This window comes from Mycobacterium persicum (assembly GCF_002086915.1).
Classification (GTDB): Bacteria; Actinomycetota; Actinomycetes; order Mycobacteriales; family Mycobacteriaceae; genus Mycobacterium; species Mycobacterium persicum.
Genome location: NZ_MWQA01000001.1, coordinates 1,309,649 through 1,512,233, shown reverse-complemented (window position 1 = coordinate 1,512,233; position 202,585 = coordinate 1,309,649). Strand labels below are relative to the sequence as shown.

The following is a 202,585-nucleotide window of genomic DNA, read 5'->3' as shown; positions in this document are numbered from 1 at the left end:
CCCAGGAATCCGAGGATGAGTCCTTGGATGGTGGTGAGTGCGGTCAGGACGACGAGTTTGGAGGCTAGGTAGGCGCTGGTGGATAGGCCGATGCCGTGTTCGCGGCGGTAGATGGCTTGTTCTTTGACGATTTCGCGGATGGAGGCTGCGCAGCCCATCAGGGCGCCGCCGATGATCAGCAGTACCAGCAGTTGGGAGGGTTGGGTGGAGCGTTCTTCGATGGCTTTGGCCAGGGAGAGTCCGGCGTTGCCGGGCACGGCGTGGGCGAACAGGCTCAGCAGCAGCGGCAGGGCCAGCAGGAACACCGAGTATTGGCGGTCGGCGGCGATGACGGCCAGGTAGCGTCGGCACAAGATGGCGAATTGGGCCAGGGCGCTTTGTTGGGCCAGGGCTTTGGTGGTGGGCGCTGGTGGGGGTGGGCCGGGTGTGGGGGCCGGGTGGGCGGTGACGGCGGCGTGTAGCGGTGAGGCGTAGAAGCGGGCGGTCCAGTCGGTGGTGGTGTCGCGTTCGAGCAGGGTGAACAGGTCGGCGAAGTCGGTGCAGTGGAAGTAGCTCAGGGCTTGTTGGGGTGGGCCGAAGTAGGCCAGCCGGCCCCCGGGGGCCAAGATCAGTAGCCGGTCGCACATGTTGAGGTGGGCGATGTTGTGGGTGACCACCACCACCGAGCGGCCGTCGTCGGCCAGCGAGCGCAGGGTCTGCATGACCGATTTCTCGTAGCCGGGGTCGAGCCCGGAGGTGGGTTCGTCTAAAAACAGCAGCGAGGGTTTGGTCAGCAGTTCCAGTGCGACGCTGGTGCGTTTGCGTTGCCCGCCCGACAGACTGTCGATGCGCTGATCGGCCTGGGTGGACAGGCCCAGTTCGGTCAGCACTTCCTGGATGCGTTGGTTGCGTTCGGCGGCCGACACGTCGTGGGGAAACCGCAGCCGCGCAGCGTAATTGAGCGCGCGGCGGACCGTCAGCGGGGTGTGCAGGATGTCGTCTTGGGGCACGAACCCGATCCGGTGGCGCAGTTCGGCGTAGTTGTCGTAGAGGTCGCGGTCGTCGTAGCGCACGCTGCCGCTGGTGGCCGGGCGGAACCCGGTCAGCGCGCCCAGCAGCGTGGATTTCCCGGCCCCGCTGGGCCCCACCACCGCCAACAGGCTGCGCTGGGGCAGGGCGAAGCTGACATCGGCCAACAACACCTTGGACTTCTTGGAGCCCTTGTTGGTGACCACCCGCAGGTTGGCCGCCTCATAGGAAATGTCGCCGGTGTCAACGTATTCCACCAGCCGATCCCCGGACAGCTGCAACAGCTGATGACCGATGCCGACGATGTCGCTGGGCCCCAGCAGCGTCCGGTTGATCCGGGTGCCGTTGACGTAGGTGCCGTTGGCGCTGTTGTTATCGACCAGCTCCCACTGACCGCCCGAACGGCGCAGCATCGCATGACGGCGCGAGACCAGCAGATCATTGAGCACCACATCGTTGTCGGGGCCACGCCCGATCGTCACCACCAACTGATCAATGGCATGCACCGCCGTCGGCGCCCGGGCCACCGTCGTCTGGCCCACCACCGCCGCCGGCTGCGCCGCCGCGGCGGGCTGCCCGCCCGGCGCCAACTGCACCAACTCACCCGAGGACGCCGACCCCAACATCACCGACACCGGCCCCGCGATCGCCACCCGCTCGACCCGCGCACCCTCGACAAACATCCCATTGCTGCTGTGGTTGACCAAAACCCAGCCCCCCGGGCCCGGCTGCAACACCGCATGATCTCGCGACACCCGCGGATTATCCAACCGCACATCAGCCTCAGCCGACCGACCAATCGTCCACACCCGATTCGGCGTGGCATGCCAGACCCGCCCACCAGCACGCAACTCCAACCGGGGCACCTCCATCACAACCGCCTCGGCCCTACCCTCCATACCAAGCCTCCGACACCTCCGGTCGCACGGTTTCGCCTATCCCGCGCATCGTGCTCATCGCCGCCCTGCGTGCCAATCTTGTTGTGCTGCTTGAGCTTCAGCGGCTGCGGACGGTCCGGATCAGCCGTACTTCGCCCACCACGTGTGCAGTTCGTCGATGGTGGCCGGATCGCCGAAGACGTCGCTGAGCATCAGCTTTTCCTCGTTGGTCCAGATCACGTTCGGGTGGTTCTTGTAGGTGCCACATGCGATCATGCCGGCGGTCACGTTCGGCGTCCGGTCGTAATGCCAGCCGTCGGGCGACGGTCCTTCCCCGGGGCAGTTCATCAGATCCACCGCGGCGATGTCGTCGTCGAAGGCCTTCTTGAGCGCGTCAAGAGTCGGGAACAGTCCGTAGATGGCGCGGCTGGGGCCGCCCTGGTTGGTGTTCTGCCCGCAGTTGTACATGGCAGTCGCTCCGGTCCAAACGCTGTCCGGCTTGGGACTGGTCGGTGTGCAGGTGCCGCTGGCGTAACCGGACGGCAGATAACTCATCAGCCTGCTTTGTGGGTCTCCGGCCGGGGTGGTTGTCGTTGGGGAACTCGGGGTCGTCGGCTTGGTGGTGGGGACGGAGGTCGTGGTGTCCGCCTTCGGGGTGGAGTCCGGTCGGGTCGCCAACCAGATCCCGACGGCGGCGACGACGAGAACGACCACCAGTGCGGCGGCACCGCCGGCCACGATCGGCCACGGGTTGCGCTTGCGCGGTGCGGGCTGATTCCAGGGTGCCGGGCCGCCGGGCTGTTGTGGTGGCGTGCCTGGTGGCGTGCCTCCCCAGCCGCCGCCTTGGTAGTACTGCGGGACCGGCGCGGACTGGCCGGCGGCCGGAATGGGACCGCTCGCCGGTGCCCACGCGGGCTGCCCGGTCGGGCTCGGCTGTGGCAACGGCCCCGAACCGGCCGGTTCCGGGTACTGCGGCGCCGGTGGCGGGGTAGCAGCAGCCATCGTCGGCGGCTGGGGCGCAAAAGGCGCAAAAGCGGTGCCCGGCAAGGTCGCTTCCTGGCTGCGGCGCACGATGTCGGCCGCGTGGTCTTGATCGGGGTCGCTGAGGGCATCGTGGGCGGCCCGGGCGAAATCGCCGGCGCTGGCGTAGCGGTCCTCGGGCCTTTTGGCCATGCCACGCGCGATCACCGCATCCAAACCCTTGGGTATCCCCGAGCGCGCGGCGCTGGCCTGCGGCACCGGATCCATCAGGTGCGCGGTGACCAACGTGGACGCGCTGTCGGCGCGATAGGGCGGGGAGCCGGTCAAACATTCGTACAGCACGCACGCCAACGCGTAGATGTCGGCGCGGTAGGTGACTTCGTCGTTGGAAAACCGTTCGGGCGCCATGTATTTCCAGGTGCCCACCGCGGTGCCCAATTGGGTGAGCTTTTCGTCGGTGGTGGCGCTGGCGATGCCGAAGTCGACCAGGTAGGCGAAGTCGTCGCGGGTCACTAGCACGTTGGGAGGTTTGACGTCGCGGTGCATTACCCCGGCGGCGTGGGCGGCGTCGAGAGCGGAGGCGACCTGGCTGATGATGGCCACCGCCCGCGGCGGGGTCAGCGGACCGAAACGTTTGAGCAAGGTGTCCAGGTCGGTGCCCTCGATCAGGCGCATCTCCAGGTACATCTGACCGTCGATCTCGCCGTAGTCGTGGATGGGCACCACATGGGGTTCCTGCAACCGACCGGCGGTGCGGGCTTCGCGCTTCATCCGCTCGCGAAACACCGGGTCCTTACTGAACTCCGCGGTCATCAGCTTGACCGCGCACGGCCACTCCTTGACGGTGTTCTCGGCTTCGTAGACCTCGCCCATACCGCCGCGGCCCAGCAGCCGCTTGAGGTGGTAAGGGCCGAACATCGACCCCACACGCGAGTCTGGCGCCTCGCCCATCGCTGATCCTCCCTCGACCCAACCCGAATTCCGCCGACCCTATCAAGTGGGCACAGTTATCGCAGCGAGTGCGACCCGTCGGCCCAGCAACCCGTGACGGTAACCATGACGGTAAGCCCTCGCCAACCCGACCGCATGAAAACGGGGCTTATCCGTCCGCGGGCGACCGGGCCACGGGTGCCCCGTCGATGTTCGGATGAACGCGGTCAGCCACGACGGTCGTCCGGCTATGGCCGCGCGCTAGCCGAGCCCCCAGCCGTGCGGTCACCGCGCGCCGAAAACCCCTGGCGCAGTAAGACACTGAGCCGGGACCCGCCCTGTCCGGCCGGCTCTTTACGGTCAAAGCGGTTGCGGCGCAACCGTGCTGGCGCCATGCTAGCGGTCACGCCGGGCAGCGATTTGAAAGGTGAATTCGTGGTCGCAGATGCGGATGTGATCGCCGTCGTTGAGCGTGGCGGCGCCGCGGATCCGCTGGTGCCCTACGTGCACACCGTTGGACGACCGGAGATCGTTGATGATGTAGTTGGTCCCGGTGTCGATGATGACCGCGTGATGGCGGCTGACCTTCGCGCTGTCGAGCACGATGTCGTTGTCACTGAGACGGCCGATACGGGTCGCCGCGGTGCGAAGCGGGTGGTCGTGCCCGGTGGCGATGTCGTGCAGGCAGGCCACGGCTTGTTGTCCGGTCACCATGGTCCGCTGGTCGAGCAGGGTGACGGTGCCGACGGCGGTGGACTTCGCGTTCATCTTGGCGTCCAACGGTTCCTGGCGCAGGATGCGTTCGTTGAGACCGCGCAGAGTCGGGCCGGGGTCGATGCCGAGATCCTCGGCCAGGGTTGTCTTTACCCGTCGATACGCGCCCAACGCGTCGGATTGCCGATCGGTGAGGTAATAGGCGGTGATCAGCTGGGCCCACAGTGGTTCCCGATACGGGTGTTCGACGGTGAGGGCCTCTAGTTCGGTGATCACCTCAGCGGCGCGGCCACAAGCGATCTCGGCTTCCGCCTTGGCGGTGTGGGCGAGAATCTTGTCCTCCACGAGCGCGGTGGCAAACGCGTCGACGAACTGAAAGTCACGCAGGTCGTCGAGCACGGGCCCACGCCATTCCCGCAGTGCCGCAGCCAAATGCCGGCTGGCTTGGTCGAATTTGCCGGCGGCGGCCGCGTGTACCCCGGCAGCTTTCTCCGCTATGAACCGCCCGAGATCGCAGCTGTTCTCCGGAATGCTGAGCCGGTAGCCCGGGGGTGCCGCGGCCAAAATCGCTCGGGGGTCGACACCGGCGCCGCTGAGCAGCTTGCGCAGGTTGGACACGTAGGAATGAATGCTGGCCCGGGCTCCGGAGGGAGGCCACTCCTCCCAGAGAGCGGTGATCAGCGCGTCGACGCCGACCGGCCGGTTGCGGTTGATCACCAGCATGGCCAGCACCGCCCGCTGCTTAGGGGTGCCGGTCGGTACCAGGTCGCCGTTTATGCTCATCTCCAGCGGTCCCAGCAGACCGAATTCGAGACGTTTGCCCGTCATCGCGTTACCAGCCATCCCGGGTCCTCCGCGGCTTCATCTGCGCCTCATCTGCCTAGTGTCGAGCAACGGTCATCAACGGTCATTCTGGTACGAAGTTCGCCGATCCGGTACGAATCAACGGGCCGGGCAGGTCGATCCCGTCGCGCCGCCGGACCGCAAACGCCCGGCCATTGGTGTCGTCTTAGCGAATCACCTTGTCGCCCTGCGGGACACGCGATCGGCGGCCAGCTCAGCGGACGCGTTGCCCGCGTTGTCTGCCCGCCGTCGCTGTCCCGGTGGTCAGGTGCCGGTGGTGACGACCAGGAAGTCGTGGCTGGTGGCCCATGCCTTGACGAAGGTCTCGATGGGGATCTGTTCGTCGCGGCCTTGCTTGGTGCCGCTGTCGTTGAGGTGCACGATGCCGTTGGCGGTGTCGACTCCGGTGACCACCACCGCGTGGTCGGAGCGCGGGTTGCCGTCACTGTCTTTGCTTTCGATCGGCTGGCCCCAAATCATTTCGGCGTTGAGGCTGACGATGACCTTGTGGCCGCCCCCCAGGTACTGCTCGAGCGCCTCCATGCCCGTGGGGATTCCGGTTTGCGGGGCGTCGTCGGTGTCGGTGACCTTGGCGTCGACGCCGTAGTGCGCCAGCAGGGCCGGCACGTCCCACATGCTGGTGCCCATGCCGGAATTCGGGTTCGACGGGTCAGCGGGCTTGATGTAGATCGAGCCGGGGTGGACGGTGCTGGGTGTCGACTGGGCCACCTTGACGATCGCCTTCTCCGACGGTTCCTTGCCGGTGATCTGACCGATCACGTCGGCGCTCGACATGATGACGTAGTCGTCGTATTTCTGGTAGCGCCACCACTTGGCGGCCGCTACGGGGTCGCCGTACATCGTGCCCGTCGCCGCATCGGCCGGGAGGGCCAGTCCCAGTGCCAGCGCGCCCGCGAAGGTGGCGGCGACGGCGGTCTTGGCGATGGTGGAGATCTTCATCGGTGTTTCCCTTTTCTCGTTCTCTCGTTCCGCGCCCGTCGGATGGCTGCGGAATGGGCGTTGAGAAAAGGTTCCGATGACGGCCTTTTCGCTATCTCTATGAATCCTTGAAGTGATCTACGGGCTATAAAGAGCCGCGAAACACGAGTGGCGGGCAGCCGACCCGACGCTTGGGTGGCTGCCCGCCGGGTGTCGGACCAACGGCTACTTGTGTGTTTCCTGGGTGACGGTCATGAAGTAGTGGCTGGTGGCCCAGGCCTTGACAAAGGTCTCCAGGGGGATCTGCTCGTCGCGACCGTCCGGATTGCCGCTGTCGTTGAGGTGCACGACGCCGTTGGCGGTGTCGACGCCGGTCACCACCACTGCGTGGTCGGCCCGCGGCTGGCCGTCGCTGCCCTTGTTCTCGATCGGCTCGTTCCAGATCATTTCGGCGTTGACGCCGACGATCACCGCGTGGCCGCTGCCCAGGTACTGCTCGAGCGCGTCCATGCCGGTGGCGACGCCGGTCTGGGCGGCGCTGTCCGAGTCGGTGTTGACGCCGTGGACTCCGTAGTGTGCCAGCAGTGTCGGCAGGTCCTCCGGGTTGGTGCCCATGCCCGAGTTCGGGTCGTTCTTGTCGGTCGGCTTGATGTAGATCGAGCCGGGGTGGCTGGTGCTGGGCGTCGACTGGGCCACTTTGATGATGGCCCGCTCCGAGGGCAGCTTGCCTGTGATCTGGCCGATGACGTCGGCGCTGGACATGATGGCGCAGTCGTCGTAGTTCTGGTGGCGCCAGTACTTGGCGGCCGCGGCCGGGTCGCCGAACATGGTGCCGCCGACGGATGCGTCGGCCTGGCTGGCCAAGCCCAGCGACAGGCCGGCCGCGAGCGCGGTGGCGACGGCTGCCTTGGCGACGATGGAGATGTTGACGGTCTTCATGGCCGGGTCCTTTCTCAATTCCGCTCCGGTGGAGGGGCTGTTGAGAAAAGGCTCTGATGGTGGCCTATTCGTTATCTCGTCGAATTCTTGGAGTGACCTGCCGTGGCCGGGGTGTGACCATGCGGTGGCGCGTCAGTTGCAGGCCCACGTGTCGATGTAGCCGCCGTCGAGTTTGCTCAGCGCGTCTTTCATGGCGGCACTGAGGTTGGGGCCCGTGCCGCCCTTGTAGTCGCGGTCTTTCGCGGCGACGGCACCGCAGGCGGTGAACGAGGTGAGCACCTTGCAATCGGAGTAGCCACACGATTTGACCGCGGTGGCTTCGGCGGCCGCCTTGGTGGGGTAGGCCCACGACCGGCCCCACGACCCGTTGCTGGAATAGGCGATAGCCCCGTAGGAATCGGTGGCGCGTGCCACGGTCGCCGCAGTTGCCGACGTTGTTGCGAGGGCCGCGATGGTTGCGATGACAACCGCCAGCCGGGCGACCGTCACGGCGAACCGGCGCCGATGGGGAACCATCATCGTCATTGGTGAATCCTTTCCGAGCGTCGGCGGTCCGGCCGGATCGACATTGCCGTGACGCCATCCGCCAATGGCTAGACCGGTTTGGTAGCGGTGACCTGTTTGCCCCAGTCGGACATTGTCAGCGTCACCGAAGTGTTGGGGGCCGGGACGATCTGGATTTGCACGAGATGTGAGGACCCGTCCGAAGCGGTCCACACGGTGGTGGGCACCGTGGCAACGTCCTCGGTGGTCAACCGTGAGCCGGCCAGCGTCGCGATGTCGTCGGCGCTTGATTTCCCGGTGATCTTGGTGGTGGCGACCCCGTTCACCTGCTGGGAGCCGGCCACCGACGCGTCCTTGAGGTTGGCCAGTACGTTGGCCAAGCCCTTGTCGGGGTCCAGCAGCACCGACACGTTGTAGATCGAGGCGCCGTTGCCGAAGTCGGTGTACGTGCCGGGTTGGCCGAGGTCGGAATAGAGGTGACCGTCGACATAGACGAATTTGACGTCCTGGGTGTCCTTGCCGACGAGCATCGTCGCGCTGCCGGTGGCGACGGTCTGCGGTGTGTTGGATACATCGCCGTCGAGCCTTGTCACCCGCAGATTCGGCACGTCGCCCTGCACGGCGAGGCTGAGGTGCATGCCGGTGACCTTGCGCATCACGTCGGTGGCTTGCTTGAGTAACCTCGCCGCCTCCCCGCTGGTGGCGGTGGCGGTGGCGCTCGACGATTTGGCGCCGGTATCCGAATGTCCGCAGCCGCTGATCGTCAGGGCGACAGCGAGTCCGGTGGCCGCGGCGGCGACAACGCTTCGACGCGCAAGCTTCATCGACATCTCCTTCGTCAGCCCGCAGTTGCTCAAGCCGAACTCCGAGCTTAGTGAGCCCTGGGTTACGGCCGGCCGGTCCGGGTCCACCTATCTCGCCGCGGCTGACTGTCACAGAATGCGCGATGCGGGGATCCCGGTTCTCGGGATCCCCGCATGCTGTGTGGGGGTCGATCAGGTGAGCTGGCTAGCGTACTGCGGGCAGTAGTCCTTGGTTGCGTAGACGACGAAGTAGGCGGCTTGCTTGGAGGTCAGGTTGGTCTGGCTGAGGATTTCACTGGCGATTTGGGATCCGGTTGCTCCGGCCGCCAATTCGGTGCAGACCTGGTGGCCCTCTTGGACCGCCGCCTGCGGTGAGGAGAAGGTAACGCCAACCGACTCCATCTGCGAGATGAATGCCGCGTCAGCTGCGGTGGTGGCCGAGGCGAGGCCGGCGGTGGCGACGGCAAGCCCGACGCCGGCGGCGCCGACGGCGGTGGCCAGGACTGCGGTGAGGCGTGCTGAGAACATTGCTGAGGTCCTTTGCTGAGTGCTGTGGGTTTCCTGCTTGGTGACCTCAGCTTCGGACCGACCTCTTGGCGAATTCTCAATAACTTCTTGATAACTTCCCGGCGCCGATTCGCCCGGGCACCGGCGAGGTTAGGCCTGAGTCATCGCGTAGTAGGCGCCGCGCCGGGCCAGTAGTTCGGCGCGGTTGCCTTGTTCGACGATTTGTCCGTCCTGTACGACCATGATGCGGTCGGCATCGCGAATCGTCGAAAGCCGATGGGCGATAATGAAACTCGTTCTGTCTCGGCGAAGTTCGCACATCGCTTGGGCGATGAGCAGCTCGGTGCGGGTATCGACCGAGCTGGTGGCCTCGTCCAGGATCAGCAGTTGGGGGCGCGCAAGGAACGCACGCGCGATGGTGATCAGCTGCTTCTCGCCGGCGCTGATGTTGCTTCCGTCGCCGCTGATCCGGGTCTGATAGCCGTCCGGAAGGCTACGCACGAAACGGTCGACATGTGCTGCTCTGGCGGCTTCGGTTATCTCGTGGGGGGCGGCGTCCGGCCGGCCGTAGGCGATGTTTTCGGCAATCGTCCCGTCGAACAGCCAGGTGTCTTGCAGCACCATGCCGATCCGTGACCGCAATGCATGCCGGCTCATCGAGGCGATGTCCACGCCGTCGATCAGGATCCGGCCGGAATCGACCTCGTAGAACCGCATCAGCAGGTTCACCAGCGTGGTCTTGCCCGCGCCGGTCGGTCCGACGATCGCCACCGTGCTACCCGGCTCGGCCACCAGCGACACGTCCCGGATCACCGGGTGACCGGGGTGGTAGGCGAAGCTCACGTGTTCGAACTCGACGCGACCGGGCCGGCTCGGAGCAGGAATCGGCGCCCGGACGGCCGACGCCGGCGCCGGCTCCGGCTCCGGCTCCGGCTCCGGCGATTCTTCGGCCTCGTCGAGCAGCTCGAATACCCGCTCGGCGCTGGCCACCCCCGATTGCAGGGTGTTGTACATCCCGGCCACTTGGCTCAGCGGCGTGTTGAACTGGCGGACATATTGAATGAAGGCCTGGACACTGCCCAGCGTGATGCGACCGGTGGCCACCTGCAGGCCACCCGCCACGGCGACGGCGACGTAACCGAGGTTGCCGATGAACGTCGTCGCCGGTCCGACCAGACCGGACAGGAACTGCGCGCCGAAGCTGGCCTGGTAGACGTCGTCGTTGAGCTTGCGGAATTCTTCTCGCGCGGCGGCCTGGTGACCGAAGGTCTTGACCACCGTGAAGCCGCTGTATGTCTCTTCGATGTGGGCGTTGAGGCGCCCGGTGCTGGTCCAATGCGCAACGAACAGTCCTTGCGAACGTCGCGTGATCGCCCGCGTCACCAGCAGCGACAGCGGCACCGTCAGCACCGTGATCAGCGCCAGCAGCGGCGAGATCCACACCATCATGAAGAGCACGCCCAGCACCGTCAGAATGGACGTCACCAGCTGGCTGATCGTCATCGACAGCGACGACTGGACGTTGTCGATGTCGTTGGTGACCCGGCTCAACAGCTCGCCGCGCTGACGTCCGTCGAAGTAGGACAACGGCAGCCGGTGCACCTTGTTCTCGACATCGGACCGCAACGTCGTTATGGTCCGCTGCACCGTCACGTTGAGCAGCCGGGTCTGAGCCCAAATCAAAAGCGAAGCAACCAAATACAGTGCTAGCGCCAGCGCCAGCGTACGTCCCACCGCGCCGAGGTCCACCCCCTGGCCCGGCACCACATTCATCCCCGACAGCAGGTCGGCGAACGCGTTGTCACCGCGGGCCCGGGCCGCCGCGACGGCCTGCGCCTTGGTGATGCCGGCCGGCAGCCGTCGCCCGATCACGCCGTTGAACAACAGGTCGGTGGCGTGGCCCAGGATGCGCGGGACGACCACGCTGATCGCCGTGCCGGTGATACCCAGCGTGATCACCGCAAGGCTGAGCCGGCGTTGCGGCGCGAGCCGTTTCACCAGGCGCGCCGCCGAACCCCAGAAGTCCTGCGACCGCATGGTGGGGGCCGGCGCCGCGCCGCGCGGCCGCTGGTTCATTGTCATGGTCACGGGACCCCCCCGGCGCCGACGGTCACCGACTGCGAGATGGCGAATTCGGCATAGGCGGGGCAGTCGGCCAGCAGGGCTTCGTGGCTGCCCGCGCCGACGATCCTGCCGTCGTCGACGACGAGCACCTGATCGGCCTGGCATGCAGTCGAAACACGTTGGGTGACAATGATAATGGTTGACGTTGCGGCCACCTCGCGCAGCTGCGAGCGAACGCGGGCCTCGGTGTGCACGTCCAGAGCCGAGAACGCGTCGTCGAAGAGGTAGATGGCGGGGCGGCGGATGACGGCCCGCGCGATCGCCAGCCGTTGGCGCTGCCCACCGGAGAAGTTGATCCCCCCCTGGCCGACGCGCATGTGCAGCCCGTGCGCCCCCACGAAATCGTCTGCTGCGGCGACGCGCAGTGCCTCCCACATGTCCGCCTCGGTGACCGACTGGTTCGGGGCCGCGCCGTACCGCAGGTTGTCGGCGACGGTCCCGGAAAAGAGGTAGCCGCGCTGCGGCACCAGGCCGATTGCGGTCCACAGTCTTTCGGTGTGGTAGTCGCGGACGTCGATGCCGTCGATCAGGACGGCGCCGCCGGTGACGTCGCGGAGCCGGCAGATCAGCGAGACCAGGGTCGACTTGCCCGAGCCGGTGCTCCCGACGATCGCGGTGGTGGCACCCGGGCGGGCGGTCAGCGAGATACCTTGCAGCACCGGACAATCAGCGCCCGGATAGGTGAACGTCACACCGTCGAGGTGGACCACGCCGGTGATCCCGTCGGGCGGGAACGTGGGATTTGCCGGGTTGCCGATAGCGGCGCGGGTGGACAACACCTCGGTGATGCGTTCGGCGCACACGGATGCTCGCGGCAGCACGACCAGCGTCATCGTCGCCATCAACACCGCCATCAGAATCTGGGCGAAATACGACAGGAAGGCGCTCAGCGAGCCCACCTGCATCTGGCCGTTGTCGATGCGCAGGCCGCCGAACCAGATCACCGCGACGCTGGACGCATTGATGGTCAGGGTGGTCACCGGCAGCATCAGCGCCTGCCAGTTACCCGCTGCCAGTGCGGTCTTGGACAGCGCGGTGTTCGCCCGGGCGAACCTGTCCCGCTCGAAGCCTTCCCGGGTGAACGCGCGGACCACCCGCACTCCGGACAGTTGGTCTCGCAGCACTCGGTTGATGCCGTCGATCAGGCTCTGCATGCTGCGAAACAACGGCAGCAGGTGCGTCACGATCCAGTAGTTCGCTACCGCCAGCACCGGGACGCTGACCAGTAGCAGCCAGGTCAGTGCGGCCTCCTGGTGAATTGCCATGAGAATGCCGCCGACGCTCATGATCGGCGCGGCGACCAGCACGGTGGCCGTCGTCTGCACCAGAAACACGATCTGGCGCACGTCGTTGGTGCTTCGGGTCAGCAACGTCGAGGCGCCGAACCGGGCAGTCTCGCGTTCGGAGAAGGTGACGACGTGTTCGAACATGGCTGAACGCAGGTCGCGGCCGAAGCCGGTCCCGGTCCGTGAGCCGACGTAGAGCGCACCGACCGCGCACAGCGCCTGTAATCCGGTGACGCCGAGCATCACCACGCCCAGCCGGACGATGATGGTGGTGTTGCCCTTGGCGACTCCATCGTCGATGATCGCGGCGTTGACGGTGGGAAGGTACAGCGAAGCCAGGGTGCTGATCAGCTGCAACACCATCAGTACCGCTATCAGCCGACGGTAGGGCCGCAGGTACTGGCGCAGCAGTGCCAGGAGCATGGGGTAACTGTCGCACACCGCGACTGCTAGGCACCGGCTCCAGGTTCGCTCCTGAGACAGAAATGCCTGATCAGCGAGCGTGTCGGTGGTTGACCTCTGGGGCTGCGGCTACAGTGCATGCTGTGACCGGCAGGAGAAGAGGTACGCGGTGCGGCGCAATGTGACGACGCTGGTGTTGGCGGCGTCGGCCCTGGTGGCTTTGACACCCGCGATCGCGGGGTGTTCCAATTCCGGCGCCAACCAGCCGGGTGCGACGATTTCGTCGACGCCCGGCAACGCCGAGGGCAAGCACGGGCCGTTTTTCCCGCAGTGCGGTGGTGTCAGCGATCAGACGGTGACCGAGCTGACCAGGGTCGGCGGGCTGATCAACACGGCCAAGAACTCGGTGGGCTGCCAATGGCTGGCGGGCGGCGGCATCATGGGACCGCACTTCTCCTTCTCCTGGTACCGCGGTAGCCCGATCGGGCGGGAGCGCAAGACCGAGGAACTGTCGCGAGCAAGTGTCGAGGACATCAACATCAACGGTCACAGCGGCTTCATCGCAATCGGCAACGAGCCCAGCCTGGGCGATTCGTTGTGTGAAGTGGGGATCCAGTTCCAGGACGATTTCATTGAGTGGTCGGTGAGCTTTAACCAGAAGCCATTTCCCCCGCCGTGTGACGTCGCCAAGGAATTGACCCGCCAATCGATTGCGAACGCGAAATGAGACGTGCCCTGGTCGGTGCCGCCGCATTGATCACCGCGCTGATTTTCCTGGTGGGTTGCACGAGATCGGTTTCCGGCACCGCCGTGAAGGCGGGCGCGGGCGGAGTGCCGCGCAACGACAACTCCGAAAGGCAATATCCGAACCTGCTCAAGGAATGTGAGGTCCTGACCACCGACATCCTGGCCAAGACCGTCGGTGCAGATCCGCTCGACATCCAAAGCACATTCGTGGGCGCGATATGCCGGTGGCAGGCGGCCAACCCGGCCGGTTTGATCGACATCACCCGGTTCTGGTTCGAGCAGGGCAGCCTGAGCAACGAGCGCAAGGTCGCCGAGGGTCTGAAATACCAGGTCGAAAATCGCACGATCCAGGGCATCGACTCGATTGTGATGCGGACCGGCGATCCCAACGGCGCGTGCGGTGTGGCCAGCGATGCGGCGGGAGTGGTCGGGTGGTGGGTCAACCCGCCGGCGCCCGGTATCGACGCCTGTGGGCAGGCCATCAAGCTGATGGAGCTGACGCTGGCCACCAACGCCTGAGCCGGAGGGGCGGCGGGACAGCTCGGTGGTCAGGCCTCCCGCGGCACATGGAAGGCGACGAGCGAGGCGTCGCCGGGTCGCAGATCCTCCCAACGTCCTTCGATCCGTAGCACGGCGATCGCCGACGTCGGGAACTTTTCCGAAATACGTTGTGCAACTGTAGATTTGGTGCTGTCGGCGGTGGCCAGAATGAGGGCCAGCGCCGACGTGGTCGGTTCGTGACCGATGACGAGCAGGGTGGTGATCTCATCGGCCACCCGGTTGATCTCCTCGATCACGGCGCCGGGAGTGGCGCCGTAGAGGCGCTGCGCGTAGCGCACCGGCGCATCGATGCCGGTGCGTACCAACGTCTCTCGGGTGCGAGTGGCCGTCGAGCACAGCACGCTGTCGACCGTCGGCACGTTAGCCCGCAACCACTCACCGGCCAGCCGGGCCTCGCGGATACCCCGTGGCGCCAACGGCCGGTCGTAGTCGGCGACGCCGTCCGGGTAGGCCGACTTCGCGTGTCGCATCAGCACGAGGTTGCGGTGCTGCTCATTCATTGGGCTCACGCTAGTGAATCCGAAAACCAGGTCGCTACGCCGCATCCTCTTCGTCGTCGTCTCCGTCGCGGAGCAGTTTTTCGGGGTGATGCATGGTGTTGGTGCGGGGTTGGCCGCGATCCAGGTGGGCCGGTGGGATCCATTCGGTGTCGCCGTGGGCGTTTTTGCGGGTGGTCCAGCCGTTGTCGAGGAGTTTGTGGTGGGGTCCGCAGGCCAGGGTGAGTTGGTCGATGTCGCTGCGATGGGTGCTGGCCCAGTCCCGCACATGGTGGACCTGGCAGCGATATCCCGGCACGTCGCATCCGGGTGCGGTGCAGCCACGATCGCTGGCGTATAAGACAATTCGTTGCCCCGGTGAGGCCAGGCGTTTGCTGTGATACAGCGCCAGGGGTTTGGCCTGGTCGAAAATGGTGAGGTAATGGTGGGCGTGGCGGGCCAGAGCGATGACGTCGGACATGGGTAGCAGGGTGCCGCCGGCGGTGAGTGCGGTGCCGGCGGCGGCTTCGAGGTCTTTGAGGGTGGTGGTCACGATGATGGCGGCCGGTAGGCCGTGGTGCTGGCCGAGTTTTCCGCTGGCCAGTAGCGCGCGCAGGCCGGCCAGTAGCCCGTCGTGGTTTCGTTGGCCTTCCGAGCGGGTGTCGCGCTGGGCGGCATCGTCGGGTGCCGGGCCGTCAATCACCGGGCTTTCGTCGGCCGGGTTGCAGATGCCCGGGGCGGCCAGCTTGGCTAAGACGGCATCGAGCGTGGCGCGGGCTTGCGGGGTCAGGTAGCCGCTGATACGCGACATCCCATCCGACCCCTGCCTTCCCAAGGTCAGACCGCGTCGCCGTGCCCTGTCCTCATCGGTGAAGGTGCCATCGGGATTGAGGCAGTCCATCAGCCGCTGCGCCAGCTTCCCCAACTGGTCAGGGCGAAACCGGGTGGCCAGCCCGGCCAGATGGGCCTCGGCTTTCTCGCGAGTCTCGATGTCCACCTCTACCGGCAGGTGACGAACGAAGTCGCGGATCACCCGCACATGCGCCTCGCCGATATGGCCGTCGCGCTGGGCGGCAGCGGTGGCGCTGAGCTGCGGTGCCAACAGTTCACCGGTCAACGCGCGGCGCCCACCGAGCTCGGCAGCCTCCGCCACCCGCCGGCTGGCCTCCGCCCGCGTGATCCGCAACCGGTTGGCCAGCGCCGCGGGCAGCTTCCCGCCCAGCTCCTCTTCGCTGGACTGCTCGCCGATCTGGTTGATCAACGCGTGCTGGGCGACTGGTAACTGGCGCGCCACCCGCTCCAGGCGCTCCAGCACCCGCAACCGTTCGGGGGTGGTGAGCGCCTCGAAAGACATCTCGATCAGCTCGTCGACGTCGGCATCGAGACGGTCCAGCACCGCCACCACCGACTCCCGATTCGAACACATGTGCTAATACTATCGCGGCGGACTGACAGATTCGTCGGCGAGCGCAAGCTCCTCAAACCATGCATCGCGGGCCCGGATATCCCGGTGATCGGCTTCCAGGCCGGCCAACGGCCATCGGCCGCACTACCTAAATCCGCAACTCGTAGAGACGCGTATGTAGACGCCCCCGCAACTCCCACGATTAGCCATTCCGCCGATGTTTTGCGATCGGCGTCTCCCCATGCTGGCTAACATGAGCGAAATCGACTGGAGCGACGTGGGCATGAGCGAGCTACCAACCGGAACGGTGACGTTGCTGCTGGCTGACGTTGAGGGCTCGACACGGCTGTGGGAAACGCAACCCGACGGGATGGCGGCCGCTATCACCCGCCTGGATCAGACGGTATCCGAGGCGATCGCCGCCCACGACGGTGTCCGGCCGATCGAGCAGGGCGAGGGTGACAGCTTCGTGATCGCCTTTGCACGTGCCTCCGACGCGGTGGCCTGTGCGGTGCAGCTGCAGCGCGCGCCGCTGGCGCCGATCAGGCTGCGTATCGGGGTGCACACCGGTGAGGTGCGGCTACGCAGCCAGACCAGCGGCGACGGCAATTACGTGGGGCCGGAGATCAATCGCACCGCACGGCTGCGCGACCTGGCCCACGGCGGCCAGACGGTGCTGTCGGGGATCACCAGCGATCTGGTCATCGATCAGCTCCCGGCCGACGCGTGGTTGAGCGATCTCGGCAGTCACCCGTTGCGCGATCTGCCCCGGCCCGAGCGAGTTGTCCAGCTGTGTCATCCCGACCTGTGCAACAACTTCCCGCCGCTGCGCACACCCGTCACCATTGCGACCCGCAATCTTCCGGTGAACCTGACGAATTTCGTTGGCCGCCAAGCTGAAATGACGAGCCTGCAGGACACGCTCGCAGATAGTCGGCTGGTTACCCTGACCGGAGCGGGCGGGGTAGGTAAGACACGGCTGGCGGTGCATGTCGCCGCCCTGATCGCCGACAAGTTCCGCGACGGCGTGTGCTACGTCGATTTGGCGCCGATCAGCCACCCCGACGTTGTGCCGGTCACGGCTGCCCGTGCACTCGGTCTACCGGACCTGCCGGGGCGATCGACGATGGACACGCTGCTGCGGTTCCTCCGCGGCCGGCAGGTATTGATCGTGCTGGACAACTGCGAGCACCTGCTCGACGCGAGCTCCAAGCTGGTCACTGGATTGCTCACTGCCGCAACGGGACTGACGGTGCTCGCCACCAGCCGTGAGCCGCTCGGGGTGGCGGGCGAAGCGGCGTGGCAGCTGCCCTCACTGTCGCTGGCGGACGACGCCGTCGAGTTGTTCGCCGACCGCGCCCGCCTGGCCCAGGCCGGCTTCACCGTGAACGACGACAACGCCGGCGCGGTGGCGCAGATCTGCACCCGACTTGATGGCATGCCGCTGGCGATCGAACTGGCGGCCGCGCGGGTCCGGACGATGTCGCTGACGGAGATCGTCGATGGGCTGCATGACCGATTCCGGTTGCTGACCGGTGGTTCGCGCACCGCGGTGCGCCGCCAGCAGACGTTGCGGGCCTCGGTCGATTGGTCCCACGCGCTGCTCACCCAAACCGAACGCAGCCTGTTTCGCCGGCTCGCGGTATTCCTCGGTGGCTTCGACCTGACCGCCGCGCAAACGGTCGCCGGGGGCGACGACATCGAACCGTACCAAGTGCTCGATCAGCTCACCCTGCTGGTGGACAAATCGCTGGTGCTCGCCGAAAACTCAAGCGGCCGAACTCGATACCGGCTGCTGGAGACGGTTCGCCAGTACGCGCTGGAGAAGCTGAGTGAATCCGAAGAGGCCGATGCCATCCGGGCGCGACACCGCGACTACTACGCATCGATTGCTGCGTTGCTGGACACGCCGGGACGCACCGACTACGAGCAGCTGATCCAACAGGCCGAAACCAATATGGACAATCTCCGAAGCGCTTTCACCTGGAGCCTGGAAAACTCCGACCTCGAACAGGCGCTCGGACTTGCGTCCTCACTGCAGCCGCTGTGGCACACCCGGGGCCGCATCCTGGAAGGCTGTGCGTGGTTCGACGCGATACCCATCGACCAAGCGAGCAAACAGCAAGTCACACCCGCCACGCGGGCTCGGGCGCTGGCGGACATGGCTGTTGTCACTCTATTTCGCGGCGACGGCATGGCTCGGGCACAGCACGCCCTGATCCTCGCTCGTGAACTCGCCGATCCGGCTCTGCTGGCGCGGGTCTTGACGGCGTGCGGCATCGTCGCGGGCTACCTCTACGACGCCGACGCGGCCGCAGCGTACTACGCCGAGGCGGCTGACCTGGCCCGCGCAATCGGCGACCGGTGGAGGCTGAGCCAGATCCTTGCCCAGCAGTCGAATACGGCTGTCATGCAGGGTGACCCGGTGGCAGCCCGCGCGACCGCCGAAGAGGGACGTGATGTCGCCGACGCCGTCGGCGACAGGTTCGGCGCGCGTCAATGTGGCCTCAGTCTCGGATGGGCACTGCTGATGCGGGGGGACCTGGTTGACGCCGTAGCACAATTCAGCGCGGTGGTGGCCGATTGCCAACCGGCGCATGATGAGTTTCTCGCGGCGTCAGGCCTCATGGGCTTGGGCGTTGCGCAGGCGCAGCGGGGCGACGTGAGCGCGGCAAGCGCAGCAGCGGAAGTGGCGCTGGAGGCCGTGGCGGACCTCGGCGAGTACTTCCTGGGACTGGGGTACGTGGCGTCGGCGCAAGCGGCGCTGGCCGGCGGCGAGGTCGCGGCGGCGGACGGCGCAAGCGAGGCCGCCTGGCGCTGCCTGAGTGTGGCTCAGCCAAAGTTGGCGGTGGCGCAACGGGCCTTCAACGCGGTCGAGGTGGCGCTGGCCCAAGGTGATCTCAGCGCAGCCCGGTCGTGGACCGACGACGCCGTCGCTGTGGCGACCGGCTGGCACCGGGTGGTGGCACATCTGGTTCACGCTCGGGTGGCGACGGCTCAGGGCCTGCCGGACCAGGCCGAACGCCACGTCCGCGACGCTCTCGCCTGCACCGTGAAAAGCGGTGTGTACCTGCATCTTCCAGAACCTCGACGTGTTGGCCGATCTGAGCAGGCGCAACGACAGCCAGCGAGCAGCACGACTTTTCGGTGCGGCCGATGCCTGCCGCCAGCGTATGGGCCAGGTGCGGTTCCGGGTCCACCAGTCCGGCTACGAGGCGTCGGTTACCGCATTGCAAGATACAATGGGCCAGAACAACTTCGATGCCGCCTGGGCAGAAGGTGCGCTGCTGGGAACCGACGAAGCAATCAGCTACGCGCAGCGCGGCCGCGGCGAACGCAAACGCGCGTCCAGCGGCTGGGAGTCTTTGACCCCGGCCGAACTCGACGTCGTCGGATTGGTCACCAAAGGTCTGGGTAACAAAGACATCGCCGCCCGGCTCTTTCTGTCACCGCGCACGGTGCAAGCCCACCTCACCCACGTCTACACGAAGCTCGGGATCACCTCCCGGTTCCAACTCATCCAAGAAGCGGCACGGCATTCCGGGTGACGGTTGACGCATCGCGGCGATGCCAGGTCGCGATACTCGTCCATTGGGCTGTCAAGCCGAGGTCATGGAAGCGCATCCGCGAAAAGTGAATCGCCAGCCAACCGATTTTGCGGCATCATGCTAGTGCCCACCGGCAAGCCCCGGTGCGGACGCCCGATTGGGGTTGACGATGACGAGGAGGCGAAATTATGAAGCTGGCGGAGGCGTTATCGCTGCGCGCGGATGCGGCGCGCCGCTTCGAGCAGCTGCGCTCCCGCGTCGTGAACAACGCCCGCTATCAGGAAGGCGAAGACCCTGCCGAGGATGCTGCGGCTCTGCTCGTCGAAGCGGGCGAGGTGTTAGGCGAATATGAAATGCTCATCCGGTGTATCAATCGCACCAATGCTGCCACGGTGATTGGTGCAGACGGCACGCTGACGGACGCGCTAGCCTGCCGAGACGCGCTACGCCTGCGTCACCACATCGTGACCGCGGCAGCAGATGCGGCCGCCGGCAGTGGCCACCCCGGCTATTCGCGGCAACTGCGGTCCGAGCTGAAAATGTTGTCCGCCTTGCCGGTTGCCGAGCTACGCACCCAGGCCGATGATCTGGCGCGCCAGATTCGTGAGCTTGATATTCAGATACAACGCGTCAACTGGGAGGTAGAGCTGCTGGACTGACCAGCCGAGGTGACGCAGGTAGTTGTCGCGGAGGCGTGCACAAGCCCCCGACCGGCGGGCAAAGCCCGGTCTCTCCTGGTGCACGGAGGGCAGTGCTAAGGGTTCGACTCCCTCATCACATCGCAGCCCAGCATTGCGCACAGGTGAAAGGGCACAGCACACAGCACACCACCACGTGCAGATCCGTGACGATGAGGGTGGGCACGGGGCAGCTATCCTCGGGCAAAACAGCCGCACGCGCAACGTCGTCGCCGGCGATGTAGACCACCGGCGCGCGGGCAGGTGCATGGCTTCTCTGGTTGTGCCGCCGACAGACCCCGGCCAAGCCCACCTACCAAACCGACTGGCGTGCACTTGGGCTCCGGGGTGAGATGTTTCGTCAATCCGGGTGGTGGCGCGAACGCCGCAGACAGGAGGATGGGATGGCGTTGAGCGGGTGGTTCGCGCCGCGCGTTCGGCGATCACGGACGGGCGCGCGGCGCCGATCTTGGCCGTACCTGGTGGCCGGTGCGGCACTAGCCGTGCTCGGCGTGTGTGGGGTGACGGTGCTTGTGATCGGGCCTCGCGCAAACCCTTTGACGAGCCTGGCATCGCGACCGGATTGGGTCTTGGCCGGCGCGCTTCCGTCGAGCGGCGACTTTCCGACGGACTGGGGGTACGGCTTGTCGGGGTCGTTGCGCCGCCGCGCGTTCTCGGAGACTACTGCCTCGAGTACCGCGCCCCAGCTTGGCCCGCGGGCCGGGTATGGACCGGCCCAGTGCACACAGATCCCGCAACTGCTGACCCATTCCGGGGCGGCACTGGCCGCGGAACTGGACGTCGACCGCTACACCCAGCTGATTGCCCGCGACGCTCGAGTCTGGGATTGGCCGGCGACCGGAGAAAGCGACGAGCACGGCCCCAATGCGCATTTCGAAATCTCGGTGGTTCCCGACGGCCCGGACCGCATCGCCAATTACCTGGACTGGCTGGGCCGATGCGGGTCCTACCAGGTGGCCAACTACGACTTCAACGGACGGCTCAAAGATCAGCGCTCGGCCACCACGGTGCTCCACGACCATTGGACTGACAACGTCGTTGTCGCCGTCGTGGTCACCAGAACATTTGTCACTGCTGGCAGTGACGAACCACCGGCGACCTACCGCGCCAGCTACTACGCGTTGCGTGGCGTCATCCTGGAATGCTCCGTCTACATGGAAAACGCCGGCGATCGTGAACTGGTGCAGCGCCGCGCCTCCCAAACGCTGCAAAGGCTGCGCGCCCTGTGAGCTGGCCTACGCGCAGCCAACACGATTCGCGAGCAACGCTTTCCGTTGCCGCCCTGTTGTGTTCGGTTGCCATCGTTGCCGTCCTGATCACTGCGCCCGTCGCGCTGCGACATTGGCGAGAAACCACCCCGTCGTTGGCACCTGGACTGGCGGCGCTGTCTGACCAACAACTGGCCGACCTGCTTCCCAAGCCCGCCGATTTCCCCACAACGTGGACCGTCAACGCCACTACCGAGGGCGCCGACAGGTTCGGATACTTCAGGATGCAACCGTTCCACGACGGCGCCCTGGACTACGATCCGGCCGAATGCGCCAACGTCAACGACTTAGCGCCCGGCATTGCCGGGGGTGCCGAAATCGCGGGGCGTGATCCCGCCGATCGGCCCGAGAGTTCCGGCCAGCATCCCGACGTTCGCCTGCGAATCGGCCGTGAGTTCAACCAAAGCGGCTTTGACAAGATGACCGCCCTGATGTCCAGGTGCTCACGATTCACCTTCGCGGACACCATAAATTACACGGTGCGCATGATCGAAGACTCCCGCTCGGTGAACGGACCGCACCTCTTCCGGATCTCTGTCACCACAATCATCGGAAGCTCCACCGACGCAGCGCGGACGCAATACTTCTCCTTCGCACAGCTGTCGAACCTCGTGCTCATCGGTGACGCCACCACAAGCAATCAACATGTCCTCGACGTGCTTTTTGAAAACACCCTGCACCGCATCAGTGCCGGCTAGATGTGGCCCGTGGGTGCGTCGCGGAAGGCCCCGATAACCAACGCTGATCGACACACCGAAACCGGGTCTTGGACGGCGCGCCGCCGGCAGCGGGATCGTAGGGGGTAGCAATCCACCGCGATCTTCGATCCAGGAATTGACGCGAATGAAATGCTCACGCAGACAAGCACACACGTCGCATCACTGATTGACGGTGAAATCGTCGAAGAGTCCGACCTCGGTTCCATCCAGCGGCTGACGGCCGACACCTTCCCCATCCTGAAGGGCCTGTCAATCAAACGGCTGCTGATCAACCCGGGCGCGATGCGCACACCATGCGCACACCGCACTGACACGCCAATGCCAACGAACTGACCTACTGTGTTTCGGGCACCGCTCTGGTCTCGGTGCTCGACATTGGTAGCCAGTGCGCCTCGTTCGTGGTGCACGCGGGCGACATGTTCCACATCGACTCCGGTTCCCTGCACCACATCGAAAACATCGGCACCGACGTGTGCGAATTCGTCATCGCGTTCCGCAACGAACGGCCCGAGGACTTCGGGCTAAAGACTTATCGCGATGTACTCCTTACGAATCCGCGAGGACGGGATGCGTGAGCCGCACTGGCACCCGATCACCGCCGAGATGGGCTACGTCAACCGGGGCTCGGCGCGCATGACCGTGATGAGTCCCGGCGGCAAGCTGGACACCTGGTACCTGCGGCGGGGCGACGTCTACTTCATTCCCCGCGCCTACCCGCACCACATCGAGGTTGTTGATGCCCCGGAAATGCACTTCTGCATCTTCTTCGACCAGCCGACCCCCGGCGACATCGGCTATCGGGCGTCGGTGAGCGCTCACTGGCGCGAAGCGCTCGCGGCGACATTCAAAACCCACCTCGAGGACCTCCCGGACTTCCCGTTCACCAGCGCCGATCCGCTGATCGTCAACCGGTTCAACCCACTTGACGCCCACGCTCTCGGAGAGCGCTGAGATCAAGTTCGCCGCTACCCAATTCGGCGCTCTGGTGGCCTATGCGAAGCGACGCACGACGAGCTTCCCAGGGTCATCCGGGGCCCATCGGCCTGGGCGTCGCGCCGCGCGTCTCTCGGTGTCACCTCGGGCCGTGGCAGCCGACCCCACGTCCGGGGGCCGCCGCACCTGCTGGGGCACTCCGCCGAGAAACTCGAAGACGTCGCCGCGAAACCAGAGTGACGCGAGTGACTGTCCGGGTCAACGACTCGGTGGCCCCCGGGGGAACCTGCCGAGCGAGGTCCCGCTACTTGTCGGCACCGAGTCCTACACTCGCGGTGCCGAAGACGAGTAGCCCAGAAGGGAGGGTGCCAGGATGCGATTCCTGCACACCGCTGACTGGCAATTGGGCATGACCCGGCACTTCCTTGCCGGCGACGCCCAGCCACGCTATTCGGCTGCCCGCCGCGACGCAGTCGCCGGACTCAACGCGCTGGCCGCCGAGGTCGGCGCCGAATTCGTGGTGGTGGCCGGCGACGTCTTCGAACACAACCAGCTCGCTCCGCAGGTGATCGGCCAATCGCTGGAAGCCATGCGCGCCATCGGAATTCCCGTCTATCTGTTGCCTGGCAACCATGACCCGTTGGACGCATCGTCGGTGTACACCAGCGTGCTGTTCCGGGCCGAATGTCCAGACAATGTGGTGGTGCTCGACCGGCCCGGCGTCCATGAGGTCCGGCCGGGCCTGCAGATTGTCGCCGCACCGTGGCGGTCGAAAGCGCCCACCACCGACCTGGTCGCCGAGGTGCTGGAGGGCTTGACCCCGCTTTCCGCTGCCGATGTCACCAGGGTGCTCGTCGCCCACGGCGGCGTCGACGTCTTGGATCCCGACCGGGACAAGCCATCCCTGATCCACCTCGGCGCACTCGACCGGGCATTGGTTGCCGGCCTGATTCACTATGTGGCCCTTGGCGATAAGCATTCGCGCACCCAGGTCGGCGGCAGCGGCCGAGTGTGGTATTCCGGTTCGCCCGAAGTCACCAATTTCGACGATGTCGAAGCGGATCCGGGTTACGTCTTGGTAGTCGACATCGATGAAACCGATGCACGACGTCCGGTAGCGGTCGACGCCAGGTATGTCGGGCGTTGGCGTTTCGTTACGTTGCACAACCAGGTGGACACCAGCCGCGACATCGCCGACCTGGACATGAACCTGGATCTGATGACCGACAAGGAACGCACCGCGGTGCGGCTGGCACTGACCGGCTCACTAACGGTCACCGACCGCGCCGCGTTGGACGTCTGCTTGGACAGGTACGCGCGGTTGTTCGCATGGCTGGGCTTATGGGAGCGGCACACCGATCTGGCGGTGGTACCGGCCGACGGCGAATTCTGCGACCTCGGCATCGGGGGGTTCGCCGCCGCCGCGGTCGAGGAGTTGGTCGCAACGGCACGCGCGGGCGAGGGCGATGAGGCCGTGGATGCCCAGGCAGCCTTGGCGCTGCTGCTGCGGCTGACCGACCGGGGCGTCGCATGAGACTGCACCGGCTCGTCCTGTCGAACTATCGCGGTATCTCCCATCGGGAGATCGAGTTTCCCGATCACGGCGTGGTGGTGGTGTGCGGCGCCAACGAGAGCGGCAAGTCGTCGATGATCGAGGCGCTGGACCTGTTGCTGGAATCCAAGGATCGATCGACGAAGAAGGACGTCAAGCAGGTCAAGCCGACCCATGCGGACGTCGGCTCCGAAGTCACCGCCGAAATCAGCAGTGGTCCTTATCGTTTCGTCTACCGTAAGCGCTTCCACAAGCGGCCCGAGACCGAGCTGACCATGGTGGCGCCGCGCCGCGAGCAATTGACCGGCGACGAGGCACACGATCGGGTGCGGGCAATGCTGGCCGAGACCGTCGATACCGAACTTTGGCATGCGCAGCGAGTGCTGCAGGCGGCGTCGACGGTCGCGGTGGATCTGTCGGGCTGCGATGCGTTGTCGCGCGCGCTCGATGTGGCGGCCGGGGATGACGCGGCGCTATCCGGCGCCGAGCCCTTGTTGATCGAGCGGATCGACGCCGAATACGCGCGCTACTTCACCGCGACGGGACGGCCCACCGGGGAATGGGCCGCCGCCATCACCGCGCTCGCCGACGCCGAGGCCGCGGTGGCGGAGTGTGCGGCCGCCGTGGCCGAGGTCGACGAGCGGGTCCGTCGCCATGCTGAGCTGACCCGACGGGTGGCCGAGTTGTCGCAGCAACACCGCAACGCCGGTCCTCGGCTCGCCGCGGCGCAGGCTGCGGCCGACAAGATTGCCGCGCTCACCACCGAAGAGCGGGAAGCCAAACTCGTCGCCGCCGCAGCGGCCGCAGCCGGTGCCGCATCAACCGCAGCGCATGCCGAGCGGCGGGCTCTAGTCGCCGACGTCGACGCTCGCACCACTACCGTCGCGGCCTTGCGGGTCGAAGCTCAACAAGCCGCCGATGAACAGAAGGCGGCGGCGCAGGCGGCTGCGGTGGGTGACGCCGCGGTGGTGGAAGCCATCCAGGTGCTAACGGCTGCCCAAGCCCGCGCCGAGTCTGCCCGGCGGTCGCTCGATCTGATCGTTGGCCGCGAGGAGGCTGACCGGTTGAGTGACCGGCTGGCCAGGATCGACGCCATCCACCGCGAATGTGACCGGGTCTGCACAGCGCTGTCCGACGTGACGGTGACCGAACAGGTGATGCGTCGAATCGATGAGGCCGCCGCGGCGGTCGATCGATCAGACGGGCAGCTGGCGGCACTCTGCGCCGCGGTGGAATTCAGCGCCGCACGCGACATCGAGCTCGTCGTCGGTGAGCAGCGGGTGTCGCTGGCGGCGGGCGAACGCTGGTCGATCACGGCCGCCGGGCCCGCCGAGGTGACGGTGCCGGGCGTCCTCACCGCGCGAATCAGCCACGGGCCGGCCGCGCGGGAGGTACAGGCCAAACATGTTGCGGCACAACAAGAGCTGGCTGATGCCCTGACGGCCGGCGGGATCGCCAGCGTGGCGGATGCCCGAGCTGCCGACCAGCGGCGCCGGGAACTGCACAGCAAGCGCGATCAGCTGATCGCCACCCTGGCCGGCCTGTGCGGCGACGAACAGGTGGATCAACTCCGCGCTCGGGTGGCTCAGTTGCATGCCAGTCAACCGGCCGAGCCGGATCTGTTCGCGACGGACGCCGCGACCGCCCGCGTCGAGCTGCACGCGGCCGAGGCCGCCCGCACGGTCGCGGAGACCGAATGTGAGACCCGGCGCCGGGCTGCCGCAACCGCTGGTCGTCAGCTGGCCGAGACGTCCACGCAGGCAACGGTGCTACGGCATAAGGTGGAAACTCAACTCGCCGAACTCGACTCGGTCCGAGTCCGGTTGGCGCAGGCGCGAGCCTCGGTCAGCGATGCACAGCTGGCGGTCAAAGCCGACGCGGATCTGCGCTCGCGAGAAACCGCCGAGCGGCGGGTGGCCGAACTCGCCGAAGCCCTCGCGGCCATGGCGCCCGAGGCGGTGGCCGCCGAGCTGAAGGAAGCCACCGACATGGCAGCGTCGCTACGCGAGCGTCACGATGATGCCGTAAATGCGTTGCGAGAGATCAGCATTGAACTCTCGGTGTTCGGCAGTGAGGGCCGCAAAGGCAAGCTCGACGCCGCCGAGACCGAACGTGAACACGCCGCAAGCCGGCACGCCCGCGTCGGCCGCCGGGCCCGGGCCGCGCAGCTGCTGCGGTCGGTGATGGCACGCCACCGCGACAGCACCCGGTTGCGCTACGTCCAGCCGTACCGCGCGGAGCTGCACCGGCTCGGTCGTCCGGTGTTCGGGCCCGCCTTCGAGGTCGATGTCGACAGTGACTTGAAGATCCGCAGCCGCACCCTGAACGGCATCACGGTGCCCTACGAGTCGTTGTCCGGAGGCGCCAAAGAGCAGCTCGGCATCCTGGCCCGGTTCGCCGGGGCGGCCCTGGTCGCCAAGGAGGATACCGTGCCGGTGGTGGTCGACGACGCGCTAGGGTTCACCGATCCGGAACGATTGGCCAAGATGGGGGAGGTATTCGACACTGTGGGCACTCACGGGCAGGTGATCGTGCTGACGTGCAGTCCCGAGCGCTATGACGGTGTCGCCAACGCGCACCGCATCGATCTCCATGCCTAGCAATCGGCGGCTGTCCCGCCAGTCACCGGCGACGGAGATTCACTGCGACTACGTGGTGGTGGGCACCGGATCGGCCGGGGCGGTCGTGGCCAATCGGCTCAGTGCCGATCCGGCCACCTCGGTAGTAGCGCTGGAAGCCGGTCCCCGGGACAAGAACCGCTTCATCGGTATTCCGGCGGCATTTTCCAAGCTGTTTCGCAGCGAGATCGACTGGGACTACCTGACCGAACCGCAGCCGGAGCTCGCCGGGCGTGAAATCTATTGGCCCCGAGGCAAAGTACTCGGCGGCTCATCGTCGATGAACGCGATGATGTGGGTGCGCGGGTTCAAAGCGGACTACGAAGAGTGGGCGCGGCGTGCCGGCCCGCAGTGGTCGTACACCGAGGTGCTCGGGTATTTCCGTCGGATCGAAAATGTCACCGCCGCCTGGCACTTCGTCAGCGGAGACGACAGCGGGGTGACCGGTCCACTGCACATCTCCCGTCAGCGCAGCCCCCGGCCGTCGACCGCGGCCTTCCTGGCCGCGACACGTGAGTGCGGTTTTGCCGGTGCGCAGCCCAATTCCCCTGACCCGGAAGGGTTTTGCGAGACCATTGTCACCCAGCGTCGAGGCGCGCGATACAGCACCGCCGACGCCTACCTCAAGCCCGCGCTGCGCCGTAAGAACCTGCGGGTGCTCACCGAGGCCACCGCTACCCGAATCGTGATCGACGGAAACCGGGCGGTCGGCGTGGAATACCAGCGTGGCGGTCAAGCCTGCGTGGTCCACGCCCGCCGTGAGGTCGTGCTGTGCGGCGGCGCCGTCAACAGCCCGCAACTGCTGATGCTCTCTGGCATCGGCGCCCGCGATCACCTCGCCGAGCACGGCATCCACACCGTCTACCACGCGCCGGAGGTAGGGCAGAACCTGCTGGATCACCTGGTCACACCGATGGGTTTCGACGTCGCCGGCGACAGCCTGGCCGCGGCCGAGAAGCCACGACAGGTACTCGACTATCTGCTGCGGCGCCGCGGCATGCTCACGTCCAACGTCGGCGAGGCATACGGCTTCATCCGCAGCCGACCAGATCTCGAACTGCCCGATCTGGAGCTGATCTTTGCCCCGGCGCCCTTTTACGACGAGGGTCTGCTCGTCCGGCCGCCCGGTCATGGAGTGGTGCTCGGGCCGATCCTGGTCGCCCCGGAAAGCCGCGGCCAGGTGACGCTGCGCTCGGCCGACCCGCATGCCAAACCGGTCATCGACCCGCGCTACCTCTCGGATCGCCAAGGAATCGACCGGGCCGCGATGATGGCCGGCCTGCGGTTGTGTGCCCGGATCGCCGACGCGCCGTCGCTCAAAGGACTGCTGGGTCCGATCGCCCGGCCACGCAATTGCGCCGAGCTGAACGAGGCAACACTCGAGGCGGCCCTGGAAACGTGCTCGCACACCCTTTACCATCCGTTGGGCACGTGCCGGATGGGCACCGACGACAACAGCGTGGTCGATCCGCAGCTGCGGGTCCGCGGAGTCGACCGGCTCCGGGTCGCCGACGCATCGGTGATGCCGAGCACCGTCAGGGGACACACCCACGCGCCATCAGTGCTGATCGGCGAGAAGGCCGCCGACCTGCTGCTCAGCTGAGGCCACACCGCCGAACTGCCGAGCGCAGCGGTTGTCGGCAGAATGGTACGCATGGCGGGGCAACACCTATGACGATGAATGCCAAAAGACGCCGGGTACACGAGAAATTGGCGAGACTGCCGGGGGTGCGGCCGGTGCGCCGGCCGGTGTCACCCGGAAGCGACGATGAGTTCGACCTGTATTACGTGCGCACCGGTCGCAAATCCGCGCACCCGCTGGTCATCATCCCGGGCGGACCGGGAGTGGCGTCGATGCGGTTGTACCAGGGGCTGCGCCGGCGTGCCGCCTCGGCCGGTCTGGACGTGATCATGATCGAGCACCGTGGCGTCGGCATGTCGCGCCACGACGACTCGGGCGCCGATCTGCCGCCCGAGGCGCTGACCATAGACCAGGTCGTCGACGACGTGGCCGCGGTGCTCGACGACGCGCACGTCGACTCGGCCGTCGTTTACGGCACGTCGTACGGCACCTATATTGCGGCCGGCTTGGGGGTGCGTCATCCCTGCCGGGTGAAGGCGATGATCCTCGACTCCCCGGTGTTGTCGCGCCACGACATAGCGCTGGCCCGCGACGCTATCCGCAGGCTGCTGCTCAAGGGTGACAGTCCGGAGACGGCCGCGCTGGCGCCCAAGGTTCGCCGGTTGGTCGACTCCGGCGTGATGACCGCCTCGGCGGCACAGGTTGCGGCGGCAATTTACGGCTACGGCGGCGCCAAGCTCCTCGGCCGGCAACTGGACCTGTTGCTCGACGGCCGTACGATGCTGTGGCGCGGGCTCTGCCGGGTCACCACCGCGGTCAATCGGAAGGTGCCCTACCGCTACGAGAACGATCTGGTCAGCCGCATCGCATTCCGCGAACTCGACTACGCCGCCGAGCCCGACGGCCTGCCCCTCGACCCCGCCGTGGCGATGCGGGAAACCCTGAAAGCAACCTCTGCCTTCGAGTCCGAGCCGTATGACTTGGTGGCCGAGATGCCGAAATTCGGCTGGCCGACGGTGGTGGTTTCCGGTGGCCGCGACCTCATCACGCCGCCGGCGGTAGCCGAACGGGTGGCGTCGCTGGTGCCCGACGCGGTGCTCGTGGAGTTACCGACGATGGCGCACAGTGCCCTGGATTTTCGGGAGCCTGCCGCCCTGGCTATCGCGGCAGCGGTATGCCGCGGCGAACACCACGGGCTCATCGGCCAGGCGCCGGTGCTCGACGCCATGCCGGCACGGGCGCCGGTACGGCTGCTGTGGAAGGCCATCGACCTGGCCGCCGCCGCGGAAGCGGCCGTCCTGCCGGTGCGGTGCCAGGTCAGTCCCGCATGAATCCGATTGCGGTGTAACCGAGGTCGGCCAGGCCGGTGGCACCGAAATTGGCCAGTGTGCTGCGCACCGCTACGGTTCCGGGCGACTGTGTCAGCGGCAGGCTGAATCCTTCCGCCCACACCATTTTGTCGACCTCGTTGGCCAGCGCGCGGGCCTTGGCGGGGTCCAGTTCCTGCAGCGTCCGCTCGATGGCGGCGTCGATCTCGGGGCTGCCGATCTTGCCGAAGTTGCTTTCCCCGTCCGAGGTGTAGATCTGGGTGAGCGACGACAGCGGAAACGCGTCGCCGACCCACCCGAACAACGCGATATCGAAGGCTCCCACGTTGACGTAGTTGCTGAAAAAGCCGCTGCCGGAACGAGACTGCAGCTCGAGTTTCACCCCGATCTGAGCCAGGCTGTGCTGAGCGACCTGCGCGAACTGCCGGGTGCTCTGCGCATCGTAGAACAGCAGCCGCACCACCAGCTGGTGACCGTTCTTCTCCCGGAACTTGCCGTTGAGTTTCCAGCCCAGCGCGTCGAGGTCCCGCTTGGCCTGCTCCGGGTCGTAGGGAGTGCTGTTGTCTTGATAGCCCTCCTGCCCGGCGACAAAGATGTGGTTGTTCAGTGGGGTCGGATCACTGGTGAGTCCATAAAGGGCCACTTTGGCGATGGTCCGACGGTCGACTCCCTTGCAGACCGCCAGCCGCAGCGCCGGGTCGGACAGGATCGCTCCGGGCGCGCCGTTGAGGGTGAAGTGGCTCCAGCTCGGCGCCGGCGCGCGGCGGATCGAGATGCCCTTGGTGCGCTCGGCGATGGTGAGCTGATCGAGCGAGCCGATTCCGGTCGCGTCGATAGTGGCGTTCTGCAGCGCCGGCAACCGAGCGGCGTCGTCGAGAACAAGGTAGGTGATGCTGTCCAGCTTCGGCCGCTCGCCCCACCATTTAGGGTTGCGGGACAAGACGATTCGTTGCGTGCTCCGATCCAGCGAGGTCACGATGAACGGGCCGGCGGACGGACCTGGCGCCTCCAGTTGGCCCTTGTTGAATGCCTCGGGGGTGGCGGTCATACTGCTGGGCAGCAGCATCCCGTTGCCGGCGAACATTCCGCGCCACTCCGCGTAATGCTTGGCGAAGGTCACAACGGCCTGGCGGTCGTCGACGCCGCGGGTCACCGAAGCGACGCGGTCGGCGCCGCCCAGTGACGCGATCGCAAAGTCCTTGTCGGCGCCGCTGGTCGCGTGGATCTGGCTGGCGATGTCGCGCCAGGTGATCGGCGTGCCGTCGGACCAGAATGCCTTGGGATTGATGGTGTAGGTGATCACCTGCGGGTCGGCTTGGGTGAGTTCGACGCTGGTGAAGTAGTCGGTGTCGACCGTGGTCGAGCCGTCGGGCCCGATGACGAACGCGCGCGGCAAGGTGGCCTTCAGCATCGCCGCGACCTCCGCCGAATTGCCGTCGATGTGCAAGGTGTTGAAGTTGGGCGGGAAGTCGCTGAGCGCCAGCCGCAGGTTGCCGCCGTCGCGCAGCGTGGCCGGATCCTGCGGGTTGATGTCGCTGGTCGTGCCGACGGCGCCGTTCGGCGCGGCTGACGGCGTCACGGGGGCGGCCGAGCAGCCGGCGACCATCAGGGCGGCGATCAGCAGCGCAAGGATGAGGCGGGTCCGGTTGGTCATGATTGCCTGGGGTTCGGTTGCGGCACCGCGCCAAGCAGCCGCCGCGTGTATTCGTGTTGCGGATTGCTGAAAACCTCCCGGCTGTCGCCCTGCTCGACGATGGCGCCGGCATACATCACGACCACATCGTGGGCGAGGTGTTTGACCACCGAAAGATCATGGGAAACAAACAGATAAGAGAGCTGGAATTGCTCTTGCAAGTCCAGGAGCAAGTTGATGATTCCGGCCTGGATCGACACGTCAAGGGCGGATACCGGTTCGTCGAGCGCCAGAATTTTGGGCTGTAACGCCAGCGCCCTGGCGATACCGATGCGCTGCTTCTGCCCGCCGGAGAACTCCGCGGGGTAGCGACTGGCATCAGAGCGGCGCAGCCCGACGATGTCGAGCAGCTCGGCTACCCGGGCGTGCGTGTCGGTCTTGCTGAAGCCGTTGGCCTGCAACGGTTCTGCCAGCAGATCGGAGACGGGAAGCCGCGGATCCAGCGAGGCCACCGGGTCCTGGAAGACGACCTGGATGTCGCGGCGCAGCGAGCGTCGGCTCGCCGGGGTCAGGGTGGCGACATCGGTGCCCAGCACTTCGATCGATCCCGATTGCGGCACAACCAATTCCAGTATCTGATGCACGGTGGTCGACTTGCCCGAGCCTGATTCGCCGACGATGCCCAGCGTGCGGCCCCGCTGCAGTTCGAAACTGACGCCGTCCACGGCGCGAACCTCACCGATCGACCGGCGCAACAGCAGGCCCTTGGTCAGCCGGTAGGTCTTGACCAGGCGGCTCACCCGCACGACGACCGGCGTGTCGCGAGGTTCCGGCGCGATGCGCTCGGTTTTGACGCCGTAGATGTCGGCGGCACTGCGGCCGTTGACCTGGTCGGTGCGGATGCAGGCTGCCCGGTGATCCGCGCCGACCTCGATCAATTCCGGCTCGGCGCTGCGGCATTCGTCGATCACCAGTGGGCAGCGGGGCGCGAATGGGCAACCCGGATCCATACCGGCCAGCGACGGAGGGGCGCCGGGAATCGGCACCAGCCGGGTGCCCTGCGCGGCGTCCAGGCGGGGGACCGATCCCAACAGTCCGACGGTGTAAGGCATCTGGCGATCGCGGTAGAGATCGCTGACTCCGGCGGACTCGACGACCCGGCCGGCGTACATGACCAGCGCCCGGTCGGCGAACTCGGCGACTACCCCGAGGTCGTGGGTGATGATCAATACCCCGGCGCCGGTGACGTCGCGGGCCGTCCTGAGCACGTCGAGGATCTGCGCCTGCACGGTGACGTCGAGTGCGGTGGTGGGCTCGTCGCAGATCAACAGATCCGGATCGTTGGCGATCGCGATCGCGATCACCACACGCTGCCGCTCGCCGCCGGAAAGTTCGTGCGGGAACGCGCGGGCTCGCCGCTCGGATTGCGAGATACCCACCAGCTCAAGGAGTTCCACGGCGCGTCGGCGGGCCTCCTGCTTACCGACGCGGGGCTGATGGACCCGGATCGCTTCGGCGATCTGGTCGCCGACGGTGTAGACCGGGGTCAGGGCGGACATTGGATCCTGGAACACCGTGCCGATCACCTTGCCGCGGACGCGTGACATCCCGTCGTCGCCAAGATCGAGCAGTTCGGTTCCCTGCAGCCGCACCGAGCCGCCTACCTCGGCGTACTCGGGCAGCAGACCCACCACGGCCATTGCCGCCGCGGACTTACCCGACCCCGATTCGCCGACCATCGCCACCACTTCGCCCGGGTCGACGCGGTAGCTGATGCCGCGCACCGCGGTCACCGCATCGCCGTCGGTGGGGAAAGTGACGGCCAGGTCGGTCACCTCGAGCAGCGGGGTCATCGCTCACCACGGCGCAATGTTCTGCTGCCGGGATCCAGGGCATCGCGCAGGCCATCACCGGTCAGGTTGGCGCACACCAGAATCAGCACCAGTACCCCGGCCGGAAACAGGAAGACCCAGGGGTACGTCGTCGCGGACTGGGTGCCGTCGGCAATCAGCGTGCCCAGCGACACATCCGGTGGCTGGATGCCGAAACCGAGGAAGCTCAAACCGGTTTCGGCCAAGATGGCGGATGCGACATTGAGGGCCGCGTCGATGATCAGGATCGACGCCACGTTCGGGATCACGTGGCCGGTGATGATCCTGCGGCTGGAAACCCCCATAAACCGTGCCGCACGGATGAATTCGCGCTCCCGCAAGCTCATCGTCATGCCGCGCACCATACGGGAGCTGACCATCCACCCGAAGCCGGCCAACAGCAGTACCAGGAACATGATGTTGGCCGAATTCTTGGTTCGCGGAGTGACGATGGCGATCAGGATGAAGCTGGGCACCACCAGCAGCAGGTCAACCACCCACATGAGTGCCCGGTCCCGCCAGCCGCCGAAATACCCCGCGATCGCCCCCACGGTGGCGGCGATGCCGGTGGAGATCACCGCGACACACACACCGATCAGCATCGACTTCTGCATGCCCCGCAATATCTGCGCCAGCAGGTCCTGGCCCAGCGCATTGGTGCCCAGCCAGTGACGGGCATCGGGCGGTTGCAGCAGGGCATCGAAATCAAGGTCCTCATAGGAATAGGGCAGCAGCGCGGGCAGCGTGTAGCAGCCGACGAACAGCAGCACCAGCACCACGAGGGAGACCACCGCGGACCGGTTGCGCAGGAACCGGCGCAGCACCAGGGTGCGCCGCGACGTGAAATCCGCGACCTCTCGCTGGGCCACGGCGGTCATGCCACTCGCACTCTCGGGTCCAAAGCCGCGTAGATGACATCGGAGAGCAGACCGGCCAGCAAGACCACCGCCCCGGAGAACACCGTGATCGCCGCGACGATATTGGTGTCCTGGGTGGAAATACCCCGGACCATCCATTCACCCATGCCGTGCCAGCCGAAGATCTTCTCGACGAAAACCGCCCCGGTGACCAGTCCGGCCACCCCGTAGGCGAACAGCGTGGCCATCGGTATCAGCGCGGTCCGCAGCCCGTGTTTGATCAGCGCTCGGCGCCGGGTCAGCCCCTTGGCGCGGGCGGTGCGGATGAAATCCTGCCCCAGGACGTCGAGCATCGCGTTGCGCTGATAGCGGCTGTAACCGGCGGCAGCTCCCAGCGCCAGAGTGAGCGACGGCAACACCAGGTGCTTCAACCGGTCACCGAAGGCTTCCCAGGTCCCGGCGGCCACACCCGGTGCGGTCTCGCCGGTGTAGTCGAACAGTTGCAGGCCCAGCCCCCAGTTGACCCGTAGGGCGCCCAGGATCAGCAGGTTGGCCACGACGAACGTCGGGGTGCTCAGCACCAGCAACGCCAGCATGGTGATGATGCGGTCACTGAGCCGGTATTGGCGGATGGCGCCCCACGCCCCGATCGCCACCCCCAGAATCGTGCCGACCACCGATCCGATGATCAGCAGCCGCAGGCTGGTTCCGATGCGCCGTCCCAGCTCGGTGCCGACGGGCTGGCCGGTGATGGTGACCCCGAAGTCCCCGCGAACGGCGTGGGAAACCCAGTGGGCGTAGCGGATCGGGATGGGCCGGTTCAACCCCAGTTGAGCGGCCTTGGCGTCGATCACCGCTTGCGGCGGCCGCGGACTGCGCTGCATCAGATTTTCCAGCGGCGAGAACGCAAGAGAAGTCAAGCAGTAGGTCAGAAACGAGGCCAACACCAAGAGCACGAGGTAGTTGAGCAACCGGCGCGCCAGAAAGCGGGTCATGCCCGACCACCATGCCGCATTGGGACAGAGTAGCGAGCCTTTTCTGGCGGTTCCCGCATCACGCGTCTGACCGGCGCATTTCACGACTTCTGAAGGTTCGTCGAAGTGCCGGCCCACAGACTTTGTGCTGATTCGGGCCGGGTTGGGCACGTGCGAGGACGTAGTGGAGGCGCAAATGTCGTTCGTATTCGCGGTACCTGAGTTAGTCGACGCCGCGGCGACGGAGCTGGCGGGGATCGGCTCGGCGATCAGCAATGCCAACGCGGCCGCCGCTTTCCCGACGACGGCGATAGCTGCGGCGGGCGCCGATGAGGTGTCGGCGGCCATCGCGGCGTTGTTCGGCGCGCACGCGCAGGCATATCAGGCGGTCAGTGCACAGCTGGCGACGTTTCATGAGCAGTTCGTGCGCACCCTGCAGGTCAGTGTGGGCGCCTATGCGAGCACCGATGCGGCCGCTGCGGTGGCCGCGGCAGAGCAACAGCTGCTCGAGGTGGTCAACGGTCCCTCCAGGCTGTTGACCGGCCGTCCGCTGATCGGCGACGGCGCCGACGGCATAGCCCCGGGACAGGACGGTGGCGACGGCGGGTGGCTCATCGGGAACGGCGGCGACGGCGCCGACGGCACGGCGCCCGGTCAGGCCGGTGGGGAAGGCGGCGACGCCGGGTTTATCGGCAGCGGCGGAAAGGGCGGCAGGGGCGCCGATTTCCGGGCGATTGACGGATTGCAGGGCGGCTTCGGTGGCCGCGGAGGTGACGCTTGGGGCTTCGGCAATGGCGGGGCCGGCGGCGCGGGCGGAACGCTGGCAAGCGGGGGTCGCGGTGGGGACGCAGGTTGGTTTGCCGGCAACGGCGGGCCGGGTGGGCCCGGGGGCAACGCGCCGCTGCCGGAGGACCTGGGGGTAGGTTTCGGGATGCCTGGCGGCCGCGGCGGCAATGGCGGCGATGCCTATCTGTATGGATTCGGCGGCGCCGGGGGACCCGGCGGCGCGGGTAGCCAGGGCATCGCCGATTTCAACGGCACCGACGTATTTGCCGGTGGTCCCGGCGGGTCCGGCGGTAACGGCGGCATGGGCGGGTGGATCGGCGGTGGCGGTCCCGGTGGTGCCGGCGGAGCCGGCGGTATGGGTTCCACCAGCCAGGGTGGCGGCGGTCATGGTGGTGAGGGTGGCCCCGGCGGGCACGGCGGTTCCACTCGGTTCATCGGGTCCGGCGGTCCTGGTGGCGAAGGTGGCCCGGGCGGGCGCGGTGGCAGTTCGCTGACCCTGGGTGTGGCCGACGGCAACGGGGGTAACGGAGGTGGCGGCGGAGGTGGCGGCACCGGTGGGATCTTCCTGGGTCCCGGTCCTCACAACGATGTGCTGCAACAGCTGCTGCAGCACCGCGGCGGCCACGGCGGCTCCGGTGGTCCCGGTGGCAATGCCGGCTTCGACAGGGGTGTCGGCGCGATCGGGGGTATCGGCGGTGTCGGGGGCCCCGGCGGGGCGGGCGGGGACCTCAACGGCTTGCCCGGTCTGCCAGGTCCCGATGCGCTGAACCAGGCTCTGTTCGCGTTGAGTTCCGGGCAGCCGGCGCAGGCATTGAATTCGCTGATGCCCCAGGCGTCGACGCTGGAAGGCCAGTCGGGTGAGGCCGGTGTTGATCCCGGTCGAGGGCTGGTCGGCAACGGCGGCGGCGGCGGGGTGTACGCGACCGGCGGCGGCGGCGGCGGGGCCGGCGGCTCCGGCGCCTCGACCTAAAGCGGGTCACCAGCCCCGGCTAAACATGGGCAACATCAAGCCGAAGATCCGTCACCGGCGTCACGGCGTGTGACCAGTTTTTCATCGCGGCGCAGCTAGGCGCGACGGACCCGGGATCGACCTGGTCGGTGGGTTACCAGGCGGGGCCGGCGGTTCGGCAGCGGCGGTGGCGGCTCCTTGAGTTAGCCCGATCTCCTTGCTGCCGACGTTACGGCCAAGGCTCTTGCCGCCTGAGTCTCAGGCTCTCCACGATGGTTCGCTCCGCGAACCGCTGCTCCGCACGCTGCCCGAGAACACCCCGATCAGGCGTGACCAGCGGATTTCATGAGTTCCAAACGTTCGTCTCAGGGCGCCTCGACACACTTTGCGGAGATTGCTTACGAGGGCGCTTGGAGGACGCAGATGTCATTCGTGATTGCGGTACCTGAGGTTGTCGACGCCGCGGCAACGGAGTTGGCGCGCATTGGCTCGACGATCAGCCAGGCCAACGTGTTCGCTGCGTTCCCGACTACGACCATCGCGGCTGCGGGCACCGATGAGGTGTCTACGGCCCTTGCCGCACTGTTCGGGTCGCTCGGCCAGGAATATCAGGCGATCAGCAACCAGATGGCGGCCTTCCATGACCAGTTCGTGCGCAACCTGCAGGCCAGCGTGAACGCTTACGCGAGCACGGACGCGGCCAGTGCGATGGCCGCGGCCGAGCAACAGCTTTTGGATGCGGTGAACGCGCCGACGAAGGCACTGACCGGTCGCCCGTTGATCGGCGACGGCGCCGACGGGATCGCACCCGGCCAGAATGGTGGCCACGGCGGCTGGTTGCTCGGCAACGGAGGCGACGGCGCATCGGGCGCTCCCGGCCAGGCCGGCGGTCGCGGTGGTGACGCCGGGCTCATCGGCGGCGGCGGACGTGGCGGGGCCGGCGGCGCGTCCATTCGTACTCCGACGTCGCCCACGGTCTTGCCTGGGGGGGCCGGCGGTGACGGGGGTAGGGCCTGGGGGTTCGGTGACGGCGGCGCCGGCGGGTCGGGCGGACCCGGCCAGGCCGGCGGCCGTGGTGGCGACGCCGGGTTCATCGGCAGCGGTGGCCGCGGTGGAGATGGCGGCGGGTCCGTCGGCGGGCAGTTCCCATTAGTGCCCACGCGGGGCGGGGCCGGCGGCGACGGAGGTCATGCCTGGGGGTTCGGTAACGGTGGCGCGGGCGGGTCGGGCGGCATGCTCGCCGATGGCGGTCGCGGTGGTAACGCCGGGTTCGTTATGGGCAACGGTGGCGACGGAGGGTCGGGAGGAATCACCGCGTTCGGAGCCGCCCACAACGATCCGGGGCTCAGCGGCGGGCGCGGCGGGGACGGTGGCCCTGCCTTCCTCTTCGGCAACGGCGGCGACGGTGGAGGAGGCGGCGACGGAGCCCCCGGAGGCCGCGGCGCACTTTTTCAGACGGCAGTGAACCCCGGCGGCCGTGGCGGTGATGGCGGCCACGGCGGCTCCGGCGGGCTGGTCGGTGGCGGTGGGGCCGGTGGCAACGGTGGCGCCGGCGGTCGGGGTAGCGAAGACCTTATCTTTGGCGCTATCGACGGCGGTAATGGCGGTGCGGGTGGAAACGGCGGTGCCGGCGGTAGCACCCGGCTTATCGGCCCCGGTGGTTTCGGCGGCGACGGTGGTCCCGGCGGTCGCGGCGGAAGTGGCCGCGTTGGGGTCGATTTCTTTGGCCAACCCTTCATCGGGCGCAATGGTGACGGTGGCGCCGGCGGCAGCGGCGGCAACGCAGGATCCGGCGGGATTCCCTACGGCTTCGGCGGAAACCCCACCTTCCTTCAGTACGGCGGCGGTGACGGCGGTGACGGCGGTGACGGCGGCGACGCCGGCAGTACGCCCGGAGCGAAGCCCGGCGTCGGCGGTGTCGCCGGTAGCGCGGGTGTCGGCGGCTCACTCTTCGGCCGCGACGGTACGGACGGCTCGCCCGGCGCATCAAGCTAACGCGCTGGGTCCTGCCCGGGGTCGCACGTGGCGATCAGGACGCCGACCCGATTCGGTTCATCCGGAAGCATTCCGCTACGACTGATTTTCACTGGTGAAACTCCAGCCGCCCATTGTTAAACTCCTCCGCGGCATCGAGTCTGTCCAGCAACTCCGTGTGTTTCGATTCTTAAGGAGACGGCGTGACCGTTACCGACGAATATTTGGCGCACAACGCCCAGTACGCGAGCACTTTCAAGGGTCCGCTACCGCTGCCACCCAGCAAACACATTGCGATCGTTGCCTGCATGGATGCCCGGCTCGACGTCTACCGGGTGCTCGGCATCAACGAGGGGGACGCCCACGTCATCCGCAACGCCGGCGGCGTCGTCACCGACGACGTCATCCGCTCGCTGGCCATCAGCCAGCGGCTGCTCGGGACCCAGGAGATCCTCCTGATTCACCACACCGATTGCGGGATGCTCACTTTCGCTGATGACGATTTCAAGCGCGCCATTCAGGATGAGATCGGCGTCAAACCGCCGTGGGCGCCCGAGGCCTTCCCGGATGTGGCAGAAGACGTCCGGCAGTCGCTGCGCCGTATCGAAAACAGCCCGTTCGTCACCAAGCATGTCTCGCTGCGCGGCTTCGTCTTCGACGTCGCCACCGGCAAGCTCGCCGAGGTCATGCTGTAACACCCCGGTTCACCGGCCTCGGCGGCTGCCGTGGGATGGTCGCCGTCTGGGGGCGTTTCCTCGACACTCGGCGAGGCCCCGATACCTCGCTGATTGCCCAGGTGGCAGCCCGCGCACCAAGAGTTCCGTTGACAGCGCCAGGGAAGACTGGTTCCATAGGTGGCAATGACCGTAAACCTGGTCAATCCAACCAACTTTATCAGGTATGAGGCGCGACTAATGACAGGCAAGCCATGACCAGCGGCGTGAAGGCCGGCCCCGCGGCGGGGCAGTACGAGTTGAGCCATCTGCGCTTACTCGAAGCCGAGGCGATCCACATCATTCGCGAAGTGGCCGCTGAGTTCGAACGGCCGGTGCTGCTGTTCTCGGGCGGTAAGGACTCCATCGTCATGCTGCACCTGGCGCTCAAGGCGTTTCGGCCGGGACGGCCGCCGTTCCCGGTGATGCACGTCGACACCGGCCACAACTTCGACGAGGTGATCGCAACCCGCGACGAGCTGGTCGGCGAGTCCGGCGTGCGATTGGTGGTGGCGTCGGTGCAGGACGACATCGACGCCGGGCGGGTGGTCGAAACCCCGCCTTCGCGTAATCCGCTACAGACCGTGACGCTGCTGCGTGCCATCCGGGAGAACAAGTTCGACGCCGCGTTCGGGGGAGCCCGGCGCGACGAGGAGAAGGCGCGTGCCAAGGAGCGGGTGTTCAGTTTCCGCGACGAATTCGGCCAGTGGGACCCCAAAGCCCAGCGCCCCGAGTTGTGGAACCTCTACAACGGACGGCATCACAAGGGTGAGCACATCCGGGTCTTCCCGTTGTCGAACTGGACCGAATTCGACATCTGGTCCTACATCGGCGAGGAGAACATCACCTTGCCGTCGATCTACTTTGCCCACCGGCGCAAGGTATTTGAGCGCGACGGAATGCTGCTGGCAGCGCATCGCTACTTGCAGCCGCGTGCGGACGAGCCGGTATTCGAGGCCACGGTGCGGTTCCGCACCGTCGGTGACGTCACTTGCACCGGGTGTGTGGAGTCAGATGCCGCAACGGTTGCCGAAGTCATCGCCGAGACTGCGGTGTCCCGGCTGACCGAACGCGGGGCGACCAGGGCTGACGACCGGATCTCGGAGGCTGGGATGGAAGACCGCAAACGGCAGGGGTACTTCTGATGACTACATCCACCACGCTGTTGCGCATCGCGACCGCCGGATCCGTCGACGACGGCAAGTCGACGTTGATCGGGCGGCTGCTCTACGACTCCAAGGCGGTCATGGAAGACCAGTGGGCGTCAGTGGAACAGACGTCGCGGGAACGCGGCCACGACTACACCGACCTGGCTCTGGTCACCGACGGTCTGAGGGCAGAGCGTGAGCAGGGCATCACCATCGATGTCGCCTACCGCTACTTCGCCACGCCGAAGCGAAAATTCATCATTGCCGACACTCCCGGCCACATCCAGTACACGCGCAACATGGTGACCGGCGCGTCGACCGCCCAACTGGTGATCGTGCTGGTCGATGCGCGTCACGGCCTGCTGGAGCAGTCCCGCCGGCACGCCTTCCTAGCCTCGCTGCTGGGCATTCAGCACATTGTGCTCGCGGTCAACAAGATGGACCTGATCGGTTGGGACAAAGACAAATTCGAGGCGATTCGGGACGAGTTCCACGCCTTCGCCGCCCGCCTGGATGTGCAAGACGTGGCCACGATCCCCATCTCCGCGCTGAACGGCGACAATGTGGTGACCAAGTCCGACCAGACACCGTGGTACGAGGGACCGGCGCTGCTGACCCATCTCGAAGAGGTCTACATCGCCGGTGACCGAAATCTAGTCGACGTGCGATTCCCGGTTCAGTACGTCATCCGGCCGCATACGCTTCGGCATCAAGACCACCGCAGCTATGCCGGCACCGTGGCCAGTGGGGTAATGCGTCCCGGTGACGAGGTGGTCGTGTTGCCGATCGGTAAGACAACCCGGATCACCGCCATCGAAGGCCCCAACGGTCCAGTGCCGGAAGCGTTTCCGCCGATGGCGGTTTCGGTGAGCATTGCCGACGACATCGACATCTCCCGCGGCGACATGATCGCTCGCACCCATAACCAGCCCAGGATCGCCCAGAGTTTCGATGCGACGGTGTGCTGGATGGCGGATGCGGCGGTGCTGGAGCCGGGCCGGGAGTACATCATCAAGCACACCACCCGAACCACTCGTGCCCGCGTAACCGGGCTCGACTACCGGCTCGACGTCAACACCCTGCACCGCGACAAGACGGCAACCGCCTTGAAGCTCAACGAGCTTGGCCGGATCTCGCTGCGCACCCAGATGCCGCTACTGCTCGACGAATACACCCGCAACGCCGCCACCGGATCGTTCATCCTCATCGATGCAGACACCAACGGAACCGTCGCGGCGGGCATGGTACTGCGCGAGGTCGCGGCCCACACGCCCAGCCCCAACACCGTGCGGCACAAGTCGCTGGTGACAGTCGACGACCGGCCGCGGGGACGCACCGTCTGGTTCACCGGGTTGTCCGGCGCGGGCAAGTCGTCGGTGGCCACCAGGGCGGAGCAGAAGCTGCTCGAAAACGGTGTTCCCACTTACGTTCTCGACGGCGACAACCTGCGGCACGGGTTGAACTCGGACCTGGGATTCAGTATGGCCGATCGCGCCGAAAACCTGCGGCGGCTGGCGCATGTGGCCCTATTGCTCGCCGACTGCGGCCACGTCGTACTGGTTCCGGCGATCAGCCCATTGGCTGAGCACCGCGCGTTGGCCCGGAAAGTGCACGACGACGCCGGGTTTGACTTTGTCGAGGTGTTCTGCGACACGCCGCTCGAAGACTGTGAGCGGCGCGATCCCAAGGGCCTCTACGCCAAAGCGCGCGCGGGGGAGATCACGCACTTCACCGGGATCGACAGTCCGTATCAGCGGCCGAAGAACCCCGACCTGCGGCTCACCCCGGACGTCAGCGTTGACGAGCAGGCGCAGATGCTTATCGACCTGCTGGAGTCCCGCGGCTGAGCGCTGCTCCCACACCGCAACGCATCGCGTTGCGCATCGTCGCTTAGGCGGTGCTGGATTGCCACGCTCCTCCTCGCAACGCTTCGCGTTGCGCATCGTCGCTTAGGCGGTGCTGGATTGCCACGCTCCTCCTCGCAACGCTTCGCGTTGCGCATCGTCGCTTAGGCGGTGCTGGATTGCCACGCTCCTCCTCGCAACGCTTCGCGTTGCGCATCGTCGCTTAGGCGGTGCTGGATTGCCACGCTCCTCCTCGCAACGCTTCGCGTTGCGCATCGTCGCTTAGGCGGGTGGCACAATCCTGAAGCATGCGGATGTCGGCCAAGGCTGAGTACGCGGTGCGGGCGATGGTCCAACTCGCCACGGCTCCCACCGGCATCCTGGTCAAGACCGACGACTTGGCCCAGGCTCAGGGCATACCCCCGCAATTTCTCGTCGACATCCTGACCAACCTGCGAACCGACCGACTGGTGCGCAGCCACCGTGGTCGCGAGGGCGGTTATGAGTTGGCGCGTCCGGGCACCGAGATCAGCATTGCCGACGTGCTGCGGTGCATCGACGGACCGCTGGCGAGCGTGCGTGACATCGGGCTCGGCGACCTGCCCTACTCGGGACCGACCGCGGCGCTGACCGATGTGTGGCGGGCGCTGCGGGCCAGTATGCGGTCGGTGCTGGAAGAAACCACCCTGGCCGACGTCGCCGCCGGCACGCTACCCAAGCATGTCGCACAACTTGCCGACGACTACCGCGAGCAGGAGAGCAAACGGCACGGGTCTATCCACAGCGGCGACTAGCGGCTAGCCGCCCGAACCGTACGGCCGGGTGAGGATCTCCAGAAAGTGTCCGGCAGGGTCGCGGAAATACACCCCACGCCCACCGTCGCGGTGATTGACCTCGCCGGGCCTGGTGGCCCCGGGGTCGGCCCAGTGCGCCAATCCGCGGGATCGGATCCTGCCGTAGATGGCGTCGAATTCCTGCTCGGAGACCAGGAAGGCGTAGTGCTGACGACGGATTTCCTCGTCTGCCGGGACGTCGGCGTAATCGAGGGAGGCGCCGTGTTCGAGTGCGACAACCATGAAGTGACCGAACGCAACCGGCTTGGGCAATCCGAACAGGTCGGTGAGGAACTCCGCGGACTCGCGCTTGTCGTGCGACGCGACAATCGTGTGGTTGAAGCTGATGCCCATGTGCCGGCCTCCCTACTTTGCGGCGCCGCGTCGCGCCGCTACTTGGGCGCGGTGAGTTCCAATGCAATGTTGTCGGGGTCGCGGAACTCGAGAATGTATAGCGGCCCGATGTCTTTGATCGGCTCGTGCCGGATACCGAGATCGTCGAGATGTGTAGCAGCAACGTCTAATTCGGCTCTGCTGGCGACTCGGAACGCGATGTGGTCCAGGCCGGTGCGATCCTCGTCGAAGCGGTCGTCGGCTACCGGTCGCAGTCCTAACAGCGCGCCGCCGAGGTCGTAGATGACCCCGCCGAACAGAAAGCCCAACTGCCGGCGCGTTGCATCGTCGGCATTGTCGGGAACTTCGATCAGCACCGGCCAGCCGAACACGCTCTCGTAGAACCGTCGCGATCGCTCGATATCGGTGACCGTGAGCCTGACATGCGCAATCGACGTGCTGGCGAATCCCATCTAGCTCATGGTGCCAGAATCGCGTTCGTGCAGATAGCCATGACAATGCCCGTGATGGAGCCCGACCTCGACGCAGCAGTGCTCAAGAAGTGGGCGCGCGCAATAGACGACGGACCGTTCTCGTCGCTGTGCTGGGGCGAGCGGATCGCGTTCGACAACCCCGACAGCCTGACGCTGCTGGGTGCGCTGGCCGCCTGGACCGAGCGGGTCCGGTTGGTGACGACAGTGATCGTGCCCCAATTGCACCACCCGGTGATGCTGGCGAAAGGCCTGGCTACCGGCGACGTGCTGAGCGGTGGGCGGTTGACGGTGGGAATCGGGATAGGCGGCCGGGAGGAGGACTACCACGCCGTCGGCGCCGACTCCTCGACGCAGACGATGCGCGGTATGGCCGAACGCGTGGCCGTCATGCAGCGGGTCTGGGCCGGGGAGAAGATCACCGAGTCGCAGCGGCCGATCGGCCCTACGCCGGTGCAGGCCGGCGGTCCGCCGCTGCTTGTGGGGACGATTGGGCCAAAGACCCTCCGCAGCGCCGCCGCGTGGGCCAACGGGCTCGCGGGAACAACCCTCGACCTCGATATCGGCAGGCAGAACCAGCTCTACGACGTTGCTCGCACCGCCTGGGCCGAACTAGGCAAGCCCACACCACACCTGGGGACGTCATTCTGGTTCGCCTTCGGATCGCCGGATCAAGCACGCGCGCAGGTGCATCGTCACCTGCGGCGCTACATGAACTGGATCCCGGCCGAATACGTCGATGCCATGGCGCCGATGACCGGCTGGGCCGGTAGCGAAGAACAACTGCTGGCGGTGCTGCGAAAGTTCGGCGAGATCGGCACCGACGAAGTTCAGCTGATCCCGACCAGTGCCGACCTGGAACAGCTTCGTCGCGCGGCCGACGTGGTCGCCGCGCTGTAGATCAGCCGGTCGCCGCTTCGGGCAGGCCGCCGACCGCCCGTTGCTGGACCGGTTGGCCTTTACGCAGCGTCGCCAGCAGCTCGCGGTAGGGGCCGACGAGGTAGACGGTGTCGCCGGCCCGCAGCCGCGCTTCGCGGCGGGGATGCAGCGTGACCGGCTCGTCGGCCCGGGTAATCGCGATGACCCGGGTATCGGTCGACAACTCGTACATCGGCAGCCCGTCGAGTTCGCTGCCGGCGCCCACCTGCATTCCGCCCACCATGAAGGAGCTTTGGCCCACCGAAAAGGTGCCCAGCACCTGCAGGCCCATCGCGGCGCCGATGAACCACGGCGCCGCCAATTCCACGGTCGAGCGCACACTTTCGAAGCCGAACCGCTGGGCCACCGCGCTGCCCAGCGTGCGGTCGTATACCCGCAGCACCAGCGGAACGTCGCGTCCCTTGGCCTTGAGGCCGCCCAGCATTTCCCGCAGCACGATCCCGGCTTCGACGTTGACCATGTCGTCCTGGGTGAGCACCGCAACCGCGCGGGCGTGGGCGACACAGGCCGATTCCAGTGTCTGCGGCAACGTCGCGTCACCGAAGATGACCGGCACGTCCAGCTCGGCCGCTGATGGCAAATATCGGCTGTTCTCGTCGAGCTCGATGACCGCGACGTCGTAGCCGGCGGCGGTCAAGTCCCTGACCACCCGGATGCCGAACGAGCCGAGCCCGACGACGATCATGTGGTTACGCAGGTGGCGTACCCGCATCCGCCCGGCCGAACGTGTGAAGCGGCGCGACAACAGCAGGTCGGCAAGGAAAGCGACCAGAATCGCGGTAAGGGTCACGCCGGCGAACATCAGCGAGATGCTGAACACCCGCAGCCAGGTCGGCTGGTGGGCGAAGCTGAAGTCGCCGTAGCCCACGGTCGCGATCGTCTCGGTGCTGAAGTACAGCGCATCCAGCCACGTCATCCCCGGTGGGCGCAGGTAGGCAAAGCGCAACAAAATCGTCGATCCGACGAGCAGGACCGCCATCGCGGCTAAAGCCCGATAGAACATCGGGTTCACGTCGTTTCGAAACGCGCGCACCGCGTCAGACAGCTGGCGCAGCCACAGCAGGCGGAAACCCGTCGCTGTGGGGCGGGGGACCTTGATGCCGCGGACGGCCAACTCGTCCGCGGTGCCGATCATCGCGGTCTGGTCGCCGGCTTGGACGCGCAGATCGCGGCCCGGACAGGCCACCAGCTCGCCGGGGCTGGATGAGTTCTTGCCGCGCACCACGGCCACCGGCGCAAGGTCGCCGTAGATTTCCCGTAGCGTCGCCTCCCGCGGTGCCTCGGCGCGCCAGACGACGAACTTCATGCCGGCCACCTCGAACGGGTGAGCGGTGCGCGCCAGACAGGCCTCGACGACCGAAGGCGCCGCCAGGTCAGCGACGTCGAGGATCGCGCCGGGCTCGTTGGCGGCAGTCATCGCTTCGCGCAGGACGTCGTTGGCCAGCCTCGCGACCACCCGCACGTGCGGGTCGGCTTTCCTTGCCAGCAGCGCGATTTCGAGATTTCGCGCGTCGTCGTCGCCGGCGCAGATGACGGCGATCGCCTGCGAAAGCTCGGCATCTTTGAGCTCGTCGGCGGCAAGCTTGACAATGTGGACGCCGGCGCTGTTCAGCTCCTCGACAATCGTGTTCGCCAGCGCGTCGTCACCGCTGACGATGATGTGCCGGCGCGTTCTCACCGATACCGCCGTGGCGCCGGGTCGTCTGCCATTTCAACCCCTCCGCTGGCTGCTGTCGCTGTCTACGGCTATCTGGCACCGTAACGGTTTGCCGGCCGAACATGTGTCGTAACTCGGCGCGCAGTCGGGTGGGATACTCGGGGCCATGCCCACAGCCCGGCGCGGTCAGCAAAGTATCGACATTTCCGCACCTCCCGATCTGGTGTACGACCTCATTGCCGACGTCACCCGGATGGGGGACTGGAGCCCGGAGTGCTATCGGTGCGAGTGGCTCGACGGGGTTTCCACCGCGGCCCCGGGTGCGCGGTTCCGCGGGTACAACCGAATGGGTCTGATGCGCTGGGAACGGACCGCGGTGGTGGGCACGGCCGAGCGGGGCCGCGAATTCAGCTTCACCACCGTCAACGATGCTGCCGGCCGTGAAGAAACCCGCTGGCGCTACATCATCGAGCCGACACCGTCGGGAACACTGCTCACCGAATCTTTCGAGTTTCTCTGGTGTTCGGTCGTCAACAGGTTGGCCGAAGCCGCTATTCCGCGGGGTCGGCAAATGGACCGCGGCATTCAGGAAACACTGCGGCGCATCAAGAAAGCCGCCGAAACCGCAGCCTGACGGCGGCTTTTCAGATGTCGCGATACCGCACGCTGGACCGGACGACGTCGGCGTTGGGGTACCTACGCCGCAGGTAACGATACAGCGACAGCGTTTTGGCGTCGCAGTGTTCGCTGGGGCCCACCAGCACTCCGGTGACTGCGCTTCGGTCGAATTCGAACCTGACCCGCGGTATCAGCCCGATTCAGGACGTGGAATAGAACGTTTCGGACGTGTGGGATATCAGCCGTTGTTCTGCTTCGCCGAGGAACTTCTTGTGTTTCATCGACGCTGCCAACGGAATTATCCGCCGGACCAGGCGCTGCTGCGCCGGATGAATGCCGGACACCGTATCGTCGCCCACGGCGTGGACCAGCTCGTCGATATGGTCGTCGATCAGCCGGGCCACTCGCGCGGACTGTCGCTCGGGCAGATATTCCACCGGGTGCAACTCGGGAACCGGTGCGGATTCTGCGATCGGTAATTGGGTGGGAAGCGTCGTTTGCTTGACGCTTTCCTTCAGTATCTGACTGTCGAATTGAATCGCGAAGCCGCCGTTAGCGTAACCGCGCCACTGGGACAGGTCGTCTCCGGACATGGAAAAGCAGGCGACAAACGGCCCGAAATCGTCTTCGATGAGCTCTTGGGCGCGCAGCACATTGTTGCAGACGCTCAGAATCGCGGACGATCGCAATTCCGCTTGTCCGGAGGCTTTAACGTGCTCCCCGTACCGCGCAATCATCGCGCAGATGGCTTCCACGCCGTAGGAGAACTCCTGGGAGTCGTTCAGGTACGCGACATGAGTGCCCCAGATGTGTCCCGAGTCGAGAATTCCCTTGAGGTCCTTGATGTCTGTGTAGTGGTAGACGCTGCCGTCGCTCTCATGCACGGGCCAGTCGGCTGCGTGTTCTGCTGAGTGGCCCGCAGCGGCGTCATCGGACACGTCGCCTAAGAGTTGACCGTAATGGGTCATGCAGCGCCAATCAGCTTGGGTGCTGGTTGTTTTCGGCTGTTCCCGCGACGTCCAGGCGTGCCTGGTCTGTTCGGGGGTGTGCCGGGTGCTGCTTGTTCAGCAGAGACCACCGGGTGGTGGCTGCCGGTTCTGGCCAGTCCTTCATCGGGTGATGGTGGTGGCTGGTGCCGGTTGACTGAACCCTCCCACTCTGGCTGGGAGGCCAGCCCATCGCGCAGGGCGTGGGCAAGTCGGTAATCGACGCGCGCGGTGCGTGGATCGTCGGGATTGGTCAATTCGACGCAGGCGGCCAAGGCGGCCGAGACGATGTCGCGGTCACCACGCAGTCCGCACTGCCCGCAATGGTGGGTGCGTTGGTCGAGGGTCTTGGGGACCCGCGTTCCGCATAGGCAATGCTGGCTCATCGCGGTGGGCCGCGTGCCGGCCCGGTACAACCGGCCGCCGCTGGCTGCGCATTCAGCGGACAGGGCGGTGACAAGCATGCCGGGGCTGAACAAGCCGATCCGCTTGCCCCACAACCGCGCCCAGGTGCATATGCGGCAGTCTTCAACGGTGATGGTGTTGCCGTGGGCGGCGACGATTCTGGCGGCGATCTGGGCGGCGCGACCCTGCTTGGCTTGACTGGCCGAGCGCGTGTCGGCGGCGTGATCACACCGGGTGCGGTGATAGCGCTGTGAGAGTTTGTCGTGGCGGTAGGCGCGTAGCGGCACCCCGTCGGCGCGAGCGTGGCGCGGACCGCCCGGATTGCTGACCTGCCGGGTGGGCAGCCCAGCCTCGGCGCGGCGATCCGCCCGCTTCTGCTGCCGCGCTGAGGGACTGTACTGGTCGGCATTGGTGTTGCGCCGCGACCGGTCCAGGGCTCGCTGACGTGCCCGCGCCCGTTTGGCCGCGCGGGCGGCGGTTTCCTGTTGTTGTGCGGTGCAGCCGATCTGGTCGGTAGCCAGCCGCTCGGGATGCCCGTCGGGGAACGAGGCCAGCGCCAGGTTCGACACGTTCGCATCCACCCCGGCGCGACGATTCATCGGGATCTCGGCACGTCGCACCCGAGTCGCATCGGATTCGTATCCGCCCTGGTGAACCAGTAGGTGCGCGTAGTAGCGCCACCCGCCGGGGGCTTTACGGTCACCCACCCGCACCAGGTCGATCTTGTGCCACATTGGCGGGTCAGCCAGGAAATGGGTCAGGTGCGCCCACTGGCCCGCGCCTTGGGGGAGCCGCACCGGCAGCACCATGTCTTCGCCGGGCAGGCCGGTGAACACCACCGCCAGCGCCCCGTTGTGATCGGCCCACGAGCGGCTGGCAGGCCGCACCGGAGCCGGCATCCGGGCCGGCTGGGTCAGTATGGAGGTACCGGCCGGTTGGCCGGCCGCCTCCAGCACGTGGATCGACTCCGGCAGCTGCGGGTGCCGATAGGCCCTCAGGTGCCCGTCCAGCGTGCCGGCCAGCCGGTAGGTTTCCCATGTGGGTGTGGCCTTGGTATGTGAGCGCGCCCGGCCGGGAATGCGGGTGAAATCCCACCACGAACCGACCCGCGGCGGCCCGCGCCGGCGCCCCGAGGAATCTGCGAACAGATGCCGGTCGATCGTCTCCCACACCTCGCCGGCCACATGCAAACCAACCGCTTTGGTGAGGTGATCGCGCAACCACCCGCTGGCCTCAATATGGGCTTTCGCCGCGGCCTCGATGCCTTTGCGTGTCAACCCCAGCCGCTCACGCAGCGCCTTTGGATCAGCCGCGCGCTCACGATGAGCGGCCCAATACGCCCGGCACGCTCACACAGATCACCCGACAGATCCCCCCGGCTCCTGGCCGCCCCTGGCGGCTCCCACTGCCCGTCCGGCTGCTGCCGGTATTCATCCATTTGCGCACCAACCTGACCACCCGTGCGCTGGCCGCGCTGTTCGCCACCAGCCAATCCTCGGTGGACCGGATCATCCATCATCTGGTGCCGGTACTGGCCAGCACACTGCGGCCCGCACCCGACAACAACAACCACCCGTGGATCATCGACAGCACCCTGATCCCGGTGCGCGATCAGTCGATCACCGCCGTCAGCAAGAACTACCGCCGAAGCATCAACACCCAGATCATCATCTGCGCGCACCGGCGCCGCGTGCTCGGCGCCGGCCGATGCTGGCCCGATAACCGCAACGACGTCATCGTGGCTCGCCACACCGTGCCGGACTGCTCGACGGCCGGGTCGTCCTCGGTGACGGCGGATACCGTGGCATCACCACCATCACCGGTCCGCGCCGCGGACCCCACGGCCGCATCGTCCACGACGACCACTACCGAGCCCACCGGCGAATCCCCGCCCGCGTCGAGCACGTCATCGCCAGAATCAAAGATTGGCAAATCCTTCGGCAATGCCGCCGCCGCGACGCCATCAACACAGCCTCCAAATCATCACCGGACTCCGGAACCTCAAAACCCACAGACAATTACGGGTCACCTCTTAGGGAAGCATGTCGGCCCGAGGAGCGCTCACCGCGGCTGCGGCAATACTGGCCGGGTGCCCTACATCGAACCCGTAGCGTCCCGCGAGATCTATCGCAATCGCTGGATGGTGCTCCGCGAAGACGACATCCGTCGCCCCGATGGCAGCCCCGGGATATACGGCGTGGTCGACAAGCCGACCTACGCGCTCGTGATGCCGTATGACGGGCGACGATTCCGGTTGGTCGAGCAATTCCGGTATCCCGTCGGCGCCCGACGCTGGGAGTTCCCGCAGGGCACCGCGCCCGATTTGGCCGATCTGGAGCCCGCCGAGCTGGCCGCGCGTGAGCTGCGCGAGGAGACCGGATTGTGCGCGGCGTCGCTCGAGTTGCTCGGCCGGCTCGACACCGCTCCGGGAATGACGAGCCAACGTGGGTGGGTGTATCTGGCCACCGACATCACCGAGGGCGAATCCGATCCTGAGCACGAGGAGCAGGACATGTGCAGCGCCTGGTTTCCGCGTGGCGATGTCGAGGAGATGATCCGCTCGGGAGTGATCGTCGACTCGCAGTCGATCGCCGCCTACGGGCTGTTCCTCGTGCTCGGCCGATGACACGGATTGTCCTGTATTGCTCACAGTTTCGTTGCTTCTGCCGCCGAGCCCGATCGTGTCCGCGCTGAGATCTGATTGCGTCGTCGAACCCGCACGATCTACCAATGCTTCCGATTTCCAGGCGGGAAGCCCGTGTCGCTGGGATGCTCGCTGCCGCCGTGATCGCGGTGGTCGGCAACCCCGCGGTTGTGGTGCACGCGGCGACGCCATCGTGGAACGGGAAATACTCGCTGGTGCGTTACGCCGCCGACAAGTCCGGCACCAGCATGGCTGCCGGCCAGGCCGAACCCACCTTCAGCGCGGACTACGTCATCACGACGACGTGTTCGGCTGCCCAATGCGTTGCCACTGCCAGCAACGGACCCACGCCGAAGAACCCGACGTTGCCCCAGCCTTCTCATTACGCCTGGGATGGAACCAGGTGGGTGGAGCACTTCGACTTTCAATGGGACTGCTACCTGGGAGAGGGGGTCGCCAAAGTGTGGGCACCCGCGCGATCGTGGGCTTTCTACGCACCTCAGGAAGACGGGTCGCTGCGCGGTAGCTGGCATACCGACATTGCCAGCGGCCCGTGCCGTGGCAGTGTCGAAATGCCGGTGGCGGCGTTTCCTGCTCGGCCTCAGTAGAACGGGGCGGTTGCGCCACGACAGGGGTACTGGCCGATAGCCTGATCGACATGACCGTGGGCGAGTCCGTTGCGCAGTCGCTGCAACAGTGGGACCGAAAACTGTGGGATGTGGCCATGCTGCATGCATGCAACGCCGTCGACGGCACCGCCCGAAAACGCTATCCGGGGTTGGGAGTCGGCACGCGTTTCCGCAGAGTCATCCGGGATTCGGTGGATATCTTCGGTGTGATGGCGACCCCGGGTGTCAACCTGGAGGAAACACGCTTTCCGGTGGCGGTGCGATCCGATCTGCCGGACAAGCGCCCCGACATTGCCGACGTTCTGTTCGGGATTCACCGGTGGTTGCACGGTCACATCGACGAAGGCCCGGTTGGCTTCGAAGTAACCCCGTACGTCAACGCCGGTGCGGTACTGCGTACTGCCAATGACGGCAAAATCCAGCTGACCAAGTTCGCGATCCTGGGAATGCTGGCCGTGGCGGTGTTTTCGCCGGAGAACAAGGGCGAGTCCATCCCATCCGATTACCAGCTGAGCTGGTTTGACCATGTCTTCTACATCAGTGTCTGGTGGGGTTGGCAAGACCACTTCCGCGAAATCGTCAACGTCAATCCGGCGTCACTGGTCACCCTCAACTTCGGCGATTCATGGGATCGGTGGACACCGGTATCGGCCAGCCCGGCGTAATCGAGGGTCTGTTAAACCACTGTTAAACCGACCCACCTTTGTCGGCGGCCCTGATTGTCGATGCCGCCGCCTGTGCCGCAGCTACCTGGCCGAACACCGATGACGGCGGCGCCAAGGTCCCGGGTTTCTCGGCAACCTCGCTCGCCCGTGCGGCGGCACTGACAACCATGGCCTGGTCCGATTCCTCCGCGAGGTCGCGACGGGCGGCACGGACCACCAGGGCGATCTGGGTCTGCACCGCCGCGCGCCGCGACGGGTCGACACAGTTTTGGGCGACGGCACTCAGCAACTGCAGCAGCGCAGCCAACACCAGCGGTTCCCGTGAACCGTAGCGGCGTATTTGTGCACATCCGACGTGCAGGTAGGCGGCAAAGCCGGGGTACGGCAGCCAGACAAGGAGCTCCCCGCTGCCGTCGCGGCGTACGTCATGGGGAAGCGCGCGTGATGCCAGTACCGATTCGACGGCCGAAAGATGGTGCACGACTTGTATTGCCGTATAGGGGTCGTTGACCGCGGGCGATAGCGCCCGCAGCGCGATATCGACCAGCTGCCGCAGCCCGAACCGGACGTCCTGCTGCAGCGTGCGCTCGAACCCGATGTGCACAAAACGCAAACAGTGTTGCGTGAAGTCCGATGCCGGTGGACCCGGCTTGGCGCTCCGGCGCCAGCACCAGCCGAGCAAGCCCCCGGCGGTGACGTAATCGCCCACAAAGGCAACCAGTTCCACGGTGTGCCCGCTGGCTGCCGCTGATTCGGCGATCTCGTCGATGTCGACGGTTTGTAGGTAGCCCGACTGCGGGGCTAACAGCGGCACCGCCCCGGCCGGCGGCTTGGGTGGCGTTTCCGGTTGCCGATCCGGCGTATCCGGATCCGGATACATCTCGTCGATCAGCCCGAGGGTGCGCAGCCGCACCTTCTCCATGATCGTGTCGATCTGGATCGAGTGCATGAGGTGGTGCAGGAAATAGATCAGTGCGGCGAAGCTGACGAATGCCAGCGCGAGGGAACCGGTGACCGCAACCTTTGGGACAAACGCGCCCCCGCTGGCATGCTCTCCGACGGTGTGCAGCCCGCCGGTGCTGTAGGCGAAGGTGCACGCGAAGATCGCCAGCACCACCTGGTTGGACACATCGCGCAGGAAGGTCCGCAGTAACCGGACCGAGAATTGGCTGGAGGCGATCTGCAGGGACAGGACCGTCAGCGAGAAGACGATGCCGATGGTGGTGATCATCGTGGCCGACACCACGATCAGCACCCCGCGAGCGTCGCCGGCGGTGCCCTGAAACATCAGCTTGTCGATCAGCGAGCCGGATTTCACCGGTATCAGCGACAAAGTAGCTCCAGCCGCGAGGCCGAACACAATGCCGAGGGTCGGGAGCACCCAGACCGCGCCCTGCAGGTAATCCCGGATGACGCTGCGTCGGCTGAGCAGGCTCGTTGCGGTCACCGATTAAGCATGCACCGCCTACCGGCGGTGGAACGAGAGTTTGTCTACCGCTGTGCCGGATCCGGGTCGGCAGTTGCCGCCGCAATCGCTCGGTGTGTCGGTGATTCGATTCCAGACGACCATAGGGTGTTTGGGATCGCCCGTTTTCGGCGCGCACGCTGCGGTCGGCGAGTGCGGACCTGACTCGAATATGTTGGCCCGCAACATTGTCGGGTGCCATGACCGCGGGCGAGCAATGATCAGAACCTGTGGATGAGCCTCGGCGAGGCGGCGAGATTGGGCGCACCTTCCCGAGGATGATCTGAAGTCCAGTTGTCTGATCAAGGACCGGCGTTGGCGCGCTGGTTCGGGAAGGTACGACCCATGCTCAATGTAGTCCCTGAGGCCGGCAATCGTGATGGTTCGGCTGCGCCGGTCGTGTTGGCGGGCCCGGTTTCGTCGGTGATCGATGAGATCGTGCGCGAGGGTGCCCAGCAGATGCTGGCCGCGGCGTTGCGGGCGGAGGTGGCCGCCTATTGCGCCCAGTTCGCTGATGAGTGCGACGAGAACGGACATCGGCTGGTGGTGCGCAATGGCTATCACGAGCCGCGTGAGGTGACCACGGCCGCGGGCGCGATCGAGGTGCACGCCCCGCGGGTCAACGACAAGCGGGTTGACCCCCGAAACCGGTGAGCGGGTGCGGTTTTCCTCGGCGATCTTGCCGCCGTGGGTGCGCAAGACCCCGCAGGTAGAGCAGGTGCTGCCACTGCTGTACCTGCACGGTCTGTCGTCGCAGGATTTCGGGCCGGCGCTGAGGCAGTTCCTCGGCTCGGCCAAGGGCCTGTCGGCGGCGACGATCACCAAGCTGACCGAGACCTGGCAAGCCGAGCAGAAGGCGTTCTCGGCACGGGACCTCTCGGGTGTGGATTATGTGTACGTCTGGGCTGATGGCATCCACGTCAATGTGCGCCTGGAGGAGACCAAGCTGTGCCTGCTGGTGCTGATGGGGGTGCGCGCCGACGGGCGCAAGGAACTGATCGCCCTTGATGACGGCTACCGCGAGGCCAGTGAGTCGTGGGCCGATCTGCTGCGCGATGCCAAGCGGCGCGGCATGCGCGCGCCGGTACTGGCAATCGGGGACGGCGCACTGGGGTTCTGGGGCGCGCTGCGCGAGGTGTTCCCGGAGACCAAAGAACAGCGATGCTGGTTTCACAAGATCGCGAATGTTCTTGCCGCACTTCCGAAATCAGCGCACCCCGGCGCGAAGAAAGCCCTCGCCGAGATCTGGAACGCCGAGGACAAACGCCACGCGCTGGACGCGGTCAAGGCATTCGAGGCGGCCTACGGCGCGAAGTACGCCAAGGCGGTCGCCAAGATCACCAACGACCTTGACCAACTGCTGGCCTTCTATGACTTCCCGGCCGAGCATTGGGTGCATTTGCGCACTACGAACCCGATCGAATCTACTTTCTCGACCGTGCGCAATCGGAGCAAGATCACCAAAGGGCCAGGTTCGCGGGCGGCGGGAATTGCCATGGCCTACAAGCTGATCGAGGCCGCCCAATCACGCTGGCGCGCGGTGAACGCCCCACACCTGGTCGCCCTCGTCCGCGCCGGCGCCAAGTTCGAGAACGGCAAACTCGTCGAGCGCCCCGACGAGCAGACCGTCGACGGGACCGAGAAGGAGGCTGCCTGAAAATTCGATCCACAGGTATTGACTATTGCTCACGAGACCGCCGTCCATCTCCTGGCCCTGCAGCGGTTGGACACCGAAGTCATGGAAGCGCACAACCGCTGGCTTGAAAGGGTCAAAGCGAAGGTTGAACGGTCGGGCCGCGAGTGGAATCGCGAAAATTTCCTGCGGTACGTCCGCCTGCGGGAGCACGAGTGAATCCCGTGGCCGGCGACCGGCGCGGCCCGGTAGTGGTCGGTGGCGTCGTCGTGCTACACGGCGATGACATCCGGCACATGCTGTTGGCGGTTCGGCACATCATCGGCCGGCGCCGCCGCGAGCACCTGCCCGTGCCCCCGGAGTGGTCGGCGCTGGAAGTCGCTCTGGCTCAGGCCATGTCCGCGGGTCCGCAGTCGGACGCCGCTGCGCAGTCTGTCAATGAGACTTGGCTTAGCACACGAGAAGTCGCAGATCGAACGGGATGGACCGAGAGATACGCCCGACGTCGGGCAAGCCAGCTCGACGGCAGGCGCGAAGGTGGCCGGTGGCTCATCCCAGAGAGCGCCGTCACGGAACACTTGGAAGGGCAACGCGAATGAGCAAAATCCCCGGCTGGATCGGGCACCACGACTTGGAGGGCCGACTCCGCGATCCGCTGCCCGCCCACCTGGCCGACGCCGCGGCCGTGGAGGCGGTATTCACCCCGCCCGCGCAATGGCTAGCTGTCCGCCAGCGCTGGGCCGCCTTCATCGACACGAGCACGCCACATGTCGATCAGCTGCTGCAGCACATCACATCCGGGGCCGGAGACCTGCCTGGTCTGCGGGCCGCGGCGCTGGCCGAGCTGGCCGCTACCGGGGCCGCCGACGCCGAGTTACGGCAGCAGTTGGCCGTCCGGGTGTGCCACGAGCTGACCCGCTTGTGGCCGGCGGAAAAGGCATACACGGCCGCGGCCAAGGCGTTCGACGCCGCGGTGAGGGCGTTCAGCGGCAGCGACGAAACCGAGCTGGACCACGCGGCTATCGCCCTTGTTGCCGCTGCCCGGTTGTGTGGGGCTGAACGGAACGCGGCCAAGTGGGCTACCGACCGTCTGCAGTTCACCTTGTGCGTCGATCCGCGCCGGGCGCACCTGCGCAAGTTGGTCACCGCGTTCGTCGTGCCCGGCGAGGCTCAACGCGAATACGGCACCGGCAGATGGAACGCGCTACTCAAGCTCGGCGCCGGGCTGCGTGCCGCCACCGACCCGCTGCGCGCTGCGCCCGAGCTGCCAGCCCACGTGACGTGCGTCGATGAGCACCGCGTCATCCAACGCTGGGACCCCCTCGACGGTGAACCGCCGACAGGGTGGCGCCAGGTTCCAGACGGCTGGATCGGGGGATGAGCCGCCGGTCGCGTGGGGCAACTCTGACACGGCGGACCCACGCGACCGGCCCCCAACGGGCTGGTGGTGTCCGGGCGTCAAACTCACCGCGACCATGCGGACTGCAAGGGAGATCGTCACATCGCTGCAACCCCTTCCCCGGCGGCCTGGCACACTTGGACCCAAGGCGGTCGGGCAGCGGACGGCCCTGCGCCCGGCACCACCCCGAAATGATGAGCTCTACGGTTATGGGTTTTTGAGCAAACGGCCAAGGGGAGACGCGCAATCGCCGGGTCGCGGCGTGTACGGGTCTGGCGTCTGGAACACTTCGGCGGCGTTTGCCCCCCAGGGCTCCGGCGCTGGGCTTCTTCACGTAATTAAAGAATGGCGAATTGCATTAATCGCGCGAATTGCTTGGCATAAATTTGGCGAAAGAATGGCGTCACTGAGGGCGGAGAATGGTCGCATGGATGGGTACCCCCCTACCCTATGCGCGCCGGTGACCCACCCCCTCAGGGTACCCCCCACCCTTATCGTGACCTGCGCAAATGTGGCTAACAGCGAAAACGCTCTGAACTGCGGTTATGATTTTTTGAGCAAAGGGGCAACGGGAGACGAGCGCTCGCCCCCGATCTATCTACCTGCGGAAATAAAAAAACGAGGCCCGGCGGGGGGCTGTATACCCCCCCTCTAGCTGGGCTTAAGTTCACGAAAACCGTTGGGAGACAACGGAAATGGTGGGGGTATGCGCGAATTACGTTGTGTTGCACATAAATTCGAGCCATTGTTGTCTCTGCTTTTCGGCCGGGCCGGGCCTCCAAAAATGCCAGACCCGTACACGCAGCTTGACCGTCTCCACCTGGGCCGCTGGCCAAAAAGTGAAGAGTCTCGTTTCGGGGTTGGGTTGCTTGCCGGCCGCAATGGGCTAAGCGGACTGCCCCTCGGCCAGCTTGTGGATGGCCCACTGGTTGAGGGAGAGGTTGCGTTCAGCAGCCTCAATGGTGAGGCGCTTGTGCAGCTCGGGTGAAGTGCGCACCATGACCTTGCCGCTGTAATGGCGGTCGGACAGTGGTTGAGGAGGCCGCTCACCTTCGGTGTACATGTCCTTCACGACGTCGGCGACGAGGTGGGCGATACCACTGATGGCTCCCACTGGGTTTTGGTCGAGCCATGACAGCGATGGGAACTCCGCGCAAAGGCCGACCCACTCCCCATCTTCGGGGGACCACTCGACTCGGTAGGTGTAGTGGTACTCGTTCACCGGCCCTCTCCTTCCTCTATGGCGTTCAGCTTGTCGATAGCGGCCAAGACCTGCTTGACCTGGTAGGCCTTCGCCTTCCCTCCCTTGTCCTGAATGTTGACGCGCGGATCCCCGGCCCACGGCATCTTGAGGACGATGTGACTTCCCCCTGTTTGCCGGGGAATTCCGAAGTGATGACGACAGACCATCTCAACGTCTGCGAAGTCGACGTTCGATGGGTTTTCCCGCATCTGAGCCTCGGCTTTGGCGACTCGATCCGTCACCGCTTAATGCTAGCGCATGTGCTAGCACTTTGCACGGAAGAGAGTCCCGTCTAGACATCACGCAGTCATGGACGTGTGACGCGCTGATTGTGATGGGGGCCCCGTCCACCCTGGGCGTTCGCGGCCGTCCTGACCGAGCGTCGTACGGGGGGTGTTGTCAACTGCGTAATTTTGCGCAGTTGCGGCGTGATCGTTCCGCACCGTGCCCTCGGCTACCCCCGATGGTGTCTGCTATCGCCCGGTTTGACATGCCCCGCCCCGGCCAGCTCGGAGACGACCTCGCGGCGCTGCGACTGTTTTTACTGCCGTCAGTGAAAAGGCGGCTAGTTTTCCGGGGCACGCCGAAAAACTTCCCGGCTCCGGGGAAAACTCCCCATCGCCTTCTCGCGGGCCGCGGGGGGAAGCGCGGAAGTTGTCGTTAATCCCGGTTTCGGGATTACCGACGGCAAGACTTGCTCACGGCCGGCGGAGCCGCGCGTAACCATCAGGGTTACACCCTGATTGGCTCGCCACGATGCAGCTTGGAGTTCTACAGAACCTCAAGCTTGTGACCTGGCCGCCGACGTCGTCTCGGCGACCCTTTTTACGGGGGTTGACCCGCAAAAGGCCTGTCACTTGACCCGGTAGGGCCGGAAACCCGGCGGCCGGGGCGGTGGTGGGGGTGACCCCGCGTACAGGTCGAACACGGCGATCAAGGCCCGCAGCAGCTCCGGGGAGCAGGCGTAGAAAGGCTGGCGGTCCAGCCGGGTCACCAACTCGTCCCGGAGCTGTTGAACCTCACTCTGAGGCGTGGTCACCGGACGACCCCTGCCGGGTTGCTGCGTCGATCACTTCAGCGATGGCTGGATACGCAGCCTTGAATTCCTTGAACTGGGTGCGCAGTTCATCGAATTCACGCTTCCACTGCCGCCGAAGTTTGATGTCGGCCAGCATCGCGGCTCTACAGGCCGGGCAGTTGTCACCCAGGAGGTGTCGGTTGTCTGTGGTCATTTCGTCCACCCGTCCAGCTCGTCAGCAGCGGCAACCAGCTCGGCGGCCAAAGCACGCGCCTGCCCACTACTCAACGCCTCCTCGCAGGCATAAATCCACACCGACGGCCGGTTAAGCGCGTCCTGCGCGAGCGTCCCGTCCGCGTACTGGACAGCGGCGTTGTAGACCTGAATGTCGGAGTTGCCTTCAACGCCTCGCGTAATCCCGTTGATGAGACGCTGTTGACGGCCGCCGTCCCCCTGACCCCAGAGGTCGGCGTACTCAACGCCGGGGGGTAGCGGGATGTGGGGGAACGGGTTGGTGGTGGTGGTCATGGAGGGCTCCCAATCGGTTTGGAGCCACGCCGTAACCCTTGTTGCGCGAATCTTGTGCGGGATTGCATATCTGCTGTTCAGATGGTGCCCCCGGCAGGATTCGAACCTGCGGCCTTCTGCTCCGGAGGCAGACGCTCTATCCCCTGAGCTACGGGGGCGCACCAACACCATATTGCGCCATGGGGCATGAACAAGCTCCGCCAGATTAGCGCATTGCGCCGACTGCGCCGCCACCGCTATGGGTTCGAGCCCCGAGCGGCCCAGACCATAGGATGGACGTTCGTGACCCCCGCCCACCTGGCTGAGCTGCTCAAAGCCACCGCTGCCGCGGTGTTGGCCGAGCATGGCCTCGACACGTCTGCCTTGCCCCAGACGGTCCTGGTGGAGCGGCCACGCAATCCCGAACACGGCGACTACGCCAGTAACCTGGCGTTACAGCTGGCCAAGAAGGTTGGTGCCAACCCGCGCGAACTGGCCGGATGGCTCGCCGCGGCGCTGACAACAGCTGACGGCATTGCCTCGGCGGAAGTCGCAGGACCGGGATTCATCAACATGCGTCTCGAGACCTCGGCGCAGGCCCGGATCGTCACCAGCGTCATCGACGCGGGCGACCATTTCGGGCACTCCGACCTATTGGCCGGGCAGAAAATCAACCTGGAATTCGTCTCGGCCAACCCGACCGGGCCAATCCACATCGGCGGCACCCGCTGGGCCGCCGTCGGCGACGCGCTGGGCCGCTTACTCACCACCCAGGGTGCCGACGTGGTCCGCGAATACTACTTCAACGACCACGGCGCGCAAATCGACCGATTCGCCAGCTCCTTGATCGCCGCCGCCAAGGGTGAGCCCACCCCGGCCGACGGCTACGCGGGCAGCTACATCACCGACATCGCCGCGCAGGTCATGCAGAAGGCGCCCGACGCGCTGAGCCTGCCCGAACCCGAGATGCGGGAAACCTTCCGCGAGATCGGCGTCGACTTGATGTTCGCCCATATCAAAGAGTCGTTGCACGAGTTCGGCACCGACTTCGACGTCTACACCCACGAAGACTCGATGCACACCAGCGGCCGAGTCGACCAGGCCATTACCAGGCTTCGCGACAGCGGCAACGTCTACCAGAAGGACGGCGCAACCTGGTTGCGCACCAGCGCTTTTGGTGACGACAAGGACCGGGTGGTGATCAAGAGCGACGGCAAGCCGGCCTATATCGCCGGTGACCTCGCCTACTACCTGGACAAGCGGCAACGCGGTTTCGATTTGTGCATCTACATGCTCGGCGCCGACCATCACGGTTACATCGCCCGGCTCAAGGCGGCAGCGGCCGCATTCGGTGAGGATCCGGCGACCGTCGAGGTACTCATCGGCCAACTGGTCAACCTGGTGCGCGACGGCCAGCCGGTCCGGATGAGCAAGCGGGCGGGCACCGTCATCACTCTCGACGACCTGGTCGACGCCCTCGGCGTGGATGCCGCGCGCTACAGCCTGATCCGCTCGTCGGTGGACACCGCCATCGATATCGACCTGGCGCTGTGGTCCTCGGCGTCGAATGAAAACCCGGTCTACTACGTCCAATACGCGCATGCCCGGCTATCAGCCCTGGCGCGCAACGCCGCTGAGCTGGGATTGATTCCCGACACCGCGCACCTGGAGCTGCTGGGCCACGACAAAGAGGGCAAGCTGCTGAGGACCATCGGCGAGTTCCCGCGGGTGCTCGAAACCGCGGCGACGCTGCGTGAACCCCATCGAGTGTGCCGCTACCTGGAGGACCTGGCCGGTGACTATCACCGCTTCTACGACTCCTGCCGGGTGTTGCCCCAAGGCGACGAGCAGCCCACCGACCTGCACACCGCACGCCTGGCGCTGTGCCAGGCCACTCGCCAGGTCATTGCCAACGGGCTGGCAATACTCGGAGTCGGCGCACCGGAGCGAATGTGACCGCCCATTCCGCCGGCGCCCGCCACGCCGAAGGCAACCGGCCGGCGCGCCCGCAGTCGGCACAGGAGCTGCTGTGGTTGGCACCGAATGTCTGGCCGCGCAGTACGGTTCGTGACCAATCGGGCGTAGCCTGCATTGCCGGGGTCCCGCTGACCGAGCTGGCTCAGGAGTACGGAACTCCGCTGTTCGTCATCGACGAGGACGACTTCCGCTCCCGCTGCCAAGAGATTGCCGCGGCATTCGGCGGCGGGCACAACGTGAACTACGCCGCGAAGGCATTCCTGTGCAGTGAGATCGCGCGCTGGGTTGACGAGGAAGGACTCTCGCTCGATGTGGCCACCGGCGGGGAGTTGGCCGTCGCACTGCATGCCGATTTTCCGCCGGAACGAATCACCCTGCACGGCAATAACAAGTCTGTCGCGGAGTTGACCGCTGCGGTCAAAGCCGGTGTGGGCCATATCGTTTTGGATTCGATGATTGAAATCGAGCGACTTGACGCCATCGCGGCGCAGGCGGGCATCATTCAGGATGTCCTGGTGCGGGTCACCGTCGGCGTCGAGGCGCACACCCACGAATTCATCTCCACCGCACACGAAGACCAGAAGTTCGGCCTGTCGGTGGCCAGCGGAGCCGCGATGGCAGCGGTGCGACGGGTTTTCGCCGCCGACCACCTGCGACTTGTCGGTCTGCACAGCCACATCGGTTCGCAGATCTTCGACGTCGCCGGTTTCGAAATAGCCGCGCACCGCGTCATCGGCCTGCTGCGCGAGGTGGTCGGCGAATTCGGGGCCGAGAAGACGGCGCAGCTGTCGACCGTCGACCTCGGCGGTGGTTTGGGCATCTCCTATCTGCCCTCTGACGATCCGCCGCCGATCAGTGATCTGGCGGCCAAGCTGAGCGCCATCCTGAGCAACGAATCCGCGGCGGTGGGCCTGCCCGTACCGAGGCTTGTGGTCGAGCCCGGACGTGCCATCGCCGGACCGGGCACCATCACGCTGTACGAGGTCGGCACCGTCAAGGATGTAGACGTGAGCGCCACGGCCAACCGGCGCTACATCAGTGTCGACGGCGGCATGAGCGACAATATCCGCCCGGCGCTCTACGACGCGGAGTACGACGTCCGGCTGGTGTCGAGAACCAGCGACGCGCCGGCCGTGCCCGCTCGCCTCGTCGGAAAGCATTGTGAGAGCGGCGACATCATCGTCCGCGACACCTGGATGCCCGACGATGTAGGTCCCGGCGACCTGGTCGCGGTCGCCGCGACCGGCGCTTACTGCTATTCGTTGTCGAGCCGCTACAACCTGATCGGCCGTCCCGCCGTGGTAGCCGTACGACAGGGCAAGGCCCGCCTGGTCCTGCGCCGGGAGACGGTCGACGATTTGCTGAGTCTGGAGGTGAGGTGACCTGTGCCGGGTGACGAAAAGCCGGTCGGCGTAGCAGTTCTCGGACTGGGCAATGTCGGCAGCGAAGTGGTCCGCATCATTGAGGAGAGCGCTGACGATCTCGCTGCCCGAGTGGGGGCCCCTCTGGTATTGCGCGGTGTCGGTGTCCGCCGGGTGGCGCCCGACCGTGGGGTACCGGTCGAATTGCTGACCGACAACATCGAAGAACTCGTCTCGCGCGAGGACGTCGACATCGTCGTCGAAGTGATGGGTCCGGTGGAACCGTCTCGCAAGGCGATCCTGACCGCGCTCGAGCACGGAAAATCCATCGTCACCGCGAACAAGGCCCTGTTATCCACGTCCACTGGTGAACTGGCCCAAGCCGCCGAAAGCGCGCATGTCGACCTCTATTTCGAGGCGGCCGTCGCCGGAGCCATCCCGGTGATTCGGCCGCTGACGCAGTCACTGGCCGGTGACACGGTGCTGCGGGTGGCCGGCATCGTCAACGGCACCACCAACTACATCCTCTCGGCAATGGACAGCACCGGCGCCGACTACGAGAGCGCCCTGGCCGACGCGAGCGCGCTGGGCTACGCTGAAGCCGACCCCACCGCCGACGTCGAAGGCTACGACGCCGCGGCCAAAGCCGCGATCCTGGCATCCATCGCGTTCCACACCCGGGTGCACGCCGACGACGTCTATCGCGAGGGCATCACCAGGGTCACCCCGGCCGACTTCGAGACCGCCCACGCCCTCGGCTGCACCATCAAGCTGCTGTCCATCTGCGAGCGGATCACCGATGGTGATGGGCAACAACGAGTTTCGGCTCGCGTTTATCCGGCGCTGGTACCGCTGACGCATCCGCTCGCCACCGTCAACGGCGCATTCAATGCCGTCGTGGTCGAAGCCGAGGCCGCGGGCCGGTTGATGTTCTACGGTCAGGGCGCCGGCGGTGCGCCCACCGCGTCGGCGGTGACCGGCGACCTGGTGATGGCGGCGCGCAACCGGGTGCTCGGCAGCCGTGGGCCGCGCGAATCCAAGTATGCCCAACTACCCATCGCACCAATGGGTTTGATCTCAACCAGGTATTACGTCAGCATGAACGTCGCCGATAAGCCAGGTGTATTGTCCTCGGTGGCAGCGGAATTCGCCAAACACGATGTGAGCATCGCAGAAGTTCGCCAGGAAGGCGTAGCGGATGAAGGCGGCAAGCGGGTAGGTGCCCGAATCGTGGTCGTAACCCACCTGGCTACCGATGCCGCGCTGTCGGAAACCGTTGCAGCACTGGCTGATTTGGATGTCGTACAGGATGTGACGAGCGTGCTGCGACTGGAAGGAACCGGCCTGTGACCGCCCCGCGAACTGCCACCCACCAGCCCTGGCCGGGCGTGATCGCGGCCTATCGCGACCGGTTGCCGGTGGGCGACGACTGGACCCCGGTCACCCTTCTCGAGGGCGGTACCCCGCTGATCGCGGCGACCAGGCTCTCCGAACAGACCGGTTGCACAATTCATCTCAAGGTCGAGGGACTCAACCCCACCGGCTCCTTCAAGGACCGGGGCATGACGATGGCGGTCACCGATGCGCTGGCCCGCGGACAGCAGGCCGTGTTGTGCGCGTCGACCGGAAATACCTCGGCGTCGGCGGCGGCCTACGCTGCCCGCGCCGGCATCACCTGCGCGGTGCTGATACCGCAGGGCAAGATCGCGATGGGCAAGCTAGCCCAGGCGGTTATGCACGGCGCCAAGATCATTCAGATCGACGGTAACTTTGACGACTGCCTGGAGCTGGCCCGAAAGATGGCCGCCGATTTCCCGACGATCTCGTTGGTCAACTCGGTCAATCCCGTCCGTATCGAGGGCCAGAAGACGGCGGCTTTCGAGGTCGTCGACGCGCTGGGCGCCCCGCCAGACGTGCACGCGCTTCCGGTCGGCAATGCCGGCAACATCACCGCGTACTGGAAGGGCTACACCGAGTACCACCGCGGGGGAGTGATCGACAAGCTGCCCCGCATGCTCGGCACTCAGGCGGCCGGCGCAGCGCCCCTGGTGCTCGGCAAGCCGGTGAGCCACCCGGAGACCATCGCCACCGCGATCCGCATCGGTGCTCCGGCCTCGTGGACGCAAGCCGTCGAGGCGCAGCAGCAATCGAACGGGCGCTTCCTGGCCGCTACCGACGAGGAGATCTTGGCCGCATATCACCTGGTCGCTCGCGCCGAAGGCGTCTTCGTCGAGCCCGCATCCGCGGCCAGCGTCGCGGGCTTGCTCAAAGCCATTGACGACGGTTGGGTGGCCCGCGGCTCGACGGTGGTGTGCACGGTGACCGGCAATGGCTTGAAGGACCCCGACACGGCGCTCAAGGACATGCCGGTGGTGTCTCCGCTGCCGGTTGACCCGGTCGCCGTGGTCGAGCAGCTGGGCCTGGCCTAATGGCGATCGCAAGCGCGGCGCAGCCGGGCGCGGCGGGTCGCCGTCGATTCGGCACCGTGGCGATCGCAAGCGCGGCGCAGCCGGGCGCGGCGGGCCCGGCGGAGGCCTGTTGGTGACCCAGTCACTGCCTGCCGGGCTGGCGGCGAGTGCCGTGGTAGCGGCATCCAGCGCCAACCTCGGCCCGGGATTCGACAGTATCGGTCTGGCATTGAGCCTCTATGACGAGATCGAGGTCGAAACAACGGATTCCGGCTTGGCGGTGATGGTCGAGGGGGAAGGTGCCGATCAGGTACCACTTGGTCCCGAGCACCTGGTGGTGCGCGCTATCCGGCACGGGTTGCGGGCCGCGGGCGCCCAAGCCGGGGGCCTGGTGGTTCGCTGTCGCAACGCCATCCCGCACTCCCGCGGTCTGGGCTCTTCCGCAGCCGCTGTCGTCGGCGGCCTCGCAATTGTCAATGGCCTTGTGGCGCAGGTTGATTCGACGCCTTTAAGCGAGGCGCAACTGATTCAGCTTTCCTCGGAGTTCGAGGGTCATCCCGACAACGCTGCGGCCGCGGTGCTCGGGGGTGCGGTGGTCTCCTGGATCGACCGCACGGGTGATTGCCCCAACTACTTGGCCGTGCCGCTGCGCCTTCATCCCGATATCCATCTCTTCTCGGCGATTCCCGAGGAGCGGTCGTCGACCGCGGAGACTCGAGTGCTGCTTCCGGCTCAGGTCAGCCACGACGAGGCGCGTTTCAATATCAGCCGCGTCGCGTTGCTGGTGGTCGCGCTGACCCAACGGCCCGATCTACTGATGCCGGCCACGGAAGATGTGCTCCACCAACCCCAACGTGCGCCGGCGATGCCGGCATCGGCGGAATATTTGCGGCTGCTGCGGCGTCATAATGTCGCAGCGACGATTTCTGGGGCTGGTCCAGCACTCATCACCATGACGACGGAGCCGGAACTGCCCTCAGAAGCGGTAGAGTACGGCGCCGCACATGGATTCACCGTCACTGCGATGACTGCCGGCGACAGAGTTCGCTGGAGTCCGGGAGTCGCCACCATTGATTGATCCATAGCGCCACGGGAGCGTTTGCTTGCTTCCGGCCAGGAAGCGGGCTATCCTCGGAGCCGTCCAGCAATCGCAGCATCTGCATCTGCACACATACTGCCTTGCCGCTAGGACAACCACCAATTCTTCTCGTGGACGAGGTTCGCCTTATTCCCGCCGATCCTGGCGATCACCGTTTCAGAGTCGATGATTGGGCGCACTCGGCGATTTGGCTGAATGCAACGAACCCCCCGTATGACGTGATCAGCGGGGGAAGAAAGGAAATCCGTGACTGATACGGACCTCATCACGGCTAGCGAAAGCACCGGCGCCGAAAAGCAGCCGGAATCCGTGACCAAAGACACTTCGGGCGTCAATACCGTGGCGCCGGGCGGTTCATTGTCCACCATGGTGTTGCCCGAGCTGCGTGCCCTGGCTAACCGAGCCGGCGTCAAGGGGACGTCGGGTATGCGTAAGAACGAACTGATCGCCGCAATTCAGGAGATCACCGGGCAGGCCAACGGCGCTTCGGCCGGCTCGACTTCATCCCAGGACTCCGACCGATCGGAGCCGACCATGACGGCGAAGGCAGCCGCTGGTGAAGAGGCCCCCGCAGAGGGCCGGAGCAACTCGGGTGAGACCCAGCGGCGGGAACGGCGCAAGTCCTCGCGTGAGGCCGACACATCCGCCACTGAATCGGGTGACCAAGCCGCTGCCGGGGAGGATGCGGCAACCACTGACGAGGACGCCAAGGGCCGGCCTGGGCAAGGAGGCGCCAGGACCGACGAACGAGGCGCCAGGACCGACGAACGAGGCGCCAGGACCGACGAACGAGGCGCCAGGACCGACGAACGAGGCGCCAAGACCGACGAACGGGAAGAGTCGGGCGGCGAGCAGCAAGGCTCAGGTGGCCAGGCCCGCGGCGACGAGGACGGCGAAGGTCGGCAGGGCCGCCGGGGCCGCCGGTTCCGCGACCGCAGGCGTCGTGGTGAACGGTCGGGCGAAGGCGCTGAAGCCGAGGTCCGTGAGGACGACGTCCTCCAGCCGGTAGCCGGCATCCTCGACGTGCTCGACAATTACGCATTCGTGCGCACGTCCGGCTACCTGGCCGGCCCGCATGACGTCTACGTATCGATGAACATGGTGCGCAAGAACGGGTTACGCCGTGGTGACGCGGTGACCGGTGCCGTCCGGGTGCCCCGAGAAGGAGAAGCGGGCGACAAGAATCCGCGGCAGAAGTTCAACCCGCTGGTGCGCCTGGACAGCGTCAACGGCGGATCGGTGGAAGACGCCAAGAAGCGTCCCGATTTCTCCAAACTGACGCCGCTGTATCCCAACCAGCGGCTGCGCCTGGAAACAACGCCCGACCGGCTGACCACCCGGGTGATCGATCTGATCATGCCGATCGGCAAGGGTCAGCGCGCGTTGATCGTGTCGCCGCCCAAAGCCGGTAAGACGACCATCCTGCAGGACATCGCCAACGCCATCACCAGGAACAACCCGGAATGCCACCTCATGGTCGTGCTCGTCGACGAGCGGCCCGAGGAGGTCACCGATATGCAGCGATCGGTCAAGGGCGAAGTCATCGCCTCGACGTTCGACCGGCCGCCGTCGGATCACACCTCGGTCGCCGAACTCGCGATCGAGCGCGCCAAGCGCCTCGTCGAGCAGGGTAAGGACGTCGTGGTGTTGCTCGACTCGATCACCCGGCTGGGCCGTGCCTACAACAACGCGTCGCCCGCGTCGGGCCGAATCCTGTCCGGTGGTGTCGACTCCACCGCGCTGTACCCACCCAAGCGGTTCCTGGGCGCGGCCCGCAACATCGAGGAAGGCGGCTCACTCACCATCATCGCCACCGCGATGGTCGAGACCGGGTCCACTGGTGACACCGTCATCTTCGAGGAGTTCAAGGGCACCGGCAACGCCGAGCTCAAGCTGGACCGCAAGATCTCGGAGCGCCGAGTTTTCCCGGCCGTCGATGTGAACCCCTCGGGCACTCGCAAGGACGAGCTCTTGCTCTCGCCAGATGAGTTCGCCATCGTGCACAAGCTGCGCCGCGTGCTGTCGGGCCTGGACGCTCACCAAGCCATCGACCTGTTGATGTCGCAGCTGCGCAAGACGAAGAACAATTACGAATTCCTCGTCCAGGTGTCGAAGACCACACCGGGCAACATGGACAACGACTAGCCGGCTGATTTCGGCGCCCGTCGCGGGGAATGTTCGGGCGCATCCCGGTGTTGGGCTGATGATGATTGAGCTGGCATAATCGTCGCTTGACCACCAGAACCACTTCAGGTTCTCGAGTTCGGCCTAACCAGCCACAACCGAACGCCGGGGGCACGAGCGGCAACGATCGAAGAGGACAGCATGAAATCTGACATTCATCCCGCCTACGAGGAGACCACCGTGGTGTGTGGATGCGGGAACACGTTTCAGACTCGCAGCACCAAGTTGGGCGGCCGCATCGTGGTCGAGGTCTGCTCGCAGTGCCACCCGTTCTACACCGGCAAGCAGAAGATCCTCGACAGCGGCGGCCGGGTTGCCCGCTTCGAAAGGCGTTATGGCAAGCGCAAGGTCGGGGCTGACAAGGACGAAGCCGCAGCCAAGAAGTAGCCGGATTACCGACGCCCGAACTGTGCAAGCCGGTGCACAGGCCGGGCGTCGGTTCGCGTATGTGACTGCCCGGTTCTTTCCCGCTGCCGGCTTGGGATGCTGCCCCGAGAGGCAGCTGCCCCGGCCCTCACCGGGGCATCGCCGAGGTCGCGCGAAGCGGGGAGATTCCCCGCGGAGTACCGGGCCCGCAATCGTCGAGGGGTGCGCGGTGCAGAGCTGGGAGGTGTGACATGACGCAACCGGTGCACACGATCGACGTCCTGCTGGCCGAGCACGCCGATCTCGAGCGTGCGCTGTCCGATCCGGAATTGCACAGCAACCCCGGTGCGGCGCGCAAGGCCGGACGCCGATTTGCGTTGCTTGCGCCGATCGTCGCCACTCACCGCAAACTGATAGCCGCCCGCGAAGACCTGGAAACCGCGCGCGAGTTGGCCGCCTCCGACGACTCGTTCGTAGCAGAGGCCGCCGAATTGGAGGCTCGGGTCGCCGAACTGGATGCCCAACTCACTGACATGCTGGCGCCGCGTGACCCGCACGATTCCGACGACATCGTGCTCGAAGTCAAATCCGGTGAGGGAGGCGAGGAGTCGGCGCTGTTCGCGGCCGACCTGGCCAGGATGTACATCCGCTACGCCGAGCGGCACGGCTGGACCGTGACCGTACTGGATGAGACCACCTCGGATCTGGGCGGTTACAAGGACGCCACGCTGGCGATCGCGAGCAAGGGTGATTCAGTCGACGGCGTGTGGTCGAGAATGAAGTTCGAGGGTGGAGTCCACCGGGTACAACGGGTCCCGGTGACCGAATCCCAAGGGCGCGTACACACTTCGGCGGCCGGAGTGCTGGTCTACCCGGAACCCGAAGAAGTGGGCGAGGTCCAGATCGACGAGTCGGATTTGCGCATCGACGTCTACCGCTCCTCGGGCAAGGGCGGCCAAGGGGTCAACACCACCGACTCCGCGGTGCGGATCACCCATCTACCCACCGGAATCGTCGTCACCTGCCAGAACGAACGATCTCAGCTGCAGAACAAGACTCGTGCGTTGCAGGTGCTGGCCGCCCGGTTGCAGGCGATGGCCGAGGAGCAAGCGCTGGCCGACGCGTCTGCGGATCGGGCCAGCCAGATCCGCACGGTGGACCGCAGCGAACGCATCCGCACCTACAACTTCCCGGAGAACCGGATCACCGATCACCGAATCGGTTACAAGGCATACAATCTCGATCAGGTTCTGGACGGCGATCTGGATGCGCTGTTCGACGCGCTCGCTGCCGCGGACAAGCAGGCCCGGTTACAGCAGTCATGACCTCGCTGCGCCACGCGATCGACTCGGCTGCGGCCCTGCTGACCGAAGCCGGGATCGACTCCGCGCGTTGGGATGCCGAGCAGTTGGCCGCTCATCTGACGGGTACCGAGCGCGGCATGCTGGCCCTGCTTGACCATGCCCCGGGTGCTGAGTTCCTCGCGCAATACCACGACATCGTCACCGCGCGGTCGCAGCGGGTGCCGCTGCAGTATCTCCTCGGGACGGTCTCGTTCGGCCCGGTGGAACTGCATGTCGGCCCGGGTGTGTTCATACCGCGTCCCGAGACCGAGGCAATATTGGAGTGGGCCACCGCGCAACCGCTTCCGCAGCGAGCGGTCATCGTAGACCTGTGCACCGGTTGCGGCGCACTGGCTGTCGCACTGGCCGCGCACCGGCCGGCAGCGCGAATCATCGGTGTTGACGACTCCGAGGCGGCCTTGGAATACGCCCGGCGTAACACCGAGGGCAGCAACGTCGAATTGATCCGAGCCGACGTCACCACACCCGGTTTGCGGCCCGACCTCGACCGAAGGGTCGACCTGGTCATCGCTAACCCGCCCTATGTTCCGGACAATGCCACTGTGGAACCCGAAGTAGCCCAGCATGATCCGCAGCACGCCGTGTTCGGCGGCCCGGACGGGATGGCAGTGATTGCCCACATCGTAGGGCTGGCCGGACGCTGGCTGCGTCCCGGCGGCCTGCTGGCTGTCGAGCATGACGACACCACTTCCGGACTTACTGTCGAATTACTCAGCAACACAGGCCTTTTCGAGAACATCGTGGCACGCAAAGATCTAGCCGGACGGCCCCGGTTCGTGACGGCCGGCAGGCGGGAAACATCATGACGCCCGCCGAGCCGTTCAACTGTGCCGACCCCGTGCAGCGCTCCAGCGGAATCAGCGCTGCGGTCGCGGCGCTCAAGGCGGGTCGGCTGGTTGTCATGCCGACGGACACGGTCTACGGAGTCGCCGCCGACGCCTTCGACCGCACCGCAGTCGACGCGCTGCTCGCGGCGAAAGGGCGTGGGCGCGATATGCCGGTGGGGGTACTGGTCGGCTCCTGGCACACGATCGAGGGACTGGTCTATTCGGTGCCGCCCGGGGCGCGCGAGCTGATTCGCGCATTCTGGCCCGGAGCGCTGAGCCTGGTCGTGGTGCAAGCACCATCGCTGCAGTGGGATCTCGGCGATGCGCGCGGCACCGTGATGCTGCGGATGCCGTTGCATCCGGTGGCCATCGAATTGTTGCGTGAGGCAGGGCCGCTGGCGGTGTCCAGCGCCAACGTCTCGGGCCAACCGGCGGCGGTGGACGCCGACGACGCGCGCCGCCAGCTCGGCGACCGGGTCGACGTCTATCTCGACGCGGGGCCGTCCGCACAGCAGGCCGCCTCGACGATCGTCGACCTCACCGGAGCCTCCCCGCGCATTCTGCGGCCGGGCCCGGTGACCGCGGAACGGATCGCCGACGTCCTCGGGGTGGACGTGGCGACGTTGACCGCCTAGGACCGCCTGGGCCCGCTGGTTGTTCAGGTCTCAGGTCAAGTACGGTCTCGATGGTGTCCAGCCTTGCCGGTGGTTTGCTCGCACTTTCTGTTCGCAGCGCCGGTGTCCCGCTGCGTGAGCTCGCCCTGGTGGGACTGACCGCAGCGATCGTCACCTATTTCGCGACGGGGCCGGTTCGAGTGCTGGCGACGCGGCTGGGCGCCGTGGCCTATCCGCGCGAAAGAGACGTACACGTGACGCCGACCCCCAGGATGGGGGGACTGGCGATGTTCCTCGGCGTCGTCGCCGCCGTTTTCCTCGCTTCCCAGCTGCCGGCCCTAACCCGCGGATTCGTCTATTCCACCGGCATGCCCGCAGTGCTCGTCGCAGGTGCCGTCATCATGGGGATCGGCCTGATCGACGACCGCTGGGGACTTGATGCGTTGACCAAGTTCGCCGGCCAGATCACCGCCGCCAGTGTGCTGGTCACCATGGGAGTGGCATGGAGTGTCCTCTACATCCCGCTGGGTGGCGTCGGAACCATCGTGTTGGACCAAGCGTCCTCGATCCTGCTCACCCTGGCGTTGACCGTGTCGATCGTCAACGCGATGAACTTCGTCGACGGCCTCGACGGGCTGGCCGCCGGACTCGGCCTCATCACGGCGCTGGCGATCTGCATGTTCTCGGTGGGCCTGCTCCGCGACCACGGCGGTGACGTGCTGTTCTATCCGCCTGCCGTGATCTCGGTGGTGCTCGCCGGGGCATGTCTCGGCTTTCTGCCGCACAACTTTCACCGGGCCAAGATCTTCATGGGTGATTCCGGTTCCATGCTGATCGGACTGATGTTGGCCGCCGCCTCCACGACCGCAGCCGGCCCGATCTCGCAGAACGCCTACGGCGCTCGCGACGTGTTTGCTCTGCTGTCACCGTTTCTGCTCGTGGTGGCCGTGATGTTCGTGCCGATGCTGGACCTGCTGCTGGCGATCGTTCGGCGTACCCGTGCGGGCCGCAGCGCGTTCAGTCCGGACAAGATGCACCTGCACCACCGCCTGCTGCAGATCGGTCATTCTCATCGCCGAGTGGTGCTGCTGATCTACCTATGGGTGGGCATCGTTGCATTCGGCGCGGCGAGCACGATCTTCTTCGACCCACGCCACACCGCGGCGGTGATGCTGGGTGCGATCGTCATCGCCGGCATCGCGACTGCGATCCCACTGCTGCGCCGCCGCGACGACTACTACGACGACGAGTAGTAGTGGCGTTGACCTTGTGGTACGGTGCTGCTAGAACCCCGCAAAGAATCTCGCGGGCTGCCGGCCACCCGGCCTGTCGGATGGGTATCCGACCATGCCGATCTACGACCGACACAGGGAGCTACCCCTTGGGTGATTCCACCGCAACCCTTGCGATACGCTCGGCGGGCCACCGCTCAGTCGATCGGCCGTTTTCCGCTCCTTCTACCCGGGATTGAGGTGCTGCAGTGACGACACCAGCGCAGGACGCGCCGTTGGTGTTTCCCTCTGTTGCTTTCCGCCCGGTTCGCTTGTTGGTCATCAGCGTTGTACTGACCGCGGCGGCGATGCTCTTCGCCGGCCTGGCCGGGCACCTGATGGTCGGGGTGTTCTTGGGCGTCGGCCTGCTGCTGGGTTTGCTCAACGCCCTCTTGGTCCGGCGCTCGGTCGAGTCGATCACGGCGAAAGAGCATCCGCTAAAGAGCTCGATGGCCCTTAACTCCGCGTCGAGGCTGGCGATCATCACCGTTCTCGGGCTGATCGTGGCCTACATTTTCCGGCCCGCTGGGTTGGGGGTGGTGTTCGGACTCGCGCTCTTCCAGGTGCTGCTGGTGACAGCGACTGCGCTGCCGGTCTGGAAGAAGCTCCGCACCGGCGCGGGCTCAGACGGCGGTGTATTGACGGCATCTGAAGGGACGGAAGTGAGGAGCCCCAGCGATGACTGAGTCGATCCTGGCCGCTCAGATCGAGGTCGGCGAGCACCACACCGCCACCTGGCTCGGTATGACAGTGAACACTGACACCATTCTTTCGACGGCCATCGCCGCGGTGATCGTCATCGCGCTGGCGTTCTACCTGCGCTCGAAAGTCACGTCGACGGATGTGCCGGGCGGTGTGCAATTGTTCTTCGAGGCCATCACCATCCAGATGCGCAATCAGGTCGAAGGCGCCATCGGTATGCGGATCGCACCATTCGTGTTGCCGCTGGCTGTGACCATCTTCGTGTTCATCCTGATCTCCAACTGGCTCTCGGTCCTCCCGGTGCAATACACCGACAAGGACGGGCAGACCACCGAGTTGCTCAAACCGGCTGCTGCCGACATCAACTACGTGCTGGCGCTGGCCCTGTTCGTGTTCTTCTGCTACCACGCGGCCGGCATCTGGCGCCGGGGCATCGTCGGTCACCCGATCAAACTGCTCAAGGGGCATGTGGCGATCCTCGCGCCGATCAACGTCGTCGAAGAGCTCGCCAAGCCGATCTCGTTGTCACTCCGTCTTTTCGGCAACATCTTCGCCGGCGGCATCCTGGTCGCGCTGATCGCACTCTTTCCGCCGTATGTCATGTGGTTGCCTAATGCGATCTGGAAATCGTTCGACTTGTTCGTCGGCGCCATTCAGGCGTTCATTTTCGCCCTGCTGACGATCCTGTACTTCAGCCAAGCAATGGAGCTTGAGGAACACCACTAAGACGTACCGCTACCGAAACCTGGTCAACCGCAACCAGAGTCACCAAGGAGGATAAAGGAATGGACCCCACTATCGCTGCCGGCGCCCTCATCGGCGGTGGACTGATCATGGCCGGTGGCGCGATCGGCGCCGGTATCGGTGACGGCGTCGCCGGTAACGCGCTGATCTCCGGTGTTGCTCGTCAGCCCGAGGCGCAAGGACGGCTGTTCACCCCGTTCTTCATCACCGTCGGTCTGGTCGAGGCCGCTTACTTCATCAATCTGGCGTTCATGGCATTGTTCGTCTTCGCCACGCCTGTCAAGTAATTCGGCTGTGATGGGTGACCTGAACTCGATTGTTCTGGCCGCTGGCCAGGCAGCGTCGGGGGCGGAAGAAGGCGGCAAGAACCAAAACTTCCTCGTTCCCAACGGCACCTTTTTCTTCGTGCTGGCCATCTTCCTGGTGGTGCTCGGTGTCATCGGCACTTTCGTCGTGCCGCCGATCCTCAAGGTATTGCGGGAACGTGACGCCATGGTGGCCAAGACATTGGCCGACAGCAAGAAGGCGGCCGAGCAGTTTGCCGCCGCCCAGGCCGATTACGAAGAGGCCATGAGGAAAGCCCGAGTCCAGGCGTCGTCCTACCGCGACAATGCGCGGGCCGAGGGTCGTAAGGCCGTCGAAGACGCGCGCGCCCGCGCCGAACAAGAAGTGGCATCGACGTTGCAAACGGCCAACGAGCAACTCAAGCGCGAGAGGGACGCCGTGGAACTGGATCTACGCGCCAATGTGGGAACGATGTCGGCGACGCTGGCCAGTCGGATCCTGGGCGTCGACGTCACCACCTCGGCCGCGACGAGGTAGTCGATAATGTCGACATTCATCGGACAGCTGGTCGGGTTCGCGGCCATCGTGTTTCTGGTGTGGCGTTATGTTGTGCCGCCCGTGCGGCGCCTGATGACTGCCCGGCAGCAGACCGTGCGCCAGCAGTTGGCTGATTCGGCCGCCGCGGCTGACCGGCTGACCGAGTCGACGACGGCGCACAGCAAAGCAGTGGAAGCCGCCACCGCGGAGGCCGAACGGGTGGTCGAAGAGGCCAAGACGGACGCCACGCGGATCACCGAGCAAATGCGGGCCCAGGCCGAGGTCGAGGCCGAACGGATCAAGGTCCAGGGCGCTCGTCAGGTCGAGTTGCTCCGCACCCAGCTGACCCGTCAACTGCGCCTGGAGCTCGGCCACGAATCCGTGCGCCAAGCAAGGGAGCTGGTTCGCAGCTACGTTGCCGAGCCGGCCCAGCGGTCGGCTACGGTCGACCGCTTCCTGGACGAGCTCGACGCTATGGCGCCGGCGGCGGCCGAAGTCGAATACCCGGTCGCGGCAAAGATGCGATCGGCCAGCCGACGGGCGCTGCAAAGCCTGGTCGACAAATTCGGCACGCTCGCCAAGGGGCTCGACAACGATGGGTTGTCAACCCTCGCCGACGAGCTGGTGTCGGTTGCCATGTTGCTGGATCGGGAAATCGTCGTCCTTCGCTACCTCACCGTGCCGGCCGAAGACGCGACACCCAGGGTCCGGCTGCTGGAGCGGCTGGTCTCCGGCAAGGTCGGCAATGCCGCACTCGAGGTGTTGCGGGCAGCTGTTTCGGAGCGGTGGTCGGCGAACTCCGATTTGATCGACGCCATCGAGCACGTGTCGCGGCAAGCCCTGTTGGAAATCGCCGAACGCGAGGGTCAGGTCGACGAAGTCGAAGACCAATTGTTCCGGTTCTCGCGCATCCTCGACGCCCAGCCCCGACTATCCATCTTGCTCGGCGATTACTCCGCTGCTCCCGAAGGCCGTATCCGGTTGTTGCACAACGTACTCGACCGCGCGGGCAGCAGTGTGAATCCGATCGCGCTCTCGTTGCTGTCCCAGACGGTTGAACTCTTGAGGGGTCAGCCGGCCGAAGACGCGGTACTGCTGCTCGCCGAAGTTGCGGTGGCTCGGCGCGGTGAAGTCGTCGCGCAAGTCAGTGCGGCGGCCGCCCTCACCGACCCGCAGCGCAACCGGGTCACCGACGTGCTGAGCCGCATCTACGGCCACCCGGTCACCGTGCAGCTGCAAATCGACCCGGAACTGCTCGGCGGCCTGTCCATTGCGGTCGGTGATGAGGTGATTGACGGTACGCTCTCGTCTCGTTTGGCCGCAGCCGAGGCTCAGCTACCCGACTAAAGACGAAGCCCGACCGAAACCCGAACTAGTCAGCACAATCCGAAGTAGGAAGACGAAAAGCCATGGCCGAGTTGACAATCTCCGCTGATGACATTCAGAGCGCGATCGAAGAGTACGTGGGCTCCTTCACCTCGGACACCGCCCGCGAGGAGGTCGGCACCGTGGTGGATGCCGGCGACGGTATCGCACACGTCGAAGGTTTGCCCTCGGTGATGACGCAAGAGCTGCTCGAGTTCCCGGGCGGCGTCCTCGGCGTGGCCCTCAACCTCGACGAACACAGCGTCGGCGCGGTGATCCTCGGTGACTTCGAAAACATCGAGGAAGGCCAACAGGTCAAGCGCACCGGCGAAGTTCTCTCGGTCCCGGTTGGCGACGCGTTTCTCGGTCGCGTGGTCAATCCCCTTGGTCAGCCGATCGACGGGCGCGGCGACATCGACGCCGAGACGCGGCGGGCGCTGGAGCTTCAGGCCCCGTCTGTGGTGCAGCGGCAAAGTGTCAAGGAGCCGCTGCAGACCGGTATCAAGGCCATCGACGCGATGACCCCGATCGGCCGGGGCCAACGGCAGCTGATCATCGGCGACCGCAAGACCGGCAAGACCGCGGTGTGCGTCGACACCATCCTCAACCAGCGGGAGAACTGGGAGAGCGGTGACGAGAAGAAGCAGGTGCGCTGCGTCTATGTGGCCATCGGGCAGAAGGGCACCACCATCGCCTCTGTCCGGCGCGCGCTGGAAGAGGGTGGGGCCATGGATTACACCACCATCGTCGCAGCACCGGCGTCGGATTCGGCCGGCTTCAAATGGCTTGCGCCCTATACGGGTTCGGCCATCGCGCAGCACTGGATGTACGACGGCAAGCACGTGCTGATCGTCTTCGACGACCTGACCAAGCAGGCCGAGGCGTACCGGGCGATCTCGTTGCTGCTGCGGCGCCCGCCCGGCCGCGAGGCCTATCCGGGTGACGTGTTCTACCTGCATTCGCGGCTGCTGGAGCGCTGCGCGAAACTGTCCGACGACCTCGGCGGCGGCTCGCTGACCGGTCTGCCGATCATCGAGACCAAGGCCAACGACATTTCGGCCTACATCCCGACGAACGTCATCTCGATCACCGACGGGCAGTGCTTCCTGGAGACCGACCTGTTCAACCAGGGTGTCCGGCCGGCCATCAACGTCGGTGTGTCGGTGTCGCGCGTCGGCGGCGCCGCCCAGATTAAGGCGATGAAAGAAGTGGCCGGTTCGTTGCGGCTGGACCTTTCGCAGTACCGCGAGTTGGAAGCGTTTGCTGCTTTTGCCTCGGACCTGGACGCCACCTCGAAGGCGCAGCTGGACCGTGGCGCCCGCCTGGTCGAGCTGCTCAAGCAGCCGCAGTACCAGCCGATGCCGGTGGAGGAGCAGGTCGTCTCGATCTTCCTGGGCACGGGAGGTCACCTGGACTCGGTTCCGGTCGAAGACGTTCGCCGCTTCGAAACCGAACTGCTCGACCACATTCGGGCCTCCGAAGAGAAGCTGTTGAGCACTATCCGCGACACCCAGAAGCTGACCGAGGAGACCGAGAAGGCGCTGACCGACGTCATCAACCACTTCAAGAAGGGTTTCGCGCCCTCAGGTGGCGGATCGGTGGTGCCCGACGAGCATGTCGAGGCTCTCGATGAGGAAAAGCTCGGCAAGGAAGCGGTGGAAGTCCACAAACCGGCGCCAAAGAAAGAAAAGAAAGAGAAGAAGTAGCAACCAATGGCTGCCACACTTCGTGAACTTCGGGGGCGGATCCGCTCGGCCGGCTCGATCAAGAAGATCACCAAGGCCCAGGAGCTGATCGCAACGTCGCGGATTGCCAGGGCACAGGCCCGGCTCGGGTCCGCCCGGCCCTACGCCGAGCAGATCACGCAGATGCTCACCACCTTGGCCGCGGACGCCGCGCTCGACCATCCGCTACTCGTCGAGCGCCCCGAGCCGAAGCGAGCCGGCGTGTTGGTGGTGTCCTCCGACCGAGGTCTGTGTGGCGCGTACAACGCCAACGTCTTCCGTCGTTCCGAGGAGCTGTTCTCCCTGCTGAGGGAGGAAGGCAAGCAGCCGGTTCTCTACGTCGTCGGCCGTAAAGCGTTGGCCTACTACACGTTTCGGCACTGGGATATCACCGAGTCGTGGACGGGATTCTCCGAGCAACCCAAGTACGAAAATGCCGCGGAGATCGCGTCGACCTTGGTCGAGGCGTTCATGATGGGCACTGGCAATGGCGAAGACCAGCAGACCGACAACGATCAAGGCGTCGATGAACTGCATATCGTCTTCACCGAGTTCAAGTCGATGTTGTCGCAGTCGACCGAGGCCCGCCGGATGGCCCCGATGGTGGTCGAATACGTCGAGGAAGAGCCCACCCCGCGCACCCTTTACTCGTTCGAACCGGACGCGACGACACTGTTCGAGTCGCTGCTGCCGCGATACCTCACCACTCGGGTGTATGCCGCGCTGTTGGAATCCGCGGCATCGGAGTTGGCATCGCGGCAACGAGCGATGAAGTCGGCCACCGACAACGCCGATGACCTGATCAAGGCCCTGACGCTGATGGCGAACCGCGAGCGGCAGGCCCAAATCACCCAGGAGATCAGCGAAATCGTCGGTGGCGCAAACGCGCTCGCTGACGCCCGCTAGGTAGCCCCCACGAGGAAGCGAAGAAAGAAATGACTGCAACAGCCGAAAAGACTGACAAGCCGGAGCGTTCAGAGACCAGCGGCCGCGTGGTGCGGGTCACCGGCCCCGTCGTCGACGTCGAGTTTCCGCGCGGCTCGATCCCGGAGCTGTTCAACGCTCTCCATGCCGAGATCGACTTCGAGTCACTCGCCAAGACGCTGACGTTGGAGGTGGCCCAGCACCTCGGCGACAATTTGGTGCGTACCATCTCGCTGCAGCCCACCGACGGGCTGGTCCGCGGCGTCGAGGTGACCGATACCGGCAAGCCGATCTCGGTGCCGGTTGGTGAGGCGGTAAAGGGCCACGTCTTCAACGCGCTGGGAAACTGTCTGGACGAGCCCGGCTACGGAGAAGACTTCGAGCACTGGTCAATTCACCGCAAGCCGCCGGCATTTGAGGACCTCGAGCCCCGGACCGAAATGCTCGAGACCGGTCTGAAGGTTGTCGACCTGCTGACCCCGTACGTGCGTGGTGGCAAGATCGCCCTGTTCGGCGGCGCCGGTGTCGGCAAGACGGTGCTGATTCAGGAGATGATCAACCGCATCGCCCGCAACTTCGGTGGTACGTCGGTCTTCGCCGGTGTCGGGGAGCGTACCCGCGAGGGCAACGACCTGTGGGTCGAGCTTCAGGAAGCCAACGTGCTGAAGGACACCGCTCTGGTTTTCGGCCAGATGGATGAGCCGCCCGGCACCCGTATGCGGGTCGCGCTGTCCGCGTTGACCATGGCGGAGTGGTTCCGCGACGAGGCCGGCCAGGACGTGCTGTTGTTCATCGACAACATCTTCCGGTTCACCCAGGCCGGTTCGGAGGTCTCCACGCTGCTGGGCCGGATGCCGTCAGCGGTGGGATACCAACCGACGCTGGCCGACGAGATGGGTGAACTGCAGGAGCGCATCACGTCCACGCGGGGGCGTTCCATTACGTCGATGCAGGCTGTCTACGTGCCGGCCGACGACTACACCGACCCGGCGCCGGCGACGACGTTCGCCCACCTGGACGCCACCACCGAGCTGTCGCGTGCGGTGTTCTCCAAAGGCATCTTCCCGGCGGTCGACCCGCTGGCGTCGAGCTCCACCATCCTGGACCCCGGCGTCGTCGGTGACGAGCACTACCGGGTTGCTCAGGAGGTCATTCGAATCCTGCAGCGCTACAAGGACCTTCAGGACATCATCGCCATCCTGGGTATCGACGAGCTGTCCGAAGAGGACAAGCAGCTGGTGGGACGGGCGCGGCGGATCGAACGCTTCCTCTCGCAGAACATGATGGCGGCCGAGCAATTCACCGGTCAACCGGGTTCGACGGTCCCGGTGAAGGAAACCATCGAAGCGTTCGACCGGTTGACCAAGGGCGAATTCGACCACGTTCCCGAGCAGGCCTTCTTCCTGATCGGTGGCCTCGACGACTTGGCGAAGAAGGCGGAAAGCCTCGGTGCAAAGCTGTAACGAGCATCCGACCGAGCCGAAAGGTGGTGTGCCATGGCGGAATTGAACGTTGAATTCGTTGCCGTCGACCGCAAGATCTGGTCCGGCAAGGCAACATTCCTTTTCACCCGCACCACCGTCGGTGAGATCGGCATCTTGCCGAATCACATTCCGCTGGTGGCCCAGCTGGTCGAGGACGCAATGGTTCGTCTGGAGCGAGAGGACGACAAGGATCTGCGCGTCGCCGTTGACGGCGGGTTCATGTCGGTAACCGAAGACGGAGTCACCATTCTCGCCGAATCCGCGGCATTCGAGTCGGAGATCGACGAGAGCGCAGCCAAACAGGACGCCGAGTCCGAGGATCCCCGGATCGCCGCCAAGGGGCGTGCGAGATTGCGCGCTATCGGCGCGATCGACTGACACGTCGATGAGCGTGCCCATGGTCGGCATGGTCGTGCTCGTTGTCCTGTTGGGCGTTGCCGTGCTGGCCCTGAGCTATCGGCTGTGGAAGCTACGCCGTGGCGGTACCGCGGGAATCATGCGAGATATCCCCGCGGTCGGAGGTCACGGTTGGCATCACGGCGTGATCCGCTACCGTGGTGCCGAAGCCGCCTTCTACCGGCTGTCCAGCCTGCGCTTGTGGCCGGATCGCCGGCTCAGTAGGCGAGGTGTCGAGATCGTGGCCCGGCGGGCGCCGCGCGGCGACGAGTTCGACATCATGACCGACGAGATCGTCGTTCTGGAATTGCGTGACACGACCCAGGATCGCAGGTCGGGGTACGAGATCGCGTTGGACAAGGGGGCGTTGACCGCGTTCCTGTCGTGGCTGGAGTCGCGCCCTTCGCCGCGCGCACGACGTCGCAGTATCTAGCCTCGTCATCCTCGAAAGTTCAAGCGCCCGAAGAGATCTGCCGGTATCCACGACGGCCGCGAGGGCGGGCCACTGGAATAGCTGTGCTGCCTTACTTCTCGGGCTTGTCTTCTCCGAAGCCACCGCCCGGCCGCCACATCAGGTCACCTCCCGGGTTGGCCACCCGGGACAGGATGAAGAGCAGATCAGAAAGCCGGTTCAGATACTTCGCCGGTAAGACGCTGACTCCTTCCTGATGGGCGCTAACGGCGGCCCATGCCGACCGCTCGGCTCGCCGCACCACCGTCCGGGCGACGTGCAGCAGGGCCGACAGCGGCGAACCGCCAGGAAGCACAAAGGAATTCAGTGCTGGCAGGGCCTCGTTGTATGTGTCGCACCATTCTTCGAGCCGGTCGATATAGGTCTGGGTGATCCGCAGCGGGTGGTGCGCGGAGTCTTCCGCCGGCTCTCTCAAGGGGGTGGACAGATCCGCGCCGACGTCGAACAGATCGTTTTGGATCTGCCGCAGCACGTCGGTCAGCTGGCGATCCGGGTTTCCCAGTGCCACGGCGACACCGAGCGCGGAGTTGGCCTCGTCGCAATCGGCGTACGCCACCAGGCGAGCGTCGGTTTTCGGGACCCGTGAGAAATCGCTCAACCCGGTGGTACCGTCGTCGCCGGTTCGGGTATAGATGCGGGTCAGGTGCACAGCCATAGGAGAAACGGTACCGGGCTCACTTAGTTGGCCGACTGACAAGCCGATAGCGCTTCACTAGACTGACCCGGGTGGCGGAGCGATTCATGGTGACTGGTGGTAACCGGTTGTCAGGCGAAGTCGCCGTCGGAGGCGCGAAAAACAGCGTTCTCAAGCTTATGGCCGCGACGCTGCTGGCCGAAGGCACCAGCACAATCACCAACTGCCCGGACATCCTCGATGTACCGCTGATGGCGGAAGTACTGCGAGGGCTGGGTGCCACCGTCGAGCTCGACGGCGACGTCGCGCGTATCACCTCACCAGACGAACCGAAGTACGACGCCGACTTCGCCGCGGTGCGCCAGTTTCGGGCCTCGGTCTGCGTGCTGGGACCCTTGGTCGGGCGATGCAAACGGGCCAAGGTCGCTCTCCCCGGCGGCGATGCGATCGGTTCGAGGCCGCTAGATATGCATCAGGCAGGTCTTCGGCAACTGGGTGCGCGCTGCAATATCGAGCACGGGTGCGTGGTGGCCCAGGCAGAAACCTTGCGCGGTGCGGAGATTCAGCTGGAGTTTCCCTCGGTGGGAGCTACCGAGAATATCTTGATGGCCGCCGTATTGGCCGAAGGTGTGACCACCATTCACAACGCGGCTCGTGAACCCGACGTGGTCGATCTGTGCACGATGCTGAATCAGATGGGCGCGCAGGTGGAAGGTGCCGGTTCGCCGACGATGACCATCACCGGCGTCCCGCGGCTGTACCCCACCGAGCATCGGGTGATCGGGGACCGCATCGTCGCTGCCACCTGGGGTATCGCCGCGGCCATGACACGTGGCGACATCACCGTGACGGGCGTCGACCCGTCACACCTCCAACTAGTACTGCACAAATTGCACGACGCGGGCGCCACCGTCACCCAGACCGATGACAGCTTCCGCATCGTGCAGTACGAGCGCCCCAAGGCCGTCAACGTTGCGACCTTGCCGTTCCCCGGTTTTCCGACCGACCTGCAGCCGATGGCGATCGCGTTGGCATCGATCGCCGACGGTACCTCGATGATTACCGAGAACGTGTTCGAGGCGAGGTTCCGGTTCGTCGAAGAGATGATCCGGCTGGGGGCTGACGCGCGCACCGACGGTCACCACGCAGTCGTGCGCGGCCTGCCACAACTATCCAGTGCGCCCGTCTGGTGCTCAGACATCCGGGCGGGGGCTGGCCTGGTCCTGGCCGGGCTGGTCGCAGATGGCGACACCGAGGTTCACGATGTATTCCACATCGACCGCGGCTATCCGTTGTTCGTCGAGAACCTGGTCAGTCTCGGCGCCGAGGTCGAGAGGGTATGCTCTTAGATGCGCCCGGCGGACCCGGTCATCTTCTCAAAGTTGGCCGGAACCGGGGCTTGACCAAGTCGCCAGAATAGTATTAAGCTGGCAGGGTTGCCCCGAAGCGGGCGAAAACAAGCGAGCGTGTTGTTTGAGAACTCAATAGTGTGTTTGGTGTAATTGTTTGTTGTTGTTTTTTTCGACTACGCCGTTCACTCCCCGTGTGGGGCGTAGTCGTATATTCAGATGCCAGTTATTGGCGTCTTGTCAGGTATCTCTGATTGTAAATTCGCCTCGTTGATCGAGGGGTTTTTGTTTGGAGAGTTTGATCCTGGCTCAGGACGAACGCTGGCGGCGTGCTTAACACATGCAAGTCGAACGGAAAGGCCCTTCGGGGTACTCGAGTGGCGAACGGGTGAGTAACACGTGGGCAATCTGCCCTGCACACCGGGATAAGCCTGGGAAACTGGGTCTAATACCGGATAGGACCACTTGGCGCATGCCTTGTGGTGGAAAGCTTTTGCGGTGTGGGATGGGCCCGCGGCCTATCAGCTTGTTGGTGGGGTGACGGCCTACCAAGGCGACGACGGGTAGCCGGCCTGAGAGGGTGTCCGGCCACACTGGGACTGAGATACGGCCCAGACTCCTACGGGAGGCAGCAGTGGGGAATATTGCACAATGGGCGCAAGCCTGATGCAGCGACGCCGCGTGGGGGATGACGGCCTTCGGGTTGTAAACCTCTTTCACCATCGACGAAGGTCCGGGTTGTCTCGGATTGACGGTAGGTGGAGAAGAAGCACCGGCCAACTACGTGCCAGCAGCCGCGGTAATACGTAGGGTGCGAGCGTTGTCCGGAATTACTGGGCGTAAAGAGCTCGTAGGTGGTTTGTCGCGTTGTTCGTGAAATCTCACGGCTTAACTGTGAGCGTGCGGGCGATACGGGCAGACTAGAGTACTGCAGGGGAGACTGGAATTCCTGGTGTAGCGGTGGAATGCGCAGATATCAGGAGGAACACCGGTGGCGAAGGCGGGTCTCTGGGCAGTAACTGACGCTGAGGAGCGAAAGCGTGGGGAGCGAACAGGATTAGATACCCTGGTAGTCCACGCCGTAAACGGTGGGTACTAGGTGTGGGTTTCCTTCCTTGGGATCCGTGCCGTAGCTAACGCATTAAGTACCCCGCCTGGGGAGTACGGCCGCAAGGCTAAAACTCAAAGGAATTGACGGGGGCCCGCACAAGCGGCGGAGCATGTGGATTAATTCGATGCAACGCGAAGAACCTTACCTGGGTTTGACATGCACAGGACGCGTCTAGAGATAGGCGTTCCCTTGTGGCCTGTGTGCAGGTGGTGCATGGCTGTCGTCAGCTCGTGTCGTGAGATGTTGGGTTAAGTCCCGCAACGAGCGCAACCCTTGTCTCATGTTGCCAGCGGGTAATGCCGGGGACTCGTGAGAGACTGCCGGGGTCAACTCGGAGGAAGGTGGGGATGACGTCAAGTCATCATGCCCCTTATGTCCAGGGCTTCACACATGCTACAATGGCCGGTACAAAGGGCTGCGATGCCGCGAGGTTAAGCGAATCCTTTTAAAGCCGGTCTCAGTTCGGATCGGGGTCTGCAACTCGACCCCGTGAAGTCGGAGTCGCTAGTAATCGCAGATCAGCAACGCTGCGGTGAATACGTTCCCGGGCCTTGTACACACCGCCCGTCACGTCATGAAAGTCGGTAACACCCGAAGCCAGTGGCCTAACCCTCGGGAGGGAGCTGTCGAAGGTGGGATCGGCGATTGGGACGAAGTCGTAACAAGGTAGCCGTACCGGAAGGTGCGGCTGGATCACCTCCTTTCTAAGGAGCACCACGAGAAGCACTCCAACTGGTGGGGTGCAAGCCGTGAGGGGTTCTCGTCTGTAGTGGACGAGAGCCGGGTGCGCGACAACGAACGAGCCAGACACACTATTGGGTCCTGAGGCAACACTCGGGCTTGGCCAGAGCTGTTGTCCCACCATCTTGGTGGTGGGGTGTGGTGTTTGAGAATTGGATAGTGGTTGCGAGCATCAAATGGATGCGTTGCCCCTACGGGTGGCGTGTTCTTTTGTGCAATTTTATTCTTTGGTTTTTGTGTTTGTAAGTGTCTAAGGGCGCATGGTGGATGCCTTGGCATCGAGAGCCGATGAAGGACGTGGGAGGCTGCGATAAGCCTCGGGGAGCTGTCAACCGAGCGTGGATCCGAGGATTTCCGAATGGGGAAACCCAGCACGAGTGATGTCGTGTTACCCGCATCTGAATATATAGGGTGTGGGAGGGAACGCGGGGAAGTGAAACATCTCAGTACCCGTAGGAGAAGAAAACAAAAGTGATTCCGTAAGTAGTGGCGAGCGAACGCGGAACATGGCTAAACCGCACGCATGGGTAACCGGGTAGGGGGTGTGTGTGCGGGGTTGTGGGATCGATATGTCTCAGCTCTACCCAGCTGAGGGGCAGTCAGAAAGTGTCGTGGTTAACGGAAGTGGCCTGGGATGGTCTGCCGTAGACGGTGAGAGCCCGGTACGTGAAAACCCGGCACCTGCCTTGTATCAATTCCCGAGTAGCAGCGGGCCCGTGGAATCTGCTGTGAATCTGCCGGGACCACCCGGTAAGCCTAAATACTCCTCGATGACCGATAGCGGATTAGTACCGTGAGGGAATGGTGAAAAGTACCCCGGGAGGGGAGTGAAAGAGTACCTGAAACCGTGTGCCTACAATCCGTCAGAGCCCCTTTGTGGGGTGATGGCGTGCCTTTTGAAGAATGAGCCTGCGAGTCAGGGACATGTCGCGAGGTTAACCCGAGCGGGGTAGCCGCAGCGAAAGCGAGTCTGAATAGGGCGTATCACGCGTGAGCGTGTGTAGTGGCGTGTTCTGGACCCGAAGCGGAGTGATCTACCCATGGCCAGGGTGAAGCGCGGGTAAGACCGCGTGGAGGCCCGAACCCACTTAGGTTGAAGACTGAGGGGATGAGCTGTGGGTAGGGGTGAAAGGCCAATCAAACTCCGTGATAGCTGGTTCTCCCCGAAATGCATTTAGGTGCAGCGTTGCGTGTTTCACCACGGAGGTAGAGCTACTGGATGGCCGATGGGCCCCACTAGGTTACTGACGTCAGCCAAACTCCGAATGCCGTGGTGTATAGCGTGGCAGTGAGACGGCGGGGGATAAGCTCCGTACGTCGAAAGGGAAACAGCCCAGATCGCCGGCTAAGGCCCCAAAGCGTGTGCTAAGTGGGAAAGGATGTGCAGTCGCAGAGACAACCAGGAGGTTGGCTTAGAAGCAGCCACCCTTGAAAGAGTGCGTAATAGCTCACTGGTCAAGTGATTGTGCGCCGATAATGTAGCGGGGCTCAAGCACACCGCCGAAGCCGCGACAACCGCGAGGTTGGGTAGGGGAGCGTCCCTCATTCAGCGAAGCCGCCGGGTGACCGGTGGTGGAGGATGGGGGAGTGAGAATGCAGGCATGAGTAGCGATAAGGCAAGTGAGAACCTTGCCCGCCGAAAGACCAAGGGTTCCTGGGCCAGGCCAGTCCGCCCAGGGTGAGTCGGGACCTAAGGCGAGGCCGACAGGCGTAGTCGATGGACAACGGGTTGATATTCCCGTACCCGTGTGTGGGCGCCCGTGATGAATCAGCGGTACTAACCACCCAAAACCGGATCGATCACTCCCCTTCGGGGGCGTGGAGGTCTGGGGCTGCGTGGAGCCTTCGCTGGTAGTAGTCAAGCGATGGGGTGACGCAGGAAGGCAGCCGTACCAGTCAGTGGTAATACTGGGGCAAGCCAGTAGGGAGAGCGATAGGCAAATCCGTCGCTCATAATCCTGAGAGGTGACGCATAGCCGATTGAGGCGAATTCGGTGATCCTCTGCTGCCAAGAAAAGCCTCTAGCGAGCACATACACGGCCCGTACCCCAAACCGACACAGGTGGTCAGGTAGAGAATACCAAGGCGTACGAGATAACTATGGTTAAGGAACTCGGCAAAATGCCCCCGTAACTTCGGGAGAAGGGGGACCGAAATACCGTGAACACCCTTGCGGTGGGAGCGGGATTCGGTCGCAGAAACCAGTGAGAAGCGACTGTTTACTAAAAACACAGGTCCGTGCGAAGTCGCAAGACGATGTATACGGACTGACGCCTGCCCGGTGCTGGAAGGTTAAGAGGACCCGTTAACCGCAAGGTGAAGCGGAGAATTTAAGCCCCAGTAAACGGCGGTGGTAACTATAACCATCCTAAGGTAGCGAAATTCCTTGTCGGGTAAGTTCCGACCTGCACGAATGGCGTAACGACTTCTCAACTGTCTCAACCATAGACTCGGCGAAATTGCACTACGAGTAAAGATGCTCGTTACGCGCGGCAGGACGAAAAGACCCCGGGACCTTCACTACAACTTGGTATTGGTGTTCGGTACGGTTTGTGTAGGATAGGTGGGAGACTGTGAAACCTCAACGCCAGTTGGGGCGGAGTCGTTGTTGAAATACCACTCTGATCGTATTGGACACCTAACGTCGAACCCTGAATCGGGTTCACGGACAGTGCCTGGCGGGTAGTTTAACTGGGGCGGTTGCCTCCTAAAATGTAACGGAGGCGCCCAAAGGTTCCCTCAACCTGGACGGCAATCAGGTGACGAGTGTAAGTGCACAAGGGAGCTTGACTGCGAGACCTACAAGTCAAGCAGGGACGAAAGTCGGGACTAGTGATCCGGCACCTCTGAGTGGAAGGGGTGTCGCTCAACGGATAAAAGGTACCCCGGGGATAACAGGCTGATCTTCCCCAAGAGTCCATATCGACGGGATGGTTTGGCACCTCGATGTCGGCTCGTCGCATCCTGGGGCTGGAGCAGGTCCCAAGGGTTGGGCTGTTCGCCCATTAAAGCGGCACGCGAGCTGGGTTTAGAACGTCGTGAGACAGTTCGGTCTCTATCCGCCGCGCGCGTCAGAAGCTTGAGGAAACCTGTCCCTAGTACGAGAGGACCGGGACGGACGAACCTCTAGTGCACCAGTTGTCCCACCAGGGGCACCGCTGGATAGCTACGTTCGGACAGGATAACCGCTGAAAGCATCTAAGCGGGAAACCTTCTCCAAGATCAGGCTTCTCACCCACTTGGTGGGATAAGGCCCCCCGCAGAACACGGGTTCGATAGGTCAGACCTGGAAGCTCAGCAATGGGTGAAGGGAACTGGCACTAACCGGCCGAAAACTTACCAACACACAAGATTCGCAACCACTTTCCACGCTCACGGTGTCAGCCGTGGGTCCACACCCCCCACCAACACAATTTACATAGAGTTACGGCGGCCACAGCGATAGGGAAACGCCCGGTCCCATCCCGAACCCGGAAGCTAAGCCTGTCAGCGCCGATGATACTGCCCTTCTCGGGTGGAAAAGTAGGACACCGCCGAACATACAAAAACACCCCCGGTCTCGGGGGTGTTTTTGCATTCACGAGATTCGTGTCAGTCGAACAAACTCAAATTGACCGACACACGTTTCTTCTCCAACTCGAGCAATGTTTGCTTTCGGTCAAGCCCGCCCCCGTACCCGGTGAGCTTTCCGGTGGCCCCGATGACCCGATGGCACGGGACGATGATGGCGATGGGATTCCGGCCGTTGGCTAAGCCGACGGCACGCGCCGCGCCCGGGGCACCGATCTGTTGCGCGATTTCTCCATAGGATCGAGTTTCCCCGTAGGGAATCGTCAGCAATGCCTTCCATACCCGCTGCTGGAATTCTGTGCCACGCAGGTCCAGGTCGACATCGAAATCGCGGAGGCCACCGGCAAAATAGGCGTCAAGCTGTTCGACCGCGGCTGGAAAGGCACATTGATTCGGTGACCAACCGGATCGGTTCGGCTCATGGGTTTGATCGACCATCCGCAGGTTGGTCAATACGGCGCCGCGCCCGGCCAAGGTCAACGGTCCGATCGGACTGTGGATGGTGCGGTAATGAATCATGCGACTTCCTTGGGAGGTTTTAGTGGCCAACGGTTTACCGGGTGCTTGAGTGTGGTCCATAAATGCTGTGTGGCATACGACCGCCAGGGCCTCCACCGGGCGCTTCGCTCGGAAAGAGCGCGCCCTTGTTCGGGCAGGCCCAGTTGCCTGACAGCCAACCGAACACCGAGGTCACCGACAGGAAATGCGTCCGGGTCACCCAGGCCGCGCATCGCGACGACCTCGGCCGTCCACGGGCCAACGCCCGGCACGGCCAGCAACTGGTTGCGCGCTTCCGTCCAGTCGCAACCGGCGTCCAGGCTGATCCTCCCGTCAGCAAGGCCGCAGACGAGCGCGCTGAGGGTGCGTCGACGCGCCCTGGGGACGGCCAGATGGACGGGGTCGATCTGCGACAACTGCTCCACCGACGGGAAGGTGTGGGTCAGGGCGCCCGCTGCATCGTGCACCGGTTGCCCGTAGGCGGCCACGAGTCGGCCCGCGTGGGTCCGCGCGGCGTTGGTCGAAACCTGTTGAGCCAGCACCGCCCGCACGGCGAGTTCAGCCTCATCGACGGTACGCGGAATCCGCTGTCCGGGTGCTTTGGCGACCGCTGGGGCCAACGCCGGGTCACCGCTGAGTGCCTCGACCACCGCCTCGGGATCGGCGTCAAGGTCCAGCAGTCGACGGCACCGTGCGGTGGCGGCCGCGAGGTCGCGGAAGTCGTCGAGCACCAGCAGACAGCGAACATGATCGGGTGCCGGTGTGAGGGTGACCAGGCCGCTGCCCAAGGAAAGGCGCAGCGTGCGTCGGTAGGCGCCATCGCGGACCTCTTCGCAGCCGGGGACCGCGCCGGCGGCCAGATGACCGAAGACGCCCTCGTACGCGAATGGTGTGCGGACCGGCAGGCGCAGGGAAATCGCACCTGGGCCACCCTGGTGCACAGTGGTCCCGGATTCGGCGGATCCCATCCGGCTGGCAGCACGCTTGCGCAGCGCCGTCGGCGTGCTGTCGCAGACCAGGCGCACAGTGTCGTTGAATTGCCGGATGCTGGAAAACCCGGCCGCAAAAGCCACCTCACTGAACGGCAGATCGGTGGTCTCGATCAGCACCCGGGCCGTCTGCATCCGTTGTGCGCGGGCCAGTGCCAGCGGGCCGGCGCCCACCTCCGCCCGCAGCAGGCGCTGCAGCTGACGGGTGGTGTAACCGAGACGTGCGGACAGTCCAGTGACGCCTTCGCGGTCCACCGTGCCGTCACCGATCAGCCGCATTGCCCGGGCCACCACATCACCGCGGATGTTCCATTCCGGGGAACCGGGAGACGCGTCAGGACGGCACCGTTTGCAGGCCCGGAAGCCCTCCTGTTGGGCCGCCGCCGCGGTCGGCAGGAACCGCACATTGCGCGCGAACGGCGGCCGTACCGGGCAACTGGGCCGGCAGTAGATCCGGGTCGTCAAGACCGCGATCACGAACCAGCCGTCGAACCGGGCGTCCTTAGCCTGGACCGCTCGGTAGCAACGTTCGAAATCGTCGTGCACAGTTCGACAATTACACCTGATCACCGACATGGCTGGCGGGAAAGCGACATCGTAGTGGGCACAGTCGGGCCGGGCGAGTGGCCGGAGCTCACTTCCCCGGCTTGGCCGGCTCCACGGGCGATGCCAGTCGAGTCGGCTGCTTGTGCCCACGAAGCTTCACGTGCCTGCCCAACGTCCAATGGGCACGCTCACTTTCGCTCGCTGCCTCGACGGTTTGCGCCGAAGCCAGTAACTTGCCCGGGCGTGATTTCGCGCGTTCGCACAGTCGGGCGGCTTCGTTCACCGGTTCGCCGATCACGGTGTATTCGAACCGCTCCTTGGAGCCCACGTTGCCGGCCACCACCTGTCCGGACGCCACCCCGATGCCTGCCTGGCACTCCCGCATTTCCTCGGCCAGCCGCTCAGCCATGGTCCGCGCGCAGGCCAACGCCTGGTCTTCGGGTCGGTCGAGATAGTTGGGGGCACCGAAGATGGCCAGCGAGGCGTCGCCCTCGAACTTGTTGACCAGTCCGCAATGGCGATCGACCTCTTCGACCACGATTGCGAAGAAGCGGTTGAGCAACTGCACGACCTCGGCCGGGGGTTGGCTGGTCACCAACTTGGTCGAGCCGATGATGTCAAGGAACACCACTGCGACATGGCGTTCCTCCCCGCCCAGTTTCGGCCGCTCCCGCTCGGCGGCAAGCGCGACCTCACGTCCGACATGGCGGCCGAACAGATCGCGCACCCGCTCGCGCTCCCGCAAGCCGTCGACCATCGCGTTGAAACCACGCTGCAGCTCACCGAGCTCGGTTCCGTCGAACACCACCAGGTCGCCTCGGAGATCCCCTCGTTCCACGCGCTGCAGTGCCGCGCGGACCACGCGTACCGGTGTCGCCGTGAGCCAGGCCAAGATCCACATCAGGACAAACCCGAAGACCAATGTTGCCATCGACACGATGAGCACACCGACCGCGAACTGGGTCGGCGTGAGATTCCGCATCTCGATCTGGAAGATCGCGATCAGGGCAATGCCGACGATGGGAACACCCGATCCCAGCAGCCAGACCATCATGGTTCGCCCCATGATTCCCGAGGCCAGTCGTCGGGGCGGCGGTCCCGCCTCGAGGGCCTGGGCTGCGACCGGACGCAATGCGAACTCGGTGAGCAGGTAGCTCCCGGTAGCGACCAGGAGGCCGCAAATGGTCACCGCGAAGAGGAAGCGGGGGATGAATACGGTGTTGGCCATGCCGTAAAGCGTCGTCAGCAGCGCCGCGCCGACTCCCCAGAGGATCAGGTCGACGATGGCGACCCGCCAGGGAGTCAGGAAGGTGTTGCGCTCGTCGGCGTGCGTTGGTGGGCGTTCCTCGATTGCCCAGCGCAGCGCGATCACCGTTCGTCGGGTGATCCAATACGCTCCGAGCGCCAAGGCGACCACGATGTAGGCCGGCACAACGGCGAACGACACCCATAACGGGGCATCGGAAAAGACACTCGGCTCGGGAATCGCGACCGTGACCAACAGGATGGAGACCGCTATCCCGATCAGGTTTGCCGCCACCACCATCACCGTCAAGATGACCTGGATGCGGATCCGCCGGCGCCGTTGGTCCTCCGATACCCGGCCGAGCAGCCAGGAGCCGTAGGCGGGGGTCTCTGATAGCCGGCCGCTCTGACGGGTCACCGTCTCAAGTACCCGGCCCAAACGTTGCGCCATACCTTCCTCGGCCACCATTGTGGCGTCAGTCTAATCTCGCATCTTTCGCGTGGCTGACCTGCGGCCCCGAGTCGGTTTGGGCCGGTCCGGACGCCGGCAAGGTGTCGACCTGCGGCCGTAGGCATTTCGGTTCTCGGCGATTCATGTGGTGATCGGGTGCGGCGTCGATCTCGAAGCTCCGAATCCGGCCTACAAATCCGGCAGTGCCGGCAGTGGCGGTTTGCGGCTGGGGGCGCTCCAGTCCGGTCTTGTTACCCGGCTTGTACCGGCGACGCGAGCTGGGGGTGCTGGTCGTGCCCGCGAAGTGTCACGACCTCGCCCAGCGACCACAGGGAACTCTCGTGTTCGGTTGCGCCCCGCACCGTGTCGGCGGTAGCCAGCAATTGACCCGGGTGTGATTTGGCCAGTTCGCAAAGCCGGGCCGCCTGGTTGACCGGCTCGCCGATCACCGTGTATTCGAACCGTTCGTTGGCGCCGACATTGCCGGCGACCACTTGTCCGGATGCCACGCCGATGCCCGCCGGGCACTCGGGCACTTCCTTGGCCAGTCGTTTGGCAATGGCCCGTGCGGCGGCCAGCGCCTGGTCTTCGGGTCGGTCAAGGTGATTGGGGGCGCCGAAGATGGCAAGCGACGCGTCGCCCTGGAATTTGTTGACCAAGCCGCGATGGCGATCGATCTCGTCGATGACGACTGCGAAAAACCGATTCAGCAACTGCACGACGTCGGCGGGAGGCTGGCTAGTCACCAACTTGGTCGAGCCGACGATATCGATGAACACCACGGCGACGTGACGCTCTTCACCGCCAAGTTTCGGCGGCTGGCGTTCGGCGGCGAGGGCGACCTCGCGGCCGACCTGCCGGCCGAAGAGGTCACGCACCCGCTCGCGTTCGCGCAGGCCATGGACCATCGCGTTGAATCCACGCTGCAGCTCGCCGAGTTCGGTGGCGTCGAACACCACCAGATCGCCAGCCAAGTCGCCCTGCTCCACGCGCTTGAGCGCCGCGCGCACCACGCCCACTGGTGCTGCTGTCATCCAGGCAAGCATCCACATCAGAACGAACCCGAAGACCATAACGGGCGTCCACAGGATCAGAACTGAAATTATGTATTCGTCGTTCTCGAGCTCCCAAAACGTATTCTCGAACAGCGCGGTGAGGGCAATACCGGTATTGGGTAGGCCCGAACAGAGCAGCCATACCACCATGGTGCGACCCATAATGCCTGACACCAGGGATCGCGTCGTTGGTCCTACTTCGAGCGCCCGGGCGGCCACCGGTCGCAGCGCAAATTCGGATAGCAAATAGCTGCTGGTGGCCACGAGAACGCCGACGACGCTCATCGAAAACAGGAACCGCGGGATAAACGCTGGGTTGGCCATGCCGTAGAGGGTGGTCCACAACGCCATCCCGAATCCCCATACGAAAAGAACCGCCAACGACACCCGCGCCGGGATCCGGAACATATCGCGTGCCTCGTCTGGGGTGGGTCTGCGTTCCTCGATTGCCCATCGCAATGCGCGAGTTGTTTGCCGGGTAAGCCACAGTGCGCCCAGCACCACAGCGAGCACGTTGTAGGTGGGGACCAGCCCGAAGGACAGCCAATGCGGTGCGTCGAAGATAACGCTCGGTTTCGGAAAGGCAACCGTCAGCAGCAGGGCCGCGATGGTGACCCCGACCAATTGGGCGGCCAGAATGGTGACACTCATCATCACCTGGATACGTATCCGCTGACGTTGCTGGCTTTCCGATGCTCGTCCGAGAAGCCGGGACCCGTAAGCAGGGGTTTCTGACGGCCAGCGGTACCAGCGGGTCACCTTATCAAGCACCCGATCCAAGCGCTGCGCCACGGCCTTCTGGGACGACATTGTGGCAACAGCCTAAGTTGTGGGACCGGCTCTAACTGAATTCTTTTGTCCCGCAGGTCAGGATCGAATTGTCTGAGGTTCGCTGCGGACCTGCAGAAGAGGCGTTTCGCCGGCAGTGCAACCCGAAAACGCCAGCTGCGAGATCGCGACGGCGCTCGACCATCGCAATCCAGGACGGACCCCTCCAACCCGGCGACACCGGCCGGACAAGTCGCATCTTCGAAAACAGCATCCACACAGGCCAATCCGTGACCCAATGCCAGGCCGAGGCTAAGGTAATTTCGATGCGTCTCGTCATTGCCCAATGCACGGTCGATTATGTCGGCCGGCTTACCGCGCACCTGCCTTCCGCGCGCCGGTTGCTGTTGTTCAAGGCCGACGGGTCGGTCAGCGTGCACGCCGACGACCGCGCCTACAAACCGTTGAACTGGATGAGTCCGCCCTGCTGGCTGACCGAGGAGACCGGCACGGAATCGCCGGTGTGGGTGGTCACCAACAAATCCGGAGAACAGTTGCGTATCACCGTCGAGGAGATCGAGCACGACTCGAGCCATGAGCTGGGCGCCGACCCGGGACTGGTGAAGGACGGCGTGGAGGCCCACCTGCAGGCGTTGCTCGCCGAACACGTTCACATCCTGGGTGAGGGGTACACGCTGATCCGTCGCGAGTACATGACCGCGATCGGGCCGGTCGACCTGCTGTGCCGCGACGAGCGCGGGGGCTGTGTCGCGGTGGAGATCAAGCGGCGGGGCGAGATCGACGGAGTCGAGCAGCTCACCCGTTATCTCGAGTTGCTCAATCGCGACAGCGTGCTCGCGCCGGTCAGGGGAGTGTTCGCCGCTCAACATATCAAGCCGCAGGCCCGCACCTTGGCCACCGACCGCGGCATCCGCTGCCTCACACTGGATTACGACCAGATGCGCGGCATGGACAGCGACGAGTACCGGCTGTTCTGAGGGTCACGGCTAAACTTGCGGGGTGGCCCGGCGCCGTAAACCGCCAAACCGGCAGTGGCCGGTCACGCCATCGCCGATGCCGCGCCGGGTCGAGACCGGGCCGGATGGCTACTTGTACGAAGTCCGGGCGATCGCGGCGGCACGAGCGGTCAAGACTTATCGATGTCCCGGGTGTGATCACGAAATCCGTACCGGGACTTCACATGTGGTGGTGTGGCCGGCTGATCGATCGGAAGCTATCGAGGAGCGGCGGCACTGGCATACCCCTTGCTGGGCCAGCCGGGGGACTCGTGGCCCAACCCGAAAGTGGTCGTAGCTGCGGCTCTTAGCGAGCCGGCTCGACCAATTCGATCAGCACGCCGCCAGCGTCCTTGGGATGGATGAAGTTGATTCGGGAATTCGCCGTGCCACGCCGGGGAGCCTCGTAGACGAGACGGACACCCTGCGAGCGCAGCCGCTGGCTCAGGGCGTCGAGATCAGCTACCCGACAAGCGAACTGCTGGATGCCGGGCCCGCGCTTGTCCAGAAACTTTGCGATCACCGATGAGTCGTCGACCGGGGCCATCAATTGGATCTGCGCCGCCCGTGGCTCGCCCGGGACGGCAAGCATCGCCTCGCGGATCCCCTGGTCGTCGTTGACCTCCTCGTGAACGAGGATCATGCCGAGGTGGTCGTGGTACCACTCGATCGCCGCGTCCAGGTCGGCGACGGCGATGCCGACGTGATCGAGCCCGGTCACCAGTGAGGTGGCCACAACCTGACGGGCGTCAACTTGATCGGTGGTCATAACACAACGGTAACCTCATGGAGAAGAATCTGCTTCTCCGGGTTGGCTGGATCGGCCGTTCCCATGCTCATAGGAGGTAGTCATGACGACGTCGGTGATCGTTGCTGGAGCCCGGACACCGATCGGCAAGCTGATGGGATCGCTGAAGGATTTCAGCGCCAGTGACCTGGGCGCCATCGCCATCAGGGGCGCCTTGGAAAAGGCCTTCCCGGGTGTGGAAAACCCGGCGTCTCTGGTCGAGTACGTGATCATGGGCCAGGTGCTCACCGCGGGCGCAGGACAGATGCCTGCACGGCAGGCGGCGGTCGCGGCGGGGATCGGCTGGGAGGTGCCCTCGTTGACCATCAACAAGATGTGTTTGTCGGGCATCGACGCCATCGCGCTGGCTGACCAGCTGATCCGGGCCGGAGAATTCGACGTGGTGGTTGCCGGGGGCCAGGAGTCCATGACGAAGGCGCCGCATCTGCTGATGGATAGCCGGGCCGGCTACAAGTACGGCGACGTCACCGTCTTGGACCACATGGCCTACGACGGGCTGCACGACGTGTTCACCGACCAGCCGATGGGCGCGCTCACCGAACAACGCAACGACGTCGACAAGTTCACCCGGCAGCAGCAGGACGAGTACGCGGCTCAGTCGCACCAGAAAGCGGCCGCTGCATGGAAGGACGGCGTGTTCGCCGACGAAGTGGTGCCGGTGAGCATTCCGCAGCGCAAAGGTGATCCGCTGCAGTTCAGCGAAGACGAGGGCATCCGGGCCAACACGACCGCCGATTCCTTGGCCGGCCTCAAGCCGGCGTTTCGCAAGGACGGCACCATCACCGCCGGCTCGGCGTCGCAGATCTCCGACGGCGCCTGCGCGGTCGTGGTGATGAGCAAAGAAAAGGCCCGCGAGCTGGGACTTTCGTGGCTGGTCGAGATCGGTGCGCATGGAGTCGTGGCGGGCCCGGATTCGACACTGCAGTCGCAGCCGGCCAACGCGATCAAGAAGGCGCTCAAGCGTGAGGGCATCGCGGCGGACCAGCTCGATGTCATCGAGATCAACGAGGCATTCGCCGCGGTCGCGCTGGCCTCGACGAGGGAACTGGGGGTGGATCCCGAGAAGGTCAATGTCAACGGTGGAGCGATCGCCGTCGGCCATCCCATCGGGATGTCGGGAGCACGCATCACGTTGCACGTGGCGCTCGAGTTGGCCCGCCGCGGCTCGGGTTACGGGGTTGCGGCCCTGTGCGGCGCGGGAGGCCAGGGCGACGCGTTGATCTTGCGGGCCGGCTAGGGCCAGCAGCCGTGGTGCGACGTTGCTGGGATCGGCCCGTCCGGTGCTGATGTGATTTTCGTCATATCCGCTCCCCACGGCTGTTGCCCCGGGTTTCCAGCGGCTATTTCCGTCAACATGTGACGTTCGGCGCCACCGGGTGGACGGCGGGCGGGCCCGGCGTGACAGACTTGATGACGTGACACGTCCCCGACCTTCGATCGGGCCTGCCATGGCCGGTGCGGTCGACCTTTCCGGCCTCAAGCAACGAGCTCAACAAAGCGCCGCAACAGGCGGGGCCGCCGGTCGGGCACCGTCTGCTCAGCCGGGTGTGGTCGAGATCAGTGAGACCAACTTCGAAGACGAGGTAATCGCCCGCTCCGACGAGGTGCCCGTGGTGGTGTTGCTGTGGTCGCCGCGCAGCGACGTGTGCGTCGACCTGCTCGACACGTTGTCCGGCCTGGCCGCCACCGACCAGGGCACCTGGCAGCTGGCGACGGCCAACGTCGACGTTGCACCCAGAGTGGCTCAGATATTCGGCGTCCAGGCGGTGCCGACCGTGGTGGCTTTGGCTGCGGCGCAGCCGATCTCGAGCTTCCAGGGCCCCCAGCCTGCCGGTGAGCTACGACGCTGGCTGGACTCGCTGCTGTCGGCGACTGCGGGTAAGCTCAGGGGCCCAACGGATTCGGGAGAGTTCGCAGAAGTCGACCCTGCGGTGGCGCAGGCCCGTGCGCAACTCGAGGCCGGCGACTTCGACTCCGCAAAGAAGTCATACCAGACGATTCTGGATACCGAGCCGGGCAATGCCGAAGCAAAGGCGGCGATCCGGCAGATCGACTTCCTCACTCGCGCAACCGCACAGCGACCGGATGCCGTCCGAGTCGCCGACGCGGCACCGGATGACATCGAGGCCGCGTTTGCGGCCGCCGACGTGCAAATACTCAATCAGGATGTCAGCGGGGCGTTCGAGCGTCTGGTCGCACTGGTGCGCCGTACATCAGGGGATGAGCGCACCCGGGTGCGCACCAGGGTGATCGAGCTATTCGAGCTGTTCGACCCCGCCGACCCCGAGGTCATCGCGGGCCGACGCAATCTGGCCAACGCCCTGTATTGAGACCGCTCCCGCTAAGCCGGCTCCAGCCACAACGCCGACGTGGGCGGCAGTACCAACACCGCTGACGCGGGGCGGCCATGCCACGGGTCGTCAGTGGCGTCGACGCCCCCGAGGTTGCCGATTCCGGATCCGTTGTAGGAGGTCGCGTCGGTGTTGAGGACTTCCCGCCACCGGCCGGCCGAAGGCAGACCCAGCCGGTAGCCGCTGTGCTCGGCGCCGGCGAAATTGAACACGCACGCCATCACCGAGCCGTCGCTGCCGTAGCGCAGGAAGCTCAACACGTTGTTGGCCGAATCGTTGGCGTCGATCCAGGAATAGCCTGCCGGAATGGCGTCTTGGCTCCACAGCGCCGGGTGGCCGCGGTAGATCTCGTTGATGTCGCGCACCAGTCGCAAAATGCCGTTCGAGAAGCCTTGTTCGTCGAGTTGGAACCAGTCCAGACCGTGTTGCTCGGACCACTCGGCGCGCTGGCCGAATTCCTGGCCCATGAACAACAGTTGTTTGCCCGGGTGTGCCCACTGGTAGGCGAGCAGGCTGCGCAGCCCGGCGGCCTTCATGTGATTGTTTCCCGGCATCCGGCCCCACAGCGTCCCCTTGCCGTGCACCACCTCGTCGTGGCTGAGTGGCAGCACGTAGTTCTCACTGAACGCATACAGCATCGAGAACGTCATCTCATGGTGGTGAAAGCTGCGATAGACCGGGTCTCGACTGATGTAGTCAAGCGTGTCGTGCATCCAGCCCATGTTCCATTTCATCGAAAAGCCGAGGCCGCCAAGGCTTGTCGGTCTGGTTACCCCTGGCCACGACGTCGACTCCTCGGCGATGGTGACGATGCCCGGTGCTACCCGGTGCGCGGTGGCGTTCATCTCCTGCAGGAACTGCACCGCCTCCAGGTTCTCCCGCCCGCCGTAGATATTGGGGGTCCAGCCGCCCTCGGGACGCGAGTAATCCAGGTAGAGCATTGATGCCACCGCGTCCACCCGCAGGCCGTCGATGTGGAATTCCTGGAGCCAAAACAACGCGTTGGCCACCAGGAAGTTCCGTACCTCCGGCCGTCCGAAGTCGAAAACATAAGTGCCCCAGTCTAGTTGCTCGCCACGTTTGGGGTCGGAATGCTCGTAGAGCGGAGTGCCGTCGAACCGTCCGAGCGCCCACGCGTCCTTGGGGAAGTGGGCCGGCACCCAGTCCACGATGACGCCGATGCCCGCTTGGTGAAGGGCGTCGACCAGCGCCCGGAAATCGTCGGCGGTGCCGAAGCGCGATGTCGGCGCGTAATACGACGTGACCTGGTATCCCCATGATCCGGCGAACGGGTGTTCGGCCACGGGCAGCAGTTCCACATGGGTAAACCCTTGTGCCACCACGTAATCGGTCAGCTCCCGGGCAAGCTGGCGGTAGCTGAGTCCGGGACGCCAGGAGCCCAGGTGGACTTCGTAGGTGCTCATCGGCTCGAACACCGGGTTGCGCTGGGCGCGCCGGGTCATCCAGTCGGCGTCGGCCCAGGTGTAGTCGCTCACCGTCACCCGCGATGCCGTCTGGGGCGGCACCTCCGCGCCGAACGCGAACGGGTCGGCCCGATCGGTCACGACGCCGTCGGCGCCGTGTACCCGAAACTTGTAGAGGCCGTCGTCCGGGAAACCTGGCCAGAACAACTCCCACACTCCCGAGGAACCCAGCACGCGCATCGGCGCGTCGTTTCCGGTCCAGCCGTTGAAATCACCGATCAGGCTGACGCCCTTGGCGTTGGGGGCCCACACCGCGAACGACGCGCCCTCGACGACACCGTCGGCCGTGGTGAACGAGCGGGGATGAGCGCCGAGGACTTCCCAGAGTCGCTCGTGGCGGCCCTCGGCGAACAGATGCAGGTCGACTTCACCCAGGGTGGGCAGAAAGCGGTAAGCGTCGGCGACGGTATAGGGGTCAGCGCCCTCGTAACTGACCTGCAACCGGTAATCGATCAAGTTGACGAACGGCAGGGCCACCGCGAACAGCCCGGCGTCGATGTGCTGCATCGGCAACTGGTCGTCGCCGACGAGCGCGACGACGCTGACCGCGTGTGGACGAAATGCCCGGATAACCGTGTGGTCGCCGTATTCGTGGGCGCCCAGAATGCTGTGCGGGTTGTGGTGGGCGCCGGCCACCAGGCGCGCCAGCTCGGCGGGGTCAGGCGCCAAGTGTGTCCCGGGCAGTTGATCGGTTCGGCTCTTGGATCTACTCACGTCGCTCACCTCCTGCGCAGCAGTGTGACTCGGGCTTCCTCCGGAATGAGTGGCATGTTGATGACGTGGGCGACTGCTTGCGCCGGGTCGATGCGAACATAATTTGCTTGCCCCCAATTGAATTCCTGGCCGGTTATCTCGTCGCGGACCCAAAACCGCTCGTAGGGCTCCATACCCAGCGCCGCCATGTCCAGCCACAGGGTTGCTTCCTCGGGTCCGAGGGCGTTGAGCGTGAGCACCACCAGGACACAGTCGCCGGTTGCCGGGTCGAACTTGCTATAGGCCAGCATCGCCTCGTTGTCGACGTGATGGAAATGAATGGTGCGTAACTGCTGCAACGCGGGATGCAGTCGTCGAATTGCGTTGAGCTGCGTGATGAATGGCTCCAGTGACCTGCCTTCGGCGAGCGCGCCCGCGAAGTCACGGGGACGCAGCTCGTATTTTTCCGAGTCCAGGTATTCCTCGCTGCCTTCCCGCACCGCCCGGTGCTCGAACAGCTCGTAACCGGAGTACACGCCCCAGGCCGGACCCATGGTGGCAGCCAGCACCGCGCGGATGGCGAACATGCCCGGGCCGTTGTGTTGTAGGACCGCGTGCAGGATGTCGGGAGTGTTGACGAAGAGGTTGGGCCTTCGAAAATCGGCGAATTCGGCGATCTCGTTACCGAATTCGGTGAGCTCCCACTTGGACGTGCGCCAGGTGAAGTAACTGTAGGACTGCGTGAAGCCCAGTTTGGCCAGCCCGTACTGGCGGGCCGGGGGAGTGAATGCCTCGGACAAGAACAACACGTCGGGGTGGATGGTCTTGACCTGACCGATCAGCCACGACCAGAAGTCGGGTGGCTTGGTGTGCGGGTTGTCGACCCGAAAGAACTTGACGCCGTGGTCGATCCAATGTCGTACTACGCGCAGCACTTCGTCGTAGAGCCCCGCGGGGTCGTTGTCGAAGTTGAGTGGATAGATGTCCTGATATTTCTTCGGCGGGTTCTCCGCGTAGGCAATGGTGCCGTCCGGCAGTTGGGTGAACCAGTTGCGGTGTTCACGGGCCCACGGATGGTCCGGTGCGCATTGCAGGGCGAGGTCCAGTGCCACCTCCATGCCCAGGTCGCGCGCCGCGGCAACGAAGTCGTCGAAATCGTCGATGGTGCCCAGGCTCGGGTGGATGGCGTCGTGACCGCCCTCGTCGCTGCCGATCGCCCACGGAGATCCCACGTCACCGGGTGCCGCGGTGGGGTTGTTGTTGCGGCCCTTGCGGTGCACCTTGCCGATCGGATGGATCGGCGGCAGGTACACCACGTCGAACCCCATCCGCGCGATGCGCGGCAGTTCGGCCGCCGCGGTGGCAAAGGTGCCGTGTACCGGTTTGCCGTCGTCGTCCCAACCTCCGGTGGACCGCGGGAACATCTCGTACCACGCCCCGAAGCGGGCCACCGGGCGGTCGACCCAGACGCCGAACTGGTCGCCGCGGGTAACCAGATCCCGCAGTGGATAAGCCTTGAGCAGATCTTCGATTTCCGGGGACAGGGCCAGCGCGGAGCGGGTCACCGGGTCACCGGGATTCCGCAACGCCGCAGCGGCCTCCATCAGCGGCCAGCGTTGCGCGCGCGGCACCCCGGTGGCGGCGCGCTCGAGCAGCGCGGCGCCGATCAGCAAATCGTTGGACAATTCTTTTTCGCCTTGGCCTGCGTCGAGTTTGGCGACCAGGCTATGACGCCAGGTGTGTACCGGGTCACCCCAACCGTCGACGCGGAAGGTCCACAATCCGGCGCTGTCGGGGGTGAACTGGCCGTGGAAGACGTAGGGCTCCTGGCCCATCGTCATCGGGAACAACAGTGGTTTGACGCGCTGCTGCTCGGCGGGCCTGGCGGTCGCATCGGATTCCAGCGCTCGCACCGCCGAGACCCTGCGTACGTCACTGACCAGCGGATAACGCGTGCCGAGGTAGCGCACGACCAGGGTCGCGGCCACTGCTTCGTGGCCCTCGCGCCATACCGAGGCGCTGACCGGCACCACCTCGCCCACCACCGCCTTGGCGGGGTAGGCGCCACATGAGACGACGGGCTGGACGTTATCGATCTCGACACGACCGGGCACCAATCACTCCGTTCTGTTCGCGGCTCGCCCATGCAGGCGGGAAACCCGACCTCGTCCCCCTTGGCCCTGCGGACCGTTCCTGGGCTCGTCACCCCGGGGACGAGCAACAGCGGTGTCACCGGGGTGTCCTTCGTGTGTCGTTGTCTGCTCGTCTTAGCGCCCCATACCCACCCTAGTGTCCGGCCACACCGGCGGGGCCCGACCTGTCGCCGAGTAGCCCGCTTCCAACGGAATCCTCAGTAAGGTAAAGACGCGTGAAAGCCCTCCGCCGGTTTACCGTCCGTGCTCATCTGCCCGACCGTCTTGCCGCGCTGGACCAGCTGTCGACCAACCTGCGGTGGTCCTGGGAAAAGGCCACCCAGGACTTGTTCGCGAGCATCGACCCGGCACTGTGGGCTAGCTGCCACGACCCGGTGGCGGTGCTGGGTGCGGTCAAACCGGCACGCCTGGACGAGTTGGCGCTCGACGAAGAATTCCTGCGCCGGCTCGACGAGCAGGCGGCCGACTTGGCCGACTACCTGAGCCGCCCACTGTGGTACCAGCAGCGCGAGCTGGCGGGTGTCCCCGGGGCACCGGGGCCTAGCCTGCCCACCAGCATCGGGTACTTCTCGATGGAGTTCGGCATCGCCGAAGTGCTGCCCAATTACTCTGGCGGCCTTGGGATTCTGGCCGGCGACCATCTCAAGGCCGCGTCCGATCTGGGGCTGCCGCTGATCGCGGTCGGTCTGTACTACCGCTCCGGATATTTTCGGCAGTCGCTGACCGCCGACGGCTGGCAACAGGAGACCTATCCGTCGCTGGACCCGCATGGGCTGCCGTTGCGCCTGCTTACCGACGCCAACGGTGATCCGGTGCTGGTCGAGCTGGCGGTGCCGGATTCCGGGCAGCTGCGCGCCCGGATCTGGGTTGCCCAGGTGGGCCGGGTGCCGCTGCTGCTGCTGGATTCCGATATTCCGGAAAACGAGCACGAGCTGCGCGGCGTGACCGACCGCCTCTACGGGGGTGACCAAGAACACCGGATCAAGCAGGAGATCTTGGCCGGTATCGGTGGGATAAGGGCGATTCGCGCGTTCACCGCCATCCAGGGATTGCCGGCCCCCGAGGTATTCCACATGAACGAGGGCCACGCCGGATTCCTGGGAGCCGAACGCATCCGGGAACTCATCACCGACTCGGGATTGGACTTCGATACCGCGCTGACGGTGGTGCGGTCCAGCACGGTGTTCACCACGCACACTCCGGTACCCGCCGGTATCGACCGGTTCCCGGTGGACATGGTGCGGCGCTACTTCGGCGATGGCGAGCCGGGGCTGCTGCCGGGCGTGCCGACCGAGCGCATCCTGGCACTGGGCGCCGAGGACGATCCCACCAAGTTCAACATGGCCCACATGGGGCTGCGGCTGGCGCAACGGGCCAACGGTGTCTCGCTGCTGCACGGCAGGGTCAGCCGGGCCATGTTCAACGAACTGTGGCCCGGATTCGACCACGACGAAGTCCCGATCGGGTCGATCACCAACGGGGTGCACGCCCGCAGCTGGGCCGCGCCGCAATGGCTGGAGCTGGGCCGCGAACTGGCCGGTTCGGACTCGTTCGCAGAGCCCGCCGTCTGGCTGCGGTTACAGCAGGTGGATGCCGGCCACCTGTGGTGGATCCGGTCACAGCTGCGCTCGTTGCTGGTGGAGGACGTGCGGGCGCGGCTGCGGCAATCATGGCTGGAACGCGGTGCCTCCGAAGCCGAATTGGGCTGGATCGCAACGGCCTTCGATCCGAACGTGTTGACCATCGGGTTTGCCCGCCGGGTTCCGACGTACAAGCGGCTGACCCTGATGCTGCGTGATCCGGATCGACTCGAGAAGCTGCTGTTGGACCCCGAACGGCCGATACAGCTGATCGTGGCAGGCAAGTCGCATCCGGCCGACGACGGGGGAAAGGCGCTGATCCAGCAGGTGGTGCGGTTCGCCGACCGGCCGCAGGTGCGCCACCGCATCGCCTTCTTGCCCAACTACGACATGTCGATGGCCCGGTTGTTGTACTGGGGCTGCGACGTGTGGCTGAACAACCCGTTGCGGCCGTTGGAAGCGTGCGGAACATCCGGGATGAAGAGCGCGCTCAACGGGGGGCTGAATCTATCCGTCCGCGACGGCTGGTGGGACGAATGGTACGACGGCGAAAACGGCTGGGAGATACCGTCTGCCGACGGCGTGGCAGATCCGGAACGACGCGATGACCTGGAGTCCAATGGGCTCTACAACCTGTTGGAGCAGGCGGTGGCGCCGAAGTTTTACGAGCGTGACGAACGCGGCGTGCCGCCGCGATGGATGGAGATGGTGCGGCACACCCTGCAGACCCTGGGACCGAAAGTGCTGGCTTCACGCATGGTGCGCGACTACGTCCAGCACTACTACGCTCCGGCGGCGCAATCGTGGCGTAGGACCATCGGTGTTGCGGGTGACGGCACCGAGTTCGCCGGGGCCCGTGAGCTGGCCGCCTACCGGCGGCGCGCCGAGGCGGCGTGGCCGCGGATCGAGATCACCGACGTGGACAGCGCCGGGCTGCCTGATACTCCGCTGCTCGGCTCGAAGCTGACCTTGACCGCCATCGTGCAACTGGCCGGCCTGCAACCGGACGAGGTGACCGTCCAAGCAGTGCTGGGCAGGGTCGACCCCGGCGATGTGCTGCTGGACCCGAGCACCGTCGAAATGTCGCATACCGGTACCGACGGTGTGAGCCACATCTTCTCGACGACAACCCCGCTGCCGCTGGCGGGGGCCGTCGGCTACACCGTGCGAGTGCTGCCTCGCCATCCGATGCTGGCCGCCGGCAACGAGCTGGGGCTGGTGACCCTGGCCGGGGGCTGATCAGCCGGCGGCCGACAGTCGCTGCAGCGCCGCGCGGACCTGGGCTGGGTTGGTGGTCTGCCAGAACGGGGGCAGCGAGGCTCGCAGGTAGTCCCCGTAGCGGGCGGTCGCCATTCGCGAATCCAGCACCGCCACCACCCCACGGTCGCTGACCCCGCGCAACAGCCGACCCGCGCCCTGCGCCAGCAGCAGCGCCGCATGATTGGCGGCGACCGTCATGAAACCGTTGCCGCCGCGAGCCGCCACTGCCCGCTGGCGGGCGCTCAGCAGTGGGTCGTCCGGACGTGGAAACGGGATGCGGTCGATCAGGACCAACGACAGCGACGGTCCGGGTACATCGACGCCCTGCCACAACGACAGGGTGCCGAACAGCGAGGTGGCGGCGTCGGCGGTGAACTGCTCGACCAGCGCGGAGGTGCTGTCGTCGCCCTGGCACAACACCGGTGTGGAAAGCCGTTCGCGCATGGCTTCGGCGGCGGCGCGCGCCGCGCGCATCGAGGAGAACAGGCCAAGGGTCCGCCCGCCGGCTGCGGCGACGAGTTCGGCGATTTCGGTCAGCTGCTCGACCGACCCGGTCCCGTCCCGGCCGGGCGGCGGAAGATGGGCCGCCACGTAGAGGATTCCCGACTTCGCATGGTGGAAGGGCGATCCCACGTCCAGCCCGCGCCACGGTGTGTCCGAAGGCTTGTCCGAGGATCTGTCTGACGTCAGGCCCCAGGACGCCGCCATCGCGTCGAAGGTCCCACCGATTGCCAGCGTCGCCGAGGTCAGCACCGTCGTCGAACGGGCGAATATGGCAGTGGCCAGCAGATTGGCGACCGACAGCGGAGCCACCCGCAGCACGCTGCGGGGCGAACCGCGGTTCTCCTCATGGTCGAGCCAGACCACGTCGGTGCGGTCGGGGATCGCCGGTGCGAAGGACGTCAGTATCCGCGACGCGGTATTGGAAATCTCGGTCAGGGCCGCCGCGGCTTCGGCGCGGGCTGACGCCGCCTTCGCGTCGCTGGTGCTGTCGATCGCCGAGCGGGCTGCACCGGCCGCGTCCCGTAGCGCCGTCAGGTATGTCGCCAACTCGTCGTCGAGGTAATCGATGCGCCCGGGTGGCGCGTCGTGGATCGTCGAGGCGAAGGTCGCCGACGCCGCTTCCAACCGCTCCAGCACCTCCGGGGCGACCAGCCGGGCGATCCGCCGCGCGGCCACACCGAGGGTTGCCGACGTCAGCTCCGCGGTGGCCACCGAGGTCACCCGGTCGGCCAGCTCGTGCGCCTCGTCGACCACCAAGAGCCGGTGTTCGGGCAGCACCGAGGATTCAGCAACGGCGTCGACGGCCAGCAACGCATGATTGGTGACGACGATATCGGCGGAACCCGCCCGGGCGCGTGCCCGTTCGGAGAAGCACTCGGAGCCATACGGGCAGCGGGCCACGCCGAGGCATTCCCGCGCGGAGACGCTGACCTGCGACCACGACCGATCGGCCACGCCGGGTTTGAGGTCGTCGCGGTCTCCGGTGCCGGTTGTGGTCGCCCATTCGGTGAGCCGTTGCACGTTACGGCCCAGCGCGGTCACGGCCATGGGGTTGAAGAGTTCCTCCTGCGGCTCGCCGGCCGCGTCGACGTCCGCGCCGCCGTTGTGAACCTTGTTGAGGCACAGATAGTTTCCTCGCCCTTTGAGCAATGCGAATTGCGGCCGGCGGGGCAGGGAAGCCGTGAGCGCATCGGCGAGCCGGGGTAGGTCGCGATCGACGAGTTGCCGCTGCAGGGCGATCGTTGCGGTCGACACCACGACGGGCTCGTCGTCGCCGACCGCACGGACAATCGCCGGAATCAGGTATGCCAGGGACTTACCGGTGCCGGTGCCGGCCTGGACGACGAGGTGCTGGCCGGTCGCGAAAGCCTGTGCCACGGCATTGGCCATCTCCAGCTGGCCGCGGCGTTCGCTGCCGCCCAGGGCTGCCACGGCGACGGCCAGCAACTCGGGAACAGACACCTCAGGCGTGGTTACTCCCTTGTCGAATCGGATCTCAGGGCGTGATCGTCTGGGTCGGGATGGCCGGGTCGCCGGGCGCCAATTTCAGTCCCTCCCAGGGCAGGCTGTGCAACCCCGACGCGACGAGCTTGCGGGCCGACGCCAGCGCAGCGCTACCCGTATCGGCTACCACATCTCCGCCGCGAACCAGCGGGGTGGTCAACACTCGGTGCGGCTCGGTGGTGGTCGGAGGGCGCCCCGCCGGATGCACGATTTCCTCGGTGATGGTGCCCGTGGGCTTCGACAGCCGCAGCGCTTCTTTGCGGCCGCCTCGGGATTCCTTGTGGCTGCTGCGTTTTTGCACGGGCATGCCGTCGACCTCGACCAGTTTGTAGACCATGTTCGCGGTCGGCGCACCCGAGCCGGTGACCAGCGACGTCCCGACGCCGTAACTATCAACCGGCTCCGCGCGCAGCGCCGCGATGGCGAACTCGTCGAGATCGCCGGACACCATGATGCGGGTCTTGTTGGCGCCGAGTTGGTCGAGCTGCTCGCGGGCTTGGCGGGCCAGCACGCCCAACTCGCCGGAGTCGATGCGGACCGCGCCGAGCCCGGTACCGGCGGCAGCGACAGCGTTGGCGATACCGGTCGTCACGTCGTAGGTGTCGACGAGCAGCGTCGTGTCCGGGCCCAGCGCCTCGACCTGGGCGCGGAACGCGGCCAACTCTGACGTAGCCGAGGGACTGTCCCGGTGCGCATAAAGCATCGTGAACGCGTGGGCCGCGGTGCCTTCGGTGGGTATCCCGTAGCGTCGCCGGGCTTCCAGATTGGACGAGCCGGCGAAGCCCGCGAGATAAGCGGCCCGGGCGGCGGCGACCGCGGCGCGCTCATGTGTCCGGCGGGTGCCCATTTCGACCAACGGGCGGCCGCCGGCGGCGCTGACCATCCGCGCCGCCGCGGACGCGATCGCCGTGTCGTGGTTGAAGATCGACAGCACCAGCGTTTCCAGCAGCACGCATTCGGCGAAACTGCCGTGCACCGAGAGCACCGGGGAACCGGGGAAGTACAGTTCGCCTTCCGGGTAGCCGTCGATATCGCCGCAGAAGCGAAAATCCCGGAGGTAACCCAGGGTCTCAGGGTCGAGGAAGTGGGCCAGTAACTCGCACGCCTCGTCGTCGAACCTGAACTGCGGCAACAGCTCCAGCAGTCGACCGGTTCCGGCCACCACCCCGTACCGGCGGCCCGCGGGAAGCCGGCGGGCGAACACCTCCCACGTGGTCCGGCGATTGGCTGTGCCGTCGCGCAGCGCGGCCGCCAGCATGGTCAGCTCGTACTTGTCGGTCAGGAGCCCAGCGGGGACCGAGTCATTCACCCCGCAACCGTATCGGTTCGCGTCGGGGTCTCGGTATCCACCGCAGTGGCTCGCTATCCTATGGCTATGGTTGCTGCATCAGCGCCCGCCAAGCCCGGATCGACCGGGCAACGCGAGTCCGCGCCGGTCGATGTGACGGCCAGTCCGTGGGTGACCATCGTCTGGGACGACCCGGTCAACTTGATGAGCTATGTGACGTACGTGTTCCAAAAGTTGTTCGGCTACAGCGAGCCGCATGCCACCACGCTGATGCTGCAGGTGCACAACGAGGGAAAGGCAGTGGTCTCGGCCGGCAGCCGGGAAGCCATGGAGGTCGATGTGTCCAAACTGCACGCCGCCGGATTATGGGCGACGATGCAGCAGGACCGGTGAGCTTCGAGGGTATCCGGATCCAGCGTGCGCAAATGGAAGCGCGTCGAAACCCGCAACGGCCCTCGTTTTCGGTCCGCCTTGGCTCCCCACGAGGCAGCCCTGCTCAAGAATCTGGTCGGCGCGATGGTCGGGCTGTTCGACGAACGCGAATCGACCACTCCGACAGACGAACTCGAAGAGATTACCGGCATAAAGACCGGGCACTCCGACCGTCCGGGTGACCCGACGCTGCGTCGGCTGCTGCCGGATTTCTACAAGCTGGATCCCGGCGACCCGATGACCCTCGATGCCTCCGAGACGCTCAACGCCGCCCTTCGCAGTCTGCATGAGCCGGCGATCATCGACGCCAAACGCGGTGCCGCACAGCAGTTGCTGCAGACGGTCCCGGAAAACGGCGGTCGGTTCGAGTTGACTGAGTCCGATGCCAACGCCTGGGTTGCTGCCGTCAACGACTTGCGGCTGACTCTTGGAGTACTGCTCAACGTCGGCCCGCAAGGGCCCGAGCGGCTGCCGGCCGACCATCCCATGGCGGCGCATTACGACGTCTACCAATGGCTGACGGTTCTGCAGGAGTACCTCGTCCTGGTGCTGATGGGTAAACCCGCCGGATGATCGCGACGGCAGCCGGATGAACGCCATCACCGACGTCGGCGGCATCCGCGTCGGCCACTACCAGCGGCTCGACCCCGACGCGTCCCTCGGCGCCGGCTGGGCTTGTGGCGTCACTGTTGTGCTGCCGCCACCCGGAACGGTCGGTGCGGTCGACTGCCGCGGAGGTGCGCCCGGAACCCGCGAGACCGACCTGTTGGATCCGGTCAATAGTGTCCGCTTCGTGGACGCGGTACTGCTCGCCGGCGGCAGCGCCTATGGCCTGGCCGCCGCCGACGGTGTCATGCGCTGGCTCGAGGAACATCACCGCGGTGTCGCTGTCGGTATGGGCGGCGCCGGGGTGGTGCCCATCGTTCCGGCCGCGGTGATCTTCGACCTGCCGGTCGGAGGCTGGATTTGCCGGCCCTCGGCTGACTTCGGGTACCTGGCTTGCGAAGCCGCTGAGGCCGATGTTGCCGTCGGGGCCGTAGGCGCCGGCGTGGGCGCGCGCGCCGGCCTGCTCAAGGGCGGCGTCGGCACAGCGTCGACCACGCTGCCGTCCGGCGTGACCGTCGGCGCGGTCGTCGTGGTGAACTCGGTGGGCAACGTCGTCGATCCGGCGACCGGCCTGCCGTGGATGGCGGAGCTGATCGACGAATTCGAGCTGACCAAACCACCCGCCGAGCAGCTCGACGCGCTGGCGCGGCTACCGACGGAGTCCAGCCCCATGAACACCACCATCGCGGTGGTCGCGACGGACGCGGCGCTGAGTCCGGCCGCGTGTGGGCGCGTCGCGATCGCGGCTCACGACGGGCTGGCCCGCTCGATCCGGCCGGCCCACACGCCACTGGACGGCGATACCGTCTTCGCGCTGGCCACCGGTGCGGTCGAGGTGCCGCCGGACCCCGGCATACCGGCCGCTCTTTCGCCGGAAACGGCGTTGGTCAGCGCGGTGGGAGCGGCCGCCGGCGATTGCCTGGCCCGAGCGGTAGTGGCTGGTGTCATCGCCGCCGCGCCGGTGGCCGGAATACCGAGCTACCGCGCCATGTTGCCGGGAGCATTCGGAACACGTACGGAAAGGAACGGCTGAGGTGCTGGTGATTCGTGCCGACCTGGTCGATGCGATGTTCGCCCATGCCCGCCGCGATCACCCTGACGAAGCCTGTGGGGTGCTGGCGGGGCCGGAGGGTTCCGACCGTCCCCAGCGCCATATCCCGATGACCAACGTGGAGCGCTCGCCGACGTTTTACCGTTTCGATTCCGGCGAGCAACTCCAGGTGTGGCGATCCATGGAAAGCGCGAACGAAGTGCCGGTCGTCATCTATCACTCGCATACGGCGACCGAGGCATACCCAAGCCGCACGGACGTCAGCCTGGCCGCGGAACCGGAGGCGCATTATGTGCTGGTGTCTACCCGTGATGCCGAGCGTTGTGAGCTACGCAGTTATCGCATCGTCGCCGGTGCCGTCACCGAAGAGCCTGTCCATATCGTCGAGCAGTATTGAATATCTGTCAGAGTTCCCGCAAAGTCCCGGAAAAGTGCTCAAAGTGCGAGGAAGGCCTGCATGAGCGTCACCGTGTCCATCCCGACCGTCCTGCGACCCCACACCGGTGGCCAGAAGCGCGTCTCCGCGAACGGCGACACGCTCGGCGCGGTCATCGACGACCTCGAGGCCAACTACTCGGGCATCTCCGAGCGGCTGATCGATAATGGCAAGCTGCACCGCTTTGTGAACGTCTACGTGAACGACGAGGACGTGCGGTTCTCCGGTGGTCTGGACACGGTGCTGTCCGACGGCGACTCGGTCACCATCCTGCCCGCCGTGGCGGGCGGGTAAGCGGAGCGCATGGCGCGATACGACTCGCTGCTACAGGCACTGGGCAACACCCCGCTGGTGGGTCTGAAGCAGCTGTCCCCGCGCTGGGCAGACGAGGCCGACGCAACCCACGTGCGGTTGTGGGCCAAGCTCGAAGACCGCAATCCGACCGGATCGATCAAAGACCGGCCGGCGCTGCGGATGATCGAACAGGCCGAACTGGACGGGCGGTTGTCGCCCGGCGCCACCATCATCGAGCCCACCAGCGGCAACACCGGTATCTCGCTGGCGATGGCCGCGCGGTTGAAGGGCTACCGGCTGATATGCGTGATGCCCGAGAACACCTCGCTGGAACGGCGTCAGCTGCTGGAACTCTATGGCGCGAGAATCATTTTTTCGCCGGCCGAGGGCGGATCCAACACAGCGGTGGCCACCGCCAAGGAGCTTGCCGCCGCCAACCCGTCGTGGGTGATGCTCTACCAGTACGGCAATCCGGCCAACGCGGACGCGCACTACTGCGGCACCGGTCCCGAGTTGCTGGCCGACCTGCCCGAGATCACCCATTTCGTCGCCGGCCTGGGCACCGCCGGCACGCTGATGGGTACCGGCCAGTTTCTGCGCGAGCGGGTTCCCGGTGTCGAGATCGTGGCGGCCGAGCCACGTTACGGCGAGGGGGTGTACGCGCTGCGCAACATCGATGAGGGCTTTGTCCCCGAACTGTATGACCCTGAGGTGCTGACCGCGCGATATTCGGTGGGCGCGTACGACGCGGTGCGCCGTACCCGTGAACTGGCCGCGGCCGAGGGCATCTTCGCGGGTATCTCGACGGGCGCGGTGCTGCACGCCGCACTGGGAATCGCGGCCAATGTCGTCCAGTCGGGTAACCGCGCCGACATAGCCTTGGTGGTTGCCGATGCGGGGTGGAAGTATCTGTCGACCGGCGCCTATGTCGGTAGCCTTGCTGATGCCGAGAACGCTCTGGAAGGGCAGCTGTGGGCATGACCCGCGCCGGCGACGATGCGGAGTGAAACGACGAGGAGGAGCGGCGCCAATGACCGGGAATCCGCGCACACCCGCGAAGCAGCCGGAAAAGCGCCCGCGCTGGATCGTCGGCGGGGCGACCATCCTCACCTTCGTCGCGCTGCTGTATCTCGTTGAGCTGATCGACCAGTTGACGCGGCATTCGCTGGACGTCAACGGCATCCGCCCGCTGAAAACCGACGGGTTGTGGGGCATCGTTTTCGCGCCGCTGCTGCATGCCAACTGGGCACACCTGATGGCCAACACCATTCCTTTACTGGTGTTGGGATTCCTGATGACGCTGGCCGGATTGTCGCGGTTCGTCTGGGCGACGGTGATCGTGTGGATTCTGGGCGGCTTCGGCACCTGGCTCATCGGAAATGTGGGCAGCAGCTGCGGTCCGACCGACCACATCGGAGCGTCCGGGCTGATCTTCGGCTGGTTGACCTTTCTGCTGGTGTTCGGCCTTTTCGTGCGTAAGGTGTGGGACATCGTCATCGGTTTGGTGGTCTTGTTCTTCTACGGTGGCGTCTTGCTGGGAGCCCTTCCGCGGCTGGGCATGTGCGGCGGGGTGTCATGGCAGGGCCATCTGTGCGGTGCGCTTGCCGGGGTGGTGGCCGCATATCTCTTATCGGCGCCGGAGCGTAAAGCCCGCGCACTGAAGAAGGCCGGCAACCGCCAGTTGCGTCCGAAGACATGAGCTCGCCGTTGGCGCCCGTCGGAGTCTTCGACTCCGGCGTCGGCGGACTGACCGTCGCGCGGGCCATCATCGACCAACTGCCCGACGAGGACATCATCTACGTCGGTGATACCGGCAACGGCCCCTACGGTCCACTGACCATCCCGGAGATCCGCGCACACGCGTTGGCCATCGGCGACGACTTGGTCGACCGGGGTGTCAAGGTTTTGGTGATCGCCTGCAACTCGGCGTCCGCGGCCTGCCTGCGAGACGCGCGGGAGCGCTACGACGTGCCCGTCGTCGAGGTGATCCTGCCGGCCGTACGCCGCGCCGTTGCCGCCACCCGCAACGGTCGCATCGGGGTGATCGGCACTCGCGCGACCATCACCTCCCACGCCTACCAAGACGCGTTCGCCGCCGCGCGCGCCGCCGAGATCACCGCGGTGGCCTGTCCGCGGTTCGTGGATTTCGTCGAGCGCGGGGTCACCAGCGGCCGTCAGGTGTTGGGGCTGGCGGAGGGTTACTTGGAGCCGTTGCAGCGTGCCGGGGTGGACACTCTGGTGCTCGGTTGTACGCACTACCCGCTGCTGTCCGGGCTCATTCAACTGGCGATGGGAGACCACGTCACGCTGGTCTCGAGCGCCGAGGAGACCGCCAAAGAAGTTCTCCGGGTGCTGACCCAGACCGACCTGCTGCGCCCGCACGATGCGCCGCCGGCTACCCGGGTGTTCGAAGCCACCGGCGACCCGGAAGCGTTCACCCGGCTCGCGGCGCGATTCCTCGGGCCGGCGATTACCGGAGTGGCAGCCGTTCATCATCCGCCTGTCAAATAGCGTCACGCGAGATTCTGCTCACCTATTGCGGCAATGTTTTTCTCATCGCGGTAATGGGCATGGCACAGTAGTGTCCGTGCGAATAACCGTGCTCGGATGCTCCGGCAGCGTCGTGGGTCCGGATTCGGCCGCGTCGGGTTATCTGCTCCGGGCTCCGGACACCCCGCCGATGGTCATCGACTTCGGTGGCGGTGTGCTCGGAGCTCTGCAACGACACTTGGATCCCGGGTCGGTGCATGTGCTGTTGTCGCATTTGCACGCGGACCACTGTCTGGATATGCCGGGCTTATTCGTATGGCGCCGTTATCACCCCACGCCTCCCAAGGGCAAGGCGTTGTTATACGGCCCGAGCGACACCTGGTCCCGCCTGGGGGCAGCGTCGTCGCCCTACGGCGGCGAGATCGACGATTGCTCGGACATCTTCGACGTCCGCCACTGGGTGGACGGCGAGCCGGTGACGTTCGGCGCGGTTACCGTGGTGCCCCGGGTCGTTGCCCACCCGACCGAGTCCTACGGCATGCGGTTCACCGATTCCACCGGCGCCTCATTTGCCTACAGCGGCGACACCGGCATCTGTGACCAGCTCGTCGAGCTGGCTCGCGGTGTCGACGTCTTTCTGTGCGAGGCCTCCTGGACACACTCACCGGACCGTCCGCCGGACCTACATCTGTCCGGCACCGAAGCCGGAAGGGCCGCGAGGCGGGCCGGCGTCCGCGAGCTCCTGCTGACCCACATTCCGCCATGGACATCGCGCGAGGACGTCATCACTGAGGCCAAGGCCGAGTTCGACGGGCCCGTACACGCGGTGGTATGCGGCGAGACTTTCGAAGTCCGGCGGGCCTGAAGCTTGCTGGCGAAGGCGGTAGTTCGGCGCAAATGAGCACACCGGCAGAGGCTCAGCGCTTACGAGACCTCAAGCTGTTGCGGCGCGCTCGGGACAGGATCGACCGGGAGTATGCACAGCCGCTGAACGTCGAGGCGCTCGCCCGGAGCGTGAATATATCCACCGGGCACTTCAGCCGTCAGTTCAAGCTCGCCTATGGCGAATCGCCGTATTCGTATCTCATGACGCGGCGCATCGAGCGCGCGATGGCGCTCTTGCGTCGCGGCGACCTTAGCGTCACCGAGGTGTGCTTCACCGTCGGTTTCTCATCGCTGGGCACTTTCAGCACTCGCTTTAGCGAGCTGGTCGCCATGCCGCCCAGCCTTTATCGAGAGCGGACGGCAGGCGCCGCGAAGGGCATCCCGGCGTGCCTGCAGAAGCAGGTGACCCGACCGATCAGGAATCGAGAAGCCTCGGTTACCGAGCTGCACCTAGCGTGAGCGTCATGGACATCACCATTCACTCGAGCTTCCTTCCGCACGAGGACCCGCAGGAATCGCTGGCCTTCTACCGCGAGATTCTCGGCTTCGAGGTCCGCCTCGACGTCGGCAAGGGCAAGATGCGCTGGATCACGCTCGGTCCTCCCCATCAGCCCGACACCTCCATCGTCTTGTACCCGCCGAATGCCACCCCCGGCATCACCGACGAGGAGCGTCGCACCATTGCCGAGATGATGGCCAAAGGCAGCTACGGCACCCTGCTCCTGGCAACCAAAGATCTCGATGCCACGTTTGAGCGGCTGCAGACCTGCCTGCACGACGGCCAAGGCGAGGTGATTCAGGAGCCGACGGATCAGCCGTACGGAGTTCGCGACTGCGCGCTGCGTGATCCCGCCGGCAATCTGATCCGCATTCAACAGGTGAACTGAACCCATGAGCGACGCGACGCAGAACATCGACACGCGGATAGCCGAGCTGGCCGACTGGCGGGGCAACACGCTCGCGCGGATCCGCACGCTCATCAAGCAGGCCGATCCGGACGTCATCGAGGAGGCCTCGACAGCAATACCCGGCGTGCTATCGACATTCGCGAGGGCGATTCCCTCGACGAAAACGCATCGCATGTGCCGGTCTGCTGGCCGCCGAGCCGCCCGACCCTCGAGGGTGTACACGTGGCGGCCTGACCGGTGTTTGGGTTCACCTGAGCGCACATTCAAAGCCGTGGACGCACAGTCGCCGCCGTGGACGCACATTCGATGGGTGTGGGGTGCCCGCTAGGGTTGGCGTCGTGTCCAAACGAGAAGACGGCCGCCTCGACGACGAGCTTCGTCCGGTGGTCATCACCCGCGGGTTCACCGAAAATCCCGCAGGCTCGGTGCTGATTGAATTCGGTCGCACCAAGGTCCTGTGTACCGCCAGCGTCACCGAGGGGGTTCCGCGCTGGCGCAAGGGATCTGGCGTGGGATGGCTCACCGCCGAGTACGCAATGCTGCCGTCGGCCACTCATACGCGCTCGGATCGCGAATCGGTCAAGGGGCGAGTCGGTGGCCGCACCCAGGAGATCAGTCGCCTGGTCGGTCGGTCGCTGCGGGCGGGCATCGACTTGGCGGCCTTGGGGGAGAACACCATTGCGGTCGACTGCGACGTGCTGCAAGCCGACGGGGGTACCCGCACGGCGGCCATCACGGGTGCCTATGTGGCGCTGGCCGACGCCGTGACCTACCTGGCGGCGGCCGGCAAACTGTCTGATCCCCGGCCGTTGTCGTGCGCCATCGCCGCGATCAGTGTGGGGGTGGTCGACGGCCGGATCCGGGTCGACTTGCCGTACGAGGAAGATTCCCGAGCCGAGGTCGACATGAATGTCGTCGCCACCGACACCGGGACCCTGGTGGAGATCCAGGGCACCGGCGAGGGCGCGACGTTCCCGCGGTCGACGCTGGACAAGCTGCTCGACATGGCGCTGGGCGCGTGCGACAAATTATTCACCGCTCAGCGGGAGGCGTTGGCGCTGCCGTATCCAGGTGTCCTGCCCGAAGGACCGCCACCGCCGAAAGCGTTCGGAAGCTGACCCAGGTAATCACCAATCGGAACACTCAAGCCTCGAGACTATGTCTTTGCTGCTGATCACCCGGCAGTGCGGCACCGCCCGGATTGGTCGGCCGTAGCGTTTGCCATTGTCGTCGACTCAATGCGGCTGGCTAGAGGCGCGCACAATACAGTTATGATAGGCTTCTCCACGTCCAATTGAGTTTTGCCAAAATCAATTGTTTTAGGATTAATTGATGGCCAGTCGGCAAGTCCCACTTGAACATGCCTTTCTCAACCACCCGTGGTGGGCAGTGGGACAGATGACGCATGCACATGCGGAACCGCGCATCAACGAAACCGCAACCCGTGCGAGAGCGGGTCTGCTAAATATTATCTCCGCAATCACGATCGCATTATTGCTGATGCGTCCGGAAACCGATCCGGTGATTATTATTGGTCCGCTCGTGCTTTTTGATATGTTGGCTGCGGCGGCTACCGGATTAACTCCATTCAGCCCCACTGGCGTTCTGGGCACCGCGTTGACAATGGGAATTCGACCGGTGTGGAAACCAACGCGGCCGAAACGGTTTGCATGGTTACTCGGTGGCAGTTTAGCGGCGACGTGTCTTGCCATGCGCCTGTTCGGCGCGTCGCCCCTGGCGCTGGCGGCTGTTGTCGCGGTCTGTTTTGTCCTGACGTGGTTGGAGGCGACGCTGGGGTTTTGTGTGGGCTGTTACCTGCACAAATTGATTTGGGGTTGTGAAGAATGCGAAGTCCGCTATGTCAGGGAAATAGCGCCACGACCAGCGCTGAACCCCGAAAGTCCAGCAATCAACCTGGAAAGTCGCGCGTAGGCCCGGGGCCTGATGACTGTGTTTCGGATTGATTGGTGACCAAGCTGTTGGTTGCCAGCCGCAACCCCAAAAAGCTGGCCGAACTGCGCAGGGTGCTCGACGGTGGCGGATTGTCGGGGGTGACATTGGTGTCGCTCAATGACGTCGCGTCATTCGACGAGACACCCGAAACCGGTGCGACATTCGAAGATAACGCGCTGGCCAAGGCGCGCGACGCGTTCGCCGCGACCGGTATGGCCAGCGTCGCTGACGACTCCGGTTTAGAGGTGGCGGCACTCAACGGCATGCCCGGGGTGCTGTCGGCCCGGTGGTCCGGCAATCACGGCGACGACGCGGCCAACACCGCCCTGCTGTTGGCCCAGTTGCGCGATGTGCCCGACGGACGGCGCGGTGCGGCATTCGTCTCGGCCTGCGCATTGGTCTCGGCGTCCGGCGAAGTCGTGGTGCGTGGCCAGTGGCCCGGCACGATCGCGCGGGAGCCACGCGGTGCCGGCGGGTTCGGCTACGACCCCGTCTTCATTCCCGACGGCTATCAGCTGACCGCGGCGCAACTGAGCCCTGAGGAGAAGGATGCGATGTCGCATCGCGGCCGCGCGCTGAGGCTGCTACTGCCGGAGTTGCGAGCCCTCGCCTAGACAGTGCCGCCCTCTAGAGGTTGTAGCGCGCCTTGACGTCCCTGGTTTGAAAATGTTCGACGATGATGCCCAGTAGCGGGATGGTGCCGGCGAGCAGGACACCGACTGTCTTGCCGATCGGCCAGCGAACTTTCACGGCGAGATTGAAGGCGGCCAACACGTAGACGAAGTAAACCCAACCGTGCACGATCTCGATCCAGCGAATCTCGTGGTGGAAGACCAGGTGGGAGATCAGTTCATAACAGAGGGCGATGAGCCAGATACCCGTCGTCCACGCCATCACGCGATAGCCAAGCAGCGCGGTACGGATCTTTTCCGCCGGAAAGATAGTGTTCCGCTGCGTTTCGGGTGTCTCAGGCGTCGTCATGCGCTGTTCCTGTTCTGCCTGTCGGCATCGTGCTTCGCGAGTTCGGCCAAGTATGCGTTGTACTCCTGTAGGGCAGGATCGTCGGAGGGCTGTGGCGCGGGCGTGGGCCGTTCGGGCAACAGTCCGGGTGGTATCTCGGTCATGGCGTTTGGCGGCTCCGGCGGCACCTCTTCATAGCGAACGAACTTGCGGTACGCGTAGATGCAGAACCAGGCGAACATCGGCCACTGCAAGGCGTATCCCAGGTTCTGGAAGGTGCCGGACACCGACTGGAATCTGGTCCACTGCCACCAGCCCAAGGCCAGACACCCGCACGCGGCGACGATCGCCAGGGCGATCAGCGCGGGCCTGCGACGATGCGTAGTCGACACACTTAGACGGTACCGCGACGACGCGTCATAACTGGGGTCCGTCGAACTCGTCGAGACGCGCGAGCCAGGGAAATAAACGTTCCGCGGTATACGGCGATGATGTAATGGGCTCGGCCGTGTCCAGGGGACCCAAGTCGTCGAGTGCCCCGGTGAACGAGTGCTGCGCCCTCGGTGAATGTTGGCGACTAGCCGGCACCCGTCGCTGTCGATCAGTCCGCGAACAACTCCACGGATCGCGCTCGCGGGCTCCTTTCGGTGTGCTGAACCCAAGCGAGGAGAGACCACTGACCGACTCGCCTGGCGAGCCGGGCGGTACGATCGGCAACGCTGCGGGCGTGGCGGAATTGGCATACGCGATGGTTTTAGGTGCCATTGCTCGAGAGAGCTTGAGGGTTCGAGTCCCTCCGCCCGCACCCTCGCGATTGGTGTGTTGGTCGACAATCGCTGACCCCAGGGTGGGAGCTGCAGCAGGCAGACCGGCGATTCCCCGCTATGCCGCGAGGTGACGCCGCAGCGGCTACACACCGTGAAACCTGTTGGCGCAATTGCTGGCTGGGAATGCCAGCGGCCGTTCGGATTGCCCGCACCGGGATTTGCTTTTTGCCGGTAGGCCGCCCGCGGTGACGACGACAACGAGCTGTGGATGCTGCTCCGGGTTGTCTGGCGATCCGTGGCGTCCTGGCCGGCACGCGTCTCATCTGAATGGGCATGATCTATGTTCATGAAATGGCGACTTATTCCACTGCACGTATTGCGCTTGGCGCATCCCGCGCTGCCGTCGGTCTCGGCAGCTGGCTCGCCCCGGACCTGACGGCGCGCCTCTTCGGCATTGACCCCGGGACCGCAAATCGCTTCCTGACAAGGCTTTTCGGGGCCCGAGAACTCGCCCTGGCGGTGGCGTTGCTCGCGGCCCCGCCCGGTGCGGTTCGGGCGGTCGCGGCGGCGGGCGCGGCGATCGACACTGTCGACGCGATCGCGGGATTTGATGAGGGCCGGCGCGGAAACCTCAGCACACAGGCGATTCTGTTGGGCGCAGGCGGCGCACTGGTTTTCGCCGCGCTAGGGTCTTCCGTGGCATGCGAGAGCCGCTCTGACGACGGTTGAGTGACGCGGCTTTGCCGCAAGCCCAACTGCGCGGCGTGTCGAGGGGATAGCAGATGCTGCCGCCCAGTCGTTGGGCTACCGCCAGCGGGGCGATCTTCCGATCCGCGATCTGGCTGACGCCGTGTGGCGCCGAGTTCAGCGCTGCGCCGCTCGCACCAGGTTCGACCCGACGATCAGCCGCTGAATCTCACTGGTGCCCTCGTACAATCGCAGCAGCCGAACATCGCGGTAGATGCGTTCCACCGGGACGCCGCGCATGTAGCCACTGCCACCATGAATCTGCACCGCGAGATCGGCCACCTTTCCAGCCATTTCGGTGCAGTAGAGCTTCGCCGCCGACGGCGCGATGCGGCGGTCCGCTCCCGACACCCATAGCCGAGCGGCATCGCGAACCAGCGCGCGTCCGGCCAGCACGCCGGTCTGCTGATCGGCCAGCATCGCCTGCACCAACTGAAAGTTCCCGATCGGCGTGCCACCCTGCGTCGCCGTGGTGGCATAGGCCACGGATTCGTCGAGTGCCCGTTGAGCCGTGCCGACCGCGATCGCGGCAATATGCACCCGGCCGCGTGCCAACGATGTCAGGGCAGCTCGATAGCCGATGTCCTCACTGCCGCCGATCAGCGCCTCGGCGTCGACCCGGACGTCGTTGAAGTTGACGTCGGCTGTCCACGCCCCTTCCTGGCCCATCTTGGCGTCCTTGACACCGACTTCAACTCCTGCCGCGTCCGCGGGAACCAGGAAGACCGCGATGCCGGCGCTCCGCTCGTCGGCCGGCCTGGTCCGCGCGAAAACCACGAACAAACCGGCGACCGGTGCATTGGTGATGAAGCGCTTCTGCCCCGAGATCACCCAATTGCCGTGGTCCCGAACGGCTTTGGTACGCAATCCGGCCGGATTCGACCCGGCGCCGGGTTCGGTCAGTGCGAAAGAGGCGACGACGTCGCCGGAGGCCATCGGTCCCAGCCAGCGGGCTTTCTGCTGGTCGGTGCCGAAGCCGACCAGTACCTGCCCGGCAATGCCGTTGTTGGTGCCGAACATCGACCGCAACGCCAGCGAGGTGTAGCCCAATTCCATGGCGAGTTCGACGTCCTGCGGCAGGTCGAGGCCAAGCCCGCCCCACTCTTGTGGAATCGCGTAGCCGAACAATCCCATCCTCTTGGCATGCTCACGCAGGTCGTCCGGCACCCGGTCGTTGTCCAGGATTTCCTGCTCACGCGGAATCACGGCGGTGCGGACGAAGTGACGGGTCTGGGCGAGGATCTGCCGAAAGTCCTCGTCGCTGACTGTCACGGGCATCGGCCCATCATATATGAAATATTATATTTGAATGGTGGGCGCCCGACTGCGGGCAGGACAGTGAGGAATTGTTGATGTCATTGCTGAACGGTCAGACCGCGGTGGTCACCGGCGGAGCCCAAGGACTGGGCTTGGCCATTGCCGAGCGATTCGTCGCCGAGGGCGCGCGCGTCGTGCTCGGTGATGTCAATCTCGAAGCGACCGAGGCCGCGGCACAGAAGCTGGGCGGCGATGCAGTAGCCGCGGCTGTGCGGTGCGACGTGACCAAAGCCGACGAGGTCGAAACGCTCATCCGCAGGGCCGTCGAGTTTTTCGGCGGTCTCGACGTCATGGTCAACAACGCCGGCATCACCCGAGACGCGACCATGCGCAACATGACCGAGGAGCAGTTCGACCAGGTCATCAGCGTACATCTGAAAGGCACCTGGAACGGCACCCGGCTGGCGGCGGCCATCATGCGCGAAAACAAGCGGGGCGCGATCGTGAACATGTCCTCGGTGTCGGGCAAGGTCGGGATGGTGGGCCAGACCAACTACTCCGCGGCTAAAGCCGGGATCATCGGGATGACCAAGGCCGCCGCCAAAGAGCTTGCCCACGTGGGTGTTCGAGTCAACGCCATCGCCCCCGGATTGATTCGCTCGGCGATGACGGAAGCAATGCCGCAACGCATTTGGGACCAGAAATTGGCCGAGGTTCCGATGGGCAGAGCGGGTGAGCCCAGCGAAGTCGCCAGCGTCGCCTTGTTTTTGGCCTCTGACCTGTCCTCGTACATGACCGGAACGGTGCTCGATGTCACGGGCGGGCGGTTCATATGACTGACGCTGTCATCTGTGAGCCGGTCCGCACGCCGATCGGCCGCTACGGCGGAATGTTTAAGTCGCTCAGCGCCGTTGAACTCGGCGTCGCCGTGCTCAAGGGACTGCTCGAGTGGACCGGTCTGCCGCCCGATGAGGTGCAGGAGGTGATCCTGGGGCACTGCTATCCCAGCAGTGAGGCACCGGCCATCGGCCGGGTGGTCGCATTGGATGCCGGGCTGCCGGTCACGGTTCCCGGTATGCAGGTCGACCGCCGCTGCGGTTCGGGCCTGCAGGCTGTGATCCTCGCCTGCCTGCAGGTGAGCCATGGCGACACCGACCTCGTCATCGCCGGCGGCTGCGAAAGCATGAGCAATGTCGCGTTCTATTCCACCGATATGCGCTGGGGCGGCGCCCGCGGTGGTATCCGGGTGCACGACGGGCTGGCCCGCGGCCGCACCACGGCCGGAGGCCGGCATTATCCGGTGCCGGGCGGGATGCTGGAGACCGCCGAGAATCTGCGCCGCCGGTACGGCATTTCGCGGCTGGAGCAAGACGAACTGGCGGTGACGTCGCATCGGCGTGCGGTCACCGCGCAACAGGACGGCATCCTGGCCGCCGAAATCATTCCCGTCGTGGTACCCGGCCGCCATGGCGATCAGCTGATCGACACCGACGAGCATCCCCGCGCCGACACCACACTCGAATCGTTAGGGAAGCTCAAACCCGTTCTGCTGAAACAGGATCCAGAGGCAACGGTGACGGCGGGCAACGCCAGCGGCCAAAACGATGCGGCATCGATGTGCGTGGTCACCACGCCGGCCAAAGCCGCCGAGTACGGCTTGCGGCCGTTGGTCCGGTTGGTTTCCTGGGGGCTGGCGGGGGTGGCGCCCGACATCATGGGCATCGGTCCGGTGCCCGCGACCGAGGCCGCGCTGGCCAAGGCGGGCCTGCGGCTGGCCGACATCGACCTCATCGAACTCAACGAAGCGTTCGCCGCCCAGGCGCTCGCGGTGATGCGGGAATGGAACTTCGGTGCCGCCGACCGGGAACGCACCAACGTGCACGGCTCCGGCATCTCGTTGGGTCATCCCGTCGGCGCGACCGGCGGCAGGATGCTGGCCACCCTGGCGCGTGAACTGGAACGCCGCCAGGCGCGCTACGGCCTGCAAACCATGTGCATCGGCGGGGGTCAGGGGTTGGCCGCCGTCTTTGAACGGGTCGCATAGACATGCAAGGTCCCGCGTTGCCGTTGAGCGGCATCAGTATCGTCGAGGTTTCCAGCTTCGTGGCCGCACCGCTGTGCGGCATGACGCTCAGTCAGCTTGGTGCACAGGTGATCCGTGTCGATCCGATCGGCGGCGCTGCCGACGTGCAGCGCTGGCCGCTGGCTGCGTCCGGAACGTCGATCTACTGGACGGGTCTGAACAAGGGAAAGCGTTCGGTGACCGTGGATCTGCGCTCGGCGCAAGGACAACAGCTGGTGCAGCGGTTGGTCATCGAGGGCGACGGCATCGTCGTGACCAACGCTGGCTTTGCCTGGCTCAGCCACCAGCTGCTGGCCGCCCGGCGTTCCGACGTCATCCACCTCCAGCTGCTCGGGCGAAGCGACGGGTCAACCGCTGTCGACTACACCGTCAACGCGGCCGCCGGCTTCCCACTGGTCACCGGTCCGGTCGGCCATGCCGGCCCGATCAACCACGTGCTGCCGGCCTGGGACGTCTGTTGCGGTCTGTATGCCGCGCTCGCCGTCGTCGCCGCGGTGCGCCGCCGCGACCAGACCGGGATGGGGGCTCGGGTCAGTCTGGCGCTGGAAGACGTTGCGCTGGCGACGGCGGGAAACCTGGGGCTGTTGACCGAGCCGCAGGTCAATGGGACGCAACGGCAGCGCCTGGGCAATGCCGTCTACGGCCAGTACGGCCAGGACTTCACCAGCCGCGACGGAGTCGGATTCATGGTTGTCACGTTGACCGGACGGCACTTTCGCGATCTGGTCGACGTGACCGGCACCGGGGGGGCGGTGTCGGCGCTGGCCGAGGCGCTGGGTGTGGACTTCGCCGCCGAAGGCGACCGGTACCGCTACCGCGACGTCCTCACGGGCCTCTTCGCGACCTGGTTCGGCGACCACACCGGCGACGAGATCACTGCGGAACTGTCGGGTACCACCGTGCTCTTCGAACGCTACCGCAGCTTCGCGCAGGTGGCTGCGAGCTCGAAAGTGACTGCCAATCCCTTGTTTTCCGTGCTGCATCAGCTGGGGGTCGGTGAATATCTGGCTCCGGGCCTGCCGGCCGCGTTCGACGGCGCCCACCCGGCCAGCGCGTCTGCACCGGCACTAGGGCAGGACACCACGGCGGTGCTCACCGAGCGCCTCGGACTGACGGCCGCCGATATCGCGCGATTGTCGAGCGCTCAGACGATAGGAACAACGGCGCATGACTAGACTTGCCCAGACCCTCGGGCTGACCGAGTTGCAAACCGAAATCATCAGCGCCGTACGGAAATTCGTCGACGAAGAGATCATCCCCAACGCGCCGGAACTGGAGCGCGCCGACACCTATCCGCAGGCAATCGTCGACCAGATGCGCGCCATGGGCTTGTTCGGTCTGATGATCGCCGAAGAATACGGCGGGCTGGGGGAGTCGTTGCTGACTTACGCGTTGTGTGTCGAAGAGCTGGCCCGGGGCTGGATGAGTGTCTCCGGTGTGCTCAACACCCACTTCATCGTGGCTTACATGCTGCGCCAGCATGGCACCGACGAGCAGCAGCAGCGCTTCCTGCCACGCATGGCCACCGGCGAGTGTCGCGGCGCGTTCTCGATGTCGGAGCCGGAACTGGGCTCCGACGTCGCCGCGATTCGCACCCGGGCCCGCCGCGATCCCGGTGGCGACTACGTCATCGATGGCCAGAAGATGTGGCTGACCAACGGCGCCAGTTCGACGCTGGTGGCGGTGCTGGTGCGCACCGACGAAGGCGAAGCCAAGCCGCACCGCAACCTGACCGCGTTCCTCGTCGAAAAGCCAACGGGTTTCGGTGAAGTGGCTCCGGGCTTGGTGATCCCCGGGAAGATCGACAAGCTGGGCTACAAGGGCATCGATACCACCGAACTCATCTTCGACGGTTATCGGGCACCCGCCGACGACATCCTCGGCGGCATCGCGGGGCAGGGCTTCTTCCAGATGATGGACGGCATCGAAGTCGGCCGGGTGAACGTTGCGGCGCGCGCCTGTGGTGTCGCCATTCGAGCCTTCGAGCTGGCGGTGCGATACGCGCAGCAGCGCCACACCTTCGGGAAGCCGATCGCCGAGCACCAGGCCATCGCATTCCAGCTGGCCGAGATGGCGACCAAGGTCGAAGCGGCACACCTGATGATGGTCAACGCGGCGCGGCTGAAAGACTCGGGCGAACGCAACGACGTCGCCGCTGGAATGGCGAAATACCTTGCCAGCGAATACTGTTCGGAAGTCGCCCAGCAAAGCTTCCGCATCCACGGCGGTTATGGATACTCGACGGCCTACGAGATCGAGCGGCTGATGCGCGATGCGCCGTTCCTGCTGATCGGCGAGGGTACCAGCGAAATACAGAAGTCCATCATCAGCAAGCGGCTGCTCGACGAGTATCGGATCTGACGGCATGACTGTCCCCGATTTCGCTGCGCGACCCCAGCTTTCCGACGATGTGGCGAACTTTGTCCGCAAGAGGATTTACGACGGCAGCTACGCCGCGGGCAACTACATTCGCCTCGATCAGCTGGCCGCGGAATTGGGAATCAGCGTGACACCGGTGCGTGAGGCGTTGTTCGCGTTACGCGCCGAAGGATTGGTTGCCCAGCAGCCACGGCGGGGGTTTGTGGTGTTGCCGGTGACCAAACGCGACCTCGCCGACGTCGCCAACGTGCAGGCGCACGTGGGCGGCGAGCTGGCGGCGAGGGCCGCGATCAGCATCAGCGACCAGCAGCTGCGTGACCTCAGGCGGATCCAGGCACAGCTCGAGGAAGCTTACGCCGCCGCCGACGACGAGCGGACGGTCCAGCTCAACCATGAGTTTCACCGAGCCATCAATATTGCGGCCGGCTCGCCGAAGCTGGCGCAATTGATGTCTCAGATCACCCGTTACGCACCCGAATCGGTGTTTCCCAGCATCGAGCATTGGCCGGCCCGGGCGATCAAGCATCATCGGCGGATACTGTCCGCACTGGCGAAGCGCGACGACAAGCTGGCCCGCGCCGCCATGGCCGACCATCTCGCCGCCAGCGCAATTCCGTTGATCGAGCATCTGATTGCGCGTGGGGTGGTGGCAGAAACGGAGCACCCGGCGCATCGCGGCTAGGCCGAGGCTACGGCGATTAGGCCGAGCCATTCGACGCTATCGGGTGCTGGCGGGGGTATAGGCTGCCGCTAGGCCGAGCCAGATTGAAGAGGACGAAATGCGTCATGCATCCCGAGCGTCAGCCGCGCTGGTTGCCTGCGTGGCCGCGATATCGCTCGCGTCCCCGGCCGGTGCCGAACCAGGCGACCAGATCCCCGGCGACGGAGTTTTTCAGGTGGGGACTGACATCGCCCCAGGTACTTACCGCACCGAGGGACCGTCGAATCCGCTTATCCTGGTGTTCGGCCGGGTGTCCGAGCTCTCAACCTGCTCGTGGTTGATGCACAGCACACCCGCGGCCAGCGCCGAGGACATTGTGAACTCGAATACCTCGATGGGTCCGATGTATGTGACGATCCCGGCAACGGTCGCGGCTTTCGAGACCAGAAACTGCAAACTGTGGATGCGGGTTTCTTAGCCGTCACCGGTCCTGGTCCGTTTCCTCGGCACGGACGACTTGGTCGGTTTGCGTTGCGCTGAAGACGGTTTGGCTGCTTTCGCCCGTTCCTCGATCAACCGGCCGGCGTGATCGAGGATGCAGTTGAGGCCGTATTCGAAGTTGGCCTCATCAGGGGTCGCGATGCGGTGTCCCTTCCCGGTGACCCGGGCGATCAACGGTGTGGTTTGCGGGTCGATCTCCATGGCGTCTTCGAGGGCGCGTGGCCCGCTGTCGGCGGACTGGTGCCTCTCGTTGAGTCGATGCAGCACCACCGACCCGCGCACGTGAAGCGAGACCGCGGCGTACGTGTCGAAGGCGTCCTCGGGAGACAGCCCTGCCTGCACCAGATTCGCGATGGCCCGCTCCATCTCCTGGGCGCCAAGCCTGGCGGCCCTGGGACTGAGCGCCGACCGGATGAGGATCAGATCGCACAGTATCGGGTTGCCCATGAAGGTCTTCCGCATCAGCCGGGCATGATTGCGCAAGGTCTCACGCCAGTCGTCGGCCTCCACGTACGGGGTGGCAAAGACGTACTTGCTCAAGGCGCGATCGGTCATCGCGTTGAGCAGATCGTCCTTCTTCCGGAAGTACCAGTAGATGCTGGTGACGCCTACTCCGAGGTGTTTGCCGAGCAGCGGCATGCTCAGGTTGTCGATGGACACCTGCTCTGCCAGTTCGAATGCGCCGGTGATGATGTCGTCTGGATTGATGGACCCGCGCTCGCGCCGCTGACGTTTGTCGGCGGTTGCCTGCTTTGCCACTACGCGGCTACCTCCATCGAAGATCGGTGTTGCGTAGGCGGTGCTGGTGGTGCCGCCGCTCAGGCTGGCCGGCACTGCTCCGGGCACCTCTACGTCTGCTACTGTAATGCCTATCGTAGGCTTTTTGGTATAAGCGGCTGGGCGGGGCGAGCATGACCGGGCTGAGGCAGCGTGGCGACCGCCGGTGAGGCGCGTGCCTGGGCGCGGGGCGCGTTGCGGGGCATCGGCGACTCGCTGTATACGCCGTTCTGCGGGCACGACGGGGACGACATCGACTGGGATGCCTATCGGACTCTGGTGCGCTATTGCGTCGGTGATCTCGGACATCCGATGCTGTGGTGCACCAGCGGAATCGGGGAATTCTGGTCACTGACCATCGAGGAGCGGAAACGCTTGCTCGAGGTCGCCATCGAAGAAGGGCGTCGATGCAATCCCGATGTCGTCATACAGGCCTGCACATCGGCGATGACGGCCAAGGACTGCCTGGAGCTGACGCTGCACGCCCACGCGGCGGGTGCCGACATCGCCTATATCCAGACGCCGATGATGGAAACGCACGGTGGCGAAGGCGTGTTGAGATTCTTCAAATACGTCGCCGCACATACCGACATCGCGCTGGGCATGTTCAATTCGCCGTCTTCAGGTTATGTGTTGACGCCGGCCGAGAGTGCGCGCATCTACCACGAGGTGCCCGCGGTATGCGCTACCAAAGAGGGCGCCTTCCGCCCGCAGGCCAGTCGGCTGCTCCACGAACTCGCCCCCGGACTGGTCCTCTGGGAATGCGACAAGACGATCTACCGCGCCGGATGGCTGCGCGCCGGAATCGTCTGTCCGGCACAGCTGGGCACGGCCGGCTATCTGATGGAGACGCCGCAGCGGCGGCTATTGTCCGAATACTGGGATTTGGTGTTGGGGGACAAGCTCATCGAGGCGATGGACTATGGACGTGATTCGGGTCTGGACCAGTTAGACGTGGACCTCGGTTCGTGGTGGACCTGCTATCCGGGCAGACCCGACTACTTCACCCACTGGGGCGGTGCGTTCAAATACGCGGCGTCGGTGCTGGGTCTGCCGATCGGGTCCTATCCGCATTCCCGGCCGCCCCAGGCCGAATTGCCGGTCGAGGCCAAGTCTCAAATCACGGCTGCCTACCGTCGGATGGGGCTCATCGATGGCTAACCCTTGCGCCGCGGTGGGGCCGAGGAGACACCGATGAGCAGCGATGCCGACGATGCGGTGCTCTACGACGCAACCCCCGGCGGGGTGGCGATTCTCACCTTCAACCGTCCCGATCGGCTCAACGCCTGGGGTCCCGACATTGCCGCGGGGTTCTATGCGGCGCTCGACCGCGCCGAACAGGATCCGGAGATCCGGGTGATCGTGCTGACCGGCCGGGGCCGGGGCTTCTGTGCCGGCGCCTATTTGGGCTCGCCGGATTCGGCGGCGGGATACGGCGTCACCATGGCGACGGCACGTCAGACCGATCTGGCCGATTTGGTCGGTGAACGCCCGCCCCATTTCGTGACGACGCTTCGCAAGCCGGTGATCGCCGCGATCAACGGTCCCTGCGCGGGCATCGGTCTGACGCAGGCGCTGATGTGCGACGTTCGATTTGCCGCCGCCGGGGCGAAGTTCGCGGCCGTGTTCGCCCGGCGCGGGCTGATCGCCGAGTTCGGCATCTCCTGGATACTTCCGCGCTTGACAAGCTGGGCGGTCGCACTAGACCTGTTGTTGAGCGGCCGAACGTTTTTTGCCGAGGAGGCCGCAGAGCTGGGCCTGGTCAAGGAAGTCGTCGCGCCCGAGGATGTGATGAAGCGCGCTCTCGAGTATGCGGAGGACATCGCCCGCAACTGCTCGCCGGCGTCGATGGCGGTGATCAAGCGCCAAGTCTACGGCGACGCCACTGGCGATCTCATCGAAGCCACCGCCCGCGCTGAAGTTCGGCTGCGCGAGGCGATGCCGAGGCCAGACGTGGTCGAAGGAATCGTGAGTTTCCTGCAGAAGCGGCAACCGCGGTTTCCGTCGCTCACATCGGAATAGGGACGATCATGGGGCACTTGAATTACCTGGCGATCGACGTCGACAACCACTACTACGAACCGCTGGATGCGTTCACCCGCCATCTGGACAAGCGGTTCCGCCGGCGTGGGGTGCAGATGTTCAGCGACGGCCGCCACACCCAGGCCATCATCGGCGACCGCGTCAACCGATTCATCCCCAATCCGACCTTCGACCCGATCATCGTGCCGGGCTGCCTGGACGTGCTGTTCCGCGGCGAGATTCCCGAGGGCGTGGATTCGGCGTCGCTGATGAGGGTCGAGAGGCTGCGGCCGGAGTACCAGCACCGGGAGGCACGCGTTGCCGTGCTCGAAAGCCAAGGCATCGAAACGATTCTGGTTTTCCCGACCTTCGGCTGCGGAGTCGAGGAAGCGCTCCGGGGTGACATCGAGGCGACGATGGCATCCCTGCATGCCTTCAACCTGTGGCTCGACGAGGATTGGGGTTTCGACCGCCCGGACCATCGCATCCTTGCCGCGCCGATGATCTCGTTGGCCGACCCCGAAGAAGCGGTCAGAGAGATCGATTTCGTGCTCGCACGCGGTGCACGACTGGTGCATGTGCGTCCGGCGCCGGTTCCCGGTATTGCGAAGAACCGCTCGCTGGGCCACCGCTCGCACGACCCGGCGTGGGCGCGGCTGGCCGAAGCCGGCGTACCGGTGGCCTTCCACCTGGGCGACAGCGGCTATCTGAAAATCGCAGCAATGTGGGGCGGAAAGGAAACCTTCGAACCGTTCTCGGCACCGCCGGACCCGCTGGACAAGATACTCGTCGACGATCGTGCCATCCATGACACCATGGCTTCGCTGATCGTCCACGGTGTTTTCGATCGTCATCCCGCACTCCGGGTGGCCAGCATCGAGAACGGTTCGGAATGGGTGCATCGGCTCGCCAAGCGGCTCAAGAAGTTGGCTAACCAGCATCCGCGCTCGTTTCCCAACGATCCCGTCGAGACGTTGCGCGAGCACGTGTGGGTGTCACCCTACTACGAGGAAGATCTCGAGTTGCTGGCCGACAAAATCGGCGTCGATCGCATTGTGTTCGGCTCGGACTGGCCGCACGGCGAAGGTCTGGAGTCGCCCCTGTCGTTCACCGGGGAACTTGCCGCGTTCAGCGAAGCCGACACCCGAAAAATCATGCGCGACAACGCGTTGGCCTTCCTCGGCGTCACGGTGTCTGCGGCGACCTAGGAAAGAACGTGCCCCAATGGACTATCGGCGCCGTGCTGGACGCCATCGCGGAGGTCATTCCGGATCACCAGATGACGGTGTGCGGGCCGCGCCGCAGCACCTTCGCCGAGTCGGCGGCGCGAACGAACCGGTTGGCAAACTACCTGCACGGCAATGGTTTCGGAGTCCACAAGTCGCGCGAGACGCTGCAGCGGTGGGAATGCGGTCAGGACCGGGTGGCCCTGATCATGTACAACGACCTGTATCCCGACATGGTGATCGGCTGCCTCAAGGCGCGCGTCGTGCCGGTCAATGTGAACCACCACTACTCGCCGCGTGAGATCGCTGAGCTGCTCGACTATGTCAAGCCGCGCGCTGTCATCTACCATCGTTCGCTCGGTGCCCGATTCGCCGAAGTGTTGCCGCCCCACGACACCGAGCTACTCATATCCATCGACGACGCGAGCGGCGCTGCCGAACTGCCGGGCGCGGTTTCGCTCGACGACGCGCTGGCAACCTGTGCCGCTGACCGCACGGTTGCGGGTTCGCCGGATGATCTGATCATGATGTGCACCGGTGGAACGACAGGACGCCCCAAGGGAGTGCTGTGGCGCCAAAGCGATATCTACGTGACGTCGATGGTCGGCGCCGACCACGCGGGCGTCGAAGAGATCCATCAGCTGGCGCGCGTAGGCGGGCCGCCATGGTTCGCTGTTTCACCGCTCATGCATGCGGCCGGGATGTGGACCGCGTTCGCGGCTCTTCTGCACGGCCTCACCGTCGTCATGTACGACGACCGCAACCGGCTCGACGCGCGGTCGGTCTGGGCTACCGCCGAGCGCGAACAGGTGGGCATGATCACCATGGTTGGCGACGCATACGCCGCACCGCTGGTCGACGAACTGCGGAACCGCACCTACCACCTGTCGTCGGTGCACTCGATGGGCACGGGTGGGGCGGCCACCAACGCGAAATACAAACGGGCACTGATGGAGTTGCTGCCGCAGGCCACCATCATCGAGGGCTACGGCTCGTCGGAGACCGGCAACATGGCATTCGGGTACAGCCGCGACGGCACCGCCAGCGAAACCTTCGAACCCAGAATCGGCGCAACCGTCGTCTCCGCGGACCGCAGCCGATTCCTGCGGCCCGGTGAGCCCGAGATCGGCTGGGCGGCCAGAATCGGCCGGATCCCACTGGGATACTTCGACGACGCCGAAGCCACCCAACGTACTTTTCCCGAGATCGCGGGCCAGCGTGTGGTGATACCGGGCGACCGGGCTTGCCTCGAGAAGGACGGAACCATCCGGTTATTCGGCCGCGACTCGCTGGTGGTGAACACCGGTGGCGAGAAAGTGTTCGTCGAAGAGGTCGAGGACGTGCTGCGCGCACATCCCGGCGTTGCCGACGCTCTGGTGCTAGGACGGCCCAGCGAGCGCTGGGGACAGGAAGTGGTCGCGCTGGTCGTGTTACGCCCGGATGCCCCCGTCGGTGAACCGGCGCTGTACGCCTTCTGCACCTCGCAGCTGGCGCATTTCAAGGCCCCGAAGGCGTTCATCGTCGTCGAGCACATCCAGCGTCTGGGCAACGGCAAGCCGAATTATCGGTGGGCCAGAGAGCAAGTGACGCGGCGGGTTCCGGCACCATGACGCACAAAGCGATCGACTGCCTGGTGAACGTCCACTTCGGTGAGGCGCGATCCCAGCCGACCTGGATGCTCAAGGTTCGCGACGACTACTTCAAGGGCCCCGAGTCGATGTTCGAACCGGTCGAGCTGTCCGCGCTGCTCGCCGAGATGGACGAACAAGGGGTGCACAAAGCGATCCTGATGGATTCGCTGGCCAACCCGTCGGTCACCGCGCGCGCGTTCGTCGAAGCCGAGCCGGACCGGTTCGCGCTGGCCATGGGTGGAGTCAACCTGCTGCGTCCGGTCAAGCCGTTGCGTGAATTGAGCGCTCTTGCTGGCGACCTGCCCGTAGCGTATGCCGTTGTCGGGCCCAGCTTTTGGGGAGAAGGGCAATACCCGCCCAGCGACGCCGTCTACTATCCGCTCTACGCCAAGTGCGCCGAACTCGACCTTCCGCTGTGCGTCAACACCGGCATTCCCGGGCCGCCGATCCCCGGCGAAGTACAGCATCCGATGCATCTCGACCGGGTGTGCGTGCGGTTTCCGGAGCTGCGGCTGTGCATGATCCACGGCGCCGATCCATGGTGGGACGTGGCGATCCGGCTGCTGCTCAAGTACGCCAACCTGCGGCTGATGACCTCGGCATGGTCGCCCAAGCGGTTGCCGGAAGCTCTGCTGCATTACATGCGGACGCGTGGCCAGAACAAGGTGATCTTCGCTTCGGACTGGCCGGTGTTGCCGATGCGCAGGGTCATACCCGAGGCGCGGGCCCTGGACCTGCCGTCCGGCGTCCTGCAGAACTACCTCTACAACAACGCCCAAGAGTTCTTCTTCGGTGAGGAGCGCTGACGATGGACCGTTTCGAATTGCGCAGGCTGGACTACAGCTTGTCCGAGGACCATATCGCGTTGCAGTCGGCGTACAGGCAGTTCTTCAAGACCCACTGCTCGATCGAAACGGTCCGTGCCGCAGAGCCATCCGGTTTCGACAAGAGCCTGTGGGAGCGGTTGTGCGGGATGGGAGCCACGACGATGGCGCTGCCCGAGTCCGCCGCCGGCGACGGCGCGACGCTGGTCGACCTCACCCTGGTGGCCGAGGAGATCGGCCGCTCACTGGCGCCCGTCCCGTGGATCGACCATGTCTGCGCGACACGGCTCCTGGCACGCCTCGGGATGCTGGATGCCGAAACCGCCGCCCTGGCCACCGGAGAACAGCTCGCGGCGCTCGACCCGCGGATCGACGGTGGATCGGGCCGGCGGCTGATTCCCGCCGGGTCGATTGCCGGCCGCGTCGTCGTCGCCGACGGCGACCGTATCCTGAGCCTGACGTTCGGCACGCGGCCGGCGAAGGTGGACAACATCGGCCGGCTGCCGATGGCCTGGATTGATCCGGCATCCGCTGACTCCCCGACGGTCGTGGCCCACGGGTCCGAAGCGGTGACGAATTACCAACGGGCCCTGGACGAATGGCGACTGCTGATGGCCGCGGCGCTGGTCGGCCTGGTCGAGGAGACGATGACGATCGCGGCGGAGTTCGCCAAGACCCGTTACACACTGGGCGTGCCCATCGCTACGCTGCAAGGCATTTCGCACCCGCTGGCGAACATGGCCATCACCGCGCACAGCGGACGCAACCTGGTTCGGCGTGCCGCCTGGTTTCTGGACAACGAACCTCATGAACGACCGGAACTGGCGCCGGCAGCGTTTCTGTTCATGGCCGAGGAGGCTGCCAAGGCCGCCACCCTGGCCGTGCACATCCAGGGAGGCCTCGGGGTTTCGACCGAGGCCGCCGCCACCGCCTATCTGGTGCGGGCCCGCGGATGGCCCCTGGCCGGCGGTGATCCGGGTGCCTGCGCCCGGCGAGTCGCCGAGATCGTGGCCGCCCGCGAAACCGCTTCCCGGGCCGCGTGCGTCTAGGAACAGGAGCGAGGCGATGGATTTTTCCCTGGTTGAACTTTCCGCCGAGGACCAGGCATTCCGCGACGAGGCCCGCCGGTTCCTGGCCGAGCACGTGACCGACGAGGTCCGCCGTCACGACCGTGAGACCGGTGACAACTTCCATGAGGGTCTGCACCTGAAGTTCGGCGCCGCGGGGTATTTGGCAGCGGAGTGGAAGACGGAAGCCGAAGGCGGATTCAGCAGAGTGCGTCGGCGCATCTGGGAGCTGGAGAAGCGCCGCGCCCGGGTGCCATGGGTGACGTGGGGAACGACCGCTATGGTCGCTCGGTCCGTAACGAAGTTCGGCTCGCCCGAACTCGTCGAGGAAGTATTGCCCGGCGTCTTCTGCGGCCATGTCCGGATGTGCCTGGGCTACACCGAGCCCGAAGGCGGATCCGACGTCGCCACCTGCAAGACCCGCGCGGTGCGCGACGGCGACAGCTGGGTGATCAACGGTTCGAAGATGTTCACCACCGGCGCGCATAACTGCCAATACGCCTTTCTGATCACCAACACCGACCCGCACGCCCGAAAGCACAAGAGCCTGACCATGTTTCTGGTGCCGCTGGACTCGCCGGGCATCGAGATCCGGGGCATCCGCACGGTGGATGGCGACCGGACGAACATCGTCTACTACAGTGACGTGCGCGTCGATGACAAGTATCGGCTGGGCGAGGTGAACGGGGGCTGGACGGTCCTGCGGGAGCCGCTCGACGTCGAGCACGGCGCGGTCGCGCCGGCACCTGACGGGTTGCGGGACACCTCGATCATGATGCATCAGGCCGGTGTCATGGCCGAAGCGGTCGACCGGGTCGCGGCGCAGGTGACCAAGCCCGGTCCCGGCGGGCGCCGCCTGCTCGACGATGGGTCGGTGGCATATCGATTGGGCCGCGGTGTCGCGCGGGTGGAGGCAGCGCTGTCGGCGCCGGGCATCTTCGGGCGGGTGGCCATCGCGCAAACGATGCGTGACATCTCCCCGGATCTGATGGATCTGCTCGGGGCGGCATCGGCCCTGCCGTTCGGGGCCGACGGCGCGGCCGATGACGGTGGCGCCGAATACTGCTACCGCTTCGCGCCGTTGGTCGGAATCTACGGCGGCACATTGGAAGTGTTCCGCAACATGATCGCCGAACACGTTCTTGGGCTGGGCAAGCAGATCCACGCGCCGCCCGCTGCCAAGGCGTCCTCACGCCGAGCGTGAACAGGCTGCGGTGGGCATCGGCGTGTCGTCGCAGTGGGTTCACGTTCGGTGCGACGGACGTTCAGCAAGACGACGTCACGGCATGATGAGCGTGCGCATCACCGGTTCCGCGGCGGCCTGCCGGGCGTGGATGCCGCGGTCTAGCGCGGCCAGCAACGCGTCCCGGGTTTCGTGAGGATCGATGAGTTCGTCGAAGCCCATATGCTCGGCCGACCGAAATGACGCCTGCAGCTCCGCGTTTCGCAACTTGGCGGACAGCTGCTGGTCGGCGTGTGAGGCGCGGCTGAGCGCGGCAGCACCCATAGCGCCCATCGTCGCGCCCGGATAGGCGAACGTCGCCACCTGGCCGTCGAAGCTGATCAGTCCCATCACCATGGAGCCGAAGCCGTAGGCCTTACGCAACGTCAGATGGAGCTTCAGCGTGGTGGCCGTAGTCTGCGCGGCGAACATCCTTGCCCCGCTGCGCAATACGCCGGCACGTTCGGACCGGCTGCCCGGCAGCATGCCGGGGTTGTCGGCCAGGAAGACGATTGGCAGGTGAAAGGAGTCGGCCACCATGATGAAGTGTGCGGCCTTGTCAGCGGCGTCGGCGTCGATGGACCCGGCCAGTACCCGCGGCTGGTTGGCGACGACCGCGACCGGATGCCCCCCGAGGTGGGCGAGCGCGCAGATCATCGCCCTGCCGAAATGCGGTTGTACTTCTAGCCAGTCGGGCGAGTCGAAGACGACATCGAGCACCGAGCGCATGTCGTAGACGCGGCGGTTGTCGCGCGAGACGATCTCCAGCAACTCCGGCGTGGACCGCGGCCCGGATGCCGAAATGGCCGGCAGCGACGGCGGATACGACCACGCGCTCGACGGAAAATAGGACAGATAGCGGCGAATGGTATCCAGCGCGGCCGCGTCGTCGTCGGCGACATTGTGGATGACGCCGCTGGCCAACGCGACGTCCGGACCGCCCAACGCTTCTTTCGAAATGTCTTCGCCCGTAGACTCTTTGACCACCGGCGGGCCGGCGGTGAAGATCGCACCCTGGCGGCTCATGACGGTGAAATCACAGATCGGGGCGACGAGGGCGCCGTGTCCGGCCGAGGCGCCCAGCACCGCGGCCACCGTCGGAACCCGGCCCGAGCACCGTGCCTGGGCCAGCAGGTCGGTCGGGCTACGTCCGTAATGGGTACCGGTGGGGCGAAACCCGGCGCCTTCGAGCAGCATCGCCAGCGGTATCTTGTCGCGCAACGCCAGCTCCGCGATGCGGTAGCGCTTGGAATTGCTGCCGGGAGCGATGGTTCCGGCCAGCGTCGTGAAGTCCTCGGCGCCCACCATCACCGGGGCGCCGTTGATCCGCCCCCAGCCGGTGACGATCGCGTCGGCCGCGACCTCGCCGCCGACGATAGTGCCGAGTTCACGGAAGGTGCCCGGGTCGAGGAGCCGCTCGACCCGGGCGCGAGCGTCGAGTTTGCCCATACCGCGATGTTTGTCGAGTCGCTCCGGCCCGCCCATCGCCCGTGCCTGCCGGCGGCGACGGTCGAGGTCCGCGAGCGTCTGCTGCCAATCCTCGGCTTTGGTCATGCGTCCGTCCTACATACAGGATTGCTTACTGTAAAGTCGCTCTAATGGGTAGCGCGCCCCGCCTCAAGGTTGACGGCAGCATTCCCAACCAGCTCACCCGGGTCGTCGAGGCGGCCGATGCGTTGGAGCGAAACGGATATGACGGCGGCTGGACAGCCGAGACCAGTCACGATCCGTTTCTGCCGCTGCTGCTCGCCGCCGAACACACATCGCGAATCGAACTCGGCACCAACATCGCGGTGGCCTTTGCGCGCAATCCGATGACCGTAGCCAACCTGGGTTGGGATCTGCAGGGCTATTCCCAGGGACGGTTCGTCCTCGGGCTGGGCACCCAAATCCAGGCCCACATCGAGAAGCGATTCAGCATGCCCTGGAGCCACCCAGCACGCCGGATGCGGGAATTCGTTGCCGCGCTTCACGCGATCTGGTCCGCTTGGCACGACGGCGGCAAGCTCCGTTTCGAGGGCGAGTTCTACACCCACAAGATCATGACCCCCATGTTCACGCCCGAGCCCCAGCCGTATCCGGCACCGAAAATCTTCCTCGCCGCCGTGGGCGACGCAATGACCGAGATGTGCGGCGAAGTCGCCGACGGCCACCTCGGACACCCCATGGTCTCCCGGCGCTACCTCGACGAGGTGACCTTGCCGGGGCTGCTTCGCGGTCTGGCGCGCTCCGGCCGGGATCGGGGCGACTTCCAGGTGTCCGCCGAAGTGATGATCGCGACGGGCGAGAACGACGCGGAGCTGGAGACGGCGGTCGCGGCCCTGCGCAAGCGGATCGCCTTCTACGGGTCCACGCCCGCCTACCGCAGGGTTCTCGACGTGCACGGCTGGGGAGACCTGCACACCGAACTGCGCCGCCTTTCCCTGAACGGTGAGTGGGACACCATGGGAACTCTGATCGACGACGAGATGCTGCGTGCCTTCGCGGTTGTCGGACCGGTCGACGGCATCGCCGCCGCACTGCGCGATCGGTGCGACGGCGTGGTCGACCGGGTGCTGCCGATCTTCCTCGGCGCCTCGCAGGACTGTATGCGAGCCGCATTGAAGGACTTTCGGCAATGACGGTGCGGACCGTGGACGAGGCCGCCAAGCTCTTGGCGGACCCGCTGGCCTATACCGATGAACAGCGGCTGCACACCGCGCTGACTCACCTGCGTGCCAGCGCTCCGGTGTCGTGGGTCGAGGTGCCGGACTACCGGCCGTTCTGGGCGATCACCAAACATGCCGACATCATGGACATCGAGCGCGACAACATGCACTATCCAGGTACCCATCACTACCGCGCCATCGTCGGGGACCGCTTTCGCTGATTTGGTCGACGGCATTGCGCTCGGCTTACCTGCGCGGTGATCGCCAACCTCCGGGGCGCAGGACTCTAAGACAAGGCGGGACTAATCCACCGAGGGTATGTCAATGTCAGGACGCTAATAAAGCGTACAGCTTTTATCAATAACTATCTACTATGAATTGATAGTCACAACCGATCAGCTGTAGCTTGTCGCATGATCCACCTATTGCTCTACTAATGCAGTCCTGCCGGGCGGCGAGCGCCTGGCATGTTGTTTTGCCGTAATTTGGGAGGCGGTGTTGGTGACGTCCGTGATGGTGATTCCGGAGAGTTTGTTGGCCACGAGTGCGGCGGTGCGGGCGTTGAATAATTCCAGGCGGACGTCCCGTGCGGCGGCGGGTTCGGCGTTGGTGGGTGTGAAGTGACTACGGCTGTCTGGATGGCTGCCCCGCCGGAGGTGCATGCTGCGCTCCTGACTGGTGGTCCCGGGCCCGCGTCGCTGGCGGCGGCTGCGTCGTCATGGGCCACTCTGAGTGCTGAATATGCCACGCTCGCTGGCGAACTCACCGAGATCTTGGGTGCGGTACAGGCCGGGGCGTGGCAGGGCCCGAGCGCGGAATGTTGCCTGGGCGCGTACGTGCCGTATGTGGCGTGGCTAATGCAGGTCAGTGCCGATAGTGCGCGTGCTGCGGGAGCTCACGAGGCCGCGGCGGCGGCCTATGTCAGTGCGGTGGTGGCGATGCCGACTTTGGCCGAGTTGACTGTCAACCACGCGACTCACGCAGTGTTGATCGCCACAAATTTCTTTGGCGTCAACACGATCCCGATCGCGCTCAACGAAGTCGATTACGCGCGAATGTGGATCCAGGCCGCGACTACCATGAGTGTCTATGAGATGGCATCTGTTAGCGTATTAGCGGCTGTGCCGTCACCCGTTCCGGCGCCCGTCATCATCAAATCAGGTAATGTGCTTCCGGTTGTTGCCCAGGCGACTCTCACCCCCTTTCCATGGCACGAATTGATTGAATTCCTAACAGCTGTATTAGATCTATATATTGCGCTTTTTAAGGCTTGGTCTACCGACTTTTGGGACGTTCTGGGACTGGCCGCGAGGATCATTCTCCTCTTACTAGGGCTGGATTTCATTATCGATTTCATTGAAAAGGTCATCTATATCATTGAGTCTATACCGGTTGCTTTCAGGTTCATAGTGAACACTCTGTACGCCATCAGTCTTGCGATTTATGCGATAGGTGGCGTCCTGGACATAATAATTAAATGGATTATTGAGAATTTGTTTGGCACTGTCGGGGCCGTGGCAAGCCCCTTGGCGGGGGTACTGGCGACTGCAGGTGGTGCGGTCCCTACGACGACGGGAGGCCTGGCTGCGGTGCCGGCTATGGGTGCGGCTCTGGCCCCGGTGGCACCTGCTTTGGTGGGTGCGGCGGCCGCGCCAGCGACCGCGACTGTCGAGGTTTTGCGGCCGGAGTCAGGTGGTGCTGGGGTCTGGCAGGCGCGGTTGGCGTCGGTAGTGTCCGGAGATAGTAGCCGCGGAATGATGGGGTTTGCTGGCGCGACTCAACACTGCGCTGAGGTGAGCCCCGCCGGGCTGGCCAACGTCGCTGGTGGTGACGGTGGCGGTAGCGCGCGAGTGCCGATGCTGCCAGCCGCTTGGCGGTCGGATCTCGTTGGCGTAGGCGGTAATTAGCGCGACGTCTCCTGATGGCGCAGTCCGGCTGATTTCTAGGTGCTTCGACCTGAAACTCGACCGGAAGCCGCACGGCCGGTCGCAAGTGCGCATACATGCAGATAGCGACAAATCCGTTTCGCCCCTGGGGTGTCACGGAAAGGCCGGCAAGCCGGGTTTCGGCCGCACTCAACGATTCGTGGGGCCGGGGGACGGCCGTAGACCGGGACGCCGCCGCGGCGGGGAGCGGATCGGCACCAGCCCTAGCGACCGAGGTTCGGTTACCCGGCCGCCAAGATTTCTTTGATGATCGCCGGGCCGTGGTTGTCGGCCAGGACAGCTGGCTTGTCCTTGTTCCAGAAGCCGTTGACCAGGATGGCGATTCCGATCGGCTGCTGGCCGGGCCGGGCGGGCACGATCCCGATCCAGCAGGAACAGCCGCCCGCAGAGGTCAGGCCGTCTTTCCAGATGATCTGGGGCGGAACGGCTTCGACCTGCCACGCCAGGCCCATCTGTGTGGGTCCCCGGGTGTGCTTGCCGCACAACTCGACCGATAACGGCTCGGGCCGGATCGTGGTAGCCAGCGCCTGCATCAGCTGCTCAGGCCCGCCGACGGCGCCCAGATGCGCCAGCAGCCAGGTGTGCATATCGGCCGCTGAGGACTTCAGATCCGAAGGGGCAGCTGGCGATACCTCGCGGCCGTTGGGGTAGGCGCGCGCCAGCGGCGCGCCGTCAGCCACCGTCGTACCGGTGTCGGGCATCGCTAGTGGGCCGGTGATCTGATCACGCAGCACACCCGCATACGACCCACCCATGCCCGCACACCGGTAGGCCGACACGGCGGCGAAACCTAACGTGACGAAGCCGAGGTTGGAGTATTGCCAGCAGCTTCCAGGTTGCGGGCCGCGGTGGGTCCGCCACGCGTCGAGCAGACGTGGCGGCGGCGCGGAGGGGTTGGTGCGGAACAGGCCGTCACCGTCGGCCGGGCCGGTGGAATCGTGCGCCAGGCCCGACGTGTGCTGGGCGAGCATCCTCGGGGTGACCAGTTGCATGGTCTTACTCAGCTCTCCGGTGTCGCCGAGATAGGTGCTCAGGTAGCGCCGCAGCCCGGCATCCCAGTCGAAGCAGTCCGGCCGCATCGCTACCCCGGTGGCGAACAGTGCGGCGGTGAAAGTTTTGGTCACCGATCCGATGGAGAAGATCGTTCGTTCGGTGGGCGGGTTGTTCTCGCCGACCGTCCCGTACATGTAGAACGGCTTGAAATCGCGGTTCGGGTGCGCGAACGCCACCGCGACGCCGTAGTCGCGCCCCGGGGCTTTGGCTCGCAGGTGGTCAAGCAGCGTCAAGGCATGGTCGCCGATGATCCGATCGACATCGGGCTGGGTGGGCCGGATTGGCCCGCCGCGGGTCTCCGGGCTCGCGGTGGTCGTCGGATCGGGGCGGCGCGGTGTGGGGGCCGCGCCACAGCCAACAAGCGCACCGGCGACACCGACATGCGTGGCGAGTCGCCCGAACTCGCGTCGGGAAATAGCGCGCATCGCGGCCCTTCAGTGATCCGTACTCTACAAACGATCCGGCCGGCATAAGTCTCGGCATAAGTCAATGACATTCGGCGCGGTATGGCTACACTCTCGTTGGAATACGCACGAGGACGCGACGATATGACGGGCAAGACGATTGTCATCACCGGCGCCAGCGACGGCATCGGGGCGGCGGCGGCGCGGCGGCTCAGTCGCAATGGCGAACACGTCGTCGTGGTCGGACGCTCGGAAGCCAAGACCGCCGCGGTGGCCGCGGAGTTGGGTGCGGATTACTTCGTGGCCGACTTCGCCGACCTGTCCCAGGTGCGGGCCCTGGCGGACAAGATCCGCTCGGAGTACCCACGCATCGACGTGTTGGCCAACAATGCCGGCGGCATGAGCAGAGCAACTCAGCTGACCGCCGACGGCTACGAGAAGACTTACCAGGTAAACTATTTGGCGCCGTTTCTGCTCACCACGCAGCTGTTGACGGTGCTGCTCGATTCTCGCGCGACGGTCATCAATACGACTAGCTCGTCGCAGAAAATGCTGCCCCGAGTGACCATTACCACCCTCGAGAACACGGCTCACCATCGGCCCAGCGTTGCCTACGCGCTGACCAAATTGGCAATTGTGTTGTTCACCAAGGAGTTACATCGCCGCTACCAAGGCGGCGGACTGTCGGCCGCGACGTTTCATCCCGGCTATGTGAATTCCAACTTCGGCGATGCATCGGGATCGCGGGTCCTGACCTTCATGAAGCACCACGTACCGATATCTGCCCGATTCACGGCCACCCCGGAACAGGGAGCCGAACAACTGGTCTGGCTGGCGTCCAGCCGCCCCGGCGTCGATTGGACGTCAGGCGAGTACTACTCCCGGCACAAGATCGCCAAGGCTAACCGCGCGGCCTACGACCCGCGCCTGGCCGGCGAGCTGTGGGAAAGCACCATGGCCAATCTCGCATAGGCGCGGCTCCGGCGTTGCGAATGAGCTCCGGGCGCCGTCCCGCCGCAACGACTGAAATACGGCCAGCTAACATTGAATTTCGTGCTAGGTGTTCATCACGCCGCGATCTGCACCGCTAATGTCGAAAGTTCTCTGCGATTCTGGCGGGACGGTCTCGGGCTGACCGAATTGTTCGACCATACTTTCACCGGTAATTGGCCGGAATTGTTCGGCGCCAAGACCGATCAACTGCGATCGATCTTCCTGGGTGATCCGCAGACGCCCGATTGCGGCATCGTCGAACTGGTGGAGTTGTCCGGTGCCGATGAGGCGCTACCCATGCCGCGCGCGCCGCGGCACGGCTTCTTCCTGCTGTCGTTGCAGCGCGACGTCGACGCGACGTTGTCCTCGCTGGCGGCTTTGGGTTTCGCCGAGGGGGTACGGCGGATCAGCATGCCGGCTCCGGCAGCCAAGACCGTCCCGATGGCGGTTGTCACCGCACCGGACGGCGTCCTTGTCGAGTTGATCGGACCCGCGGTATGAACGCGGCGACTGCCCTGGTAACCGGTGGCTCCTCCGGGATCGGACGAGAAGTCGTCGCCCGGCTGCGCGACGCGGGCCATGACGTCGTCGTGTGGGACTTGTCCGATGCCGACGTCATCTGCGATGTCAGCGACCCCGACGCGGTGGCGGCCGCGATGGCACAAACCGTGCGCGAGCACGGGGTGCCCACCCGGGTGGTCACCTCCGCCGGCGTCGGATCATCCGGTCTGTTGCTGAAACAAGCACCCGCGGAATGGGAACGCGTCTTGGGGGTCAACCTCACCGGCACCTGGCTGACCATCCGCGCCGCCGCGCAAGCCATGATCGATGCCGCAGTGGGAGGTTCAATCGTCGCGGTCTCCAGCATCAGCGGCACCGTCGCCGACCGCGATATGGGCGCTTACTGCGTGTCCAAGGCCGGGGTGGACATGCTGGTGAAGGTCGCCGCGGTGGAGTGGGGCGCCCACGACATCCGGGTCAACGCCGTCGGACCAGGCGTCACCCGAACCCCGATGCTGCCCAACCCGGAAGCCTGGCCCGGCTGGGTGGACGGCTTGTCCAGGCGGACGGCCCTGGGCCGCCTGGGCGAGGTCAGCGATGTGGCCGCGGCCATCGTCGGTGTCCTCGAACTGCCGTGGGTGACCGGGCAGGTGGTACACGCCGACGGCGGCCTGGCCCTGCACAGCCCGATCGACGCCTACGGCCAGGTCGAGCGGCTAATGCGTCTCAAGCGACTGAGAGAACTCCGAGACCAGCGGGAGAACGCCAAGAAGGCTTAGCGGGTATCGAAATCGGTGATGCCGCAGACGATTTCAGTTATCCGGCGGGGGTGAACGTGACCGGAAGCTTGTTGGGCGACCGGAATGTCAGCCCGACGATCCTGGATTCCTCGCCGGTGCCGTCGTCGGGGACGAAAGTCAGGTCGGTGATCCGGTCGAGCAGGCTGTTGAGCATCACCCGAGTCTCCAGCCTGGCCAGATGCATGCCCAGGCACATGTGGATGCCGCCCGCGAAGGCGATGTGTGCGTGCCGCGGACGCCGGATGTCGAACGTGTCGGGGTCGGTCCAGCGAGTTTCGTCGCGGTTGGCCGAACCCATGCACAGGTCGATCTGCGCATCGGCCGGAATGGTCTTGCCGCCGATTTCGACGTCTTCGGTGGTGGTCCGCATGACCATGGTCAATGGGGTTTCCACCCGTAGGCCCTCTTCGATCGCGATGGGTATCAACGAGCGGTCTTGGCGGACCATCGCCAACTGCTCGGGGTGAGTCAGAAGCAGGTACAACAGGTTTCCCGAGGACCGGTAGGTGGTCTCCAGCCCGGCCGGCAGCAGCAGGCGCAAGAACGCGATGATCGCCTCGTCGGTGAGCTTTTCGCCGTCGATCTCGGCGGCGACCAGGTCGCCAATGATGTCGTTGGTGAGTTTGCGGCGCCGCTGCTCGACCTGGTCGAGAAAGTAGGCGTGCAGCTCGGCCGCCGCGGTCAACCCGGCCATGATGTCGGTCGGGATCGAGATCAGGTCGAGTGACAGCCGCCGGAACAGGTCGAGGTCCTCCCGGGGCAGCCCCAGCAGTGTCGAGATGATCCGGGTCGGAAACTCGAACGTCAGGGCCTTCACCAGATCGGCGTGACCGTCATGCTTGATTTCGTCGATCAGCCGGTCGCAGACCGGCCCGATGACCGACGGTTCCCAGCGTTCCAGCGCGGTGGCCCGGAAGGCCTTGGCCACCAGGCTGCGGTGGTCGTGGTGCTCTTTGCCGCCCATCGCCAAAATGGTGTGGCCCATGACCAATCCGATGGTCTTGTCGTAGTTGGCCGAGGTGAAGATGCGGTCGTCGCGAAAGGCTTGAAACACGCCGTCGTAGCCGAACAACACCCATTCGTCGTCGGGCCGCAGTTCTTCGGGCATCTGCTCGTGGTCCATGAGGGCGCCGTGCCACACCGGGTCGGTGCGCCGCATGTACTCGAAGAACGGATAGGGGCTGGTCTGGCCGGTGGTGTCGAGTGTAGGCAGCGTCATTAGCGCTCCTCCTGATACGGAATGTCGCTATTATAGTATAAATAGCAACGAAGCCAGGCGGTGGTGGCGAGTGCCGTACCGGGCAGAAGGCGGGGTACACCAGTGCTGCAACGGCGACCCGTGTACACCGTCGACGAGCTGCCGCCGGGCACCATGAGGCTGGTCGATGCCGGGAAGTTCGGGGTGGGTGTTTACAACGTCGGCGGTGCGCTGTATGCCATCGGCAATTACTGTCCGCACGAGGACGCCCGGTTGTGCCGTGGCCTGCTCGGCGGCCGCTGCCCATCGACTGCGGTTGATCCCCGACGTCGAACAGCACTGGTGCCAGGCGCCCGGCGGTGACCACCGGCCGGACCTGTATGGAAAGCATTACCCCGGCTCGGATCCCGACACCGTCAGCCGGCAGCTGTACGACGACGCCGGTGTCGACTACGCCATCCTCAATCCGCTGACCCGGGGCAACATCGCCGACTACCTGCTCAATACCTGCATCTGTGCAGCGGTCAACGACTGGCTGCTCGACCGGTGGCTAGATCCCGACCACACCAACCGATACTCCGACCGCTCTCGAGGAACGATCCGGGTCAATCCGGAGGACCCCAAGGGCGCCGTCGCCGAGATCGAACGACTCGCCGGTCACCCCAAGCTGGTTCAGGTCGGTGTCCCGATGCAATCGCGCGAGCCGTACGGCAAGCCGATGTTCGAGCCCATCTGGGAGGCCGCCGCCGCTCACAGCCTCCCGGTGGCGGTGCACATCAACGGCGGCAACGGCGTCGATCATCCGCCGACGTTCGCCGGGCACGCGCACACCTATCCCGGGTACGCGGCCTTCATGCCGCTGAACTACCTCGTGCACCTGGCCACGCTCATCGTCGAGGGCGTCTTCGGCCGGCACCCCGGCCTCACGTTCGTGTTCGCCGACGGCGGATACGACATCCTCGCCCCGCTGATGTGGCGGCTGGACACTTTCTGGTTGTCGATGCGTGACCAGACGCCGTGGGTGGACCGCTATCCCGGTGGCGGGGTCGATCAGCGTCGCGCCCAGGCGCCCGAGCTGGCGGCCCGTGAGATCGAGCGGTGGGCCGGCCACCGGTATATGTGTCAGATCCTGATGACCCCGCAGATTCGTGGAATCCCTTTTGGCAGACCGCTTTCGATCCCCTCTACCAGGCCACGGCGCGCCATGGAGTGCCGGTGGCCACGCATCTGATGGGTCAGACGCCGTTCGAGTTGATCCCGCTGTACCCGGTGGGCAACCCCGCGCGTTGGCATGATTTCTTCGCCTCCTGGCCGCTGCTGTACGTATCGCATCTGATGAGCCTGGTATTCGACGGCGCGTTCGATCGCCATCCGGACCTGCGGGTGGTATTCATCGAGGGTGGCTTCACCTGGGCGATGCCGGTGATGTCGCGGATGGACCGGATATGGCAGGCCCGCCGCGGCGATCTTCCGCAGGTGCGCCGGCGCCCGTCGGAGTATGTGCGCGAACACGTCCGGTTCACCACCCAGCCGCTCGAAGACGCCGACACCGTCGAGTTTCGCCGATATCTGGACATGATGGACCTGGGCGACAATCTGATGTTCTCGACGGACTACCCGCATTGGAGCTACGACTCTCCGGCGTATGCGGTCAACCGGTTCCCTCCCGACCAGCGGGAGCGGATCATGCGCGGCAACGCGGCCGCGCTCTATGGGCTGCCCGCGACCGTCAAGGCACTGACCGAAGAGCGGTTAGCCGGCGTTGCCTTGGACGCTGAACCGGAAGCCGAGTGATCATGACTCAAACGAATCTCGCACGGCCACAAGGACTTAGCCGTATCGACCCGGCGCTGCGAGACACCGCAGCGGCGCTGGGGATCGTCGAATTCAGCGCCGAGACGTTGAGCGCCGAGCGGCAGCAAGCCGACCGGGTCGCAGCCGAGCGAGCCGCGGCGGCCGAAGCCGCGGGCCTCGGCGGGGTGAGCATCGAATCGCGATACATTGCCGGTCCGGACGGTGGGCGGCTGGGCCTACGGCTGTATCGGGGTGCCGGCGGGTCAGCCGTGCCGATGGTGATCTACGCCCACGGCGGCGGATTCGTCACCGGCAACCTCGATACGGACCACGGGCACTGTGTGGAGCTGGCTCGCGCGGCCGACTGCCTGGTGGTGTCGGTCGACTACCGGCTGGCGCCGGAGCATCCGTGCCCGGCGGCCCTCGACGATGTCGAGGCGAGTCTGCGTTATGTGGTCGACAACTGCGCCGAACTGGACGCCGATGCCCGTCGGCTGGCGGTGATGGGCCGCGACGCCGGTGCGGCACTGGTGGCCGGATTGGCTCAGCGCATGTTCGACAAGGAAGGCCCGCCGATCCTGGTGCAGATTCTGCATCAGCCGATGCTCGATTCCGACGCCACGCCGTCGCGGCGGGAGTTTCAGCGCACTCCCGGTCTCAACGGTCAGGCGGTGTCCCGGGCCTGGGCCCATTACCTGGGCCACACCACGGCGAATGGTCAGCATGTTCCCGCGCACCGGGCGAATCTGGAAGGCTTGCCGCCGACATTCATCAGCTGCTCGGAGATCGACCCCTGCCGCGACGAGGCCATTGATTACGCCAACCGTCTGCTGCACGCGTACGTCCACACCGAACTGCACGTCTTCGCGGCCACGTTCCATGGCTTCGACTCCGTCGTCACCGATTGGGTGGTCTCCCAAGAGAGCCGGGCGCTGCATGCTCAGACGCTGCGGCGCGCCTTCGCGACCTGAACCGGCGGCCTAGACCGGGTTGAACTTGGTGATCAGCCACTTGCCGCCGACCTGAGTCACGCTCACCAGCACGCTGCTGGGCTTGATGGTCGGATCGGGGTTGTCCTTGGTGGTGGTGCTCTGGTCGACGAAAACCAGCACGACGGCCGAACCCGGATGCAGCTCCGACACCGCGGCGCGCATCACCTTGGCGGTGGTCTTCAGCGCTTTCTGCTTGGCCCCAGGAACCACGAACTGCTGGGTGAATTGGTTGTAGTAGTCCAGGAAATCCCCGCCGAGATGTGACCTGGCGGCGGCGATGTCCTTGTCGAGCGTGTCGGACGAATACGACAGCAGTGCGACAGTGCCATCGGAGGCCGCGCTGACCGCGGCGCGCGCGACGCTGGGGCCGACCTGCTGGTCGGGCCGGTAAAGCTTGGCGTACAGCCAGGCGGTGATGCCACCGGAGACCAGAACGAGCACGATCAGAATCACCGGGACCGGTTTCAGATTGATCTTTCTGCGCCACAAACCCTGCGCCCAGCCACGCGCCGGTGCGGGGGAGTCATCATCCGGTGCTTGGTCATCCCACTCGTCACTCGCCGGAATCACCGAGGTCGTTGAATCGTCGAATTCGCTCTCGGCGCCGCCGACGTCACGCATATGATCGGTCACGGTACGAACTCAACCTTCGACATCTTGTACTGCCCGTCCTCCTCGGTCACGGTCACCTTCAGCCTCCACTCACGTGGTTCCTCTTTGCCGTTTCCGCCGTTGGTGACCCGCGATGTCGCCGAGACGAGCACCAAAGCGGTGTTCCCATCCATGGATTCGACGGCTGTGGCGGTGACCGTTCCTTCCGTCACGACTTTGGACTGCTCGACAACCTTGGTGAAATCGGCTGCCCGCTGCTGGAATTCGTCCTTGAACTCGCCCGTGGAACTGTCGATCACCCGCTGGACGTCTTCCTTGGCCTTCCGGAAATCGAGGGAAATCATATTGACGATGCCCTTTTTGGCCCCGTCGGCGAACGCCTCGGCGCGTTCGTGACGCTGCGTGGTCTGGTGGTGCTGCCATACCATGATTCCGCTGAGCGCGGCGAAGCCGCAGATGATGACCACCGCGGCGGCCTTGGCGAGTCCGGCCAGCACGACCCGCAACCACCGCCAGGACCGGCCTCGGGGCTCGGCCGCCGCGGCGTCCTGGTCTGCGACCTCGTCGGTCTCGTCGTCTGACTCGTCCTCGTCGCCTGCGACAAACTCGTCATAGTCGACGTACTCGTACTCGGCGTCGCGGTACTCGTCTTCTTCGGTCGCATCGGCTTGTGCGCCCCACGCCCTCACCTCGGGTTGCGAGTTCGCCGACCCCGAGTGCGGTTCGGTTGCGTCAGCCATTGCGGTTACAGCCCGTGGCCATCATTATCGACTGAACTCCGGTATCTCTTACGGTATCGGCCATTGCTAACATCAGAGTCGCCACCGAACTCCGCTCCAGCGAGGACCGATTAGGCGGATGATCAGCCACCCGAGCTTTCCCACCGACGTCCTTCGCGGCGGCGAAGGACGGCCCAGGAGAGTACGGGCGGCATGATGACCGCTGTCGACTCTCCCGAAAACATACTCTTTACCTCCACTACCCACGCATTTCTACAAAAAGAAGCCTCGCTGCGCCATGTCCGGGAGCTGCATGCGGCGGGTGTGTCGTTTGACCCTCAGTGGTGGCAGCGGGCCGCTGAGCTGGGCTGGACGGCGCTGCTGGTTCCCGAGGAATTGGGCGGCGGCAGCGTCTCGGGCAACGGTGTCGAGGATCTGGCCACGGTCGCCGAGCAGCTGGGCAAGACGGTGGCGCCCGGCCCGTTGTATCCGGTCAGCACCGTGCTGGCGGGGTTGGTCGACTGCGCCGAGTCGCACGCGCACGCCGGGGTGATCGCGTCCCTGATGTCTGGCGAAGTTGTTGCCTCATGGGCGGTCTCGGAACCAGGCCGGGGTTGGTCACCGCAGGATCCGGCGGCCACGGCCACACCAGTCGACTCCGGCTACCGCATCGACGGCGCCAAAGACCGGGTGGAAGCCGGTGCCCAGAGCGCGCTGTTGCTGGTGGTCGCGCGGTGCGGTGATCAGGTCCGCCAGTTCCTGGTGCCGGCGGATGCGCCCGGAGTGCGGATTGCGCCGCAGCAGTCGCTGGACCTGGTCAAGAACTACGCGAGGGTGGATTTCGACGGCGTCGTGGTGGCCGAGGCGGCAACGGTCGGCACCGCCGCCGAGACCGCCGGGCTGATCGATCGGCAAAGTCAGATCGCTCAGGTACTGCAGTGCGCCGAGGTGGTCGGCATCCTGCAAACGGTCTTTGACTTCACCGTGCAATGGGCGCTGGATCGACACACGTTCGGACGTCCGCTGGCGTCCTACCAAGCGCTCAAACACAAGTTCGCCGACATGAAGCTGTGGCTGGAGGCCTGCCGCGCGACCACGGCCGCCGCGGTGAAAGCGGTTGGCGCGCGCTCGCCGGCAGCGGGCCGGGCGGCCAGTGTTGCGAAGTCCTATGTCGGTGAAATGGCCGGACAGATCGTTCAGGGTTGCGTGCAGATGCACGGCGGTATCGGCATCACCTGGGAGCATGACCTGCACCTGTACCTGAGGCGAGTTACGTTGTACCGCGCCATGTTCGGCACGCCGGAGGAACACAATCGCCGGGTGTACGAGCTGCAAGCCGAAGCGAAGGCGACTCGATGACGCCGACCGAATCCGTTGCGGAATTCGCCGCCCGGGCCCGAGCGTGGCTGGCCGACAACATGCCACCCGTCGACCCGATCTCACCGCCCGCGGCGCCCCGCGACGACGAACGCTCCTGGCAGCGGGCCCGAGAACTGCAAAAGCGGCTCTACGAAGGAGGATTCGCCGGGATCTGCTTCCCTCGCGAGTACGGTGGCCAGGGTCTGCCGTACGAATACCAACGGGCGTTCGACGAGGAATCCCGGTGCTACGAGATGCCGTTGATCCTCAACACCCCGACGTTCACCATCTGCTGTGCCACCCTGCTCGACACCGGCAGCGAGGAGCAGAAGAAGACTCACATCGGGGCGGCGTTGCGCGGCGACGAGGTGCTGGTGCAACTGCTCTCGGAGCCCAGCGGCGGATCGGATCTGGCGGGCGTCCTGACCCGCGCCGAGCGTCGCGGTGATCGATGGGTGATCGACGGGGCCAAGACCTGGAGCACCAGTGCGTTCGCCGCCGACTACGGACTGTGTCTGGCCCGCACTGACTGGGATGTGCCCAAACATGAGGGGCTGACGATGTTCCTGGTGCCCATCGATCACCCCGGAATCACGTTGCGCCGGATCACCCAGGTGAACGGCTCGTCGGAGTTCTGCGAGGAATTCCTCGACGGGGTGGACGTCGGCGAGGATGCGGTGGTCGGCGAGGTGAACAACGGCTGGGCCGTGGCCTCACGACAGCTCTATCACGAGCGCCGGGCGGTCGGGATGGGCTCGGAGTTCGCCAGCGGCGGTGGCAGCGAGGGCGGTCACACGACACCGGTCGACTACGCCGAACTCGCGCGGCAGGCCGGCCGGGCCGACAGTGATTGGGTGCGGGAGACGGCCGGCCGGGCGTTGGTGCACCGCGCGGTGGCCGAGCAGCTGATCGAGCACGTCTACCGCAGCGTCGGCGACGGCACGCTGCCGCCTGCCGGTGGAACGCTGATCAGGCTCTTCCACGCCGAGACGGTGATGTGTGAGATGGACACCGCGCTGGCGATCGCCGGAGCCGCCGGTGTGGTGGGGCAACCCGGCGAGGGCCTGCAGGCCGGGCTGCGCTACCTCGCGCGGCAGTCCGTCGCCATCGGCGGCGGAACAACCGAGATGGCGCGCAACGTCATCGGTGAGCGGGTGCTGAACTTCCCGCGGGAATACGCCGCAGACCGCGGGGTGCCGTTCAATCAGGTACGGCACGGCCGGGCGCGTTGATCGTGGCGTCGTGCCGGTAAAGCCCCGTCGCGGCGGTTAGCCCGACGAGAATCAGTGCGGCCCATACAAGTTCGTCGCTGTCTAGCCGATGTTCGGTGCCCAGCAGCGCCCCGATCGCGAAATTGCCGGCCAGGATCCCGACTCCGATGATGGTGTTGTAGAAGCCATAGTGGGTCGCCACCAACCGCTCGCTGGACAGTGACACCACGATGTGCATCTCGAAGGGAAACACCGCTGCCGAGGCGACGGCGAGCAGGGCCGCCGCGGCGAGCAACGCCGCGACGGCCGCTGGAGTGCCTAACCGCTGCGAGTTGGGGATGGCGGCCAGCGGCGCAAACGATGCCGCCATCAGTGCCACCCCGATGTACACACTGCGCCCCGGCCGCCATCGTGCCGAAAACCATCGGGTGATGCGCAGCTGGCCGGCCACCGCTACCAGGCCTGACGTGCCGAAAAGTGCTGCCACCAATTGTGCTTGGGAGTGTGGCGCCACCACTGAGGCCTGCGCGGGAAGCATCAGATAAATCTGGGAGGACAGCAGATAGGAGCCGGTCATGGTGGCGGCGAACCGCAAGAACGATCTATTGCCCGCAACCGCCCGCCAGTCCGAGATGATCGATGTCTTCGCCGGCGCGACCGGACCCGGATCTGCGGACCGGTGCCCCGGTAACGCCAGGAGTTGTGCGAGGGCAAGGACGGCGAAGATCACCGTAGCCGCCAGGACACTCATCCGGAAGTTCGATGTCACAAAGGCCAGACCGATGAGCGGGCCGAGGAAGATGCCCGCTCGGTTGAACATGTTCAAGGTGGCGAATGCTTCGATTCGGCGGTCGTCGGCTTCGGTGGCGAGATAAGCCCGCAGCGCCGGGTTGAACAGCGCACCAGCGAAACCCGTTGCCGCTGCGGCAATCAACAACGTCGATAGCGACTGGGCGATCGCCAACAAGCCGAATGCGCCAATACGCAGCAGACAACCGGCCACGATCAACGGTTTGTAGCCGAGCCGATCGGCGAGCGTACCGCCCACGAAAAACATGCCCTGCTGGCTGAAGTTGCGCACACCCAGCACCAGGCCGACAGCCCACGCTGCCAGGCCAAGGGTCCCGGCCAGATAGCTGGACAAGTAAGGCATCAGCATGTAAAAGCCTATGCTGGCCCCGAATTGGTTGATCATGAGTACGCGGCTTGGTCGGCTGAAGCTGCGAAACTGGGCCCAGAATCCCGTCATGGCACTATCCGACGTACTGCGATTGCGGAAGGACGTTGAGTCGCAACAGGTCTCGCACAACTGCGCTGCCGGCTTGTTGCGTGGATTTCGAACTCCCGGGAATCCCGCCGACCAGGCTGCCCAACCCGCTTCCCACACCCGGCTGTTGTGCAACCGAGTCGACAGCCGGCAGGGCGTCGACGCTGGTGCCGGCCAGTGCTTGCGGAACGGGGATCGTCGCCGCGGTCGCACTGGCGGGCATGCGCGGCACCGATAGCCCGCCGACCCTGGCCGCCTGGCCGAACCCGGCCGATACCGTACCGCCGACTTTCACTGTGTCGGCTGCTGCCTGGGTGGGGACCATCCCGACGGTCATGCCGGCGGGCATAGTGAGGTCCCGTAGCGCACCGGGCACAAAGCACAGCAGTGACAACACCGAGACGACGGTGGAACTGATATTCAGCGTCTGCAAGCTCACAACGGCCGCGTGCACGATCTTCTGCGTCTCCGCACCGGCTGACTGGCCGACCGAGGCGGCGTGGGACACCAGCGCGGCGGTGTCGGTGGTCCGCGGCGGCGGCGCGAAGGGAGTCAGCCTCGTCGCGGCATCCGACGAGGCGGCATAGGCGTACATGGTGGCTGCGTCCTGGGCCCACATCTCGCCGTAATGCGCTTCAGTGGCGGCGATCGCCGGACCGTTTTGGCCCAAGATGTTCGTCGCGGTCAACGCTGCCAGCAGCGCACGGTTGGCTGCGATCACCGGCGGCGGCACCGTGGCCGCGAACGCCGCCTCGTACGCCGACACCGCAGCCCTGGCTTGGGTGGCCGTGAGCTCGGCGTGGGCAGCGGTCGCGCTCAACCACGCCACATTATGTGCGGCCGCCGACGCCATCGATGTCGACGCGCAACCCTGCCATTTGGTGGTCAGTCCTATCACCGCCGAGCGGTGCACGTCGGCCGCCGAGTGCAGCTCGGCGGCCAACTCGTCCCATGCGGCCGCCGCGGCCAGCATCGGTCCCGCGCCCAGACCGCAGTACATCCGCCCCGAGTTCACTTCGGGCGGCAATGATCCGAAATCCATTGCCAGTACTCGGGTTTCAGTGCGCTGCCATCGCGTTGGCCGCCTCGGCCGCCGCATACGAACGACCGCTGGCCAGCAGGGCCGCCATGAAATCCTGGTGTATGGCCAAGGCTTGCGCACTGACCTGCTGGTAGCGCTCACCGTGAATGCCGAACCGCTGGGCGGTCAGCGCCGATACCTCATCGGCGGCTGCGGGGATCACCGCGGTGATCACGGCAGCCGCTGCGGAATTTCGTGCTGCCACGGCCGAGCCGGCAGTCGCCAAGGCGGCGGCGGCTGTGCCGAACGCGTCAGGTTCTGTGATGACGTACGCCATGTCTTCCTCTCCTGGGCCAGATGACAACCCGGCCAAAATTTGATAGCGGTATTGTACGCATGTAAACTATTGATAAGGCAAGTGTGAGTTCTGTTACTATCCGCATGTGAATAGAACCAGTGACGGTGACTCGCGAGCGGGTGTTCGGCTCAGCGAGCTGGATCCCAAGCAGGAACAAGCCTGGGAGCTGTGTATTCATTCGGCTGCGTTGTTGCAACGCACACTCGATGCCGAGCTGCGTGCCGAGTGCGGCATGAGCCTGCTTACCTTGGACACCCTGGTGCAGTTGTCCCGCGCGCCCGGCCAGGCTCTATACATGAAGGATCTGGCCGCCGCTCTGGTCTACAGTGCCAGCGGGATCACCCGGATCGTTGACAACCTGGAACGATCGGGTCGTGTCGCGCGTAACCCGGATCCGGCCAATCGCCGGGCCACGCTAGTCCAGCTGACCCCGCGAGGACTTGGTGAGCTGCAATCAGCGTGGCAGCTTCATGCCCGGGGCGTCGAACGCTGGTTCGCCAAACACGTCAACCCGCGTCAGGCAAATGTTCTCGTCGAGGTGTTCGGCGCGGTGACCGCGGATTTAGAACGGCTGCGGTAGTGGGAGGTTAGTGCCGGCGTCAATCTTCGGCGAAGACGTTCTCGGCGTCGCCGCTGACCACCGGTATCCGGACCAGTGACAAGACGTGGTGTGCCGGGCTGCCCGGCGGCGCCGTCAGCACGCAGTCACCGCCCTGTTGACGTGCCCGGTCCCGGGCGGCCACCAGGGCGGCGACACCCGCTGATCCGAGGTGCGTGACGGCAGTGAGATCGATCGTCAAAGACGCCAGCCCCGAACGGCTTTCGACGGCGATCTGGCTGTCCAGGGTGGTCGCTGCGTTGGCGTCGACGTCGCCGCGCACCACGATTCGGCCCGGCTCGGCGACCAACGAGACGAACTCCGTGTCGATCGCCGCCGGGAAGGCGGTACGGCTTACCACCGCGTCGGTGACGAACTGCGCCGGCCGGGACAGCCGATGGGTGATGGTGGCCGTGGTCCCGTCGGCGTCGTGCCTGACGTGCGATTCGCCGACCAGGGCCGCGGCCATCGCGAGTCCACGCCCGCGGCCCTTTTCGCCTTCGCGGTGATCCTTCCACGTGCCCCGGTCGATCACCGATGCCCGCAGTTTGCCGTGACCGTCCAGCGTCGCCTCGATCACGAGACCATCGGGAACCTCTGTGCCGTAACCATGTTCGACCGCATTCTCGACGAATTCGGAGATCGCGTGCACGACATCGGAGATGTCGGCGGAGTCCGCACCGATCTGCACAAGCCATTCACGGAGTCGGGAGCGGATCTGGCGCGCGGCGTGGATCGTCGCGTCGGTCGTCATGTACAGCGGTGGCGCCGGGATCCGGCGTTGTGCCGCAAGCAGTGTGACGTCGTCGTTGTAACCGGTGGACCGCAGCAGCAATTCGAGTGTTTCCGAGCACAGGCGGTCGATGGGCCGGGCCGGCGCATCGATGACGAAGCCGCCGCCGTTGGCGATGGTTGCCGCCAGTTCGGCGAATTCTGCCGTGCTGGCCCCCAGCGGCCTGCCCGGGCGTTCGACCAGACCGTCGGTGTACAGCATGACCGAATCGTCGATGTTGAGCATTTCGGTACGCACCGGGAATCCCGTTGCGCTGCCGAGCGGACCCGCCCCCGACGGCTCCAGGTAGCGGGACTTCGCATCGGCGGTCACCAGCAACGGCGGTGGGTGCCCGGCGGTGCAGTACTGGAATTCTCCGGTGGCCAGGTCGAGGGAGCCGACACAGATCGTTGCCGAGGTCGAGCCGGGCACCTGATCGTGGAAGGACTCCACCGCCTGCAGGGCTTCGACGATGGTGTGTCCCGCCCAGATCTGCATCCGCAGCGCCGTGCGCAACTGTGACATCACCGCCGCGGCTTCCACGCCATGGCCGACCACATCCCCGACGATCAGCACCAGCCGATCACCCAGGGCCACCGTGTCGAACCAGTCCCCACCGGCCGCGGTGTCCCGTGCGGCGACGAGATACTGCGCGGCGAGGTCGGCGCCGGAAACGAGGGGCACCGACGGAGCGAGCAGCGCCTGCTGCATCACGATGGCCGAGTCACGGACATGGCGGTACCGCTCGGAGAGTTCCTCGACCTGCGCTTCGGCGGCCAGCCGTTCCCGTACCCGGCTTGTGACGTCATCGAAGAGGATTTGCACGCCCTCGATCGATCCGTCAGCCCGGCGGCGCGGCGTGACGACAAAGTCGAAGAATCGCTCCTCGATTCCCGAACCGTCGAAGTCGGCCTGCAGCCGCCACTCGGATCCGGACTGCGGCTCGCCGGTTTGATACACCCGGTCGAACATGTGGTAAATCTGCTGTGCCTCGAGTTCGGGATAGACCTCGCGCGCCAGCTGTCCCACGCCGACAAATGTCGGGCTGAGCGTGCGATACGCGGCGTTGGCTGCGACGAAGCGGTGGTCGGGTCCCTGCAACCCCACCAGCATTGCGGGCACGTTCTCGAAGATCCGGCGAACGTCCTCCGGGGTGCCGACCTTCTTGTCCCAGTCCATGTCGGGCGCCATGTGGCTGTCCCTCCTACGGACCGATCGAACAACAAGGCAGGCGCGTCGACGGATCTCGCCAACGGCCAACAATCAGATTAGCAATGCCCACGACCTGGTCGCGGCACCAAAAGTTCGGTCGAGTCAGGTGGCATTCGTTTCGAGCACCCGGTCGGCGGTCTCCGGCAGCACCTGCCGATACCTCGCGGACAGTTGAGTCAGCAGCACAAATGCCGCAGGCGCGTCGATGTTGAAGCGTTCCATCAGCACGCCGGTCGCTTGCGCGATCACGTCACGGTCGACCAGTGGTTCGCGTCGCGCCCGTGTACGGCGGTCGGTTTCGATGGCCATGGCCGCGTGTGCCGCGAATGTCAAGGAAATCTCCTCGGTTTGCTCGTCGAACGCATTCGGGTGCTCGGCGTAGAGATTCAGGACCGCTCCGCCGTCGGAGTGCCCGAACAACTGGATCGACAGCATCGACCGGACCGAGGTCTGTGACAGCACTTCCTGAGTGAACACCGGCCACCGGGTCTCACTGTTGACGTCATTCACCCGCCAGATTCGTTGCTCCGTGGGCACTTCGAAGCACGGGCCCTGTAGATAACGCTGCGCGATGTTGTCGATGATGAGGGAGTCGACGTCGCTGGCCGCCACCGAGCGGATGACACCGCGGTGGGTGATCAACGTGATCCCGGCGTGGCTTACGGCCGGAATGTGAACTGCCGCAGCTGCTGTGATCCACTTCAGCCGCTTGGTCGCAGTCATCTCTTTGCTGTGGCCGTCCAGCAATTCCGCTGCGGCTGCATCGATATCGGCGTCGATATCGGCTGCCCCGGGTGACTTGGCGACGAACTTTTCGCCGGGCCGGTTCACCGCGTCCTCCTGTTGGGTGATGCGCTACGCAAGCTCGACGATCTGGCCGTAGCTTTCGGGTCGGCGCATGCTGGCTAATGGCAACGACTTCAACCAGTCCCGGCGCTGGTCTCGGTCGAGATCGGCGATCGGCAACGCGTCGCGCTCCAGGGAGTGTCCACCGCCAGGCGCCCGTCCTCGTCGCGTCTGCACGTCTATCGGGTACCCAGACTGCCGGCCTGACAACCGCCCGATTCGGCGCAGTGGTCCGGATCGTTGCGGTATGGGTTTGTGGTTCTGCCGATCGGGTAGCCGATACCACGCGCGATTACCAAACAGCCCACGCGCACTGAGAGCGATTGAGAGCGAGGAGGACATCCATGGCGCAAGCCGCTCTGAAATCACCGACCGATGTGATCGACTTTCTCGTCGACCAGCACGAGCAGATCAAATCGCTGTTCGCAAAGACGTTGTCCAGCTCGGGCAAACAGCGAGAAGAAGCGTTCCTCGAGCTGCGTCGCTTGTTGGCGGTGCATGAAACCGCCGAGGAGGAAATCGTTCATCCGCGGGTCAAGCGCAAGGTTGCCGGTGGAGAGACGATAGTCACCCAGCGACTGAAGGAAGAGCACGAAGCCAAGACCGTGCTCAGCGAGCTGGAGAAGCTCGACGTCGACACCGCCGAGTTCACCAGCAAACTCACCAAGCTGCGCGATGCCGTCGTCGACCACGCCGAGCATGAAGAAACCGAGGAGTTCGCCAAGCTGGGAGACGAACTGAGCAGCGACGAACTCGAACGGATGGGCCGCGCCGCCAAGCTGGCCGAGGCGACCGCACCCACCAGACCCCACGCCGGGGTGGAGTCCCAAATCGCCAACCTGATGGCCGGACCGTTCGCGGCAATGCTGGACCGGGCACGCGACGCCATTGTCCGGAAAGGCTGATTCGCCGGGGTACCCGGACCCGAACCCCAAGTAGCCCAGTGTGTGATGCACTGGGCTACTTCGCGTGATGCGGTCGGGTGATGCGGTCGGGTGATTACGCGCTGACCGGCTTGGTTGCCGGTGCTTCAACCTTCATCACTTCGATCATGTTGCCGCCCATGATCTTTGCGACATCTTCGGGGTCGAAACCGGCAAGTTCGTCGACGAACGAAATCGGGTCCTTCAGGCCTTCGGGGTGCGGCCAGTCGGAGCCGAAGACCACCCGGTCGGTGCCTACCATCTTCACGATTTCGGAGAACCGGTCCTCCCAGAACGGGCTGACGTAGACGCACCGCTTGAACGCCTCGATCGGGTCTTCGCCGAATGCGTTCGGCATCTTCTTGTAGACGCCCTTGAGTCCTTTGAACAGGTGCGGCACCCAGTCCGCGCCGTTTTCGATGGATAGGATCCGCAGCTCCGGATTGCGCGACAGCGCGCCATGGCAGACCAGCGCACCCATGGCATCCTCGATCGGCCGATGTCCCATCGCCAAGCTGCGGAAGGCGGTCGGCATGAACGGCAGGAACTCGTCGCCGGGTTCCCACACGTTCATGAATTCCGAATAGCCGCTGTCCGACGCGTGCATCGAAACCGGGATCTCGGCCCGGATGCAGGCTTGCCAGAACGGGTCGAACTCCTCGAAACCGAACGAGCGGCTGCCGCGGTAGCCGGGTACCGGGGCCGGGCGGACCAGCACCGTGCGAGCGCCACGCTCCAGGCACCACTGCAGCTCTTCGAGCGCCCGATCCACGATGGGCAAGGTGATCACCGGGGTGGCGAAGATGCGGTCCCGGTAGTTGAACGACCAGGTCTCGTACATCCACTGGTTGAGTGCGTGGATGACGTCGTGGGTCATCTCCGGGTCGTCCTTCATTCGCTCCTCGACCAGGCTGGCCAGGGTGGGAAACATCAGCGCGTAGTCGATACCCAGCTCGTCCATGACTTCCAGCCGGGGGCCCGGTTCCCGGAAGGCCGGGATCGCCTTCATCGGCTCACCCAGCACCTCGCGGTAGCTCTTGCCTCCGCTGCCGTGCCGGAAGTACTCCTCCTGGGCGCCCGGGCGGGCCACCACTTCGAACGTCGGGTTGGGGATGTATTCGCTGATATGGCCGCGTACCACGATCTTGGTGCGCCCGCGGATCTGCACGTAGTCGATCACGTGCTTGCGCTTGTCGGGCAGGAACTTGGTCAACGCCTCCTGCGGCTCGTACATGTGGTTGTCGGCGTCGAACACCGGAAAGGGAAGCTCGCGAGACGGCATGGCGATCTCCTTGTAGAAGTCTCGATTCTCAGCATCTGGTAATGACGTTACCACCTCGCGCAAGGGTTCCGCTAACCGCTGTCGGGGGTGTCGTTGCGGTCGATGACGGCGAAATTCACCGTTGCCGTTGCCGCGAGTTCGCTATCGCTGTCCCCGAAGATGTCGACCTGCATGACCAGGGATCGCCGGCCGGCCCGCAGCACCTGCGGTACCGCGAGGGCGGAGCCCTGCCTGATGGGGCGCAGGTAGCGGATGAAGAGGTCGGCTGTCGTCATGGCGGTGCCCGGCGGCAGATACTCCAAGCCCAGCTGTCCTCCGGCCACGTCGGCGAGCGTGGCGATCAAGCCGCCCTGCAGCGCTCCGGAGGTGTTGACCACCTGCGGACTGACCGGCATCGTCATCGCGAAAGCGTCGTCGTGGGCGGTGGCTGGGCGCATCCCGATCTGGGCGAACAGTTCGGCCAGTGAGGACACCGGCTGATCGTCGACATCCCGAATGCCCAGGGCGCGGCTGCAGAACTCGTACAGTTGGCCGGCGTCGATGGGCGTTCCGTTCAATTCGGTTCCCAGCCAGTGCAATCGGAGCGCACCCAGCACCGTCTGCATGATGATGGCAGCCGCGGCCCCGACGTCGAGTCCGGGGTTGAACACTCCTTCGGTGATGCCTTGCCCGACGATATCGCGCAGCAGTCGATGCAGGGGCGATAGCACCCGCGCGTATTCACGGGGCCGGTTCTCGGCCAGGTACTGGTTGTAGAGGCTCAGCGCCCGGTTGAGGCTGTCCTGGGTGGTGGACTCCGGTCGCGCGCTGATGCGGTCGATGACCAGCTTCAGGGCGGCGGTGCTGTCGAGCCCGGCGGTTTCGGTGCGCCACAGCTGTGCCGTCTGCGCCATGGTCCTGTCGAACAGGGCCAGCAGTAGTTCGTCCTTGCTGCCGAAATGCTGGTAAAACGCCCGCAACGAGGTTTTGGAGCGCGCGACGACCTCTTGCACGGTGAAGTCGGTGCGGCCGGTTTCACCCAGAATTTCGACCGCCGTCTTGATGAAGCGGTCGGCGCGCGTTACATCCGGTTCCTCGTTCGAGCCGGTCACAGGCGTTGTCTCCTCAACTTGCGCGCTGCTGGCAGTATTGAGAATGAGGTTACCGCGATTTGCAGCCGATGTGGATATAACGGTGCTGGGTCGTCGCTTGTCGCCGCGTCAACCGTGCAGCTCAATTGCCGCGGCGACAATCGGCTTGGCCCACCCGGGTGTCGACAACAGATCCGGTGGACCCACGATCTTTCCCCGCACCACGTGCAGCACGAGCATCGGGCGGGGAGCCTTGGCTTCGGCCGGGTCGGCGTCTTGCGAGTTGTCGTATATGCGCACTTCGGTGAGCACGGGCAGCAGTTGCACCAGATTCAACCTGCTGTGCCGCCACCGACGCCGGATGTCGGCTTCGGGAATGCCATGGCCACCCGCGTCGACTCGCCGCCGCACTCGCTCGATGTGGGCTTCCGGGCTGGCCAATCCGACATACCAGATTCGCACCTCAATGCCTTGTGAGGCCGCCTCGGCGAGCAGCCGGGGCATGGTGCTTCCACCGAGCGTGGTTTCGAACGCGAGGTCGAGGCGTTCGTTGATCGCCCGTTCCAGCAGCCGCTTACCCTGACGCCACGCCGTCGCGTTGGCCGTGGTCTGATCGAGTCCCGGATTCGCCGCGATCAACCTCCGCGCTGCCTCGTCGGGGTTGTAGTAGTCGGCGTCGGAAGCGCGGAACATGGCGCCGCCGATGGAGCTCTTGCCCGCGCCGTTGACCCCTGCAAGGACGTACAGCCGGCTCAGTCAGCGTCGCCGCTTCGCGCGAGCCGCCTTCACCGCGACCTGCCCCAGCTGTTCCGGGCTGGCATCGAAGGCCGCGGCCATCGCGGCCTTGGATTTTGGCGTCTGCATGCGTTCCAGCAGGCGGTCGAACTCTTCGGTCAACTCGTCCAGAGCGGGAGTAGCCGCGCGGGTCAGCATCTCGAACTCAGCGTAGGACACCAGTACCGCCTTCGGCGTGTTGTGCTTGGTGATCGCGACCGCACCGTCGGCGATGGCCTTCTCGAGGACCGCGCCGAACTGGTTCTTGAAGCGCGTGGCGGCAACGGTCGGCACGTCGACGAGTTCCCCGGTGCGGTTTCGGTAGGTCAGAGTCGGCATGTCACCAGTATAGCCAAAGCAGCCAGAATAGCCATTTTGTGCGTTTCGGAGCAGACCTCGAGACGGTGCCTCGCATCGCGATGCCGCAGACCGGCGAACGTTTCGACCGGCTGGCCAGCGGGCGGCTGACTAGCCGAACCGCACGTCGACGAGCGGCCCTTGCGCCCCAAGTTGTAGGACCAACTGCGGCTTTCTCATCAGCCACATCAATCTCCGCGGGTTTGGGGTGTCTCTTTTTTTCCCACCTGGGAGCGACAATTCCGTTGCGCGCCTTGGCTTGTCGCTCAGAGGCGGGCAAATCGCGCACCGACTTGGCTTGGGGTCCATGTTAAAGATGCGATTGCTACGCCCGGACTCCGCTCAGCGCGGTGACTAGATCAGCACCGCCTCAGGTCCGTACCCGTTGACCTGCAACGGATCCACTGGATCGCGAGACCTGGCGGGCGGACAGGGTGGCCCATTGAGCGTCGTCAACTAAACGAACTGACTGGTTATCCCCAAGAACGACCTGAGCTGGAAGCCGGCTAAGAGGGTGGCCAACGCGATGTCAGCCGCGATGGGAGCGCCGAACGCGTAGACCAGCCCACCGGCGGGGTCACCGGTGAATGCCTGTTCCATCCCGCTGAGGAACAGGTTGACGTTGTAGGACGGCACCGTGGTGAAGACCGCATTTGCGATGTCGGCCGTCGGAAGCAGTGCCGCGTACGTGGTCGCAGCAGTCCGGGTGATGAAGTTGGTGACCGTCGTGTTCGTTGACTGCAGAAAGTGGATGAAGTCGGTCGGGGAGAACGCCGCCGGCGACAGCCCGGACAGCAGCGACGGTGAGCCGGCCGCGCCCAGTGGAGCGGCCAGCAGCGCGGCCGGGAGGTCGGGAAAGGTCGCTATCCCGGCGCTGATGTCGTTCATGAACGCGCTGATTCCCTGCTGGGTTCCGATCGCCAAATAGCCTGGCAGGGAAGTGGTGGCGCTGAGCGGCGGCAGGACTCCGAACGGGGTGGGCACATTCGGCGGCGAGGTCGACCATCCATAGGCGGGGTCGCCGTAGCCCCAGTTGATCAGATACCTCAAGTTCGGCTGGACCAAATCCGCGATGGGCGTCCCGACGAACGGTATTGCCCGCACCGGGTCCAGCAGCGGCAAATTAGGGGTGGGAATCATGTAGTAGCTGGTCGAGGTGGGGCCCACCGTGTTGGTCAACGGAATGGCGGTAGCAAGCTGTTCGGGGGTGAGAGTCGCATACTGGCCGTGTAGGGATTGGATGCCCATGAAGGCGTTGAGGTCGGCCAGGAAATTGATCGGGTATCGGGGAAAGTCGGCGGCGCCATCGTATTCGATTGTGTAGATCGTGGTCGGGAAGGAATTGTCTGGGGTTGCGCCGTACATCTCTATCCCCAGACTTGGGAGGCTGAGCCCGACGAAACGCTCGAACAGTCCTCCGTTGGGGTTCATCGGATTACCGACCAACGTGAAGGTCAAATTGTTGAAGTACGGGCTCCCGGCGGCCCCCGAGTTGGTGGGATTGAGCGCCCGCATTACCAGTGAAGAGATCATGGCGCTCTGCGATTCGCCCGACACGTTGACAGTGTTTCCGCTCGTCAGCAGCCCTGCATAGGGAGGATTAGTGCCGACGAGGGTATTGGTCAGGATGGTGACGCCCTGGGCCACCGACACGTTGAGGGGCAAGGTCTTGACACCGGTGTCGATATAGAATCCCTCCGGTGTGAAAAGGCTCTGCACGAGGGCCGGATCGACCGGGAAAATGGGCGCGATGTATTTCGAGACAATGTTGTTGACATAGTCAATCGAAGGAATCGGGTTCCCGCTGCCACCCATGACCAGGGTGTTCACCGCTGCCGCCGCTGGAACCGCGGACGTCAGGGCGCCAGGAGCGCCGGGCGCGATGCCGCCCAGCAGCACGCGCACGGGTGCGCTGATGGTGGCCAGCGCCTCCGACACCGCGGCGGCGTTGGCGGCCTCGGCCTGTGCGTAGGAGCTCGCCGCGGTGGCCAACGCCTGGGCGAACGCATCGTGAAACGCGCCAGCTTGCGTCATGACGGCTTGGCATTCCTGGCCATATGCGCGGAACAGGCTTGCGATCAGCTCCGATACCTCGTCGCGCGCCGCGGCTATCACCCCGGTCGTCGAGGCCGCCGTGGCGGCGTTGGCCGCGCCGATCGCCGAGCGGATCTGCGCCACTTCGGCCGCAGCAGTCGCCACGATGTCGGGCTGCGTGAGCATGGAGGTCATCGGACCGTCCTCCTCTACGGTGAGGGCCGGGAGGGAGCTACCAGTGAGCGTAGAGCGGTCTCACCGGCGTGTCCGGCGTTTACGCTTCCGCATTTCCGCACCGCACGTCCCCGTTTGCGAAGCTCAGCCGCCCCGCGCGGCGATCATGGCCGAGCGATTGACCTTGGTTGCCGCCGTGCGGGGAATCCGATCGACGAATTCCACTGTCTTGGGCACTTTGTACGGCGCAAGCCGGTTCTTGGCGTACTCGATCACCTGTTGTTCGGTCAGCGGCGCCGCCGCTTGCACCACGGCATGGACCCGGCGTCCCCAGTGCGGGTCCGAGATGCCGATGACCACGACGTCGGCGACATCGGGGTGGCCGGCAAGTGCGGACTCGACCTCTGCCGGAAAGACGTTGGCGCCGCCGGTGATGATCATGTCGGCGCGACGGTCGGTGATGTAGAGGTAGCCGTCGGTGTCTAAGTGACCGATGTCGCCGGCCGACCGAAACCCGTCTTCGGTCGACGGAAGTGGCGGCGCGCCACCGAGATAGCGGTATCCCGCACTCATCGGCGCGCGCAGGTAGACCTCGCCTTGTTCGCCGGGGGGCAGCGGCTGCTGTTCGGCGTCCAGGATCCGGATCTCGGTGTCGCGGAAGCCGCGGCCGACGCTGCCCGGATGCGTCAGCCATTCGTCGCCGCGCAACGCGGTGAGCCCGAGATTTTCGGTCATGCCGTAGGCCATCACAATCCGTTCCGGGCTCAGTAGCTCGAACCAGGTGTGCAGCAGCGTCGGCGGCATCACGGCGGCGCCCTGCAAGATGAAGGAGATGCTGGACAAGTCGCGCCGACCGATGTCGGGCACTGCGGCGATGCGCTTGAGCATGGTCGGGGTGGCGGTGAAGTTGGTGACCCGGTACTGCTCGACGGTGTCGACAACCGTTGCGGCATCGAACTTTTCCAATACCACCAATTGGTCGCCGCCCAACAGGAAATGCAGGGTGGCAAAGCCGTTGGTGTGGTACATCGGCGCGGGCACCAGGATGGTCTGCGGCTGGGCCACCGGCGTCCAGGCTGCCAAGAACGGCTCGCTGTGCTGAGGCGTCCACAGCGACGGCGCCAGGTTGAGGATCACCTTGGGAACGCCGGTTGACCCGCTGCTGCAAATCCCGTGGGCGGTGGGTGAAACAGCTTCGGGCAGTGGGCTTTCCGGTTCGACGGTGGCGCGCACGTCCAGCTCCCACCGGCTTTTCTCGTCGACCACGACGGCGGCGTCGATCACGTCCAGCACCCGGTTCCGCTCCCACTCGGGTAGGTCCCAGTGCATGGGAACCGGCACCGCGCCGATCTTCCAGCAGCCCAAGATGGTCAGTATGAGGTGCACGGAGTTGGGGATCGCGATGGCGACCAGAGAACCTATCTGGGCGCCACTGGCGTCCAGCGCCCGCGCCCATTGATTGGCACGGGCGTCGAGTTCGGCGAAGGTCAGCGTGCGGGTGCTGCCGTCGGGCGCCACGGTGGTCAGGGCCGCTTCGTCGCTTTTTTGCTCGGCCAGCTCCTGCAACCTGGTCCCGAACGGGATGCCGTCGGCCAGCGGATTGGGGGTGACCGAGGATTCGATGGGACGGCTCATGCGGGTACCGGCCCGACGAAGAGTGTCTCCAGATAGCCATCACGGACATCGGAGATCAGGCGGCGGCTCAGTGCTTCGGTTCCCAACGGCAGCCGGATCAGCGGTTGGGTGTGCCGGTCCAGCACGCTGACGTCGGACTCGTCGCAGAAGCCCAGCGCGCCGAGCAGTTGGTGCGACGTGCGCAGCACCTGCCGCGCGGTGTCGGCGGCCTTCAGCCGCAGCGCCAATGCGTCAGCCGAACCCACTTGCACCGCAGCCGATTGCGATCGGCTCAGGGTGTACTTGGCGAGTTCGAAAAGCCCGCGGACCGCGACGGACGCGTCGGCGACGGCAAACCTGACGGCCTGGAAATCGGCCAGCGGCCTGCCGAACTGAACCCGGCTCCGCACGTGGCCGGTGGCGATGTCCAACGACTGCTGCGCCGCTCCCAGCAGCCGCCATGATCCCAGCACAAGATGAAGGTTAATGTCGGCGGCCGAAACGGTGCCATCGGGCGCTCCCAAGGCCGCCGGCACCAGAAACGGCCCCAGTTTGGCCGCGGTGCGCACCGCGGGTTGCACGGGATAACGAGTGCCGTCGAGGTCGGTGGCGATCCAGTCGCCGGGTAAGTCGCCGTGATCGACGCGGGGTGCTTGCGGATTCACCAGAGCCAGGCGAGCGCCGTCGATTGCCAGCAATTCTTCGACGAGTGGGTAGGGCAGCGCGGCGGCGCCGGCGGCCCGGCACAGCACCGCGGCGGCCAGCAGATCATCGGATGCGGATCGCACATCCAGCTCGAATGCGCCCAGCTGCACCAGCGCCTCGCGTGCCGCGTGCCGAACGCTGTCGTCGGTTTCGGCCCGCAGCGCCGCCGCCGGCCCGCCCAGCCGCGCTAGGCGCTTGACCGCGACCACGGCGAAGTCGGTAATATCTTGCGGCAGTTCGGTATTCACCGGTGTTCCCCCAACACGTCACGTGCTACCAGCATTCGCTGTACTTCGATGGTGCCCGACGCCACGGTGGCCGCCTGCGCGTAACGCCAATGATCTTCGATCGCGCCGTGCAGCGGGGCCGTGACGCCGCTGTCCAGCGCTGCCGGGCCGAGCACGTCGAAAAGCAGCTCGGCGACCTGCTGATCGCAGGTGGTGGTCGCGATACGGGCGGCACTGGCCGCCGCACCCGCCTGCGGGTCGTCCTGCAGCGACACCGCCCGATAGGCCAGTAATCTGGCCACCCGCAGGTCGACGAGCGCCCGAACCCAGCGCACCCGAATCGATTCCGGAAGCCGGTCCCAGTCGTCGCCGAGTTCGGTGCGCAGCCGGTGCAGCAACGATTCGCAGCGCGCGTACCGGGCGATGCCGACGCGTTCAAAGGCCAGGGCTTCCCGCATCACCCGCCAACCGTCGCCGGGCTCGCCCAGCACATCGCCTTGGAAGGCCGGCACCCCGTCGAGGAACATCTCGTTGAGGTGATGCGGGCCCAGCATCGACGGAATCGGCCGGACCGTGATGCCGGGCCGGTCCATCGGGACCAGAAACAGGGTGAGCCGCTTGGATTTAGCAGCATCCGGGTGGGTACAGGCCGCCAGCACACACCAGGAGGCCATCTGGGCATACGACGTCCACACCTTCTGGCCGGTGATGCGCCAGGTCCGGCCGTCCGGGCCGTCCGGCACGGCGCGGGTGCGCAGCGACGCGAGGTCGGTGCCCGCCTCCGGCTCGGAAAACCCTTGGCACCACACCACTTCGCCGGCGGCGATCGCCGACAGGTGCTTGGCCTTCTGTTCCGCCGTTCCGTATCGCATGATGGCCGGGCCGACCCAATTGATACCCATGTACTGCGGGCCGCGCGGCTCGTGGTGGGCCCACATCTCTTCGCGTAGCACGGTCTGTTGCCAGATCGAACCTCCGCCGCCACCATGTTCTTTCGGCCAGGCCAGCGCCAGCAGCCCTTCGGCGGCAAGGAGTTTGCAGAATGACTCGGTGGTGGCCAGGTCCTGGGGGTCGTCGGTGCAGGCGCCGAGGAAGCCGGCCGGCACGTGGTTGGCGATCAACTGCCGCAGCCGGGTTCGCAGTTCAGCGCCGTCATCGCCGAGGTCGTAATCCATCGTCGTCATCCTTTCGGCAGCCCGAGCAGCCGCTCGGCGATGATGTTGCGCTGGACCTCGGATGTTCCGCCGTAGATGGTCGCGGCAAGGGCGTCCTGGCGTTCGAAGAGCAGGCCGGCGTCACCGGTCGAAGCCGGACCGGCGGCCACCGCGCTCAGTTCCCAAACCCGTTGTAAGGTAACCGATCCAAGCAACTTGAGGATATCGGCCTCCGGGCTGGGCCGGCCGGCGAGTTCGTTGCTCAGGGCACGGTAGCCGGTGGCCCGCAGCGCCGCGGCGTCGGCCAGTAGCGAGCCCAGCTCGGCGTAGACGTCGGGGTCGCGGGTGCCCCGTACCGAGTCGAGGCCGCGCTTGACCTCGACCCAGTTCATGATCCAGATCATCTGGCGCTCATGATGCAACGACGCCAACGCCACGTTCCAGCCGCCGTTGCACGGACCCAGCAGGTTGTCGACGGGCACTCCGACCTCGTCGAGGAAGACCTCACAGAACGTCTCGTCGGACGCCGACGCCATCCGGATGGGTTCGATCCGCACGCCGGGGGAGTGCAGGTCGAGAATGAGGCAGGAGATGCCGCGGTGTTTCGGCGCATCCGGGTCGGTGCGGGCATACAGGGTGCACCACCGCGACTCGTGGGCCTGCGTGGTCCAGATCTTGTGGCCGTTGACCCGGAACAGGTCTCCGTCGCGCTCGGCGCGAGTGCGCAGGCCGGCGAAATCGGATCCGGCTTCCGGTTCGGACATGCCCAGCGCCCACCACTCGTCACCGCGCAGCAGCGGAACCAGCAGCCGGTCGATCTGCTCGGGTGTGCCGAATTGGCGGATCCCGGGTGCGGCGACGTTGGGTCCGGCGATGTTGGGCAGTTTGGGGGCAGAGCGCAGCGCGGCCTCGATCCGGATTTCCATGGCGTCGCGCAGGCTCAGCGAACGCCCACCGTGCTGGCGGGGCCAGGTGGGTTGGATCCACCCCGCCTCGAAGGCGGCCCGCTGATACTCGCGTCGCAACCCAATGTCCCAGCGGTACTGGCGATATCGCTGGTAGTAGTCGCCGGGCAGGAAGTCGGTCAGCCACTCGGCGAACTCTTCGACGTGTGCCGTCATGGGGGCCGTCATGACGCGCCGCCGGCGAAGCGTCGGCCCACCTCGTGGTACAGCGCGCGGCTGTCGCCCAGCATCGCCGCGCCCTGCCAGGCGTGCCGGACATAGAGGTGGATGTCGTGTTCCCAGGTCTGGGCCAGCGCGCCGTGCACCTGGACGGCGGTGCGCGCGCAGCGGGTCGCGGCCTCGCCGGCGGCTGCCTTGGCCAGCGCCGCTGTGGTCCAGTCGGGGTCGGCCGCCGCCGCGTAGGTGAGGCTGCGGGCACGCTCGACGCTGACGTAGTTGTCGGCCAGCGCGTGCTTGATCGCCTGGAATGCGCCGATCGGCTTGCCGAACTGACGGCGGGCCTTGGCGTGTTCGACGGCGCGATGCAGGACCGCGCTCGCCACTCCGACCAGGTCGGCGGCAGCGGCGATCAGCGGTGCGGTCAATGCCGATTTGGCGCTGGCGACCGGCGCGGTGGCCATCGCGGCGGTGTCGATTTCGACATCGGCGACGGGTTGTGCCGGGTCGGTCGACTCGCCGGCCCGGATGACCACGCCGTCGCCGGCGCGCGCGACCGCGGCCACCAAGCCCTGGTCCGATGTCGCCAGCGTGACGATCAACTCGGCCCGGACCAGATTGGGCACCGCGACGGCATGTCCGCGCAGGCGTCCGTGCTGCAGCGTCATGGGTGGCCGCGGCAGCCGGTGTCCGGGGGAGTGGACGGCCAGGGTTGCCGCCGCGCCGCCGGCGATCTCGGCCAGCACATCGTCGAGACGGCAGGCCCGCAACACGCCCGCGGCCAGGCCGACGCTGCTCAGCAGCGGGATCGGGGCGATGGCCGCACCGCATTCCTGCAGAACCAGTACCAGCTCGAGGGGGCCGAAATCGCCGGACGGATCGGCTATGGCGAGTTCGGTCCAGCCGAGATCGACGACGGTCTTCCACAGCGTGCGCCAACGCTCGGGATCGGTGATTGCCTGCCGGGCGGCCTCGGGTGGGCACTCGGCGCGCAGGATGTCGCGCACGGTGTCGCGCAGCGCCAACTGCTCTGAAGTCAGACCGACATCCATAACACCCCTAACATAATAAAAATAGTAAACTAGGCGACCCGGCGCAATCGCGCAGGACGCTGTGGGACAGGCATGGGTGGACGTATGGTCGAGTGGTATCTGTTCCTGCCCCAGGTGCGGTTGCCGGTAGCAGATTTTGTGGAGCGGGCGCGGGTCGCCGAGGGCAGTGGGTTTGACGGTGTGGCGTTCATCGATCATCTCGAGGCTCCTGGGCAGCCCGCTGAAAACATCTGGGAGGCAATGACCGTCGCTACCTGGGTGGCGGCCAAGACGCAGCGGCTGCGCATCGGCCACCTGGTGCTCTGCGACGCGTTCCGGCATCCAGCCGTTCTGGCCAAACAGGCCGTAACGCTGTCAGCGGCGTCGGATGGCAGGTTCGAGCTCGGGATCGGCTCGGGATCCTGGCCCGCGGAGTTCGCCAGATTCGATGTCGGTCAGCAGGATCCGGTTGCCCGGGTCGAACAACTGCAGCACCACCTAGCGCTGATCACGCAGTACTGGGCGGACGAGGACAAAGCTCAATCGCCCAGACCGGTGGGTCCGATACCGCTGATCTTGGGCGGCAGCGGGCGCCGGATGATGGAACTGGTTCGCAAATACGCGGATTGGTGGAATCTGCAGGCCAACCACCTCGACCGGTTGCCTCGCCTGGCCCCGGCCGCGGGATCGGCCCGTATCTCCGTGCAGCAGATGGTGGGTTTTGCCCGGGCGGGAGCCGATCCGGATGCGGTACGCCAGGTGAGCGTCCGGCGATTCGGTTATCTGGGGCCTGGGCTGGTGTGCGGTAACGCCGACGAATTGATCGAGCACTTCGTGGGACTGGCCGCGCACCGGGTCGAGCGCTTCTACGTGTGGTTCGCCGACTTCGCCGCGCCGGATTCGCTGGCCGAGTTTGGCGAATCGGTGATCAAGGGCTTCCCGGAGATCCGGGAGACTTCAGCGACGCGCGCCGACGGGCCTCGGTAGGCACCACCGGTGGCCGGGCGAACGGACCGCGCTGCACCGCGCTGAGTCGGATCTCCGGTAGGTCGACAGACGAGTCGACGGTATCGAGCCAGGCCACCGTTTCGGCGATGTCGGACACCTGGATCGCATACATCTCGAACGGAACATCCTGCAGCATCTCGGTTTCCACGGGTCCCGGGGTCACCAGGTGGACGCTGATGCCGTCGCGGTCGACCTCGAGCGCCAGCGCGCGGGCAAACGCGTTCATGCCGGCCTTCGATGCCGAGTACGCGGTTCGGGCCGGCATCGGCTCGTGCGCGGCCGACGAGGAGATGAAGACCAGCCGTGAACCTGGCCCCATGCGGGGCAGCACCGCGGAGGTCACCACAAAACAGGAGTCCAGGTTGGCCGAGATGATCGTGCGCCACTGGTCGAAGGTCTGCTTGCGCGCGTAGGTTCCGCCCAGCGCGCCGGCAGCGTGCACGACCAGGTCGATGGTGTCGAGTTCGGTTATGGCGGTGGCGAATCCGGCTGGGTCAGTTGCGTCGGCGACAATGTAGCGGGCACCGATATCCTCGGCTGCGGCCCGCAGTGGGCCCTCCCGTCGCGCCACCAGTACCACGTCGTAGTCGAGCTCGCAAAGCTTGCCGGCGCACCCCTTGCCGATCCCACCGCTGCCGCCGGTGACCAACGCGGTTCGCACTGGAATCAGGGGCGACGGATGTCCCGCGGGCGTGTCAGCGCCTGCGGTGACAGCGCATAGATCCGTTGTTCACCACCACCGGACAAGACGTAAGTCTGGGTATCGGCGAGGTGTCGGCCCGCGATGCGCCGGGCCCGGTCGACGTCTCCCTCGGCAATCGTCTCGGCCAGCTTGATGTGGGTGTTGAGGACCGCGCGTCGTTTGGCCAACGACGGGTAGGTGCCCCGCGCCGCGCTCTCGTCGGCCCATTGTTGTTCATGGCTGGTCCACAGGGTCTCCAGGCTGCCCACGACCGCGATGATGGTGTGGTTCCCACAGCCGCGGACGATGAGATCGTGGAAGCGGCGGCCGATTTCGGTGAACTGCCGCCCGTCGTCGAGATGCGCTGCCATGGCGTCGTTGACCTGCTTGAGCTCGGGTACCAAAGTATCTGCGCGGTCGGGTCGTTGGGCCGCCAGCGCGGCGCAGGCAGGCTCGAGTTCCTGCAACGCGGCGCCCAGGTCGCTGACGGCGACGGACTCGCTTTGCAACAGCAGGCCGAGCATGTAGGCGGCGCTGGTCTTGGCCGGCGCGTGCACGACGGCTCCGCCTCGGTTACCGCGGCGGACGGACACCAGCCCCTCGGTCTCCAAGATTCGCAACGCCTCCCGCAGCGACACCAGGCTGACGTTGAACTGTTCGACCAGCACTTCCTGGCGGGGTAGCAGATCACCGTCGGCGAGCTCGCCGTCGATGATCTGGCGGCGCAACTCATCGGCTACTATTTCGGCGATCCTCGGCGCAGACAGCCTGCGCCGGGCATCAGGGCCAGTTCCCAGGGTGGTCATCCGATCCTCGATAGAACAAGCAGGGGAGCTGACCCCGCCAACTCGACTTGCGTTGTCTATCTTAGCAGTAATGGCATAAATAGCATCTCATCGGCGGCGAGCCGCTGGTGCTGCTCTGTCGTATGCCGAATTGCCAACAGCGCCAACGAAATTCCCCGCTCAGTCGCTTTTCTCCGGTTGCCGCAGCAGCAGCTGACGAACCAGTGGACGTGGTCCGTACGGCCGGAGCCGCCTGCTGGCGGGGCGGGGGCGCACGTGTTGCGGCCACCAGAACCAACGTCCCAGGAGCGCCGCGACCGACGGCGTCATGAATGCCCGCACGATCAGCGTGTCGAACAGCAGGCCCAGGCCGATGGTGGTCCCTATCTGGCCGAGCACCCGCAAGTCGCCGAACACGAACGACGACATGGTGGCCGCAAACACCAGACCGGCAGCGGTCACCACCCCGCCGGTGCTGGCCATGGCGCGGATGATGCCGGTCTTCAATCCGGCGCCGATCTCCTCCTTGAAGCGGGAGATCAGCAGCAGGTTGTAGTCGGATCCAACTGCCAGCAGCAGGATGACGGCCAGCGCGAGCACGATCCAGTACAGTCGGATACCCAGGATGTCCTGCCAAACAAGCACCGACAGTCCGAACGACGCACCCAACGACAACGCCACGGTGCCCACGATGACGATCGCGGCGACCAGGCTGCGGGTGAGCGTCATCATGATGAGCAGGATCAGGCTCAGTGCGGCGATTGCGACGATCATCAGGTCGTACTTGGCGCCGTCCTGGATGTCCTTATAGGTGGCCGCGGTGCCGGCGAGATAGATCTTGGCGTCCGCCAAGGGAGTTCCCTTCACGGCCTCGTGGGCTGCCTTCCGGATGGGGTCGATATGCGAGATGCCTTCCGGAGTCGCGGGATCACCTTCATGGGAGATGATCATGCGAGCCGCCTTGCCGTCGGGCGAGAGGAACAATTTCAGGCCGCGCTTGAAATCGGGGTTGTTGAACGCCTCCGGCGGCAAGTAGAAGGAGTCGTCGTTCTTGGCCGCGTCGAACGCTCGTCCCATGGCCGTCGCGTTCTCCACCAGGGCCGCCGTCTGGCTGTAAATCCCGGACATGGTCGCGTAGTTGGACAGTGCCAGTTCACGATTGGTCTGCTGGCTGGCGATCTGTTCGGGGATGAGCGCGACGAGCTGCGGCTGGATCGCATCGAGTTTGTCCAGCGTTGCCGTGAGGTCTTCGAACCTCGCGCTGAGCTGGTCGATCCCGTCGAGTGCGTCGAACACCGATCTCAACGCCCAACATATCGGAATGTCGAAACAGTGCTTCTCCCAATAGAAGTAACTGCGCAATGGCCGCCAGAAATCGTCGAAATTCGCGATCTTGTCACGCAGATCATTGATTGTGGCGATCGTATCGTGAAAGCTCTCGGTCTCGGCGTGGGTAGCGGCGGCGAGTTCCTGCTGCAGGGCATACTGGCGCTGCAAAATGGCGATTGTCTTCCCCAACTCGTCGGCCTGTCTGAGCAGGTCGGCCGCGCGGTCTTGCTGGTAGGACAGGTTCATCACCTGGCCGACGCTTTGCATGCTGACCTGAAACGGTACCGAGCTGTGGTCGATGGGAGTTCCCAACGGCCTGGTGATGGATTGCACCTGGGCAATACCGGGGATATGGAAGACACTTCTGGCCACCCGATCTAAGACGATCATGTCGGCCGGATTGCGCATATCATGATCGGTTTCGATCATCAGCAGTTCGGGATTCAGCCGGGCGGGCGAAAAATGCCGCTCGGCAGCGGCGTAGCCGACATTGGCCGGAGCGGTGGCGGGCATGTAGGGACGGATGTCGTAGCTCGTCTGATATCCCGGCAGGGCGAGCAGGCCGACCAGGGCCACCGCACACGTCACCGCAAGAATCGGCCCGGGCCAGCGAACGATGGCCGTGCCGATGCGCCGCCAACCTCGGGTCCGCATCGCGCGTTTGGGTTCGAAGAGACCGAAATGACTGCCCAAGGTCAGCACGGCCGGGGCCAGAGTCAGTGAGGCCGCCAGCGCGACCAGGATGCCGATTGCGGCCGGAACACCCAAGGTCTGGAAATACGGCAGCCGGGTAAAGGTCAGGCAATAAACCGCGCCGACAATGGTCAGGCCCGAGCCCAACACAACATGAGCGGTCCCGCGAAACATGGTGTAGAAAGCCGCTTCTCGGTCCTGCCCGCCGTGCCGTGCTTCGTGATAACGGCCGAGAACGAAGATTGCGTAATCGGTGCCGGCGGCGATGGCCAATAGTGTGAGCAGATTGGTCGAATACGTCGAAAGTCCGATGATCCCGCTGTTTCCCAGAAAGGCGACGACGCCGCGGGCCGCGGCCAACTGGATGAGGACGGTGAGCAACACCAGGATCGTGGTGACAACGGAGCGGTAGACGATGAACAACATCACCGCGATCACCAGGAACGTGATCGCGGTGACTTTCATCGTGCCCTTGCTGCCCACCTGGAACTGATCCGCGATGAGCGGCGCCGCGCCGGTGACATAGGCCTTGATACCGGGCGGCGGTGGTGTGTGCGCCACAATGTCGCGGACCGCGTCCACCGACGCGATTGACAACGCCTCGCCTTGATTGCCGGCGAGATACACCTGGACATATGCCGCCCTGCCGTCGGTACTCTGCGAACCCGCCGCCGTCAGCGGATCTCCCCAGAAATTCTGAACGTGCTGCACATGCTTGGTGTCCTGGGAGAGCCGCTGGATCAGGGTGTCGTAATAGCTGTGGGCCGCGGCGTCAAGGGGTTTGTCGCCTTCCAACACAATCATGGCTGCGCTGTCGGAATCGAACTCCCGGAACACTTTTCCGATCCGCTTCATCGCCTGCATCGACGGCGCATCGGGGGCGATCAACGCCACGTTGTGGGCCTTGCCGACGTCTTCCAATTTCGGTACGGCCACGTTGGTGAGGACGGCAAGGCCGACCCAGAACAGCAGGATCGGAACCGCGAGCCGGCGAATGGTGTGCGCCACGGATGGCCTCGGATTCTGGTGGTTGCTCATGACGACTTGTCCAGGCAGTAGGTGTAGGCGTTCACTTCGTGGACGATCCTTTCGTCTTTGACGACACCGTTGACGGTGATCCGGCAGCCGATCGAGGAACTGTCGCCTTGTGCCACCACGTTGGCGAACACGGCGGGCTGCGTGGTGGTGATCGTGAAGGACCACGGCAGGGTCGCGTCGTCGACTCGCTGCGGTTGAGCATTGACGTCCAGATAGTTGATCGTCGCCACGGTCCCGGGCGCGCCGAAAACTTCGAGAACCACCTGTTTGGGGTTGAACGGGACGATCTCGTTCGAGATGCCACCGCCGGCCGGAGCGGTGCTGTGGGAACCGAAGATGCCGTGCAGCCGATGGATGCTGAATCCCGCGACCGCGATGATCACCACGGCGACAAGCAGCATCCACCCCCGCCTTACCAGGTGGCCAGGTGAAACCGCGGTTATCTTTCCGGCGCTGCGGGCGCGGATCGACATGCCTTGACGGTACGGTACCGGACCGGACACTTCAAGAGCCGAATCGGTGCGTTTGTGGCTGAGGGGTTGGCCGAGGAGCCTTACCGCGTGGGCCGGGTGAGGCTGGGAATGACGACGTTGTCGACGAGTGCTTGCACGGTGTCCGCGGTGGGCGGCCGGCTCGGGATGATGTGCCGGAAGACGAGGTAGCCGGGCAGTAAATCCCAGAGTTCCTCGTCGATGGCGGCGCCGTCGATCTCGCCGCGGTCGACGGCCTGCTGCAGGATGTGGTGCATCAGGGCCTTTCGATGTTCGAAGAACCCGTGTTGCATGGCATCGCTGAGCGCGGGATTGCGCGCCACCTCGACCAGCACCGCACGGATGGTGCTGGTGTGCTGACGGGCCTGCTCGCAGATAACCTCGCCCAGTTGCAGCAAATCGCCGCGCAGCGTACCGGTATCCGGTGGGACCGCGACTTGGCGGATGCCCTCGATGAATGCGGCCAGTACCAATTCGGCTTTCGATGGCCAGCGCCGGTACACCGTGGCTTTGCTGGCGCGGGCGGTGGCAGCGACCGCATCGACGGTCAACCGGTCATACCCATGTTCTTGCAGCAGCTGCAGCGTCACGGCCAGCAACTCCGCCTCCCGCGGCGACCACGATGAAGGCTGCGAAGAGTGATCGACAATCTGGGTCACAGCGCCAACGATAGAGCCATTACTGTAGTACAGACCAGTACCGTACCGTCGGGGGTTCCGCCTGCCCATGCTGAGGCATCGGCGGACCGAATTATGCTCGGCAGCGTGAGTCAGGGGTTAGGCAGGCGGCCGACACCGCTTGACGAATTGCGCGTCGTCGAAATCAGTGACCGCATAGCCGGCAGCTACTGTGGCAAATTGCTGGTCGACGCCGGTGCGCGGGTACGCAAAATTGAACCGCCGCAAGGGGATCTGCTGCGCGGGTACTCGCCCAGCTGTTCGCCGGTGCCTGACGGGTTGCCGGCCTCGCCGTTGTACTGCTACCTCAATGCCGGCAAGCAGAGCCTGACCCTGGCCCCGGATTCCGAGCGATACCGTGCCGAACTCGCTGCTGCCGACGTCGTGATCGTCACCTGCGGCCGGTCCCAGGCGGCCGCCCTGGGCATCGACCCCCGACGGTTGCTGGCCGAGTCCCCGCGGGCGGTCGTGGTCACGATTTCCGATTTCGGCTGGACCGGTCCCTTCGCCGATCGGGCGGCCACCGAGTTCACCCTGCAGGCATGGGCGGGCTCGCCCGGCTTCCGGGGCGATCCGGCCGGACCACCCATCTCGGTCGGCGGTGGCGTGGGCGAGTACATGGGTGGGGTGTTCGCCGCGTTCGGCGCGCTGGCCGTGCGCCGCCGCGTCGACCATGGCGGCCCGGGTGAGCATCTGGATCTGTCCATGCTCGAGGCGATGACCCTGATGCAAAGCAGCGAATGGCTGCATTCGCAACTGCTGCGGGTACCGCCGGTCCGCCGTACCCTCGAAGTGCCCTCGATCGAACCCGCCAAGGACGGCTACGTCGGAATCACCATGGTCACCGGCCAGCAGTGGCTCGACTTCACCGCGATGGTCGAATGTCCTCAGCTCGAAGACATTCCGCAGTTGCGATTCCAGATTGGCCGGTGGGAATACCGGGACCTGATCCGCGAATCGATCCGTCCGTGGATGGCCGAGCGGACCGTCGAGGAGATCGTCGCACTGGGTCAGCTGTTCCGGCTGCCGATCGCGGCGTTGGGCAACGGCGCCACCATCCGCGACATGGAGTACATGGTCGAGCGGGAAGTGTTCGTCGACAACCCCGCCGGCTTTCACCAGCCGCGCCCACCGTGGTTGATGTCGCGATGTACGCCCGCGCCGGTGCGCCCGACTGCTTGGCTAGGTGCGGACAACGACGAAACACCCTGGCGCAAAAGCGAACCCGAATCTGGGCCGGCGCCGACCGGGCTGCCGTTGGACGGCGTTCGGGTCATCGACCTGACCGCCTTCTGGGCCGGCCCCGCCGCGACCCACCTGCTGGCGGCCTTCGGTGCCGATGTCGTGAAGATCGAGTCGATCCAGCGTCCCGACGGCATTCGGTACTCGGGGGGCATGCGCACCGATGTGGACGACTGGTGGGAGTACGGCTGGGTGTTCCATGCGATGAACACCAATAAGCGTTCGGTCACATTGGATTTAGGCTCTGACGACGGGCGGCGATTGTTCCTCGAGCTGGCCGCGGATGCCGACGTGGTGATCGAGAATTTCTCGCCGCGGGTGATGGAGCACTTCGGGCTCACCGCCGAAGTACTGCTGACGGTGAACCCCAAACTCGTGGTCGCCCGGATGCCGGCCTTCGGGTTGGCGGGCCCGTGGCGTGACCGGGTCGGGTTTGCCCCCACCATGGAGCAGATCGGCGGCCTGACTTGGGTGACCGGATTGCCGGAGACGCCGCCGGTGACCCCGCGCGGCGCGTGTGATCCGCTGGCCGGCGTGCATGCGGCGTTCGCGGTGCTGGCCGCACTGAACTTTGCCGAACGTAGCGGGGTCGGCCAGCAGGTCGAGCTGCCGATGGTCGAGTCGGTGTTGAATACCACCGCAATTCAGCCGATCGAGCACGAGGTCCACGGAGTCACCCTCAACCGGTGCGGTAATCGTGGTTTCGGCGGGGCGTTACAGAACATCTACCGGTGCGCCGGTGACGACGACTGGATCGCGGTCAGCATTCGTGACGACCAAGACTGGAATGCGCTGGTCGAGGTGATGGACCGACCGCCTTGGTGCGACGGGTCGCTGTCGACTGCGGGCGGGCGCCGCGAGCGGGCCGACGAGATCGATGGCCGGCTACGGGACTGGTTTGCCGCGCAATCCCTGATGCCGACGGTGGAATCGCTTGCCGCTGCTGGCATTCCGGCGGCGCCGGTTGTCTCGCCGTCACTGGTCACCGAAAACCCGCAACTGTGTGACCGCGGGTACTTCGAGTCGCTGATCCACTGCCGTATCGGGCAAGCCCTATATCCCACACCACCTTTCGCGCGGTTGGCCGGCCAGCGGGAGTGGTTGCGCCGCCCGCCGCCAACCCTTGGCGCGCACAATGAAGAAATACTGCGTGAGCGGTGCGGGCTGACCGACGAGGAACTCGCGCGGCTAGCGGCAAGTGGCGTCATCGGGACCCGGCCCAAGGGGGTATAGGGCACTGCTGATCGCCCGCGATCGGTTGTCTCGTGCATCGCGAAGAAGATTGTGTTCGGCTCCATGTGGCGCGCTGCCAGACCGCCGCCGGGGGTGCCTAGCCAGATCCTCGTGCTAGTGGGACGGAAAGCAGTCTGATGTTCACTCTGGGTGAACACGTGAAATCGGTTGCTCGGCAGGTACTTTCTGCCCGGTTCTTGTCGGTGGCAGTCGATAGATTGCGGGTATGAGCTCGGGCGGTGTCGTGGATCGGGAGACGGTCACGGCGGCCTTTGATGCACTCGACGCCGCGGTCGACAGGTTGGTGGAGTTGAACTTTGATGCGTTGACCACTCCGGAGTGGTTGGCGTTGGTGAAGCGATGTGAAAAGGTGCGCCGACGGCTGCCGGTGGCTGAGCATCAGCTGATCAACAACCTAGCTCGCCAAGCCAGCGCCGAGGAGCTGGGCGGCAAGCTGTCGCATGCGATCGCCGACTGGGCGTTGATCAGCCGCACCGAGGCTGCCCGGCGCATCAAGGCCGCCGCCGATCTGGGGCCGCGGCGCGGGCTGACCGGGCAGCCGATCGCCCCGGTGTTGGCCGGGGCCGCCGCGGCCCAACGCGACGGAAAACTGGGCGGCGAAAGCATCCAGGTGATCCGACGCTTCTACCATCAGCTGCCCGCCTGGATTGACCAGGCCACCCGGGAGCGCGCCGAAGCCCAGTTGGCCCGCCAGGGTAGTCAGTTTCGCCCCGAACAGTTAGCCGGGTTGGCGGCCACGATCGCCGATTGTCTCAACCCCGATGGCACCTACCGCGATGAGGACCGCGCCCGCCGACGCGGCCTGACGTTAGGCAATCAGCAAAGCGATGGCATGTCGGAGCTGCGCGGGCTGATCACCCCCGAACTGCGCGCCACGTTAGAGGCCGTGTTGGCCAAGCTGGCCGCCCCGGGCATGGGCAACCCCGAATCCCAAACCCCCTGTGTGGACGGCACTCCCAGTCAAGAGGCCATCGACACCGACATCCGCTCAGCCCCCCAACGCAACCACGACGCCCTTACCGCCGGGCTGCGCGCCCTGCTGGCGTCGGGAGAGTTGGGTCGGCACAACGGCTTACCCGCCTCGATCATCGTGACCACCACGCTGGCCGAGCTGGAAGCCGCTGCCGGACAAGGACTGACCGGCGCCGGCACGATCTTGCCGATGAGCGATGTGATCCGGCTGGCCCGCCACGCCCGCCATTATCTGGCGGTGTTCGACAAGGGTAAGGCGTTGGCGCTGTATCACAGCAAAAGGCTGGCCGCACCGGGGCAGCGAATCGTCTTGTACGCCAGAGATCGTGGCTGCAGTGCGCCGGGTTGTGATGTCACGGGCTATTTCTGCGAGGTCCACCACGTCATTCCCTACGCCCAATCACCCACCACCGACGTCAACCAACTCACCTTCGCCTGCGGCGGCCACCACCCACTAGCCGACAAAGGCTGGACGACCCGCAAAAACACCCACGGCGACACCGAATGGACACCCCCACCCCACCTCGATCGCGGCCAGCCCCGCACCAACACCATGCATCACCCCAGAAAACTCCTCCGCGCAGACGAAGACGTCGAGGATGCTGCGGAATCCCCGTAATCGTGCAACTGGCGAAGCTCTGCCATCGGGAAGTGCAACTTACGGCTAAACCGTTGTGCGACAGGGGTCCCGCCGGAGCCTCGACGGAAGCCGGCCGTCGCAGCGATCCCGGGCACCACCGGCTACCCGCTATGTCCACGTTGACGTTCAATCCCTAAGATAGTAAAAATAGATCTAGTCGTCGAACCACGGTGAGTCAAACGCGGCCTGGTTGCCGCTCGGCCGCGTGGGAAACGGAGATCTCGTGACGCAGACCATTTCAGGCTCGGCTTCCGAATCGGCCCAGGATCCGTCGGAACGAGAGTTCGGTGCGAGCGGGATTGCGCTGTCGTCGTACCGGTTCCCGACGGGATGGTTCATCGTCGCGTTCGCCTCTGACCTGGCTCCCGGCGATGTCAAGCGTGCGCATTATTTCGGCGAGGAGCTGGTGCTGTTCCGCACCGCTTCGGGGCAGGTGCACGTGCTGGACGCCTACTGTCAGCACCTCGGCGCCAACCTGGCTGTCGGGGGCACGGTTGAGGGCGAACACATCGTGTGCCCCTGGCATGGCTGGCAATGGCGCGGGGACGGCACCAACGCGCTGATTCCCTACAGCAAGATCGGCTGCAAGAACAACGTCCGAATTCGCAGCTACCCCAGTACGGAGTGGTACGGCTTCATCCTGGTCTGGCATGAGCGCCACGGGCGGGCGCCGTACTGGCAGCCGCCAGTGCTGCCGGAGCTGGAGACCAACGAGTACTACCCGCTGCACCCACATAGCCGGATGCTCAACCGGGTCAAGGTGCACCCGCAGATGATCATCGAGAACGCCGCCGACCCCTATCACGTTCAATACGTGCACAAGGCCGCTAACCCGGCCACCACCGCGTCGTTTGAGGTCTCCGGGTACCACCTACACGCCACCGTCAATGCCCACTTCGGTGGCGGCAGACCCGCGACCTGGCTGACCCCGAACGGCCCGGTCGACGCCAAGATTGTCTACGACAACTACTCGCTGGGGTTGGGCTTCGTGCGCTTCCCCAGCGAGTTGGTGGGCACCGTTCAGGTCACCGGGCAGACGCCCGTCGACGAGGATTACACCGACTACTTCTACACCCAGGCGTCCCTCCGGGAGCCAGGCGACACCGGCGACGTGCCGACCGGGCGCGCCGCCAAATTCCTGGCTTTGCAACAGGAAGTGATCAAACAGGACTTCTTCACCTGGGAGAACATGAAGTACCTGGAGAAGCCGAACCTGGCGCCCGAAGAAGCGCACGACTACGCCGCCCTTCGTCGCTGGGCGCACCGGTTCTACCCCGGCGCGCAGCCCTGCGCCGACGACTTCGGATACACCGCAGATGGTGAGCCCGACCCCGCGGCTGCGAAGGCGTGATGTGAGCAGCCCTCCGGGGCCCTCCGATTTCGGAGTCGATCGCTTCACCGTTGCCGATGTGCTCGACCGGCGCGCAGCACAGCATCCGGACCGGGTGATGCTGAGGGTAGCCGGCGTCGACACCACCTTTGAGGACCTGCGACGGCGGTCGTGCGCTGCGGCGAGCATGCTGAGCGACCTCGGCGTCGACCGCGGCGACACCGTGGCGCTCTTCACCCCAACGTGCCCGGAATGGATCTACTTCTGGCTGGGCGCAGCACGAATCGGCGCCGTCAGCGCGGCGGTGAACGCCGCCAATAAGGGCGACTTCTTGCTGCATACCTTGCGGCTGTCGCAGGCCAAGGTGATACTCACCGACCCGGAGCGGCAAAACCGCCTCGAGGATATCGCCGACCGCGTGGACACACTGAATGAGACTGTGGTGTTAGGTGATTCGCTGAGCACGGAGCTGAGCCGCGATGCCGGCCCATTGCCGGATGGGCTCGGCGAGACGGAGATTGGATCGCTGTTCTTCACCTCCGGCACCACCGGGCCGTCGAAAGCCGTTGCCACGAGCTGGCATTACCTGTTCACGGTGGCCGCCACCGTGGCATCGGCCTGGCGATTCGCCCCCGGAGAGGTGCTGTGGACGGCGATGCCGCTGTTTCACCTGAGTGCGGCGCCCACCGTACTGGCACCGATGCTGGTCGGCGGAACAACCGTGCTCGCCCGCGAGTTTCATCCCGGCGAAGTCTGGGACGAGGTGCGCGCGCATGGTGCCGTCGGCTTCGTCGGCGCCGGCGCGATGGTGTCGATGCTGCAGAACCTTCCCCCGGATTCCCGTGATGCGGCGCTGCCGTTGCGGTTCATCTCCGCGGCGCCCATTGCCGCGGACTCCTACCATGCGATCGAAAAGCGCTACGGCTGCCGTATCGTCACGATGTACGGGCTCACCGAGGCATTTCCCCTTACCGTCAAGGGCGTTGCCGACGACGGGGTTCCGGGAACATCGGGGAAGCCGAATCCTAATTTCGATGTGCGCGTTGTCGACGACGCCGGCAACCCGCTACCGACCGGACTGGCCGGAGAGATCGCCTGCCGGCCCAGATTCCCACACGTGATGAGCGAAGGGTACGTCAGTGATTACGCCGGATCGGGACTGCACGTCGATCGCCATCCCGACTGGTTCCACACCGGCGACCTCGGGAGATTCGACAGCGCCCAGAACCTGACCTACCTGGATCGCAGCAAGGATTCGTTACGCAGACGCGGCGAGAACATCTCTTCGGTGGAAGTGGAAACCGTCGTGGCAAGCCATCCGGCGGTGCTGGAGGCGGCGGCAATCGGCGTCCCCAGCGGGGTAGGCGAGGACGACATCCTGATGATCGTGACCACGCGCCCCGGCGCTGCCGTCGACTACACCGAGTTGCTCGACTTCTGCGCTGCCCGCATGCCCTACTTCTGCGTTCCCCGATATGTGGAGTCGGTCGATGAACTTCCGAAGAACGGAATCGGGCGAATACGTAAAGATCTGTTGCGTACCAGGGGTTTAACGCCGGCTGCCTGGGATCGCGAAAGACATGGCTACCGGGTCAGCCGATGAGCTAGCGTAGTGTCACGTCCGTCGGTTCGGTTATCCCCGCGAGTGTGGCTGGAGAGCACAATGACGTTGTCCTATCAAGAACAGCAGATGCTGCACGCTGCGACGGGCCGCGCCGCCATTCTGGATTTGACCGCGCGACACAATCGCGCGTATTCCGAGGGTGACCGCGACGCATGGATCGCCACCTTCCGTCACTCCGGCGCAAGTTATAGCCGTGACGGCGAATCATTCGGTGATCCGCGGGCGGCCTTCGACGGCGGCGACGGGCAACGCCTGGTCACCGTCGACCACGAGGTCCGCATCGACGGGGTCAACGCCACGCAGCGTTGTGTCGCGCTGCTCTTTGCCCGCGTGCACGGCGACACCACGCTGCGGGCCACCGGGACATTCCGCGATCAGCTGATCTACGAGCGGGGCGGTTGGTATTTCGCTTCCCGCGCGCTGCAATGGGATTCGGTACCGAGCCGGCATCCGCTCGTCATGTAGCCGGTTGCCCACGTGAACTACCAACTGGCCTTCGGCAGCTACCAGGATGCGCTGCGGATGGTCGGTGCGACAACGGAACCGAGAACCGCCGCGACTGTGGTGAGCGGCGCGCGCATTCAGCTGTTCGCTGCCATGGTTCGCGACGGAAACCCCTCATATTGGGACGCCGAATACGCCCAGAGGCGTTGGGGCGGCTTACTGGCGCCGCCGGCCCTTTTGATGGGCTGGCTGATTCCGCCGCCGTGGCAGCCGGGAGGCCGGGTGCCCGCCGCGTCGTTGGCGCTGCGGGTGCCGTTGCCGGGCACCACGTTCATCAACGCGGCCAACGACGCCGAGTTTGTGCGGCCCATCGTCGAGGGCGATCGGCTCACCGTCGTCGAGGAACTGGTGTCGGTGTCCCCGGAAAAGCAAACCCGGCTCGGGGTCGGGCATTTCGTCGAAACGCTGGAGACCTACCGCCGCCAGGATGGCGCGGTGGTGGCCACATCGCGAAATACGTTGTTCCGCTTCACGCCTGGGCCACGACCGTGACCGATCGGACGTGGAACGACATCACCGTTGCGCTCGAGCTGCCCGAGGTCGTCGACCAGATCAGCTATCAGCGGGTGGTGGAGAACGCCGGGGCGACGTGGGACTACTTTCCGGGGCATTTCGATCCGACATATGCCCAAAGCCAGGGAAACCCAACCATTTTCGTCAACACCATGCATCTGGCGGGATTCGCCGACCGGATCGCGACCGACTGGGCCGGTCCGGGCAGCCGGGTGGTACGCCGTTCCATGCGGCTGACCGGCTCGATCTATGCCGGCGACACCATGGTGGGCCGGGGCCGGGTGGTGGCCAAACGGTGTGACGAGAGCGTCCAGCCGCCACGTTATCTCGTCGATCTGCGGATCGAGGTGACCAATCAGCACGGCGCGGTGTGCTGTCCGGTCGAGATCACCCTGCAGTTGCCGCAATGACATTGAGGACATTGGGCGGCGGCATTTTCCCGTTGCACAGCACCGATTGCAGCTCGACATATTCGGCCAGGCCCTCGGGCCCGAATTCGCGGCCGATACCCGACTTCTTGAAGCCGCCGAACGGTGTGCTGATGTCGAGCATGTACATGTTGATGCCGTAGGTGCCGGTCCGGATCCGGGCGGTGATTTCGAGGCCGTGGGCGGTGTCGGCGGTCCACACCGAACCGGCCAAGCCGTAATCGCTGTCATTGGCGATCCGGATCGCGTCCTGCTCGTCACGGTAGGTGAGAACGGTCAACACCGGTCCGAATATCTCCTCCCGTGCGATGCGCATGTCATTGGTCGCGCCGGTGAACAGCGTCGGCCGCACGTACCAACCACGATCGGCCGGGCTGTCCTCGCCGCCGACCACAACGCGCGCGCCCTGCTGCCGCCCGGATCTGATGTAGTCCTGAACCCGAAGCTGTTGGCGCCGGGCGACAAGTGGTCCGATATCGGTCGTGTCGTCACCGGGGTCGCCGACCCGCAGCGCCGCCATCATGTCGGCCAGGGCATCGACGACTTCGTCGTGACGGCGTTCGCTGACCAGGATGCGGGTCTGGGCAACACAGGCCTGGCCGTTATTCATCAACCCGGCCGTCTTCAACCCGGCGACGGTCTTATCGAGGTCGGCGTCGTCGAGGATGATCGCCGCCGATTTGCCGCCCAGTTCCAGGCTGACCCGTTTCAGTTGCGCTCCGCACTCCGCGGCGATGCGGCGTCCGGTGGCGCTGGAGCCGGTGAACGCGATCTTGTCCACCCCGGGATGGCTCACCAGCGCCTGGCCGACAGACGGTCCGCCGGTGAGCACCGAGACGACTCCCTCGGGCAGCTCGATCTGCTCGATCATCTCGGCCAACCACAAAGCGTCCAAAGGAGTTTCGGGAGCGGGTTTGACGATGACGGTGCAGCCGGCGATCAACGCCGGGATCAGCTTCGGCATGATCAGGCATTGCGGCACGTTCCACGGCACAATGGCGCCGACCACGCCGACGGGCGCACGACGCAGGTGCGCCTCGCCGAGCACACCCTGCCGCCGTTCCGTCCACGGGAAGTCCCGGGCGGTCGCCAGCGCCAGATGGATCATCGACGCCGCACCAGCCGCCTGGCCCAGCCTGCTGAAACTGCGCGGCGAACCCATCTCCGCGGTGATCAGGTCGGCCATGTCGTCGAGATGGTGTGCGTAAATCGCGGCCAGTTGCTCGATTTTGCTCATTCGCTGGTGCGGATTCCACAGCGGCCACGGACCGTGGTCGAACGCCTGCCGGGCGGCGGCCACCGCCGCCTCGACGTCGCCGGGGCCCGCCGCCGGTGCTTCGCCCAGCGGCTGCTCCGAGTGCGGGGAAATGACGCAGAGCCGTTCCGGCGTAGTGGGTTTGCGCCAGCGCCCGCCGATGAACAGTTCGTCATACCTGTGACGCGGGGATTCTGCCGTCATCGGGGCACCACCTCGGGGCAGGCGACGGTAACTTCGCTATTGATGCTAACATAGCAAAAAAGCGTGGTCCGGCGCCCGGGAAGGCCTGACATGAGCAGCGACTGGCGCAGTTACCCGTTCCAGCTGGTGGCGCGCGACAGTGCGCTGGATTTTCCCGCCGCCGAAGGCGCCCACGCCGACCAGGAGTCCGATACCTGGTTTCTCGCCGGCCAACTGGACGCAACCGGCTCCGGCCGCTCGTTTGCGTTTCTGGCCATCCTCAACAAGAACCGGCCCGGCGGCTCGGTGGTCGCCGACTTCTACACGCTGGCATTGTTCGACCTCGACACCGGCGAGTACGGCACCTATACCGATTACGACATGCCGCCGGCCAGCATGGCGCCCGGCGCCCACCCCAAGCTGTCGGCCGCAACGGGGCATCTGGACCTCGAATACCGCAGCGGCGCCGGCATCGCGTCATGGATCACCTGCCGTGACGCCGACGGGGACCTGTTGCCCTACACCTACCGGGTCAGTCTGGTGGGAACCGATCAGGCCGGTCGGTTGATGCGGCTGGATCTGGTCGTGACGCCCACGCGCGCGCCCACCCCGGTGGGGGCGTCGGCCTACAACGGAAAGATCGTCTGCTTCGGCCAGCCCGATACCCACTCCTATTTTCAGACCGGCATGGCGATGACCGGAACACTGCGCTGGGGCGAGGCGAAGGAACTGGTCACAGGTGCGGCCGGGCATATCGACCGGCAGTGGTTTCCGAGGTACGCCGGCGGCGGGGGAGACCCGCGGGGACGGTCGCACGAATGGCGCACCATCCATTTCGACAATGGTGTCGACATGAGCATCTGGCGACAGTTCGACCGTACGAACGGCAATGCGGTGCAACCGTTTACCGGCGTGACGGCAAGTTACCCCGATCCGGACCGGGCGCCGCAGTACGCCGAGGACGTCGACGTCACCATCCTCGGCTATGTCCGCTGGCCGGAGGCCGTGCGGCCGCTGCTGCCGCCGATCACCCCGGTCCGCTACCTGCCGGACCGCCACCGGATCACCTGCGCCACAATGCAATTGGAACTGATCGGAGAGCCGCTGGTGGCCGCTCCGGCCCATGGCCTGCCGATCGAATACATGGAGGGCCCCTACCGCTACCGCGGCACCCTGCAGGGTGAGCCGGTGACCGCCTTCGCGTTCTACGAGCGGTCACTGGCGTTGTATCGCGATTGGGAGCTGATCGACGTGCTGGCCGCTACCGTCGCCAATGCTCGGCCACCGGCCCCGGAGTTGGCTGCCCTGGTGGAACGCGTGACGCCATTGGTGCTTTCGGGCCGCCGCACGGAGGCCCTGGAGATGTTGCGGACGGAATCAGCAGCGCTTCCCGACGATTGTGATCAGGATTCTCGTGACGTTCTCGAGGCGCTGATCGGCTCGCTGACGCAGCAGACTCCCTCGGTGAAGCTGTAATGTGGCAGCAGTCTTCTCGGCCTTTTGCTGCGAATCTTCAGCCTCGGTGCAACGCGTCGAGCGCGCGCTCCCATGCGAGGTGACGGTGTTGTAGCCCCGGCTCGTTGCGCCCGAACACCAGTCGCTCCCGTGCGCCCGATTCGAGGTTGGCTTGCAACGACTCGGCCAGTCGATAGTCCTCGTCGCGGACCGTTGCGTGTGCGTACTCGAATACGGCCTGGGCGCCCGCGGCCACGGATTCATCGGAGACGTCCAGCGCTGTGGAGTTCTGGTGGACGGTGACGGATCGGCCCGGTTGCTCACCGGGGTAAACGCGGAACAGCTCGCCGTTGGCGATGGTCACCGATAGCACGATGTTGGGAAACAGCGCGTAGATCACGACCATGTGGTGGAACGGATTCCACTGGTCCTCGGGCGCAGTGTCCAGCTCCATGATGGTGTTGAGCGGAAAGATCAATCGATGGTGTGGTCCATAGGAGTCGAAGACCGTGCAATTGCTGCGGGCGATGGTGGCGAAGGTTTGCCTGTGCACCGTGGCGAAGTGGTAGTTCTCCGAAAATGTGTCAATCGCCAGCTTCCAGTTGATCCGCGAGTCGAGCACCTTCTCGCCCAGCGGAGACCAGTGCCCGATTCCCCATGAGTCGAGTTCGTCGGCCAGCGGTCCCAGGTGTTTTGCGATGTCTAGGGTGGCGCCGGGGTCCAGGGCAACCCACAGAAAACCAGCGAACTCAGTGGCCGGAAGCCTGGTCAACCCGTCGTCCTTCAACGTCATCTCGGGAAACCCTTCCCGGCCCGGGAGTCCGACCAATCGCCCGCCGTTGTCATACGTCCAGGCGTGGTAGGGGCAGCTGAACCGCTTCGCGGTGCCACACCCGGTCGCCACCTGCGCTTGTCGATGCAGGCAGACATTGTCAAAGGCGCGCACCGAGCCGTCCGACGTCCTGGTCAGCAGCACGGATCGCCCCATCACCGTCTTGGTGCAATACGAGCCGGGCCGCGGAAGCTCGGAGACGTAGCCGACCAGTTGCGGGCAGGACATCACCACGGCCCGCTCCCGGTCGTGTCGCTCGGGCGAGGTGTACTCCCGCGCGCGGACCGTGTGCTGCGAAGGCGCCAGGTCGGTCGTCTGGTCGCGTGCGAGCTTTAGTGCACGGCGGGTGAGGTCGATGAGCTGGTGGTGATCCATCGCGACCCCCGGTTGCGATCGAGTGCGGACTGCTCGCCTCTAACTTTACTAACTTTGCATTGACAGCAAGAATCGGCCCCGACCGCCGCCCAAACGTGCGTTGTGACATTGTGATGTAGATGTGACTGGCGAGCTCAATGAGTCAATTGATATAGGTGTCGTACTCTGTGGCTTGTGGAGGTCTCGCGGCGGGATGCGCTCAAGTACGCGGCGGCGACGCCCGGCCTGCTGGGCCTAGGTGTCGCGGCCGCGTCGTTGCGTGCCGCGCCGGCATCAGCGGGTTCGCTTGGCATCTTGTTGGACTATTCGGCCGGGGTCATCCCCGCCAGCCAGATCAGGGCTGCCGGGGCGGTGGGTGCGATCAGGTACGTATCGGATCGGCGACCTGGGGGTGCCTGGATGCTGGGCAAGCCGATCCAACTCGGCGAGGCCCGCGATCTGAGCAGCAACGGGCTCAAGATCGTTTCGTGCTACCAATTCGGCAAGGGCAGCACCTCCGACTGGCTGGGCGGTGCCGCAGCCGGTGTTCAGCATGCCAAGCGCGGCATGGAGTTGCACGCCGCGGCGGGCGGTCCGGCGGGCGCTCCCATCTATGCCTCGATCGACGACGATCCGTCATACGAGCAGTACAAGGACCAGGTCGCACCGTATCTGCGGTCCTGGGAGTCGGTGATCGGGCATCAGCGCACCGGGGTATATGCCAACTCCAAGACGATCGGCTGGGCGGTGCAGGACGGGTTGGGCTCGTATTTCTGGCAGCACAACTGGGGTTCGCCGAAGGGGTTCACGCATCCGGCCGCCAATTTGCACCAGGTCGAGATCGACAAACGCAAAGTAGGCGGAGTCGGCGTGGATATCAACGAGATCCTCCAGCCCCAATTCGGGCAGTGGGCCTAATTTTCCGCCCCGTCAAGGTGCCGTCAAGCCCCGTGTGCGGCGAGCTCCAGCAAACACTCGTTCGCTTAGATCGAAGCGGCGCAAAAAGCGGCGATTGCCCGCCGCTACGGCCGATGCGACGTCACGGGCCGGCCGCAGCGCAGGATTTCACCATAACGATTTGGTAACAATACTGCCTTGATCAGCGCAGTTATAGCTACTCGACCGTAACCACCTGCACGCAGGACGTTTGTTACGCGCGTCTGCGCCGACGACGAAACCTGGTGTTACCGATGAGCTGGTTACCCGCGCGTAGAACTCGCCAGTAACCGATCGGCGTCAAAAAAGTGGACTGATCCTTATGACACTCTTATAGAGCCGATGCAGTCCGTCGCGCCGCCCGGTCCATGGGCCGGCCCGCCGACAACGCACCGGTCAGACGTTTTCCGGCGGAGATTCGATGCGGAATCGGCCGGAGTTCACCAGGCCCTTGCAGGGGCCGGTCCGGTCCGGCCGAACCAACCGATACAGACGCATACAGGGAGATAAAGACGGTGACGATCCACGAGCACGACCGGGTGTCAGCTGACCACGACGGGACTGGCCCGCATCGCGCCCACGCTCTGGTCGATCGCCTGACCGCCGGTGAGCCGTTCGCGGTCGCGTTCGGCGGCCAGGGCAGCGCCTGGCTGGAGACGCTCGAGGAACTGGTTTCGGCGGCCGGGATCGAATCGGAGCTGGCCGCGCTGGCGGGTGAGGTGGAGCTGCTGCTCGAGCCGGTTGCCAAAGAACTGGTCGTGGTCCGCCCGATCGGCTTCGAGCCGCTGCAGTGGGTGCGTGCACTGGCCGCCGAAGACGCGGTCCCGCTGGACAAGCACCTGACGTCGTCGGCGGTGTCGGTGCCGGGCGTGTTGCTCACCCAGATAGCCGCCATTCGTGCTCTGGCCCGCCAGGGTATGGACCTCTTTGCCACCCCGCCGGTTGCCCTGGCCGGGCACTCCCAGGGGGTGCTGGCGGTGGAAGCGCTCAAGGCCGGTGGTGCTCGCGACGTGGAGCTGCTGGCATTGGCGCAGCTGATCGGCGCGGCCGGAACACTTGTGGCGCGCCGGCGGGGGATCTCGGTGCTCGGCGATCGCCCACCGATGGTCGCGGTCACCAATGCCGACCCCGAGCGCATCCAGCGATTGCTCGAGGACTTCGCCCAGGACGTGCGCACGGTGCTGCCACCGGTGCTGTCCATCCGCAACGGCCGGCGCTCGGTCGTCATCACCGGTACCCCTGAGCAGCTCTCGCGCTTCGAACTGTATTGCCGTCAGATCTCGGAGAAGGAGGAGGCCGACCGTAAGAACAAGCTTCGTGGCGGCGACGTCTTCGCGCCGGTCTTCGAGCCGGTACGGGTCGAGGTGGGCTTCCACACACCGCGGCTGGGCGACGGCATCGACATCGTCGGCAGCTGGGCCGAGAAGGTCGGCCTCGATACCGCGTTGGCGCGGGCGCTGGCCGAATCCATCCTGGTCCGCAAGGTCGACTGGGTCAACGAGATCACCCACGTCCACGAGGCCGGTGCTCGGTGGATCCTTGATCTCGGTCCAGGGGACATCCTGACCCGGCTGACCGCGCCGGTGATCCGCGGCCTGGGTATCGGCATCGTGCCCGCTGCCACCCGCGGCGGTCAGCGCAACCTCTTCACCGTCGGGGCCACGCCCGAGGTGGCCCGGGCCTGGTCGAGTTACGCCCCGACCGTGGTACGCCTACCCGACGGCCGGGTCAAGCTCTCGACGAAGTTCACCCGCCTTACCGGACGGTCGCCGATCCTGCTGGCGGGCATGACGCCGACCACCGTCGACGCCAAGATCGTCGCCGCCGCGGCCAACGCCGGGCATTGGGCCGAGCTGGCCGGCGGCGGGCAGGTCACCGAAGACGTCTTTCACAACCGCATCCAGGAGATGTCCCGGCTGCTGGAGCCGGGCCGGACCTACCAGTTCAACGCACTCTTCCTCGACCCGTATCTGTGGAAGCTTCAGGTCGGCGGCAAGCGCCTGGTGCAGAAGGCACGCCAGTCCGGTGCGGCGATCGACGGTGTGGTGATCAGCGCCGGCATCCCGGATCTCGAGGAGGCCGTCGAGCTGATCCACGAGCTCAACGACATCGGGATCAGCCACGTCGTGTTCAAACCCGGAACCATCGAGCAGATCCGCTCGGTGATCCGCATCGCCACCGAGGTGCCGACCAAGCCGGTGATCATGCACGTCGAGGGCGGCCGCGCCGGTGGCCACCATTCCTGGGAGGACCTCGACGACCTACTGCTGGCGACCTACTCCGAGCTGCGCTCGCGGGCCAACATCACCGTCTGCGTCGGCGGCGGCATCGGCACACCCGAGCGCGCGGCCGAATACCTGTCCGGACGTTGGGCGAAGTCCTACGGCTTCCCGTTGATGCCGATCGACGGGATCCTGGTGGGCACCGCGGCGATGGCGACGTGCGAGTCCACCACCTCGCCCTCGGTCAAGCGCATGCTGGTGGAAACCCAGGGCACCGGCGAGTGGATCAGCGCCGGAAAGGCCCAGGGCGGCATGGCTTCCAGCCGCAGCCAACTCGGCGCCGACATCCACGAGATCGACAACGCCGCCTCGCGGTGCGGCCGGCTGCTCGACGAGGTCGCCGGCGACGCCGACGCCGTGGCGGAGCGTCGCGACGAGATCATCGCCGCCATGGCCAAGACCGCCAAGCCCTACTTCGGCGACGTCGCGGAGATGACCTACCTGCAGTGGCTGCAGCGTTACGTGGAACTGACCATCGGCGAAGGCAATTCGACTGCCGACACCGCTGGGGTCATGGGGCCGGAAAGCCCCTGGCTGGCTGACACCTGGCGCGATCGCTTCGAGCAGATGCTGCAGCGCGCCGAAGCTCGGCTGCATCCAAAGGATTTCGGCCCGATCGAGACGGTCTTCACCGACCCGGCGCTGCTGGAGAAGCCCACCGAGGCTATCGCCGCGCTGCTTGCCCGCTACCCGGACGCCGATACCGTCCAACTGCACCCGGCCGATGTTCCCTTCTTCGTCACGCTGTGCAAAACCCCGGGCAAGCCGGTGAACTTCGTGCCGGTGATCGACAAGGACGTCCGGCGCTGGTGGCGCAGTGACTCGTTGTGGCAGGCCCACGATGCCCGCTACGACGCCGACCAGGTGTGCATCATCCCCGGCCCGGCTGCGGTCGCCGGTATCACCCGCCTGGACGAGCCGGTGGGTGAGCTGCTGGACCGCTTCGAGCAGGCCGCAATCGACGAAGTGCTCGCTGCCGACGGGCAAGTCAGGGACGTCAGATCGCGGCGGTTGGGCCGCCCCGACGCCCACGGACCCCTGGCCGTCGTGCTCGACGCACCCGACGTGTTGTGGGCCGGCCGCACCGCCATCAATCCGGTGCACCGGATCGCCGATCCAAGCGATTGGCAGGTGCACGACGGACCCGAAAACTCCCGTGCCACACACTCTTCCACCGGAGCCAGGCTGCAGATCGACGGCAAGGACGGGGCGGATGTGGTGTTGAGCGTGCCGGTATCGGGCACCTGGATCGACATCCGGTTCACCCTGCCGCCCAACACCGTGGACGGCGGGATCCCGGTGGTCTCGACCGAGGACGCCGCTACCGCGATGCGCTCGGTGCTGGCAATCGCGGCCGGTGCCGACGGGCCGGAGCTGCTGCCGCCGGTCACCGACGGGGTAGCCCGGCTGACCGTCGACTGGGACCCGGAAAAGGTTGCTGACCACACCGGGGTCACCGCCACCTTCGGAGAACCGCTGGCGCCCAGCCTCAGCACCGTTCCGGATGCACTGGTAGGCCGGTGCTGGCCGGCTGTTTTCGCGGCGATCGGATCGGCGGTCACCGACACCGGTGTGCCCGTGGTGGAGGGCCTGCTCAATCTGGTGCATCTTGATCATGCCGTCCGCATGGTCGGCACCCTGCCCGAAACATCCGACCAATTGACAGTTACCGCAACGACTTCCGATGCCCACGACACCGAGGTGGGCCGGGTGGTCGCGGTCTCGGTGACGGTTGCCGGGCCCGACGGCGAAGCGATCGCCGTCCTCGACGAGCGGTTCGCCATCCTCGGCCGAACCGGGGCGGCCGAACTCGCCGACCCGGTGCGGGCCGGTGGCGCGGTATCGGAGAACGCCACCGACACCCCGCGCCGTCGCCGCCGCGACGTCATCCTGACCGCGCCGGTCGACATGCGCCCGTTCGCCGTGGTGTCCGGCGACCACAACCCCATCCACACCGATCGGGCGGCCGCGCTGCTCGCGGGGTTGAAATCGCCCATCGTGCACGGCATGTGGCTGTCGGCCGCCGCCCAGCACGTGGTGACCGCCACCGACGGGCAGGCCCGTCCGCCGGCCCGGCTCATCGGCTGGACCGCGCGGTTCCTGGGCATGGTGCGTCCCGGTGACGAGGTGGACTTCCGCGTCGAGCGCGTCGGAATCGACCGGGGTGCAGAGATTTTGGAAGTGGCCGCGCGCATCGGTTCGGATCTGGTGATGTCGGCGACCGCGCGACTGGCCGCGCCCAAGACGGTCTACGCGTTTCCCGGCCAAGGCATTCAGCACAAGGGCATGGGCATGGAAGTGCGGGCGCGCTCCAAGGCGGCCCGCAAGGTGTGGGACACCGCGGACAGGTTCACCCGCGACACCTTGGGCTTCTCAGTGCTGCACGTGGTCCGGGACAACCCGACCAGCATCATCGCCAGTGGTGTGCACTACCACCATCCCGACGGCGTGTTGTACCTGACGCAGTTCACCCAGGTCGCGATGGCCACCGTGGCGGCCGCCCAGGTGGCCGAGATGCGTGAGCAGGGCGCCTTTGTCGAGGGCGCGATCGCCTGTGGCCACTCGGTCGGCGAGTACACCGCGCTGGCCTGCGTGACCGGCGTCTACGAGTTGGAAGCCTTGCTGGAGATGGTGTTTCACCGCGGATCGAAGATGCACGATATCGTTCCGCGCGATGAACTGGGACGCTCCAACTACCGGCTGGCGGCGATCCGGCCGTCGCAGATCGATCTCGACGATGCCGATGTTCCGGCCTTCGTCGCCGACATTGCGGCGAATACCGGTGAGTTTCTCGAGATCGTGAACTTCAACCTGCGTGGCTCGCAGTATGCGATTGCCGGCACCGTGCGTGGTCTGGAGGCGCTCGAGGCCGAGGTGGAGCGCCGCCGTGAGCTCACCGGTGGGCGCCGTTCGTTCATCCTGGTTCCCGGGATCGACGTTCCGTTCCACTCCCGGGTATTGCGGGTCGGGGTGGCGGACTTCCGGCGTTCGCTGGACCGCGTGATGCCGCGCGACAAAGACCCGGATGTGATCATCGGGCGCTACATCCCCAACCTGGTGCCTCGGCTGTTCACCCTGGATCGTGACTTCATCCAGGAGATTCGGGATCTGGTGCCGGCCGAGCCGCTCGACGAGATCCTCGCCGACTACGACACCTGGCGCCGGGAACGGCCCCGCGAGCTGGCCCGCATCGTCCTGATCGAGCTGTTGGCCTGGCAATTCGCCAGCCCGGTGCGCTGGATCGAAACGCAGGATCTGTTGTTCATCGAGGAGGCCGCCGGTGGCCTGGGAGTGGAGCGGTTCGTCGAGATCGGCGTGAAGACCTCGCCGACGGTGGCGGGCCTGGCCACCAACACCCTCAAGTTACCCGAATACGCCCACAGCACAGTGGAAGTGCTCAACGCCGAGCGCGACGCCGCGGTGCTGTTCGCCACCGACACCGACCCCGAGCCGGAGCCCGAGGCCGACGAGCCCGTCGGGGAGTCTGCTGAGCCGGCCGAAACTGCTGCTGCCGCACCGGCGCCCGCGCCTGCGGCACCTTCGGGTGCCGTTCGGCCGGACGACATCGCCTTCGATGCGGCGGATGCCACGCTGGCGCTGATCGCGCTGTCGGCCAAGATGCGCATCGACCAGATCGAGGAGCTCGACTCCATCGAATCCATCACCGACGGCGCGTCGTCTCGGCGCAACCAGCTGCTGGTGGACCTGGGTTCCGAGCTGAACTTGGGCGCCATCGACGGCGCCGCCGAGGCCGACTTGGCGGGGCTGCGGGCGCAGGTCACCAAGCTGGCGCGCACCTACAAGCCCTATGGGCCGGTGCTTTCCGACGCGATCAACGACCAGCTGCGCACGGTTCTCGGGCCGTCGGGCAAGCGGCCGGGTGCGATCGCCGAGCGGGTGAAGAAGACCTGGGAACTCGGCGAAGGCTGGGCTAAGCACGTCACCGTCGAGGTCGCGCTGGGAACCCGGGAGGGCACCAGCGTCCGCGGCGGCGCGCTGGGCAATCTGCATGAGGGCGCGTTGGCGGACGCGGCGTCCGTCGACAAGGTGATCGACGCCGCGGTCGCGTCGGTTGCCGCGCGCCGGGGCGTGGCCGTGGCGCTGCCGTCTGCGGGCGGTGGCGGCGGCGCCACCGTTGACGCGGCCGCGCTGAGCGAATTCACCGACCAGATCACCGGTCCCGATGGGGTGCTCGCCTCGGCGGCTCGCCTGGTGCTGGGCCAGCTGGGGCTCGACAACCCGGTCACCGCGTCGCCTGCGGCCACCGACGCCGAGCTGATCGATTTGGTCACCGGCGAACTGGGCGCGGACTGGCCGCGGTTGGTGGCCCCGGTATTCGACGGCAAGAAAGCCGTCGTCTTCGACGACCGCTGGGCCAGCGCCCGCGAAGACCTGGTCAAGCTGTGGCTGACCGACGAAGGGGACATCGACGCCGACTGGGCGCGGCTGTCCGAGCGCTTCGAGGGCGCCGGCCATGTCGTGGCAACCCAGGCCACCTGGTGGCAGGGCAAGTCGCTGGCCGCGGGCCGGCAGATTCACGCGTCGCTGTACGGCCGGATCGCAGCCGGCGCCGAGAACCCGGACCCCGGCCCCTACAGCGGCGAAGTGGCCGTGGTGACCGGCGCGTCGAAGGGCTCGATCGCGGCGTCAGTGGTGGCGCGGTTGCTCGACGGCGGCGCCACCGTGATCGCGACCACCTCCAAGCTCGACCAGCAGCGACTGGCGTTCTACCGCACGCTGTATCGCGACCACGCCCGCTACGGCGCGGTGTTGTGGGTGGTCGCGGCCAACATGGCGTCCTACGCGGACATCGACGCGCTGGTCGAATGGGTTGGCACCGAGCAGACGGAAAGCCTTGGGCCACAGTCGATTCACATCAAGGACGCGCAGACACCAACATTGTTGTTCCCGTTCGCGGCACCCCGCGTAGTCGGCGATCTGTCGGAGGCCGGCTCGCGTGCCGAGATGGAGATGAAGGTGCTGCTGTGGGCCGTGCAGCGGCTGATCGGCGGCCTGTCGACCATCGGCGCCGAGCGTGACATCGCGTCGCGGTTGCACGTGGTGCTGCCCGGCTCGCCCAACCGCGGGATGTTCGGCGGCGACGGTGCCTACGGCGAGGCAAAATCGGCGCTGGATGCCGTGGTGAGCCGCTGGCACGCCGAATCCTCGTGGGCGGCCCGGGTCAGCCTGGTGCACGCCCTGATCGGCTGGACCCGCGGCACCGGGCTGATGGGCCACAACGACGCCATCGTCACCGCGGTCGAAGAGGCCGGTGTGACTACGTATTCGACCGACGAGATGGCGGCGATGCTGCTCGGCCTATGCGACGTGGAATCCAAAGTCGCCGCAGCCAGTTCGCCGATCAAGGCGGACCTGACCGGTGGCCTGTCCGACGCCGATCTCGACATGGCTGAACTGGCCGCCAAGGCGCGTGAGCAGATGTCCGCCGACGCGGCGGCCGTCGAAGAGGAGACGGCGCCGGGGATCATCGCCGCGCTGCCATCGCCGCCGCGCGCGCACATCCCGGCGCCGCCGCCGGATTGGGATGACCTCGACGTCGACCCCGCCGATCTGGTGGTGATCGTCGGTGGCGCCGAACTGGGCCCGTATGGCTCGTCGCGCACCCGCTTCGAGATGGAGGTCGACGACGAACTGTCGGCGGCCGGAGTCCTCGAGCTCGCCTGGACCACCGGATTGATCCGCTGGGAAGACGACCCGCAACCCGGTTGGTACGACACCGAATCGGGTGAGCTGGTCGACGAGGCCGAGCTTGTCGAGCGCTACCACGACGCCGTGGTGGAAAAGGTGGGAATTCGCGAGTTCGTTGACGACGGCGCGATCGATCCCGACCACGCGTCTCCGCTGCTGGTATCGGTGTTCCTGGACAAGGACTTCAGCTTCGTGGTGTCCACCGAGGCCGAGGCCCGGGCGTTCGTCCAGTTCGACCCCGAGCACACCGTCGTCCGGCCGGTGCCCAACGCCACCGACTGGCAAGTAATCCGCAAGGCCGGCACCGAGATTCGGGTGCCGCGCAAGACCAAGCTGTCGCGGACCGTCGGCGCGCAGATCCCGACCGGGTTCGACCCGACCGTATGGGGCATCAGCCAGGACATGGCCGCCTCGATCGACCGGGTGGCGCTATGGAACATCATCGCGACCGTCGACGCGTTCCTGTCCGCCGGCTTCACTCCGGCCGACCTGATGCGCTGGGTGCACCCGAGCATGGTGGCCAACACCCAGGGCACCGGTATGGGCGGGATGACCTCCATGCAGACCATGTACCACGGCAATCTGCTCGGCCGGAACAAACCGAACGACATCCTGCAGGAAGTGCTGCCCAATGTCGTTGCCGCGCACGTGGTTCAGTCGTATGTGGGCAGTTACGGCGCGATGATCCATCCGGTCGGCGCCTGCGCGACCGCGGCGGTGTCGGTCGAGGAGGGCGTCGACAAGATCCGGCTGGGCAAGGCCGAGCTGGTGGTGGCCGGCGGGTTCGACGACCTGACCCTGGAGGCCATCATCGGCTTCGGTGACATGGCAGCCACCGCCGACACGGCGATGATGCGGGGCCGGGGCATCGACGACTCGAAGTTCTCCCGGCCCAACGACCGGCGGCGGCTCGGGTTCGTGGAAGCTCAAGGTGGCGGCACCATCCTGCTGGCCCGCGGCGACCTGGCCCTGAAGATGGGCTTGCCGGTGTTGGCCGTGGTGGGCTTCGCTCAGTCTTTCGGAGACGGTGTGCACACGTCGATCCCGGCTCCGGGCATCGGGGCATTGGGTGCGGGCCGCGGCGGCCGGGATTCGGTGCTGGCGCGTTCGCTGGCCAAACTGGGCGTGGGTGCTGACGACATCGCGGTGATCTCCAAGCACGACACCTCGACGCTGGCCAATGACCCGAACGAGACCGAATTGCACGAGCGGCTCGCCGACGCGCTGGGCCGCTCCGAAGGCGCCCCGCTGTTCGTGGTGTCGCAAAAGAGCCTCACCGGTCACGCCAAGGGGGGCGCCGCGGTGTTCCAGATGATGGGGCTGTGCCAGATCCTGCGTGATGGTGTCATCCCGCCCAACCGCAGTCTGGATTGCGTCGACGACGAGCTGGCTGGTTCGGCGCACTTCGTCTGGGTCCGCGGCACCTTGCGGCTGGGCGGTAAGTTCCCGCTCAAGGCCGGGCTGGTGACCAGTCTCGGGTTCGGCCACGTGTCGGGTCTGATCGCGCTCGTGCACCCGCAGGCCTTCATCGCCGCGCTGGACCCCGAGCAGCGGGCGGACTACCAGCGCCGGGCCGACGCGCGGTTGCTGGCCGGTCGGCGGCGTCTGGCCACGGCCATCGCCGGCGGCACGCCGATGTACGAGCGGCCCGCGGATCGTCGTTTCGACCACCATCAGCCGGAGAAGCCGCAGGAGGCGGCGATGTTGCTGAATCCGGCCGCCAGGCTGGGCGACGGCGAGGCATTTATCGGATGACTTCGATCATCCGTTAACGTGGCGACCCATGGGCATCGTCGGTGTGGGGATCGACCTGGTCTCCATTCCTGATTTCGCCGAGCAGGTCGACCAACCGGGAACGGTGTTCGCGACGACCTTCACCCCCGGTGAGCGGCGGGACGCTTCGGACAAGAGTTCGTCGGCGGCCCGGCACCTCGCGGCCCGCTGGGCCGCCAAGGAAGCGGTGATCAAGGCTTGGTCCGGCTCGCGGTTCGCGCAGCGGCCCATGCTGCCCGAGGACATTCACCGCGACATCGAGGTGGTCACCGACATGTGGGGCCGGCCGCGGGTGCGGCTAACCGGCGAAATCGCCAAGCATCTGGCCGATGTGACCATTCATGTCTCGCTGACCCACGAGGGGGATACCGCCGCCGCGGTGGCCATTCTCGAATCGCCCTAGACTGCGCGAGCAGACGCGGAATCGCACCAAAATCGG

The 202,585-nt window shown here is 65.5% G+C and carries 168 protein-coding genes, 2 tRNA genes, 3 rRNA genes and 9 pseudogenes; 112 read left to right on the top strand and 70 right to left on the bottom strand.

Annotated elements, in window-relative coordinates:
* The 10 genes from B4U45_RS06710 to B4U45_RS06665 all read right to left on the bottom strand — a co-directional run.
* A partial coding sequence (locus B4U45_RS06710; protein WP_219859568.1) for an FHA domain-containing protein occupies positions 1 to 1,907 on the bottom strand: 1,907 nt, incomplete at its 3' end.
* 120 nt (positions 1,908 to 2,027) lie between these two features.
* Positions 2,028 to 3,818, bottom strand: a complete 1,791-nt coding sequence (locus tag B4U45_RS06705) for a serine/threonine-protein kinase (RefSeq protein ID WP_075548688.1) — start codon at positions 3,816 to 3,818, stop codon at positions 2,028 to 2,030.
* A 375-nt stretch (positions 3,819 to 4,193) separates the two neighbouring features.
* Positions 4,194 to 5,354, bottom strand: coding sequence for an ATPase/transcriptional regulator EmbR (gene embR / locus B4U45_RS06700; protein ID WP_075548689.1), 1,161 nt, complete (start codon positions 5,352 to 5,354; stop codon positions 4,194 to 4,196).
* 264 nt (positions 5,355 to 5,618) lie between these two features.
* The gene (locus tag B4U45_RS06695) at positions 5,619 to 6,314 is read right to left on the bottom strand and encodes a C39 family peptidase (RefSeq protein WP_075548690.1); all 696 of its coding nucleotides are present in this window, start codon (positions 6,312 to 6,314) and stop codon (positions 5,619 to 5,621) included.
* A gap of 204 nt (positions 6,315 to 6,518) precedes the next feature.
* Positions 6,519 to 7,232, bottom strand: coding sequence for a C39 family peptidase (locus B4U45_RS06690; protein ID WP_075548691.1), 714 nt, complete (start codon positions 7,230 to 7,232; stop codon positions 6,519 to 6,521).
* 132 nt (positions 7,233 to 7,364) lie between these two features.
* Positions 7,365 to 7,757: a DUF4189 domain-containing protein gene (locus B4U45_RS06685; RefSeq protein WP_089025194.1), complete on the bottom strand. Its 393-nt coding sequence runs from the start codon at positions 7,755 to 7,757 to the stop codon at positions 7,365 to 7,367.
* Positions 7,758 to 7,825: 68 nt separating this feature from the next.
* Positions 7,826 to 8,560 (bottom strand): LppX_LprAFG lipoprotein, encoded by a 735-nt coding sequence (locus B4U45_RS06680; protein ID WP_075548711.1) that lies wholly within the window; start codon positions 8,558 to 8,560, stop codon positions 7,826 to 7,828.
* Positions 8,561 to 8,731: 171 nt separating this feature from the next.
* Positions 8,732 to 9,067, bottom strand: coding sequence for a DUF732 domain-containing protein (locus B4U45_RS06675; RefSeq protein WP_075548692.1), 336 nt, complete (start codon positions 9,065 to 9,067; stop codon positions 8,732 to 8,734).
* 129 nt (positions 9,068 to 9,196) lie between these two features.
* A complete protein-coding gene (locus B4U45_RS06670; protein ID WP_075548693.1) occupies positions 9,197 to 11,128 on the bottom strand; it encodes an ABC transporter ATP-binding protein in 1,932 nt (643 codons plus the stop codon).
* 2 nt (positions 11,129 to 11,130) lie between these two features.
* Complete coding sequence (locus B4U45_RS06665) at positions 11,131 to 12,879, bottom strand: ABC transporter ATP-binding protein (RefSeq protein WP_075548694.1); 1,749 nt, start codon at positions 12,877 to 12,879, stop codon at positions 11,131 to 11,133.
* 148 nt (positions 12,880 to 13,027) lie between these two features.
* Here B4U45_RS06665 and B4U45_RS06660 point away from each other — a divergent pair, with 148 nt between their 5' ends.
* Together B4U45_RS06660 and B4U45_RS06655 are read left to right on the top strand one after the other, a co-directional pair.
* The gene (locus B4U45_RS06660) at positions 13,028 to 13,585 is read left to right on the top strand and encodes a DUF3558 domain-containing protein (RefSeq protein ID WP_075548695.1); all 558 of its coding nucleotides are present in this window, start codon (positions 13,028 to 13,030) and stop codon (positions 13,583 to 13,585) included.
* On the top strand, positions 13,582 to 14,124 hold the full coding sequence (locus B4U45_RS06655; protein ID WP_219859355.1) for a DUF3558 domain-containing protein: 543 nt from the start codon (positions 13,582 to 13,584) through the stop codon (positions 14,122 to 14,124). The genes B4U45_RS06660 and B4U45_RS06655 overlap by 4 nt, the downstream gene beginning before the upstream one ends.
* Before the next feature lie 29 nt (positions 14,125 to 14,153).
* Here B4U45_RS06655 and B4U45_RS06650 read toward each other — a convergent pair whose 3' ends face one another.
* Both B4U45_RS06650 and B4U45_RS06645 read right to left on the bottom strand, forming a co-directional pair.
* Positions 14,154 to 14,666, bottom strand: coding sequence for a SixA phosphatase family protein (locus B4U45_RS06650; RefSeq protein WP_083154935.1), 513 nt, complete (start codon positions 14,664 to 14,666; stop codon positions 14,154 to 14,156).
* Between the two features lie 34 nt (positions 14,667 to 14,700).
* On the bottom strand, positions 14,701 to 16,068 hold the full coding sequence (locus B4U45_RS06645) for an HNH endonuclease signature motif containing protein (protein ID WP_075548698.1): 1,368 nt from the start codon (positions 16,066 to 16,068) through the stop codon (positions 14,701 to 14,703).
* 262 nt (positions 16,069 to 16,330) lie between these two features.
* Here B4U45_RS06645 and B4U45_RS06640 point away from each other — a divergent pair.
* The 9 genes and pseudogenes from B4U45_RS06640 (at position 16,331) to B4U45_RS06600 (ending at position 30,296) form a co-directional block, all read left to right on the top strand.
* Positions 16,331 to 19,595, top strand: a pseudogene (locus tag B4U45_RS06640) (helix-turn-helix transcriptional regulator).
* Between the two features lie 188 nt (positions 19,596 to 19,783).
* Positions 19,784 to 20,254: a DIP1984 family protein gene (locus B4U45_RS06635; RefSeq protein ID WP_075548699.1), complete on the top strand. Its 471-nt coding sequence runs from the start codon at positions 19,784 to 19,786 to the stop codon at positions 20,252 to 20,254.
* 608 nt (positions 20,255 to 20,862) lie between these two features.
* On the top strand, positions 20,863 to 21,522 hold the full coding sequence (locus tag B4U45_RS06630; RefSeq protein WP_241780306.1) for a hypothetical protein: 660 nt from the start codon (positions 20,863 to 20,865) through the stop codon (positions 21,520 to 21,522).
* Entirely contained in the window at positions 21,519 to 22,259 is a 741-nt protein-coding gene (locus B4U45_RS06625) for a hypothetical protein (RefSeq protein WP_131808348.1), read from the top strand. The genes B4U45_RS06630 and B4U45_RS06625 overlap by 4 nt, the downstream gene beginning before the upstream one ends.
* A gap of 150 nt (positions 22,260 to 22,409) precedes the next feature.
* Positions 22,410 to 23,231 (top strand): annotated as a pseudogene (locus tag B4U45_RS06620) (cupin domain-containing protein).
* A 355-nt stretch (positions 23,232 to 23,586) separates the two neighbouring features.
* Positions 23,587 to 24,747: a metallophosphoesterase family protein gene (locus B4U45_RS06615; RefSeq protein ID WP_075548701.1), complete on the top strand. Its 1,161-nt coding sequence runs from the start codon at positions 23,587 to 23,589 to the stop codon at positions 24,745 to 24,747.
* Positions 24,744 to 27,365: an AAA family ATPase gene (locus B4U45_RS06610; RefSeq protein WP_122511714.1), complete on the top strand. Its 2,622-nt coding sequence runs from the start codon at positions 24,744 to 24,746 to the stop codon at positions 27,363 to 27,365. The genes B4U45_RS06615 and B4U45_RS06610 overlap by 4 nt, the downstream gene beginning before the upstream one ends.
* Entirely contained in the window at positions 27,358 to 28,986 is a 1,629-nt protein-coding gene (locus tag B4U45_RS06605) for a GMC family oxidoreductase (RefSeq protein ID WP_075548703.1), read from the top strand. The genes B4U45_RS06610 and B4U45_RS06605 overlap by 8 nt, the downstream gene beginning before the upstream one ends.
* Before the next feature lie 68 nt (positions 28,987 to 29,054).
* Complete coding sequence (locus B4U45_RS06600; RefSeq protein ID WP_075548704.1) at positions 29,055 to 30,296, top strand: alpha/beta fold hydrolase; 1,242 nt, start codon at positions 29,055 to 29,057, stop codon at positions 30,294 to 30,296.
* Here B4U45_RS06600 and B4U45_RS06595 read toward each other — a convergent pair.
* From B4U45_RS06595 to B4U45_RS06580, 4 genes are read right to left on the bottom strand one after another with little or no spacing between them, the layout of a single operon-like run.
* Complete coding sequence (locus B4U45_RS06595; RefSeq protein WP_075548705.1) at positions 30,283 to 31,947, bottom strand: ABC transporter family substrate-binding protein; 1,665 nt, start codon at positions 31,945 to 31,947, stop codon at positions 30,283 to 30,285. The genes B4U45_RS06600 and B4U45_RS06595 overlap by 14 nt on opposite strands.
* A complete protein-coding gene (locus B4U45_RS06590) occupies positions 31,944 to 33,779 on the bottom strand; it encodes a dipeptide ABC transporter ATP-binding protein (RefSeq protein WP_075548706.1) in 1,836 nt (611 codons plus the stop codon). Before B4U45_RS06590 ends, B4U45_RS06595 begins: the two co-directional genes overlap by 4 nt.
* Complete coding sequence (locus B4U45_RS06585; protein ID WP_075548707.1) at positions 33,776 to 34,675, bottom strand: ABC transporter permease; 900 nt, start codon at positions 34,673 to 34,675, stop codon at positions 33,776 to 33,778. The genes B4U45_RS06590 and B4U45_RS06585 overlap by 4 nt, the downstream gene beginning before the upstream one ends.
* Positions 34,672 to 35,649, bottom strand: coding sequence for an ABC transporter permease (locus tag B4U45_RS06580; RefSeq protein ID WP_075548708.1), 978 nt, complete (start codon positions 35,647 to 35,649; stop codon positions 34,672 to 34,674). The genes B4U45_RS06585 and B4U45_RS06580 overlap by 4 nt, the downstream gene beginning before the upstream one ends.
* Before the next feature lie 175 nt (positions 35,650 to 35,824).
* On the opposite strand from B4U45_RS06580, the gene B4U45_RS29800 reads away from it, so the two are divergent.
* The 7 genes and pseudogenes from B4U45_RS29800 to B4U45_RS06550 all read left to right on the top strand — a co-directional run bounded on the left by B4U45_RS29800 (position 35,825) and on the right by B4U45_RS06550 (position 43,836).
* Positions 35,825 to 37,384, top strand: coding sequence for a PE family protein (locus B4U45_RS29800; RefSeq protein WP_116671285.1), 1,560 nt, complete (start codon positions 35,825 to 35,827; stop codon positions 37,382 to 37,384).
* 324 nt (positions 37,385 to 37,708) lie between these two features.
* Positions 37,709 to 38,005 (top strand): annotated as a pseudogene (locus tag B4U45_RS30670) (PE family protein); the annotation flags it as partial.
* A 105-nt stretch (positions 38,006 to 38,110) separates the two neighbouring features.
* Positions 38,111 to 38,311: pseudogene (locus tag B4U45_RS30665) on the top strand (PGRS repeat-containing protein); the annotation flags it as partial.
* Between the two features lie 1,229 nt (positions 38,312 to 39,540).
* Positions 39,541 to 40,032 (top strand): beta-class carbonic anhydrase, encoded by a 492-nt coding sequence (locus B4U45_RS06565; protein ID WP_075549440.1) that lies wholly within the window; start codon positions 39,541 to 39,543, stop codon positions 40,030 to 40,032.
* A gap of 159 nt (positions 40,033 to 40,191) precedes the next feature.
* Positions 40,192 to 41,195 (top strand): annotated as a pseudogene (cysD, locus tag B4U45_RS06560) (sulfate adenylyltransferase subunit CysD).
* Entirely contained in the window at positions 41,195 to 43,045 is a 1,851-nt protein-coding gene (cysC, locus tag B4U45_RS06555) for an adenylyl-sulfate kinase (RefSeq protein ID WP_075549442.1), read from the top strand. Before cysD ends, cysC begins: the two are co-directional and overlap by 1 nt.
* Positions 43,046 to 43,350: 305 nt before the next feature.
* Positions 43,351 to 43,836 carry an Rrf2 family transcriptional regulator gene (locus B4U45_RS06550; protein WP_075549443.1) on the top strand — a complete coding sequence of 162 codons (486 nt, stop codon included), beginning with the start codon at positions 43,351 to 43,353 and terminating at the stop codon, positions 43,834 to 43,836.
* Between the two features lie 3 nt (positions 43,837 to 43,839).
* On the opposite strand, the gene B4U45_RS06545 is transcribed toward B4U45_RS06550, so the two are convergent.
* Positions 43,840 to 44,229, bottom strand: a complete 390-nt coding sequence (locus B4U45_RS06545; protein WP_075549444.1) for a VOC family protein — start codon at positions 44,227 to 44,229, stop codon at positions 43,840 to 43,842.
* A 38-nt stretch (positions 44,230 to 44,267) separates the two neighbouring features.
* The gene (locus tag B4U45_RS06540) at positions 44,268 to 44,681 is read right to left on the bottom strand and encodes a VOC family protein (RefSeq protein ID WP_075549445.1); all 414 of its coding nucleotides are present in this window, start codon (positions 44,679 to 44,681) and stop codon (positions 44,268 to 44,270) included.
* A 39-nt stretch (positions 44,682 to 44,720) separates the two neighbouring features.
* On the opposite strand from B4U45_RS06540, the gene B4U45_RS06535 reads away from it, so the two are divergent.
* Entirely contained in the window at positions 44,721 to 45,599 is an 879-nt protein-coding gene (locus B4U45_RS06535) for an LLM class flavin-dependent oxidoreductase (RefSeq protein ID WP_075549446.1), read from the top strand.
* A 1-nt stretch (position 45,600) separates the two neighbouring features.
* On the opposite strand, the gene B4U45_RS06530 is transcribed toward B4U45_RS06535, so the two are convergent.
* Positions 45,601 to 47,316 (bottom strand): NAD-binding protein, encoded by a 1,716-nt coding sequence (locus tag B4U45_RS06530; protein ID WP_219859354.1) that lies wholly within the window; start codon positions 47,314 to 47,316, stop codon positions 45,601 to 45,603.
* A gap of 145 nt (positions 47,317 to 47,461) precedes the next feature.
* Between B4U45_RS06530 and B4U45_RS06525 the strand changes: the two genes are divergently transcribed.
* Positions 47,462 to 47,929 (top strand): SRPBCC family protein, encoded by a 468-nt coding sequence (locus B4U45_RS06525; protein ID WP_075549448.1) that lies wholly within the window; start codon positions 47,462 to 47,464, stop codon positions 47,927 to 47,929.
* A 184-nt stretch (positions 47,930 to 48,113) separates the two neighbouring features.
* Here B4U45_RS06525 and B4U45_RS06520 read toward each other — a convergent pair whose 3' ends face one another.
* Both B4U45_RS06520 and B4U45_RS06515 read right to left on the bottom strand, forming a co-directional pair.
* Positions 48,114 to 48,851 (bottom strand): DUF2971 domain-containing protein, encoded by a 738-nt coding sequence (locus B4U45_RS06520; protein ID WP_176216211.1) that lies wholly within the window; start codon positions 48,849 to 48,851, stop codon positions 48,114 to 48,116.
* Between the two features lie 26 nt (positions 48,852 to 48,877).
* Positions 48,878 to 50,581, bottom strand: coding sequence for a transposase (locus tag B4U45_RS06515; protein ID WP_075549450.1), 1,704 nt, complete (start codon positions 50,579 to 50,581; stop codon positions 48,878 to 48,880).
* Between B4U45_RS06515 and B4U45_RS28960 the strand changes: the two are divergent.
* From B4U45_RS28960 to B4U45_RS06500, 4 genes and pseudogenes are all read left to right on the top strand, one after another.
* Positions 50,575 to 50,844 (top strand): annotated as a pseudogene (locus B4U45_RS28960) (helix-turn-helix domain-containing protein); the annotation flags it as partial. The gene B4U45_RS06515 and the pseudogene B4U45_RS28960 sit on opposite strands and share 7 nt — an antisense overlap.
* Before the next feature lie 600 nt (positions 50,845 to 51,444).
* Entirely contained in the window at positions 51,445 to 51,930 is a 486-nt protein-coding gene (locus tag B4U45_RS28955; protein ID WP_176358352.1) for an NUDIX domain-containing protein, read from the top strand.
* 143 nt (positions 51,931 to 52,073) lie between these two features.
* A complete protein-coding gene (locus tag B4U45_RS06505; RefSeq protein WP_075549451.1) occupies positions 52,074 to 52,556 on the top strand; it encodes an Rv2253 family sensor-like surface protein in 483 nt (160 codons plus the stop codon).
* 44 nt (positions 52,557 to 52,600) lie between these two features.
* Positions 52,601 to 53,242: a hypothetical protein gene (locus B4U45_RS06500; RefSeq protein ID WP_089025304.1), complete on the top strand. Its 642-nt coding sequence runs from the start codon at positions 52,601 to 52,603 to the stop codon at positions 53,240 to 53,242.
* A gap of 22 nt (positions 53,243 to 53,264) precedes the next feature.
* On the opposite strand, the gene B4U45_RS06495 is transcribed toward B4U45_RS06500, so the two are convergent.
* Positions 53,265 to 54,689 carry a DUF2254 domain-containing protein gene (locus B4U45_RS06495; protein ID WP_075549453.1) on the bottom strand — a complete coding sequence of 475 codons (1,425 nt, stop codon included), beginning with the start codon at positions 54,687 to 54,689 and terminating at the stop codon, positions 53,265 to 53,267.
* A gap of 363 nt (positions 54,690 to 55,052) precedes the next feature.
* On the opposite strand from B4U45_RS06495, the pseudogene B4U45_RS06490 reads away from it, so the two are divergent.
* A pseudogene (locus B4U45_RS06490) lies at positions 55,053 to 56,364 on the top strand (IS256 family transposase).
* Positions 56,365 to 56,935: 571 nt separating this feature from the next.
* Positions 56,936 to 57,721, top strand: a complete 786-nt coding sequence (locus tag B4U45_RS06485) for a hypothetical protein (protein WP_075549455.1) — start codon at positions 56,936 to 56,938, stop codon at positions 57,719 to 57,721.
* 904 nt (positions 57,722 to 58,625) lie between these two features.
* On the opposite strand, the gene B4U45_RS06480 is transcribed toward B4U45_RS06485, so the two are convergent.
* The 6 genes from B4U45_RS06480 to B4U45_RS06455 all read right to left on the bottom strand — a co-directional run bounded on the left by B4U45_RS06480 (position 58,626) and on the right by B4U45_RS06455 (position 60,686).
* On the bottom strand, positions 58,626 to 58,961 hold the full coding sequence (locus B4U45_RS06480; protein ID WP_075547336.1) for a type II toxin-antitoxin system HicB family antitoxin: 336 nt from the start codon (positions 58,959 to 58,961) through the stop codon (positions 58,626 to 58,628).
* Positions 58,958 to 59,224 carry a toxin HicA gene (locus B4U45_RS06475; RefSeq protein ID WP_306770978.1) on the bottom strand — a complete coding sequence of 89 codons (267 nt, stop codon included), beginning with the start codon at positions 59,222 to 59,224 and terminating at the stop codon, positions 58,958 to 58,960. Before B4U45_RS06475 ends, B4U45_RS06480 begins: the two co-directional genes overlap by 4 nt.
* A gap of 611 nt (positions 59,225 to 59,835) precedes the next feature.
* The gene (locus tag B4U45_RS06470) at positions 59,836 to 60,021 is read right to left on the bottom strand and encodes a hypothetical protein (RefSeq protein ID WP_075547334.1); all 186 of its coding nucleotides are present in this window, start codon (positions 60,019 to 60,021) and stop codon (positions 59,836 to 59,838) included.
* Positions 60,002 to 60,223, bottom strand: a complete 222-nt coding sequence (locus B4U45_RS06465; RefSeq protein WP_131808296.1) for a hypothetical protein — start codon at positions 60,221 to 60,223, stop codon at positions 60,002 to 60,004. The genes B4U45_RS06470 and B4U45_RS06465 overlap by 20 nt, the downstream gene beginning before the upstream one ends.
* Entirely contained in the window at positions 60,211 to 60,528 is a 318-nt protein-coding gene (locus tag B4U45_RS06460; protein ID WP_075547332.1) for a hypothetical protein, read from the bottom strand. Before B4U45_RS06460 ends, B4U45_RS06465 begins: the two co-directional genes overlap by 13 nt.
* A gap of 82 nt (positions 60,529 to 60,610) precedes the next feature.
* Positions 60,611 to 60,686, bottom strand: a tRNA-Arg gene (locus B4U45_RS06455).
* A gap of 124 nt (positions 60,687 to 60,810) precedes the next feature.
* Here B4U45_RS06455 and argS point away from each other — a divergent pair.
* From argS to B4U45_RS06350, 21 genes are all read left to right on the top strand, one after another.
* The gene (gene argS / locus B4U45_RS06450; RefSeq protein WP_075547342.1) at positions 60,811 to 62,463 is read left to right on the top strand and encodes an arginine--tRNA ligase; all 1,653 of its coding nucleotides are present in this window, start codon (positions 60,811 to 60,813) and stop codon (positions 62,461 to 62,463) included.
* Between the two features lie 68 nt (positions 62,464 to 62,531).
* Complete coding sequence (lysA, locus tag B4U45_RS06445) at positions 62,532 to 63,866, top strand: diaminopimelate decarboxylase (RefSeq protein WP_240316872.1); 1,335 nt, start codon at positions 62,532 to 62,534, stop codon at positions 63,864 to 63,866.
* 3 nt (positions 63,867 to 63,869) lie between these two features.
* Positions 63,870 to 65,195: a homoserine dehydrogenase gene (locus B4U45_RS06440; RefSeq protein WP_075547330.1), complete on the top strand. Its 1,326-nt coding sequence runs from the start codon at positions 63,870 to 63,872 to the stop codon at positions 65,193 to 65,195.
* Complete coding sequence (thrC, locus tag B4U45_RS06435; protein WP_075547329.1) at positions 65,192 to 66,274, top strand: threonine synthase; 1,083 nt, start codon at positions 65,192 to 65,194, stop codon at positions 66,272 to 66,274. The genes B4U45_RS06440 and thrC overlap by 4 nt, the downstream gene beginning before the upstream one ends.
* Before the next feature lie 109 nt (positions 66,275 to 66,383).
* Entirely contained in the window at positions 66,384 to 67,331 is a 948-nt protein-coding gene (gene thrB, locus B4U45_RS06430; RefSeq protein ID WP_075547341.1) for a homoserine kinase, read from the top strand.
* Positions 67,332 to 67,598: 267 nt separating this feature from the next.
* On the top strand, positions 67,599 to 69,497 hold the full coding sequence (gene rho / locus B4U45_RS06425) for a transcription termination factor Rho (RefSeq protein ID WP_219859352.1): 1,899 nt from the start codon (positions 67,599 to 67,601) through the stop codon (positions 69,495 to 69,497).
* Between the two features lie 180 nt (positions 69,498 to 69,677).
* Entirely contained in the window at positions 69,678 to 69,923 is a 246-nt protein-coding gene (rpmE, locus tag B4U45_RS06420) for a 50S ribosomal protein L31 (protein WP_023366251.1), read from the top strand.
* 230 nt (positions 69,924 to 70,153) lie between these two features.
* Positions 70,154 to 71,227 (top strand): peptide chain release factor 1, encoded by a 1,074-nt coding sequence (gene prfA, locus B4U45_RS06415; protein WP_075510426.1) that lies wholly within the window; start codon positions 70,154 to 70,156, stop codon positions 71,225 to 71,227.
* On the top strand, positions 71,224 to 72,072 hold the full coding sequence (gene prmC, locus B4U45_RS06410) for a peptide chain release factor N(5)-glutamine methyltransferase (RefSeq protein ID WP_219859351.1): 849 nt from the start codon (positions 71,224 to 71,226) through the stop codon (positions 72,070 to 72,072). The genes prfA and prmC overlap by 4 nt, the downstream gene beginning before the upstream one ends.
* Positions 72,069 to 72,728 (top strand): L-threonylcarbamoyladenylate synthase, encoded by a 660-nt coding sequence (locus tag B4U45_RS06405; RefSeq protein ID WP_075547326.1) that lies wholly within the window; start codon positions 72,069 to 72,071, stop codon positions 72,726 to 72,728. The genes prmC and B4U45_RS06405 overlap by 4 nt, the downstream gene beginning before the upstream one ends.
* A gap of 50 nt (positions 72,729 to 72,778) precedes the next feature.
* Entirely contained in the window at positions 72,779 to 73,960 is a 1,182-nt protein-coding gene (gene rfe / locus B4U45_RS06400; protein WP_075547325.1) for a UDP-N-acetylglucosamine--decaprenyl-phosphate N-acetylglucosaminephosphotransferase, read from the top strand.
* Positions 73,961 to 74,187: 227 nt separating this feature from the next.
* On the top strand, positions 74,188 to 74,664 hold the full coding sequence (locus B4U45_RS06395; protein ID WP_075547324.1) for an ATP synthase subunit I: 477 nt from the start codon (positions 74,188 to 74,190) through the stop codon (positions 74,662 to 74,664).
* Positions 74,657 to 75,406, top strand: a complete 750-nt coding sequence (atpB, locus tag B4U45_RS06390; RefSeq protein WP_075547323.1) for a F0F1 ATP synthase subunit A — start codon at positions 74,657 to 74,659, stop codon at positions 75,404 to 75,406. Before B4U45_RS06395 ends, atpB begins: the two co-directional genes overlap by 8 nt.
* Before the next feature lie 59 nt (positions 75,407 to 75,465).
* On the top strand, positions 75,466 to 75,711 hold the full coding sequence (locus tag B4U45_RS06385; protein WP_003406686.1) for a F0F1 ATP synthase subunit C: 246 nt from the start codon (positions 75,466 to 75,468) through the stop codon (positions 75,709 to 75,711).
* Positions 75,712 to 75,721: 10 nt separating this feature from the next.
* Positions 75,722 to 76,246: a F0F1 ATP synthase subunit B gene (locus tag B4U45_RS06380; protein ID WP_075547322.1), complete on the top strand. Its 525-nt coding sequence runs from the start codon at positions 75,722 to 75,724 to the stop codon at positions 76,244 to 76,246.
* A gap of 6 nt (positions 76,247 to 76,252) precedes the next feature.
* A complete protein-coding gene (locus B4U45_RS06375; protein WP_075547321.1) occupies positions 76,253 to 77,593 on the top strand; it encodes a F0F1 ATP synthase subunit B/delta in 1,341 nt (446 codons plus the stop codon).
* 62 nt (positions 77,594 to 77,655) lie between these two features.
* The gene (atpA, locus tag B4U45_RS06370) at positions 77,656 to 79,317 is read left to right on the top strand and encodes a F0F1 ATP synthase subunit alpha (RefSeq protein ID WP_023366233.1); all 1,662 of its coding nucleotides are present in this window, start codon (positions 77,656 to 77,658) and stop codon (positions 79,315 to 79,317) included.
* Between the two features lie 6 nt (positions 79,318 to 79,323).
* Complete coding sequence (locus tag B4U45_RS06365) at positions 79,324 to 80,241, top strand: F0F1 ATP synthase subunit gamma (protein ID WP_075547320.1); 918 nt, start codon at positions 79,324 to 79,326, stop codon at positions 80,239 to 80,241.
* Between the two features lie 29 nt (positions 80,242 to 80,270).
* Positions 80,271 to 81,722, top strand: coding sequence for a F0F1 ATP synthase subunit beta (gene atpD, locus B4U45_RS06360; protein ID WP_075547319.1), 1,452 nt, complete (start codon positions 80,271 to 80,273; stop codon positions 81,720 to 81,722).
* A gap of 33 nt (positions 81,723 to 81,755) precedes the next feature.
* The gene (locus tag B4U45_RS06355; protein WP_099224923.1) at positions 81,756 to 82,121 is read left to right on the top strand and encodes a F0F1 ATP synthase subunit epsilon; all 366 of its coding nucleotides are present in this window, start codon (positions 81,756 to 81,758) and stop codon (positions 82,119 to 82,121) included.
* Positions 82,122 to 82,128: 7 nt separating this feature from the next.
* The gene (locus B4U45_RS06350) at positions 82,129 to 82,572 is read left to right on the top strand and encodes a DUF2550 domain-containing protein (RefSeq protein WP_075547317.1); all 444 of its coding nucleotides are present in this window, start codon (positions 82,129 to 82,131) and stop codon (positions 82,570 to 82,572) included.
* Between the two features lie 91 nt (positions 82,573 to 82,663).
* On the opposite strand, the gene B4U45_RS06345 is transcribed toward B4U45_RS06350, so the two are convergent.
* Complete coding sequence (locus tag B4U45_RS06345) at positions 82,664 to 83,266, bottom strand: cob(I)yrinic acid a,c-diamide adenosyltransferase (protein ID WP_075547316.1); 603 nt, start codon at positions 83,264 to 83,266, stop codon at positions 82,664 to 82,666.
* A gap of 71 nt (positions 83,267 to 83,337) precedes the next feature.
* Here B4U45_RS06345 and murA point away from each other — a divergent pair, with 71 nt between their 5' ends.
* From murA to rrf, 4 genes are all read left to right on the top strand, one after another.
* Positions 83,338 to 84,594, top strand: a complete 1,257-nt coding sequence (murA, locus tag B4U45_RS06340) for a UDP-N-acetylglucosamine 1-carboxyvinyltransferase (RefSeq protein WP_075547315.1) — start codon at positions 83,338 to 83,340, stop codon at positions 84,592 to 84,594.
* A 286-nt stretch (positions 84,595 to 84,880) separates the two neighbouring features.
* Positions 84,881 to 86,409: ribosomal RNA gene (locus tag B4U45_RS06335) — 16S ribosomal RNA — on the top strand.
* Positions 86,410 to 86,686: 277 nt separating this feature from the next.
* Positions 86,687 to 89,790: ribosomal RNA gene (locus B4U45_RS06330) — 23S ribosomal RNA — on the top strand.
* Positions 89,791 to 89,871: 81 nt separating this feature from the next.
* Positions 89,872 to 89,985: ribosomal RNA gene (gene rrf, locus B4U45_RS06325) — 5S ribosomal RNA — on the top strand.
* Together the 16S, 23S and 5S rRNA genes form the textbook arrangement of a ribosomal RNA operon.
* A gap of 52 nt (positions 89,986 to 90,037) precedes the next feature.
* Here the strand turns inward: rrf and B4U45_RS06320 are convergent.
* From B4U45_RS06320 to B4U45_RS06305, 4 genes are all read right to left on the bottom strand, one after another.
* Positions 90,038 to 90,535: a methylated-DNA--[protein]-cysteine S-methyltransferase gene (locus tag B4U45_RS06320; RefSeq protein ID WP_075547314.1), complete on the bottom strand. Its 498-nt coding sequence runs from the start codon at positions 90,533 to 90,535 to the stop codon at positions 90,038 to 90,040.
* Complete coding sequence (locus B4U45_RS06315) at positions 90,532 to 92,049, bottom strand: DNA-3-methyladenine glycosylase 2 family protein (protein ID WP_219859350.1); 1,518 nt, start codon at positions 92,047 to 92,049, stop codon at positions 90,532 to 90,534. The genes B4U45_RS06320 and B4U45_RS06315 overlap by 4 nt, the downstream gene beginning before the upstream one ends.
* A gap of 88 nt (positions 92,050 to 92,137) precedes the next feature.
* Positions 92,138 to 93,763: an adenylate/guanylate cyclase domain-containing protein gene (locus tag B4U45_RS06310; protein WP_075547312.1), complete on the bottom strand. Its 1,626-nt coding sequence runs from the start codon at positions 93,761 to 93,763 to the stop codon at positions 92,138 to 92,140.
* Between the two features lie 233 nt (positions 93,764 to 93,996).
* Positions 93,997 to 95,610 carry an adenylate/guanylate cyclase domain-containing protein gene (locus B4U45_RS06305; protein ID WP_219859349.1) on the bottom strand — a complete coding sequence of 538 codons (1,614 nt, stop codon included), beginning with the start codon at positions 95,608 to 95,610 and terminating at the stop codon, positions 93,997 to 93,999.
* Between the two features lie 284 nt (positions 95,611 to 95,894).
* Here B4U45_RS06305 and nucS point away from each other — a divergent pair, with 284 nt between their 5' ends.
* On the top strand, positions 95,895 to 96,566 hold the full coding sequence (gene nucS, locus B4U45_RS06300) for an endonuclease NucS (RefSeq protein WP_075547340.1): 672 nt from the start codon (positions 95,895 to 95,897) through the stop codon (positions 96,564 to 96,566).
* Between the two features lie 22 nt (positions 96,567 to 96,588).
* The gene (locus B4U45_RS28945) at positions 96,589 to 96,882 is read left to right on the top strand and encodes a hypothetical protein (RefSeq protein ID WP_082275424.1); all 294 of its coding nucleotides are present in this window, start codon (positions 96,589 to 96,591) and stop codon (positions 96,880 to 96,882) included.
* 9 nt (positions 96,883 to 96,891) lie between these two features.
* Here B4U45_RS28945 and mce read toward each other — a convergent pair whose 3' ends face one another.
* Entirely contained in the window at positions 96,892 to 97,353 is a 462-nt protein-coding gene (mce, locus tag B4U45_RS06295; protein ID WP_075547310.1) for a methylmalonyl-CoA epimerase, read from the bottom strand.
* A gap of 82 nt (positions 97,354 to 97,435) precedes the next feature.
* Between mce and B4U45_RS06290 the strand changes: the two genes are divergently transcribed.
* Both B4U45_RS06290 and B4U45_RS06285 read left to right on the top strand, forming a co-directional pair.
* The gene (locus tag B4U45_RS06290) at positions 97,436 to 98,629 is read left to right on the top strand and encodes an acetyl-CoA C-acetyltransferase (RefSeq protein WP_075547309.1); all 1,194 of its coding nucleotides are present in this window, start codon (positions 97,436 to 97,438) and stop codon (positions 98,627 to 98,629) included.
* A gap of 178 nt (positions 98,630 to 98,807) precedes the next feature.
* On the top strand, positions 98,808 to 99,722 hold the full coding sequence (locus B4U45_RS06285; protein WP_083154838.1) for a thioredoxin family protein: 915 nt from the start codon (positions 98,808 to 98,810) through the stop codon (positions 99,720 to 99,722).
* An 11-nt stretch (positions 99,723 to 99,733) separates the two neighbouring features.
* Here the strand turns inward: B4U45_RS06285 and glgB are convergent, their stop codons facing one another.
* Both glgB and B4U45_RS06275 read right to left on the bottom strand, forming a co-directional pair.
* Positions 99,734 to 101,941: a 1,4-alpha-glucan branching protein GlgB gene (gene glgB / locus B4U45_RS06280; protein WP_083154836.1), complete on the bottom strand. Its 2,208-nt coding sequence runs from the start codon at positions 101,939 to 101,941 to the stop codon at positions 99,734 to 99,736.
* Positions 101,942 to 101,946: 5 nt separating this feature from the next.
* Positions 101,947 to 104,034, bottom strand: a complete 2,088-nt coding sequence (locus B4U45_RS06275; RefSeq protein WP_075547307.1) for an alpha-1,4-glucan--maltose-1-phosphate maltosyltransferase — start codon at positions 104,032 to 104,034, stop codon at positions 101,947 to 101,949.
* Between the two features lie 254 nt (positions 104,035 to 104,288).
* On the opposite strand from B4U45_RS06275, the gene glgP reads away from it, so the two are divergent.
* Positions 104,289 to 106,892 carry an alpha-glucan family phosphorylase gene (glgP, locus tag B4U45_RS06270; RefSeq protein ID WP_075547306.1) on the top strand — a complete coding sequence of 868 codons (2,604 nt, stop codon included), beginning with the start codon at positions 104,289 to 104,291 and terminating at the stop codon, positions 106,890 to 106,892.
* On the opposite strand, the gene B4U45_RS06265 is transcribed toward glgP, so the two are convergent.
* Both B4U45_RS06265 and B4U45_RS06260 read right to left on the bottom strand, forming a co-directional pair.
* Positions 106,893 to 108,878, bottom strand: coding sequence for an ATP-dependent DNA helicase (locus B4U45_RS06265; RefSeq protein ID WP_116671259.1), 1,986 nt, complete (start codon positions 108,876 to 108,878; stop codon positions 106,893 to 106,895).
* Between the two features lie 34 nt (positions 108,879 to 108,912).
* Positions 108,913 to 110,229: a nicotinate phosphoribosyltransferase gene (locus tag B4U45_RS06260; RefSeq protein WP_075547304.1), complete on the bottom strand. Its 1,317-nt coding sequence runs from the start codon at positions 110,227 to 110,229 to the stop codon at positions 108,913 to 108,915.
* 66 nt (positions 110,230 to 110,295) lie between these two features.
* Here B4U45_RS06260 and clpS point away from each other — a divergent pair, with 66 nt between their 5' ends.
* The 15 genes and pseudogenes from clpS (at position 110,296) to rdgB (ending at position 119,877) form a co-directional block, all read left to right on the top strand.
* Positions 110,296 to 110,601: an ATP-dependent Clp protease adapter ClpS gene (gene clpS, locus B4U45_RS06255; protein WP_036400296.1), complete on the top strand. Its 306-nt coding sequence runs from the start codon at positions 110,296 to 110,298 to the stop codon at positions 110,599 to 110,601.
* A gap of 24 nt (positions 110,602 to 110,625) precedes the next feature.
* Positions 110,626 to 111,213: an oxidative stress transcriptional regulator AosR gene (gene aosR, locus B4U45_RS06250; protein ID WP_023366192.1), complete on the top strand. Its 588-nt coding sequence runs from the start codon at positions 110,626 to 110,628 to the stop codon at positions 111,211 to 111,213.
* Between the two features lie 16 nt (positions 111,214 to 111,229).
* Complete coding sequence (locus tag B4U45_RS06245) at positions 111,230 to 112,279, top strand: P1 family peptidase (RefSeq protein WP_083154831.1); 1,050 nt, start codon at positions 111,230 to 111,232, stop codon at positions 112,277 to 112,279.
* Between the two features lies 1 nt (position 112,280).
* Entirely contained in the window at positions 112,281 to 112,694 is a 414-nt protein-coding gene (locus B4U45_RS06240; RefSeq protein WP_075547302.1) for a M67 family metallopeptidase, read from the top strand.
* A 60-nt stretch (positions 112,695 to 112,754) separates the two neighbouring features.
* Complete coding sequence (locus B4U45_RS06235) at positions 112,755 to 113,027, top strand: MoaD/ThiS family protein (RefSeq protein WP_075547301.1); 273 nt, start codon at positions 112,755 to 112,757, stop codon at positions 113,025 to 113,027.
* A 9-nt stretch (positions 113,028 to 113,036) separates the two neighbouring features.
* The gene (locus B4U45_RS06230) at positions 113,037 to 114,008 is read left to right on the top strand and encodes a PLP-dependent cysteine synthase family protein (RefSeq protein WP_075547300.1); all 972 of its coding nucleotides are present in this window, start codon (positions 113,037 to 113,039) and stop codon (positions 114,006 to 114,008) included.
* Positions 113,971 to 114,726, top strand: a complete 756-nt coding sequence (locus B4U45_RS06225; protein WP_371687248.1) for a rhomboid family protein — start codon at positions 113,971 to 113,973, stop codon at positions 114,724 to 114,726. The genes B4U45_RS06230 and B4U45_RS06225 overlap by 38 nt, the downstream gene beginning before the upstream one ends.
* The gene (gene murI / locus B4U45_RS06220) at positions 114,723 to 115,538 is read left to right on the top strand and encodes a glutamate racemase (protein WP_075547298.1); all 816 of its coding nucleotides are present in this window, start codon (positions 114,723 to 114,725) and stop codon (positions 115,536 to 115,538) included. Before B4U45_RS06225 ends, murI begins: the two co-directional genes overlap by 4 nt.
* A 70-nt stretch (positions 115,539 to 115,608) precedes the next feature.
* The gene (locus tag B4U45_RS06215) at positions 115,609 to 116,382 is read left to right on the top strand and encodes a cyclic nucleotide-degrading phosphodiesterase (RefSeq protein ID WP_176357627.1); all 774 of its coding nucleotides are present in this window, start codon (positions 115,609 to 115,611) and stop codon (positions 116,380 to 116,382) included.
* 32 nt (positions 116,383 to 116,414) lie between these two features.
* On the top strand, positions 116,415 to 116,861 hold the full coding sequence (locus tag B4U45_RS06210) for a helix-turn-helix transcriptional regulator (RefSeq protein ID WP_075547297.1): 447 nt from the start codon (positions 116,415 to 116,417) through the stop codon (positions 116,859 to 116,861).
* 5 nt (positions 116,862 to 116,866) lie between these two features.
* A complete protein-coding gene (locus tag B4U45_RS06205; protein WP_075547337.1) occupies positions 116,867 to 117,289 on the top strand; it encodes a VOC family protein in 423 nt (140 codons plus the stop codon).
* A 4-nt stretch (positions 117,290 to 117,293) separates the two neighbouring features.
* A pseudogene (locus B4U45_RS30310) lies at positions 117,294 to 117,413 on the top strand (DUF1801 domain-containing protein); the annotation flags it as partial.
* Positions 117,414 to 117,648: 235 nt separating this feature from the next.
* Positions 117,649 to 118,428, top strand: a complete 780-nt coding sequence (rph, locus tag B4U45_RS06200) for a ribonuclease PH (RefSeq protein ID WP_075547295.1) — start codon at positions 117,649 to 117,651, stop codon at positions 118,426 to 118,428.
* A 214-nt stretch (positions 118,429 to 118,642) separates the two neighbouring features.
* A complete protein-coding gene (locus tag B4U45_RS06195; protein ID WP_241780252.1) occupies positions 118,643 to 119,242 on the top strand; it encodes a DUF4395 domain-containing protein in 600 nt (199 codons plus the stop codon).
* 32 nt (positions 119,243 to 119,274) lie between these two features.
* Complete coding sequence (gene rdgB / locus B4U45_RS06190; RefSeq protein WP_176357628.1) at positions 119,275 to 119,877, top strand: RdgB/HAM1 family non-canonical purine NTP pyrophosphatase; 603 nt, start codon at positions 119,275 to 119,277, stop codon at positions 119,875 to 119,877.
* 13 nt (positions 119,878 to 119,890) lie between these two features.
* Here the strand turns inward: rdgB and B4U45_RS06185 are convergent, their stop codons facing one another.
* Together B4U45_RS06185 and B4U45_RS06180 are read right to left on the bottom strand one after the other, a co-directional pair.
* Positions 119,891 to 120,244, bottom strand: a complete 354-nt coding sequence (locus B4U45_RS06185) for a DUF3817 domain-containing protein (protein ID WP_075547293.1) — start codon at positions 120,242 to 120,244, stop codon at positions 119,891 to 119,893.
* Entirely contained in the window at positions 120,241 to 120,615 is a 375-nt protein-coding gene (locus tag B4U45_RS06180; protein WP_075547292.1) for a hypothetical protein, read from the bottom strand. Before B4U45_RS06180 ends, B4U45_RS06185 begins: the two co-directional genes overlap by 4 nt.
* A 329-nt stretch (positions 120,616 to 120,944) precedes the next feature.
* Between B4U45_RS06180 and B4U45_RS06175 the strand changes: the two genes are divergently transcribed.
* A tRNA-Leu gene (locus tag B4U45_RS06175) sits at positions 120,945 to 121,028 on the top strand.
* A gap of 313 nt (positions 121,029 to 121,341) precedes the next feature.
* The gene (locus B4U45_RS06170; RefSeq protein WP_158006341.1) at positions 121,342 to 121,719 is read left to right on the top strand and encodes a DUF4267 domain-containing protein; all 378 of its coding nucleotides are present in this window, start codon (positions 121,342 to 121,344) and stop codon (positions 121,717 to 121,719) included.
* 135 nt (positions 121,720 to 121,854) lie between these two features.
* On the opposite strand, the gene B4U45_RS06165 is transcribed toward B4U45_RS06170, so the two are convergent.
* A complete protein-coding gene (locus B4U45_RS06165) occupies positions 121,855 to 123,015 on the bottom strand; it encodes an acyl-CoA dehydrogenase family protein (protein WP_075547290.1) in 1,161 nt (386 codons plus the stop codon).
* Positions 123,016 to 123,086: 71 nt separating this feature from the next.
* Between B4U45_RS06165 and fabG the strand changes: the two genes are divergently transcribed.
* From fabG to B4U45_RS06135, 6 genes are all read left to right on the top strand, one after another.
* Positions 123,087 to 123,830: a 3-oxoacyl-ACP reductase FabG gene (gene fabG, locus B4U45_RS06160; protein ID WP_089025180.1), complete on the top strand. Its 744-nt coding sequence runs from the start codon at positions 123,087 to 123,089 to the stop codon at positions 123,828 to 123,830.
* Positions 123,827 to 125,038 carry an acetyl-CoA C-acetyltransferase gene (locus tag B4U45_RS06155; protein ID WP_075547288.1) on the top strand — a complete coding sequence of 404 codons (1,212 nt, stop codon included), beginning with the start codon at positions 123,827 to 123,829 and terminating at the stop codon, positions 125,036 to 125,038. Before fabG ends, B4U45_RS06155 begins: the two co-directional genes overlap by 4 nt.
* A 2-nt stretch (positions 125,039 to 125,040) precedes the next feature.
* Positions 125,041 to 126,252 carry a CoA transferase gene (locus B4U45_RS06150; protein ID WP_075547287.1) on the top strand — a complete coding sequence of 404 codons (1,212 nt, stop codon included), beginning with the start codon at positions 125,041 to 125,043 and terminating at the stop codon, positions 126,250 to 126,252.
* Entirely contained in the window at positions 126,245 to 127,438 is a 1,194-nt protein-coding gene (locus B4U45_RS06145) for an acyl-CoA dehydrogenase family protein (protein ID WP_122526492.1), read from the top strand. The genes B4U45_RS06150 and B4U45_RS06145 overlap by 8 nt, the downstream gene beginning before the upstream one ends.
* Before the next feature lie 4 nt (positions 127,439 to 127,442).
* Positions 127,443 to 128,138, top strand: a complete 696-nt coding sequence (locus B4U45_RS06140; RefSeq protein ID WP_075548462.1) for a GntR family transcriptional regulator — start codon at positions 127,443 to 127,445, stop codon at positions 128,136 to 128,138.
* Positions 128,139 to 128,235: 97 nt separating this feature from the next.
* Positions 128,236 to 128,595, top strand: a complete 360-nt coding sequence (locus B4U45_RS06135) for an Rv1352/Rv1906c domain-containing protein (RefSeq protein WP_082275544.1) — start codon at positions 128,236 to 128,238, stop codon at positions 128,593 to 128,595.
* Here B4U45_RS06135 and B4U45_RS06130 read toward each other — a convergent pair.
* A complete protein-coding gene (locus B4U45_RS06130; RefSeq protein ID WP_075548485.1) occupies positions 128,592 to 129,377 on the bottom strand; it encodes a TetR/AcrR family transcriptional regulator in 786 nt (261 codons plus the stop codon). The genes B4U45_RS06135 and B4U45_RS06130 overlap by 4 nt on opposite strands.
* A gap of 171 nt (positions 129,378 to 129,548) precedes the next feature.
* Between B4U45_RS06130 and B4U45_RS06125 the strand changes: the two genes are divergently transcribed.
* The 7 genes from B4U45_RS06125 to B4U45_RS06095 are packed head-to-tail and all read left to right on the top strand — an operon-like array spanning position 129,549 to position 137,369.
* The gene (locus B4U45_RS06125; protein ID WP_075548461.1) at positions 129,549 to 130,556 is read left to right on the top strand and encodes a dihydrodipicolinate synthase family protein; all 1,008 of its coding nucleotides are present in this window, start codon (positions 129,549 to 129,551) and stop codon (positions 130,554 to 130,556) included.
* A 33-nt stretch (positions 130,557 to 130,589) separates the two neighbouring features.
* Positions 130,590 to 131,417 (top strand): enoyl-CoA hydratase, encoded by an 828-nt coding sequence (locus tag B4U45_RS06120; RefSeq protein ID WP_075548484.1) that lies wholly within the window; start codon positions 130,590 to 130,592, stop codon positions 131,415 to 131,417.
* Positions 131,418 to 131,425: 8 nt separating this feature from the next.
* A complete protein-coding gene (locus tag B4U45_RS06115) occupies positions 131,426 to 132,625 on the top strand; it encodes an amidohydrolase family protein (protein WP_075548460.1) in 1,200 nt (399 codons plus the stop codon).
* 8 nt (positions 132,626 to 132,633) lie between these two features.
* Entirely contained in the window at positions 132,634 to 134,253 is a 1,620-nt protein-coding gene (locus B4U45_RS06110; protein ID WP_075548459.1) for an acyl-CoA synthetase, read from the top strand.
* A complete protein-coding gene (locus B4U45_RS06105) occupies positions 134,250 to 135,080 on the top strand; it encodes an amidohydrolase family protein (RefSeq protein WP_075548458.1) in 831 nt (276 codons plus the stop codon). Before B4U45_RS06110 ends, B4U45_RS06105 begins: the two co-directional genes overlap by 4 nt.
* 2 nt (positions 135,081 to 135,082) lie before the next feature.
* Positions 135,083 to 136,147, top strand: a complete 1,065-nt coding sequence (locus B4U45_RS06100; protein ID WP_075548457.1) for an acyl-CoA dehydrogenase family protein — start codon at positions 135,083 to 135,085, stop codon at positions 136,145 to 136,147.
* Positions 136,148 to 136,163: 16 nt separating this feature from the next.
* Positions 136,164 to 137,369: an acyl-CoA dehydrogenase family protein gene (locus tag B4U45_RS06095; RefSeq protein WP_075548456.1), complete on the top strand. Its 1,206-nt coding sequence runs from the start codon at positions 136,164 to 136,166 to the stop codon at positions 137,367 to 137,369.
* Positions 137,370 to 137,444: 75 nt separating this feature from the next.
* Here B4U45_RS06095 and B4U45_RS06090 read toward each other — a convergent pair whose 3' ends face one another.
* On the bottom strand, positions 137,445 to 138,941 hold the full coding sequence (locus B4U45_RS06090; protein WP_075548455.1) for an acyl-CoA carboxylase subunit beta: 1,497 nt from the start codon (positions 138,939 to 138,941) through the stop codon (positions 137,445 to 137,447).
* Between the two features lie 44 nt (positions 138,942 to 138,985).
* Between B4U45_RS06090 and B4U45_RS06085 the strand changes: the two genes are divergently transcribed.
* The 3 genes and pseudogenes from B4U45_RS06085 to B4U45_RS06075 all read left to right on the top strand — a co-directional run bounded on the left by B4U45_RS06085 (position 138,986) and on the right by B4U45_RS06075 (position 141,942).
* Positions 138,986 to 140,008 carry an LLM class F420-dependent oxidoreductase gene (locus B4U45_RS06085; protein ID WP_075548454.1) on the top strand — a complete coding sequence of 341 codons (1,023 nt, stop codon included), beginning with the start codon at positions 138,986 to 138,988 and terminating at the stop codon, positions 140,006 to 140,008.
* Positions 140,005 to 140,202: pseudogene (locus tag B4U45_RS06080) on the top strand (cytochrome P450); the annotation flags it as partial. The gene B4U45_RS06085 and the pseudogene B4U45_RS06080, both read left to right, overlap by 4 nt.
* Before the next feature lie 453 nt (positions 140,203 to 140,655).
* Positions 140,656 to 141,942, top strand: coding sequence for a PPE family protein (locus B4U45_RS06075; RefSeq protein ID WP_075548452.1), 1,287 nt, complete (start codon positions 140,656 to 140,658; stop codon positions 141,940 to 141,942).
* Positions 141,943 to 142,202: 260 nt separating this feature from the next.
* On the opposite strand, the gene B4U45_RS06070 is transcribed toward B4U45_RS06075, so the two are convergent.
* Complete coding sequence (locus B4U45_RS06070) at positions 142,203 to 143,459, bottom strand: serine hydrolase domain-containing protein (protein WP_075548451.1); 1,257 nt, start codon at positions 143,457 to 143,459, stop codon at positions 142,203 to 142,205.
* Positions 143,460 to 143,582: 123 nt separating this feature from the next.
* Here B4U45_RS06070 and B4U45_RS06065 point away from each other — a divergent pair, with 123 nt between their 5' ends.
* The 3 genes from B4U45_RS06065 to B4U45_RS06055 all read left to right on the top strand — a co-directional run bounded on the left by B4U45_RS06065 (position 143,583) and on the right by B4U45_RS06055 (position 145,711).
* Positions 143,583 to 144,410 carry an SDR family NAD(P)-dependent oxidoreductase gene (locus B4U45_RS06065; protein WP_075548450.1) on the top strand — a complete coding sequence of 276 codons (828 nt, stop codon included), beginning with the start codon at positions 143,583 to 143,585 and terminating at the stop codon, positions 144,408 to 144,410.
* Positions 144,411 to 144,491: 81 nt separating this feature from the next.
* Positions 144,492 to 144,932, top strand: a complete 441-nt coding sequence (locus tag B4U45_RS06060; protein ID WP_075548449.1) for a VOC family protein — start codon at positions 144,492 to 144,494, stop codon at positions 144,930 to 144,932.
* A complete protein-coding gene (locus B4U45_RS06055) occupies positions 144,929 to 145,711 on the top strand; it encodes an SDR family NAD(P)-dependent oxidoreductase (RefSeq protein WP_083154817.1) in 783 nt (260 codons plus the stop codon). The genes B4U45_RS06060 and B4U45_RS06055 overlap by 4 nt, the downstream gene beginning before the upstream one ends.
* A gap of 37 nt (positions 145,712 to 145,748) precedes the next feature.
* Here the strand turns inward: B4U45_RS06055 and B4U45_RS06050 are convergent, their stop codons facing one another.
* A complete protein-coding gene (locus tag B4U45_RS06050; RefSeq protein WP_075548447.1) occupies positions 145,749 to 146,951 on the bottom strand; it encodes a cytochrome P450 in 1,203 nt (400 codons plus the stop codon).
* A gap of 153 nt (positions 146,952 to 147,104) precedes the next feature.
* On the opposite strand from B4U45_RS06050, the gene B4U45_RS30305 reads away from it, so the two are divergent.
* From B4U45_RS30305 to B4U45_RS06030, 4 genes are read left to right on the top strand one after another with little or no spacing between them, the layout of a single operon-like run.
* Positions 147,105 to 147,293, top strand: coding sequence for a Rieske (2Fe-2S) protein (locus tag B4U45_RS30305; RefSeq protein WP_371687247.1), 189 nt, complete (start codon positions 147,105 to 147,107; stop codon positions 147,291 to 147,293).
* Positions 147,211 to 148,161 carry an amidohydrolase family protein gene (locus tag B4U45_RS06040; RefSeq protein ID WP_241780299.1) on the top strand — a complete coding sequence of 317 codons (951 nt, stop codon included), beginning with the start codon at positions 147,211 to 147,213 and terminating at the stop codon, positions 148,159 to 148,161. The genes B4U45_RS30305 and B4U45_RS06040 overlap by 83 nt, the downstream gene beginning before the upstream one ends.
* A complete protein-coding gene (locus tag B4U45_RS06035) occupies positions 148,146 to 148,724 on the top strand; it encodes an amidohydrolase family protein (RefSeq protein WP_371687246.1) in 579 nt (192 codons plus the stop codon). The genes B4U45_RS06040 and B4U45_RS06035 overlap by 16 nt, the downstream gene beginning before the upstream one ends.
* Positions 148,725 to 148,726: 2 nt before the next feature.
* A complete protein-coding gene (locus B4U45_RS06030; protein ID WP_075548483.1) occupies positions 148,727 to 149,695 on the top strand; it encodes an alpha/beta hydrolase in 969 nt (322 codons plus the stop codon).
* A gap of 9 nt (positions 149,696 to 149,704) precedes the next feature.
* On the opposite strand, the gene B4U45_RS06025 is transcribed toward B4U45_RS06030, so the two are convergent.
* Together B4U45_RS06025 and B4U45_RS06020 are read right to left on the bottom strand one after the other, a co-directional pair.
* Entirely contained in the window at positions 149,705 to 150,349 is a 645-nt protein-coding gene (locus B4U45_RS06025; RefSeq protein WP_075548446.1) for a hypothetical protein, read from the bottom strand.
* Positions 150,346 to 151,068, bottom strand: coding sequence for a hypothetical protein (locus B4U45_RS06020; RefSeq protein ID WP_075548445.1), 723 nt, complete (start codon positions 151,066 to 151,068; stop codon positions 150,346 to 150,348). Before B4U45_RS06020 ends, B4U45_RS06025 begins: the two co-directional genes overlap by 4 nt.
* A gap of 195 nt (positions 151,069 to 151,263) precedes the next feature.
* Here B4U45_RS06020 and B4U45_RS06015 point away from each other — a divergent pair, with 195 nt between their 5' ends.
* On the top strand, positions 151,264 to 152,406 hold the full coding sequence (locus B4U45_RS06015; RefSeq protein WP_083154828.1) for an acyl-CoA dehydrogenase family protein: 1,143 nt from the start codon (positions 151,264 to 151,266) through the stop codon (positions 152,404 to 152,406).
* Positions 152,403 to 153,638: an acyl-CoA dehydrogenase family protein gene (locus B4U45_RS06010; protein ID WP_075548444.1), complete on the top strand. Its 1,236-nt coding sequence runs from the start codon at positions 152,403 to 152,405 to the stop codon at positions 153,636 to 153,638. The genes B4U45_RS06015 and B4U45_RS06010 overlap by 4 nt, the downstream gene beginning before the upstream one ends.
* Here B4U45_RS06010 and B4U45_RS06005 read toward each other — a convergent pair.
* From B4U45_RS06005 to B4U45_RS05995, 3 genes are read right to left on the bottom strand one after another with little or no spacing between them, the layout of a single operon-like run.
* Positions 153,607 to 154,866: an MFS transporter gene (locus tag B4U45_RS06005; RefSeq protein WP_075548443.1), complete on the bottom strand. Its 1,260-nt coding sequence runs from the start codon at positions 154,864 to 154,866 to the stop codon at positions 153,607 to 153,609. The genes B4U45_RS06010 and B4U45_RS06005 overlap by 32 nt on opposite strands.
* A 4-nt stretch (positions 154,867 to 154,870) precedes the next feature.
* Positions 154,871 to 155,926 (bottom strand): PPE family protein, encoded by a 1,056-nt coding sequence (locus tag B4U45_RS29785; RefSeq protein WP_075548442.1) that lies wholly within the window; start codon positions 155,924 to 155,926, stop codon positions 154,871 to 154,873.
* 16 nt (positions 155,927 to 155,942) lie between these two features.
* On the bottom strand, positions 155,943 to 156,242 hold the full coding sequence (locus B4U45_RS05995; protein ID WP_075548441.1) for a PE family protein: 300 nt from the start codon (positions 156,240 to 156,242) through the stop codon (positions 155,943 to 155,945).
* Positions 156,243 to 156,348: 106 nt separating this feature from the next.
* On the opposite strand from B4U45_RS05995, the gene B4U45_RS05990 reads away from it, so the two are divergent.
* Positions 156,349 to 156,843: a MarR family winged helix-turn-helix transcriptional regulator gene (locus B4U45_RS05990; RefSeq protein WP_240316468.1), complete on the top strand. Its 495-nt coding sequence runs from the start codon at positions 156,349 to 156,351 to the stop codon at positions 156,841 to 156,843.
* A gap of 19 nt (positions 156,844 to 156,862) precedes the next feature.
* On the opposite strand, the gene B4U45_RS05985 is transcribed toward B4U45_RS05990, so the two are convergent.
* The 3 genes from B4U45_RS05985 to B4U45_RS05975 all read right to left on the bottom strand — a co-directional run bounded on the left by B4U45_RS05985 (position 156,863) and on the right by B4U45_RS05975 (position 159,868).
* Complete coding sequence (locus B4U45_RS05985; RefSeq protein ID WP_075548440.1) at positions 156,863 to 158,824, bottom strand: SpoIIE family protein phosphatase; 1,962 nt, start codon at positions 158,822 to 158,824, stop codon at positions 156,863 to 156,865.
* A gap of 123 nt (positions 158,825 to 158,947) precedes the next feature.
* Positions 158,948 to 159,676 (bottom strand): GAF and ANTAR domain-containing protein, encoded by a 729-nt coding sequence (locus B4U45_RS05980; RefSeq protein ID WP_075548439.1) that lies wholly within the window; start codon positions 159,674 to 159,676, stop codon positions 158,948 to 158,950.
* Between the two features lie 24 nt (positions 159,677 to 159,700).
* Positions 159,701 to 159,868 (bottom strand): hypothetical protein, encoded by a 168-nt coding sequence (locus B4U45_RS05975; RefSeq protein WP_158006371.1) that lies wholly within the window; start codon positions 159,866 to 159,868, stop codon positions 159,701 to 159,703.
* A gap of 167 nt (positions 159,869 to 160,035) precedes the next feature.
* On the opposite strand from B4U45_RS05975, the gene B4U45_RS05970 reads away from it, so the two are divergent.
* Positions 160,036 to 160,596 (top strand): hemerythrin domain-containing protein, encoded by a 561-nt coding sequence (locus B4U45_RS05970; protein ID WP_075548438.1) that lies wholly within the window; start codon positions 160,036 to 160,038, stop codon positions 160,594 to 160,596.
* A 94-nt stretch (positions 160,597 to 160,690) separates the two neighbouring features.
* Here B4U45_RS05970 and B4U45_RS05965 read toward each other — a convergent pair whose 3' ends face one another.
* From B4U45_RS05965 to B4U45_RS05920, 10 genes are all read right to left on the bottom strand, one after another.
* Positions 160,691 to 161,896, bottom strand: a complete 1,206-nt coding sequence (locus B4U45_RS05965) for an amidohydrolase family protein (protein WP_075548437.1) — start codon at positions 161,894 to 161,896, stop codon at positions 160,691 to 160,693.
* 71 nt (positions 161,897 to 161,967) lie between these two features.
* Complete coding sequence (locus B4U45_RS05960; RefSeq protein WP_075548436.1) at positions 161,968 to 162,987, bottom strand: hotdog fold thioesterase; 1,020 nt, start codon at positions 162,985 to 162,987, stop codon at positions 161,968 to 161,970.
* A 108-nt stretch (positions 162,988 to 163,095) separates the two neighbouring features.
* Positions 163,096 to 163,713 carry an ATPase gene (locus B4U45_RS05955; RefSeq protein WP_259641787.1) on the bottom strand — a complete coding sequence of 206 codons (618 nt, stop codon included), beginning with the start codon at positions 163,711 to 163,713 and terminating at the stop codon, positions 163,096 to 163,098.
* Between the two features lie 9 nt (positions 163,714 to 163,722).
* Positions 163,723 to 164,079 (bottom strand): type II toxin-antitoxin system prevent-host-death family antitoxin, encoded by a 357-nt coding sequence (locus B4U45_RS05950; RefSeq protein ID WP_075548434.1) that lies wholly within the window; start codon positions 164,077 to 164,079, stop codon positions 163,723 to 163,725.
* Between the two features lie 474 nt (positions 164,080 to 164,553).
* Positions 164,554 to 166,326 (bottom strand): PE family protein, encoded by a 1,773-nt coding sequence (locus B4U45_RS05945; RefSeq protein WP_075548433.1) that lies wholly within the window; start codon positions 166,324 to 166,326, stop codon positions 164,554 to 164,556.
* Between the two features lie 123 nt (positions 166,327 to 166,449).
* Positions 166,450 to 167,940 carry a class I adenylate-forming enzyme family protein gene (locus B4U45_RS05940; RefSeq protein ID WP_083153180.1) on the bottom strand — a complete coding sequence of 497 codons (1,491 nt, stop codon included), beginning with the start codon at positions 167,938 to 167,940 and terminating at the stop codon, positions 166,450 to 166,452.
* Complete coding sequence (locus B4U45_RS05935) at positions 167,937 to 168,872, bottom strand: acyl-CoA dehydrogenase family protein (RefSeq protein ID WP_083153181.1); 936 nt, start codon at positions 168,870 to 168,872, stop codon at positions 167,937 to 167,939. Before B4U45_RS05935 ends, B4U45_RS05940 begins: the two co-directional genes overlap by 4 nt.
* Positions 168,869 to 170,035 (bottom strand): acyl-CoA dehydrogenase family protein, encoded by a 1,167-nt coding sequence (locus tag B4U45_RS05930; protein ID WP_183155036.1) that lies wholly within the window; start codon positions 170,033 to 170,035, stop codon positions 168,869 to 168,871. The genes B4U45_RS05935 and B4U45_RS05930 overlap by 4 nt, the downstream gene beginning before the upstream one ends.
* Positions 170,032 to 171,126, bottom strand: coding sequence for an acyl-CoA dehydrogenase family protein (locus B4U45_RS05925; RefSeq protein ID WP_075548430.1), 1,095 nt, complete (start codon positions 171,124 to 171,126; stop codon positions 170,032 to 170,034). Before B4U45_RS05925 ends, B4U45_RS05930 begins: the two co-directional genes overlap by 4 nt.
* Before the next feature lie 8 nt (positions 171,127 to 171,134).
* On the bottom strand, positions 171,135 to 172,178 hold the full coding sequence (locus tag B4U45_RS05920; RefSeq protein ID WP_083153183.1) for an acyl-CoA dehydrogenase family protein: 1,044 nt from the start codon (positions 172,176 to 172,178) through the stop codon (positions 171,135 to 171,137).
* 84 nt (positions 172,179 to 172,262) lie between these two features.
* Here B4U45_RS05920 and B4U45_RS05915 point away from each other — a divergent pair, with 84 nt between their 5' ends.
* A complete protein-coding gene (locus tag B4U45_RS05915; protein WP_075548428.1) occupies positions 172,263 to 173,144 on the top strand; it encodes an LLM class flavin-dependent oxidoreductase in 882 nt (293 codons plus the stop codon).
* Here the strand turns inward: B4U45_RS05915 and B4U45_RS05910 are convergent.
* The 5 genes from B4U45_RS05910 to B4U45_RS05890 form a co-directional block, all read right to left on the bottom strand.
* Positions 173,086 to 173,826, bottom strand: coding sequence for an SDR family oxidoreductase (locus B4U45_RS05910; protein WP_075548427.1), 741 nt, complete (start codon positions 173,824 to 173,826; stop codon positions 173,086 to 173,088). The two genes, B4U45_RS05915 and B4U45_RS05910, sit on opposite strands and share 59 nt — an antisense overlap.
* Before the next feature lie 5 nt (positions 173,827 to 173,831).
* Positions 173,832 to 174,653, bottom strand: a complete 822-nt coding sequence (locus B4U45_RS05905; RefSeq protein WP_075548426.1) for a FadR/GntR family transcriptional regulator — start codon at positions 174,651 to 174,653, stop codon at positions 173,832 to 173,834.
* A gap of 159 nt (positions 174,654 to 174,812) precedes the next feature.
* Entirely contained in the window at positions 174,813 to 177,692 is a 2,880-nt protein-coding gene (locus B4U45_RS05900) for an MMPL/RND family transporter (protein WP_075548425.1), read from the bottom strand.
* Complete coding sequence (locus tag B4U45_RS05895) at positions 177,689 to 178,165, bottom strand: MmpS family transport accessory protein (RefSeq protein ID WP_183155035.1); 477 nt, start codon at positions 178,163 to 178,165, stop codon at positions 177,689 to 177,691. Before B4U45_RS05895 ends, B4U45_RS05900 begins: the two co-directional genes overlap by 4 nt.
* A gap of 80 nt (positions 178,166 to 178,245) precedes the next feature.
* Positions 178,246 to 178,854, bottom strand: coding sequence for a TetR/AcrR family transcriptional regulator (locus B4U45_RS05890; RefSeq protein ID WP_075548479.1), 609 nt, complete (start codon positions 178,852 to 178,854; stop codon positions 178,246 to 178,248).
* An 81-nt stretch (positions 178,855 to 178,935) separates the two neighbouring features.
* Between B4U45_RS05890 and B4U45_RS05885 the strand changes: the two genes are divergently transcribed.
* From B4U45_RS05885 to B4U45_RS05855, 7 genes are all read left to right on the top strand, one after another.
* Positions 178,936 to 181,335: a CaiB/BaiF CoA-transferase family protein gene (locus B4U45_RS05885; protein WP_083153185.1), complete on the top strand. Its 2,400-nt coding sequence runs from the start codon at positions 178,936 to 178,938 to the stop codon at positions 181,333 to 181,335.
* Positions 181,336 to 181,561: 226 nt separating this feature from the next.
* A complete protein-coding gene (locus tag B4U45_RS05880) occupies positions 181,562 to 182,947 on the top strand; it encodes an HNH endonuclease signature motif containing protein (RefSeq protein ID WP_075548422.1) in 1,386 nt (461 codons plus the stop codon).
* 244 nt (positions 182,948 to 183,191) lie between these two features.
* On the top strand, positions 183,192 to 184,319 hold the full coding sequence (locus B4U45_RS05875) for an aromatic ring-hydroxylating oxygenase subunit alpha (protein WP_075512878.1): 1,128 nt from the start codon (positions 183,192 to 183,194) through the stop codon (positions 184,317 to 184,319).
* Entirely contained in the window at positions 184,285 to 185,901 is a 1,617-nt protein-coding gene (locus tag B4U45_RS05870) for an AMP-binding protein (RefSeq protein ID WP_075548421.1), read from the top strand. Before B4U45_RS05875 ends, B4U45_RS05870 begins: the two co-directional genes overlap by 35 nt.
* Before the next feature lie 60 nt (positions 185,902 to 185,961).
* A complete protein-coding gene (locus tag B4U45_RS05865; RefSeq protein ID WP_075548420.1) occupies positions 185,962 to 186,387 on the top strand; it encodes a nuclear transport factor 2 family protein in 426 nt (141 codons plus the stop codon).
* A 57-nt stretch (positions 186,388 to 186,444) separates the two neighbouring features.
* On the top strand, positions 186,445 to 186,918 hold the full coding sequence (locus tag B4U45_RS05860) for an FAS1-like dehydratase domain-containing protein (protein ID WP_075548478.1): 474 nt from the start codon (positions 186,445 to 186,447) through the stop codon (positions 186,916 to 186,918).
* On the top strand, positions 186,915 to 187,349 hold the full coding sequence (locus B4U45_RS05855; protein ID WP_075512881.1) for a MaoC family dehydratase: 435 nt from the start codon (positions 186,915 to 186,917) through the stop codon (positions 187,347 to 187,349). Before B4U45_RS05860 ends, B4U45_RS05855 begins: the two co-directional genes overlap by 4 nt.
* Here B4U45_RS05855 and B4U45_RS05850 read toward each other — a convergent pair.
* Positions 187,327 to 188,826: an aldehyde dehydrogenase gene (locus B4U45_RS05850; protein WP_075548419.1), complete on the bottom strand. Its 1,500-nt coding sequence runs from the start codon at positions 188,824 to 188,826 to the stop codon at positions 187,327 to 187,329. The genes B4U45_RS05855 and B4U45_RS05850 overlap by 23 nt on opposite strands.
* Positions 188,827 to 188,916: 90 nt before the next feature.
* On the opposite strand from B4U45_RS05850, the gene B4U45_RS05845 reads away from it, so the two are divergent.
* Positions 188,917 to 190,281 (top strand): secreted hydrolase, encoded by a 1,365-nt coding sequence (locus B4U45_RS05845; protein ID WP_075548418.1) that lies wholly within the window; start codon positions 188,917 to 188,919, stop codon positions 190,279 to 190,281.
* A gap of 37 nt (positions 190,282 to 190,318) precedes the next feature.
* Here B4U45_RS05845 and B4U45_RS05840 read toward each other — a convergent pair whose 3' ends face one another.
* The gene (locus B4U45_RS05840) at positions 190,319 to 191,467 is read right to left on the bottom strand and encodes an aromatic ring-hydroxylating oxygenase subunit alpha (protein ID WP_075548417.1); all 1,149 of its coding nucleotides are present in this window, start codon (positions 191,465 to 191,467) and stop codon (positions 190,319 to 190,321) included.
* 174 nt (positions 191,468 to 191,641) lie between these two features.
* On the opposite strand from B4U45_RS05840, the gene B4U45_RS05835 reads away from it, so the two are divergent.
* The 3 genes from B4U45_RS05835 (at position 191,642) to acpS (ending at position 202,549) form a co-directional block, all read left to right on the top strand.
* On the top strand, positions 191,642 to 192,364 hold the full coding sequence (locus tag B4U45_RS05835) for a DUF1906 domain-containing protein (protein WP_075548416.1): 723 nt from the start codon (positions 191,642 to 191,644) through the stop codon (positions 192,362 to 192,364).
* Positions 192,365 to 192,897: 533 nt separating this feature from the next.
* Positions 192,898 to 202,128: a type I polyketide synthase gene (locus B4U45_RS05830; protein WP_122526489.1), complete on the top strand. Its 9,231-nt coding sequence runs from the start codon at positions 192,898 to 192,900 to the stop codon at positions 202,126 to 202,128.
* A 28-nt stretch (positions 202,129 to 202,156) separates the two neighbouring features.
* Positions 202,157 to 202,549 carry a holo-ACP synthase AcpS gene (gene acpS / locus B4U45_RS05825; RefSeq protein ID WP_023366014.1) on the top strand — a complete coding sequence of 131 codons (393 nt, stop codon included), beginning with the start codon at positions 202,157 to 202,159 and terminating at the stop codon, positions 202,547 to 202,549.
* Positions 202,550 to 202,585: the final 36 nt, after the last annotated feature.

What these genes read in the sequence shown, in the direction of transcription:
- B4U45_RS06705 (WP_075548688.1), bottom strand. Translation starts at nt 3,818, where the DNA reads ATGGGCGAGGCGCCAGACTCGCGTGTGGGGTCGATGTTCGGCCCTTAC.
- embR (WP_075548689.1), bottom strand. Translation starts at nt 5,354, where the DNA reads ATGGCTGGTAACGCGATGACGGGCAAACGTCTCGAATTCGGTCTGCTG.
- B4U45_RS06695 (WP_075548690.1), bottom strand. Translation starts at nt 6,314, where the DNA reads ATGAAGATCTCCACCATCGCCAAGACCGCCGTCGCCGCCACCTTCGCG.
- B4U45_RS06690 (WP_075548691.1), bottom strand. Translation starts at nt 7,232, where the DNA reads ATGAAGACCGTCAACATCTCCATCGTCGCCAAGGCAGCCGTCGCCACC.
- B4U45_RS06685 (WP_089025194.1), bottom strand. Translation starts at nt 7,757, where the DNA reads ATGACGATGATGGTTCCCCATCGGCGCCGGTTCGCCGTGACGGTCGCC.
- B4U45_RS06680 (WP_075548711.1), bottom strand. Translation starts at nt 8,560, where the DNA reads ATGAAGCTTGCGCGTCGAAGCGTTGTCGCCGCCGCGGCCACCGGACTC.
- B4U45_RS06675 (WP_075548692.1), bottom strand. Translation starts at nt 9,067, where the DNA reads ATGTTCTCAGCACGCCTCACCGCAGTCCTGGCCACCGCCGTCGGCGCC.
- B4U45_RS06670 (WP_075548693.1), bottom strand. Translation starts at nt 11,128, where the DNA reads ATGACAATGAACCAGCGGCCGCGCGGCGCGGCGCCGGCCCCCACCATG.
- B4U45_RS06665 (WP_075548694.1), bottom strand. Translation starts at nt 12,879, where the DNA reads ATGCTCCTGGCACTGCTGCGCCAGTACCTGCGGCCCTACCGTCGGCTG.
- B4U45_RS06655 (WP_219859355.1), top strand. Translation starts at nt 13,582, where the DNA reads ATGAGACGTGCCCTGGTCGGTGCCGCCGCATTGATCACCGCGCTGATT.
- B4U45_RS06650 (WP_083154935.1), bottom strand. Translation starts at nt 14,666, where the DNA reads ATGAATGAGCAGCACCGCAACCTCGTGCTGATGCGACACGCGAAGTCG.
- B4U45_RS06645 (WP_075548698.1), bottom strand. Translation starts at nt 16,068, where the DNA reads ATGTGTTCGAATCGGGAGTCGGTGGTGGCGGTGCTGGACCGTCTCGAT.
- B4U45_RS06635 (WP_075548699.1), top strand. Translation starts at nt 19,784, where the DNA reads ATGAAGCTGGCGGAGGCGTTATCGCTGCGCGCGGATGCGGCGCGCCGC.
- B4U45_RS06615 (WP_075548701.1), top strand. Translation starts at nt 23,587, where the DNA reads ATGCGATTCCTGCACACCGCTGACTGGCAATTGGGCATGACCCGGCAC.
- B4U45_RS06610 (WP_122511714.1), top strand. Translation starts at nt 24,744, where the DNA reads ATGAGACTGCACCGGCTCGTCCTGTCGAACTATCGCGGTATCTCCCAT.
- B4U45_RS06605 (WP_075548703.1), top strand. Translation starts at nt 27,358, where the DNA reads ATGCCTAGCAATCGGCGGCTGTCCCGCCAGTCACCGGCGACGGAGATT.
- B4U45_RS06600 (WP_075548704.1), top strand. Translation starts at nt 29,055, where the DNA reads ATGACGATGAATGCCAAAAGACGCCGGGTACACGAGAAATTGGCGAGA.
- B4U45_RS06595 (WP_075548705.1), bottom strand. Translation starts at nt 31,947, where the DNA reads ATGACCAACCGGACCCGCCTCATCCTTGCGCTGCTGATCGCCGCCCTG.
- B4U45_RS06590 (WP_075548706.1), bottom strand. Translation starts at nt 33,779, where the DNA reads ATGACCCCGCTGCTCGAGGTGACCGACCTGGCCGTCACTTTCCCCACC.
- B4U45_RS06585 (WP_075548707.1), bottom strand. Translation starts at nt 34,675, where the DNA reads ATGACCGCCGTGGCCCAGCGAGAGGTCGCGGATTTCACGTCGCGGCGC.
- B4U45_RS06580 (WP_075548708.1), bottom strand. Translation starts at nt 35,649, where the DNA reads ATGACCCGCTTTCTGGCGCGCCGGTTGCTCAACTACCTCGTGCTCTTG.
- B4U45_RS29800 (WP_116671285.1), top strand. Translation starts at nt 35,825, where the DNA reads ATGTCGTTCGTATTCGCGGTACCTGAGTTAGTCGACGCCGCGGCGACG.
- cysC (WP_075549442.1), top strand. Translation starts at nt 41,195, where the DNA reads ATGACTACATCCACCACGCTGTTGCGCATCGCGACCGCCGGATCCGTC.
- B4U45_RS06550 (WP_075549443.1), top strand. Translation starts at nt 43,351, where the DNA reads ATGCGGATGTCGGCCAAGGCTGAGTACGCGGTGCGGGCGATGGTCCAA.
- B4U45_RS06545 (WP_075549444.1), bottom strand. Translation starts at nt 44,229, where the DNA reads ATGGGCATCAGCTTCAACCACACGATTGTCGCGTCGCACGACAAGCGC.
- B4U45_RS06540 (WP_075549445.1), bottom strand. Translation starts at nt 44,681, where the DNA reads ATGGGATTCGCCAGCACGTCGATTGCGCATGTCAGGCTCACGGTCACC.
- B4U45_RS06535 (WP_075549446.1), top strand. Translation starts at nt 44,721, where the DNA reads ATGACAATGCCCGTGATGGAGCCCGACCTCGACGCAGCAGTGCTCAAG.
- B4U45_RS06525 (WP_075549448.1), top strand. Translation starts at nt 47,462, where the DNA reads ATGCCCACAGCCCGGCGCGGTCAGCAAAGTATCGACATTTCCGCACCT.
- B4U45_RS28955 (WP_176358352.1), top strand. Translation starts at nt 51,445, where the DNA reads ATGGTGCTCCGCGAAGACGACATCCGTCGCCCCGATGGCAGCCCCGGG.
- B4U45_RS06505 (WP_075549451.1), top strand. Translation starts at nt 52,074, where the DNA reads ATGCTCGCTGCCGCCGTGATCGCGGTGGTCGGCAACCCCGCGGTTGTG.
- B4U45_RS06485 (WP_075549455.1), top strand. Translation starts at nt 56,936, where the DNA reads ATGAGCAAAATCCCCGGCTGGATCGGGCACCACGACTTGGAGGGCCGA.
- B4U45_RS06460 (WP_075547332.1), bottom strand. Translation starts at nt 60,528, where the DNA reads ATGACCACCACCACCAACCCGTTCCCCCACATCCCGCTACCCCCCGGC.
- rpmE (WP_023366251.1), top strand. Translation starts at nt 69,678, where the DNA reads ATGAAATCTGACATTCATCCCGCCTACGAGGAGACCACCGTGGTGTGT.
- prfA (WP_075510426.1), top strand. Translation starts at nt 70,154, where the DNA reads ATGACGCAACCGGTGCACACGATCGACGTCCTGCTGGCCGAGCACGCC.
- prmC (WP_219859351.1), top strand. Translation starts at nt 71,224, where the DNA reads ATGACCTCGCTGCGCCACGCGATCGACTCGGCTGCGGCCCTGCTGACC.
- B4U45_RS06405 (WP_075547326.1), top strand. Translation starts at nt 72,069, where the DNA reads ATGACGCCCGCCGAGCCGTTCAACTGTGCCGACCCCGTGCAGCGCTCC.
- rfe (WP_075547325.1), top strand. Translation starts at nt 72,779, where the DNA reads ATGGTGTCCAGCCTTGCCGGTGGTTTGCTCGCACTTTCTGTTCGCAGC.
- atpB (WP_075547323.1), top strand. Translation starts at nt 74,657, where the DNA reads ATGACTGAGTCGATCCTGGCCGCTCAGATCGAGGTCGGCGAGCACCAC.
- B4U45_RS06385 (WP_003406686.1), top strand. Translation starts at nt 75,466, where the DNA reads ATGGACCCCACTATCGCTGCCGGCGCCCTCATCGGCGGTGGACTGATC.
- B4U45_RS06380 (WP_075547322.1), top strand. Translation starts at nt 75,722, where the DNA reads ATGGGTGACCTGAACTCGATTGTTCTGGCCGCTGGCCAGGCAGCGTCG.
- B4U45_RS06375 (WP_075547321.1), top strand. Translation starts at nt 76,253, where the DNA reads ATGTCGACATTCATCGGACAGCTGGTCGGGTTCGCGGCCATCGTGTTT.
- atpA (WP_023366233.1), top strand. Translation starts at nt 77,656, where the DNA reads ATGGCCGAGTTGACAATCTCCGCTGATGACATTCAGAGCGCGATCGAA.
- B4U45_RS06365 (WP_075547320.1), top strand. Translation starts at nt 79,324, where the DNA reads ATGGCTGCCACACTTCGTGAACTTCGGGGGCGGATCCGCTCGGCCGGC.
- atpD (WP_075547319.1), top strand. Translation starts at nt 80,271, where the DNA reads ATGACTGCAACAGCCGAAAAGACTGACAAGCCGGAGCGTTCAGAGACC.
- B4U45_RS06355 (WP_099224923.1), top strand. Translation starts at nt 81,756, where the DNA reads ATGGCGGAATTGAACGTTGAATTCGTTGCCGTCGACCGCAAGATCTGG.
- B4U45_RS06350 (WP_075547317.1), top strand. Translation starts at nt 82,129, where the DNA reads ATGAGCGTGCCCATGGTCGGCATGGTCGTGCTCGTTGTCCTGTTGGGC.
- B4U45_RS06345 (WP_075547316.1), bottom strand. Translation starts at nt 83,266, where the DNA reads ATGGCTGTGCACCTGACCCGCATCTATACCCGAACCGGCGACGACGGT.
- B4U45_RS06320 (WP_075547314.1), bottom strand. Translation starts at nt 90,535, where the DNA reads ATGATTCATTACCGCACCATCCACAGTCCGATCGGACCGTTGACCTTG.
- B4U45_RS06310 (WP_075547312.1), bottom strand. Translation starts at nt 93,763, where the DNA reads ATGGTGGCCGAGGAAGGTATGGCGCAACGTTTGGGCCGGGTACTTGAG.
- B4U45_RS06305 (WP_219859349.1), bottom strand. Translation starts at nt 95,610, where the DNA reads ATGTCGTCCCAGAAGGCCGTGGCGCAGCGCTTGGATCGGGTGCTTGAT.
- nucS (WP_075547340.1), top strand. Translation starts at nt 95,895, where the DNA reads ATGCGTCTCGTCATTGCCCAATGCACGGTCGATTATGTCGGCCGGCTT.
- mce (WP_075547310.1), bottom strand. Translation starts at nt 97,353, where the DNA reads ATGACCACCGATCAAGTTGACGCCCGTCAGGTTGTGGCCACCTCACTG.
- B4U45_RS06290 (WP_075547309.1), top strand. Translation starts at nt 97,436, where the DNA reads ATGACGACGTCGGTGATCGTTGCTGGAGCCCGGACACCGATCGGCAAG.
- clpS (WP_036400296.1), top strand. Translation starts at nt 110,296, where the DNA reads ATGGTTGCTGCATCAGCGCCCGCCAAGCCCGGATCGACCGGGCAACGC.
- B4U45_RS06245 (WP_083154831.1), top strand. Translation starts at nt 111,230, where the DNA reads ATGAACGCCATCACCGACGTCGGCGGCATCCGCGTCGGCCACTACCAG.
- B4U45_RS06235 (WP_075547301.1), top strand. Translation starts at nt 112,755, where the DNA reads ATGAGCGTCACCGTGTCCATCCCGACCGTCCTGCGACCCCACACCGGT.
- B4U45_RS06230 (WP_075547300.1), top strand. Translation starts at nt 113,037, where the DNA reads ATGGCGCGATACGACTCGCTGCTACAGGCACTGGGCAACACCCCGCTG.
- B4U45_RS06225 (WP_371687248.1), top strand. Translation starts at nt 113,971, where the DNA reads ATGCCGAGAACGCTCTGGAAGGGCAGCTGTGGGCATGACCCGCGCCGG.
- murI (WP_075547298.1), top strand. Translation starts at nt 114,723, where the DNA reads ATGAGCTCGCCGTTGGCGCCCGTCGGAGTCTTCGACTCCGGCGTCGGC.
- B4U45_RS06210 (WP_075547297.1), top strand. Translation starts at nt 116,415, where the DNA reads ATGAGCACACCGGCAGAGGCTCAGCGCTTACGAGACCTCAAGCTGTTG.
- B4U45_RS06205 (WP_075547337.1), top strand. Translation starts at nt 116,867, where the DNA reads ATGGACATCACCATTCACTCGAGCTTCCTTCCGCACGAGGACCCGCAG.
- B4U45_RS06195 (WP_241780252.1), top strand. Translation starts at nt 118,643, where the DNA reads ATGGCCAGTCGGCAAGTCCCACTTGAACATGCCTTTCTCAACCACCCG.
- B4U45_RS06185 (WP_075547293.1), bottom strand. Translation starts at nt 120,244, where the DNA reads ATGACGACGCCTGAGACACCCGAAACGCAGCGGAACACTATCTTTCCG.
- B4U45_RS06170 (WP_158006341.1), top strand. Translation starts at nt 121,342, where the DNA reads ATGGCGACTTATTCCACTGCACGTATTGCGCTTGGCGCATCCCGCGCT.
- B4U45_RS06165 (WP_075547290.1), bottom strand. Translation starts at nt 123,015, where the DNA reads ATGCCCGTGACAGTCAGCGACGAGGACTTTCGGCAGATCCTCGCCCAG.
- B4U45_RS06155 (WP_075547288.1), top strand. Translation starts at nt 123,827, where the DNA reads ATGACTGACGCTGTCATCTGTGAGCCGGTCCGCACGCCGATCGGCCGC.
- B4U45_RS06150 (WP_075547287.1), top strand. Translation starts at nt 125,041, where the DNA reads ATGCAAGGTCCCGCGTTGCCGTTGAGCGGCATCAGTATCGTCGAGGTT.
- B4U45_RS06145 (WP_122526492.1), top strand. Translation starts at nt 126,245, where the DNA reads ATGACTAGACTTGCCCAGACCCTCGGGCTGACCGAGTTGCAAACCGAA.
- B4U45_RS06140 (WP_075548462.1), top strand. Translation starts at nt 127,443, where the DNA reads ATGACTGTCCCCGATTTCGCTGCGCGACCCCAGCTTTCCGACGATGTG.
- B4U45_RS06135 (WP_082275544.1), top strand. Translation starts at nt 128,236, where the DNA reads ATGCGTCATGCATCCCGAGCGTCAGCCGCGCTGGTTGCCTGCGTGGCC.
- B4U45_RS06120 (WP_075548484.1), top strand. Translation starts at nt 130,590, where the DNA reads ATGAGCAGCGATGCCGACGATGCGGTGCTCTACGACGCAACCCCCGGC.
- B4U45_RS06115 (WP_075548460.1), top strand. Translation starts at nt 131,426, where the DNA reads ATGGGGCACTTGAATTACCTGGCGATCGACGTCGACAACCACTACTAC.
- B4U45_RS06105 (WP_075548458.1), top strand. Translation starts at nt 134,250, where the DNA reads ATGACGCACAAAGCGATCGACTGCCTGGTGAACGTCCACTTCGGTGAG.
- B4U45_RS06100 (WP_075548457.1), top strand. Translation starts at nt 135,083, where the DNA reads ATGGACCGTTTCGAATTGCGCAGGCTGGACTACAGCTTGTCCGAGGAC.
- B4U45_RS06095 (WP_075548456.1), top strand. Translation starts at nt 136,164, where the DNA reads ATGGATTTTTCCCTGGTTGAACTTTCCGCCGAGGACCAGGCATTCCGC.
- B4U45_RS06090 (WP_075548455.1), bottom strand. Translation starts at nt 138,941, where the DNA reads ATGACCAAAGCCGAGGATTGGCAGCAGACGCTCGCGGACCTCGACCGT.
- B4U45_RS06085 (WP_075548454.1), top strand. Translation starts at nt 138,986, where the DNA reads ATGGGTAGCGCGCCCCGCCTCAAGGTTGACGGCAGCATTCCCAACCAG.
- B4U45_RS06070 (WP_075548451.1), bottom strand. Translation starts at nt 143,459, where the DNA reads ATGCGCGCTATTTCCCGACGCGAGTTCGGGCGACTCGCCACGCATGTC.
- B4U45_RS06065 (WP_075548450.1), top strand. Translation starts at nt 143,583, where the DNA reads ATGACGGGCAAGACGATTGTCATCACCGGCGCCAGCGACGGCATCGGG.
- B4U45_RS06055 (WP_083154817.1), top strand. Translation starts at nt 144,929, where the DNA reads ATGAACGCGGCGACTGCCCTGGTAACCGGTGGCTCCTCCGGGATCGGA.
- B4U45_RS06050 (WP_075548447.1), bottom strand. Translation starts at nt 146,951, where the DNA reads ATGACGCTGCCTACACTCGACACCACCGGCCAGACCAGCCCCTATCCG.
- B4U45_RS30305 (WP_371687247.1), top strand. Translation starts at nt 147,105, where the DNA reads ATGAGGCTGGTCGATGCCGGGAAGTTCGGGGTGGGTGTTTACAACGTC.
- B4U45_RS06030 (WP_075548483.1), top strand. Translation starts at nt 148,727, where the DNA reads ATGACTCAAACGAATCTCGCACGGCCACAAGGACTTAGCCGTATCGAC.
- B4U45_RS06020 (WP_075548445.1), bottom strand. Translation starts at nt 151,068, where the DNA reads ATGGCTGACGCAACCGAACCGCACTCGGGGTCGGCGAACTCGCAACCC.
- B4U45_RS06015 (WP_083154828.1), top strand. Translation starts at nt 151,264, where the DNA reads ATGACCGCTGTCGACTCTCCCGAAAACATACTCTTTACCTCCACTACC.
- B4U45_RS06010 (WP_075548444.1), top strand. Translation starts at nt 152,403, where the DNA reads ATGACGCCGACCGAATCCGTTGCGGAATTCGCCGCCCGGGCCCGAGCG.
- B4U45_RS06005 (WP_075548443.1), bottom strand. Translation starts at nt 154,866, where the DNA reads ATGACGGGATTCTGGGCCCAGTTTCGCAGCTTCAGCCGACCAAGCCGC.
- B4U45_RS29785 (WP_075548442.1), bottom strand. Translation starts at nt 155,926, where the DNA reads ATGGATTTCGGATCATTGCCGCCCGAAGTGAACTCGGGGCGGATGTAC.
- B4U45_RS05995 (WP_075548441.1), bottom strand. Translation starts at nt 156,242, where the DNA reads ATGGCGTACGTCATCACAGAACCTGACGCGTTCGGCACAGCCGCCGCC.
- B4U45_RS05985 (WP_075548440.1), bottom strand. Translation starts at nt 158,824, where the DNA reads ATGGCGCCCGACATGGACTGGGACAAGAAGGTCGGCACCCCGGAGGAC.
- B4U45_RS05970 (WP_075548438.1), top strand. Translation starts at nt 160,036, where the DNA reads ATGGCGCAAGCCGCTCTGAAATCACCGACCGATGTGATCGACTTTCTC.
- B4U45_RS05965 (WP_075548437.1), bottom strand. Translation starts at nt 161,896, where the DNA reads ATGCCGTCTCGCGAGCTTCCCTTTCCGGTGTTCGACGCCGACAACCAC.
- B4U45_RS05950 (WP_075548434.1), bottom strand. Translation starts at nt 164,079, where the DNA reads ATGCCGACTCTGACCTACCGAAACCGCACCGGGGAACTCGTCGACGTG.
- B4U45_RS05945 (WP_075548433.1), bottom strand. Translation starts at nt 166,326, where the DNA reads ATGACCTCCATGCTCACGCAGCCCGACATCGTGGCGACTGCTGCGGCC.
- B4U45_RS05940 (WP_083153180.1), bottom strand. Translation starts at nt 167,940, where the DNA reads ATGAGCCGTCCCATCGAATCCTCGGTCACCCCCAATCCGCTGGCCGAC.
- B4U45_RS05930 (WP_183155036.1), bottom strand. Translation starts at nt 170,035, where the DNA reads ATGACGACGATGGATTACGACCTCGGCGATGACGGCGCTGAACTGCGA.
- B4U45_RS05925 (WP_075548430.1), bottom strand. Translation starts at nt 171,126, where the DNA reads ATGACGGCACACGTCGAAGAGTTCGCCGAGTGGCTGACCGACTTCCTG.
- B4U45_RS05920 (WP_083153183.1), bottom strand. Translation starts at nt 172,178, where the DNA reads ATGGATGTCGGTCTGACTTCAGAGCAGTTGGCGCTGCGCGACACCGTG.
- B4U45_RS05915 (WP_075548428.1), top strand. Translation starts at nt 172,263, where the DNA reads ATGGTCGAGTGGTATCTGTTCCTGCCCCAGGTGCGGTTGCCGGTAGCA.
- B4U45_RS05905 (WP_075548426.1), bottom strand. Translation starts at nt 174,653, where the DNA reads ATGACCACCCTGGGAACTGGCCCTGATGCCCGGCGCAGGCTGTCTGCG.
- B4U45_RS05900 (WP_075548425.1), bottom strand. Translation starts at nt 177,692, where the DNA reads ATGAGCAACCACCAGAATCCGAGGCCATCCGTGGCGCACACCATTCGC.
- B4U45_RS05895 (WP_183155035.1), bottom strand. Translation starts at nt 178,165, where the DNA reads ATGTCGATCCGCGCCCGCAGCGCCGGAAAGATAACCGCGGTTTCACCT.
- B4U45_RS05885 (WP_083153185.1), top strand. Translation starts at nt 178,936, where the DNA reads ATGCTCGGCAGCGTGAGTCAGGGGTTAGGCAGGCGGCCGACACCGCTT.
- B4U45_RS05880 (WP_075548422.1), top strand. Translation starts at nt 181,562, where the DNA reads ATGAGCTCGGGCGGTGTCGTGGATCGGGAGACGGTCACGGCGGCCTTT.
- B4U45_RS05870 (WP_075548421.1), top strand. Translation starts at nt 184,285, where the DNA reads ATGGTGAGCCCGACCCCGCGGCTGCGAAGGCGTGATGTGAGCAGCCCT.
- B4U45_RS05865 (WP_075548420.1), top strand. Translation starts at nt 185,962, where the DNA reads ATGACGTTGTCCTATCAAGAACAGCAGATGCTGCACGCTGCGACGGGC.
- B4U45_RS05860 (WP_075548478.1), top strand. Translation starts at nt 186,445, where the DNA reads ATGGTCGGTGCGACAACGGAACCGAGAACCGCCGCGACTGTGGTGAGC.
- B4U45_RS05850 (WP_075548419.1), bottom strand. Translation starts at nt 188,826, where the DNA reads ATGACGGCAGAATCCCCGCGTCACAGGTATGACGAACTGTTCATCGGC.
- B4U45_RS05845 (WP_075548418.1), top strand. Translation starts at nt 188,917, where the DNA reads ATGAGCAGCGACTGGCGCAGTTACCCGTTCCAGCTGGTGGCGCGCGAC.
- B4U45_RS05840 (WP_075548417.1), bottom strand. Translation starts at nt 191,467, where the DNA reads ATGGATCACCACCAGCTCATCGACCTCACCCGCCGTGCACTAAAGCTC.
- acpS (WP_023366014.1), top strand. Translation starts at nt 202,157, where the DNA reads ATGGGCATCGTCGGTGTGGGGATCGACCTGGTCTCCATTCCTGATTTC.